Source organism: Candidatus Nomurabacteria bacterium, assembly GCA_016699365.1.
Classification (GTDB): domain Bacteria; phylum Patescibacteriota; class Minisyncoccia; order Phycocordibacterales; family UBA9973; genus CAZLWF01.
Map to the genome: position 1 here is coordinate 284,863 of CP064973.1, position 228,928 is coordinate 513,790.

Annotated in this window: 242 protein-coding genes, 16 tRNA genes, 1 rRNA gene and 2 other RNA genes (1 of these 261 cut by a window edge); 170 read left to right on the forward strand and 91 right to left on the reverse strand. The window is 37.2% G+C overall.

The window, feature by feature from the left end; translation table 11 throughout:
* Window positions 1–652 precede the first annotated feature (652 nt).
* The 7 genes from IPJ63_01650 to IPJ63_01680 all read left to right on the forward strand — a co-directional run bounded on the left by IPJ63_01650 (window position 653) and on the right by IPJ63_01680 (window position 3,183).
* A complete protein-coding gene (locus tag IPJ63_01650; protein ID QQR76944.1) occupies window positions 653–1,051 on the forward strand; it encodes a hypothetical protein in 399 nt (132 codons plus the stop codon).
* 22 nt (window positions 1,052–1,073) lie between these two features.
* Entirely contained in the window at window positions 1,074–1,235 is a 162-nt protein-coding gene (locus IPJ63_01655; GenBank protein ID QQR76945.1) for a hypothetical protein, read from the forward strand.
* A 235-nt stretch (window positions 1,236–1,470) separates the two neighbouring features.
* Complete coding sequence (locus IPJ63_01660; GenBank protein QQR76946.1) at window positions 1,471–1,710, forward strand: hypothetical protein; 240 nt, start codon at window positions 1,471–1,473, stop codon at window positions 1,708–1,710.
* A 102-nt stretch (window positions 1,711–1,812) separates the two neighbouring features.
* Window positions 1,813–2,145 carry a hypothetical protein gene (locus IPJ63_01665; GenBank protein ID QQR76947.1) on the forward strand — a complete coding sequence of 111 codons (333 nt, stop codon included), beginning with the start codon at window positions 1,813–1,815 and terminating at the stop codon, window positions 2,143–2,145.
* 56 nt (window positions 2,146–2,201) lie between these two features.
* Window positions 2,202–2,363, forward strand: coding sequence for a hypothetical protein (locus tag IPJ63_01670; protein ID QQR76948.1), 162 nt, complete (start codon window positions 2,202–2,204; stop codon window positions 2,361–2,363).
* A 286-nt stretch (window positions 2,364–2,649) separates the two neighbouring features.
* The gene (locus IPJ63_01675) at window positions 2,650–2,805 is read left to right on the forward strand and encodes a hypothetical protein (protein QQR76949.1); all 156 of its coding nucleotides are present in this window, start codon (window positions 2,650–2,652) and stop codon (window positions 2,803–2,805) included.
* Between the two features lie 3 nt (window positions 2,806–2,808).
* Window positions 2,809–3,183: a hypothetical protein gene (locus IPJ63_01680; protein ID QQR76950.1), complete on the forward strand. Its 375-nt coding sequence runs from the start codon at window positions 2,809–2,811 to the stop codon at window positions 3,181–3,183.
* 451 nt (window positions 3,184–3,634) lie between these two features.
* On the opposite strand, the gene rny is transcribed toward IPJ63_01680, so the two are convergent.
* Window positions 3,635–5,161: a ribonuclease Y gene (gene rny / locus IPJ63_01685; GenBank protein QQR76951.1), complete on the reverse strand. Its 1,527-nt coding sequence runs from the start codon at window positions 5,159–5,161 to the stop codon at window positions 3,635–3,637.
* A gap of 271 nt (window positions 5,162–5,432) precedes the next feature.
* The gene (gene clpP, locus IPJ63_01690; GenBank protein QQR76952.1) at window positions 5,433–6,017 is read right to left on the reverse strand and encodes an ATP-dependent Clp endopeptidase proteolytic subunit ClpP; all 585 of its coding nucleotides are present in this window, start codon (window positions 6,015–6,017) and stop codon (window positions 5,433–5,435) included.
* Window positions 6,018–6,287: 270 nt separating this feature from the next.
* Here clpP and IPJ63_01695 point away from each other — a divergent pair, with 270 nt between their 5' ends.
* Window positions 6,288–6,881 (forward strand): hypothetical protein, encoded by a 594-nt coding sequence (locus IPJ63_01695; GenBank protein ID QQR76953.1) that lies wholly within the window; start codon window positions 6,288–6,290, stop codon window positions 6,879–6,881.
* Window positions 6,882–7,133: 252 nt separating this feature from the next.
* On the opposite strand, the gene IPJ63_01700 is transcribed toward IPJ63_01695, so the two are convergent.
* The 5 genes from IPJ63_01700 to IPJ63_01720 form a co-directional block, all read right to left on the reverse strand.
* On the reverse strand, window positions 7,134–8,198 hold the full coding sequence (locus IPJ63_01700) for a hypothetical protein (protein ID QQR76954.1): 1,065 nt from the start codon (window positions 8,196–8,198) through the stop codon (window positions 7,134–7,136).
* 15 nt (window positions 8,199–8,213) lie between these two features.
* Entirely contained in the window at window positions 8,214–8,798 is a 585-nt protein-coding gene (locus IPJ63_01705; GenBank protein ID QQR76955.1) for an inorganic diphosphatase, read from the reverse strand.
* A 25-nt stretch (window positions 8,799–8,823) separates the two neighbouring features.
* A complete protein-coding gene (nusA, locus tag IPJ63_01710) occupies window positions 8,824–10,059 on the reverse strand; it encodes a transcription termination/antitermination protein NusA (protein QQR76956.1) in 1,236 nt (411 codons plus the stop codon).
* A 115-nt stretch (window positions 10,060–10,174) separates the two neighbouring features.
* Entirely contained in the window at window positions 10,175–10,588 is a 414-nt protein-coding gene (locus tag IPJ63_01715) for a hypothetical protein (GenBank protein ID QQR76957.1), read from the reverse strand.
* Window positions 10,589–10,783: 195 nt separating this feature from the next.
* A complete protein-coding gene (locus IPJ63_01720; GenBank protein ID QQR76958.1) occupies window positions 10,784–12,079 on the reverse strand; it encodes a T9SS type A sorting domain-containing protein in 1,296 nt (431 codons plus the stop codon).
* A gap of 143 nt (window positions 12,080–12,222) precedes the next feature.
* On the opposite strand from IPJ63_01720, the gene IPJ63_01725 reads away from it, so the two are divergent.
* From IPJ63_01725 to pgk, 10 genes are all read left to right on the forward strand, one after another.
* Window positions 12,223–12,531: a hypothetical protein gene (locus tag IPJ63_01725; protein ID QQR76959.1), complete on the forward strand. Its 309-nt coding sequence runs from the start codon at window positions 12,223–12,225 to the stop codon at window positions 12,529–12,531.
* Window positions 12,532–12,534: 3 nt separating this feature from the next.
* Window positions 12,535–14,373, forward strand: coding sequence for a hypothetical protein (locus IPJ63_01730; GenBank protein ID QQR76960.1), 1,839 nt, complete (start codon window positions 12,535–12,537; stop codon window positions 14,371–14,373).
* Window positions 14,374–14,436: 63 nt separating this feature from the next.
* Window positions 14,437–15,834, forward strand: a complete 1,398-nt coding sequence (locus IPJ63_01735; protein ID QQR76961.1) for a hypothetical protein — start codon at window positions 14,437–14,439, stop codon at window positions 15,832–15,834.
* 81 nt (window positions 15,835–15,915) lie between these two features.
* A complete protein-coding gene (locus IPJ63_01740) occupies window positions 15,916–17,673 on the forward strand; it encodes a type II/IV secretion system protein (GenBank protein QQR76962.1) in 1,758 nt (585 codons plus the stop codon).
* A gap of 12 nt (window positions 17,674–17,685) precedes the next feature.
* Window positions 17,686–18,903 (forward strand): type II secretion system F family protein, encoded by a 1,218-nt coding sequence (locus tag IPJ63_01745; GenBank protein ID QQR76963.1) that lies wholly within the window; start codon window positions 17,686–17,688, stop codon window positions 18,901–18,903.
* Between the two features lie 8 nt (window positions 18,904–18,911).
* Window positions 18,912–20,702, forward strand: a complete 1,791-nt coding sequence (locus IPJ63_01750) for a hypothetical protein (protein QQR76964.1) — start codon at window positions 18,912–18,914, stop codon at window positions 20,700–20,702.
* A 4-nt stretch (window positions 20,703–20,706) separates the two neighbouring features.
* Window positions 20,707–21,309 (forward strand): prepilin-type N-terminal cleavage/methylation domain-containing protein, encoded by a 603-nt coding sequence (locus IPJ63_01755; GenBank protein ID QQR76965.1) that lies wholly within the window; start codon window positions 20,707–20,709, stop codon window positions 21,307–21,309.
* Between the two features lie 2 nt (window positions 21,310–21,311).
* On the forward strand, window positions 21,312–22,790 hold the full coding sequence (locus tag IPJ63_01760; GenBank protein QQR76966.1) for a hypothetical protein: 1,479 nt from the start codon (window positions 21,312–21,314) through the stop codon (window positions 22,788–22,790).
* Between the two features lie 37 nt (window positions 22,791–22,827).
* Window positions 22,828–23,592, forward strand: coding sequence for a triose-phosphate isomerase (locus IPJ63_01765; GenBank protein QQR76967.1), 765 nt, complete (start codon window positions 22,828–22,830; stop codon window positions 23,590–23,592).
* 47 nt (window positions 23,593–23,639) lie between these two features.
* Window positions 23,640–24,749: a phosphoglycerate kinase gene (pgk, locus tag IPJ63_01770; GenBank protein QQR76968.1), complete on the forward strand. Its 1,110-nt coding sequence runs from the start codon at window positions 23,640–23,642 to the stop codon at window positions 24,747–24,749.
* Window positions 24,750–25,200: 451 nt separating this feature from the next.
* Here the strand turns inward: pgk and IPJ63_01775 are convergent, their stop codons facing one another.
* The gene (locus IPJ63_01775; protein ID QQR76969.1) at window positions 25,201–26,268 is read right to left on the reverse strand and encodes a M23 family metallopeptidase; all 1,068 of its coding nucleotides are present in this window, start codon (window positions 26,266–26,268) and stop codon (window positions 25,201–25,203) included.
* A 354-nt stretch (window positions 26,269–26,622) separates the two neighbouring features.
* Between IPJ63_01775 and IPJ63_01780 the strand changes: the two genes are divergently transcribed.
* The 16 genes from IPJ63_01780 to IPJ63_01855 all read left to right on the forward strand — a co-directional run bounded on the left by IPJ63_01780 (window position 26,623) and on the right by IPJ63_01855 (window position 49,629).
* The gene (locus IPJ63_01780) at window positions 26,623–28,437 is read left to right on the forward strand and encodes a hypothetical protein (protein ID QQR76970.1); all 1,815 of its coding nucleotides are present in this window, start codon (window positions 26,623–26,625) and stop codon (window positions 28,435–28,437) included.
* A gap of 27 nt (window positions 28,438–28,464) precedes the next feature.
* Entirely contained in the window at window positions 28,465–31,803 is a 3,339-nt protein-coding gene (locus tag IPJ63_01785; protein ID QQR76971.1) for a hypothetical protein, read from the forward strand.
* A gap of 21 nt (window positions 31,804–31,824) precedes the next feature.
* Window positions 31,825–32,130: a hypothetical protein gene (locus tag IPJ63_01790; GenBank protein QQR76972.1), complete on the forward strand. Its 306-nt coding sequence runs from the start codon at window positions 31,825–31,827 to the stop codon at window positions 32,128–32,130.
* Between the two features lie 475 nt (window positions 32,131–32,605).
* Window positions 32,606–34,522, forward strand: a complete 1,917-nt coding sequence (locus tag IPJ63_01795; protein QQR76973.1) for a UvrD-helicase domain-containing protein — start codon at window positions 32,606–32,608, stop codon at window positions 34,520–34,522.
* Window positions 34,523–34,525: 3 nt separating this feature from the next.
* Entirely contained in the window at window positions 34,526–35,338 is an 813-nt protein-coding gene (gene rsmA / locus IPJ63_01800) for a ribosomal RNA small subunit methyltransferase A (GenBank protein ID QQR76974.1), read from the forward strand.
* A gap of 37 nt (window positions 35,339–35,375) precedes the next feature.
* Window positions 35,376–36,290 (forward strand): hypothetical protein, encoded by a 915-nt coding sequence (locus tag IPJ63_01805; protein QQR76975.1) that lies wholly within the window; start codon window positions 35,376–35,378, stop codon window positions 36,288–36,290.
* A gap of 27 nt (window positions 36,291–36,317) precedes the next feature.
* Window positions 36,318–38,441 carry a hypothetical protein gene (locus IPJ63_01810; GenBank protein ID QQR76976.1) on the forward strand — a complete coding sequence of 708 codons (2,124 nt, stop codon included), beginning with the start codon at window positions 36,318–36,320 and terminating at the stop codon, window positions 38,439–38,441.
* Between the two features lie 174 nt (window positions 38,442–38,615).
* Entirely contained in the window at window positions 38,616–41,633 is a 3,018-nt protein-coding gene (locus tag IPJ63_01815; protein ID QQR76977.1) for a hypothetical protein, read from the forward strand.
* Between the two features lie 5 nt (window positions 41,634–41,638).
* A complete protein-coding gene (locus tag IPJ63_01820) occupies window positions 41,639–42,535 on the forward strand; it encodes a hypothetical protein (GenBank protein ID QQR76978.1) in 897 nt (298 codons plus the stop codon).
* Window positions 42,536–42,688: 153 nt separating this feature from the next.
* On the forward strand, window positions 42,689–43,093 hold the full coding sequence (locus IPJ63_01825) for a PrgI family protein (protein ID QQR76979.1): 405 nt from the start codon (window positions 42,689–42,691) through the stop codon (window positions 43,091–43,093).
* Between the two features lie 22 nt (window positions 43,094–43,115).
* The gene (locus IPJ63_01830) at window positions 43,116–43,760 is read left to right on the forward strand and encodes a hypothetical protein (protein ID QQR76980.1); all 645 of its coding nucleotides are present in this window, start codon (window positions 43,116–43,118) and stop codon (window positions 43,758–43,760) included.
* A gap of 2 nt (window positions 43,761–43,762) precedes the next feature.
* The gene (locus IPJ63_01835) at window positions 43,763–45,589 is read left to right on the forward strand and encodes a DUF87 domain-containing protein (GenBank protein QQR76981.1); all 1,827 of its coding nucleotides are present in this window, start codon (window positions 43,763–43,765) and stop codon (window positions 45,587–45,589) included.
* A 101-nt stretch (window positions 45,590–45,690) separates the two neighbouring features.
* A complete protein-coding gene (locus IPJ63_01840) occupies window positions 45,691–46,626 on the forward strand; it encodes a hypothetical protein (GenBank protein ID QQR76982.1) in 936 nt (311 codons plus the stop codon).
* Window positions 46,627–46,630: 4 nt separating this feature from the next.
* Window positions 46,631–47,992: a L,D-transpeptidase family protein gene (locus tag IPJ63_01845; protein QQR76983.1), complete on the forward strand. Its 1,362-nt coding sequence runs from the start codon at window positions 46,631–46,633 to the stop codon at window positions 47,990–47,992.
* 1 nt (window position 47,993) lies between these two features.
* On the forward strand, window positions 47,994–49,361 hold the full coding sequence (locus tag IPJ63_01850) for a hypothetical protein (protein ID QQR76984.1): 1,368 nt from the start codon (window positions 47,994–47,996) through the stop codon (window positions 49,359–49,361).
* A 73-nt stretch (window positions 49,362–49,434) separates the two neighbouring features.
* Window positions 49,435–49,629 (forward strand): hypothetical protein, encoded by a 195-nt coding sequence (locus IPJ63_01855; protein QQR76985.1) that lies wholly within the window; start codon window positions 49,435–49,437, stop codon window positions 49,627–49,629.
* A 113-nt stretch (window positions 49,630–49,742) separates the two neighbouring features.
* Here IPJ63_01855 and IPJ63_01860 read toward each other — a convergent pair whose 3' ends face one another.
* On the reverse strand, window positions 49,743–50,150 hold the full coding sequence (locus IPJ63_01860; protein ID QQR76986.1) for an HIT family protein: 408 nt from the start codon (window positions 50,148–50,150) through the stop codon (window positions 49,743–49,745).
* A 91-nt stretch (window positions 50,151–50,241) separates the two neighbouring features.
* On the opposite strand from IPJ63_01860, the gene IPJ63_01865 reads away from it, so the two are divergent.
* Both IPJ63_01865 and recJ read left to right on the forward strand, forming a co-directional pair.
* Entirely contained in the window at window positions 50,242–50,562 is a 321-nt protein-coding gene (locus IPJ63_01865; GenBank protein QQR76987.1) for a hypothetical protein, read from the forward strand.
* Window positions 50,487–51,797, forward strand: a complete 1,311-nt coding sequence (gene recJ / locus IPJ63_01870) for a single-stranded-DNA-specific exonuclease RecJ (protein ID QQR77015.1) — start codon at window positions 50,487–50,489, stop codon at window positions 51,795–51,797. The genes IPJ63_01865 and recJ overlap by 76 nt, the downstream gene beginning before the upstream one ends.
* Before the next feature lie 132 nt (window positions 51,798–51,929).
* On the opposite strand, the gene IPJ63_01875 is transcribed toward recJ, so the two are convergent.
* Together IPJ63_01875 and IPJ63_01880 are read right to left on the reverse strand one after the other, a co-directional pair.
* On the reverse strand, window positions 51,930–52,166 hold the full coding sequence (locus IPJ63_01875; protein ID QQR76988.1) for a hypothetical protein: 237 nt from the start codon (window positions 52,164–52,166) through the stop codon (window positions 51,930–51,932).
* Window positions 52,167–52,257: 91 nt separating this feature from the next.
* On the reverse strand, window positions 52,258–52,719 hold the full coding sequence (locus IPJ63_01880; protein QQR76989.1) for a hypothetical protein: 462 nt from the start codon (window positions 52,717–52,719) through the stop codon (window positions 52,258–52,260).
* Between the two features lie 161 nt (window positions 52,720–52,880).
* Between IPJ63_01880 and IPJ63_01885 the strand changes: the two genes are divergently transcribed.
* From IPJ63_01885 to IPJ63_01895, 3 genes are read left to right on the forward strand one after another with little or no spacing between them, the layout of a single operon-like run.
* Window positions 52,881–53,681, forward strand: a complete 801-nt coding sequence (locus IPJ63_01885; protein ID QQR76990.1) for a hypothetical protein — start codon at window positions 52,881–52,883, stop codon at window positions 53,679–53,681.
* Between the two features lie 12 nt (window positions 53,682–53,693).
* The gene (locus IPJ63_01890; protein ID QQR76991.1) at window positions 53,694–55,184 is read left to right on the forward strand and encodes a ComEC/Rec2 family competence protein; all 1,491 of its coding nucleotides are present in this window, start codon (window positions 53,694–53,696) and stop codon (window positions 55,182–55,184) included.
* A 23-nt stretch (window positions 55,185–55,207) separates the two neighbouring features.
* Window positions 55,208–56,311, forward strand: a complete 1,104-nt coding sequence (locus tag IPJ63_01895; GenBank protein ID QQR76992.1) for an alpha/beta hydrolase — start codon at window positions 55,208–55,210, stop codon at window positions 56,309–56,311.
* A gap of 39 nt (window positions 56,312–56,350) precedes the next feature.
* On the opposite strand, the gene IPJ63_01900 is transcribed toward IPJ63_01895, so the two are convergent.
* The gene (locus IPJ63_01900) at window positions 56,351–56,926 is read right to left on the reverse strand and encodes a superoxide dismutase (GenBank protein ID QQR76993.1); all 576 of its coding nucleotides are present in this window, start codon (window positions 56,924–56,926) and stop codon (window positions 56,351–56,353) included.
* 72 nt (window positions 56,927–56,998) lie between these two features.
* Here IPJ63_01900 and IPJ63_01905 point away from each other — a divergent pair, with 72 nt between their 5' ends.
* Window positions 56,999–57,859, forward strand: coding sequence for an MBL fold metallo-hydrolase (locus tag IPJ63_01905; GenBank protein QQR76994.1), 861 nt, complete (start codon window positions 56,999–57,001; stop codon window positions 57,857–57,859).
* 35 nt (window positions 57,860–57,894) lie between these two features.
* Here the strand turns inward: IPJ63_01905 and IPJ63_01910 are convergent, their stop codons facing one another.
* Window positions 57,895–58,131, reverse strand: a complete 237-nt coding sequence (locus tag IPJ63_01910; GenBank protein QQR76995.1) for a 50S ribosomal protein L28 — start codon at window positions 58,129–58,131, stop codon at window positions 57,895–57,897.
* A 52-nt stretch (window positions 58,132–58,183) separates the two neighbouring features.
* Here IPJ63_01910 and IPJ63_01915 point away from each other — a divergent pair, with 52 nt between their 5' ends.
* The 8 genes from IPJ63_01915 (at window position 58,184) to IPJ63_01950 (ending at window position 69,677) form a co-directional block, all read left to right on the forward strand.
* Window positions 58,184–58,801: a site-2 protease family protein gene (locus tag IPJ63_01915; GenBank protein ID QQR76996.1), complete on the forward strand. Its 618-nt coding sequence runs from the start codon at window positions 58,184–58,186 to the stop codon at window positions 58,799–58,801.
* A gap of 4 nt (window positions 58,802–58,805) precedes the next feature.
* Complete coding sequence (locus tag IPJ63_01920; GenBank protein QQR76997.1) at window positions 58,806–60,707, forward strand: carboxypeptidase regulatory-like domain-containing protein; 1,902 nt, start codon at window positions 58,806–58,808, stop codon at window positions 60,705–60,707.
* Between the two features lie 6 nt (window positions 60,708–60,713).
* On the forward strand, window positions 60,714–62,435 hold the full coding sequence (locus tag IPJ63_01925; protein ID QQR76998.1) for a tail fiber domain-containing protein: 1,722 nt from the start codon (window positions 60,714–60,716) through the stop codon (window positions 62,433–62,435).
* A 62-nt stretch (window positions 62,436–62,497) separates the two neighbouring features.
* On the forward strand, window positions 62,498–65,710 hold the full coding sequence (locus tag IPJ63_01930) for a tail fiber domain-containing protein (protein QQR76999.1): 3,213 nt from the start codon (window positions 62,498–62,500) through the stop codon (window positions 65,708–65,710).
* A gap of 110 nt (window positions 65,711–65,820) precedes the next feature.
* A complete protein-coding gene (gene rpsL / locus IPJ63_01935; GenBank protein QQR77000.1) occupies window positions 65,821–66,246 on the forward strand; it encodes a 30S ribosomal protein S12 in 426 nt (141 codons plus the stop codon).
* Window positions 66,247–66,251: 5 nt separating this feature from the next.
* On the forward strand, window positions 66,252–66,722 hold the full coding sequence (gene rpsG / locus IPJ63_01940) for a 30S ribosomal protein S7 (protein QQR77001.1): 471 nt from the start codon (window positions 66,252–66,254) through the stop codon (window positions 66,720–66,722).
* A gap of 151 nt (window positions 66,723–66,873) precedes the next feature.
* Window positions 66,874–69,024, forward strand: coding sequence for an elongation factor G (gene fusA, locus IPJ63_01945; GenBank protein ID QQR77002.1), 2,151 nt, complete (start codon window positions 66,874–66,876; stop codon window positions 69,022–69,024).
* A 98-nt stretch (window positions 69,025–69,122) separates the two neighbouring features.
* Window positions 69,123–69,677 carry a hypothetical protein gene (locus IPJ63_01950; GenBank protein QQR76254.1) on the forward strand — a complete coding sequence of 185 codons (555 nt, stop codon included), beginning with the start codon at window positions 69,123–69,125 and terminating at the stop codon, window positions 69,675–69,677.
* A 33-nt stretch (window positions 69,678–69,710) separates the two neighbouring features.
* On the opposite strand, the gene IPJ63_01955 is transcribed toward IPJ63_01950, so the two are convergent.
* Window positions 69,711–70,280, reverse strand: coding sequence for a DUF1543 domain-containing protein (locus IPJ63_01955; protein ID QQR76255.1), 570 nt, complete (start codon window positions 70,278–70,280; stop codon window positions 69,711–69,713).
* 89 nt (window positions 70,281–70,369) lie between these two features.
* On the opposite strand from IPJ63_01955, the gene IPJ63_01960 reads away from it, so the two are divergent.
* From IPJ63_01960 to map, 29 genes are all read left to right on the forward strand, one after another.
* The gene (locus tag IPJ63_01960; GenBank protein ID QQR76256.1) at window positions 70,370–70,807 is read left to right on the forward strand and encodes a hypothetical protein; all 438 of its coding nucleotides are present in this window, start codon (window positions 70,370–70,372) and stop codon (window positions 70,805–70,807) included.
* An 84-nt stretch (window positions 70,808–70,891) separates the two neighbouring features.
* Window positions 70,892–71,605, forward strand: coding sequence for an SDR family NAD(P)-dependent oxidoreductase (locus IPJ63_01965; GenBank protein ID QQR76257.1), 714 nt, complete (start codon window positions 70,892–70,894; stop codon window positions 71,603–71,605).
* A 169-nt stretch (window positions 71,606–71,774) separates the two neighbouring features.
* Window positions 71,775–72,971 carry an elongation factor Tu gene (gene tuf, locus IPJ63_01970; GenBank protein QQR76258.1) on the forward strand — a complete coding sequence of 399 codons (1,197 nt, stop codon included), beginning with the start codon at window positions 71,775–71,777 and terminating at the stop codon, window positions 72,969–72,971.
* Window positions 72,972–73,008: 37 nt separating this feature from the next.
* Window positions 73,009–73,374 carry a 30S ribosomal protein S10 gene (rpsJ, locus tag IPJ63_01975; protein QQR76259.1) on the forward strand — a complete coding sequence of 122 codons (366 nt, stop codon included), beginning with the start codon at window positions 73,009–73,011 and terminating at the stop codon, window positions 73,372–73,374.
* Between the two features lie 94 nt (window positions 73,375–73,468).
* Window positions 73,469–74,083 (forward strand): 50S ribosomal protein L3, encoded by a 615-nt coding sequence (gene rplC, locus IPJ63_01980; GenBank protein QQR76260.1) that lies wholly within the window; start codon window positions 73,469–73,471, stop codon window positions 74,081–74,083.
* A gap of 4 nt (window positions 74,084–74,087) precedes the next feature.
* On the forward strand, window positions 74,088–74,828 hold the full coding sequence (rplD, locus tag IPJ63_01985; protein ID QQR76261.1) for a 50S ribosomal protein L4: 741 nt from the start codon (window positions 74,088–74,090) through the stop codon (window positions 74,826–74,828).
* A gap of 4 nt (window positions 74,829–74,832) precedes the next feature.
* Entirely contained in the window at window positions 74,833–75,132 is a 300-nt protein-coding gene (locus tag IPJ63_01990) for a 50S ribosomal protein L23 (protein ID QQR76262.1), read from the forward strand.
* A 22-nt stretch (window positions 75,133–75,154) separates the two neighbouring features.
* Window positions 75,155–76,003, forward strand: coding sequence for a 50S ribosomal protein L2 (rplB, locus tag IPJ63_01995; GenBank protein ID QQR76263.1), 849 nt, complete (start codon window positions 75,155–75,157; stop codon window positions 76,001–76,003).
* Window positions 76,004–76,073: 70 nt separating this feature from the next.
* On the forward strand, window positions 76,074–76,391 hold the full coding sequence (locus tag IPJ63_02000) for a hypothetical protein (protein QQR76264.1): 318 nt from the start codon (window positions 76,074–76,076) through the stop codon (window positions 76,389–76,391).
* Window positions 76,392–76,659: 268 nt separating this feature from the next.
* Window positions 76,660–77,010, forward strand: coding sequence for a 30S ribosomal protein S19 (gene rpsS, locus IPJ63_02005; protein ID QQR76265.1), 351 nt, complete (start codon window positions 76,660–76,662; stop codon window positions 77,008–77,010).
* 2 nt (window positions 77,011–77,012) lie between these two features.
* Complete coding sequence (rplV, locus tag IPJ63_02010; GenBank protein QQR76266.1) at window positions 77,013–77,420, forward strand: 50S ribosomal protein L22; 408 nt, start codon at window positions 77,013–77,015, stop codon at window positions 77,418–77,420.
* A 20-nt stretch (window positions 77,421–77,440) separates the two neighbouring features.
* Window positions 77,441–78,106, forward strand: a complete 666-nt coding sequence (gene rpsC, locus IPJ63_02015; GenBank protein ID QQR76267.1) for a 30S ribosomal protein S3 — start codon at window positions 77,441–77,443, stop codon at window positions 78,104–78,106.
* A gap of 15 nt (window positions 78,107–78,121) precedes the next feature.
* The gene (gene rplP, locus IPJ63_02020; GenBank protein ID QQR76268.1) at window positions 78,122–78,544 is read left to right on the forward strand and encodes a 50S ribosomal protein L16; all 423 of its coding nucleotides are present in this window, start codon (window positions 78,122–78,124) and stop codon (window positions 78,542–78,544) included.
* 5 nt (window positions 78,545–78,549) lie between these two features.
* On the forward strand, window positions 78,550–78,732 hold the full coding sequence (locus IPJ63_02025) for a 50S ribosomal protein L29 (GenBank protein QQR76269.1): 183 nt from the start codon (window positions 78,550–78,552) through the stop codon (window positions 78,730–78,732).
* A gap of 4 nt (window positions 78,733–78,736) precedes the next feature.
* Entirely contained in the window at window positions 78,737–78,982 is a 246-nt protein-coding gene (rpsQ, locus tag IPJ63_02030) for a 30S ribosomal protein S17 (GenBank protein ID QQR76270.1), read from the forward strand.
* Between the two features lie 25 nt (window positions 78,983–79,007).
* Entirely contained in the window at window positions 79,008–79,379 is a 372-nt protein-coding gene (gene rplN, locus IPJ63_02035) for a 50S ribosomal protein L14 (GenBank protein ID QQR76271.1), read from the forward strand.
* 20 nt (window positions 79,380–79,399) lie between these two features.
* A complete protein-coding gene (gene rplX / locus IPJ63_02040) occupies window positions 79,400–79,654 on the forward strand; it encodes a 50S ribosomal protein L24 (protein ID QQR77016.1) in 255 nt (84 codons plus the stop codon).
* A 2-nt stretch (window positions 79,655–79,656) separates the two neighbouring features.
* Window positions 79,657–80,196 carry a 50S ribosomal protein L5 gene (gene rplE / locus IPJ63_02045; GenBank protein ID QQR76272.1) on the forward strand — a complete coding sequence of 180 codons (540 nt, stop codon included), beginning with the start codon at window positions 79,657–79,659 and terminating at the stop codon, window positions 80,194–80,196.
* 89 nt (window positions 80,197–80,285) lie between these two features.
* Window positions 80,286–81,305, forward strand: coding sequence for a hypothetical protein (locus IPJ63_02050; protein ID QQR76273.1), 1,020 nt, complete (start codon window positions 80,286–80,288; stop codon window positions 81,303–81,305).
* 2 nt (window positions 81,306–81,307) lie between these two features.
* A complete protein-coding gene (locus tag IPJ63_02055) occupies window positions 81,308–81,685 on the forward strand; it encodes a hypothetical protein (GenBank protein ID QQR76274.1) in 378 nt (125 codons plus the stop codon).
* Window positions 81,686–81,868: 183 nt separating this feature from the next.
* Entirely contained in the window at window positions 81,869–82,054 is a 186-nt protein-coding gene (locus tag IPJ63_02060) for a type Z 30S ribosomal protein S14 (protein ID QQR76275.1), read from the forward strand.
* A 25-nt stretch (window positions 82,055–82,079) separates the two neighbouring features.
* A complete protein-coding gene (gene rpsH, locus IPJ63_02065; GenBank protein ID QQR76276.1) occupies window positions 82,080–82,466 on the forward strand; it encodes a 30S ribosomal protein S8 in 387 nt (128 codons plus the stop codon).
* Window positions 82,467–82,479: 13 nt separating this feature from the next.
* On the forward strand, window positions 82,480–83,013 hold the full coding sequence (gene rplF, locus IPJ63_02070) for a 50S ribosomal protein L6 (protein ID QQR76277.1): 534 nt from the start codon (window positions 82,480–82,482) through the stop codon (window positions 83,011–83,013).
* Between the two features lie 5 nt (window positions 83,014–83,018).
* Entirely contained in the window at window positions 83,019–83,369 is a 351-nt protein-coding gene (locus IPJ63_02075) for a 50S ribosomal protein L18 (GenBank protein QQR76278.1), read from the forward strand.
* A 9-nt stretch (window positions 83,370–83,378) separates the two neighbouring features.
* A complete protein-coding gene (locus tag IPJ63_02080; GenBank protein ID QQR76279.1) occupies window positions 83,379–84,020 on the forward strand; it encodes a 30S ribosomal protein S5 in 642 nt (213 codons plus the stop codon).
* Window positions 84,021–84,031: 11 nt separating this feature from the next.
* Window positions 84,032–84,475, forward strand: a complete 444-nt coding sequence (locus IPJ63_02085; GenBank protein QQR76280.1) for an uL15 family ribosomal protein — start codon at window positions 84,032–84,034, stop codon at window positions 84,473–84,475.
* Window positions 84,476–84,480: 5 nt separating this feature from the next.
* Window positions 84,481–85,752, forward strand: coding sequence for a preprotein translocase subunit SecY (gene secY / locus IPJ63_02090; protein ID QQR76281.1), 1,272 nt, complete (start codon window positions 84,481–84,483; stop codon window positions 85,750–85,752).
* 96 nt (window positions 85,753–85,848) lie between these two features.
* Window positions 85,849–86,457, forward strand: a complete 609-nt coding sequence (locus IPJ63_02095; protein QQR76282.1) for a nucleoside monophosphate kinase — start codon at window positions 85,849–85,851, stop codon at window positions 86,455–86,457.
* Window positions 86,444–87,208, forward strand: a complete 765-nt coding sequence (gene map, locus IPJ63_02100; protein QQR76283.1) for a type I methionyl aminopeptidase — start codon at window positions 86,444–86,446, stop codon at window positions 87,206–87,208. Before IPJ63_02095 ends, map begins: the two co-directional genes overlap by 14 nt.
* A gap of 24 nt (window positions 87,209–87,232) precedes the next feature.
* Here map and IPJ63_02105 read toward each other — a convergent pair whose 3' ends face one another.
* Complete coding sequence (locus tag IPJ63_02105; protein QQR76284.1) at window positions 87,233–87,916, reverse strand: hypothetical protein; 684 nt, start codon at window positions 87,914–87,916, stop codon at window positions 87,233–87,235.
* Between the two features lie 45 nt (window positions 87,917–87,961).
* On the opposite strand from IPJ63_02105, the gene IPJ63_02110 reads away from it, so the two are divergent.
* The 5 genes from IPJ63_02110 (at window position 87,962) to IPJ63_02130 (ending at window position 93,996) form a co-directional block, all read left to right on the forward strand.
* Window positions 87,962–90,688, forward strand: a complete 2,727-nt coding sequence (locus IPJ63_02110) for a type IV secretion system DNA-binding domain-containing protein (GenBank protein ID QQR76285.1) — start codon at window positions 87,962–87,964, stop codon at window positions 90,686–90,688.
* A gap of 64 nt (window positions 90,689–90,752) precedes the next feature.
* On the forward strand, window positions 90,753–91,229 hold the full coding sequence (gene ndk, locus IPJ63_02115; protein QQR76286.1) for a nucleoside-diphosphate kinase: 477 nt from the start codon (window positions 90,753–90,755) through the stop codon (window positions 91,227–91,229).
* Window positions 91,230–91,549: 320 nt separating this feature from the next.
* Window positions 91,550–91,978: a hypothetical protein gene (locus IPJ63_02120; protein QQR76287.1), complete on the forward strand. Its 429-nt coding sequence runs from the start codon at window positions 91,550–91,552 to the stop codon at window positions 91,976–91,978.
* Window positions 91,979–91,986: 8 nt separating this feature from the next.
* A complete protein-coding gene (locus tag IPJ63_02125) occupies window positions 91,987–93,354 on the forward strand; it encodes an MBL fold metallo-hydrolase (protein ID QQR76288.1) in 1,368 nt (455 codons plus the stop codon).
* A gap of 9 nt (window positions 93,355–93,363) precedes the next feature.
* Entirely contained in the window at window positions 93,364–93,996 is a 633-nt protein-coding gene (locus IPJ63_02130) for a hypothetical protein (GenBank protein ID QQR76289.1), read from the forward strand.
* Window positions 93,997–94,032: 36 nt separating this feature from the next.
* Here IPJ63_02130 and rplT read toward each other — a convergent pair whose 3' ends face one another.
* From rplT to infC, 3 genes are read right to left on the reverse strand one after another with little or no spacing between them, the layout of a single operon-like run.
* A complete protein-coding gene (gene rplT / locus IPJ63_02135) occupies window positions 94,033–94,377 on the reverse strand; it encodes a 50S ribosomal protein L20 (protein QQR76290.1) in 345 nt (114 codons plus the stop codon).
* A 1-nt stretch (window position 94,378) separates the two neighbouring features.
* The gene (locus IPJ63_02140) at window positions 94,379–94,567 is read right to left on the reverse strand and encodes a 50S ribosomal protein L35 (GenBank protein ID QQR76291.1); all 189 of its coding nucleotides are present in this window, start codon (window positions 94,565–94,567) and stop codon (window positions 94,379–94,381) included.
* Between the two features lie 30 nt (window positions 94,568–94,597).
* Window positions 94,598–95,119 carry a translation initiation factor IF-3 gene (gene infC, locus IPJ63_02145; GenBank protein ID QQR76292.1) on the reverse strand — a complete coding sequence of 174 codons (522 nt, stop codon included), beginning with the start codon at window positions 95,117–95,119 and terminating at the stop codon, window positions 94,598–94,600.
* Between the two features lie 121 nt (window positions 95,120–95,240).
* Between infC and IPJ63_02150 the strand changes: the two genes are divergently transcribed.
* The gene (locus IPJ63_02150) at window positions 95,241–95,996 is read left to right on the forward strand and encodes a hypothetical protein (GenBank protein QQR76293.1); all 756 of its coding nucleotides are present in this window, start codon (window positions 95,241–95,243) and stop codon (window positions 95,994–95,996) included.
* Window positions 95,997–96,014: 18 nt separating this feature from the next.
* Here IPJ63_02150 and IPJ63_02155 read toward each other — a convergent pair whose 3' ends face one another.
* From IPJ63_02155 to smpB, 5 genes are all read right to left on the reverse strand, one after another.
* Window positions 96,015–97,136, reverse strand: coding sequence for an AAA family ATPase (locus IPJ63_02155; GenBank protein ID QQR76294.1), 1,122 nt, complete (start codon window positions 97,134–97,136; stop codon window positions 96,015–96,017).
* Window positions 97,137–97,225: 89 nt separating this feature from the next.
* Complete coding sequence (locus IPJ63_02160) at window positions 97,226–97,639, reverse strand: hypothetical protein (GenBank protein ID QQR76295.1); 414 nt, start codon at window positions 97,637–97,639, stop codon at window positions 97,226–97,228.
* An 83-nt stretch (window positions 97,640–97,722) separates the two neighbouring features.
* The gene (locus tag IPJ63_02165; protein QQR76296.1) at window positions 97,723–97,896 is read right to left on the reverse strand and encodes a hypothetical protein; all 174 of its coding nucleotides are present in this window, start codon (window positions 97,894–97,896) and stop codon (window positions 97,723–97,725) included.
* A 232-nt stretch (window positions 97,897–98,128) separates the two neighbouring features.
* Window positions 98,129–98,515: a transfer-messenger RNA gene (gene ssrA, locus IPJ63_02170) on the reverse strand.
* 4 nt (window positions 98,516–98,519) lie between these two features.
* Window positions 98,520–98,963, reverse strand: a complete 444-nt coding sequence (smpB, locus tag IPJ63_02175; protein ID QQR76297.1) for an SsrA-binding protein SmpB — start codon at window positions 98,961–98,963, stop codon at window positions 98,520–98,522.
* A 359-nt stretch (window positions 98,964–99,322) separates the two neighbouring features.
* Here smpB and ftsH point away from each other — a divergent pair, with 359 nt between their 5' ends.
* Window positions 99,323–101,134, forward strand: a complete 1,812-nt coding sequence (gene ftsH / locus IPJ63_02180) for an ATP-dependent zinc metalloprotease FtsH (protein ID QQR77017.1) — start codon at window positions 99,323–99,325, stop codon at window positions 101,132–101,134.
* Between the two features lie 30 nt (window positions 101,135–101,164).
* On the opposite strand, the gene IPJ63_02185 is transcribed toward ftsH, so the two are convergent.
* Both IPJ63_02185 and IPJ63_02190 read right to left on the reverse strand, forming a co-directional pair.
* Window positions 101,165–101,635 (reverse strand): hypothetical protein, encoded by a 471-nt coding sequence (locus tag IPJ63_02185; protein QQR76298.1) that lies wholly within the window; start codon window positions 101,633–101,635, stop codon window positions 101,165–101,167.
* A gap of 189 nt (window positions 101,636–101,824) precedes the next feature.
* Window positions 101,825–101,898, reverse strand: a tRNA-Ile gene (locus IPJ63_02190).
* Between the two features lie 109 nt (window positions 101,899–102,007).
* Here IPJ63_02190 and IPJ63_02195 point away from each other — a divergent pair.
* A complete protein-coding gene (locus IPJ63_02195; protein ID QQR76299.1) occupies window positions 102,008–102,817 on the forward strand; it encodes a hypothetical protein in 810 nt (269 codons plus the stop codon).
* Between the two features lie 35 nt (window positions 102,818–102,852).
* Here IPJ63_02195 and recG read toward each other — a convergent pair whose 3' ends face one another.
* From recG to IPJ63_02230, 7 genes are all read right to left on the reverse strand, one after another.
* Complete coding sequence (gene recG / locus IPJ63_02200) at window positions 102,853–105,033, reverse strand: ATP-dependent DNA helicase RecG (protein QQR76300.1); 2,181 nt, start codon at window positions 105,031–105,033, stop codon at window positions 102,853–102,855.
* 73 nt (window positions 105,034–105,106) lie between these two features.
* Window positions 105,107–105,571 carry a cupredoxin domain-containing protein gene (locus IPJ63_02205; GenBank protein ID QQR76301.1) on the reverse strand — a complete coding sequence of 155 codons (465 nt, stop codon included), beginning with the start codon at window positions 105,569–105,571 and terminating at the stop codon, window positions 105,107–105,109.
* 64 nt (window positions 105,572–105,635) lie between these two features.
* Window positions 105,636–106,007, reverse strand: a complete 372-nt coding sequence (locus IPJ63_02210) for a response regulator (GenBank protein QQR76302.1) — start codon at window positions 106,005–106,007, stop codon at window positions 105,636–105,638.
* Between the two features lie 24 nt (window positions 106,008–106,031).
* Entirely contained in the window at window positions 106,032–106,784 is a 753-nt protein-coding gene (locus tag IPJ63_02215) for a HAMP domain-containing histidine kinase (protein ID QQR76303.1), read from the reverse strand.
* A gap of 272 nt (window positions 106,785–107,056) precedes the next feature.
* A complete protein-coding gene (locus tag IPJ63_02220) occupies window positions 107,057–107,488 on the reverse strand; it encodes an ASCH domain-containing protein (GenBank protein QQR76304.1) in 432 nt (143 codons plus the stop codon).
* 38 nt (window positions 107,489–107,526) lie between these two features.
* Window positions 107,527–108,294, reverse strand: coding sequence for an alpha/beta hydrolase (locus IPJ63_02225; protein ID QQR76305.1), 768 nt, complete (start codon window positions 108,292–108,294; stop codon window positions 107,527–107,529).
* Window positions 108,291–108,503: a helix-turn-helix transcriptional regulator gene (locus IPJ63_02230; protein ID QQR76306.1), complete on the reverse strand. Its 213-nt coding sequence runs from the start codon at window positions 108,501–108,503 to the stop codon at window positions 108,291–108,293. Before IPJ63_02230 ends, IPJ63_02225 begins: the two co-directional genes overlap by 4 nt.
* Window positions 108,504–108,855: 352 nt before the next feature.
* Between IPJ63_02230 and IPJ63_02235 the strand changes: the two genes are divergently transcribed.
* Window positions 108,856–110,469 (forward strand): recombinase family protein, encoded by a 1,614-nt coding sequence (locus IPJ63_02235; protein ID QQR76307.1) that lies wholly within the window; start codon window positions 108,856–108,858, stop codon window positions 110,467–110,469.
* On the opposite strand, the gene IPJ63_02240 is transcribed toward IPJ63_02235, so the two are convergent.
* From IPJ63_02240 to IPJ63_02250, 3 genes are all read right to left on the reverse strand, one after another.
* Window positions 110,455–110,544, reverse strand: a tRNA-Ser gene (locus tag IPJ63_02240). The genes IPJ63_02235 and IPJ63_02240 overlap by 15 nt on opposite strands.
* Before the next feature lie 21 nt (window positions 110,545–110,565).
* Window positions 110,566–110,652, reverse strand: a tRNA-Ser gene (locus IPJ63_02245).
* Window positions 110,653–110,697: 45 nt separating this feature from the next.
* On the reverse strand, window positions 110,698–111,348 hold the full coding sequence (locus IPJ63_02250; protein QQR76308.1) for a ComF family protein: 651 nt from the start codon (window positions 111,346–111,348) through the stop codon (window positions 110,698–110,700).
* A 47-nt stretch (window positions 111,349–111,395) separates the two neighbouring features.
* On the opposite strand from IPJ63_02250, the gene pilM reads away from it, so the two are divergent.
* The 8 genes from pilM (at window position 111,396) to IPJ63_02290 (ending at window position 119,002) form a co-directional block, all read left to right on the forward strand.
* Window positions 111,396–112,541 (forward strand): type IV pilus assembly protein PilM, encoded by a 1,146-nt coding sequence (gene pilM, locus IPJ63_02255; GenBank protein QQR76309.1) that lies wholly within the window; start codon window positions 111,396–111,398, stop codon window positions 112,539–112,541.
* Between the two features lie 82 nt (window positions 112,542–112,623).
* Window positions 112,624–113,316, forward strand: a complete 693-nt coding sequence (locus tag IPJ63_02260) for a hypothetical protein (GenBank protein ID QQR76310.1) — start codon at window positions 112,624–112,626, stop codon at window positions 113,314–113,316.
* Window positions 113,317–113,320: 4 nt separating this feature from the next.
* Entirely contained in the window at window positions 113,321–113,902 is a 582-nt protein-coding gene (locus IPJ63_02265) for a hypothetical protein (GenBank protein ID QQR76311.1), read from the forward strand.
* Window positions 113,903–113,906: 4 nt separating this feature from the next.
* A complete protein-coding gene (locus tag IPJ63_02270; GenBank protein QQR76312.1) occupies window positions 113,907–114,527 on the forward strand; it encodes a hypothetical protein in 621 nt (206 codons plus the stop codon).
* Between the two features lie 20 nt (window positions 114,528–114,547).
* Entirely contained in the window at window positions 114,548–116,284 is a 1,737-nt protein-coding gene (locus tag IPJ63_02275) for a type II/IV secretion system protein (protein ID QQR76313.1), read from the forward strand.
* Between the two features lie 43 nt (window positions 116,285–116,327).
* The gene (locus IPJ63_02280; GenBank protein QQR76314.1) at window positions 116,328–116,729 is read left to right on the forward strand and encodes a response regulator; all 402 of its coding nucleotides are present in this window, start codon (window positions 116,328–116,330) and stop codon (window positions 116,727–116,729) included.
* Window positions 116,729–117,790, forward strand: a complete 1,062-nt coding sequence (locus tag IPJ63_02285) for a PilT/PilU family type 4a pilus ATPase (protein QQR77018.1) — start codon at window positions 116,729–116,731, stop codon at window positions 117,788–117,790. Before IPJ63_02280 ends, IPJ63_02285 begins: the two co-directional genes overlap by 1 nt.
* A 9-nt stretch (window positions 117,791–117,799) precedes the next feature.
* On the forward strand, window positions 117,800–119,002 hold the full coding sequence (locus IPJ63_02290; protein ID QQR76315.1) for a type II secretion system F family protein: 1,203 nt from the start codon (window positions 117,800–117,802) through the stop codon (window positions 119,000–119,002).
* A 40-nt stretch (window positions 119,003–119,042) separates the two neighbouring features.
* On the opposite strand, the gene IPJ63_02295 is transcribed toward IPJ63_02290, so the two are convergent.
* A complete protein-coding gene (locus tag IPJ63_02295) occupies window positions 119,043–121,985 on the reverse strand; it encodes a peptidoglycan DD-metalloendopeptidase family protein (protein QQR76316.1) in 2,943 nt (980 codons plus the stop codon).
* Window positions 121,986–122,197: 212 nt separating this feature from the next.
* Between IPJ63_02295 and IPJ63_02300 the strand changes: the two genes are divergently transcribed.
* The 8 genes from IPJ63_02300 to ligA all read left to right on the forward strand — a co-directional run bounded on the left by IPJ63_02300 (window position 122,198) and on the right by ligA (window position 128,735).
* Window positions 122,198–122,671 (forward strand): type II secretion system protein, encoded by a 474-nt coding sequence (locus IPJ63_02300; protein QQR76317.1) that lies wholly within the window; start codon window positions 122,198–122,200, stop codon window positions 122,669–122,671.
* Between the two features lie 140 nt (window positions 122,672–122,811).
* Entirely contained in the window at window positions 122,812–123,327 is a 516-nt protein-coding gene (locus tag IPJ63_02305) for a prepilin-type N-terminal cleavage/methylation domain-containing protein (protein ID QQR76318.1), read from the forward strand.
* 7 nt (window positions 123,328–123,334) lie between these two features.
* Window positions 123,335–124,141 carry a prepilin peptidase gene (locus tag IPJ63_02310; GenBank protein QQR76319.1) on the forward strand — a complete coding sequence of 269 codons (807 nt, stop codon included), beginning with the start codon at window positions 123,335–123,337 and terminating at the stop codon, window positions 124,139–124,141.
* Entirely contained in the window at window positions 124,142–124,789 is a 648-nt protein-coding gene (locus IPJ63_02315; GenBank protein QQR76320.1) for a type II secretion system protein, read from the forward strand.
* Between the two features lie 5 nt (window positions 124,790–124,794).
* Window positions 124,795–125,442, forward strand: a complete 648-nt coding sequence (locus IPJ63_02320) for a prepilin-type N-terminal cleavage/methylation domain-containing protein (GenBank protein ID QQR76321.1) — start codon at window positions 124,795–124,797, stop codon at window positions 125,440–125,442.
* A 5-nt stretch (window positions 125,443–125,447) separates the two neighbouring features.
* Window positions 125,448–126,044, forward strand: a complete 597-nt coding sequence (locus tag IPJ63_02325; GenBank protein ID QQR76322.1) for a prepilin-type N-terminal cleavage/methylation domain-containing protein — start codon at window positions 125,448–125,450, stop codon at window positions 126,042–126,044.
* Window positions 126,045–126,047: 3 nt separating this feature from the next.
* Complete coding sequence (locus IPJ63_02330; protein ID QQR76323.1) at window positions 126,048–126,644, forward strand: hypothetical protein; 597 nt, start codon at window positions 126,048–126,050, stop codon at window positions 126,642–126,644.
* A gap of 78 nt (window positions 126,645–126,722) precedes the next feature.
* A complete protein-coding gene (ligA, locus tag IPJ63_02335; GenBank protein ID QQR76324.1) occupies window positions 126,723–128,735 on the forward strand; it encodes an NAD-dependent DNA ligase LigA in 2,013 nt (670 codons plus the stop codon).
* 23 nt (window positions 128,736–128,758) lie between these two features.
* Here the strand turns inward: ligA and IPJ63_02340 are convergent, their stop codons facing one another.
* Window positions 128,759–129,013 (reverse strand): hypothetical protein, encoded by a 255-nt coding sequence (locus IPJ63_02340; protein ID QQR76325.1) that lies wholly within the window; start codon window positions 129,011–129,013, stop codon window positions 128,759–128,761.
* 128 nt (window positions 129,014–129,141) lie between these two features.
* Between IPJ63_02340 and gatC the strand changes: the two genes are divergently transcribed.
* From gatC to IPJ63_02355, 3 genes are read left to right on the forward strand one after another with little or no spacing between them, the layout of a single operon-like run.
* Window positions 129,142–129,420, forward strand: coding sequence for an Asp-tRNA(Asn)/Glu-tRNA(Gln) amidotransferase subunit GatC (gene gatC, locus IPJ63_02345; protein QQR76326.1), 279 nt, complete (start codon window positions 129,142–129,144; stop codon window positions 129,418–129,420).
* A 1-nt stretch (window position 129,421) separates the two neighbouring features.
* Window positions 129,422–130,855 carry an Asp-tRNA(Asn)/Glu-tRNA(Gln) amidotransferase subunit GatA gene (gatA, locus tag IPJ63_02350; GenBank protein QQR76327.1) on the forward strand — a complete coding sequence of 478 codons (1,434 nt, stop codon included), beginning with the start codon at window positions 129,422–129,424 and terminating at the stop codon, window positions 130,853–130,855.
* 4 nt (window positions 130,856–130,859) lie between these two features.
* Window positions 130,860–131,558: a hypothetical protein gene (locus IPJ63_02355; GenBank protein ID QQR76328.1), complete on the forward strand. Its 699-nt coding sequence runs from the start codon at window positions 130,860–130,862 to the stop codon at window positions 131,556–131,558.
* 34 nt (window positions 131,559–131,592) lie between these two features.
* Here IPJ63_02355 and IPJ63_02360 read toward each other — a convergent pair.
* The 3 genes from IPJ63_02360 to IPJ63_02370 form a co-directional block, all read right to left on the reverse strand.
* Window positions 131,593–131,666, reverse strand: a tRNA-Asp gene (locus IPJ63_02360).
* Between the two features lie 36 nt (window positions 131,667–131,702).
* A tRNA-Met gene (locus IPJ63_02365) sits at window positions 131,703–131,775 on the reverse strand.
* Window positions 131,776–131,801: 26 nt separating this feature from the next.
* A tRNA-Met gene (locus IPJ63_02370) sits at window positions 131,802–131,873 on the reverse strand.
* Window positions 131,874–131,991: 118 nt separating this feature from the next.
* On the opposite strand from IPJ63_02370, the gene IPJ63_02375 reads away from it, so the two are divergent.
* The 8 genes from IPJ63_02375 (at window position 131,992) to IPJ63_02410 (ending at window position 138,827) form a co-directional block, all read left to right on the forward strand.
* Window positions 131,992–132,948 carry a D-alanyl-D-alanine carboxypeptidase family protein gene (locus IPJ63_02375; protein QQR76329.1) on the forward strand — a complete coding sequence of 319 codons (957 nt, stop codon included), beginning with the start codon at window positions 131,992–131,994 and terminating at the stop codon, window positions 132,946–132,948.
* Window positions 132,949–133,002: 54 nt separating this feature from the next.
* Window positions 133,003–133,075, forward strand: a tRNA-Thr gene (locus IPJ63_02380).
* 58 nt (window positions 133,076–133,133) lie between these two features.
* Entirely contained in the window at window positions 133,134–133,724 is a 591-nt protein-coding gene (locus IPJ63_02385) for a hypothetical protein (GenBank protein QQR76330.1), read from the forward strand.
* A gap of 118 nt (window positions 133,725–133,842) precedes the next feature.
* Window positions 133,843–134,523 (forward strand): hypothetical protein, encoded by a 681-nt coding sequence (locus IPJ63_02390; protein QQR76331.1) that lies wholly within the window; start codon window positions 133,843–133,845, stop codon window positions 134,521–134,523.
* Window positions 134,524–134,541: 18 nt separating this feature from the next.
* The gene (locus IPJ63_02395) at window positions 134,542–135,420 is read left to right on the forward strand and encodes a PCRF domain-containing protein (GenBank protein QQR76332.1); all 879 of its coding nucleotides are present in this window, start codon (window positions 134,542–134,544) and stop codon (window positions 135,418–135,420) included.
* Between the two features lie 131 nt (window positions 135,421–135,551).
* Window positions 135,552–136,235, forward strand: a complete 684-nt coding sequence (ftsE, locus tag IPJ63_02400; protein QQR76333.1) for a cell division ATP-binding protein FtsE — start codon at window positions 135,552–135,554, stop codon at window positions 136,233–136,235.
* A 4-nt stretch (window positions 136,236–136,239) separates the two neighbouring features.
* The gene (locus tag IPJ63_02405) at window positions 136,240–137,163 is read left to right on the forward strand and encodes an ABC transporter permease (protein QQR76334.1); all 924 of its coding nucleotides are present in this window, start codon (window positions 136,240–136,242) and stop codon (window positions 137,161–137,163) included.
* An 11-nt stretch (window positions 137,164–137,174) separates the two neighbouring features.
* On the forward strand, window positions 137,175–138,827 hold the full coding sequence (locus IPJ63_02410) for a CTP synthase (GenBank protein ID QQR76335.1): 1,653 nt from the start codon (window positions 137,175–137,177) through the stop codon (window positions 138,825–138,827).
* A gap of 1 nt (window position 138,828) precedes the next feature.
* On the opposite strand, the gene IPJ63_02415 is transcribed toward IPJ63_02410, so the two are convergent.
* On the reverse strand, window positions 138,829–139,236 hold the full coding sequence (locus IPJ63_02415; protein ID QQR76336.1) for a transcriptional repressor: 408 nt from the start codon (window positions 139,234–139,236) through the stop codon (window positions 138,829–138,831).
* A 73-nt stretch (window positions 139,237–139,309) separates the two neighbouring features.
* On the opposite strand from IPJ63_02415, the gene IPJ63_02420 reads away from it, so the two are divergent.
* Entirely contained in the window at window positions 139,310–140,056 is a 747-nt protein-coding gene (locus IPJ63_02420) for a ZIP family metal transporter (protein QQR76337.1), read from the forward strand.
* A 38-nt stretch (window positions 140,057–140,094) separates the two neighbouring features.
* Window positions 140,095–141,261, forward strand: coding sequence for a YibE/F family protein (locus tag IPJ63_02425; protein ID QQR76338.1), 1,167 nt, complete (start codon window positions 140,095–140,097; stop codon window positions 141,259–141,261).
* On the opposite strand, the gene IPJ63_02430 is transcribed toward IPJ63_02425, so the two are convergent.
* From IPJ63_02430 to IPJ63_02460, 7 genes are all read right to left on the reverse strand, one after another.
* Entirely contained in the window at window positions 141,258–141,893 is a 636-nt protein-coding gene (locus IPJ63_02430) for an HAD family hydrolase (protein ID QQR76339.1), read from the reverse strand. The genes IPJ63_02425 and IPJ63_02430 overlap by 4 nt on opposite strands.
* 37 nt (window positions 141,894–141,930) lie before the next feature.
* Entirely contained in the window at window positions 141,931–142,695 is a 765-nt protein-coding gene (locus IPJ63_02435) for a hypothetical protein (protein ID QQR76340.1), read from the reverse strand.
* 229 nt (window positions 142,696–142,924) lie between these two features.
* A tRNA-Gln gene (locus IPJ63_02440) sits at window positions 142,925–142,995 on the reverse strand.
* A gap of 46 nt (window positions 142,996–143,041) precedes the next feature.
* Window positions 143,042–143,515: a nucleoside 2-deoxyribosyltransferase domain-containing protein gene (locus tag IPJ63_02445; protein QQR76341.1), complete on the reverse strand. Its 474-nt coding sequence runs from the start codon at window positions 143,513–143,515 to the stop codon at window positions 143,042–143,044.
* Between the two features lie 97 nt (window positions 143,516–143,612).
* A complete protein-coding gene (locus IPJ63_02450; protein QQR76342.1) occupies window positions 143,613–143,921 on the reverse strand; it encodes a hypothetical protein in 309 nt (102 codons plus the stop codon).
* Window positions 143,922–143,979: 58 nt separating this feature from the next.
* Window positions 143,980–144,561, reverse strand: coding sequence for a nicotinamide mononucleotide transporter (locus IPJ63_02455; protein QQR76343.1), 582 nt, complete (start codon window positions 144,559–144,561; stop codon window positions 143,980–143,982).
* Between the two features lie 91 nt (window positions 144,562–144,652).
* Window positions 144,653–145,774, reverse strand: coding sequence for a hypothetical protein (locus IPJ63_02460; protein ID QQR76344.1), 1,122 nt, complete (start codon window positions 145,772–145,774; stop codon window positions 144,653–144,655).
* Window positions 145,775–145,863: 89 nt separating this feature from the next.
* Between IPJ63_02460 and IPJ63_02465 the strand changes: the two genes are divergently transcribed.
* The gene (locus tag IPJ63_02465) at window positions 145,864–146,784 is read left to right on the forward strand and encodes a methyltransferase (GenBank protein QQR76345.1); all 921 of its coding nucleotides are present in this window, start codon (window positions 145,864–145,866) and stop codon (window positions 146,782–146,784) included.
* A gap of 29 nt (window positions 146,785–146,813) precedes the next feature.
* Here IPJ63_02465 and IPJ63_02470 read toward each other — a convergent pair whose 3' ends face one another.
* The 5 genes from IPJ63_02470 to secG all read right to left on the reverse strand — a co-directional run bounded on the left by IPJ63_02470 (window position 146,814) and on the right by secG (window position 152,753).
* The gene (locus IPJ63_02470) at window positions 146,814–147,554 is read right to left on the reverse strand and encodes an rRNA pseudouridine synthase (GenBank protein ID QQR76346.1); all 741 of its coding nucleotides are present in this window, start codon (window positions 147,552–147,554) and stop codon (window positions 146,814–146,816) included.
* Window positions 147,520–148,677 carry an MFS transporter gene (locus tag IPJ63_02475; GenBank protein QQR76347.1) on the reverse strand — a complete coding sequence of 386 codons (1,158 nt, stop codon included), beginning with the start codon at window positions 148,675–148,677 and terminating at the stop codon, window positions 147,520–147,522. Before IPJ63_02475 ends, IPJ63_02470 begins: the two co-directional genes overlap by 35 nt.
* Before the next feature lie 25 nt (window positions 148,678–148,702).
* Entirely contained in the window at window positions 148,703–150,685 is a 1,983-nt protein-coding gene (locus tag IPJ63_02480) for a ribonuclease J (GenBank protein QQR76348.1), read from the reverse strand.
* 9 nt (window positions 150,686–150,694) lie between these two features.
* A complete protein-coding gene (locus IPJ63_02485; GenBank protein QQR76349.1) occupies window positions 150,695–152,449 on the reverse strand; it encodes a hypothetical protein in 1,755 nt (584 codons plus the stop codon).
* Between the two features lie 73 nt (window positions 152,450–152,522).
* Window positions 152,523–152,753 (reverse strand): preprotein translocase subunit SecG, encoded by a 231-nt coding sequence (secG, locus tag IPJ63_02490; GenBank protein QQR77019.1) that lies wholly within the window; start codon window positions 152,751–152,753, stop codon window positions 152,523–152,525.
* A gap of 373 nt (window positions 152,754–153,126) precedes the next feature.
* Between secG and IPJ63_02495 the strand changes: the two genes are divergently transcribed.
* The 3 genes from IPJ63_02495 to IPJ63_02505 all read left to right on the forward strand — a co-directional run bounded on the left by IPJ63_02495 (window position 153,127) and on the right by IPJ63_02505 (window position 158,193).
* Window positions 153,127–154,677 (forward strand): 16S ribosomal RNA (locus IPJ63_02495).
* Window positions 154,678–154,987: 310 nt separating this feature from the next.
* Complete coding sequence (locus IPJ63_02500; protein ID QQR76350.1) at window positions 154,988–155,545, forward strand: hypothetical protein; 558 nt, start codon at window positions 154,988–154,990, stop codon at window positions 155,543–155,545.
* A 329-nt stretch (window positions 155,546–155,874) separates the two neighbouring features.
* Complete coding sequence (locus tag IPJ63_02505) at window positions 155,875–158,193, forward strand: ribonucleoside-triphosphate reductase (protein QQR76351.1); 2,319 nt, start codon at window positions 155,875–155,877, stop codon at window positions 158,191–158,193.
* A 41-nt stretch (window positions 158,194–158,234) separates the two neighbouring features.
* Here IPJ63_02505 and IPJ63_02510 read toward each other — a convergent pair whose 3' ends face one another.
* The 3 genes from IPJ63_02510 to IPJ63_02520 form a co-directional block, all read right to left on the reverse strand.
* Window positions 158,235–158,564, reverse strand: a complete 330-nt coding sequence (locus tag IPJ63_02510) for a hypothetical protein (protein ID QQR76352.1) — start codon at window positions 158,562–158,564, stop codon at window positions 158,235–158,237.
* 84 nt (window positions 158,565–158,648) lie between these two features.
* Window positions 158,649–159,068, reverse strand: coding sequence for a hypothetical protein (locus IPJ63_02515; protein QQR76353.1), 420 nt, complete (start codon window positions 159,066–159,068; stop codon window positions 158,649–158,651).
* 164 nt (window positions 159,069–159,232) lie between these two features.
* On the reverse strand, window positions 159,233–159,442 hold the full coding sequence (locus IPJ63_02520; GenBank protein ID QQR76354.1) for a hypothetical protein: 210 nt from the start codon (window positions 159,440–159,442) through the stop codon (window positions 159,233–159,235).
* A 353-nt stretch (window positions 159,443–159,795) separates the two neighbouring features.
* On the opposite strand from IPJ63_02520, the gene rnpB reads away from it, so the two are divergent.
* The 6 genes from rnpB to IPJ63_02550 all read left to right on the forward strand — a co-directional run bounded on the left by rnpB (window position 159,796) and on the right by IPJ63_02550 (window position 168,140).
* Window positions 159,796–160,130, forward strand: an RNA gene (gene rnpB, locus IPJ63_02525) — RNase P RNA component class A.
* 49 nt (window positions 160,131–160,179) lie between these two features.
* Window positions 160,180–161,553 carry an FAD-binding oxidoreductase gene (locus tag IPJ63_02530; GenBank protein QQR76355.1) on the forward strand — a complete coding sequence of 458 codons (1,374 nt, stop codon included), beginning with the start codon at window positions 160,180–160,182 and terminating at the stop codon, window positions 161,551–161,553.
* A gap of 789 nt (window positions 161,554–162,342) precedes the next feature.
* Entirely contained in the window at window positions 162,343–164,829 is a 2,487-nt protein-coding gene (gene secA, locus IPJ63_02535) for a preprotein translocase subunit SecA (GenBank protein ID QQR77020.1), read from the forward strand.
* 285 nt (window positions 164,830–165,114) lie between these two features.
* On the forward strand, window positions 165,115–165,726 hold the full coding sequence (locus IPJ63_02540; protein ID QQR76356.1) for a glucosaminidase domain-containing protein: 612 nt from the start codon (window positions 165,115–165,117) through the stop codon (window positions 165,724–165,726).
* 119 nt (window positions 165,727–165,845) lie between these two features.
* A complete protein-coding gene (locus tag IPJ63_02545) occupies window positions 165,846–166,919 on the forward strand; it encodes a hypothetical protein (GenBank protein QQR76357.1) in 1,074 nt (357 codons plus the stop codon).
* A 162-nt stretch (window positions 166,920–167,081) separates the two neighbouring features.
* Complete coding sequence (locus tag IPJ63_02550) at window positions 167,082–168,140, forward strand: hypothetical protein (protein QQR76358.1); 1,059 nt, start codon at window positions 167,082–167,084, stop codon at window positions 168,138–168,140.
* A gap of 453 nt (window positions 168,141–168,593) precedes the next feature.
* Here the strand turns inward: IPJ63_02550 and uppP are convergent, their stop codons facing one another.
* From uppP to IPJ63_02565, 3 genes are read right to left on the reverse strand one after another with little or no spacing between them, the layout of a single operon-like run.
* A complete protein-coding gene (gene uppP, locus IPJ63_02555) occupies window positions 168,594–169,358 on the reverse strand; it encodes an undecaprenyl-diphosphatase UppP (GenBank protein ID QQR76359.1) in 765 nt (254 codons plus the stop codon).
* Window positions 169,358–170,050: a 16S rRNA (uracil(1498)-N(3))-methyltransferase gene (locus IPJ63_02560; GenBank protein ID QQR76360.1), complete on the reverse strand. Its 693-nt coding sequence runs from the start codon at window positions 170,048–170,050 to the stop codon at window positions 169,358–169,360. The genes uppP and IPJ63_02560 overlap by 1 nt, the downstream gene beginning before the upstream one ends.
* 1 nt (window position 170,051) lies before the next feature.
* Complete coding sequence (locus tag IPJ63_02565) at window positions 170,052–170,582, reverse strand: hypothetical protein (GenBank protein QQR76361.1); 531 nt, start codon at window positions 170,580–170,582, stop codon at window positions 170,052–170,054.
* A gap of 212 nt (window positions 170,583–170,794) precedes the next feature.
* On the opposite strand from IPJ63_02565, the gene IPJ63_02570 reads away from it, so the two are divergent.
* Window positions 170,795–171,364: a hypothetical protein gene (locus tag IPJ63_02570; GenBank protein QQR76362.1), complete on the forward strand. Its 570-nt coding sequence runs from the start codon at window positions 170,795–170,797 to the stop codon at window positions 171,362–171,364.
* A gap of 98 nt (window positions 171,365–171,462) precedes the next feature.
* Here IPJ63_02570 and IPJ63_02575 read toward each other — a convergent pair whose 3' ends face one another.
* Entirely contained in the window at window positions 171,463–173,136 is a 1,674-nt protein-coding gene (locus tag IPJ63_02575; protein QQR76363.1) for an AAA family ATPase, read from the reverse strand.
* 113 nt (window positions 173,137–173,249) lie between these two features.
* Here IPJ63_02575 and IPJ63_02580 point away from each other — a divergent pair, with 113 nt between their 5' ends.
* From IPJ63_02580 to IPJ63_02605, 6 genes are all read left to right on the forward strand, one after another.
* A complete protein-coding gene (locus IPJ63_02580; GenBank protein QQR76364.1) occupies window positions 173,250–173,555 on the forward strand; it encodes a hypothetical protein in 306 nt (101 codons plus the stop codon).
* Between the two features lie 267 nt (window positions 173,556–173,822).
* Window positions 173,823–174,428, forward strand: a complete 606-nt coding sequence (locus IPJ63_02585; protein ID QQR76365.1) for a hypothetical protein — start codon at window positions 173,823–173,825, stop codon at window positions 174,426–174,428.
* A gap of 3 nt (window positions 174,429–174,431) precedes the next feature.
* The gene (locus tag IPJ63_02590; GenBank protein QQR76366.1) at window positions 174,432–175,424 is read left to right on the forward strand and encodes a hypothetical protein; all 993 of its coding nucleotides are present in this window, start codon (window positions 174,432–174,434) and stop codon (window positions 175,422–175,424) included.
* Between the two features lie 39 nt (window positions 175,425–175,463).
* On the forward strand, window positions 175,464–177,311 hold the full coding sequence (locus IPJ63_02595) for an OmpA family protein (GenBank protein ID QQR76367.1): 1,848 nt from the start codon (window positions 175,464–175,466) through the stop codon (window positions 177,309–177,311).
* Window positions 177,312–177,384: 73 nt separating this feature from the next.
* Window positions 177,385–178,212: a hypothetical protein gene (locus tag IPJ63_02600; GenBank protein QQR76368.1), complete on the forward strand. Its 828-nt coding sequence runs from the start codon at window positions 177,385–177,387 to the stop codon at window positions 178,210–178,212.
* 16 nt (window positions 178,213–178,228) lie between these two features.
* Window positions 178,229–179,101, forward strand: coding sequence for an ATP-binding cassette domain-containing protein (locus tag IPJ63_02605; protein ID QQR76369.1), 873 nt, complete (start codon window positions 178,229–178,231; stop codon window positions 179,099–179,101).
* Between the two features lie 77 nt (window positions 179,102–179,178).
* Here IPJ63_02605 and IPJ63_02610 read toward each other — a convergent pair whose 3' ends face one another.
* Window positions 179,179–179,799 carry a hypothetical protein gene (locus IPJ63_02610; GenBank protein ID QQR76370.1) on the reverse strand — a complete coding sequence of 207 codons (621 nt, stop codon included), beginning with the start codon at window positions 179,797–179,799 and terminating at the stop codon, window positions 179,179–179,181.
* A 38-nt stretch (window positions 179,800–179,837) separates the two neighbouring features.
* Here IPJ63_02610 and IPJ63_02615 point away from each other — a divergent pair, with 38 nt between their 5' ends.
* The 4 genes from IPJ63_02615 to IPJ63_02630 all read left to right on the forward strand — a co-directional run bounded on the left by IPJ63_02615 (window position 179,838) and on the right by IPJ63_02630 (window position 182,817).
* On the forward strand, window positions 179,838–180,296 hold the full coding sequence (locus IPJ63_02615; GenBank protein ID QQR76371.1) for an SET domain-containing protein: 459 nt from the start codon (window positions 179,838–179,840) through the stop codon (window positions 180,294–180,296).
* Window positions 180,297–180,395: 99 nt separating this feature from the next.
* Window positions 180,396–180,950, forward strand: a complete 555-nt coding sequence (locus IPJ63_02620; GenBank protein QQR76372.1) for an adenine phosphoribosyltransferase — start codon at window positions 180,396–180,398, stop codon at window positions 180,948–180,950.
* 214 nt (window positions 180,951–181,164) lie between these two features.
* Window positions 181,165–182,397, forward strand: a complete 1,233-nt coding sequence (locus tag IPJ63_02625; GenBank protein QQR76373.1) for a DEAD/DEAH box helicase — start codon at window positions 181,165–181,167, stop codon at window positions 182,395–182,397.
* Between the two features lie 81 nt (window positions 182,398–182,478).
* The gene (locus IPJ63_02630; GenBank protein ID QQR76374.1) at window positions 182,479–182,817 is read left to right on the forward strand and encodes a hypothetical protein; all 339 of its coding nucleotides are present in this window, start codon (window positions 182,479–182,481) and stop codon (window positions 182,815–182,817) included.
* 34 nt (window positions 182,818–182,851) lie between these two features.
* Here IPJ63_02630 and IPJ63_02635 read toward each other — a convergent pair whose 3' ends face one another.
* Window positions 182,852–183,754: a histidine phosphatase family protein gene (locus tag IPJ63_02635; protein ID QQR76375.1), complete on the reverse strand. Its 903-nt coding sequence runs from the start codon at window positions 183,752–183,754 to the stop codon at window positions 182,852–182,854.
* 72 nt (window positions 183,755–183,826) lie between these two features.
* On the opposite strand from IPJ63_02635, the gene IPJ63_02640 reads away from it, so the two are divergent.
* A complete protein-coding gene (locus tag IPJ63_02640; GenBank protein QQR76376.1) occupies window positions 183,827–184,174 on the forward strand; it encodes a hypothetical protein in 348 nt (115 codons plus the stop codon).
* A 32-nt stretch (window positions 184,175–184,206) separates the two neighbouring features.
* Here the strand turns inward: IPJ63_02640 and IPJ63_02645 are convergent, their stop codons facing one another.
* Genes IPJ63_02645 through IPJ63_02655 form a run of 3 tightly spaced genes read right to left on the reverse strand, consistent with a single transcriptional unit; the run spans window position 184,207 to window position 185,066 of the window.
* The gene (locus IPJ63_02645) at window positions 184,207–184,419 is read right to left on the reverse strand and encodes a hypothetical protein (protein QQR76377.1); all 213 of its coding nucleotides are present in this window, start codon (window positions 184,417–184,419) and stop codon (window positions 184,207–184,209) included.
* Window positions 184,420–184,466: 47 nt separating this feature from the next.
* Window positions 184,467–184,829: a DoxX family protein gene (locus tag IPJ63_02650; GenBank protein QQR76378.1), complete on the reverse strand. Its 363-nt coding sequence runs from the start codon at window positions 184,827–184,829 to the stop codon at window positions 184,467–184,469.
* A gap of 21 nt (window positions 184,830–184,850) precedes the next feature.
* Window positions 184,851–185,066: a hypothetical protein gene (locus IPJ63_02655; protein ID QQR76379.1), complete on the reverse strand. Its 216-nt coding sequence runs from the start codon at window positions 185,064–185,066 to the stop codon at window positions 184,851–184,853.
* Window positions 185,067–185,119: 53 nt separating this feature from the next.
* Between IPJ63_02655 and IPJ63_02660 the strand changes: the two genes are divergently transcribed.
* Window positions 185,120–185,353, forward strand: a complete 234-nt coding sequence (locus tag IPJ63_02660) for a YdeI/OmpD-associated family protein (protein ID QQR76380.1) — start codon at window positions 185,120–185,122, stop codon at window positions 185,351–185,353.
* Between the two features lie 24 nt (window positions 185,354–185,377).
* Here the strand turns inward: IPJ63_02660 and pyk are convergent, their stop codons facing one another.
* The 4 genes from pyk to IPJ63_02680 all read right to left on the reverse strand — a co-directional run bounded on the left by pyk (window position 185,378) and on the right by IPJ63_02680 (window position 188,044).
* Window positions 185,378–186,781 (reverse strand): pyruvate kinase, encoded by a 1,404-nt coding sequence (gene pyk, locus IPJ63_02665; protein QQR76381.1) that lies wholly within the window; start codon window positions 186,779–186,781, stop codon window positions 185,378–185,380.
* 17 nt (window positions 186,782–186,798) lie between these two features.
* Window positions 186,799–187,221 (reverse strand): VOC family protein, encoded by a 423-nt coding sequence (locus IPJ63_02670; protein ID QQR76382.1) that lies wholly within the window; start codon window positions 187,219–187,221, stop codon window positions 186,799–186,801.
* A 221-nt stretch (window positions 187,222–187,442) separates the two neighbouring features.
* A tRNA-Asn gene (locus IPJ63_02675) sits at window positions 187,443–187,514 on the reverse strand.
* An 80-nt stretch (window positions 187,515–187,594) separates the two neighbouring features.
* The gene (locus tag IPJ63_02680) at window positions 187,595–188,044 is read right to left on the reverse strand and encodes a hypothetical protein (GenBank protein QQR76383.1); all 450 of its coding nucleotides are present in this window, start codon (window positions 188,042–188,044) and stop codon (window positions 187,595–187,597) included.
* A 113-nt stretch (window positions 188,045–188,157) separates the two neighbouring features.
* On the opposite strand from IPJ63_02680, the gene raiA reads away from it, so the two are divergent.
* A complete protein-coding gene (gene raiA, locus IPJ63_02685) occupies window positions 188,158–188,544 on the forward strand; it encodes a ribosome-associated translation inhibitor RaiA (GenBank protein QQR76384.1) in 387 nt (128 codons plus the stop codon).
* Window positions 188,545–188,572: 28 nt separating this feature from the next.
* On the opposite strand, the gene fmt is transcribed toward raiA, so the two are convergent.
* From fmt to lepB, 4 genes are read right to left on the reverse strand one after another with little or no spacing between them, the layout of a single operon-like run.
* Window positions 188,573–189,394, reverse strand: a complete 822-nt coding sequence (gene fmt, locus IPJ63_02690; protein QQR76385.1) for a methionyl-tRNA formyltransferase — start codon at window positions 189,392–189,394, stop codon at window positions 188,573–188,575.
* Window positions 189,387–189,926 carry a peptide deformylase gene (def, locus tag IPJ63_02695; GenBank protein ID QQR76386.1) on the reverse strand — a complete coding sequence of 180 codons (540 nt, stop codon included), beginning with the start codon at window positions 189,924–189,926 and terminating at the stop codon, window positions 189,387–189,389. Before def ends, fmt begins: the two co-directional genes overlap by 8 nt.
* 4 nt (window positions 189,927–189,930) lie before the next feature.
* Window positions 189,931–191,235: a histidine--tRNA ligase gene (locus tag IPJ63_02700; GenBank protein ID QQR76387.1), complete on the reverse strand. Its 1,305-nt coding sequence runs from the start codon at window positions 191,233–191,235 to the stop codon at window positions 189,931–189,933.
* Between the two features lie 5 nt (window positions 191,236–191,240).
* Window positions 191,241–191,840, reverse strand: a complete 600-nt coding sequence (gene lepB / locus IPJ63_02705) for a signal peptidase I (protein ID QQR76388.1) — start codon at window positions 191,838–191,840, stop codon at window positions 191,241–191,243.
* Between the two features lie 248 nt (window positions 191,841–192,088).
* Between lepB and IPJ63_02710 the strand changes: the two genes are divergently transcribed.
* A complete protein-coding gene (locus IPJ63_02710) occupies window positions 192,089–192,676 on the forward strand; it encodes an aminoacyl-tRNA hydrolase (GenBank protein QQR76389.1) in 588 nt (195 codons plus the stop codon).
* A gap of 12 nt (window positions 192,677–192,688) precedes the next feature.
* On the forward strand, window positions 192,689–193,426 hold the full coding sequence (gene rlmB, locus IPJ63_02715) for a 23S rRNA (guanosine(2251)-2'-O)-methyltransferase RlmB (GenBank protein ID QQR76390.1): 738 nt from the start codon (window positions 192,689–192,691) through the stop codon (window positions 193,424–193,426).
* 454 nt (window positions 193,427–193,880) lie between these two features.
* Here rlmB and IPJ63_02720 read toward each other — a convergent pair whose 3' ends face one another.
* The gene (locus IPJ63_02720) at window positions 193,881–194,981 is read right to left on the reverse strand and encodes a 30S ribosomal protein S1 (GenBank protein QQR76391.1); all 1,101 of its coding nucleotides are present in this window, start codon (window positions 194,979–194,981) and stop codon (window positions 193,881–193,883) included.
* Window positions 194,982–195,215: 234 nt separating this feature from the next.
* Between IPJ63_02720 and IPJ63_02725 the strand changes: the two genes are divergently transcribed.
* The 10 genes from IPJ63_02725 (at window position 195,216) to IPJ63_02770 (ending at window position 202,470) form a co-directional block, all read left to right on the forward strand.
* The gene (locus IPJ63_02725) at window positions 195,216–195,833 is read left to right on the forward strand and encodes an MBL fold metallo-hydrolase (protein ID QQR76392.1); all 618 of its coding nucleotides are present in this window, start codon (window positions 195,216–195,218) and stop codon (window positions 195,831–195,833) included.
* Between the two features lie 14 nt (window positions 195,834–195,847).
* Window positions 195,848–196,105, forward strand: a complete 258-nt coding sequence (locus IPJ63_02730) for a hypothetical protein (protein QQR76393.1) — start codon at window positions 195,848–195,850, stop codon at window positions 196,103–196,105.
* A gap of 20 nt (window positions 196,106–196,125) precedes the next feature.
* Window positions 196,126–198,591: a DNA gyrase subunit A gene (gene gyrA / locus IPJ63_02735; GenBank protein QQR76394.1), complete on the forward strand. Its 2,466-nt coding sequence runs from the start codon at window positions 196,126–196,128 to the stop codon at window positions 198,589–198,591.
* Between the two features lie 4 nt (window positions 198,592–198,595).
* On the forward strand, window positions 198,596–199,126 hold the full coding sequence (locus IPJ63_02740; protein QQR76395.1) for a class I SAM-dependent methyltransferase: 531 nt from the start codon (window positions 198,596–198,598) through the stop codon (window positions 199,124–199,126).
* Between the two features lie 69 nt (window positions 199,127–199,195).
* A complete protein-coding gene (locus IPJ63_02745; GenBank protein QQR76396.1) occupies window positions 199,196–200,494 on the forward strand; it encodes an extracellular solute-binding protein in 1,299 nt (432 codons plus the stop codon).
* Window positions 200,495–200,498: 4 nt separating this feature from the next.
* Complete coding sequence (locus IPJ63_02750) at window positions 200,499–200,900, forward strand: TrbC/VirB2 family protein (protein QQR76397.1); 402 nt, start codon at window positions 200,499–200,501, stop codon at window positions 200,898–200,900.
* 18 nt (window positions 200,901–200,918) lie between these two features.
* Window positions 200,919–201,392 (forward strand): hypothetical protein, encoded by a 474-nt coding sequence (locus IPJ63_02755; GenBank protein ID QQR76398.1) that lies wholly within the window; start codon window positions 200,919–200,921, stop codon window positions 201,390–201,392.
* Between the two features lie 19 nt (window positions 201,393–201,411).
* The gene (locus IPJ63_02760) at window positions 201,412–201,726 is read left to right on the forward strand and encodes a hypothetical protein (protein ID QQR76399.1); all 315 of its coding nucleotides are present in this window, start codon (window positions 201,412–201,414) and stop codon (window positions 201,724–201,726) included.
* 113 nt (window positions 201,727–201,839) lie between these two features.
* On the forward strand, window positions 201,840–202,142 hold the full coding sequence (locus tag IPJ63_02765; GenBank protein QQR76400.1) for a hypothetical protein: 303 nt from the start codon (window positions 201,840–201,842) through the stop codon (window positions 202,140–202,142).
* A gap of 10 nt (window positions 202,143–202,152) precedes the next feature.
* The gene (locus tag IPJ63_02770) at window positions 202,153–202,470 is read left to right on the forward strand and encodes a hypothetical protein (protein ID QQR76401.1); all 318 of its coding nucleotides are present in this window, start codon (window positions 202,153–202,155) and stop codon (window positions 202,468–202,470) included.
* Between the two features lie 67 nt (window positions 202,471–202,537).
* Here IPJ63_02770 and IPJ63_02775 read toward each other — a convergent pair whose 3' ends face one another.
* From IPJ63_02775 to IPJ63_02790, 4 genes are all read right to left on the reverse strand, one after another.
* Window positions 202,538–202,960: a hypothetical protein gene (locus IPJ63_02775; protein QQR76402.1), complete on the reverse strand. Its 423-nt coding sequence runs from the start codon at window positions 202,958–202,960 to the stop codon at window positions 202,538–202,540.
* A 229-nt stretch (window positions 202,961–203,189) separates the two neighbouring features.
* The gene (locus IPJ63_02780) at window positions 203,190–203,492 is read right to left on the reverse strand and encodes a hypothetical protein (GenBank protein ID QQR76403.1); all 303 of its coding nucleotides are present in this window, start codon (window positions 203,490–203,492) and stop codon (window positions 203,190–203,192) included.
* A complete protein-coding gene (locus IPJ63_02785) occupies window positions 203,489–204,247 on the reverse strand; it encodes a hypothetical protein (protein ID QQR76404.1) in 759 nt (252 codons plus the stop codon). The genes IPJ63_02780 and IPJ63_02785 overlap by 4 nt, the downstream gene beginning before the upstream one ends.
* A 92-nt stretch (window positions 204,248–204,339) precedes the next feature.
* The gene (locus IPJ63_02790; protein QQR76405.1) at window positions 204,340–204,723 is read right to left on the reverse strand and encodes a hypothetical protein; all 384 of its coding nucleotides are present in this window, start codon (window positions 204,721–204,723) and stop codon (window positions 204,340–204,342) included.
* 92 nt (window positions 204,724–204,815) lie between these two features.
* Here IPJ63_02790 and IPJ63_02795 point away from each other — a divergent pair, with 92 nt between their 5' ends.
* Entirely contained in the window at window positions 204,816–205,493 is a 678-nt protein-coding gene (locus IPJ63_02795) for a glycosyltransferase family 2 protein (protein ID QQR76406.1), read from the forward strand.
* Here IPJ63_02795 and IPJ63_02800 read toward each other — a convergent pair.
* From IPJ63_02800 to IPJ63_02815, 4 genes are all read right to left on the reverse strand, one after another.
* The gene (locus IPJ63_02800; protein QQR76407.1) at window positions 205,473–207,143 is read right to left on the reverse strand and encodes a hypothetical protein; all 1,671 of its coding nucleotides are present in this window, start codon (window positions 207,141–207,143) and stop codon (window positions 205,473–205,475) included. The genes IPJ63_02795 and IPJ63_02800 overlap by 21 nt on opposite strands.
* 5 nt (window positions 207,144–207,148) lie before the next feature.
* Window positions 207,149–207,229: transfer RNA gene (locus IPJ63_02805), tRNA-Leu, on the reverse strand.
* 158 nt (window positions 207,230–207,387) lie between these two features.
* Window positions 207,388–207,463, reverse strand: a tRNA-Lys gene (locus IPJ63_02810).
* 20 nt (window positions 207,464–207,483) lie between these two features.
* Window positions 207,484–207,565 (reverse strand) — tRNA-Leu (locus IPJ63_02815).
* Window positions 207,566–207,714: 149 nt separating this feature from the next.
* Here IPJ63_02815 and IPJ63_02820 point away from each other — a divergent pair.
* Window positions 207,715–207,786: transfer RNA gene (locus tag IPJ63_02820), tRNA-Cys, on the forward strand.
* 165 nt (window positions 207,787–207,951) lie between these two features.
* On the opposite strand, the gene IPJ63_02825 is transcribed toward IPJ63_02820, so the two are convergent.
* From IPJ63_02825 to IPJ63_02835, 3 genes are read right to left on the reverse strand one after another with little or no spacing between them, the layout of a single operon-like run.
* A complete protein-coding gene (locus IPJ63_02825) occupies window positions 207,952–208,278 on the reverse strand; it encodes a ribosome-binding factor A (GenBank protein QQR76408.1) in 327 nt (108 codons plus the stop codon).
* 1 nt (window position 208,279) lies between these two features.
* Window positions 208,280–209,788, reverse strand: coding sequence for a translation initiation factor IF-2 (infB, locus tag IPJ63_02830; protein ID QQR76409.1), 1,509 nt, complete (start codon window positions 209,786–209,788; stop codon window positions 208,280–208,282).
* Window positions 209,789–209,794: 6 nt separating this feature from the next.
* Entirely contained in the window at window positions 209,795–210,253 is a 459-nt protein-coding gene (locus tag IPJ63_02835) for a DUF4446 family protein (protein QQR76410.1), read from the reverse strand.
* A 64-nt stretch (window positions 210,254–210,317) separates the two neighbouring features.
* Here IPJ63_02835 and IPJ63_02840 point away from each other — a divergent pair, with 64 nt between their 5' ends.
* The 3 genes from IPJ63_02840 (at window position 210,318) to IPJ63_02850 (ending at window position 214,454) form a co-directional block, all read left to right on the forward strand.
* On the forward strand, window positions 210,318–211,514 hold the full coding sequence (locus IPJ63_02840; GenBank protein ID QQR76411.1) for a cysteine desulfurase: 1,197 nt from the start codon (window positions 210,318–210,320) through the stop codon (window positions 211,512–211,514).
* Between the two features lie 94 nt (window positions 211,515–211,608).
* On the forward strand, window positions 211,609–214,293 hold the full coding sequence (locus IPJ63_02845) for an AAA family ATPase (GenBank protein QQR76412.1): 2,685 nt from the start codon (window positions 211,609–211,611) through the stop codon (window positions 214,291–214,293).
* Between the two features lie 78 nt (window positions 214,294–214,371).
* A tRNA-Tyr gene (locus tag IPJ63_02850) sits at window positions 214,372–214,454 on the forward strand.
* Window positions 214,455–214,551: 97 nt separating this feature from the next.
* Here IPJ63_02850 and IPJ63_02855 read toward each other — a convergent pair.
* Entirely contained in the window at window positions 214,552–214,998 is a 447-nt protein-coding gene (locus tag IPJ63_02855) for a hypothetical protein (GenBank protein QQR76413.1), read from the reverse strand.
* Between the two features lie 111 nt (window positions 214,999–215,109).
* On the opposite strand from IPJ63_02855, the gene IPJ63_02860 reads away from it, so the two are divergent.
* From IPJ63_02860 to IPJ63_02870, 3 genes are all read left to right on the forward strand, one after another.
* Window positions 215,110–215,340 carry a hypothetical protein gene (locus IPJ63_02860; GenBank protein ID QQR76414.1) on the forward strand — a complete coding sequence of 77 codons (231 nt, stop codon included), beginning with the start codon at window positions 215,110–215,112 and terminating at the stop codon, window positions 215,338–215,340.
* Window positions 215,341–215,386: 46 nt separating this feature from the next.
* Window positions 215,387–215,542, forward strand: coding sequence for a 50S ribosomal protein L33 (rpmG, locus tag IPJ63_02865; protein ID QQR76415.1), 156 nt, complete (start codon window positions 215,387–215,389; stop codon window positions 215,540–215,542).
* An 81-nt stretch (window positions 215,543–215,623) separates the two neighbouring features.
* On the forward strand, window positions 215,624–216,976 hold the full coding sequence (locus IPJ63_02870; GenBank protein QQR76416.1) for an FAD-dependent oxidoreductase: 1,353 nt from the start codon (window positions 215,624–215,626) through the stop codon (window positions 216,974–216,976).
* Window positions 216,977–217,015: 39 nt separating this feature from the next.
* Here the strand turns inward: IPJ63_02870 and IPJ63_02875 are convergent.
* Both IPJ63_02875 and miaA read right to left on the reverse strand, forming a co-directional pair.
* Window positions 217,016–217,086: transfer RNA gene (locus tag IPJ63_02875), tRNA-Trp, on the reverse strand.
* A gap of 46 nt (window positions 217,087–217,132) precedes the next feature.
* Complete coding sequence (gene miaA, locus IPJ63_02880) at window positions 217,133–217,984, reverse strand: tRNA (adenosine(37)-N6)-dimethylallyltransferase MiaA (protein QQR76417.1); 852 nt, start codon at window positions 217,982–217,984, stop codon at window positions 217,133–217,135.
* Window positions 217,985–218,017: 33 nt separating this feature from the next.
* Between miaA and IPJ63_02885 the strand changes: the two genes are divergently transcribed.
* From IPJ63_02885 to IPJ63_02910, 6 genes are all read left to right on the forward strand, one after another.
* Window positions 218,018–219,001 (forward strand): hypothetical protein, encoded by a 984-nt coding sequence (locus tag IPJ63_02885; GenBank protein QQR76418.1) that lies wholly within the window; start codon window positions 218,018–218,020, stop codon window positions 218,999–219,001.
* 89 nt (window positions 219,002–219,090) lie between these two features.
* Window positions 219,091–219,447 carry a hypothetical protein gene (locus tag IPJ63_02890; GenBank protein ID QQR76419.1) on the forward strand — a complete coding sequence of 119 codons (357 nt, stop codon included), beginning with the start codon at window positions 219,091–219,093 and terminating at the stop codon, window positions 219,445–219,447.
* Between the two features lie 63 nt (window positions 219,448–219,510).
* Window positions 219,511–219,663 (forward strand): hypothetical protein, encoded by a 153-nt coding sequence (locus tag IPJ63_02895; protein QQR76420.1) that lies wholly within the window; start codon window positions 219,511–219,513, stop codon window positions 219,661–219,663.
* A 133-nt stretch (window positions 219,664–219,796) separates the two neighbouring features.
* Window positions 219,797–220,372 carry a hypothetical protein gene (locus tag IPJ63_02900; GenBank protein QQR76421.1) on the forward strand — a complete coding sequence of 192 codons (576 nt, stop codon included), beginning with the start codon at window positions 219,797–219,799 and terminating at the stop codon, window positions 220,370–220,372.
* Window positions 220,373–220,443: 71 nt separating this feature from the next.
* Window positions 220,444–220,529 (forward strand) — tRNA-Leu (locus IPJ63_02905).
* A 207-nt stretch (window positions 220,530–220,736) separates the two neighbouring features.
* Window positions 220,737–221,783, forward strand: coding sequence for a ParB/RepB/Spo0J family partition protein (locus IPJ63_02910; protein ID QQR76422.1), 1,047 nt, complete (start codon window positions 220,737–220,739; stop codon window positions 221,781–221,783).
* 58 nt (window positions 221,784–221,841) lie between these two features.
* Here the strand turns inward: IPJ63_02910 and IPJ63_02915 are convergent, their stop codons facing one another.
* A complete protein-coding gene (locus IPJ63_02915) occupies window positions 221,842–223,311 on the reverse strand; it encodes a bifunctional (p)ppGpp synthetase/guanosine-3',5'-bis(diphosphate) 3'-pyrophosphohydrolase (protein ID QQR76423.1) in 1,470 nt (489 codons plus the stop codon).
* Window positions 223,312–223,384: 73 nt separating this feature from the next.
* Between IPJ63_02915 and IPJ63_02920 the strand changes: the two genes are divergently transcribed.
* The 3 genes from IPJ63_02920 (at window position 223,385) to IPJ63_02930 (ending at window position 224,887) form a co-directional block, all read left to right on the forward strand.
* Complete coding sequence (locus IPJ63_02920) at window positions 223,385–223,993, forward strand: histidine phosphatase family protein (GenBank protein ID QQR76424.1); 609 nt, start codon at window positions 223,385–223,387, stop codon at window positions 223,991–223,993.
* Window positions 223,994–224,055: 62 nt separating this feature from the next.
* Complete coding sequence (locus tag IPJ63_02925; GenBank protein ID QQR76425.1) at window positions 224,056–224,469, forward strand: hypothetical protein; 414 nt, start codon at window positions 224,056–224,058, stop codon at window positions 224,467–224,469.
* A 76-nt stretch (window positions 224,470–224,545) separates the two neighbouring features.
* On the forward strand, window positions 224,546–224,887 hold the full coding sequence (locus tag IPJ63_02930; protein ID QQR76426.1) for a hypothetical protein: 342 nt from the start codon (window positions 224,546–224,548) through the stop codon (window positions 224,885–224,887).
* Between the two features lie 235 nt (window positions 224,888–225,122).
* Here the strand turns inward: IPJ63_02930 and topA are convergent, their stop codons facing one another.
* Together topA and dprA are read right to left on the reverse strand one after the other, a co-directional pair.
* The gene (topA, locus tag IPJ63_02935) at window positions 225,123–227,351 is read right to left on the reverse strand and encodes a type I DNA topoisomerase (GenBank protein ID QQR76427.1); all 2,229 of its coding nucleotides are present in this window, start codon (window positions 227,349–227,351) and stop codon (window positions 225,123–225,125) included.
* Between the two features lie 91 nt (window positions 227,352–227,442).
* Complete coding sequence (gene dprA / locus IPJ63_02940) at window positions 227,443–228,303, reverse strand: DNA-protecting protein DprA (protein ID QQR76428.1); 861 nt, start codon at window positions 228,301–228,303, stop codon at window positions 227,443–227,445.
* A gap of 50 nt (window positions 228,304–228,353) precedes the next feature.
* Between dprA and IPJ63_02945 the strand changes: the two genes are divergently transcribed.
* Window positions 228,354–228,665, forward strand: coding sequence for a hypothetical protein (locus IPJ63_02945; GenBank protein ID QQR76429.1), 312 nt, complete (start codon window positions 228,354–228,356; stop codon window positions 228,663–228,665).
* Window positions 228,666–228,718: 53 nt separating this feature from the next.
* Window positions 228,719–228,928 carry the beginning of a serine--tRNA ligase gene (gene serS, locus IPJ63_02950; GenBank protein ID QQR76430.1) on the forward strand. The gene runs 1,104 nt beyond the window's last position, so only the first 210 of its 1,314 coding nucleotides appear in the window; its start codon is at window positions 228,719–228,721; its stop codon lies off the right edge, out of view.

A 228,928-nucleotide genomic window follows, 5' to 3' on the forward strand; every position in this document is an offset into this window, starting at 1 on the left:
TTATCTAAAAGGCGCACCAGGCGGATCTGGTGGAACCACAAAAATGAGTAGGGCGAGTCTTCACAGATTTTCCTAGAGTCTACAAAAAACACTTCCGAGGTTCGTTGTCGAACAAAGAATGTTTTAAATCGGGTCCCGTGTATGGATTCTAGCCACACAGCTGTGTAGGAGTGATCGATGGCCTTAAAAAGCTGGAGATTGCGTACGGAATTCATACCTTGGTGTAGCTCTAAAGTTTTCGGAAAAGGGATTGCCAATGTGTCCGTGGCACCCTTTTCTCGAAGATAGATTAAGTTGATCTTTTTCAAAGCAAAAATATGGGTGACCTTACCCAACCTGTCAGAGACAGGCAAAGGCTATGCATCTTCACAATAAAGCTGGATTGATTCTGGCCTGAATCAATCACAACTTTAGCGTATCCAAGTTTTTCGGCAGCGGTACTCGTTTGCAGCTTGACTGCAAACGAGGATTCCCTCAAAAACTAAAGTGGAGGCTCGCAATCTCTACAGGAAAAACTTACAGTACCGGCGGGTACTGCAAAGTAATGAAGAATGGACGATCGCAATTGTCGGTCGTCCTTTTTATCCAGACTACAATTTCGATTGCGGTTTGGTAGAAAGTAAAAAGTTCTTTTCACTTACAAAATAAATAAATGAAATCCACAAAGAGTTACGTAAAAGAATTGGAAGATTTACTTGGACCAGTCGATGAAAAAATAACAAAGGAGGTAAATGACCACTTTGAAAAAATAGAACAACAATATAAATGGATGGAAGAAAATAATATTCCACAAGATTTGAGGAAGTATTATTTTGATCTTGAAGTTTTGAAGACACATGACTACAAGCCTGTAGCTGTAACTACAATGATGTGCGAAAACACTTTTGTTTTTGAAACAGAAGATGAAGCAATTAGAGCATTTGAACAATTTGAGAAACATCCAAGCGGTGAATATATATCAGGTTGGTGGTACAGCAGAGAATCTTTTGATAGCTCAATCAAAGAGTATGCAAAAGAGGTTGGCTATGATCCGAAAGTTATCTGGTTCTAAATCTAAAAAATTAAAAAAACTTATGGAAAACACATTGGACAAAATTGACCTTCAAAAAGAGGCTGACAAATTACTTTTGAAAAACGGTTTTCAAACAACCGGCGATAAAAAAAAGAGGATTTGCAAAGCACAAAGATTTTTTGAGAAACGTATTTTGATAACACCAATGGGGCATAAGAGATAAGTTGTACATGTCGGACGGGTAACCTGTATAACCCATCACCGTTCCACGAAGGGTATGGGGGCCGACATCCTGGGAAATGAGAAGTGGTCAAATGAACCGCTTCTCATCTTTATCAGACTCATGAGTTTGTTTCGTGGGTCTGTAGAGATATTGAAGTATAAACAGAGAGCATTGCGTAGGCACTGCAGTGCTCCGTGTTTGTTCTTTAAATAGTTTCACGAGTAAAAATCTATATATGGATATTCAGAAGTTAAACTCAGCTATCGGTAAAAAAGTATTTGTCGTATCGCTCCGTATGAGAGTAATGCGAGTGAGTGATTATGGAAAACTCGAAATGGTAAATGAACCAAACAATATTATTTTGGCTAAAATGCCGTTTGGAGACAGCATAATCCCATTTGATGAAATCTTAAAGGTCTATGATGATCAAGGTTATGTTGTTTACGACAATGAGCCTTCTAAAAAGAAGAAATAACCTGATACGAAGATATATTCCATACGTTTAGTCAGTTTCACAAGTAAAACGAAAAAAGACAAAAGAAACGTTACACAAAACTAAACTAAAAAACGTAAACGTATGGAAAGAGAAACTTTTACCGTAACCCTTTGGTTCAAGGAAACAAAGGACGGGAAACGGGAGCGACCTGTTTCACTTACTTATCATCTCGACGGCTTCTATAGCAAGAAGCAAACCAATCTACTCTATAAAATATATTCTGATGTTTATGGTCAGATAAGTATGAGTGGGTATGGATGGCTCGATGAAGCGGTAGTGTGTATATGGATTCTCCCTAAACAACCTTTTCTCCCTTCTACATTGCGCTACTGTGAAACAGTGAAGGCTTGGCTCGATTTTATTGAGTTTCAAGTTTCTGTAACAGTCAGCATATTGTATGAGAAGGAAAGTTAATTCAAAGAAGGGAGCAATCCCTTCTTTTTTCATTTAATTTTTTAAAACAAAAAATTATGAGCAAGAACAAGAAAAATATTCGTATTGTAATCAAGAAAGATTTAGCAAAAGACAATCGTGAGATGTCCAGAAATGTATTTGCTAATGTAAATGTAAAAGAGAAGTCATTCAAGGATAAGTCCAAATATACAAGAAAGGTAAAACATAAAGACACTTGACAAACACTAGCTACAATGTTATACTACTCCTAGCTCAATAAAAGAGCTTATATTGATCCGGCAGCCGTGTTGGCGTCCGCTAGCTTTCGCAAGAAAGCCCGTGGACTAGAACAACCGGCATAATTAGGTCAGGGCGATAATGATGAGAACGAATTCTTGATTCTAAACCATGTGGGGTTTGGAAAAGATATGAAGGGAAGCCCTAAAACAAATTGCGATGTGCCATGGCCTATCGCGCCCCCGAACTTTTTAAGTTTGGGGGTTTTTTTATGTTAAAATTCATAATATGACAAATCCAAAATACACACCCGAGGAATACAAAGAAATAGTCGAGAAGATAAAAAATGGTACTGCAACAGAGTCCGAGATAAAAGATATCGAGGAACTTGTTCGCAACGCAACAATCGAGATTAATAATATTTTAGAGGAAGACAAGAATTAATTTATGGACAAAGAACCAACACAAAATACAATAGAGAATACAGAATCAGTGGATATGGAACAGTTTGGTGAGAATATAAAAAATGCATCTCCAAGTACTCTTCTAAAAATAAAAGAGGTTATGAAACGCCCTGAAACATGGACTGGTATAGCGACCATGGTAATGGGAAGCATCGTAGGAGTACAGGTATTTGAACATAGTGAGGTGGTAAAAGAAAACTGGGATGATCTAGGGAAAAGCGCAGAAAGTTTTCGAGGCGTTTTAAATGCTTATAAGGTTTTTGCTTCTGGTGTGTTCACAATGGGAGTCCTAGTAACAATGCTTGGGATAAGTAAAGGTGGTGATATTGCAAAACAAAAAGCTAATTTAGAACAATAAAACCCGCAAGGGTTTTTGTTTTTTATAACCTATACCACGCACTCGGTAATCTAGAGTTTATTTACCGGAAAATTTTTCTCTTATCCACCACTTTTAAAAAGCACACATAAAATCCTGCTGGATTTTTGCTCAACTCGCGCCGGCCGCGCTCCGTCAGGCTTTTTAGAAAGTGTGGATTTATTTATATAGGAATTCAGAATCCTTGAGCCCAGGCTTTGCCCTTCAATTCCACGAGTATACGAACAAACGAGGACGAACGTTCCGTAAGGAAAAAGTATTCTGTTTGAGACAGCAGGCGAGTTAATACTTTTAGTGAGTCCGAGTTTTGTGAGTATTCGTGGGATTGAATGCAAAGAGGTTTTTGTGTTACTTTTTTGAAAAATTAACGATTAAAAAACAAAGAAAAATTCCGCAAAGCGGAATTTTTCTTTTGTTCAGTCTGATTTCAAACCTATCTCGCGTATTCGATAACTCTCGTTTCTCGAATCAAAGTCACCTTAATCTCACCTGGATATTTCAATTCAGATTCAATTTTCTTTGCGATATCACGAGCCATCTCCTTTGCTTCTACATCGCCAACTTTTTCTGGAGTTACGAATAGTCTGATTTCACGTCCAGCCTGCAATGCGTATGATTTCTCTACACCATCGAAGTTGTTTACAAGTGCTTCAAGTTCTGCAAGACGACGAAGGTAGTTTTCGACACTGTCGCGTCTAGCACCAGGACGTCCTCCAGATATATAGTCAGCTGTTTGTACTATCACAGCTTCAATAGTTTCGTGAGGTACATCATCATGGTGAGATTTCATCGCTGTAATTACGCGTGGGTCAGCGCCAAATTTTTGAAGTATTCGAATACCAATGTCTATGTGTGTACCTTGCACCTCATGATCAAGTGCTTTACCTATATCGTGAACAAGTGCACCTGCTTTTGCTATTTGTACATCAGCCCCAAGTTCCTCGGCAATCATACCTGCGATATGGGTCATCTCGATAGAGTGTTGGAGTACGTTTTGTCCATAACTTGTACGGAAATATAGACGTCCGATTATAGCTACTATACGAGGGTCGAAGTTGAATATTCCACATTCGTAAACTGCTTGCTCACCCTTTTCTTTGATAATTTTATTTATATCTTCTTTTGCTTTGTCTACCATCTCTTCGATCTTTGCTGGCTGGATACGTCCATCAAGAATCAGGTTTTCAAGTGCAAGGCGTGCTATCTGTCTACGTACTGGATCAAAGCTAGATATAACAATAGTTCCAGGTGTGTCGTCTACGATTAGCTCCACTCCTGCAGCGCGTTCAAACGCTCTGATGTTGCGCCCTTCTTTTCCTATAATTTTTCCTTTGATTTCGTCGTTTGGAATAGTTACGTTTGTTGCCATAAGCTCGGCTGCAGTCGAAGACGCAAGACGTTGGATAGATGTAGACAATATATCTTTGGCTCTAGAGTCTAACTTTTCTTGACCAGATTGTTCTAATTTTTGCATACGAACAAGAAGGTCTTCTTCGTAATCTTTCTCTATAGTGCTCATAAGCTCAACCTTAGCATCCTCTCGAGTTAGTTTTGACACACGTTCTAGTTCTTTGTGTTTTTCTTCTTCTAGTTCAACTGTCTTTTCTTTTATTTTTTTTATCTCTTCAACTTTTAGTTTTATATTTTCAACCTCTCTATCTATTTCAGTTTGGCGTGCATCTAGAAGCTCCTCTTTTTTGATTAGTCTTTTTTCGGTTTCTTTGAATTCTATTTCACGATTTTTCTCTTCTTTTTTAAGTTCTTCGTCACGCTCCTCGGCCTTTTTCTTGGCTTCGTCTGTTATTCTCTGTGCTTCCTCTTTTGCAGAGATCAGGATCTTTTTGATCTCAAGCTCCATTGAGCCCTTTTGTCCAAGGGCTATGATTAGTCGGAGATAATATCCGACGGCAACTCCCACGACTAGAGCTAGTCCTAGGAATGCTAATAAATGTAAATTCATGTAATCGTTGTCTACTTACGAGGGTATTTCGCTTTTTGAGTGATTTTTATTTGAATTTGAGTATTTTTTGGGTTCATTTTGTTTCGTTTCAGAGATTTTCCTTCAAAAAAGCGTTTAAAATCTAGTAAGTAAAAGTAATTGTTTATAAGTTCGATGCTTTTATATTAGCACACCTTTTTTGTTGTGTCATTGAATCTATTGACATGAAGACGAAATAGTTATTTTTATATACCAATACAAAACCCCTCGCAGTTGCGAGGGGTTTTGTATTTTATGCTTTTGCTTTTGTTATTACTTCATCTATAAGTCCGTATTTCTTGGCCTCATCAGAGGTCATAAAGTAATCTCGGTCTGCATCGGCTTCAACTTTAGCAAGTTTCTGACCAGTATGCTTTGACAGAAGTTCGTTCAACATTTTCTTCATACGTAATAGTTCACGAGTTCGGATCTCAACATCACTTGCTTGACCCTCAGCTCCACCGAGCACTTGGTGAATCATCATGCGAGAGTTTGGTAGAGCAAAGCGCTTGCCTTTTGCGCCACCTGCAAGCAAGACTGCCCCCATAGATGCCGCCATACCGACACATATAGTAGTAACATCAGGCTTTATGAACTGCATTGTGTCGTATATTGCCATACCTGCTGTAACAGAACCTCCTGGGGAGTTGATGTATAGCTGAATATCTTTCTTTGGATCTTCGTGTGCAAGGAAAATAAGCTGAGCAATAACAAGGTTTGCAGTATAGTCGTTCACCTCGTCGTTTAGGAATATAATACGCTCTTTTAAAAGACGAGAATATATGTCATATGCTCGTTCGCCAAATTGGGATTTTTCTAAGACTGTTGGGATTAACATATTGAGTAGGTGTCAGGTTATAGGTATTAGGAAATAGTAATAAATACACTGAAATTCCTATAAGACAAGGTCATTATAGCAGAAAACAGGGGTGTTCGGGAGGGCTTGACAAATGGGGTGTATGTGTGCTATACTACATGAGTAAAAGTTCTTAAACTAAACTAAAAAACCAAAGATATGAAGATAGCAATTATCACTTTTTCTTTCATTTTTTCAATTTTCTTTTTAACTTCTTGCGGCTATGATGGTCAAAAGACTAGAGCGGCCGATATGCAAAACCAGCCAGCAGGTGCTGATGCGGACAATGCTACATTTTCGGGAACCGCTAATGGTATAGCATTCGATGAGATGACTTTACCGTTCGTTTTGTGTGGAGGTTCTGAAACCAGTTATGCCCGTATGGCTGACAAACATGAAGCAACGAAGTATAACAACTTTGTAGACGCTTATGGTAGTCAGGTTTGGGTAAAGGTGCGAATCATCCATCCGATTTGGTGGAATGGTCGCGAGATTCGGTTTGAGATCGTTGACTACGGCCTTACAAAAAAAACCGAATCGGCCTGTGATTGCCAGGAAAAGGAAGAGGTAACTCCTCCTACTCCTCCGGTGATTAAAGAACCAACTCCGGTAAAAGAAAAACCGGCAGTAGTAAAAGAAGAGCCCACACCTGTGGTTAAAGAAATCAAAAAGGAGATTGCGGCCAAAGATCTCCAGCCTTGTTTTAAGGCTAAAGATTACGAAGTGATCACGATTATCAAAGAGAGAGGGAAAGTGGTTTCAGAAACCACAACTAATCTCGGAGATGTTGTGGATGCTGGTGGTCCATCTTTACCAGACAATGAGGTGGACGCCGGTGAAAATTAATTTGGTTAGAGCTTTTTGCCAGCTCGGCCCGCGAATTTATTTCGCGGGTTTTTTTATTGTCCACAACTTCTTTAATGTATTTGATAACTCAGAGTTTTGTTTCTAGAAAAATATTTTTCATCCTCACCCTTTAAAAGTAGTGGATAAAAGAAAGGTTTTCCAGAAACCAAACTTTACACAACCACGAACGTGATACAGGTTTTGTATAAAAGAAAAAATCCCCGGAGGGGGATTTTTTCTTTCGGATGGATTTTACTTCTGATTCTCAAAAAACACAAATACCTTTTCATTTCTAAGCACGTTGTCTACATACAATTCTGCTTGAAGTGGATCTGCGTCCGGGTAGTTCTCAAGAAGCTTTTTCATTTCTCTCTCCAGTTCTTCTTTATCAGCTTTTATGTTTTCAAGTTTTGCGATTTCACTTATTGATAGTTCTAGTATTGCTCTGCGTTCTGCATCTTTTCTCCATTCGTTCAACAAATCTTCGCGAGTCTTTTTTACATGAGCTAGATAGTCGTCTATTTTTAGACCCATGTTTGCTATGTCTATCTCCATGCGAGACATCATTTTTCGAAGTTCGGCTTGTATAAATACTTCAGGAACATCAATCTTTGCTTCGTCTATTATTCTCTCCATAACAGCAATGCGTTTTTTCTCATGAGCTTTGTTTGCTTTTTCAAGAGCCATATTCTCTTCGATTTTTGTGCGCAATTCTGCGACTGTTTTGAAATCTCCAAGTGAGGCAGCAAATTCATCATTTAGTTCTGGAAGATTTTTTTCATCGTTTAGCTCTTCGTGATTGTGGTCATGGTTTTCTTCTTCGCCCTCCTTCATATTTTCATGAAGTGCTTGATGAGCTTTCATTTTTCTGAGCTCTAGTATTGCGTTGTCTACCTCCTCTCCTGTTACGTCTACACTCTCGCTTTTTGACATCTCTTCTTTCGCAATTTTTTTATAGTCCGGGAGTGCTATTTCCGGCAGAACTGCAGTTTTAATTTTGAATTCTAGGGCGTTGCCACGAGCAAGCTTTGTGATTATTACCTCAGGGCGTCCGATTGCATCTATTTTGTTTTCTTCCAATATTTTTGGATACTCATCGCCAATAGCGCGTTCTGCCATTTCTTCTAGGATTGTCATATCAGAGATTTCTTTTCGGAAAGTTGCTTCCGGAACCTTGCCTTTTCGGAATCCTGGCATTTCAAAATCTTTTAACATTTCGTCCACAATGCCTTTTTCGTAACCTAACAACTTCTCTTCTGGAATTGTACCTTCTATTTCAACTTGGCTTTTTTCTAGCTTTGTAACTTTTATACTCATATTTTTATTTTTTAATTAGTCTAATTTTGGTGCGTAATCTTTTTCGTATCTATCTTGGCATTCTTTGATTATTTTTATTGCTTCATCTTTATCGAAGAATCCGAGGGGTTTGCATGTACCAGGCTTTTTTAGATGTTTATAGAATTCAAAATAATGCTCAACTTCCTTTTGCCAGTGTTCTCCAAGATCAGTATAAGACTTTATATGATCCATTCTTTTGTCGTCGGCAATTACTGTTATTATCTTGTCATCGCGTTCTCCTCCGTCTTCGAATTTCATTACTCCAATTACGCGTAACTCCGCTAGTGTTCCAGGTACAAGTGGTTCTGTAACATTTGCGATTACAAAATCGAGCAAGTCGTTGTCCTGATCCCATGTCTTAGGGATTAGTCCATAAGCTACTGGATATGCGAGTGATGAATAACCAACTCTATCGAGCTTCAATTGTCCGCTCTCAGTTATGAATTCATATTTGTTTATTGAATTTGCATTTATTTCTACAAGTCCATTTACAATACCTTTTCCTTCATCAGCAAACGAAGGAATAGTGTGCTGTAAATTATACATAAACTTTGATGGTGGTAGGTTTATATTTGCCATAGATTTATTTAGTTAAAATTTTAATTTAAGCTAACTCTTCTTTTTCTTGTGTGTCTTCGGAAACTGCAACCTCAGGAGTTTCTTTTGCTCCTAGATCTGTTAGAGATATGTATCCTTCATCGGTTTCGTCTTCTGAACTTCCTATAGTTTCACCTTTTACACCTTTTATATCAATTTTCCATCCAGTAAGTTTTGCTGCAAGACGAACATTTTGTCCACCCTTACCAATTGCAAGAGAAAGTTGATCATCGGCTACTTCTACAAGAGCCTTGTGTTCGTCTTCGTTTATTTCAATATCTAGAACTTTTGCAGGTGATAGTGAGTTTGATACAAGAGTATTTGCATCTTTTGACCAAGGTATAATATCGATTTTCTCACCATTTAGTTCATTCATGACAGTTGTTACACGAACACCGCGTTGTCCAACACATGAGCCAACTGGATCTACGTGGTCATCATTTGAAAATACTGCGATTTTTGAACGACTTCCTGCTTCACGAGCTATAGATTTTATTTCTACTATTCCGTTTGCTATTTCTGGAGCTTCTAGTTCAAATAGTTTTGACAAGAATTTTGGATGAGTGCGTGAAAGTTTTAGAGAAATTCCACGAGGAGATTCTTCTACCATATATAGATATGCTCTGATGCGCTCATTGCGACGATATTGCTCACCAGGAATTTGTTCTTCAAAAGGGAGTATTCCAGTTGCACGGTTGAAATCCACATATACGATTCCACGTTCTATCTTTTGAACGATTCCAGAAACGATATCGCCTTCTTTTGTGCCGTATTCATCCATGATTGAACTTCTTTCAGCTTCGCGAATACGTTGTATGATAACTTGTTTTGCAGTTTGAGCTGCGATACGTCCGAAATCATCTTTTGTTTCTAGAGGGAATATTATTTCTTCGTCGAGCTCTATGCCTTTCTTTATTTTTTGGGCATCTTCTAGGAAGATGTGGTGTTCTTCGTTATATCGAACTCTCTCATCTCCTTCTTCTATAACTTCCTCTTCTTCTGGAGTTTCTTCAGGTACGATACGGACAGTTGTTTCATCAACAACTTTTTTTACTTGGAAAAATTGAGTAGTTCCATCTTCTAAATCAAACTTTGAACGAATAATTTGCCCACGCTTTCCGTATTCTTTCTTGTAAGCAGCAGCGAGAGCTTGTTCTATAGCTTCGATTATTTTTTCTTTTGGGATTTTGCGCTCTTCTTCTAATTGTTCAAGAGCTGAACGTAATACTTTTAGATCTAACATATATTTTATTGTTATTTATCTATCTCTTGTGAGATAAAATTTTATTAAAAAAAGTCCGCTGACAGCGAACTTAATATCCAAATATTACCATAAAGCTCCGAATTGCGCAAATAGCCTATTCGTCATCTTTTTTAAATATTTTGAGTACATCTTTTGCAACTTCGTACATATCTTCGTACTTTGTGTCATCGAGTACAACTCCTATTACATCATCAGCTTTTTCTTTTGCATCCTCTTTTTGTTCTTCGGTCAGAAGAGGCTTGTCTTCTTCAAAAGAAGGGAATATTCCAGGCTGTTCTGTTTCAGTCTGCACTGTATCTGTTTCAGGTGTTGTTTGAGCCATACCTTTTGAAGATAGTGTCATAAAAACAATCGCCGGTATTATAACTTTGAGTGAATTTGCTAAGTTTGGAGGAAGGTCGCTAATACGATCTTTTATATTATGAATTCGTCTAAGTAAAGCCAAGCCCTCTTCTTTGGGGTTTAGTTTTTCTATCTTATTTAAATTTATTTGTGGTCCTTTTTCCATATATATTAAGATGCAAACACAACTTCTGCGTCAGCTATAATACGCTCACTTTCGCGAATAAAACGCGCGTATTCTTCGTCGGTTGTTTCTCCGAATATTATTTTTCTAGCTAGTTGTTCCAGTTCTTCGATAGACATATATATAGTATACACAGTGTTTTATTCAAAGCAAAACCCCCTATAAAAGGGGGTTGTTTTAAAATTTAACGAATCTTCCTTGGAAATGTTCAGATTTAACTGAATAAATTCCAGCAGGCAGATTTTCAATATTGATTATTATCTTTGAGTCGTTGACTAACTTGTTGTTAAAACTAACCAGTTGTCCATATGAGTTAAAAATGCTCACTTCATCAAATATATTTTCAATATTATCAATCTCTATAGTTACGATGTCCTTTGCTGGGTTAGGATAGATGTTTATGTTTTTTTCAATCTCAAATATTGAGATATTTGTAGTGTCTTCAGTAGTGTCTACTGGAGTTTCTACTTTATAAACAAACATCCAAGATCCAATAGCCGCATATAAGTCATCTCCTATAAAACCAATATCTTTACCTGCGCCAGTTCCGGCTATGCTTGTTCCGTCTACTGATTTCCATTCCAAAGTATTTGGATCGTAGGTTACGATAGGGTTTACTTCTACTCCGTTTACTTCATCTAAGTCTCCGTAAAAATAAACTAGACCATCATGGGATTTTATTCCCACAGGCTCTCCATTCATATTGCCTATGACGTTGAATACTACACCATCGGTTGATTCATAGAACTCTTTGTCTCCTCCGTCAAAATTCCAGAGGGCAATATATAGCTTATCTTCGGATCTCGCAATTGCGTATACTATGAAATTAGTCGGTAAATTTGTGCTTTCGGCACTCTCGCAGCCGCAAGATTCATCCCATATAAAGAGATTTTTGTAATCTTGCGGTAATGAAAAATATCCTATGTAATATTTACCTGCAAAATAAACCATGTCAGTAGGTGTTCCGTTTACTGAGAAACCCGGTAATGGTGATACGTTTTCACCATCGTACACAAATGCACCAGGATAAGGGCTTGTGAAATCACCTAAAACTACTAGATTTCCATCGCTTAGTGTATCTAATACTGTTACACCACCGTCGATATTTATCCCAGAACTTTCCCAAGGGTCATTTATGTTATCTTTTTTTGCGAGTTTCCACATCGGATCATCCGATACTCCACCTGCATAACTAATTCCATGAGAAACAGCGAAGTCTTTTATACCTCCGCTCTCATCTTCAGGGAATCCACTTTGAGGATTAATGAATTCATCGTTTTCCATTATTGCAAATTTTGCAAAAGGGAAACCAGCGCTTTCATTGAACGATCCTCCAATCATTATTTGTCCAGTAGATTCATTGGTCTCGATTACGTTTATGTAACCGGGAACATAATCAATCGGAGACAATGATTGAGCATTCGCAGTCAATAAACTGCTTAAAAATAAGGCTAAGATGTATAAATTCTTCATCTTTTTAGATATTTTTTTATTAAAAAACAATTATATAACACATTAGAGCAGAGATTATGTCAAATGTCCAGATAGTTATCCACATCGTAAACCTTTTTAAAATAAGCTCAAAATGTTGATTGTGGTATTATTATTTACATAATATGGATATTGAATCTACAATAAACCACCCTGTTTTAAGCCACAACAGAAACAAGCACATACTATATATATTACTTTCTGTAATTGTATTTTTATCTGTTATATATGTGGTTATGATAAAGCAGGATAGGATAGAGCCTTATTCTATAGATGCAAGATATATAGAGCTATCAAGATTGAAGAATACAGGTGATCCAATTTCAACTATTGAAGAGAGATATGAAGCGATATCAAAATCAGAAGAAAGTGGAACAGTCCAAATATCCACATTTGAAAAATTAAAAGCTATGGAAGCTTTGAATCAAAAATAAAATATGTTCAAAAAAGCAAAAAAACAAATCGCTTTAATTTTTACTCTAACCTTAATCGTTGTTTGTATTGGGAGTGTGACTAAGCCATACGAAGCTAGTGCTGGTGCAGGGCAAAATGTTTCTGGTTGGGCATGGGGAGAAGGTTTTGTTGACTGGTCAATATACGCAGGAGACCCAGATGAAGGAGGAGCAGGAGAGGATATTGGCTTAAAAGAAAATGTATATCTAAGAAATCTTACAAATATTTTTATAAAACAAGTTGTAGCTTTTTACGATAATGTTCCTGGTGTAGATGATGGAGATGACAAGGCTGGTGGTATGGGATGGCTGTCTTTTAACTGTAGTACTGCTCCATATGGTTGTGCTGTTGATTATGGTGTGAATATAGATATGACGACTGGTCTAATGACTGGCAATGCTTGGAGTGAAAACTACGGTTGGGTTAAATTTGATGCAGGTTGTCCAGCAGGTACAACAGGAGATTGTAGTGCAAAATTAAATCTAGCTACAAATGAATTAGTTGGTTTTGCAAAAGTTTTATCAGGAGATGATGTTGCAACTGATGGATTTGATGGATGGATTAGTTTGAATGATTCAAATGATCACAATTTTATTACAACTGGTGTAAACCCTTCACCGTTTGCTTATGGAGTTTCTTTTACACCAGGAACAGGTGTGTTGAGTGGGTATGCTTGGGGATCGGCTGTAACTGGTTGGGTTCAGTTTACAGACGTTCATGTGAATGCAGTTGTTGATACTGGTAGTTTGAAATTTGTACCAACTACAACTATCCCTGTTTCAATAACTGGTCTTCCGAATACAATTACTGTTCCGGCAGGGCCTATAGTTTTAAACTGGAATTCTCCTGATGGAACTGTGTACAACAATTGTATTCCTACATCTACACCAGCAAATCCTGCATGGAATAGTACAATCATAAATGCTACAGCTTCAAACTTACCACCTATGGCTCCAGCATTTGAATACAAAGAAGGCATATCTCTTGTTGCAGCCACTGGTGCAAATATTTTTTCAATACAATGTTTCCCTGCAGGAGGAGGAGCTCCAACAAGTGCTACTGCGATTGTAAATGTTGATGAGGACATGTTACCACCTCTAGATCTATATATAGCTGGAACTACAAATACTATTGGATCTGTGTTTAGTCCTTATGAAGTAGATCTTTCTTGGAAATCAGATAGTCCAAACTTTAACCCACTTATATCTTGCACTGGATCACAAACAGACGCGACTGGGGTTGTGATTGCTAGTTGGGATGCAGATGCTGAAGCTGTGCCTGTAGTTGCTGGTGCTTATTACACCGAATATGGAATGAATGTTCCAAATGATCCAACTTATTTCAAAATAACTTGTACTGCCACAAACGGAACGCTAGTAAGTTCTAATCTAGTGATTGTTAATAGAACAGAAGTAGGAGATCCGTCAGTTACTTTTACTGGAAGTTGTACTGAATCTGTGACCGGCCTTGATCCATATGTAAGCTGGAGTTCATCTGATTCAGTCTCTTGTGACGCTTTGTCTGGAGAAAATTTTGATACTGATGGAGATACTTCAGGATATGATTCTGTTGCAACTCTAGATCCATCCACATCTCCTTATGAATATGAAATAGAATGTGAAAATGATACAGGTTCTGATACAGAGATTGCTAATGTATGGTACTTGCCTCTAGGAGAAACCTGTACACCTACCGGATGCGATCCAGAACTAGACCCTACTTGTACTCCATGTGACCCAGCAGTAGACCCATGGTGCACAGCCGGATCGGGAGGAGTAAGGCCAGTGTTCAATGAGCAGAGACAAGAAGATATCAATCCATAAGAAATGTATTGTGATATGATATTAGATATAAAAAACTTTTATTATTAGTAGATTTAAATAAATATGAAAGAGAATTCTATAAAAAAAATAATAAGTACCTCAAAAATAATCCTATTAGGATTGTTTGTGGCAGTAGGTATGAACTACGCATTTGCTTTCGTTGGGCCTACAGCAACTGCTCCTGGTAGTAACATCGCTGCTCCAGTAAATGTTAGTACATATGATCAAGTTAAAGATGGCGGCTTGGCAGTAAATGCTTTTGTTGGTGGTGGAGACGGGTCAGAGAGTTCATTTTGGGGAGATTTAACAATAGGAGGAGTTCCAGGTGGAATCGTAGGACCTAAAGATTTATTTGTATATGGTGATATTGGGTTGGATAAATTCAGACAACTATACGAAGACAATCTTTTGAATATTTCGTATCCTGCTCCTGTTTGTACTGACACAGCTGGAAATATAGTTTTTTGTGCAGAAGCGGGAAGTGATTTCATTTTCTTGGCTGATGGATCAACAAATACATATTACCCAAATGATCTATATCCTGGAGTTACTGGTGTAACACTGTCTTGGAGTTCAAGTAGTTCTACTTGTACTGCTAGTGGCGTTCCTTTAGTGTGGAGTGGTGAGAAATCTGGTTCAGGTGTTCAAATAGTTAATTTTGCTACAAATGGTTTAAAGGTATTAAATCTAGAATGTGGGGGTGTGACTAGAAGTGTTTCAGTAAATGTTTCTGGTCCAGCAAGTGAGCATGGTACAAAAGTATTTACTTCAAATGGAACACTGTATGGCAATGAGATTCCTTATGGAGTTCCTGTAATGATAGAAGTTTGGGGTGGAGGTGGAGGCGGAGCTTTCACAGGAAATGGTGATGAAGTTGGAGGTGGAGGCGGAGCTGGAGGAAGCTACACAATGGCTATAATACCTTCAAATAACACAGCAAACGAATACGCAGTTACAATTGGAAATGGAGGATTGGGAGGTAAAACAGTTGTGGGCACAACAACTTATGATGGTGCTCCTGGAGGACAAAGTAGTGTTATCGGTGGTGGTGTAACAATAAAAGCTGCAGGAGGATACGGAGCGGAAAATGGATTGCATAGTAGTGCGTATCTAACAAACGCAGCAAGAGGAGTAAATTCAATATCTGGAACAGTAAATGGTAAAACAGTCTCAGGTTTCTCAATCTTGGGTGGTCAATCAGAACAATCTGAAGAATATGCTTGCATAAAGACAACTGGCGCAGATTTTGAGAAACAAGGTTTTGGTGGAAGAGGTGGTGATTCTCCACGAGGTGGTGCAGGAGGATTGCCAAAGATATTAGGAGCTTCTGCTAAGTCTGGTGATGTTCCTGGTGGAGGCGGAGGTGGAGGTACTTATGACCGAAGTCCTGATTGTGATGGAGGAGGATCTCCTTCTGCTGGTGCAGATGGTGCAAAAGGAATGGTTGTAGTAACTTGGTAAAAAATGAAAATAAAAAATCCCGCAGTCGCGGGATTTTTTTGTATAAGAATACAAATTATTTTGTTATAATAAAAACAATAAATGCAAATCAAAGAAGATCAATTAAAAAAGTTTATTATCGAGAGTGGTCTTGTTGCAAAGGCTGATATTGCTCTTGCTGATAAAACTGCAAAAGAAAAAGATCAATCGATTGGCGATGTTCTGGTTTCTTTTGGAAAAATAACTGACATTGATTTAAAACGTATGCAAGCGTATGTGCTTGGGATACCTTTTATATCACTTGCAACAGAAAAAATTGATTTTGAAACTCTATCTTTGATTCCTGAAACTATTGCTCGTAAACACAACATAATTGCTTATAAAAAAAGACCTCGTGAGCTTGAGGTGGCGATGCTTGATATAGATGATCTTCCAGTTATAGATTTTATAAAGAAAAAGGTTGAGCTTAAGATATCTCCTAGACTTACTGATTCTGATTCAATCAAGCACGCACTATCTCAATACAAAAAAAGTTTAAAGGCAGATTTCGACGACATAATAAAAAAAGAATCCTCATCTCTTAAGACTATCTCAGAAGATGGAGGAGAAGGTGCTTTGTCCGAAAAAGAACTAAAAGAGATGGCAGAAGACTTGCCTGTGGTAAAAATTGTAGACACTCTTATATCTCATGCAATATTGCAAAATACATCTGATATTCATATTGAACCAGAAGAGGAACAGCTCTTAGTTCGTTATAGAATAGACGGCATACTTCGTGATGCTATGGTCTTGCCGCGTGATGCATCAGCGGGCATAACTGCACGTATAAAAGTTTTAGCTAATTTAAAACTCGATGAGAAGAGGCTTCCTCAAGACGGTAGATTTAAAATAACAACAGAATCCGGAGACCGAGTATCTTTTCGTGTATCTACACTACCAACATACTATGGCGAGAAGACTGTTATCCGTATTTTGAAGGAGAATTCAAAAGGCTATACCCTAGAAGGTTTAGGATTTCATGGTGAAGGTCTTGAGAGAATTCATAATGGAATGAAACAAAAAACAGGAATGGTTCTAGCAACAGGACCTACTGGCTCAGGTAAGACTACAACACTTTATACAATGCTTGATATCTTAAATACTCCAGATGTGAATATATCTACAGTAGAAGATCCGATTGAATATCAAATGCAGAGAATAAACCAAACTCAAGTAAAATCTGAAATAGGTTTAACTTTTGCAAATGGATTGAGAACACTGCTTCGTCAAGATCCAGATATAATAATGGTTGGAGAGATACGCGACACCGAAACTGTTTCGCTTGCTATAAACGCAGCGCTGACAGGTCATTTGGTGCTTTCTACAATACACACGAACTCTGCTGCGGGAGCGATACCTCGTATGATCGACATGGGAGCTGAGCCATTTTTAATCGTGTCTACAGTTAAAACTATAATCGCACAAAGACTAGTGCGAAGACTCACAAGTGTAAAAGAAAAATATTTTTTAGAGAAAGAAGAAATATCTGCTCTTGCAAAAATAGTTGATCTAGACAGAATGATGGTTTTTCTTAAAGAAGAAGGTGCTGTTCCAAAGGACGCTAAATGGGAAACAATTCCTTTTTATAAAACTAAATCCTCTGAAGAATCTGAGAGTGGATATAGTGGAAGACTTGGAATACATGAGGTTATGGCAGTTACCCCTACAATCAAAGAACTTATATTAAAAGGTGCTTCAGAAGATGTAATAGAAGAACAGGCAAAAAAAGAAGGAATGATGACCATGATAGAAGATGGTCTATATATGGCGGTTCAAGGTTTAACTACCACAGAGGAAGTTTTGCGTGTGGTTTCAGAATAAAGATATTTCATAATGAAATATACATATAAAGTAAAAAATAAAGACGGAACAGAAAAAAAAGGAGAAATAGAAGCTCCGGATAAATTTAGTGCAGCAAAGTCTCTTCGTGTTGATGGTGCACAGCCTATATCTATATCTGAAGCCAAAGTTAAAAAGACAGGCATATCAGTCCCTTTTATCGATTCAATTTTTAATAAAATTAAACTCCATGAAAAGATAATTTTTACTAGAAATTTAAGTGGAATGTTATCTGCTGGTTTATCGTTGTATAGAGCATTGGTGGTTTTAGAAAAGCAGACAAAAAATGAAAAATTTAGATCGATACTCAATTCTCTTATAAAAGATATAGATAAAGGCGGTACTTTATCTGAAGGTATGTCTAAATATCCAAAAGTTTTTTCTACTTTATTTGTTTCTATGGTTAGAGCAGGAGAAGAATCTGGAAAAATGTCTGACTCTTTAAAAGAAATTGGATTAAATCTTCAAAAAACCTACGATTTAAATAAAAAAATTAAGGGTGCGATAATGTACCCATCTATAATAGTCGGAGCTATTTTTTTGATAGGTATTTTTATGATGATTTTTGTTGTACCAGTACTAACCTCTACATTCAAGGAGTTAAATATAGAATTACCTGCAAGTACAAAATTTATTATTTTTATAAGCGATTCATTATCAAAAAGTCCATTATTAACATTAGGTTTGGTTTTCTTACTTTTTATAGGACTATTTTTATTGTTTAAATCAAAATTTTTTAAAAAATATTTTGATTTAATAATATTTCACATCCCGGTTGTTGGAGAGATAGTAAAAGAAGTTAATTCTGCTCGTACAGCTAGAACACTTTCATCTCTACTCATTTCTGGGGTTGATATGACAAAAGGCCTTATTATTACAGGAGAGGTTTTACAAAATAAATTTTATAAAGATACAATGCAAAAGGCTGTAGTCGATATTCAAAAAGGTATTACACTATCATCTGTATTCAAAGAACGAGTAAATTTATATCCAATAATGGTTGGTGAAATGATCGAAGTTGGAGAGGAGACAGGTAAACTTTCTAATATGTTGGTAGATATAGCAGTTTTTTATGAATCTGAGGTAGACAATAAGACAAAAGATTTATCTACAATTATTGAACCCGTACTGATGATTTTAATAGGAGCTGCTGTAGGATTTTTTGCTATTTCGATGATATCACCAATGTATTCTTTGATGGATTCGATCTAATTATAATTATGAAAGATTTCAAAAATAAAGGTGTCACTTTAATTGAAACCCTAGTAGCAGTAGCTTTTATTGTAGTTTTTTCTGTTGCTATTTATAACGTATATTCAAAAATACTTGAAACTACAGCTACTTTATCGAATAGACAAATAGCGGCAGCCCTAGCAAATGAACAATGTGAAATAATAAGAAATATGCCTTATGAAAACATAGGGACTTTGGGCGGAATTCCATCAGGAACACTATTACAATCACAGACACTAACAAGGGATAATATAAATTTTGATGTTTTTATAACAATAAGAAATATTGATGATCCTTTTGATGGTACTTTAGGTGGTATACCAAATGATTTGTCCCCAGCAGACAATAAACTGGTCGCGATTGAGATTGCTTGTGATACTTGTAAAAATTTTATACCAGTAGAATATACAACACATATAGCACCAAAAAATTTAGAAACATCATCTACAAACGGTGCTTTGATAATACGAGTATATGATGCAGATGGTATTCCTGTGCCGGATGCTTTGATTGAAATTGACAATACCGAGCTATCACCAGAAATTCATATAGATGATGTTTCGGGTATAGATGGTACTTTGAATATAGTGGACGCACCTCCTTCTGTTGATTCTTATAAAATTAGGGTCTCAAAAGATGGGTACTCAAGTGAAGAGACCTATCCAATTGGAGATATAAATAATCCTAATCCTACCAAACCAAACCAAACTGTTATAGTTCAACAAATAACCCAAGTAAGTTTTTTTATAGACAAAGTTAGTACTATACAAGCGAATTCAATTTTTGAAGATTGTGATACTGCACAAAATATTGATTTTCAAATAAATGGTTCAAAGACAATAGGCACATTACCAGACGTGCTTAAATACGACGCATATTATACGACGAATTCTTCCGGTAATAAGACAATATCGAATCTAGAGTGGGATACTTATAATGTAAGCGTTACAGATAGTTCATATGATCTTATAGGTACTAACCCTTTACTGACACTGGGCTTAGTACCTGATTCCTCTCAAGATTTAGATTTGATTGTTGCTCCTAAAGATCCAGCCAGATTACTTGCTGTTATTAGAGATCAGTCCACAGGATTACCTTTGACTGATGTTTCTGTGCGTCTTGAGGGTCCTACAGGATATGATAATACTTTAATTACCGGTCGTGGATTCCTGACTCAGACAGATTGGTCTAATGGAGCAGGTCAAGACATGATAGGTTCATACTCACAATATGCAAATTCAGGTGGAAGGATAGAGACCAATTCAAATCCTGGTTCAATAGAAATTGAAGATGTTTTCGGATCATATATAGAAGGTGGGTGGTTAGAATCTTCTACTTTTGATACTAATAATCTTAGTAATTTTCACCAAATATTATGGAGTCCAAGTAGCCAGCCTATTCTCACCGGTGATGATAGTGTAAAATTTCAGGTTGCTTCAAATAATGACGGTTTAACTTGGAATTTTTCTGGTCCTGATGGTACAGGAAGCACATACTATACTCTTTCAGATACAAATATAAATTCTTCAATAAGCGGCAATAGATATTTTAGGTATAAGATATATTTAAGTACAGAAGATTCAGCTTATACTCCTAACGTTTCAGATATTTCATTTACTCTTACAACAGAATGCACGCCTCCAGGACAGGTTTCTTTTTCCGGTCTTGTTTATGGGGAATATACAATAACAGTTACTAAATCTGGATATCAAGACTATATTCAATCGGTTACTATTTCAGACGAGTGGCAAAAGGAAGAAATAGCAATTTCGCAATAAATATATGAATAAACAAAAAGGTTTTACTTTTATAGAAATTTTAGTAACAGTCGCTGTAGTGGGATTAATAATTTTAGTATCAAGCTCTTTGAATAAAGATGTAATTGTATTTAGTAGAATATTTCAATCTGGATTAAACGCGGCAGATGAAGCTAGAAAAATATTAAGACCAATGGCAAATGAGATTCGTTCCGCATCCCCGTCTTCTGCAGGTGCTTATCCTATAGAGAGCGCTACAGCGACATCTTTTATTTTTTTCTCAGATATAGACAGTGATGGAGACAAGGATCGTGTTAGATACTATTTATCAGGAACAACACTAAAAAAGGGTGTTATAAACCCATCAGGAAATCCTGCTGTTTATTCTTCTATGTCTGAAGTTAATACAGATATTGTCCATAATATACAGAATGGAGCTACTCCAATATTTTTGTATTATGATGCATATTATGACGGGACAACAAACCCTTTGCCAGATCCTGTTTCTATATCATCAATAAGATTGATTAAAATTAATTTTATAATTGATTCTGATTTGAATAAGTTACCATCTGCGACTACAATTAGTACACAAGTATCTTTTCGTAACCTAAAAGACAATTTATAAATATGAATAGAAAAGGTTTTATACTTTTAAATACAATTATTTTTTCATCAATTGCTATTACCATAGTATATGGATTTATTGGTTGGGCTGGGACAAGCCTTAAAGCAACCAGACATCTTATTGCTAGAGAACAGGCTTTTCAAATTGCAGAAGCAGGTATTGATTATTATAGATGGCATCTAGCACACTCACCTACAGACTATCAGGATGGTACTGGGGCAGAAGGACCTTATATACATGATTTCAAAGATAAAGACGGTAATGTAATAGGTCAATATACCCTAACAATAACCCCGCCCATAACAGGTTCTACTTTAATAAAGATTAAATCTACAGGTACTGTCGTATCAAATCCAGAAGTACACAGGACCATCATGTCTCATTTAGCAATACCTTCTCTTGCAAAATATGCTGTAGTCGCCAATGATGTTATGCGTTTTGGTGAAGGAACTGAAACTTTTGGCCCTATTCATGCAAATGGTGGGGTGCGTTTTGATGGTATTGCTCATAATATAGTTACCTCTGCTGTTTCTTCATATGATGATCCAGATCACGAAGATTCTGGTACAGAAAAATTAGAATTTGGAGTTCACACTCATGTAAAACCACCACCTGCTTCTGGGACATATACTAATTACGTTTCTGCTGAAACACCACCTAACACTGTAAATGAAAGAACTGATGTATTTATAGCAGGTAGGATATTTCCATATCCTACGGCAGATTTCGTGGGTATTACTGCGAATATTTCACAAATGAAAACAGATGCACAATCAGATGGTCACTATTATAATCCTTCTGGTTCGCTAGGATATCACTTGGTTTTAAAGACGAATGACACTTATGATTTATATAAAGTTACAAGTCTCACTGCTGTTCCGAATGGTTGTAAAAATAAATTAAATGAAGATGGTTGGGGGACCTGGAGTATAAAATCTTCAGGCGGACAGACATTGTTGGGGAATTATAATTTTCCTAATAATGGAATTATATTTTTAGATGACAATGTTTGGGTTGATGGGCAGATAAATACTGCTAGATTGACAATTGTTGCCGGTCATTTTCCAGACATAATTGCAAGTAGAAGGAGTATAACCATAAACAATGATTTAATTTATACAAACTATGATGGACAAGACGTTATTGGTTTAATAGCCCAGAAAAATATAAACGTTGGTCTTATGTCAGAAGATGATCTAAGGATAGATGCCGCTATCGTTGCACAAAATGGACGTGCAGGTAGGTATTATTATGGAAATGGAGGTTCTGCGGGTAATTGTGGTTCCACAGCAAGTCGAGATACCCTTACTTTGTTTGGTATGATAGCCACAAACCTTAGATACGGGTTTGCTTTTACAGACGGAACTGGATATGATTTACGCTATTTAAATTATGATGCAAATCTTCTATATGGTCCACCACCATCATTTCCACTTACTTCTGATAAATACTCAACTGTTTTCTGGGAAGAACAGAAATAAATTACATAAATAATTATATTTTGTTATAATATTAATCATGAAAACAAAGAAGATTATCGTTGCGAATTGGAAGATGAATCCGCTAAATACTAAAGACGCGATAAAACTTTTTTCCTCTATTAAATCTACATCTCAAAAAAGTAAAAAAACTTCCATAGTAGTGTGTAGTCCATCTATTTTTTTGCCGGTACTATCTAAATATTCAAGTATTAAATGTGCGCTAGGTGCTCAGAACATGCATTTTGAAACAAACGGTGCTTTTACAGGAGAAATTTCTGCAAAGATGTTGAAAGATTCTAAGGTTTCTTATGTTATTTTGGGTCATTCAGAGAGGCGAGCAATGGGTGAAGATGATATTTTTATAAATCAAAAGATAAAAATGGCTATCAAGTCTGGCATAACACCGATTTTGTGTGTAGGGGAAAAGGAGCGCACAGGAGATGCTTGGTATTTACATGCAGTTAAAACTCAAGTAGATGGATGTTTGGAAGGATTGAGGCCAAGTGATCTAGCAAAGATAGTCATAGCCTATGAACCCGTGTGGGCGATAGGCAAAGATTCTGTTCGAGTAGCAACTCCAAGTGAATGTGAAGAAATGGTCATATATATACGAAAAGTTTTATCTGATAAGTTCGGAGCAAAAAATGCTCAAACTCCTATGATTGTTTATGGAGGTTCTGTAGACAGTAAGGAAGCTCAGGATTTTATGATGAACGGTGGTATAGATGGATTCTTAGTTGGAAGAGCCAGTTTGAATCCAAAAGAATTTGAAAAAATAGTACAAATTGTAGATTTAATATAAATATTAAAACCCGCCAAATTTGGCGGGTTTTATGATACAATTTTTGTATGAAATCCATAAAAAGTCTTGGAAATATAAAAGGTAAGGCGGTTCTCGTGAGAGTCGATTTCAACGTTCCAATTGAAGGAGATAAAATAATAGACCCTACTAGAATACTAAAAGCTATACCAACAATTGAATATCTAAAGAAAAAAGGTGCTTTAGTAATACTGATTTCTCACTCTGATTTACAAAAAGACACTCAAACACTTTTACCTGTAGTAAAATTTTTAAATAAACATATAAAAGTGCGTTTTATAGAAGGCGCGATTCCTAAATCTATAGATATAAAAAATGGAGAGGTGGTTTTATTGGAAAACTTGCGTCGATTTAAAGGCGAAAAAGAAAACGATCCAAAGTTTGCAAAAAGCTTGGCTCTCTTGGGTAGTGTCTATGTAAACGAAGCCTTCCCTGTATCACATAGAGCCCATGCGTCTATTGTTGGTGTGCCGAGATATTTGCCATCATATGTTGGATTTCAATTTGAAAAAGAAATCAAGAATCTATCTCTCATCCTTAATAAACCCAAAAGACCATTTTTGTTTATATTGGGTGGAGCAAAATTTGAAACTAAAATGCCTCTTATAAAAAAGTTTCTAAAAGATGCTGATAGGGTAGTTGTAACAGGGGCGCTTATGAACAACTTTTTTAAAGAAGCTTCTTTTGAAGTCGGAAGATCTCTTGTAGAAAGCGGAGATTATGGAATTAAAAAAATAATAAATAACCCAAAACTTCTTTTACCTGTGGATGTAGTAGTTACTGGTCAAGATGGAGGAAGACTTACTAAAGGTATCGATGAGGTTGGCAAAAAAGACAAGATTGTGGATATAGGAGATAGGATAATAAAAGAATTTGAGATTTTAATAAATAAATCTAAATTTGTTTTATGGAATGGTCATACTGGGGAGTACGAAGCTGGCTTTGACCATGGAACCATAGCTTTGTTGAAAATATTGGCTAAATCAAAGGCAAAAACAATAATCGGCGGAGGAGATACTGTTGCTCTCGTTTCTAAAATGAAAATGGAGGATAAGTTTTCTTTTATTTCAACTGGTGGTGGAGCCACTTTAGAATATCTATCTAAAGGTACGTTGCCTGGAATTAAGGCTTTGAAATAAAGAAAAAATCCGCTTTGCGGATTTTTTAATTTGTTTTTTCTTATTACTTTTTTAAAAAAGTAATGCAAAAACTTCTTTGGGTATATTAAAAATCTAGCTCACTACACTCAGGCTCGTTAAAAATATTAACTCGTTTCACTCAAACAGAATATTTTTTACTTCGTAACACTCGCCTTCGTGTGTTCGTAGACAATTTTTAATATAAGCCAAAGCTAGGACCCAAAGGATTCTGAGTTCTTAAATAACCCAATCCACACTTTCTAAAAAGCCTTGCGCAGGCGGGTAGCCGAGCAGAGCAAAAATCCAGCAGGATTTTATGCGTGCTTTTTAAAAGTGATGGATAAAATAAAAGTTTTCTAGAAACTAAGTTATATAAAACCACGAATGTGATATGGGTTTTGTATAAAAGAAAAAATCCGCTTTGCGGATTTTTTCTTTTCAGAGTTTTTATTTAAAATGGATTTTTTGCTCCACGAATCTCGAAGTGCAAGTGTGGTCCTGTTGATCTTCCTGTGTTTCCGACAGCACCTATTACTTGTCCTTGGGTGACTGTTGCTCCCAAAGGAACAGACACTTTTGACATGTGTGCGTATAAAGTTTGAGTTCCGTTTGAGTGTTTTATAACCACATAACTTCCATATCCTCCACCCCATCCTCCTGATCTGGAAACAATAACTGTTCCACTTGCTGATGCATATATTGGAGTTCCAACCGGTGCTGCAATATCTATACCGTTAAATCCATGAAGTCCTTGGGATTTTCTTCCACCAGACAGTGGTCTGATGTAATAACCCTTCTGTTCAGGTGCACTCGTTCCCCAAGTTTTTTCTTTTTTACTACTAGAAGAAGATGTTTTGGTTGTTTTTGTTACTTTTGGTGCAGCTATTTCACCATCTGGTATAAGAAGTATTTCACCTGTTTTCAAAGATGCTGTTTCAATAATTCCATTAAATTGGGCTATTTCTTTTGCATCCGCATTGAAATTCTTTGCAATACTAGATATTGTCTCACCCTTTTTAACAACATGTCTAACTCCTGTTATTGGCAGTATTGTTAACATCTGGCCTTCCTTTAGGCTATCTCCTTTTTTTAGATCGTTTGCCCACATTATTGTATTGGCAGAAACCCCATACATTTCCGCGATTGCTCCTATAGAATCTCCAGACCTTACAACATACAGACTGATCTCGTCGCTTTCTGGGAAGTCATATTCTACAACGTCGGCTAGTGTTCCTAGTGGACCCACTTCAGATTTTAGAGCTCCGTCGCTTATAGTTACAGTTTTCTCTATTAGAACTTGGTTTGGGTCTGGGCTATGATATGCCATCAAAATAGGCATTGTCTGTGAATTTTGCTCTATATTACTTGTCTCCGCATGTACTTCTGTTGTAGAAGATAGGCCAAAAATCGATAAAATATTGGCCTCTGTCCTAAGCGGGAATATGACGAAGGCTCCTATTATAGATATAGAAAAACAAACTTCTTTGGTAGGAAGCTTATTATATAAGGCTATTTTCATCTGACCCCTTGAATTATAGGTGTTTTTCAGGTCAGAATCTTTTATTGTAGGTTTTATATGCTTTTTTATTTCCCTCCACTAGTCGCATGTAGGTGACCAAAAAGTAGTAACTACAAGCTTTTTTGACTGTTTTGGGGTTACGATCGTTCGGAAAGTCTATCAAAATATAGCTTTATGGGGATATCTGTATTAGGGATACTGCAAAATAAGGTATACTTATCTATATGAACCCTATATATTGAGGGTATCCGATACCGGCAGGCTAGTCAACGAACTATATCCACACCCTGTGGATTACCTGTGTGGCCAATAAATTTGACAAAATTTTAAAATTTAGTATAATTATATTACAATATGTCAGAACAACCCCCAAAGGTTTCAGATATTAACCCAAGCCAACTAATAGCTTATTTGGATGAGCAAATCCTGAAGGATGTGGCAAACCATCTTTTTATAAAAGCGAGACTAGAAAAGCCAGTAGCTGAATTTTCCAAGACCAAAGACCCTGAGTCTATAAGAAAGATACTCGTTATTTTAAGAGATTCTGGCAAAATAACCAAAGATGAAGCCTCTTTGGTAGCAGATTCTTTCAATGAATATATGAAAATTCATAACATAACAGGATCTATTGATATTTCTGTTTCTGCAGAAAAAATTAAAAATACAGACAATGAATCTAGTGTTGATTTAGATGCCACCGAAGTTTTTACTGTCGGTGTTTTTAGTGCAGATGAATTGATGCAAGAAATTGACAGTCAGATAGAAAAATTAAAAGTAGCAGATCGCAAGAAGATAAAAAAGATATTGGAGGCTTTTCAAGAAGGTGTTGTTAAGTCAGTAAAAAATGAGCTTTTGAAAAAAGTTAAATCAACTGATGAATCAACTGTAAACAAAATACTTTTGATTGTAGAAAAGTATCTTAAGACACATGATGTAGAAAAAAAAGAACAAGAAATTTCAGATCGTTCGGAAGTAAAAAACAAAAGACCAACAAAGGTGGTAAAAGATCTAAAAGATTTGGACCTCGATGCTATAGAATCAGAATCTCAGGACGGAATACAAACAGAAAGTGCAGAAGAGCTTAAGGTGTTAGGGCAATATAACACCCTAGTTGATCTTGGTTGGACAAAAAAACAAATCAAGAGTTTTTCTGAACAAAGAAGAGAAGAGATAGCTAAAAGAGGCGAGAAAAATCCCAACAGTCCTAAATTTAAAGAAATTGTTTCAAGTGATAAAAACTTAGGTTTAAATGCAGACGCTATTTTCGATAGACTCACAGCTATTCTTGAAAAGGGTAGTCCTTATAAAGATTCTGATGTAAAAGTTTTCAGAGGAGAAAAATTCTTAGATAAAGACTCTGGGATGATATTTGAGGTTGTAGATACAATCCGTACAGAAGAAGATCCAGAAGGATTGGATGATTCAGAAAAGTTTGCTTACTACGAAAATCATGATCAGGTTTTATTGGAAGGTCCATTTGATTATGAGACTGGTAAAAATATTACCAAAAAAATAAGCAACAGAGAATTTGCTGATTTAATTGCGAATGAATCTTTTGTTTCTACAACAGATAAAAATCCTGAAGTTACAGGAGGTTCAAACGAGGAAATTGATTCTCTGGAGGACGAAATAAATAGACTAGTGAAGCAACTCGATGGACTTAGGGCGCCAAAAACAAACAACGAGCGTTCTCTAAAAGAAGATTTACAAAAAGAAGTTTTTGAGAAAAGAAATAAACTAAAAGAGCTTGTGAGTTTAGAAAACAAAGATAGTATAATAGAAGGTAAAATAATGCGTTTTATAGAAAATGCAGGAATCCCATTTGAGTATGGAGATATTCTTTTACCTATAAATGGTGGAAATGAATTCATAATAAAACACCCATTTACTGAATTTGAAGGTCAGACACTATATACTTATACTTATTACAAAATAGCCAGATATAATATAAAAAATCCACCCAAAGATATTCCTAAAAATAAACTAGAAGATTTTCAGTATTCTGAACGCAAAGATTTTAAGTCTGAAGATATTACAAAATACAGGGTAACAAAAAGAGAATATCTTGGTATACTTTTGAAGACTGTAGAAATAGAGAAAAATAAGATACAAGAAAAAAGAAACTTATTGGAATTATTAAAAGAAGAGATTAAAAAAAGGGATTTGTAAAATAATTATTAATTTTATTTAAAATATATGAGCGAAAAAGACCCAGGATTTAACAAACTTACTAAACAAGAGCTCCAAGATAAGGCAGACGCTCTTGAGAAAGAAATAGAGAAAGGCTCAGCAAATCTGGGTTCTTTGGAAAGCAAGATACTTGAAGCTCTTCAAGAGGATAAGATTTCTAAAAAATCTTCTAGTAAAAAGTCTGATACAAAAAAGCATAATACTAAGCGCGGAGGAAATACTCCAAAGTCTGAAGAAAAAAATGATAAAATAGAAAATCCTACTCGAAAAGAAGCAAACGACTTTTTAGATAAAATAGTAGAAGGCACTCCTCTGTATTTTAATCAAACTAAAGAAACAAGAATTGTAGAAACTATCACAGAAAATAAATCAGGTGTAAAAACTTACAATCTAGATGATGGCTCTTCTCATACTGACAAAGCTTTGTTTTATGCTAGAACAGTTGGGAAAGTTGGTATAGGCAATCTTGAAACAGAAAAAAATAAGACAAATACAAAAAGTGAAATACTTGATATTGGAGGTGGTATAAAAATCACAGCAGGACAAGAGTATGCAGATAGTGACAGACCTTCCGTTAAGTATGAGATTGTTAAAGTAGAAAACGGAAAAGTTTTTTATAAAATGTCTGGTAGTAGAGCAGTTTCAAGTATGACCGAAGAAAAAACTCGTAAGTTTTTTGAATCTAATCCAAACATGAAACTAGTTGGTCAAACATGGGAAGTTTCTAAATCTAAAAAAGAAAAAGATCCAAAGCCCGATACACAAACCCAAGAAGCTCCTATTGGGGGTGTTTCTATGACAAAAGAGGGTGCAGATGCTCGTGTCGCTTCTCTTGCGATCGGAGATATATTGTACGGTGTTTCTGCAGATGAATACGCAGAAATTACAAATATTGAAACTAAGGGTAAGGGAAATAAAAAGAAAAAAATATATACACTTGAAAAACGTGCAAATGGGGAAGTGATGACATATTCTGCAGCTGAATTGGCTGAAAGATTTTTACTTGGTAAGGTTGCGATTGATTCTTCGAGTGAATATATCGGAAAAATTGAAAAACCAGAATATGATATTGGCGCTATTAAAAATGCAGTAAATGATTTGGATATAGGTGCTGTGGTAAAAGGAAAAGATAGTGGAGAAGAATACACACTTATCCGATTGATTACCGACAAAAATGGTAATAAGATTTTTGAATTTGAAAATAATAAAACTGGAGACAAAAGATCTGAGAGCGAGAGGGAGATGGTAAATTCACTTAAAAATGATGCATTTGAAATATTGTCTACAAGTGGAGTCCAAGAATTTAAAGAACAGAAACCAGAAGATGTTTTAGCAGAAGAACAGAATGAACCTGCTGAGGAAAATGCTAAAGAAACTAAAACAAAAGAACCAAAAATACAAAAAGAGGAAAAAGGAGTATCTCCTTCGGAGGATTTAACTACTGCAAGAGATGCTTATATGGCTAGTTACAGAGCTATGCTTGCTGAGCGACAGAGTGTAATGAAAGGAAAGAGAAATATATTTGGAAAAATATGGTCAAAAGTAGTGGGTGAAAAGATATCCAAAGAAGATCTTCCAGAAGACAATGCAAAATTAGTTGCATATGAACAAGCAAAGAAAGATTATGAAAATGCAAAAGTTGGATATGGAAATTATTTGTATGCAAAGAAGAAAGAGGATCTTGATAAAACTAAAATATCTAAAGAGAGCAAAGTAAAAGCTCTTGTTGACTATAAATCTGGAGAACTTTTCAAAAAACTCATATTAGATGAAGGAGATATTTTAGAGAAAGGAAAAATAGAGGCACTTCCAAAAAGAGAACAGGGGGTCTTATTAAAAGCTCTTCAGTGGTATGGAGAGGTTCAGCCTAGATACAAGCGTGTGGCACTATCAGTTCTAATAGGTACAGGTGTAGCAGCACTTTCTGCTGGAAGCTTAGCAGCTCTCGGTGGTGCGGCTATAGGAGTAGGTGCTCGTGTAGTGGGTGGAGCAATAGCAGGAGAAGCAGGCATAGGAATAAAGAGTCTCTTCTTTAGCCAGAAAAAAATTGATAAGGGATTTGAGAAAAGGAAAAAAACACTTGGACAAGGTTCTGGAGAGGGAGAATTTTCAGAGGAATGGTTGAAATCCCAAGAAGGTGTATTTGGTGCAGAATTGAAGAGGAAAAAGAAATTAGAAAAAGTAAATCGTTATATAAATGCAGGTATTAGACTGGGTTCAAGTGTTGGTGCAGGTCTTATGGCCGGACACTTTGCTGCTGAGAATGCAAATGAAGGCACAGGTCCAGTAATTGATCACACTCCACCACCAGAACCAGAGATTGAGACTATAAATCCTCTTGCAACTGTTCAGCCTGGAGATGGTGTTGAGCATGTATTTATTCGCCAAATTGAAGCTGATCCAGATCTTGCACGTTCTATGGGTTGGGATGGAAATTCTAGTCTACATACTTTTGCTCAAGGTGAAGCACATAGACTGGCTATAAATACAGGATACTTCAACAATGGAACAGAGCTTCGACTTGGATATGACACAATAGGCCACTCTTCTTATGTTATTACTGAAATGCCAGATGGTAGTTTTGGTGTTAGAGAATTTATAGATGGAAAACTAATTGAAACTCATAGTGCTGGATCTCCTTTTGAAGCTACTCCAGATGAAACAGAATATATTTATCATGGTTCAAGAAGCGGTGGAACATTGGATGCAGAACCAGATGTTTCTAGCTCTACAGATATCGGGCAAAATCAGATGGGTGGCACTACCGATATACTTGATAGTGTCGGACAAAACCAAATGGGCGCGTCGGCTGCAAATGGTATAGACAATACTGTTCTTACTAAAGGCAATCAAATAGATTTGGGTGCTAAGAGTGGGGCACAAATGGGCGAGGTGGAAACAGTAGATGCTTCTGCTCCAGAAACCCCTGCTGCTACAACTGATGCTTCTGTAGGAGTAAATACTCCAGAAGTTAGTGCAGACAGTCTTTCTTTGGAAGTTGATAAAAATACTACTGATTTTATAAATAAATACTTAGACAATAGTTCTGTAGAAGGTGTAAATACTAGAACATGGGAGATATGGCAAAGTTATCCTTCTGATTCAATATACGAGACGGATGAATTGGGTCGTATTACACATTCAATAAACTTTGATGGTAATTATGAAGATACTCCTGGTCATGTAGTAGAAACTGCTTCAAAAGCAGATACAAGAGCAATTAATAATATGCTTGATGATATCGAAAAACTTGCCAACAAATTCGGGATTCCTCCGACAACAGGTCAAACACTTCAATCTTACATAGAAACTTTGCAAAAAGCTGAGATACAAAATGCAAAATAATTATTATTTAAATTAAAAAATATGGATCAAAAATTACGTCAAACAATTATAAATGCATACAATCTCGGCTCTCTATCAGAAGATGAGCAAAATGATATTATCGAGCGAATAGGCTCACTAATATTTCAAGGAATACTAATGAGAGTCATGGAGGATATGCCAGAGACTCTTCAATCAGAATTTGAAGAGATGTTAGATAAAGACGCATCTCCTGAAATGATAATTGGCTTCTTGCGTGAAAATGTACGAGACTTTGAAAATATCGCAAAAGAAGAAGCTGAAAAATTTCAAAGAGAAAGTATGTCAGTGATGAGTCAGATAGGATAAAAATATTTTAAAAGAAAAAACCCGCCCTGCGGGTTTTTTCTTTGTTTGTTTCTTTTCGTTACTTTTTTGAAAAAGTAACACAAAAACTTCTTTGCATATGACCCTGTGTATATTCACAAGACTCGAACTCATTAAAAGTATTAACTCCCCCACGGCCGCGGGGTCAAACAGAATACTTTTTCCTAACGGAACATTCGTCCTCTTCTGTTCATATAAACACAGGGTCACAAGGCAAAGTTTGAATTCAAATACATCAGATGCCTGCCTTTTAAAAGACTAGCGAGCGTGGCGACACGAGCCTGCCTGTCGACAGACAGGCTCGAGGAATTTTCTAGCAAGAAAATATCCGTACTTTTAAAAGGCAGGCATGAAGAATAGTTTTCCAGAAGCTAAACTTTAAAAAACCAATTATAAAATTAAGGTTAAAAAAGTTTATATAAAAATTTATAGCTCGTATGTTATAGTCTATAGACTTATGAAACATCTTGATGGTCTAAATGAAGCGCAGTTAGAAGCAGTTATTGCAACTGAGGGCCCTTTGATGATTGTCGCTGGAGCTGGTGCAGGAAAAACTAAAACTATTACTCACAGAATACTGGAGTTAATACATAAAGGCATAGATCCAGATAAAATTTTAGCTATTACGTTTACAAATAAGGCCGCAAGTGAAATGCGTGAGAGAGTAATGCATGCAATTGGCGATATGAGACTATCGACCAAGCCTTTTATATCTACTTTTCATGCTCTAGGTGTCCATATTCTAAAAGAAAACGCACGGGAAGTTGGAATAACAAGACATTTTACAATACTCGATGAGTCTGATGCTGTTTCGATGATAAAAGAATCTATTCGTGAAGAAGGTTTAGATCCAAAAGAACACGAGCCGAGAAAATATAAATATGTAATCTCAAAAGAGAAGGGAGATTTTTTTACTCAAGAAGAATATGCGGCAAAGGTGGGGAGTGCGGCAGAGGAATTATATGCACGTATATGGGCTCGATATGAAATAAAGAAGAAAAAAGAAAATGCTTTGGATTTTGATGATCTTTTATTAAAAAGCGTTTTACTGCTTAAAAAGAATCCCGAGATAAAGAAATCTTATCAATCTAGATGGAAGTATGTTCATATAGATGAATATCAGGACACAAACCAAGTCCAATACGAACTTTCAAAACTTTTAGTCGGCGAAGAAAGACATATATGTGTCGTAGGGGATACAGATCAGAATATATATTCTTGGAGAGGGGCAAATCTAAAAAATATGCTTAGATTTGAAAAAGATTATCCAAATGCAAAAATAGTTTTTCTTGAGCAGAATTATCGTTCTACCAGTGTAATACTTGAGGCTGCAAATACTGTTATACAAAAAAATACTGTCCGCGTACCTAAGAATCTCTTTACCTTAAAAGAAGGTGGAGAAAAAATAACCCTAAAAGAATGTTTTGGTGAAATAGACGAAGCGCATTTTGTTGCTGAAACTGCCTCTTCCTATATACGTGACGGTGTAGAAGCTAGTGATATCGCTGTGCTCTATAGAGCAAATTTCCAGTCTCGTGTTATAGAAGAAGCTATGTTAGATATTGGTTTGCCTTACCAAGTTTTAGGTACAAAATTCTTTGATCGAAAAGAAATCAAAGACATGCTTTCTTACATCAGGGCTTCACTAAACAGAGATTCGCTTTCTGATATAAGACGCATAATAAATACACCTGTCCGTGGTATAGGTAAAACAACTATGTTGAAAGTTATGGCAGGTGATACAGAGAGTCTTCCTCCAGCTATGAAAGCAAAGATAAAAGTTTTTTATGAAAAGCTTGAGGCAATAAATAATTTTGCGCAGTTCAATGTGCCAAGTGAAATTATAAAATTTACTCTCTCAGAATCTGGCATAGAAGATGCTTATAAGGCTGGTACAGAAGAAGAGCAAGAAAGATTGGAAAATATAAAAGAACTTGTTACACTCGCAACTCGTTATGACTCGCTTGGTCCACAAGAAGGTTTGGACGCACTCCTCACAAGTGCAGCTCTTGCGAGTGACCAAGACACACTAGAAGGAGCTGGTGCTGGTGTAAAACTTATGACAGTTCATGCGGCAAAGGGACTTGAATTTAAAGTTGTATTTATTGTTGGACTCGAAGAAGGTCTTTTTCCTCATGAGCGTGCAGGTCAATATAAAAAGACTGAAGAAGCCGAAGAGGAGCGTAGACTTTTCTATGTCGCGATTACTCGCGCAAAAGAAAAGCTCTATCTAACTTACGCTACAACTCGTACAATATACGGTATGCGTCAAATAAACAGTCAGTCTAGTTTTATTTCTGATATACCTGCACATCTAATTAACTTCGAACAAGATGGCCAGAGCGGAATACTGAAAACTATTTTTCTTGATTAATATATGAAACACATTGCAAAAAAATCTTTAGGGCAAAATTTCTTGAACTCACCAGGGGCAATTTCTAAGATGGTAAGTGCTGCAGGTGCTAGAGAAAAAGATATTGTTTTGGAAATAGGTCCTGGTAAGGGAGTTTTAACTCGTGCTCTCTTGAATACAGCAGGCAAGGTTGTTGCTATTGAAAAAGATTATGAATTAGCCGCCTTCCTTCATGAGGAATTTAAAAAAGAGATAGATGAAGGCAGACTAGAAATCATAGAAGGTGATGCGCTAGATTTTGATCCGCAAAAAATGTCTTTTTATAAGAATTTTGAATATAAACTGATTGCCAATATTCCATATAATATAACTGGTGCAATTTTTGAAAAATTTTTGTCAGCAAAGTATCAACCATCTGTTTTAGTTCTACTTATTCAAGACGAGGTAGCAAAGAGAATAGTTGCTAAATCTAGTAAAGAAAGCATCTTGTCTATATCTATAAAAGCCTATGGAGATCCAGTTTATATACAGAAAGTTGTACGAGGCTCTTTTTTTCCGATTCCGGGAGTTGATTCAGCTATTTTGGCGGTAAATAATATTTCTCGTAATAATTTTGAAGATTTAGAGCATGAAACTGTATTTTTTAGTCTACTTAAAATAGGTTTTTCTCATAAAAGGAAGAAATTGGCAGGAAATCTAAGGGATTATTCAAAAGACATAGAGTGGAGAACTATCTTAAGCTCTATTGGGGTTGATTCAGAAATTAGAGCTGAAGATTTGGATTTAAAAGATTGGATTTTGCTCGGTAAAACTATTTTAGATATTAACAGGAGTTAGTCTACATATAATTTTCTAGAGTGTATAATGACTCCATATGAATACTCAGTTTTCTAAGTACCTGCCTAGCAAGAATTTTCAAAAAGCCATATTTGCTATTGTATTAGGAATTATAATTTTATTCCTAGTATCTAAAATTCCAAGTTTTATAAAAAAACAAGAACCAAAGAAAGAGCCTTTTGCTGTTCTTGAAGTAGGGGAACTTGTTGAACAAGATGCCGATGGTGATGGTCTAAAAGATTGGGAAGAGCCTATGTGGGGTATGGATCCTGAAAATCGTGATACAAATGGCGACGGTGTGAGTGATGGAGAAGAAGTTTCTAGAATAAAGGCTTCCTTGGGATCAGGAGGTTTGCAAGACACAGAAGATATTGATTTGACTCAAACAGAGACTTTTAGCCAGCAATTGTTCTCTCTAATATCAGCACTTCAAGAAAATGGCGAACTAACAGACCAATCTGAGGAGAGTATTATTGCAGAGATATCTGCCTTTATTCAAGACAGTCCTGAAGGAACTGTTTATTATATGAAAGATATAAAAACAGTATCTGATACTAGCGTGAATGCTGTTGCATATATAAAGGCAGTCGATAGTGCGTTTGCAAAATATCCAATAGAGCCTTTGGACTTTATTCTTTTTGATACCGTGGTAACTACACCCAATACAAAATCAGTCAATTCTGAATTGAAAGCAGTTTCAGATAAATATAAATCATTGGCTGACACGCTACTTGCTACTCCAGTTGTTGTTGGTGAAAGTGCTGTACACTTGGCCCTGTTAAATAGTATTGTTTCCGCAGCAGAAATGTTTGAAAATATTTCTAGATATGCAATAGATCCGATACCGGCACTTGCAAGTGCTTATCAGGCAGGTTCTATAGTAGATGCTATGCTCTCAAATCTAGAAACTTTGAACCAAGACATAATCGATGCAACTAGTACAAATAATTAGCCATAATGTTACAATTAAAATACTTTTATGTCTTCAAAATATAAATTTCTAAAACCTATTGCCAAAGTATCTTTTGCTTTTGTGCTTATTTTTACACTTACCACTAGTCAAGCTAGTGCTACTGGCCTACCTACTGTTGACCTGGCAAATTTACCAGTCAATATAGGTAGTGCGATAACCTCTTCTCAGACAGCTGTAACCACAATAAAAGAATTCAGTGAGGGTATGTTAGCCAAGATGTTGAAGAAGATCGGCTCTCAAGTAGCTCTAAATATGACCCAGCAGGTTATAAACTGGGGTTCTACAGGTTTCAAGGGCAATCCATTCTTCGTACGTGATCAACAGAGTTTCTATAAAAGTATTGCAGATGAACAAGTTGAAGCTTTTGTGAACGAAATAAGCGCAGATGAGACTGCTTTTCCATATTCTAGAAATATATCTATGAATTTGATCACCGATCAGGTTTTGGGTAACAGTGGTGATTTTAAAAGTAAATTGAATTTTTCTCTCGATGAAACCATAGGGCCTAATTGGGAAGATTTTACTGAAGATGATTTTAGTGTAGGAGGATGGGATGGTTGGATGGCATATACACAAAATGACGCAAACAATCCAGTAGGAGCATATTTGCGTTCAGCCGAAGAACTTGAAAACAGAGTAGATGCAGTAAAAAATACGACTCAGACAGAGCTTGCTCAAAGTGGGGGATTTTTGTCTATGAAAAAATGTGTTCAATACAAAGACGGAGTCGATGCATCAGGACTTGATCCGTTAGGAGAAGATATGGAAGAGTACCTGAGCAGTCTGTCTCTTTCTCTTGGAAGTGATATAGAGTTCAACGCAAGCGATGATTGTGCACGTTACGAAACAGTAACACCAGGTAAGCTTATTGCCGCACAATTACAACAGTCAGTAGAGGCACCTCTAACAAAAGCCATGAATGACTCCGCGACTGGTAATACAATCCTGGATTCAGTATCAAATCTTGCGGCTGGCCTTATAACACAAGGTATAACACAATTGATAGGAAACATAGACACTACAGATCCAGAAGACCCAACAGCTGGTGGACCAGGAAATAACTCAGAATTTCAATCTAGTGGAGATGTATTTGTGTGGAATACAGGCGATACTGTAGATTTGGAGGCTACTCCAATATATGTAGGAGGGGTACTTACGGGTGTGCCTAGTGAATTGTTGCAAACATCTATCGATGATACTCAAGCTGAACTTGACTTACTTATGTCTTCAAAAAATCTTATTAGAGATTTCCCTAAAAAAACAATGGAGCTTGATCAGTGTTTACCGGGTCCAGATTATAAATTCGCAAATCGAATGCGTGAACAATACCTATTGGAATCAAAGAAGGTTCAAAATAAATCAGATAACGATACTGAAAATGGAGATGAAGCCCAAGATCAAATAAAATGTTTCGATGGGTTCATATCTCAACTTATATCTGATATAAAAATTGCACTTATCTCAGGAACTCTACGTGACGGTCCAGCGTTAGGTCAATCTCAAATCGCAAGTTGTCCTGGAGGTAGGCCTTGGGAAGATGTAAATTTTCCATACAAGAATATTCCTTCTGCGCCAATTATATATGATCAAGTAAATAGAATTTCTGGATATAACGATGAAGCTGGAGCGCTTGATGCGAAGATTTCTTCTAAGATTAGAGCTTTGGCAATCCTGCAGGGCATAAAAGCAAATATTGTTACATATCCAAATACTGAGCTTCTAAATCCTCTAGATACTCAGTCTCCAGAAAACAAAGAACTAAAAGATAAGCTCGCTTCACAGTATGTTTCGATTGAATCTAAAATTGGACGCCCAGATACAATTGCCGATGCTCTCGTAGAATACGATACATATGTAGATGAAGATTATGACATATTTAATGCTGCAAATCCGAGTTCTTTATTATCTAAATGTCTTGCCGAAAGAACTGATTTCGCTAGTGCTCCGATGTACTCGGACGCTTGGCATACTATAGTAGATGATAATAGGCAAACTTTGTTCTGTGCTTGGGAAGATTCGTGGGGTAATTTTTATACACAGACCAGAGGTTACAATGATAATGATTTTGAATTTGAGTGTGATAGCTGGTATAGGGGAGGTATAGACGATTATAAGGGTGATGCATTCTAAAGTTTAAAAAAGAAAAATCTTCCAATAATATGGGGGATTTTTCTTTGGTAATTCACTTTTTTATTGTATTTACTATATATTTGCATGGTACAATATACGTACAATTCTATTGTGCAAAAAATATCAAAAAGAATGAAGAATATTTGCGCATCGACACTACTCTTTACTATAGTAATGAGCTCTTTTTCGTTTTTGTTTTTACCTAGAGTTGCTAAAGCAAATCTAAATGATAATTTCGAAGTTCCTACAATTGAAATTTCGTCAATTGGAGAGACCACAGCTACAATAAAATATACTCTAAAAGTCGGTGGTAACAATGGTAATATTGGACACGATATCTATAAAAACCAGAAGACAGTAGCAACACCTGGAGCAATCGCGGATGGAACTGAAGAGTTGGGTGACGCTAGTGATGGGGGAATTGAAGATAGAGTGGGAAATGTATTCGTTAAAGGTGCGGATGGAAACTCTAAATATGAAATAATTTCAGGTAATTCAAATGACAATACTGGACCTTTTACTGATCCGGAAAATGGTGGTGCACTCGGATCGTTTGATGAGCTTGAGTGTAACGGATATGGTTGCGGAGTTTATCTAGATATCGCAGCTATTACGGCTAGTAATTTTGATAGTTTAGACAATAAAGAGGCTCCTAGAATGAGTCAGGAAGAAGTTTTGGCGGGAACTGAAGCTTCTCTTAGAGCGGGACGTCTAATACCAGGAGAAACTTTTGATCCAGAAATTGGTTTTTCATTTGTTATTATTCCAGACGTTTTTAAATCTGAACAAACAGTTATTGTAACAATAACTGGTCTTACTGCTGATACACAATATTATGCATCTGGACGCTTGATGGAAGGAGGTGGAGGAGATGATTTGAGTGCATCAGATGATGATGAAGACAAGATAGTAGAGTTTAAGACTAAGCCTGTTGGTTCTGGTGAGGTGACTGGTGCCGCTGGTCAAACTACAGCATCAGCTACCGATGTGGGTGGTTCAGATAATGGTCCTGCTTGTTTCAAAATGGCCGCGGGTGTAGTGCCTTACTTGAGTATCCCTGGATGTTTTGCACAATTGCTCTACTATGTTTTCTACAAACCAACAGCATTTTTGGCTGGTCTTGCTGCAATGTTTTTGGATTGGTTTATGCATTTTTCTATACAGAGTGCTACCTATAGTGAATCTGAATTTATATCACAAGGCTGGTCACTTGTTCGTGATATATCAAACATAGTATTTATTTTTATACTTTTATATATAGCAATAGGAACTATACTCCGACTACCTTCTGTTGATGCGAAAAAGATGATTGGTACGCTTGTTGTAGTGGCGCTTTTGATAAATTTCAGTTTATTTTTTACAAAGATAGTGGTTGATGCTTCCAATATTTTAGCGAACCTAATGTATAGCACTATATCAGTCGGAGGTGGAACAGGTGTGGGAGATGAGAAGACAATATCTGGCGCTTTGGTAAGTCAATTCAACCCACAAACTATTTTCTCAAAAAGTGGAATAGATTCAGAAGGTGACATAGGTATGTATATCATTGTGACATTGATAGCTGTCGCTATGAACGTTCTTTTGATAATAATGTTCTTGAAGATAGGTATTTTATTTGTTGGTAGAGTCATATCTCTTATGGTTGCAATGATTTTCTCGCCACTCGCTTTTATATCCATGATAGTTCCGGGTATGAAGTCTTGGAAAAATGTTGGTTGGACCAATTGGTCTAGTGAGCTGATAAAAACGGCATTTCTTGCTCCAGTATTTCTATTCTTCTTGTACTTGATAGTTTTATTCTTAGATTTAAAAACTCTTGCTATATCTGACACAGCTTCTGCTGGAGCAAATCTTCTATACGTCCTGCTTCCGTTTGCGATTGTCTACACTTTACTCATGAAAGCACAGAAACTTGCTATAGATTTGTCTGGAGAGATTGGTCAGCAATCCATGGCTGTTATGAGTAAGGTGGGAGGTCTTGCTGTTGGAGCAGCTACAGGAGGAGCGGCTCTGGCGCTTCGTGGTACGGTTGGGGCCGCTGCCGCTCGTACTGCAGCAAACCCAGAGCTTCAAGCAGCCGCAGCTGCTGGAGACAAAGGGGCACAACGTAAACTTGCGCTTGCAAACTATGGTGCAGCAAGTAGTTTTGATTTCCGAAAGACAAAGGCTGGTACTGCGTTTGGTAAACAGACTGGATGGGATATGGACACAAAGGGTAGTGCTAAATTTGCACAAAATCTTGGAAACATGGTTGGTGGTGCAGGTAAATTTGATCTTTCTACAGAAGGTGGAGCTAAGTCTGCAAATGAACGCAAGACAAAAGAGAAGTCAGACAAGGTAGAGACATATCTACTCAAGGGTTATGAAGCTAGTCAGCAAGATAAAAAAGCAGGAGCTTGGAAAGCTGATCTTGAAAAAGCGCTTGAGCAAGAAAGAAAGAATAATCCAAATCTTGATGAGGTGCAGTTTAGAAAAGACTTTGAGAAGGGTAATACAACTACTACTTATGTGGATCCTACAACAGGTCAGACTGAAACAATTCGTGGTAGAGCAAAAGAAAAAACAGCAAAAGAAGTCAATTCTGAAAGATTACACGATCAAGCAAATGAAGTTGAATTTGGAAATGGCTATACAGAGAAAAGAAATGTTGCTAAAGAGCAGGCTACACAAGCTGGTCAAAGATTTGATGAAGCTAAATGGAGAAAGGATAACAATATTGAGACTAGATCTGATATGTCTAAATCTGAAAAACAATTTACTGTGGATACTCGCAAAAAAGCAGGAGAAGAATCAAAACCTATTAGTGGAAAAGAGAGACAGAAGGCAGAAGGTCAGATTACTAGAGCCGCATATGAGCTTAAGAAAATTGATCAGCACTTGCAAGATATTGCAGATACTTGGAATGCAGACCCTGCAAATGCAGGAAATCCAATTCAGGCAAAAGATGTTTCATTTGATCATGTTGAATTCGCTATGAATGAAGGTCAGTCAAGTCTATCTATATACGAAGCTCAATTGAAAAAAGCCGAAAAAGATGTTGCTGATGGAACAATTACAGCGCAGCAGTACGCTCAAGTTAAATCTCAGTATGATAAGACAAAAGGAGAAATTGCTTCTTATAAAACATTGTTTAATGACAAAGCTCAGCAGCAGAATGCTAAATCCGAGGCTGAAGAAAAATTATCTAGTTAAAAAATATGAAATTTACAGTTGAACAAATAAATAAAGCCTTTGACTCTATCCCAGTAGCTACACGCAAGGCTATGAGTGTTACACCTGTCGATAAAGTTATGCAAGAGTTGGCTGCAACTCACCAAGTTTCGCTTGATAAAATATCTCAAATTTCTGGTCAAATAACTTTCGTCTTGATTGGTCTTGAAAAAGCAGGGGATTTCTATGATTCAATTAAGTTTCAAACTGGTCTATCAGATGATATTTTGATAAAACTTGTAGATGAAATAAACAAAAAAATATTTGTTCCATTTAGACAAGCAATGATTGCATTCTCTTATGAACCAGAAGAAGAGGTAGTAGAAAGTGAACCCGAGGCACCAAGCAATCCTTCGATCAAGTTGAATTTTCCAGGAACTCCAAAAGCACAAGAGCAAAATGATAGAGCAATTCTTCGTAGTACCGATATAGAGATAGATGAAGATCCAGGAGAGCAGGTTAGAGAGGCTCTAGAAGATGTAAGCGCAAGAAGTCTAGACAGAGACAAGCTTTTAAGAACACTAGAGAATCCTCCTAAAAGTGAAGGTTTAATAAAAATTCCAGAGGTTGTAAGACCGGCTGTTTCAGAGATTGGTACAAGTTTTAATAGAGAGAGTATAAAAGTTCCGACGAATATTGTTCCACCGCCTGTAAATTTTTCAGATAAAGTGGATACAGTACCTCGCCAAGAGAATGATATATCTCCAATACAAAAACTTGCTCAATCAGCAGGAGTTATTGGCACTCCGGAGGTTTCTGGGACTGGTATTGTAGGTAGCAAACTACAAGCTACTTTTAAAATTCCAAAAGAAGTTAGTAATTACACAGTCCCAGCCATAGGAGAAAAGAAAATTCAGAGTGATCCGTACAGAGAGCCGGTTTAAAAAATTAGTAAAAATCCCCAAAGGGGATTTTTACTTTATAACCACATGCGTAGTATAGGTTGTGTATATAATAAAAAATCCCATTGATTGTGATGGCATAGTATCTCTCTGTATAGTATCTAAAATCTTATAGAATTCTGATATAATACATACATGCGATTTAGCGTCCCTCAATTTATTGATATCGAAGATAAAATATTTGGACCATTTACCTTCAAGCAGTTTGTGTATTTAGCTGGAGGTGCTGGTATTTGTTTCATTGTATACAAGTTGCTACCTTTTTTCTTTGCGGTTATATTTATAGTTCCAATAGCAGGTCTCGCACTGGCTTTGACTTTTTACAAAGTTAACAACAAGCCTTTTATTGCAATACTCGAGTCTTATATTAGATTTCTTATGCAGGGTAAGTTGTATATTTGGAAAAAAGATCCGAAGAAAAAAGAAATAAATAAGACAGAAGATGTACTTCCTGCTCCGATTGTTCCTAGATTATCAGAAAGTAGACTTAAGGATATATCCTGGAGTCTAGATGTTCTCGATGTAAACTCTAAAAAGTAAACTATTTGGTATACTAAACTCTATGGCAATCAACGCACGCTCAACACAATCATTCGTACCGATCAAAGAAGTTCGGGATGGCGTTGTTGTACTTAAAGATGGTGGTTTGCGTGCTGTGATTATGGCATCTTCTGTAAACCTATCGCTTAAGTCTAGTGATGAACAACAAGCTATAATTATGCAATTCCAAACCTTCTTGAATTCTTTGGAATTTTCGACTCAAATAATTGTTCAATCTAGGAGATTGGACATAAAACCATACTTACTTACACTTGAGAATCGAATGAAGGATCAAGTCGAACCCCTACTTAAAGTTCAAACAAAAGAGTATATAGAATTTATAAGATCATTTACAGAACAGGTGAACATAATGACAAAGAACTTTTTTATAGTAGTACCTTATTCTGCAGCTCCATTGTCAAAGCAGGGTAGTATAACAAAGGCATTTTCCGATCTTACTGGTGCTGGAGATAAAGTTAGTCAAAAAAATGACGCACTATCTTTATTTGAAGAAAAAAGAACCCAGTTAGAGCAGCGTGTTGCAGTTATTCAACAGGGTCTTAATCGTTGTGGTGTGCGTAGTACAAAACTTGGGACAGAAGAAGTGATAGAACTTTTTTATAAAGTATTTAATCCTGGTGAGACTGAACAAAATATAAAAATATAATTATGGGAATTTTAGATAAAATTTTAGGTAAATCAAGTAAAAAAGCAGACGAACACCAAGTTTTGCCTGTTTTACCAGAGGAAATATATCAAGCGGCAACTCTAGAACTTCAGGATGTTATCGCGCCATCAGCACTACAAGTTGAGCCAAAGGCTTTGCATTTGGGTGATAAAATAGCTCGTACTTTTTTTGTAATTTCTTATCCAAGATATCTTACTGATAACTGGTTTGCGCCAATCATCAACTTAGATAAAATATTTGATGTTTCTTTTTTCATACACCCTATTGATACAGCTACAATATTGCGTCAATTTCAGAAAAAAGTTGCTGAGGTGCAAAGTCAGATAAATATGAGAGAGAGCCGTGGTCTTGTTCGTGACCCAATACTTGATACTGCGTACCGCGACCTAGAAAGTTTGCGTGATAGTTTGCAACAAGCCCAAGAAAAGATGTTTGATGTTGGTTTGTATATAACAATGTATGCCGACAATGAAGATGAGCTTTTCAAGTTGGAAAATGAAATAAAGTCTATCTTAGATGCCAAGCTAGTGTATCTAAAGCCAGCACTGTTTCAGCAGGAAGAAGGATTTAAGAGTGTAATTCCAATAGGTACAGATCTTCTTGGTGTACACCAGAAGCTTAATTCTGAACCTCTTTCTAGTATTTTCCCATTCGTTTCTTTTGACCTTACTTCTGATAAGGGTATTTTATATGGCGTAAATCGACACAATTCAAGCTTGGTTATATTCGACCGTTTCTCACTTGAAAACTATAACTCTATTACTTTTGCAAAATCTGGTTCTGGTAAATCTTATGCCACAAAACTAGAGCTTATTCGTACTCTCATGTTCGACACAGAAGTGATTGTGATAGACCCAGAGCGTGAATATGAATACTTGGCTGAAGCGGTAGGTGGAAGATATTTCAATATTTCACTATCTAGTGATCACCACATCAATCCTTTTGATCTTCCTATACCTCGTGAAGATGAAACAGCTAGTGATGTGCTTCGCTCCAATACAATCAACTTGGTTGGGTTGTTTAGAATAATGCTCGGCGGCCTTACTCCAGAAGAAGATGCAATTATTGATCGTGCGATAACTGAGACATATGCTATCAAGGATATCACTGCAAATTCTGATTTCTCGAATATTGAACCACCGCTTTTGTCTGACTTTGAAATGGTTTTATCAGGAATGGAGAATACCGAATCCGTTGTTCAGAAGTTGCAAAAGTACACTCGCGGTAGTTGGGCAGGTTTCTTAAATCAGCCTTCAAACGTTGATATCAATAAAAAATTCGTAGTGTTTTCAGTGCGTGATATGGAAGACGAACTCAAGCCTGTTGCGATGTATATTGTTACTCACTACATTTGGAATGCAGTACGTAAAAATCTACGCAAAAGATTGCTTGTAGTGGACGAGGCATGGTGGATGATGAAAAGTGAAGACACAGCATCTTTCTTGTACTCAATTGCCAAGCGCGGAAGAAAATACTATCTAGGACTAATGACCATAACACAAGACGTGGGGGACTTCTTGAAAAGTCCGTACGGATTGCCGATCGTAACAAACTCTTCTATTCAATTGCTGTTGAAACAATCTCCTAGTTCTATAGATGTTCTTCAAAAGACTTTCAATTTAACAGATGAAGAAAAGTATCTTCTTTTAGAATCAGGAGTCGGAGAGGGAATATTTTTTGCTGGATTAAAGCATGTCGCCATAAAGATTATTGCTTCATATACTGAAGATCAGATCATAACATCTGATCCATCACAAGTATTGGCCATCCAGAAAGCTAAAAAGGATTTAGAAGAAGCGTCTAGTTAGTCCTTGTATACAGTAGATGCTTATTTTATAATAGTTTTAATGAATAAAAAGCGATATCGTCTACTTTACTCTATTTTTCAATCACAATTTTCTCTGTGATTATGTTCTCTGCACCTTTTAGCACAAGCGCACTTGTTGGCAGTGATGTTATTGCAGAAATTACTCCAGAAATACCTGGCCCAAATGAACAAGTTACAATCAGGCTTACTAGTTATGCTATAGATTTGAATAGTTCACTAATTACTTGGAAGATTGGTGGTAAAACAGTTTTATCAAAAAACGGAGCCGTTTCCTATACTTTAAGTTCTGGTGCTAGTGGTTCTAGAACTACAGTTGAGGCAACTATTGTTTTTAGAGGTTCAACTTTAGTAAAGACAATATTGATTGAGCCTTCAACAATAGATCTTATATGGGAAGCTGTAGATTCATATACACCTCCTTTTTATAAAGGTAAGGCACTACCTTCATCGGAAGCTGTTATAAAAATAGTAGGTATACCAGACATGAAATCTGGTGGAATAAAGCTTTCAAAAAATGACCTGACTTTCTCATGGGAGAGAAATTTTAGTGCGCTGCCAGTTTTTTCTGGATACGCAAAAGATTCTTTTATTTTTAAAACTAGTTATTTGAATACAACAGAAACAATATCTTTAAAAGCTAGCTCTATCAACGGTGGTCTTTCAGCTCAAAAAATCTCTACAATAAGAACCTCTTCACCTTTTATTGTTTTTTATGAGTACAGTCCTCTTGCTGGAGTAAATTATAAAAAAAATCTTGGTGAATATTTTTCTCTAACTAAAGATGAGGCTACTATTGTAGCGGAGCCTTATTTCTTTTCTCCGAAAGATGCACTATCTAATGATCTAGATTATGAGTGGAAAATCAATGGCACAAGGATTGCAAACCAGTATCCTAAAAATACTCTTGTAGTTAGGAAACCTGCTGGTGCTAGTGGTAATGCATTTATTGATCTTTCAATTGAAAGTAAACCTAGGCTTTTTCAATCAGCAGATAAAACTTTAAATATTAATCTATAAAACCATGATCATTTTTAAAAAATATAAGATTGCGCTAGCTGTTATTATTTTCTTGGGCCTGATCGTATCCAAGAGTGTTTATGCTGCTGTAGATGTTTTTGTTGATGATGGAGGAACAGATCTTAATCCAACATCTTTTTCTTTTGAGGGAGATGTTGTTGGAGCGGGGACCGGATTTTCTATGATCCCTGTATGGGGTGTTACAGCTACATCTTTAACAAATAGTGCCCCAGTAATTACACCGCTTGCGGACGGTTCATTTAGTGGTTCTATAACAGGCCTTACTCCAAATACAACTTACTACTATCAGTTTATAGATGCAGCTGACGGCACAATAAAGCTTACGATAGTAGATTCGTTTACTACTCCGCTTGTTTTTGCTGGTACGGATGGTGGTAAAGATGCCGTAGATTTGACCGGCTCTGGTTCAGGAACTTCAAATCCGAATTGTACAAATGGTGATGATTCATACTGTTTACTAGCTCCTATACCTGGTTTATCTGAAGTTAATCCGGCAAATACTGATCTTGGTGATTATCTGAATATAATTATAAAATTTGCGATTGGGTTTGCCGGTGCGCTTGCAGTTATCATGATGGTGCTTGGAGGTATTCAATATATGTCTACAGATGCGCTGTCTGGAAAGAGCGAGGGGAGAGAGCGTATTACTTATGCTCTGGGAGGATTATTGTTAGCTCTAGCTAGTTACTTAATACTAAATACAATAAATCCAAATTTGGTTAATTTACATCTTGGAATCCAGGGTACAAACATACAAGTTGTTGAATCGCCGGAAGATATATTTGCTTTACAGGTTCAGTCTTTTGAATCAACAGGGCAAAATACTTTGGGTAATAAGTATTTGATGTTTGGTAATTATGCTGCCCCTCTACCTAGTGCTGGAGTGTCCGATTTTGTAAATACATACTTGAAAAATGGATATTCTCTTTCAGAAATAAAAATAAATACATCTACTAAAAAAGCAGAATTTGTAGCAAAAAATGGAGGAGCAACGAAGAGCGTTATTATAGATATAAACATAGGAGCAAACGGTGCTTCTGAGGTGGGGATGGGTGTGAGTGGAGATTTAAAAACACCAAAAGGTATATGGACTATACCTGCAAATGGTAGGAAGATTTCTGAGAACCAGGATTCTGCTATTTTAAATGGAGCTGGTGTAAACATGGGCGCAGCTTTTGTGAATACAGGTGCTACTTTGCCTAGCGGCACAGATCGAGGTATTGGTTTTCATGGACAGGCTAACAATAATCTAGGAAATACAGCTGGATGTATAAAGATGCGAAATGACGACATCTTGATCCTTTATCCTTATATGGTTTCTGGTGTTAAAGTAAATATATTCTAGTATGAATAAAAAAAGATTAATCATAATAGTTTCATTTATTGTAATCATTTTGATTGTCTTTTTATCTATTTTTTTGAAAAATAAAAATACAAATCCTGAAACAAGTGGAGATGGTTTTAGTTTGTCAGACCTTTTTCCTTTCGGGTCTGTGACTGACAGAGGTGGTAGTTCGGACAATGATACAAACGACGATATTATTCCTGATGTTGTTACTGTGGATGAGAATGGGAATGTGATTATTCCACGCCTTAGACAGGTTTCTACTTTCCCTGTTTCTGGAGCAACTGTATTTAATACAAAAAGAACAAGAGTTGTTCCAATCCCTCCTCTACCAATCGAAGGTGACTCAGGAGGTGATCCTGTTGTTATAGCGCAGACTCCAACAGAAGAAATTGTAGTAGAAGATGCGACAGCTATCAGGTATATGGAACAATCAACTGCTCATATATATGAGACTTATACTGATACATTGACTGAAACAAGAATTTCAAATACAACCATACCTAGGATATATGATACCTATTGGAATTTAGACGGAGGGTCTGTAGTTTTTAGATATTTAGAAGATGGAACAAATAAGATACAAACATATCTTGCAACACTTTCTTCTCCGAGTGTTTTTGCGGAAGGGGGTAGTAGTCAAAATCCATCAGTTTTAAAAGATTTAAAGGGAAATTTTTTGGTGGAAGGAATTACAGATATATCGGTGTCACCAGACAAGACTAGGTTTTTTACTCTCGAGCCTGTTGTCGGGGGAGTTGTTGGTATAACAGAGGATTTTCTAGGTGGTAAAAAATCTCAAGTATTTGAATCATCTCTTTCTGAATGGTTGTCATTTTGGCCAAATGCGACAACTCTAACACTTACTACAAAACCTTCAGGCACACTTCCTGGGTACATGTATTCCGTAGATGTAAATAAAAAAAGTTTTGACAAAGTACTAGGAGGGATTGTTGGTTTAACTACAAAAATGAGCCCAGATGGTAAAAAAGTTTTATACAGCGCATCTGTTGCAAATGAGGTAAGACTTTATTCTTATGATTTAAATACAAAATCTACTACAGATCTGGGTATATCTACTCTTCCAGAGAAGTGTGTATGGTCAAAAGACAGCATAACTGTATATTGTGCTGTACCAGAAAGTTTCTTGTTGGGGGTATATCCTGATGTTTGGTATCAAGGACGTGTATCTTTTGAAGATACATTGTGGAGTATGAACCTCAGTACAAGTGTTTATTATGTATTAGTTGACCCTATAGAAACAATTAATATTCCTATTGATATGACAAACCTATTCTTGGACGGAAGTGAAAAATACATTTTTTTCACCAATAAAAAAGACGGGATTCTCTGGAGTTATAGCATATAAATCCATACAGCTATTGCAAATACTATAAATATGATGTATAGTATTTTCGAACTTCTTAAATTAAATATTAGCTATGGATAAAACAACTACAGACGGAGATGTGATTCTACACATTTTAAACGAAAAAGGTAAAGAGGGTTCCCTGACAATAGGAGACATAATATCCTTTTACAAAGATGACTCTAGAGTTTTAAACTCTCGCACTATTGCAGAAGAAATGCGAGATCTTGAAAAAGAGGGTTTTATAGAAAAAATTCTCGACAAGTGATGTGGTCGATAACCCAGAAAGGTCTGATGAAGATATCAGATATTCCTGAGCTATCCTCTTCCGGATCTCATACGAGTTAAAAAATATCCCCCGCATTTGCGGGGGATTTAATTTTATAAGACAGATTTTATTTTTTCTGCAGTTTCTTCAGCTTCACCTAGCATATAAGGCTTGCCTGGCCAATGCTTTAGTCCATCTCCTGCAAAACGGGGAATTATATGCATATGATAGTGCCATATAACTTGTCCGGCATCAGTGCCATTGTTTTGTCCTATATTTATACCTGTTGCGCCTATACTAAATTTTATAGCGTTGGCTATTTTCTTTGCTGTCGGCATCAATTTTTCAAGCAACTCATCGGGCATCTCATGTATATTTTCATGGTGCTCTTTTGGTATTAGGAGTGTGTGCCCAGGATTTATTGGATTAACATCCAAAAAAGCCAAACCGACTTCGTCCTCATAGACCTTGGTGCAAGGTATTTCTCCTTTTATGATTTTACAAAAAATACAACTTTCCATACAAAAATAATACCATAATAGGAATATTTTAGTTATAAGCTATTTTTTAGGAGACGGGATAATAAATACCTCTCGTGCTACAATCATTTCTATGCAATCGGGTGAATTACTAAAAAAACTATTAGAAAATAGAGGTGTAGACGAAGGTCAAATAGACTCTTTTTTGCTCCCAGACTACGAAAAGACTTTGCATGACCCTTTTTTATTCAAGGATATGGAGCGTGCGTGCGTGAGAATTTTTGAAGCTATAGATCAGAATCAAAAAATAGTTGTTTATGCAGATTATGATGCAGATGGAATTCCTGGGGCAGTTATATTCAATGATTTTTTCAAAAGATTGGGTATGAGAATTTTGATATATACATACCCGATCGTCACGATGAGGGTTATGGTTTACATAAAAGCGCAGTAGATGAATTTATAAAACAAGGTGTATCGCTCATAATTACTGTTGATTTGGGTATTACCGCAGTGGAAGAAGTAAGAGATGCTCTTATTGGAGGAGTTGATGTGATTATTACCGATCACCATTTACCACACGCAGGAGTTCCAAGGGCTTTTGCAATCATCAATCCTAAATACGATACAAATTATCCATTTGATGGACTTTGCGGAGCAGGAGTTGCTTTCAAGGTTGTGTGTGCGCTTATAAAAAAATATGGAGAATATTGGAATATAAAAGAAGGTTGGGAAAAGTGGACACTTGATATGGCAGGACTCGCCACCCTTTCTGATATGGTTCCATTGGTAGGTGAGAATAGAACCATTGCTTATTGGGGTCTTCATGTAATGCGTAAATCTCCTAGACCGGGGTTGGTGCATTTATTTAAAAAAGCGGGGATTAATATGCGCTATATCAATGAAGAAGATATAACTTTTTCACTTACTCCTAGACTAAATGCTGCTTCACGTATGGCATCTCCTAAAAGTGCTTTTATGATGCTCGCAGAAAAAGATATTTTAAAAGCGCAGGGTTTTGCAGAATATCTTACTGGCATAAATGACGAAAGAAAGACAATAGTTGCTAGCATAATGAAAGATGTTCACAAGAACTTAGAAAAAAGAGAACTTTGTGAAGTTATAGTTATCGGTAATCCGTCTTGGCGAGTCGGGGTGCTGGGTCTTGTTGCTTCAAAAATATGTGAGACTTATAAACGTCCTGCTTTTGTTTGGGGTAGAGAGGGTGGAAAAGAGGAGGATGATGCTCCTATAAAAGGGTCTTGTAGATCAGATGGAAGTGTAAATATTGTTGAGCTCATGCAACTAGAAAGTGAATCTTTTGCTAGTTTTGGAGGACATGAAATGGCGGGAGGATTTAGTGTAAAAAGTGAGCATATACATTTTTTAGAAGATAAATTAGCATCTAAATTTTCATCGATTAAAAGAGATGTAAAAATAGATGACATAGCATATGATCTCGAGCTTAGTATAAGTGATATAAACAAAGGTAACTACAAATCCATAGATAGCCTATCCCCATATGGCCTTGGCAATCCAAAACCCATCTTTTTATTTAAGAGTGTAAAGATAGAATCTATGAAGCAATTTGGTAAAGAAAAAAATCATCTAGAGATGATATTTTCAGGAGGTGGTAAAAAAGTTAAAGCCATATCTTTTTTGACTCACCGCATGAGTATGGAGTTTTAGGGGAAGGTTTAAATGTAGATTTGTACGCAACATTTGAGTTGTCTAGATTTGCAGGTAAAGAAGAGCTCCGCTTGAGAATAGTTGATATAAAATAAAAATCGCACATGTTTGTGCGATTTTTATTTTATATATCTATAGGTCTGAATCTACTCCCTCTACATCTACACTGTCTAAGTCTGTGCCTATAGAGTTAATTTCTGCTGACAATTCTGCATCTCCTGATACTTGCTCGTTTACATTAGTGTCTAGAGTCTCTACTTCGTAATTGAATTCTTTTCCTTTGTTTGTATTCATTACAAAATATATACCTACAAGTATCACTATTGCTACAAGAACCCAAATTATTGAATTTCCTTTTTGTGATTTCATATTTTTAAAATAGAAATGCACACAGATATTTTTTCGGTGTGCATTTTCTATAACTATTGTTAATTTTTAAACATTTCCAATAATAATTATATTAGAGAGCTGGTTCGTCTGCTGGAGCGTCTTCTGCTTCTCCCTTCTTGTTCTCAATAGCTTCTCTTAGTTCATCGCGTAGTTCTTTTACAGAATCTCTGTATTCCATCAACGCATCTTTTGCTTCTTTAGTTTGAGTGCGGATTTCAGCAGTTGGAGTTGCTACACCTCCTGCTATTGTTTCATCTATAAGAGTCTTTAGAGCCTCAACTTCTGCTTTTGCAGCATCTTGCTTTGCTATAACTGCATCATATGCATCTTCTGCTTTTGATGTGTCATAACCTTTTGCCTCTGCTTTTACCATAACTGCTTCAAATCTATCTAGGATGCCGTCCATTCGGACAACTAAACTATCTAGACGTCCCTTGAAAGATGTTAGTCCTTCAGGTTTTGCAGCTAGTGCACTAGAACTTGTAAATAATACTGCTAGAGCCAAAGCTCCGATTGCTAGTTTGTTTTTCATATGTTTTTTATGTTAGTTAAGATTAATGCTTTTAAACACAAGGTTTTTTAACCTTGTACACTATATATTACGAATGATTTCTCATTTTGTGACAAAGACCAGGGGTGTTTTTATACTATAAATCATAGCATAAATTTACCTTGTCAATTATAATGGTTCCTATGCAATACGGAATAGAGATATATACAGATGGGTCTTCTAGGGGTAATCCTGGTCCTGGGGGCTATGGTGCTATTTTGATCATAAAAACCGATGTGACTGATTCTTTAGATTGGAAAAAGCAGGTTAAAATAATCGAAATTGGGGGAAAGGATACTCATACTACAAACAACGCCATGGAGCTCACTGGTGCGCTGAAGGCTCTTGAGGAGATAAAAAATCGATCAATCAAAGGCAACATAGCTGTTCATACTGATTCCAGTTATTTACTTCAAGGTATTGAATCTTGGATATATGCGTGGGAGAAAAATGGATGGAAAACAAAAGAGGGAGCAGATGTAGCCAATCAGGAAATTTGGAAAAAATTATTGGCTATTACTTATAAAGCTAAACTGTCTCGTGAAAGAGAAATAGTTTGGCAAAAAGTAAAAGGCCATTCGGGTTTGGTTGCAAATGAGCGCGTAGATGAGATAGCTACAAAAAGTGCATTGGGGGAGCATGTGCTTCTTTTTACAGGAACCTTATTAGACTATGAAAATCTTTTTGGTTTTGATATGGATATTCATCCAACAGAATTAAAAACAGCTGACAAATTAAATCCAAAAATAAAAGACAAAAAATCTAAGTCTAAAAGTTCTAAACCAGCGTATTCTTATGTGAGTTTAGTGGACGGTAAAATACACAAAGATAAAACTTGGGACGAATGCAAAAAGAGGGTAACAGGTAAAAGTGGTGTTAAATATAAGAAGGTTTTTTCAAAATCTGAAGAAGATGAACTCATAGAGAAATTCAAAAGTATTTAGACTTTTTAGAATATGCCTGATAGATTATTTTATACAATTACATTGGGTTTTATTTTAGGTGTAGCTCTCGAATCTTTTTTATTTATACCAGCAGAAATACTGGTTGTTTTTATTTGTGTGGCTATACCGCTTTTATTCATATCTTTTTTTGTGGAGAGGTTTAGAGAAATTTTTCTTGTACTTTCCATACTACTTGTGTCTGTATTTTTTGGGATATTGAGATTTCAAATTTATGAGAACAATCATTTAAAAAAATTAGATTTGTTTTTGAATAAAAAAGTTGAGATCTTTGGTGTAATAGTAGATGAGCCAGACAGAAGAGAGAACAATCAAAAAATCCTAGTCCGGACAAGAGAAGTTGAAGGGCAGAGCATAGAATCAAATGTCCTTGCGACCACAGATCTATATCCAGTTTTTAAATATGGAGACATTGTGTCTGTACAAGGAGTAATATCCAAGCCTGCAAATTTCGCCACCGATCAAGGTAAAGTTTTTGACTATATATCTTATCTAGGAAAAGACAATATATTCTATTTGATGCAAAAAGTTCAAATAGAACTAGTGGATCACGATGCGCCTTATAAATTTCAAGAAATATTATTTGAATTTAAAAATAGAATTATTAAAAATATTGAAAGTGTAATACCTGCTCCTGAGAGTACTTTTATGTCTGGGATTACACTTGGTGCACGTTCTGGTTTGCCTAGTAATATTCGTGATGAATTTATAAAGACCGGAACAATACATATAGTTGCTTTGTCTGGGTATAACATATCAGTGGTTGCAAATGGTATTCAAAAGTTTTTTACTTTATTTTTATCTCGTTACGGCGCCTTGTCATTTGGTGGGTTGTCTATAGTTTTGTTTGTGCTAATGAGTGGCGCAAGTTCTACGGCCATTAGAGCGGGGATCATGGCTATTCTTGTAATAATGGCTCGTTTTAGTGGTAAGGAATACGATATAAATCGCGGACTAGTTTTAGCGGCAGTTTTGATGATTTTGGCGAATCCTAAAACTTTAATCTTTGATATATCTTTTCAACTATCTTTTTTGGCTACAATCGGAATTATATACATAACTCCCATAACTGAGATCTGGTTTTCTTTCATTAAAAAAAAGAGATTTGGTTGGCTCAGGGAAATAATTGCTTCAACAGTGGCTGCTCAGATTGCTACCTTGCCTTTTATTGTTTACACAATGGGTAATCTTTCTATTATTTCTTTACCAATCAATATACTTATTTTGCCTTTTATACCACTGGCAATGTATTTAGGTTTTTTAGTAGGAGTCCTAGGATTCATCGGGCAGTTCATGGCTTATCCTTTTGGCTTTTTAAGCACAGTGCTTCTAGATAAAATTCTTTCTGTTATTAGTTATGGTGCAAAGATACCCCTTTCTTCTGTGTATGTAAAAGAATTTTCTTTTTGGATTATATTTTTAATATATGGAGTCATATTTTATTTTGTTTATCGTTGGCACAGGAGTAGAAAAAGCATATTTTAGATTTTTATAATATACTTATACACATGGACAATATAAACCTAAACAACCAAGCACCTGAGGCCAGCAAGAAGTTGAAGCTTTCGGTTGCTGGTTTCATTTTTTTAATAATTATAGGAATGATTATTGCTGTTTTTGTGACAAATGTAAAAATTACAAGACAGATAGAAAATAAATTTAATAAATACAAAGGATCAGAACAGATGGTTGATTCAGTTGACCAAAAAACTGATTTACAAAATGGAAATATAGAAGGAATAGATAGTTCTCAAGATTCTGGTGATTCAAGTGGTTCTTCATCTGTTGCGGGCGCGCTCTCTTACAATGAGGATTATACTGTCACCACAAAATCAAATGTGGTCTATGGAAATGCTTCAGGGATGGATCTAAAGATCGACATCTACACTCCAAATGGCGCCTCTTCACCAACACCACTTGTTCTGTATATTCACGGAGGAGGATTTAAAGGTGGAAGTAAGAATGGCGTAGCTGATGATGCAGTTATGCTTGCCAAGCACGGCACAGCTGTCGTTGGTATCGACTACAGACTCTCCGGTACAGCAGTTTTTCCTGCGCCGCTTTACGATATAAAAGGTGTTGCCAGGTACATGAAAGCTCATGCAAACGAGTACAATATAGACCCTAACGCATTTTTTACACTCGGTGAGTCAGCAGGAGGGGTTCTAGCGTCTCTAATGGGTGTGACAGAAGGGAACACAAGCTTAGAGGGGGCAATCGGAGGTAATACTAGCTACAGCAGCAACATTGCGGGTGTAATCAATATTTCTGGAAGCTATATCGCATCTATTGTTGATACTATGTCAGGTGGAATCAAAAATTCTATTGGTAATGAAGTTGGATGTTCTCCTGTCCCAAGTACAACATGCGAAGATGAGTATAAAGCACTCTCTCCAGAGATGTATATAACTAGTGGTGACTCTCCGTTCCTTATCCTTCATGGTGACAAAGACAGAAGTGTTCCGACTATTCAGGCGACAACACTTGATCAAAAGCTCGCCGCAGTAGGTGTAGCTAGTGATGTTTATGTTGCAAGTGACCTAGCTCATGTCGGTGGACTACTCGCGCGGTATCTCGATGAGGTGATAAGTTTTATAAATACGAATAGTTAGTAAAATAAAAAGACCGCTCAGTTGAGCGGTCTTTTTATTTTACTTGTTGAAGTTTTCTTCGATCACTTTCCAGTTTAGGTTTTCAAAAAAGTCTGCAACATACTGCTTCTTTCCGCTTGGTTGATAGTCAGCAACGTATGAGTGTTCCCACATGTCTATAGCAAGAATCATTTCGCAACCATTGAGTTGTCCCAAGTGTTGCTCGTCTACCCATGAAGCGAGGAATTTATCTTCTTTCCTGTCATACCAAAGTACTGCCCATCCGATACCGCGGGTGAGAGCGAGTGCAGAAAATTCTTTTATAAATACTTCATATGATCCGAAAAGTTCTACGAGCCTTTTGCCGAGGTTGCTTTCAGGATCAAATGCAGCAGGTCCACCTTCGAGGGAAGCGAAATATACTTCGTGGTTTCGCATTCCGTTGTATTCGAAACTAAAACGACGGAAAAGTTCTCCTGCAATATACGCATCTGTCGTACTATCAATTTTCGACATTTTTTCAATGATTCCGTTCGCATTTTTTACATAGCCTTCGTAAAGTTTGATATGTTCTTCGATAGTTTTTGCACTGATTCCTTTAAGGGTGGGGATATTGAAAGTTTTTGGTGTAAACATGTATTTTAGGTTTATTGTTAATGTATATATTCTAACATATTTGTATTTATTGGTTTTGCTATAATCAAGACTGTGAAGAACAGAAAAATTATAACTATATTTGCATTTTTATTTTTGTTTTGCATAACTGTGTGGTCACAGTCTCAGGTAATTGAGGTTCCAAAAGACGGAGATCTTCTAAAGGTTTCATTTTTAGATGTTGGACAGGGGGATGCGATATACATAGAAGCTCCAAATGGTCGACAGATGATAATTGACGGTGGGCCGAGTCAATCTATCTTAAGATCTTTACCAGAAGTCATGTCTTTTGGAGATAAAACTATAGATGTAATTGTAATTACGAATCCGGACTTAGATCATTATAGTGGCTTTATTCCAGTTTTAGATAATTATAGTATTGGTGCAGTCTTGGAAGCTGGGACCAGCTCAGATACAAGCATGTACAAAGTTCTTCAGAATAAAATAAAGGCCGAGGATGTTCCGCATATAGTTGCTTTTAAAGGTCAACGTATTGTTTTGGATGAAAGTAAAAATATATATTTTGAAATTCTTTTTCCAGACAGAGATGTATCGGGGTGGTCTAGTAATGATGGTTCTCTAATTGGCAGATTGGTTTATGAAGATACGACTATTTTATTTATGGGAGATTCAACAAAATTGGCTGAGGGGATAGTTGTATCAGGAAGTGATATATCTGGTACTGATATCTTGAAAGTTGGTCATCATGGTTCTTCTACATCTACAGGCACCGCGCTACTAGAAGAGGCTCGTCCTAAGTTGGCTATTATTTCATCTGGATTGAACAATAGATATGGTCATCCAAAAAAAGATGTAACTGATAGACTTTCAAATTTTGGTATTCCTTATCTCGTTACCATGTATGAGGGTACAATAAATTGTGAAAGTGACGGGGTAGAGTTTGTTTGTGAATAAAAAATTCCCCTTATAAAGGGGAATTTTTTATTTGATTACACCAGCCTTTTTAGAGTAGCATATGCACCATTTTTGTTTATTGTGCGTAGGCCTCTTGTTGATATTGTTAGATTTAGAGTTTTACCAATCTCAGGTACATAAATACGCTTTTTTTGTAGGTTTACATATCGGCGAGTTTTGCCGGTAGGGGTAAAAATCGTCGCACGAGTGCGATTCGCGTATTTACCTGCTGTAATACTATTTCTTTTTGTTACTGCGCATTGTTTTGACATAAATATTCACTTAAGATATAAGCTTTTGCATGTTATCATATATAGTATTGGTATGCAAGAATTAGATGCAATTTTCTATATTTTGATTCTTTTAATGTCTGTCGTTATACACGAGGTGGCTCACGGTTTTGCTGCGGAAAAATTGGGCGACCCAACAGCTCGTATAGCAGGAAGATTAACATTGAATCCTATAAAACACCTAGACCCAATAGGTTCGGTTCTTATACCGTTACTTTTAGTTATATCAAATACAGGTTTTATATTTGGCTGGGCTAAGCCCGTTCCCTACAATCCAAATAACTTGAGGGATAAAAAATGGGGGACAGTTTTCGTGGCTTCTGCTGGAGTTTTAGCCAACTTAACCCTTGCTGTTATCTTTTCTGTTGTTATCAGGGTGCTTAGTATTTCTGGCATTTTTAGTAGTTCTTTTGTAGCAGTACTCGGTGCTGTAGTTTTGGTAAATTTAGTTTTGTTTATTTTTAATTTAATACCAATCCCACCTTTGGATGGTTCAAAAATATTATTTGCTCTTTTGCCTGCAAAATACAGAAACATTGAGATATTCATGGAAAGATACGCCCTTCCGATTTTGATTTTATTTATTGTATTTCTGTGGAAATATGTTTCACCTCTTTTATTGTGGTTATTTGCAACATTAACAGGATTTTAGATTCATGAAGAGAATTTTATTTTTATTTATAATATCAATATTTTTTCTAAATGTTTTTTCTGTGGTTGCTTCTGAGACTGAGGGTACTATTGATGTAGATAGTTATACTTCAAAAATATATACACACGGGGAATTGATTTATTGGCTTGTCCCTGGCAATGCTGGTGCAGAAGATGTTCTTATAACTGATACTACTGTTGTTGGAGATATTTGGGGTCCTAGTTTAGGGTGGATTCATTTGGATCCGAATTCTGGTGGCGTTTTAAATGACCCGGATGCAGATTCTTCTCGAGGCCAGCTTTCGGGATATGCGTGGGGAGAGGGTGCAGGGTGGATAAATTTTGGTCCGTTTTCAAATAGCTCCACACAAGAAGTCTATATAGATATGGATGGAGAGTTTGTTGGTTTTGCATGGAGTGAAAACTATGGCTGGATACAATTTGACTGTGGTGTTACAGGAGCTTGCGTAAAGACTGATTGGAGACCTAAAGATGCTAGAGATGGGGACACCACTGGGGGTGGTGGGGGCAATCCTCCAAGTTTATGTTCTGATGTAAATGCTACAAATTACGGTGGAAGTCTTCCTTGTACATATATAATTTCTATTTGTTCTGATGTTGCTGCAGCTAACTTCGGCGGCGCATCACCTTGTAATTATCCGCCTAGTGAATGTGTAGGGGTGGAATGTAATCCACCAGAAGAACAAGATGTGTGTGGAGATTTGTTTGCTACAAATTACGGCGGATCGTTACCTTGTAATTATTCACCTAGTGAATGTGTTGGCGCAGAATGTAATCCACCAGAAACTTGCACGGGTGATGATTGTGTTCCACCACCTCCACCACCTACCGATATAGACGTAGAAGATTGTGTTGGTATTGGTTGTGTTGCAGATGATGGTATCAATTTTATTGATGATCTGTCAGGAGGAGTAGAAGATTATATAAACAGTGCAGATGGAGGTCTAGCGACTAGAATTTTTACTGGTTTTGCTCTTACAACTAGTGCTGTTATATCGATTGCTTCGCTGTTGTTCATGAACCCACTCTCACTCTCTGAACTTGTTTTTATTCCTTTTAGATTGTGGTCGCTACTACTGGCAGCATTTGGATTATCAAAACGCCGTCCACCATGGGGAACTGTCTACGATTCTATAACCAAGCAACCTCTTGATCCGGCGTATGTTGTTTTGTATGACAAATATGGAAGTGAAGTATCAACATCTATAACTGATCTAGATGGACGTTTCGGCTTCTTGGTTCCAGGTGGAATATATAAAATAATCGCCAATAAAACTAACTATAAATTTCCTTCAGAAAAATTAGCTGGCCAGAAGAAAGATGAGCTCTATCAAGATTTGTATTTTGGCGAAGAATTAGAGGTTACAGAAAATTCTCCGATTACAAAAAATATTCCTATGGATCCAATAAACTTTGATTGGAATGAATTTGCAAAGAAACAACAAAAACTGATGAAGTTCTATTCAAGACGTGATGCTATTTTCAGACAAATATCTGACACTTTATTTGCGGCTGGATTCTTTATATCTTTTATTGCGTTTCTAGTATCTCCTGTTTTGTACAATATAATTATATTTAGTTTATATATATTACTGTTTATTCTTAGAGAGGTTGGATATAAAGCACATAAGTTGGGTGGAATTGTTGATAAGGCAACTGGTCTACCTCTGTCGTATGCAATATTGAGAGTTTATTCTGTGGCAAATAACCAGGAAATCACACACAAGGTTGCTGATGCGAGAGGTCACTACTATTGTCTAATTTCAAATGGAAATTATTATGTGACAATAGAAAAGAAAAACGAAGATTCTACTTATACAAAGGTTTTCGTATCACTTGCTTTTGAAGTTAAGGATGGTCACATAAAAGATGTATTCAGTGTATAAGATAAAATGTATAGATTTAAAATTTTTAAAAAAAATATACTACGCGAAAACCGACTTCTAGTCATCGCACTTCTTTTTCTATTCGTCTTCTCTATAACAATCAGAGCTTTTGCAACATATCCAGCAACTCCATTTGCTCCGTCTGATCAAGAAAACGATCCTTCTTGTTCTCCTGGTGATGCAAACTGTTATGTAACTCCTATGGCAATTGGGGAGACTGTGGGGACGGGGACACTCGGATCTGTTTTATTTCTTGGAACAGCAGGTATTTTAGCTGAAGACAATACGAATTTCTTTTGGGATGATACAAATAATAGACTTGGTCTCGGTACAGCATCACCAGATACAATTTTAGATATCACAGGTTCTGGTGGTGGAGCACTTTTTACTTTTAATACTGGTGGTACAAACAAGACTGCTCAAATAAACTTTGTTGATGCAAGTACGAGTAAGGCGGTTTTAGGATGGGATGGACCCAATGCTCGTTTTGAGCTTGATACGGATGAATCAATATATCTCGGGGATATGGCAACAGAAGATTATTATTTTTCTATTGAAAGAGGATCTTTTATGCTTACCGGTGGACAAACGAGTGTGTACAATTCAACTGGAGCTGACTTGGTTGTTAGTGGAGACAGTGACGGGGTTTCCGTTTCACCCGGTATAAATACTTTTGAGATGGCAATATATTCTAGTGCTGCAGGCATTATGCCTCTTTGGATAAATCTTGCTACGAGTCAGACTGCGAATGCTATCACTGTGACAGACAATGGAGGAAGTACTCTCACTGCGATTACTGCAGGCGGTCTTGTACAAGCAACTTCTGGCTCAACAACAACTCCTGGTTTTGGATTTGTGGGTGATACTGATAACGGTTTATACCGTGCTACTACAAATGAAATAGGCTTAGTCACAGCAAGCACTGAACGTTTACGCATCGATGCTGCTGGAGAAATAGGAATAGGAGATACAACACCAGACTACTTACTTGATGTTGAAAACACAGGAGTAGATACAAATATATTTGCTCTAACTGATTCGGATGGTGCCTGTTTACACAATCCAGAAGCGGGAACCGAAACGGTAACTTGTTCTTCTGATGAAAGATTGAAGGAGAATATAGTCAATGCTGATCCGCTGTTGCCTTACTTTAGAGAATTTAATATTCGTGAGTATGACGTGCGCGCTTCGGGAGATCATATGGTTGGAGTTGTTGCACAAGAAGTCCAAGAAATATATCCCGATTTAGTAAAAATGGGTGGCAATGGTTTTTATACTGTTGAAATACCGAGCACTTGGCAAGTGATCAAAGCTATACAGGAGCTTGATATATCTATTCAGAGTATCTCATCTCTTTCTCTTGAAAATGAAAGATCATTGGCAAGTATTATGATTGACTGGTTTTCCGATGCCGCAAACGGAATACAAACTTTTTTTGCTAGAGAAATACACACAAACGTATTATGTGTAGGAGAAGTGTGTGTCACTGAAGAAGAATTTTTAAATATTGTAAATAAAAATAATGAATCTGTTGGTAATGAAGTATCTTCTGATCAGAATATAAATAGTGAAGATATTCCTTCTGAAGAAGATTCGATTACTCCGCTAGAAGAAGTAGTTATACCAAACGAGGAACCTCCTGTAGAAAGTGAACCAACTATTGTTCCAGATGAAGAAACCACACCTGAAATTCCAGATCTTGAAGAAGAACCTCTAATATTGGAATAAGTATTGGTTTTAAACATATTCAAGAGATATAATCTATTTTTTGAGATATAATAGATTTGTAGATGTTTAAACAAAAGATTTTAGGAAAAATCAAAAAGTTCTACACTTTTTCAGTGCGCGAAAACCGACTTCTAGTCATCGCACTTCTTTTTCTATTCGTCTTCTCTATAACAATCAGAGCTTTTGCAACATATCCAGCAACTCCATTTGCTCCGTCTGATCAAGAAAACGATCCTTCTTGTTCTCCTGGTGATGCAAACTGTTATGTAACTCCTATGGCAATTGGGGAAGTTGTTGGTTCAGGTGACGACAATTCAGTGCTCTTTATTGATACCAATGGTGACCTTGCAGAAGATAGTACCAATTTTTATTTCGATGATTCCACAGATACTCTATATATAGACAATGTTACGCTGGCAAATAATTTAGAAATAACTACAACTTCAAGTTCTACTGTCGGTGTTTTAACAAAAGACGGAACACGTTTTTTGCATTCATATAAACCAGCTGGAACAAATGACAACTTGTTTTTGGGTAAAGGAGCAGGAAACTTTACACTCTCTGCAACATCAAACTTCAATGCCAATACTGGTATAGGAGAGAACTCACTCGCAACACTTTCTACTGGTTATTTCAACACTGCCTTGGGTACAGCTGCTCTTAGATATACAACTACCGGAAACAATAATACTGCTGTTGGGTTACAGGCAGGTAATCGTATTACTACAGGTACATATAACGTGGCTGTTGGGCGAGATGCTTTATACGGAGCAGGCTCACCTTCTAGTGCATCGGGCTCATACAACGTCGCTTTGGGTTATGCTCCTTTGTATTCTCTTTCAACAGGATCAAATAACGTAGCTGTTGGATATCAAGCAGGTTTGAATTCATCTTCTGCAGGGAACAATGTGTTTCTTGGATATGAAGCAGGTCACGACATTACAACAGAATCAGGAAATATTTTTATTGGATATCAAGCAGGAGCTGACGCAACTGGGTCTGATCAGTTATACATAGAAAACACCAACAGTGCATCACCGCTTATTTTTGGAGATTTTGCAAATGATTATGTAAATATAAATGGAAGACTTGGTGTTGGAACATCGCCATTGTTGAAATTGGACGTAGCAGGTTCGGGTAGATTTACAGGAGCAGCTACCTCTGTTTTAACAGGATCTATAGATGCTACTGCTTCTACTACTGTTACAGGTGTCGGTACTCTTTTCTCAACAGAGCTTGTAGTTGGGGATAGAATTACAGTTTCAGGAGAATCACGAACTGTTACAGCGATTGCTTCGGACACAAGCTTAACTGTTGACACTGCATTTACTGATACAGCAAACGATGCATCGCCCGACAAACTTGCAGCGATCTTTATTGCGCGCGGATCTGACAGTACTCTCACTATGGTCCAAAACAATTTTGGAAACATTGGAATAGGAACTAGTAGTCCAGATTTTGAAGTGGAAGTGGTTTCAGCTTCTCAGAACGTTGAAGTAGTTGCTTCTGGATACAATGGTAGAAAGCCAGTTTTTGCAGGACGAAGTGCAAATGGAACAGAAGCTGTGCCAACCGCAACAGTTGCGACAGATATACTTGCAGAATTTGCAGGTCAAGGGTATGGGGCGACAGGTTTTGCTCCTTCATCCACTGCATCTATTAGAGTTGTTGCAGAAGAAACTTTTGATGATGCAGGATATGGTTCACAACTTTTGTTTCGCACTACTCCAAACAACTCAACCACCCTTACTTCTCGTATGGTTATAACAGCAGATGGCAATGTGGGTATTGGGGACACGGGTCCGGATAACATTCTTGATATTGCGGCAGATGCTGCTGCTGGTATTGCAATTAGCGCATCGGGTGTTGATGTTGATCCTTATATAAAATTTGAGCTCGTAGACAATACACCATCTTTCACTATAGGCGTAGATGATTCTGATAGTGATAGTTTCAAGATATCTACTACAGCACTTGGGACAAGTGATAGATTTATTATTGATTCATCTGGAAACATAAATGTTGGAGGAGATGGGACACCAGGATCACTTTTCTCTGTTGGTTCAACTTCACAATTTCAAGTTGGTTCGTCTGGTTCGATCGATGCCGTTACAACAATCACAACATCGGGAGGAATAATCATTGGATCTTCTGGAACAGGTGCTCTTAGTGTTGGAACTACTTCTGGTGTTTACAGAACAACAAGTGCTGGTAGTAACGTTACGCCTCAAACAGTTTTTGATGTAGATAACTCAAACTCCACCGCTGGTTCTCAAGCATATATTTTTGATACAAATAGTGGGTTTGTTTTTACTGCCGCAAACGGTGCACGTCGTATTGCACGAGCAGCAATTGATATTACCAATCTTACAAATACCGCAGGTTCTGAAACAGGTGATTTAGCTTTTTCTACTAAACCATCAGGTGCTGCAATAACCGAACGCTTACGCATCGATGCATCAGGAGAAGTTGGTATTGGAGACACAACTCCAGACTATCTGCTTGATGTTGAGAATACCGGGGTTGATACAGATGTATTTGCTCTCACTGATTCTGATGGTGCTTGTTTGCACAATCCTGAAGCTGGATCTGAGACCGTAACTTGTTCTTCTGATGAAAGATTGAAGGAGAATATAGTTGACGCGAATAGTATCTTGCCTTACTTCATGGATTTTCGTATTAGAGAATACGATGTTTTGGCATCCGGTGATCATATGACTGGAGTTATTGCTCAGGAGGTAATGGAGGTTTACCCAGAACTTGTCAGAATGGGTGGCAATGGTTTTTATACTGTTGAAATACCGAGCACTTGGCAAGTAATAAAAGGTATTCAAGAGCTAAAGATATCAATTGATGATTTAGAATCTTTTGATTTAGAGAATGAAAATTCACTAGCACATAAGATTATTCTCTGGCTAAATGACACTACAAATGGAATCCAAAATATATTTGCAAAACGAGTGACTGTTGAAGAGCTCTGTGTTGAGGATGTTTGTATAACAAAAGATGATCTTTTGGATATTTTAGATGATAGTGGTTCGTATACTCCTGTTGTGAATGATGGTGGTAATACAGAAGAAACTCCTATAGATGATCCAATTATTGAAGAAGAACCAGTAGATTCAGAAGGAGATGGTGTAATTGAAGAGGAAAATACTCCAGAGGAGCCGCCAGTAGAAGAAGAAATTGTCTCAGATGAAAATACCGAAGAATTGGGTGGTGGTACTGAAGGGGATCCACAATCCGAAGAGGGTGCAGGTGGAGAAGTCATATAATTTGTATATTTATAGTAAATAAGTCTTTTGGCCCTTGCAAAAGGTCGAAGGGTATAGTAAAGTATCCGTACTAGCTTTTACGAGCTATTTAATTTTGAATCTAAACATAGATGCCAACAGTAAATCAACTTATAAGAAAAAATAGAAAGAAAATAGTCCGTAAGTCAAAAGCGGTCGCTTTGGCGCGTGGTTTTAATGCTATCGACAACAGACCTATATTTTACCCATCTCCTTTCAAGAGAGGTGTGTGTACAAAAGTTACAACAACTACTCCAAAAAAGCCTAACTCAGCGCTTCGAAAAATTGCTCGTGTTCGCCTTACAAACGGAATGGAAGTTACAGCTTATATCCCAGGAGAGGGACACAATATCCAAGAACACTCAGTAGTAGTACTAAGAGGAGGTCGCGTTAAGGACCTTATTGGGGTACGTTACCACATAGTGCGTGGTGTGCTTGATACACAAGGTGTTGAGAAGCGCCGTCAATCAAGATCATTATACGGAGCAAAGAAACCTAAGAAAGACGCTAAGAAATAAAATATATGCGAAGAAGACTAAAAAATAAAAAAATAGTAGAAGCAGACTTGGTTTACAACTCACCAAGACTAGCGAAATTTATAAACTACATCATGCTTGATGGTAAGAAGGAGACAGCTCGAGGTGTTGTTTATGGAGCTCTAGATATTATAAAAGAGAAGGCAGCTACAGAAACTCCATTAGAAGTTTTTGATGCAGCTATTCGTAACGCTGGTCCTACAACAGAAGTTCGTTCACGCCGTATTGGTGGAGCAAACTATCAAGTTCCTCGTGAAGTTCGTCCAGAACGAAGACAATCTCTTGCTTTCCGATGGATAAAGGAAGCTGCTCGTGGTAAAAAAGGTGTCCCTATGGCTGCCTCATTAGCTGATGAACTAATACTGGCTTCAAAGAATGAAGGTTCTGCTATCAAGAAACGTGATGATACTCACAAGATGGCTGAAGCAAACAAAGCGTTCGCTCACTTTGCTTGGTAAAAAAAATAACCCCGAAAGGGGTATTTTTTTACCACTAAAATTAGGTCTATTGGGTCTAGTAAAAATTTGCAAAAAATAACCTTGCGCTGTATAGTATGGGCATGACTTTGGAGGGTCTTTTTTTATTAACTCCACAAAACTATTAATATATATGGAACGAGATTACCCACTAGAAAAAGTTAGAAATTTTGGAATTATTGCACACATCGACGCTGGTAAAACAACTACCTCAGAGCGTGTTTTGTACTACACTGGTATGTCACACAAGATCGGTGAAGTTCACAACGGAGAAGCTACTACAGACTGGATGGAACAAGAAAAAGAACGCGGTATCACTATCACTTCTGCTGCTATTACATGTTTTTGGACACCAACATATGCTCCAAATGATAAAGCTAAAAAACACCGTTTCAATATTATCGATACACCAGGACACATCGACTTCACTGTTGAGGTTAAGCGTTCACTTCGCGTACTAGACGGAGCGGTTGTTGTTTTTGATGGAGTTGCTGGAGTAGAACCTCAATCTGAGACAAACTGGCGCTATGCTGACGAAGCTAAGGTTCCACGTATTTGTTTCGTTAACAAACTAGACAGAACAGGTGCTTCTTTTGAGCACTCATACAAAACTATTCTAGAACGTTTGAATAAAAATGCAGTTAGAATGCAAATTCCTATTGGTCTTGAAGATAAATTTGAAGGAATTGTAGATTTGCTTACTATGAAATCATTTCGTTCAGAAGGAGCGATGGGAGAAAAAATCATAGAAGGGGAAATACCTGCTGATATGATAGCTGACGCAGAAAAATATCGCGCAGAATTGATTGAAAAGATAGTTGAACAAGATGATGCTTTGATGACTGAATATCTTGATGGAAAGATTCCAGATCTAGAAACTCTAAAAAAGACACTTCGCAAGGCTGTTATTGCTAACAATATTTTCCCAGTTTTTGCTGGTTCAGCTCTAAAAAACAAAGGTGTGCAATTGGTTTTGGATGCAGTTATTGATTATCTACCAGCGCCAACTGATATTCCTCCAATCCCAGGTATAAATCCTGATACAGAAGAGGCAGATATTCGCCCAGCTTCTGATGAAGCTCCATTTTCTGCGCTTGCTTTCAAAGTTGCAACTGACCCATTCGTTGGGCAAATAATATTCTTCCGTGTTTACTCAGGTTCACTTGCTGCTGGAAGTTATATTTACAACCCTCGTACTAGAAACAAAGAGCGTATTGGACGCATACTTCGAATGCACGCAAACGAACGTGAAGAAGTGAAAAAGGTTTTTGCTGGAGAAATCGCAGCAGCTGTTGGTCTTAAAGATACAAAGACTTCAGACACTCTATGTGATGAAGAAAAACCAATCATGCTTGAGCGTATTATTTTCCCAGAACCTGTTATCTCTCTACGTATTGAGCCAAAAACAAAAGCTGACCAAGAAAAAATGGGTATGGCACTATCTCGACTTGCAGATGAAGACCCAACTTTCCGTGTATCTACAGATCAAGAAACAGGTGAGACTATAATTGCTGGAATGGGAGAGCTACACTTGGATATTATCGTTGATCGTATGAAGAGAGAGTTCTCAGTTGAAGCAAATGTTGGTAAGCCACAGGTTGCGTATCGTGAGACTATTACAGGTACTGCTGATGTAGAAGGAAAATACATCAAACAGTCTGGAGGACGCGGAAACTATGGTCACGTTCGAATCAAGGTTAAGCCTATGGACATGACTTTGTCTAAAGAAGATATTGCAGATCTACCAAAGAATACAAAACATGAAGATCACTTTGAGTTTATAAACAACATTAAAGGAGGTGTTATTCCACAAGAATATATTCCTGCTTGTGAAAAAGGATTCAGAGAAGGTCTTGATCGTGGAATTCTTGCAGGTTTCAAAATGGTAGATGTATCAGTAGACCTATATGACGGTTCTTACCACGAAGTTGACTCAAACGAAATGGCTTTCAAGATTGCAGCATCTATGGCAATCCAAGATGCAGCTCGTACAGCTAGACCGGTGATACTTGAGCCTATGATGAAAGTTGAAGTTGTAACTCCAGAAAAATTCATGGGAGATGTGACTGGTTCACTATCAGCAAAACGCGGACTCATCGAAGGTATGGAAGATAGGGGTATGAACAAAGCTGTTAAAGCTGTTGTACCACTATCTGAAATGTTCGGTTACATGACAAATTTGCGTTCTATGACTGAAGGTCGCGCAGGATTCACTATGGAATTCCTACGTTACGATATAGTCCCTCAAAACGTTGCAGATACTATTATTGCAGCAAGAAAATAAAAAATCTTAAAAACAAAAACCCTCGCATAATCGCGAGGGTTTTTGTTTGACATTTTTATATTTTTTGTTATAATACAAAAAAACAAAACCGAATATAAATGAAAAGTTTAATACAGATGATCCGCGAAAGACATATATTAAGAAAATTATGGCTTTGGTTACTTTTGTTTCTGAGACCTTTTATTATGGCCACTCTCATTACTTTTATATGGTATATATTTTTACCATATATTAAGCCGTACTATTTACTTACTGAGAATGATGAGATGATCGCTGCTCTCATAGGTATATTCGCCGGACTCTATGTCTTGCCGGTCGCGTTTATGCTAGACCGTGTAGGAAGTGAGTATGTGAAAATTATTGATGCCATAGACACTGACAATGAAGAGCAGTTTCGGAAATACTTTAGGACTAGTACAAATCCGATGACTCACGTCTTCATGTTTGTGATTTCTATGCACATCATGTATTTCTTTGCAGTCAGAAATTATTCTGAATATAGCGATGGAATACAAGTTATTGCGCACCTGTCTTTTGTAGTTGCATTTGTATGGCAAACTGCAAATATAATCGATCAACCCAAAAACGCTCCATGGCTTGTTGGGAAGATCAAGAAAGAGTGGCTCAAGCCACAAAAAAATCAGAAAAAATAAAAATTAAAACCCGTCCAAATGGACGGGTTTGTTTTATTTTATAAGCTTCATCGGAAGATATCCGGAGTTAATCCGAGTTTCCAAATTGGCTGCTTCAATTCTGCTGACTTTTTCCAGGGCGATTCGATATCCAGGGATTTCGATTTTTAAAACATCGTCGATATCAAATTTGTCATCTATGTGAGACCGTGCACCAGCGGGAGCTTTTTGTCCATTTTTATAAAATGGATGTTTCAAGGCCTCTACTTTTGCAACTTCTATAGATTCGGCCACGACCAATATTTTCTTGTGGTCTTCTTCAAATTCGTTTGGAGTATAGGCTCCAAAATTTATGAAGTATAAATTCTTTTTAGCTTTTATCTTTTCGCCATTTCTCAAAGGGAAGGCGATAACTTTATAGCCATCTATACACTTCACTTCTTTCCACACGTCTACATGTAGAGTATTTTTTTCTTCCGTTTGTGCCTCAGGCCAGAAAGCTATCATTTTTTCTTTTAGGTCTTCGAATTTATCTCCAACTCCAAAAAAGATATCATGTTGTTCAGTATTTCTACCTACTGGTTTGCAGCCAAGTAAAACCATAAAAAGCTTTTTCTTATCCATATTGTGAACTTTTTTGTATACATTAGTTTAAAATATCGCTCTTGTCAATATCTATTTTATATGGTATTTTAATTTTAAACAAATGTAATATGACCAGAAAAATAGAGGTATTTAAAAAACCTCCCAATTACCACAGATATAGCAAAGCAATTTCTACTGTGAATGCTTTGATAAGGCTTATAAAAGGCAAACAGCTGATGCTCGGCCGGGAGAATCTTAATAGATTGCAGTACTCTATCGATTTCATGAAGAGTTCAAATGCTTCAAGCAAGAAGAAAGAGGAGATTGCCACTAAAAGCATTACTGCGAGTCTTGATCGAAACGTTGAGTATCTCGGAGTTATTCAGATGTCGAACGTCCTCGATGAGGCTTTCAAAAAACGCGATAAAGAATTTGCGCTCAAGTTGATCCAGGACTTTATTGATTTTAAGAGGCCTGAGATTCACGAGGTAGATAAAGACAATTTACTTTATATTTTAAAAGAGATTAGAGACGACCTCGAAATGAACCAACGTTTGAATAAGTGACTTTTAAAACCCTAATTAAGGGTTTTTATTTTTTCATTTGATATTCGTCTTTAAAGATGTAAACTATTAAAAATGAACACAAATATGGAAAATAAAAAAGTATGTTTTATCACAGGTGCGACAGGGGAGATAGGTCAGTTTATAGTTGCCGAAGGAGTAAACAGAGGCTATAAGGTGGTTGCTTTTGGTAGAAATGAAGACAAGCTTCAAGCTCTCAAAAAAGAACATGGAGACAGTATTGATGTTATATCCCTAGATCTTGGTTCTAAAGCAAACATAGAAGAGGCTCTGAATACAATTTTTATTCGGATGCACGAAATAGATTGCGTTATCAACTCTACTGGTAAATTTGCCTGGGATTATAAGTATCCAGGTGAAACTGTAGATGAGCAGAGATTGAGTGCCATAGAAGACCTTGAAGAGCAGAACTACTTAGCACCGATGCGTTTTGTAGATGCTTTAAAAAAATGCTACCAAAGTCAAAATAAAGTTAAGATTTTGAATGTTTCATCTCATGCTGCATCTTTCCCGTTGAAAGATTTGATCATCTGGCCAGAATGGGGGTATGTGTTTTCAAAACGCTCTTTTTCAAAGGTAACTATCAGTAGAGGGTTGGATAAAGACGAGAAGTTTAAATACTTGCTTATTGAGCCCAAAATCATCGATACACCCAAAATGCGAGCCGATTTTAACGATACTTCCGAGACTAGAAGGCCTCAAATAAAGGTAGATTGGGATAAAGATGCCCAAAAACCTGAGAATCTGGCTTCTGAGATGTTTGACATGCTCGGAAATTAACAAAAAACCCTCCTAATTGGAGGGTTTTAGCTTGTAAAATTTGACAATATTTTCATATTTGCTAGTATATAGACAACGCAATTTTGCGCTGTTTTTATTTGAACAGTATTATTAATTTACATAATTTTACACATGAATAGCTCGTCTATTCCTCTGTGATCTCAAAAATATGGCAACAGAAGCATTCGATCGAAGTAAGCCTCACGTAAACGTGGGAACAATTGGTCACGTAGACCATGGAAAGACAACATTAACTGCGGCTATTCTGCATGTTCTTAACATGGCAGGAAACAAAGTTAAGATGAAAGATGTTAATGCGATTGACTCCGCACCTGAAGAAAAGGCTCGTGGTATCACTATTAACCTTTCACACAACGAGTATGAAACTCCTACTCGTCACTACGCACACATTGATGCTCCAGGTCACGCTGACTACATCAAAAACATGATTACTGGTGCAGCTCAGATGGACGGTGCAATCCTAGTGGTTGCAGCTACTGATGGAGCTATGCCACAAACTCGTGAACACGTTCTTCTTGCAAAACAAGTTGGTGTTCCAAAAATTATCGTTTTCCTAAACAAGTGCGACATGGTTGACGACAAAGATCTTATCGATCTAGTTGAAGAAGAAATCCGTGAAATCCTTACAAAACAAGGCTTTGATGGTGCAAACGCTCCTGTTATCCGTGGATCAGGTCTAAAAGCTCTTGAATCAACTTCAATGGAAGATGAATGGGCAAAGAAAGTTCTTGAACTTACAGAAGCTCTAGATACATACATTCCAGTACCAGAACGCGATACAGCTAAGCCTTTCCTTATGGCAGTTGAAGATATCTTCTCTATCGAAGGACGTGGAACTGTTGCTACAGGTAAAATCGAGCGTGGAATCGTAAAGGTTGGTGAAGAAATTGAAATCGTTGGTATCAGAGATACAGCTAAAACAACTGTTACTGGTATTGAAATGTTCAACAAGAACCTAAACGAAGGTCAAGCTGGAGACAACGCTGGTATCCTACTTCGCGGTACAAAGAAAGAAGATATTACTCGTGGACAAGTTCTAGCAAAGTCTGGATCTGTTACTCCTCATGATCAATTTGATTGTGAAGTTTATATCTTGAAAAAAGAAGAGGGAGGTCGTCACACACCATTTTTCAAAGGTTACAAACCACAATTCTATATCCGTACAACTGACGTTACTGGAGAGGTTACACTTCCAGAAGGAGTAGAAATGGTTATGCCTGGAGATACTATAACTTTCAAAGTTAAGCTTATTACTCCAGTTGCACTAGAAGAACAACAGCGTTTCGCTATCCGTGAAGGAGGTAAGACAGTTGGAGCTGGTGTTGTAACTAAAATTACTGCATAACAGAGAGATTATCGTGCGAAAGCACTAAAGTTCATTCATGACAACAAAAACAACAAAACCAAAAGCAACTCGCAAGAAGACAGTAAAGGATGATGCTAGTATTAAGCTTCGTATACGTGTACGTGCATACGAAAATAAAATTCTTGACGCTTCTGTCAAGCAAATTATAGACACAGCACTACGTTATGATGCTACAGTAGTAGGACCAATTCCACTTCCGACAGAAATCAAGAAATACACTGTCAATCGTGCTTCCTTTGTCTACAAAAATTCTCGTGAACAGTTTGAAATGCGTGTTCACAAGCGTGTTATCGATATTTTGAATCCAAATCAAAAGACGATAGAAGCTCTAACGAATTTAAGTCTTCCTTCTGGTGTTGATATTGATGTAAAGATGCTCTAATAGGCGCGCATAATAAATGGCGCAAAGTAAAGCAGGGTGGCTACTAAAAAAGTATCCTCACTGTTTTCTTTGCCTTATCACTTAAATTACTAATATGAAATTTATTCTCGGAACAAAACAACATATGGCAAACTACTTTACCGAAGATGGTAAGGTTGTTCCTGTGACTTTAGTTTCTACAGGTCCAATTGTTGTTACACAGGTTAAAGAAAAGGACAAAGATGGATACTCTGCTGTGCAGATTGGTTATGGTACTCAAAAGCCAGAACGTAAAACAAAGGCAGAAGTTGGACATACAAAAGATTTAGGATCTTTTAGATTCTTGCGTGAGTGGAGAATGGAAAATCCAACATTGAAACGTGGTGATACATTGAACTTGGATCAATTCGCTGTAGGCGACAATGTAAGTGTTAGTGGTATTACAAAAGGTAAAGGTTTTCAAGGTGTGGTTAAGCGCCATGGTTTCCATGGAGACAAGAGATCACACGGACGTAAGCACTCAGAACGTGCTCCAGGTTCTATTGGAGGAGGAGGACGTGCTGGAGGTCGCGTTATCAAAGGGATGCGCATGGCGGGAAGAATGGGAAGTGATTTTATCACTGTAGAGAATCTTACTGTTGTTGCTATTGATCCTGAAACAAATACTTTATTTATAAAAGGTGCCATACCTGGTCGTCGTGGTACGCTTGTTGAGGTAACTTCAAAATAATTTTATGGCTACAACAAACAAAACAAAAAAATCTACAAAGAAAGTTCCTGGAACAGCTCCTAAGGCTAAAGCCGTTTCTTTGGATGCAGTTGTGTATGACCAAAAAGGTGTTGCTGGAGAAACAATTAAGCTTCCAGAAAATGTTTTTGGCGTAAAGTGGAACGGTGACATGGTTCACCAGGTAGTTACAAGTATTCTCGGAAACAAGCGTGCTGGTACTGCTGATACAAAAGATCGCGGAGAAGTTCGTGGTGGAGGTATCAAACCTTGGAAACAAAAGGGAACAGGACGATCTCGTCACGGTTCAAGTCGTTCACCAATATGGGTTGGTGGAGGTACTACTCATGGTCCAATTTCAGAAAAGAACTACAAGAGAAAGATTAACAAGAAGATGAGAAACAAAGCTCTAGCTACTGTTCTTTCAGAAAAATGGAAGAGTGGTCAGGTATTGTTTGTATCTCCTTTAAAGATTGGTACTAAGACAAAAGAAGGTGCTTCTGTAATGAATGCTCTAAAATCTATTAGTGGTTTTGAAAAGATTGGAGTAAACGGAAGAAGAAATACTGCAATTCTGTTCCCAGAAGTTGATAGTGTTTCACTTAGACCTTTCGGTAACATACCTGCTGTTAGATTGGAATCTGTATTGGATATAAATCCAGCACAAGTTTTAAACTATAAATATCTTATTATCGTTGACCCAGAGACTTGTCTATCTGCACTTCTAAAACGCGTAACTTCAAAATAATTTTATGGCTACAACAAACAAAACAAAAAAAGGAAAAGAGGGTATCATAAAAAGACCTCGCATAAGTGAAAAGGCGGCATTTGTATCTACAAAAAATGTCTACACTTTCGATGTTTCTCCAGATGCAACAAAGCCTGAAATAATAAAAAATATTGTGGCTAAGTATAAAGTTACACCTGTGAAAGTAGGTATAGTTACAATTAGAAAAAATAAGATTACTGTACGAGGTAAACGCGGTACAACAAGTGGTGGAAAGAAAGCCTATGTTTATCTTAAAAAAGGCGATAGTATAGAATTAATATAAATAGGAAAATAGTATCACTAATATGAAATCATATAAACCAACAACTCCATCACGCAGACATATGACAACGATCCCGTATCGCGAGTTGCTTTCTGGTGCAAAAAAACCAGAGAAGTCTCTTGTGTATGGACGTAAGCGCTCTGTTGGACGTAACAACCAAGGACGTATCACAACTCGCCACAAAGGAGGAGGACACAAGCGCCTTTTCAGAGAAGTAGATTTTCTTTACAACAAGTTTGATATTCCAGCCAAGATCACTTCAATTGAATATGATCCAAACAGAACAGCTTTTATTGCTCTTGCTGTATATAAAGATGGAGAAAAGAGATATGTTATTGCTCCAAAAAGCATGAAAGTAGGAGATACTTTCGTTGTATCTGAGAGTGCTCCTCTAACTACTGGAAATAGATTACCTTTGAGAAAAATCCCTGTTGGTACTTTTGTATACAACATAGAACTTAAGCCAAAAGGTGGTGCTAAAATTTCTCGTGGTGCAGGTGTTTTCACTCAAGTGGTTGCAAACTCAGATGGCCAAACACACCTAAAGATGCCTTCAAGTGAAATTCGTAAAGTTTCAGAAGAATGTTTCGCTTGTATTGGAGAAGTTTCAAACGGTGAACATGCTCTAGAGTCTATAGGTAAAGCAGGACGTAGTCGCTGGAAGGGTATTCGCCCAACAGTTCGCGGATCTGTGATGAACCCAGTTGATCACCCATACGGAGGAGGAGAAGGACGCCAAGGACGCGGAACTCGCCGACCAAAGACTATGTGGGGTAAAGTTACAGGAGGACGAAAAACTCGTACACCTAAAAAATACTCAAACCACCTTATCGTATCTCGTCGCAAGACAGGAAAAAATAGAAAAGGTTAAAAGAAAAGCCTCGCACTTGCGAGGCTTTTCTTTTTTTCTTTTTGTGTTACTGTAAAACAAAACGAACACTATGAGAATAATAATTGTCCGCGTAGAATTGCCCGAAGCAAAATTTAATTATCTAAAGAATAAACTCATATCTTTAGGCCACTCTGTAGCCACTGTAGAGCTCAGGGAGGGTATGACCCATGAAGACTTGTCGAATGATTCAGTAATTATTTTTGCCAACGACCCTCTGGTTTTAATACCAAAGGAATGCAATGATTTTATTGGCTGGGCTGCAAAAAAAGATGTTTCTTTTGTATATCTAAATCAATCAAAGATTCCAAACCAGAGCCTCATTCCTAACTTAGGAGGTGACATACAGAATCTTCAAGTTTTTGCATAATTATATTTAAATCCCTCGATAAAGGGGGATTTTTTTGTGGGACATGTCTCTAAAATTGGTTTTTTTGAGCATGATCGCTGAATTTATGAATCTATAAAGAATCCTTATTTGACAATAAATGTGCTGTCTGCTAGTATAGTTTCGACGCTCGTAGAGAGCTATTTTAATTAGTAAATAGGCAAAAGGGACGAGGGAACGGGAATAAAGTACTTATTTTTTCTTGTAAAACTCAAATAATCCCTAATTCCTAATCACTTACCCCTAACACATGACACGATCACTTAAAAAAGGTCCATACGTTGACGAGAGACTCCTCAAAAAAATTGAGGGTAAAAATCCTATTGCTACAGGGGTTATTCGAACTTGGTCACGATCTTCTCAAATAAGTCCAGAAATGGTTGGTTTCAATTTTGGTGTACATAACGGTAAAAGTCACATAGAAGTGCTTGTTACAGAGGATATGGTGGGTCACAGATTAGGTGAATTTTCACCAACTCGTAAGTTTATTAGACATGGAGGTAAGATGCAAAAGGAACTTGAAGCAAAGCAGAAAGAGACAGAAATCGCTCAAGCTAAGGCTGCAAAGGCTACTTCAGATAGTAAGACAACTAAGAAATAATTATGAAGGCTTCAATTCCAAATTACAGACAGTCACCTAGAAAGGTTCGCTTAGTTGCGGATTTGATTAAGGGCAAGAAAGTAAAAGATGCTGAATTGGCTCTATCTTTTTTACCTAAGCGCGCAGCAACACCACTTTTGGTTTTGTTACGTTCAGCTGTTGCAAATGCAACTCAAAATTCTGGCATTAAAGTAGAGAATCTTGTAGTTTCAGATGTTAGAGTAGACAAAGGAGTAACCATGAAGCGTTTCATGCCTCGTGCACGTGGTTCTGCATCTCGTATAAACAAGAGATCAAGTCATGTATTGCTTGTTTTGTCTGAAAAGGTAGAGAAAGCAAAAGCAGTAAAGACAAAGACTTCAACAGCAAAGAAAGCAGCACCAAAGAAGGCTAAAAAAGTAACTGAATAATATTTTTTAAATAATAATTTATGTCAAAAATTGTCCACCCATATGCACATCGCCTAGTAATACTCAGAGATTGGAAATCTCGTTGGTTTGCTAGTGGTAAAAAATATGTAGATTTTCTACGTGTTGATGTTTTGATACGTGAATACCTAGAGAAGAGACTTCGTGGATCTTATGTTTCATCTATTGAGGTAGAAAGAAACCAAAAGGCTTTTCGTATAATAATACGCACATCAAGACCAGGTATGCTTATTGGTAGAAATGGAGAAGGATCAATCAAGCTAAAAGCAGACATAATCAAAGAAATAAACAAACTAGGCATAAAGCCATCTGAAGAGATAAAGATAGATATAGTTGAAGTTGCTCAACCAGAAGCAGATGCAGCTCTTGTGGCTTACATGATTGCTGAAGGTCTTGAAAAGAGACTTCCTTACAGACGTGTTTTGAAACAGACAGTTGAGAAAGTTATGTCAGTAAGAGGTGTTGAAGGAGCTCGTATTGTTGTAGGAGGAAGATTGGGAGGAGCAGAAATCGCAAGAAGTGAGGAAATAAAGCGTGGTTCAATACCACTACAAACTTTCCGAGCTGATATTGATTTCGCACGCGAAAAGGCACACCTACCTTACGGAGATGTTGGTATCAAAGTTTGGATTTATCGTGGACAAGTTTTTCAAAAAGATAAGAAATAATTTTAATTTAAATTTATGTTAGTCCCAAAGAAAGTAAAACATCGAAAATGGCAACGTGCACGTAAAGATATCTCAAAGCTCGGAAGTGATACGAGAGGTACTTCAGTGTCCTTCGGTTCTTATGGAATCAAGGCGACATCAAGTGCACGTGTTATGTCAAATCAAATCGAATCTGCTCGTAAGGCAATGACTCGTGCACTAGGTAAAACTGGTCGCGTTTGGATTCGAATATTCCCTGATCGTCCTGTAACAGCAAAACCACCAGAAGTGGGTATGGGAAAAGGAAAAGGAGATCTACAAGGATATTGCTTTGAAGTTAGACCAGGACGTGTTATTTTCGAAGTTGATGGTGTTGACGAGCGTATTGCTCGTGAGGCTCTACGAAAGGCTGGAACAAAGCTTCCTATGAAGACTAAGGTAGTAAGTCGCGAATTGTAAAATTTATGAAAAAGATGAAAGATATTAAAATAGAAGATATGGAAAAGGAACTAGCAGATGCTCGTGAAGCTCTTTCAAGTTTCAATTTCAATCTTTCTGGCGCAAAAACAAAGGATGTTCGCGCGGGTCGCAATACAAGAAGAAAAATCGCACGTATTTTAACAGAATTACGTCTACGAAAAGCATAAAACTATGAAAACAGAAGTTGTAAAAAAGAAGAAGGTTCTAAATGGTGTAGTTGTATCAAACAAGATGGACAAGACTGCGGTTGTTTCAGTTTCGAATTTCAATAAGCATCCTAAGTACCAAAAATATATTAAAGTTTCAAAAAAATACAAAGCACATGATGAAGACAATAGTGCTGTGGTCGGACAAAATGTAATGATTGAAGAATGTTCTCCTATTTCAAAGGACAAGCATTTTAAAATCATCAAATAATAATCTTAATTTTTAAAATAATTTTATGCTTCAAGATGGATCAGTTGTAAAAATAACAGACAATGCCGGAGGAAAGATCGGTAAAGTTTTCAAAGTACTCGGAGCTGCAAAAAAGAGATATGCTCGCATAGGGGATATTGTCATCATTTCAGTTAAGATCGCAGAACCTCGTAAGGCTGTAAAGAAAAAAGATGTCCACCAAGCTGTAGTAGTACGCACTACAAATGCTTTCCGCAGAAAGGATGGTTCATATATCAGATTTGATGATAACGCAGTTGTTATCCTTGAAAAAGGTAAGCTTGAGCCAAAAGCGGGACGCATATTTGGACCAATACCTCGTGAGTTGGCAGAAAAAGGTTACCAGAAAATAGTATCCCTTGCTCCAGAGGTTCTATAAAAAAAGTTTTAATAAACAAAATTATGAAAATCAAGAAAGGAGACAATGTAATAGTGCTAACAGGTAAGGATAAAGGCAAGAGTGGATCTGTCTTGAAGGCTATTCCTAGTGAAAATAAAGTTGTTATTGATGGAATAAATAAAAAAAAGAAGCATATTCGTAGCCGTGCAAGAGGTGCAAAAGGACAAGTAGTCGAAGTTTCTCTACCAATACACGCATCAAATGTTAAACTGAAGAGTGATGCAGCGGCAAAACCTAAAAAGACTAAGAAATAATTATGGAACCAATAAAGATAAAAGAAGAAAAAGCATATGAGATTATGAAAGCTAAGCGCGGTTATAAAAACCGTCTTGCCTCACCTCGTTTGTTGAAAGTCATAGTTGCATCTGGTACAGGTAGTGGAATCAAAAAGGATAAGAATCGCAATGAATTCATAATTGGCCGTCTTGCAAAGATCACAGGTCAAAAACCAGCAACAAAAAGTGCAAAGAAATCTATCGCTAGTTTTAAAGTTAGACAAGGAGATCCAGTTGGAGTTATGGTTACTCTACGCGGGGCTCGTATGTATGGATTCCTAGATAAACTGACAAACGTCGCTATCCCTCGTATGAAAGACTTCCGAGGTATTGAGACAAAGATCGTTGATTCTATAGGAAACTTAACTCTTCCAATCCGCGAACACACTATTTTCCCAGAAACAGGTGACGAAGAACTAAAAGATGTGTTTGGACTTGCTATTACAGTAGTAACAAGTGCAAAAACAAAAGAAGAAGCACTTGAATTCTTCACACTCCTAGGTTTTCCTTTCAAGAAATAAAAATATTTTATAAAACAAAATCCCCTGCATATGCAGGGGATTTTGTTTTATAAAGCAAACAAGATACAATGTTATTTATGAATACAAATATGGAAATCAATCCAACTGATACAAGTAAAAAAGAAGATATCACTCCTATAGAACTTCAGGCTCTTTTAGCTGAACAGTCAGCTGCTGAGCAAGCTGTAACTCAAAAAGAACAGGAGCTTATGATCGCAAAGCAGAAATTAGAAGATATAAACAGTCGCATTACAAAAAGCAGAGAAACTGTTGTTGAAAACAAGATTCCAGAAACCATAGAGGCGTATACACACACAGAGGTATCTCAAAATTTGGAAACTCCTATAGTAAGTCCTACTCAAGAATCTGAAAATACTCCGGTAGTTAAAAGTGAAAACATGTTTTCCGTAGGTGAAGAAAGATATGAAATGATTGCTTCTAAGATTTCTTCTGTAAAAGAAAATGTAAAATCTCGTGTTTCAGGTATGGGCAACAAATTAGGAAATTTCTTTAGAAAAATAAAAGACTTTGGTTACGAAATACCTAAAAATATTTCTGTGGCTATTTTATCTACTGACAAAATAATAGAGTCTGGTTTGAATATGGGCACAAAAGGTTTGGATGCTGGTATTGCGTTTGTTGATAAAATTTCTGATAAGGCTGCTAATGCTGTAGAGAATAGTGCAGTAGGGGTGAGTAACTGGATAAATGAAAAAGCGCAGGCAACAAAAAAATTCGCAGAGGAAAAAGCCGTACTAACCGCTTCTATCGTTGCTTACAAAGCAGAGCGTACCAAGGAAGGTCTCGCAAGGATTCAAGACAGTATATTTAACCAATTTAATAAACTTAATAACTTTATGACCGAGGCAGGCAATTTTGCTAGTGCGGAGGTTAGAAGAATAAAAATGAGACTAAAAGATGAAATTATAGCTTATAAAATGAGAGAGCTGGATAAAGAAATTGCGAGAGATGCTATGGTCGCAAATAATTTAGAAGATGCTAAGCAGGCTAGATTAAACGCAATAAAAGATAAGGCCAACAAACTCATTTCTCTAAGAGACGGTCTAAACAAGGTTGCAATAACAAATAATTCACAAGTAGCTATATAATTATGACTTTAGACGATTATATAAATGAAATAAAAAATTCTGATGTACTTCCACCAGAACAGAAAGCAAAGGCTGTTGCACTTCTAACATCTCGAGCTATTACTCCAGCGGTACTTGATGAGGTACAAGCTTTGATTGACAGTGAGTTGGACAAGTCTTTCTCTGAAGCTGGAATACAAGCTGATCTTAAAAATCCTGAAGTTGCAGAGATTATTGCTAAAGCTGATGCGGATATATCTTCCGTGGAACAAGACTTAGATAATAGTGTTAAATTTTTTGAAGAAGAAATGAACGCTCTTGAGGCGCAGGTGAAAGAAGTAGATGATGCTGTAACTCAAGGTAAAATTGAGGATTTGAAAAAAGATTTGGCTTCAGTATAAACTTAGTGAATCAAAGCCCTAGATAATAGGGTTTTGATTTGACATAAAAGCCCGATTTTGATAGTATAGGCGAAGCCAAATAGGTATCTGGCGAATCCGTGTTTCTCCTTTAGTTTGCTCGTTTTTGAGCTAATTTAAGAAAAGACACGAGATATTCCCAAATACTAAAAGGCTTTTATATATATGGCTAAAAAATCAACCGTTGCACGGTCAAAAAGAAAACCAAAATTTAGTACTCGAAAAGTAAATCGATGTTTTCGTTGTGGTCGCACACGTGGTTTCATGGGAGATTTCGGAGTTTGTCGTATTTGCTTTAGAGAATTAGCAAACGAAGGTAAGATTCCAGGTATCCGTAAATCTAGTTGGTAATCATAATTCAATAATAAAAATCACTATGGATCCAATCGCAGACATGTTAATAAAGCTAAAGAACGCTAACCGTGCAGAGCACGAAACTGTTAGTGTTCCTTTTTCACAGATAAAACTCGCTATTTTAGAGTGTTTGGTTGGTGAAGGGTACATAAAATCAGTTACAAAGAAGACTGAAAAAACTCACCCAACTCTTGAAGCTGAATTGGCTTATAGAGATGGATCTCCTCGTATAAGTGATGTTTCTAGAATTTCAAAGCCTTCTCGCAGAATGTACATGGGTGCAAAAGATATCAGACCTATCAAAAATGGCTTTGGACTTATTGTCCTATCAACTCCAAAGGGTATTATGTCTGGAACAAAAGCAAAGAAAGAACTGGTCGGTGGAGAGGTGCTATTTAAAATGTGGTAATAACAAAAGATTTATGTCACGCGTAGGAAAAAAACAACTTAAAATCGAATCTGGAGTAACAATTACTTACGTTGATGGTCTTTGTACTGTTACAGGTCCAAAGGGTACTATTACAAAAAACTTCCGAGATGATATTGAAATAAAAATCGAGGATGGATTGGTAACTTTCTCACCAAGAAAAGACACAGTGTTCAGTAGAGCTCTATGGGGAACATATGCTTCTCATGTTGAAAACATGATTAACGGTGTTACAAATATGTTCTCAAAGAAATTGATTCTTGAGGGAGTTGGATTCAAGTCAGAGGTTTCTGGTCAAAATCTAAACCTAGCATTAGGCTTCTCTCACCCTGTGGTTGTTCCAATCCCAGCAGGTCTTACAGTAACTGCTGAAAAGAACGTAATCACTGTTTCTGGAATAGACAAAGAACTTGTAGGACAATTTACAGCAAAAGTTCGTGCGATGAAAAAGCCTGAGCCTTATAAAGGTAAAGGATTCCGTTACGACACAGAGACTATTCGCCGAAAACAAGGTAAGAAATCTGCATAAAAAATATGAAAACAGTAAACAAAAAAACAGAAAAGAGAAACCGCATAAAACGAAAGATCAAGATCAAGATCAGTGGTACTTCAGAGCGTCCACGCTTGTCAGTTTTTCGCTCAAATAAGTTTATATACGCACAGCTTATTGATGACACAAAAGGCACAACTCTGGCTTCATATTCAGATGTAAAAATAGACAAAGGAACAAAAAATGAAAGAGCAATAAGTGTTGGAAAAGAAATTGCTAAGATTGCTATTGAGAAGGGAATAAAAACTGTTGTTTTTGATAGAAATGGATTTAAATATACTGGACGTGTAAAACTTCTTGCAGATAAAGCTCGAGAAGGAGGATTAATTTTTTAAACTAATTATATGGATACAGAAGAGAACAAAAACATAACACCTGAAGTTGTAGCAGCAGAACCTAAGAAGGAGGCTGTTGTTCCACAGAAGAGAGAAGGTGGATCTCGTGGAGCACCAAAAGGTCATGGAGGAAATCGCTCTGGAGGCAGAAGTGGAGGTTTTTCTAGACCAAAACCAGAATTTGACCAAAAGATTATTGATATCCGTCGCGTTACTCGTGTTGTAGCAGGAGGACGTCGCATGAGTTTCTCTGTAGCTATGGTTATAGGAGACAAGAAAGGTTCAGTAGGATTTGGAACAGGAAAGGCTACAGATACAGCGCTCGCTATATCTAAAGCACTAAAGAATGCTAGAAAGAACATGATAACAATCAAGACTACAAAAGGAATGTCTATTCCTCATGAAGTAGAAGCAAAATTCGCAAGTTCACGAATCAAAATATCTCCAAACAAGAGACACGGAATAGTTGCAGGTAGTACTGTTCGTGATATCGTAATACTAGCAGGATTGAAAAACATTACAGGAAAGATTCATTCAGGAAGTAAAAACAAATTGAATAACGCACAAGCTACTCTTAAGGCATTGTCACTTATAGCAACAAAGAAGCGAGTTGCTCCTGTAGAAGAAGTACAATCATACGTACAGCAATAATTTGAAATTTTATGCAAATACACAAACTAAAAAGAAATACTCCAAATAAAAAGAGCGCTCAAGTAGGACGTGGTGGTACTCGTGGAAAAACTTCTGGACGTGGAACAAAAGGACAGAAGTCACGCGCAGGTAACAAGAGACGCCCTCATATTCGAGATATCATAAAAAAGCTACCTAAACTTCGTGGTAGAGGTAAAAACAGTTTCGTTAGTTTTGAAATTAAACCAGCAGTTGTGAACCTATCTGCAATCGAATCTAATTTCAAAGCAGGGGATATTGTTACACCAACTATATTACTTGAAAAAAAGCTCGTAAAACGCATCCGTGGTATTACACCAAAAGTTAAACTATTAGGTACTGGTGAATTAACTAAGAAAATAATCTTCTCAAGAATACTAGTTTCAGAATCAGCAAAAGCTAAGATAGCTGCAACTGGAGGAGAAATACGCAAATAAAAATTATGACAAAGTTCTGGCAAAAAATACATAAAATATTTACTGATAAACAACTAAGAAAGCGAATATTGTTCACTGTGTTAATGCTGGCGGCTTTTAGAATTTTGGCTGCTATTCCAGTTCCGGGGATAGATACATCTCGACTAGCTTCTCTGCTCGCAAACAACCAATTCTTGGGAATAATAAATATATTTTCTGGAGGAGGACTATCAAACCTATCAATTATAATGTTGGGTGTAGGTCCATATATCACAGCTTCTATCATAATGCAGCTTCTTACTCTTATGATCCCTCGTTTGAAGGAGATGTATCAAGAAGAAGGTGAGATCGGAAGAAAGCGTTTTACTCAATACTCAAGACTTCTTACAGTCCCTCTAGCTGCTATTCAAGGTTTTAGTTTGCTTGTAATACTTGCAAGACAAGGAGTTTTGCCTGCACTAGGATTATTTGATCTTATAACTAGCATAGTAGTTATAATTGCTGGTTCTATGCTTTTGATGTGGATTGGTGAACTTATCACAGAATTCGGTATAGGTAACGGTGTCTCAGTTATAATTTTTGCAGGTATCGTAGCGACAGTTCCAACTCAAATGAGTCAAATCTTGTTCTCTTTTGATCCATCTCAGGTGCCATTTTATATACTCTTTATATTGGCTGGTATATTGATGATTATTGGAGTTATATATGTTACTGAGGCTGAAAGACCTATCCCTGTTACATATGCAAAACAATCAAGAGGTAACGCAACAACACAAGGAGCTTCTACATATATCCCACTGCGCGTTAACCAAGCTGGAGTTATTCCTATAATTTTCGCACTATCAATACTTCTATTTCCACAACTTATAGGTAACTACCTAGCAACTTCAACATCACTGTTTCTTTTGAAAGTTTCTGACTTCATGCTCTTGTTTGCTCAAGGAACACTTTGGTATGGAATTGCATACTTTGTATTGGTATTCTTGTTCACTTACTTCTACACTGCTGTTACTTTTGATCCGCACGCTATGGCTACAAACTTACAAAAAGGCGGTGCTTTTGTTCCAGGTATTAGACCAGGAACTGCAACAGAAGAATATGTAGGTAACATAGTTACTCGCATAACATTCCTAGGCGCTCTATTCTTGGGATTGGTAGCAGTATTTCCATTCATCATTCAGAAAGTTACAGGTATCACACAACTTGCTATCGGCGGAACAGCACTCTTGATCGTAGTTTCTGTAGTGCTTGATATAATCAAAAAAATCGACGCTCAGCTATCAATGCGAGAATACTAAAATATAAAGTAGCAAAAAACATACTGTCCAAAAATAATTCATAAATAAATTTATGAATTATTTTTCTAAAAGGACATTTTATGTTAGGATGCGAGTATGGAAAACAAACCTCAAACATTTATATTCTTTGGCAGATCTGGATCTGGCAAGGGAACACAAGCTAAATTACTCAAAGAACTTCTAGAAGGTAAAAACCGCAAGGTTATTTACCTTGAAACGGGTGAAAAGTTTAGAGACTTTATTCAGAAAGATAACTATACAGCTAATTTAACGAAGGGTGTTATGAAAGACGGAGGGCTACTGCCACCTTTTTTACCTGTATGGATTTGGGCAGATTCACTAATTGAGCAGTTTACTGGAGTAGAAGATTTGATACTAGACGGACTTGCTCGTAGAGCATCAGAGGCTCCGGTGCTTGATTCTGCAATTTCTTTTTACAAAAGAGAAAGACCTTATGTTGTATCTATAAATGTATCTAGGAATTGGTCAAAAGAACGCATGATGAGTCGAGGTAGGAGTGATGATACAGAAGAGTATATAGAGTCACGACTTGATTGGTATGATAGGGATGTGGTGCCTGCTATAGAGTATTTTAGAAATCACTCAGGTTATCATTTTATTGATGTGCACGGTGAGCAGTCTATTGAAAAAGTTCACGAAGAATTGATTAAAAAGATTTCAATTTTAAAAGGTGATAATAATTAAAACAAAAAAAGAAATAGAAATTTTGCGTGAGGGCGGGAAGATCTTGGGTAAGGTGTTGGATTCCGTGGTCAAAAAAGTAAAACCAGGAATCACTACAGACGAGTTAGATAGATATGCGTATGAATTGATAAAAAAGGCTGGTGGTAAGCCTGCTTTTTTAGACTACCAGCCTGATGGAGCTTCTTACCCATATCCAGCAACAATATGTATTTCAGTAAATGACGAAATAGTGCACGGTATTCCAAGTCCTAGAATTTTAAAAGAAGGCGATGTCGTTTCTCTTGATTTAGGACTTAATTACAAAGGTATGTTTACTGACCATGCTCGAACCGTGGGTGTGGGTAAAACAAATCTTAAATCTAGAAAATTACTTTCTGTCGCAGAAGAAGCATTGCATATAGGTATTGACCAGGCTCGTGCTGGAAATACTACAGGAGATATAGGGCATGCTATAGAAAGTTTTATAAAACCATATAAATATGGAATCGTAAGAGAGCTTGCAGGACACGGAGTAGGACGTGCAATTCACGAAGATCCTTATATACCTAACTTTGGTAAGGCAGGGCATGGAGAAAAGCTTGTGGCGGGTATGGTGATTGCGATAGAGCCTATGGTAAACGAAGGCACAGCTTCTGTTGTATTTGAAGATGATGGATATACTGTTTCTACAAAAGACGGTAAAAAGAGTGCCCATTTTGAGCATACGGTTCTTATAACCGATGGAGATCCAGAAGTTTTAACAGAAGTATAAAATACCCCGTGAATACGGGGTATTTTATACTAATTCTTCTTCAAATACTTCTTCAGGTTTCAATGTTTTATTTTTTAAATTTTCTTGTGCCTGTAAATTTGTATATTCGATATGAGTCTCCTTGTCTTTTTCGCTGACTTCTTGGTACCCATTTTCGATTTTACCGGATGATTCTTTAAAGAATTTTTTAGTTGCATCTACATTGTTCGGATGCATATATTCATATAAAAATTCCTCTGCCTCTTCTTTGTTTTTTATATCACTAGGTTCATATACCTTGTTGTATAATCTTTCATATCTTTTGATCTCACTTTTGTAATCCTCATATAATTTTGTAAAGTCTCGCAGGCTTTCTGCCGAAGAATCACGATATTTCATTGTAATTAGTATTAATGCTTCTAGAGCTTTCAGTCGATCCAGCATGTTTATTTGTGTCATGGAACTCATTTTTTCAAAATTAGCATCTTCTCTTAAGTCCAGACCATATTTACTGAACACTGATTTTTCAAAAGTATTCATTTTATTGAAATCTTCTTCTGACATACTCGCAATATTTACATGAGTCCCTCTTTGGTAATATTCAGGTTTTGGGTGAGTAATTTCTTCTGCCTTTTGCTGAGTTACACCTCCAGTGTTTGATATATCCCTCTCTCCTGGGTCCATATCCTCAAGTGGCTTGGCTTGATCAAAGTTATTCATTTTATCCATATGGCTACTATACCATCTATTTTTCATACTGTATAATAGAAAGTAATGGAACCCAATTTTTTCAAAGAATTACCCAAATTTCAATCTCCTGAAGAGGAGTTGAAATTTTTGCGAGAACACATAGCAAAAAGAGAGCAACAGTTAACTGAAGCAGGTTCTACTCCTGAGAAAAAAAATATAGCAGATGAGACCTTGCAGGCTTACAAGAATATTCCTCAAGAACAAGTTTTGTTGGAAAAAAATAAAGTCTCTGAAGCAGAAGCAGGACAATTTGTATTAAGACTAAAGCCAGAAGCCCACGATGCAAAGATGGAAGAGCTTTTGGGTGTTTTGATCTCTAGAGGCATAAAGGCTGCTATGGAGATGGCGTCTGGATTTAAGAATCCACATATAGATGATGACTTTCATAGATTCTTGGTTCAGTACTTAACTTCAACTCAAAACATTCCTGGATTAAAAGAAGGAACTCCGATGTTTAAGGGTCTTAACATGTCTCTTTTTGAAGTTACACTACCTCCTTCTGCGACAGGTAACGAAAAGAATTTCAAAGAACTTTTAGGTGCTATGGAGCAGTTTTATGCAGGTATGCAATCTGTTGCAGGGGATATGAGCAATAAAACAAAAGAATATTACACACTCGAAATTGCTCTATCTAGTTCAAGCAACGAAGTTGTTGTGTACGCTGCTGTTCCAAAAAACAAAGGTCAACTATTTGAAAAACAAGTTTTATCTTTTTATACAGACGCAAAAGTTCGAGAAGTTAGTGATGACTACAATATATTTTCTGTAGGAGGGGCTTCTTCTGGTGCGTACGCTAGTTTGTCTGAGAATCCAATTATGCCAATCAAGACTCACGATATGCTTGATCATGATCCTATGCAAGCAGTTTTGAATGTTTTTTCAAAGATGAAACGTGAAGGTGAAGGAGCAGCTATACAATTTACCATCATCCCAGCTGGGGATACTTTTATAAAACGATTCACAAGTATCTTAAAGGATGTAAAAGATGGCTTATCTATAAAAGAGGCCAATGAAAAATATAAAGTCGGTTCTGCTATCCTAAGTGCTTCAAAAAATCTATTATTTGGATCTGGAAAAGAAAAAGATAAAGACAAAAAAATTGATGATAATGCTGTAAATCATATAAGTGAAAAGATCAAAAGTTCCATTTTAGAAGTCGGCATACGGGTAATTGCTTCTGCAGAGACAAAAGAGAGAGCAGATGATATCTTGGTTGAGCTAGAAAGTGCGTTCAATCAATTTAATGATCCTGGAAGTAATAGATTTGCTTTCAATAAAATTTCAGACAAGAATTTACCAGGATTATTTCATGAGTATTCATATAGACTGATAAATGAATCCGAGAACCTTCCTCTAAATCTAAAAGAAATTTCAACAGTTTTTCATTTTCCAGTTGGAGTAGGTAATCCACAGCTCAAAGAAGCAAAAGCTGGTATTGCTCCAGCACCACTCGATATGTCTAGTGATGGAATATTGCTCGGTATAAATAAATACAGAGGTATGGAAACTCCTGTGCATATGAAGCGCGAAGATCGTATGCGTCACTTTTATGTTATTGGTCAGACCGGTACTGGTAAAACTGTGATTTTGAAGAATATGATTGCTCAGGATATTGCAAATGGTGATGGATGTTGTTTTATAGATCCACACGGCACCGATATTCAAGATATATTGTCATATGTTCCGCCAGAGAGAATCGATGATGTTATCTATTTTGATCCTGCTTATATTCCTCGACCAATGGCGCTAAACATGCTTGAATTTGATCCACGATACCCAGAGCAGAAGACTATGGTTATAGACACACTCATGATGATCTTCAACCAGCTCTTTTCAAAAGAATCTATGGGGCCGATGTTTGAGCAGTATTTTAAAAATGGTGCATATTTGGTTATGGATCATCCAGAGAGTGGCTCTACCTTGCTTGAAATCACCCGTGTTCTAGCAGATAAAGCTTTCCGAGATATGAAGCTACAACACTGTAAAAACCCTATTGTGAAGCAATTTTGGGCTTCTGCTGAAGCAACTACAGGTGATCAAGGTCTTTCAAACTTCGTACCCTACATCACTTCAAAATTTGATGTGTTTATCTCAAACGAGTTTACTCGTCCTGTTGTACTCCAAGAAACTTCTGCACTTAATTTTAGAGATATCATGGATAACAAGAAAATTCTTCTTGTGAATCTGTCCAAGGGAAGACTAGGGGAACTGAATGCAAACTTGATAGGTATGCTTATTGTTATGAAGTTTCAGATGGCAGCACTTTCACGCGTTGATTCTTATGGAAAGCAGATGTCAGATTTTTATTTATACATAGATGAATTCCAGAACGTAACAACTCCTGCAATAGCATCTATTCTATCTGAGGCTCGTAAATATAGACTGTCGCTCAACGTTGCTCACCAATATATTTCACAGCTTCCAGATGATATTAAAAATGCAGTTTTTGGTAACGTGGGTTCAATGGCAGTATTTCGCATAAGTCCAGAAGATGCTTCGTTCTTGGAACCAAAATTTACTCCAACATTTACTGCACAAGATATTTCAAGACTCGATAACTACAACGCATATATGAGTATGATTATAAATGGTGCACCGGCGTTGAAACCCTTCAATATAGAAACATTGGCGCCACGAAAAGGAAACGTAGAAATAGTAGAAAAATTGAAACAAATCTCATATCTAAAATACGGGCGTGATCGCGCAGAAGTAGAGGAAGAAGTTTTTGCAAAATTCAAGAAGTCTCAATAGAATCTTGCTTAAAGACCTACTCTCAGGTATTATGAGGGCACTTTAGTATTAATATAAAGAATATATGGCACGACCAAATGAAGAAAAGTCATTAATAATCATCAAACCAGATACACTTCAGCGAAATCTTGTGGGTGAAATAATAAGTCGCTTTGAAAGAAAGGGTTTGAAGATAATTGGTATGAAAATGATGACAGTAGAGGATGCTGTTTTAAAAGAACATTACGCACATATTGCAGATAAACCATTTTTCCCTGGTATTTTAAATTACATGAAAACATGTCCTGTTATAGTAATGGCGGTTTCAGGTATCAATGCTATATCAGCAATAAGACTAATAGTCGGCCCAACACGAGGATATGAAGCAGACGCTGGTAGCATAAGAGGAGATTTCTCTATGAGTGCTCAATCCAATCTGGTTCACGCATCTGATTCTTTGGAGGCTGGAGAAAATGAGATAAAAAGATTTTTTAAATCGGAAGAATTATTTTCTTATGGAAAAATTGATACAGATTTAATATATTCTGAACACAAAGATTAATTTTTTGACAAAAACCCATTAAGATGGGTTTTTGTTTTGTTTAAAAGTTGTAAAACAAATAAAAATGTTCGTCTAGATTGCGAGATTGAAAACACTAGTCTATAATATCCATAGGATTACTTACAAGTATTACCGAGAACATTTAAGTTTATGGGATTCTAATCTTTTGTAATGTTGGTGGAGCCGAAAGGTGACCGATACACTACATCGAGGAGGCCCACGTAGCATAAAATACGCTACGGTAAAACTCTGGGTAGTCCTAAAAAGTCTCTCTGCCGCGTGGCAGGGATTTTTTTATGGTTTTAAAGTATAATATATCCATGACAACCGCAAAGTATATCAAAATCAGACTTCTTGGGCTTATTTTGTTTATTTTATTTACCAATCTTTTGGCAATGAAGTTCTTTTGGTATTTGAGTATTTGGTGGTTTGATATGCCGATGCACTTTTTAGGCGGAGTATTTTTAGGATTTTTATATATTGGACTTGGTCATACTATAAAATCTAGCTTCTTTACTTTACCATCAGCTATCCTGTCTCGTTCTAGTGTAATTCGTTTCGTAATATTTGTTTTGTCGATTGGTTTTGCATGGGAAGTGTACGAATTTGGAGTCGCTCGTATAACATTTGGAGATTTAGGCACACCGCTCGATTCAATTAGTGATTTATTTTTTGATATAGCAGGAGGTTTGTTTGCTTACATTTTGGTTCTAAGAAATATATGGGCAAATAAAAATAATAATATATAATATACTAGATGGATAAAAAAGAAGCCGTTGTAACTTTTTGCTCTGGTGCAGGCACTGTGACTGGTGCTAATTTTCTTTTTGAAGCTAGTGGTCACAAAATACTAATTGATTGCGGTCTATTACAATCAACAAAACTTGCCGATGAAATAAACTGGCAGGATTTCTCTTATGACCCAAAACAAATTGATGCTTTGTTTATAACACATGCGCATATAGACCACATAGGTCGTATACCAAAATTATTCAAGGATGGATTCAGGGGTGTTATATATTCTACAAATGCTACCAAGGATTTAGCGCTACCTATGCTTTTAGACACAACTGTAATACTAGGTAGAGACATAGAACATAAATTGGATGAGATATACACAGCAGAATCGGTAGTTGAAATTATGAAGCTATGGAAAGGTGTAGACTATCATGAGAAAGTTAGCGAATTCTCAGAATTAGAGATTTTTTATAAAGACGCTGGTCATATACTTGGTTCTGGAATGCTTTATATAAAATATAACGGCAAGAATATAGTCTTTACTGGAGACTTGGGCAATTCTCCTTCGCCTATACTTTTAGATACTGAAAAAGTCGACGATGCCGATTATATGATAATGGAATCTGTCTATGGTGATAGAAATCATGAGTCTAGAGGAGAGCGCAAACAAAGACTGCAGGCTATAATTCAAGATAATTTTAAAAGAAATGGGACATTGATAATCCCAACCTTCTCTCTCGAGCGTTCACAAGAACTATTATTTGAAATAAATGATCTTGTTGAAAATGAGCGCATACCTAAGATGCCTATATTTTTTGATTCACCTCTAGCAATAAAACTAACAAAGGTTTATAGGAATTATGAAAAACTTCTAAACAAAGATGCTCTTGTCCATATAGACCATGGAGATGATATTTTTATGTTTAAGGGTTTACACACAACTCTAAAAACAGAAGAATCAAAGATGATATTAAATACACCAGACCCTAAGATAATTATTGCCGGAAGTGGTATGTCTAATGGGGGAAGGATTGTTCATCATGAAAAAAATTATCTTCCAGACGAAAACAATACACTGCTTTTGATAGGGTATCAGTCTTCAGGCACAATGGGGCGTGCAATAGAAGATGGTGCTGAAACTGTAAAGATATTTGGTGAAGATGTCCCAGTTAGGGCCCATATTGAAAAAATTAGTGGATATTCTGGACACAAAGATTCTGACAATCTAATAAATTTTGTATCGGACACACAAGAAAGGGTAAAGAAAGTTTATCTGGCGATGGGAGAACCAAAGTCTTCATTATTTTTAGCTCAAAAGTTACGTGATAATTTTGGTATAGACGCAGTTGTGCCAAAAGGAGGGGATGTTGTAACCCTCGCATGCTAATATATTTATATGGGTACTGAATATTTATGTTACAACGGTCCGATTGGGAATGGAGACAAACACAATCATTTAAAAGTAAAGCTCGGTGTATCCGGTGCAGCAGAAACTGGTCACTGTGGTGTTAATGCACTCGAAAAGGCGAAAGAACTTGGTAGGGAAATAGTCCGACAAGGTGGTATTCTCGTTACTGGTGCAACAACCGGATTTCCTCTTTGGAGTGCTATGGGTGCAAAAGAAGAAAAAGGAATGTCTATAGGCTTATCTCCTGCGACTAGTGAGCGAGAACATGTCGATACATACAGACTTCCTCTGGACTATATGGATTTGATTATATACACAGGATTTGGTTATCCAGGAAGAGATCTGCTATTTACTCGCACCTGTGATGCTGTGTTTATAGGTTGTGGACGTATAGGTACAATACATGAATTCACCATTGCTTTTGAAGACAACAAACCAATTGGAATACTAGAAGGTGAATGGGATACGGCTAAAGATATAAAAAAATTATTAGAAGACGGCCATAGACCAAATGCTAAAATCGTTTTTGATTCTGATCCAAAAGAGTTAGTAAAAAAAGTAATGAAGCTTGTTGAAGCAGACAAGGTTCAAGAGTTTAAATTAAAATCTGACTCTCTATAAAATAAAAAACTCCCCAAAGGTAGGGGAGTTTTTTATTTATGCTACTTGTTTGAATATCTTTTCAAAAGTTGCTGGATTTTCGATTGCGATTTGTGATAGAACTTTTCTATCCAATCCGATATTGTTCTTCTTTAGCTTGTCTATGAACTTGCTGTATGACATTCCTAGTTCGCGAGTTGCAGCATTTATGTCTACTTGCCAACTTGCTCTACGATCTGCCTTCTTGTCTTTTCTGTGTGCAAAAGCATGTGTTCCTGCGTGTGCAATAGCTTCTTTTGCTTGAGCTTCTTTAGTACTTCTTCCAAAACGATAACCTTTTGTTTTAGAAAGTACATTTTTGCGACGCTTGTTTTTTATGACTCCTCTTTTTACTCTTGACATATTACATATTTGGAAGCATCTGGCTTCTTATCTTATTTTTCATAATAAACTCTTTCATCTTTCGGCCTGCAAGTTGTTCTGTACGACTTTGTTTTGCATTGAAGTGGTTGAATCCTGGTTTTCTACCCAAGAGCTTTCCGCTTTTTGTCTTTTTCAAACGCTTTGCGTATGATTTGTTTGTTTTTATCATAGTCTTCTTAAATATTTTTGCTTGTAATAATTAAATGATTGCTTTTTTAGTATCACGTTCTAGTGTTACTGTTATACCCTTTGGACCTCGTTTGTATGATTCGCTGACTTTATAATCTTCGGTTATGAGATGTAGTACTCGGTCCAATCTTTCTCGCAAGAATGCATCAGCCATGAATTTTGCTCTACCAGCAAGGAATAATTCAACTTTTATGCGATGGCCTTCTTTTAACCAATTTGAAGCTTGTTTAGCTTTTAGTTCGAGATCATGCTCGCCTGTAGCTATTTTAACTTGTATTGATTTTGTTTCTGTAGGTTTCGCTCCTGCTTTTGCCTTCTTCTGTTTCTTGTTTTGTTCATACTGATACTTCCCGAAGTCCATTATCTTTGCAACTGGGGGATTGGCGTTTGGAGATATTTCAATCAAATCCATGCCTCGCTCTATTGCCATATCTAGGGCTTCTTTGAATGAAAGTACACCCAAATTGCCATTTTCACTATCTATGACTCTTAGTTCTTTAGCTCGTATTTGGTTGTTTATGCGTTCTCGCAAGCGTTCAGTATTGTTAAGAAATAGGTAATTTAGTTCGAATACCTTGGTCCATATAATAGCCTTTTATAAGGATAAAGTCAATAAACAGCTTGGCCTTTTGTTGTGCTAATCTATTTAATATATGGGGCCGATACTTTTCTATAAAAACCTAGGCGAAACACCTCTTGAGGCTATAGAGCGTTTTCGCCTTATAAACCCACTCTACAAGAATGTGCCTATGACATATGCTGGCAGATTGGACCCTGCGGCCACAGGTCTCTTAGTGCTCCTGGGGGGTGATTTATGCAAAGAAAAGGATCTGTACACTAGTCTGCCAAAGACATATGAAGTTTCGATGCTTTTTGGTTTCAATACTGATTCATACGATCTTTTGGGTATTCCTAATATTTCTAAAAATAGTAATAAAATATCAGAAGAAGATATAAAAAATGAATTGCAGAAAATTTTTACAAACACACCAATCACTTTGAATCAGAAATACCCGATATTCTCTTCTAAGACAATAAAAGGTAAGTCCCTTATATCACTTGCTAGAGCTGGTATTGAAATTACAAGACCAAGACACAAAGTTGAGTTATATAGCGGATATTTGAAGTCTATAAAGAAAGCATCTAGTATAGAGATAGAGAATAGAGTTTCAGAAATATGCGGTTTGGTAAAAGGAGATTTTAGACAAGAAGAAACACTAAGGTCTTGGAGAAATGTTTTAAAAAATTGGGGACATTTTACAATTGCTACATTTGAAATAAAAGTTGGTTCTGGTTTCTATGTCAGAACATTTGTAGATGATATTGGTAAAAAGTTAAAAACTGGAGCAGTTGTGTATTCGCTGAATCGAATAACAGTTGGGGATTATGAAATAGAAAATGCTCTCTAGAACCTAGAGAGCATTTGTTTAATTTTTGCGTGCCAAATTTGCATTTGAATATTCTTCTTCACCTGTAACTTCACGAATTACGTAAGGTTCAACGAACGACGGTATGATTATTTTCTGATTTTTTTCGGTCAGTTCGAGTTCCAGCAAAGAATCTTTTGGGAATCTTTTTAAACTCTGATCGAAGAAGTCGTGTTCCAAATACTGATCATCCCATATATAACAGGCTCTATCTTTTACGACTGGCCAGCATTTTGGATCTTGTCTTATAAGTAGAGTATTGTATTCGTTTTGCTCTAAAATCCTTTCTATTTCTTCTTTGGCGCTTTTACTATTCAAGATCGGTATCTTTATAGTGTTGTAAAAAGCAAAGAATCCACCTTGACCTTTTCTACGCACTCTTTCGCTTATGCCTCTCTCTGTTAGTAAATAGTGCTGTATGATGTTTACTTTTTGATAGTGGACAGGTATGTTAGACATTTTAAATTTTCTATCAATCAAAAATTTGCGTTCATCTTCGATTGGTACAGGTATTCCTAGAAAATTAAAAACTAACTTAACAACTTCGTTTACTTTTCCTTTGAAGGTTTTGTTTTTGTTGTTCACTATTCGTAAATGTGCGTGCCCGGTCCAAGACTCTTTAAGTCTTTTGTCTCGGTATCGAGCTTGTCTAGGTGTTTCATACCTCGCTTCGTTACTCAATGTACTGTAGAAATCTAAGGCACCATCTGCTGCGGTTACCATGTGTATCACTGCTTCGTATCGAGCATCTCGCAGTCCCACTACCGAATGTCCTTTTGATTGGATCATTTGTTCGTATGCTCTTTGTTCACGCCTGTTAACATAAGCCAATCCTTCGATTGCCCCACGGTCGTAGAGTATTACTACCTTTTCTGCACCTGTGTCTTTTGCGTATTGTTCGATCATGTCTTCATAATGCAACATGAAATCTAAAACATACTCTTGGAATTTTATACTTCCAGGTATGAGACGGGAGTTTATAAGGATCGTTGCTGTCTCATGAGCAATAAGCACCTTATACCCAAGACTTGTTAGTTTGCTGTGTAAGACTGAAAGCACAGTAGTCTTGCCTGAGCATGGGCCACCAGTTAGAGCGATTTTGTATATTCTTTGCTTTTTCATATTTAAATGTACTTTTATATACCCATTAAACGCGATTGTGCTCAGTAAGTCAAACCATAGTAAAAGGCGCATAATTTGTGCGCCTTTGTTTAGTTTATGCAAATATTTTGGATCAAGTCGGGTAAGATAATCGAGTTAACACTGGGCCCTTTTTTTTCCAGCAACGCATCCTTACTATAAGTTTTTCCGTGAGGGAATATATACACCAATCCTACTATTTTAGAATTTATTTTTATCGTCCCTCCTGGCATCTTGCTCCATACATCTTTATTGATATTGAAGCTAATGCAGCTTTCTGGATGTTTATCCATACTCCACTTGTTATTTTTTTTGTTGTATACACAAATGTTTTTCAGTAACACAAAAAGAAACTTCTCGCTTTGAGAGTAGTGTTCTATCTCTGCTCTGCAGTGTTTTCCGTGCCTATAGAACTCCACGTATCTATTGGCACCTTCAGTATTGAGTATGTGCGTAAGCTCTCTCCAATTATCAACAGTTTTCATATGTAACTTTTTTTACATTTAATCATAAAAAGAGCGGGGTGTCAAAGGAAAAATAAATAGCCGATAATATCGGCTATGAAAATTTATTTGAAAGATTTTGATCCAATTTTTACTGCCAAGTACGCAGCTCCAGAAGATGCTGTATTTTTCTTGAGCTTTGACCAGTCTATTTCCTCTGCGATATTTTTATTTTCACTTGAGGCTAACTTGAGCTCATTTATCAATACAAGCTTATTTATTGTTTCTTTGTCTAACATATACGTCGTTTTTTGTGAGTATAGGTGAAAAATTCAATGAGTGCAAGGATGGGGGGTTGGTCACAGATATTTTGCTCGCCGTCGCTTGCAAAATTCCGCGACCCAGGCTCACTTGTTTTTCTTGCTAGAAAAATATAATTGCGCCTTTCGCCTCCCCCACGTGAAGTGCGCAGGCACTTCACTCATTTTCACTGAAAAAATAAAAGCGCCTTTTGGGCGCTAATATTTTTACCAGTGGAAATGGGGGGAGTCGAACCCCCGTGCAAGGGAGGTTTCGTATGGAGTCTACGTGCATAGTTTGTTTTATTTGTTTAAAGCAAATATCTATAAAACCAACAAAATAATATTTACTCGATTCTCAATTGTTTCGAAAATTATCTGAGACGCGATATTTTTCTATCCCGATAGATGTTGCCTCGTGTATTTTATCGGAAGTCGAACACAGAGACACTCGCGAGCTTAAGCTCGAGCGAGAGCAAGATCAGCCATACCGAAGTATGGTGATGTTACCTTACCAAATGTTTTTGCATTTGAGTTTTGTGCGCTGTTTTACGAGCGTTTCGCACGAGCTCGGCACGCACCATACAAAACTAATCCTTTGTCGATGCCTTACATTCCCATTATTACTTTTTCAAAGTTCTACCTATTTCACGATCTATATCACGTTTCTTGATTGTCTCACGTTTATCAAATTTCTTCTTACCTCGTGCGACCGCAACAGAGACCTTTATCTTAGGGCCTTTATTATACAATGATATAGGTATTAGTGTCAAACCCTTAGTAGATTCGGTTTTTAATAGGGTTTCGATTTCTTTTTTGTTTAATAGTAGTCGTCGAGTTCGAAGCGAGTCGTAATCTTCTTTGGTGTTATTCGGCTGATAAGGGGATATGTTCATCCCTAGGACATAAGCTTCACCACCTCTTATTATTACACGCGCACCTTCAAGCGTTGCCTTGCCTGTTCGTATTGATTTGACCTCATTCCCAAAAAGCTCGATTCCTGCTTCTATTTTTTCCAGGAATTCGTAGTTGAAGTGAGCTTTTCGATTTTCAGTAAATGTAGGCATAGGCAGATTGTAGCACATTTATTTTCTGCATTTTTATAGCTCATTCATTCTCAAAGCTTTACTTTGAGAATGAATGAGCGAGGAAAGGGGATCGGGGAAAACTCTAGTTTTCTCCGTGGAGGAGAGCAGTGAAACGTTGAGAACCGAGAGGTTCTCAAAAAAAATTCTCTCGTTTAATATTGTATTTAATGATCTACAAAGATTATAGACGAGGGTAATTTTTTGGTGTATAGTGAAGTACGTTTAAATATATGAAATCACCAATAAAAAACTTAAAAAATCTTAATTCTAAAGGAAAAAAACCAGGTGGCGCACCTACGACTTTTGGTAGTCACATAATCACAGCTTTCTTGATATTTATGTTGATCTCAGCTCTGTATACTGTAATCACAGAAAATAAGAAAGAAGTCCAAGAAGTTACTTTGTCTGAGGTTGCTTCTCTAATTGAGACCAGTCAGGTGAAGAGTATTGAAGTTGAAGGGGATGTTTTAAATATCGAGCTCAATGACGGAACTCTCAAGAAATCTAAAAAAGAGATAGAATCTTCTCTATCTGAAACTTTAGCAAACTACGGTGTTGCTAGTGAGAAAATTTCTGCTACTCCAATCAATATAAAAAGTCAGACAGGATTTGGGTATTGGCTTATTACAATTCTTCCGATACTAATTCCGATTGCTTTTATAATCCTATTCTTCTGGTTTATGTCACGTCAGGTAAAAGGCGCGGGGATGCAAGCTTTTTCCTTCGGTCAATCAAAAGCAAAAATAACTGATCCAAATGATAAAAATAATCGTGTAACTTTCAAAGATGTTGCTGGTTCAAAAGAAGCAAAAGAAGAGTTGAAAGAAATAGTAGATTTTCTTCGTAATCCAAAAAAGTTTCTTGATATTGGTGCCCGTATTCCAAAGGGTGTTTTGCTTACAGGTGTACCAGGAACAGGAAAGACACTTCTTGCTCGTGCTGTTGCAGGAGAAGCTGGGGTTCCGTTTTTCCACCTATCAGGTTCAGAGTTTGTAGAGATGTTTGTTGGAGTTGGAGCTAGTCGTGTGCGTGATCTTTTTCAGCTAGCAAAACGCACAGCACCAGCGATTATATTTATAGATGAGATTGATGCAGTAGGACGAGTGCGTGGAACAGGTGTTGGTGGAGGTAACGACGAGCGCGAACAGACTCTAAACCAGATTCTAGTAGAGATGGACGGTTTCGAACCCAATGAAAAAGTTATTGTAATGGCTGCAACAAATCGCTCTGATGTACTGGATCCAGCGTTGCTTCGTCCAGGACGTTTTGATAGAAGAGTAGTCTTGGACTTACCAGATAGATCAGACCGAGAGGAGATTTTGGCTATTCATGCTATTAGAAAACCACTAGCAGAAGATGTGAACCTCAAGGTTATAGCAGAACGTACACCAGGATTTTCTGGTGCTGATCTATATTCTCTAATGAACGAAGGAGCAATACTTGCTGCACGTGAAGATCGCAAGAAAGTTGCTCAGTTTGATTTTATTCGTTCAATCGAAAAAGTTATGATGGGTCCTGAACGCAAGAGTCATTTGTTGTCTCCAATTGAGAAGAAAATTACTGCATATCACGAAGCCGGTCATGCGGTTGTGGCGAGTGTGCTTCCATATGCAGACCCAGTTCACAAAGTTTCTATAGTTGCTCGTGGACGTGCTGGAGGATATACACTGAAGCTTCCTCTAGAAGATCGCAAACTTCAATCACGCAAAGAATTTCTAGATGATATAGCTATGTCACTCGGTGGATACGTTGCGGAGGAAATGATTTTTGGTGATATTACGACTGGTCCTTCGAACGATCTTCAAGTTTCAAGTTCTCTTGCACGTGCGATGGTTACACGATGGGGGATGAGTGATCTTATTGGTCCAGTAGCGCTTGAAAGCGACGGTGGGCGCACAATGTTTGGTCGCGGCGTAGAAGACCGAGAATATTCTGAAACAATGTCTACGAAAATTGATGATGAAGTAAAACGCATAATGAATGAAGCTCTCGAGAAAGCTCGTAAAGTTTTGACTGAAAATCGTAAGTGCCTCGATGCTGTTGCAGACAAGTTGATTGAAGTAGAAACACTTGAGCAACCAGAGTATGAGGAGATAATTAAAGCTCACGGTATTAGTCCAAAAAAGAAATCTGAAGAAATAAAAGCATAATAAAATCCCCCGCAGACGTGGGGGATTTTATTATTGAGCTTTGGTTTGTCCGACTGATTGGAGTTCAGAGGATATTGTATCAAGTAGGTCGTGGTGGAAGTTCATGCATTCTTCTGCAAGTGTCATAAGGAGTTCATGATTCAGAGTTTCCGCTACACCTTTTACAAGCCCCCAGTGCACGAAAGCTGCTCCTTCAAAGAACCCTGACCACTCGAGTATTTCTGTTGGATTCTCCCACTCTCCGCCGATATAAAGTTCACGCATCTCTCGAAGCTTTGCACCGGTCTTTTCAAATTTTGCATTTACGATTTCAGATACACCAAGTTCGCCGGCAAGTTTTTTAAGCTCATCTGCATGAATACGATTTTTATCTAATATATCTGTTAGTTCGTTTTCTCCTAGAACAGGGGATAGGACAGATCGTCCTTTTTCTAGTGTCTCATCTCCAACCAATGCGAATGCCAATACCTCTCCCAATTTTTTAGCTGCGAATTCGTTCATATGTTTTATTGATTAAGTTATAAGGGTATTTTTATTTTAGCATACGAGTCTATTTGTCGTCACAGATATTTTACTCGCCGTCGCTCGTAAAATTCCGCGACCCCGGCTCGTGGTTTTGCGTGCTCGCAAAACATCACTGCGCCTTGGGCTAGTATCGAAAATAGGAAGCAGTTCCTATTTTCTATCTAGTCCACCCTCTTGGATTCGAACCAAGGACCCCAGAGGTATAAGCTCTGTGCTCTAACCAACTGAGCTAAGGGTGGATATATTTGGCTAGACTTTGATATTAGCTTATTTAGAGATTTTTTTCAAAGTTTTTGGTGTACTTGCCAACCTAGACAAATGAGTGTAGAGTGATAAAAAAATCGCACAATGAAAAGCGTTAAAAAAAGATTCAATGATCTTGCTAGTAGAAATCTAGACAAGGTACAGGCATATCATAAATATACACAAGACGACCAGAGAACCTGGAAGTTGTTGTGGGACAATCAGACCAGACAACTGGAACATATTGCTCACAAAGCCTTCTTTAAAGGTTTAAAAAAACTTGGGATTACAGGAGAAAAGATTCCTGTATTTTCAGAAATTAATCGTCGACTCGAGAAACTCACAGGATGGAGAATATATGTCTGTGATGGAACTCTTGATGATGATATTTTGTACTACGGGCTCATGAACAAGATGTTCCCGGTGACGAACTTTTTTCGTCTATTGAAGGATTGGCAGTATACTCCTGCCCCCGACATGTTTCATGAGATATTCGGGCATTTGCCGATGCTTACTTTAAAAAAGTATGGCGAATGTATTCAGATGTTTGGAATAGTGGCGAAAAGATATAATTTCTCACCAGAAGTTATGAAAATCCTCCCACCAGCATTTTGGTTTTTAGTGGAGTTCATACTTGTTCGTGGTCATGGGGATCGTCGTATTGCTGGCCCAGGAATACTTTCGTCTGTAGGAGAAACTTTATATGCAGCCGCAAGCTCAAAGCCGACAATTCACTCTTGTGGAGATAGTCCCGAGGCGATGAAGAATTTTATTCGTCAGGCAATGTATACGAAGTATGATATTACTAAGCTTCAAATTGAATATTTTCAAGTAGAAAGTTTTGACTTGTACTATGAGATGATTATGAAGTATCTGCCTAAGGTTGTTGCCGAAGAATTGAAAATCGCAGCTTAAATAAAAAAATCCCCCAATTTTGGGGGATTTATTTTTTACTCAAAATGCATATCGTTGTATCTTTCGCGTATAGCTTCGACGAGTATAGGGTAGTCGCCAAGCGCGCAATCTTTCTCTATAAGCGTGCGGGCTTCATTGCGCGCAGCTTCTACCATCTTTATATTGCGTATTGCTTCCATACCAAGATCAGTTATACCCCATTGTTTTCCTCCTCCGAGTTCTCCAGCTCCGCGAAGTGCCAAGTCTAATTCTGCTAGCTCAAAACCACTTTTTGCTGACACAAGTGCCTTCAATCTGTCTGCGGTTTTTTGTGATTTTGCATCAGCAAATAAGTAGCAATATGCTTGATGATTTGATCTGATTACACGTCCACGCAACTGGTGAAGTTGTGCTAGTCCGAAACGTTCCGCGCCTTCTATTACGATTATGGTTGCGTTTGGTACGTTTACTCCGACTTCGACAACTGATGTCGCACAGAGAATATTGATTTCATGATTATAGAAAGATTCCATCACTTCTTCTTTTTTCTGTTTGGTCATTTTAGAATGCAGTACTCCAATTTCGTATTCTGGAAAGACTTCTTTTTTCAATCTTTTGGCTTCTTCTGTAACAGACTTTGCTATGATAGCCATTTCTTTTTCTGGGTCGGGCTCGTTGATACGTGGACAGATTATGTATACCTGTCTACCGTTTTTTAATTCTTCACGAATTTTTTCATATGAACCTTCTCTTTTGTTTGAAGGAATTATTTCAGTATGAATTGGTTTTCTGCCAAGCGGCATTTGATCAAGTACAGTTAGGTCTAAGTCTCCATATATTGTTAGGGCCAGTGTGCGCGGGATAGGCGTTGCAGTCATAGAGAGTAGGTGAGGGGCGATTACTTTACCATTCGACTCTTTGTGAGCAAGCTTACTTCTCTGTATTGTTCCAAATCTATGCTGCTCATCGATTATAACTAGAGCTAAATGTTTAAATTTTACAGATTTTTGAATTAGTGCATGTGTTCCTATAAGTATTGGGATTTCTCCATTTTCTACCCATTTCAAAAGTTGTGTTCGAGATATATTTGTCCAGTTGCCAACATTGGAGGCTACTTTGGATGGGAATTTCCTACAGCCACTTCCTGTGATCAGTCCTATGTTTATTCCAGTGTGTTCAAAAAAAGAAATAAAGTTTTCAAAAAGTTGTGTAGCAAGTATTTCAGTCGGAGCCATATATGCGACTTGTAGTGATCCAAAAGTTTGTTTTGCGGGACGATTTGTAATGATGCCGTATGCGGCACTTGCTGCTACTGCGGTTTTACCACTTCCAACATCACCCTCGAGCAGTCTAGACATGGGGTGTGTTTTTACTAAATCAGCTCGGATTCCTTCAATTGCATTTTTTTGCCCATCTGTAATTGGGAATGGGAATCTGTCTGTGAATTCTTTTAGGTCTTCTTTTTCAATTTTTATTTCGTATGAATATGAGCTCTTGAATATATGGCGTTCCTGTTGCTTCTTCAGTTGAATCAAGAAAACTTCTTCAAATGCAAAACGCTTACGCGCTGCTTCTGCGTCATTTTCATTGCGAGGTGTGTGAATCCAAATCAGTGCTGTTCCGAGTTTTGGTAAGTTGTATTTTTTTAATATATATTCTGGTATTGGGTCTGTAATAGAATTTTGGATTCCCGATTTAAATATTCTATCTATTGCGTGATATATAAACTTTGAAGTAACACCTCGGCTCTCTGGATATATAGGATATCGGATACCTGAGTTTTCTACTCCTTCTTTTACAAAAAGGGTATCGTGGATATCAATTGGTAGAGTAGGTGTTTTTTCAATTTCAGGATTGGTTATAGATAAGCCATTTTTGGTTTGGCTTATTTTACCTGTCACTTTTACACTATCACCAACTGTAAACATCTTCGCGAGATATGCCTGATTGAACCAGACTATGCTGATTGTTCCTGTCTGGTCCTCGACAGTTGCTTCGCCCATTGGGACTTTTGTGCGAAAAGATTTCTTTGTTTTTGCGCGCGTGATTGTGCCGTGAATAGTCGCGATTTCTCCTGGGTTTAAATCACGAATAAAGTGCAGTTCTGATATATCACTATAACGAGTGGGGAAGTGATATAAGAGGTCATGTATGGTGTTTATACCAAGGCGCAAGAGCGCCTTCTCTTCTGTTGTTTGTATCTTGAAATGTTTTTTTAGTGGGTCAGAGGTTTGCATCTAAGCATTGTAACTTTTTAAGGGAATAATAAAAAATCCCTCTCATTTATAGAAAGGGATTCTTAAATTTATTTTATTTATCTCCCAAGACTACAACTGTTCCGCGCATACTAGGATTTGAGTGATTGTGGTATTCATAGGTCCCACTCTCAGTGAATGTAAAAGAGTATGATTCTCCATTTTGGTAGTTTCTCCCTGCGTCAAAGTCTGAGAACTCTGTGTGCTGTGGGTGTGGATTTGATGCGACCCACATATTGAGAGAGGAGTCATTTGAGAATCTTACTGTATCTCCCATTTCTATATTTATTATATTTGGACTAAAACCAGAAGAAGTATACATTACTAAAATTTCTTCTCTTTGAGATTCTTTTGTTTCAGAAACTTTTTCGGTGTCTATATTTGGATTCTCTGTTTTTTCGACTAAAATTTCTTGTTCAGTTTCTAGTTGTGTTTCAGTATTTTTTTCTTCTCCGAATATAATAAACCCTCCGATTGCTATAAGTGCGATAAGTCCCAATATTGCTGATGTTTTACTCATTTGTTTTTTAGTTAATTTTATTAAATATAAATCAGACATTATAAAAACAGGCCTGAGCCTGTTTTTATAATCCTAATATAGATTTTATTTTATCAGACAATTCGTCTAGCGTGAAGTTTGATTTGATCATGAAATCTGTTGCACCAAGTTCACGAGCACGTGCTATGTCTTTGTCTTCTGATAGATTTGAGAAAACTATTACAGGTGTTTTTGCGAGAGCAGCATTTGAGCGTATTTTTTCTAGAACTGTGAATCCGTCCATAGTAGGAAGTACTAAGTCTAGGAGTACAAAATCAGGATTTTCACTATCTGCAATCTTCACTGCATCTTCACCTGTTGAGGCAGTAAGTACTTGAAATCCATCTTTTGATAATTTTCCTGCTGCAAGTCCTTGTAGGAATGAATCGTCTTCAATTATAAGAATTTTCTTTGGCATATAATGTATTGTACTCGTGACACCTTATCTGTGCAAGGGTAGTGAAAATGTAAAAGTAGTGCCTTCACTTTCGGTAGATTTGAAGTTTATTTTACCACCATGTTTTTCTATTATGTGCTTAGTTGTATATAAACCCAATCCTGATCCAATAGAGTCTTTGGCTTTGGCATTTGTAGCTCTATAAAATTTACCAAATATTTGTTCTTGCTCACTTACAGGTATTCCTATGCCAGTGTCTTTTACTGAAATTTCCACTTCGTTTTCATTTGCATGAATAGATATGAGCACCTTGTCTCCTGTATTGCTGTATTTAATTGCATTTTCGATTAGATTTTGAATAACAACTCTAACCTTTTCTTTGTCGCAAGTTATCTGTTTGATTGGATTTTCTGGTTTTAAGAAAATTGTCTCAATACCTTTTTTGAAAGCTTCACTAGAGAAGTCAAAAAGAGTTTCATCTATTAGTTTGACCATATCCACTTCTTCAAAATTGTAAGTCAGAGATGTTGTGTCTGCATGATTGAGTGAAAGCATTTCGTTTACAAGCGATAACATGCGTTCGTTTGAATCACTTGCACGTTTCATAAAATCTGTTTGCTCAGGAGTTAGTTCGCCAAAATCTTTGTCTAGAAACATGCGGAGTATCCACTTCACAGCGGAAAGGGTAGTTCGGAGCTGGTGCGCAGATATAGAAATCCAATTACTTTTTAGTGCATTTTGTTGCTTGAGTTCTTCGTTCTCTTTTTTAAGTTGTTCAATTTCTTCTGTTTCAGTCATGAGAGCATTATACCTTGCGAGGGTATGTAGTACAAAATTTGCGGTGTTTGTTGGACAAAGTTCGAAACTATTTCGAGCAAAATCCAAACGATTAAAACTAATATAATGGACTCGGCAGGGCGAAACAATTTGTCTGGGGGAATGGATTCGCCCTGCCTCGGCTGATTTCCCGCCCGCAGGAGGGGTCTGGGGAGGAATGCGGGCGGGTTTCGGACTGGGGGTTTTCAGAAATTTCGCCATCGGATTTCGTACCAATAAAGTTGGCACACCGCCTATGTTTTTATTCTATCAATATTTTCTACCGATAGCCAAGCCGACATCATTCCAAATCCTGCCTTGTTAATTTCAAACGGCTCAATTTCTTTCGGATTTTTCAAAAATATCAAAAGACAATAATTTTTATTTTTGAATAACTCAAAAAATTCCTTAATTTTATCTTTTTCGATTCCGTCATCATTTCCGTATTCATCTAAAATCTGACTAACTTTTTCGGGTGTTAAATCGGAAAAGGAAACCACTTTTTCTACTTCGGTCTTGATTGAAACAGGTTCACCAGAATCTTTGAAATAAACAGTATCGCCTTTTCCGATTTTTCCCCAAGGAGAGTGTTTTGATTTATACCACCGAGATTCAATTTTCTTTTGTCCCGAAAGAATTTTTTGAGTTAATCCCCATGATTTTTTCATTATTGCCACATGGTCCATATTTATTTTTTCTTTAGTTCATAATACTTGCTAATTTTCTAATAACCTTTTGTTTTCAGCCAATCAATAATTATGTTAGAAAATTTTTCTGGATTAAACAAACACCAATCATGATTACCGTCTACGAATTTTAATTCAGAATTTTCTATATTCCGATGAAAATTTTCTGCAAGATTTTTAGGAAATATTTCATCTTGTTCGCCCCACAAAATTAAGGTTTTTGCACTAACATTATGGAAATCAGGGAAGTCGGTCAATAAAAACTTTTTTACCACACTTATCGTAAATTTCCGTTCAGAAAATCTTTTGGAAACATTTTCAAAAAAGTCTCTAACAATTAGCAAAAAAGTCCCAAGATTTCTATATTTGAAAATGTCGCGGATTGTTTTTTCAATAAAATAAATATACAAAAACTTAAATTTTGAAATATTTTGTGAAAGTCCGACAGAATCAGTCAGAACCATTAACTGAATATTTTTATTGCTCGCTGATAACTGTAGAGCTACAACACCACCGAAAGAATGGCCAACAATTGCAATTTTCCCAAAGTTAAGGAAAGTTATAAATTTTTTCAAAATTTTGGAATAATCTGAAATATTGCTTGAGCATGTGGATTTTCCAAAACAAGGTAAGTCGGGAGCAATAACTAAATATTCTTTTGACAAAAAATCCAAAACTTTTTTATAAGTTAAGGCATTTACTCCACCACCATGCAAAAACAAAATCGCATTTCCCGAACCAACTTGAAAATATCTCAATTTATCATGCCCGTCTTCAAAATATTTTTCCGTATATTGCATGGTCATTTCATTAGATCATCAATTGAAACGCCCAACCCTTTGGCGATTTTTGCCATAGTTTCAATTGTCGGATTCGGTGTTGCGCCAGATTCAACTTTGATAATCACATTATAAGCAATATCAGCCAACTTCGAGAGTTTATCCTGCGAAATACCGAGTTTCTCTCTGTATTTTTTTATATTTTTTGCAATTGTTGGTAATTCTTTTGACTTCATAGTATAATTATACTAGTATAGATAGTGAGATAAGTTTTACTATTATAACTTTACCAAATAAAATGAATTTAATCAAACAAAATTTTTGGCGGTGCATTTCGCAAAGCGAAATACGAAATCCGATGGCGAAATTTCTGAAAATCCCCAGTCCGAAACCCGCCCGCATTCCTCCCCAGACCCCTCCTGCGGGCGGGAAATCAGCCGAGGCAGGGCGAATCCATTCCCCCAGACAAATTGTTTCGCCCTGCCGAGTCCATTATATTAGTTTTAATCGTTTGGATTTTGCTCGAAATAGTTTCGAACTTTGTCCAACAAACACCGCCAAAATTGAAAATCGGAATCGGAAGCCGAAATGGGGTCGGCACGAAGTGCCGACACAAATGTATTCCCCCCAAAAAATCCTGAATCTGAAAGGGTTCGCCACGCTCCGCGTGGCTCCTCGTTTGCCAATACAATTATGAATAATCAAACCAAAAAGTTTTTCATTTATACTCGCAAGTCTACGGACGACAAAGACAGACAAGTCCGCAGTATTTCTGACCAATTAGCGGAATTGAAAAGTTTAGCGTTGAAAGAACAAATTGATGTTGTTGATGTCTTTGTCGAAAAGCAGACCGCCAAAATACCAGGTCGCCCTGTGTTTAATGAAATGTTGGAAAGAATGGAAAAGGGTGAAGCGACTGGTATTTTGGCGTGGCATCCCGATAGACTTGCGAGAAACTCGGTAGACGGAGGAAAAATCATCTACCTCGTTGATACTGGAATAATTAGTGAAATGAAATTTCCAACTTTTTGGTTTGATCCGACACCGCAAGGCAAATTCATGCTTTCAATCGCTTTTTCGCAATCCAAGTATTATGTAGATAATTTGTCGGAAAATATAAAGCGAGGTCATCGCAACAAAGTGAAAGACGGAATATGGCCTCAAATGGCTCCGCTTGGATATGTGAACAAAAATAGAAAAATTATTCCCGATGAGAATATCGCACCTTTAATCAAGAAAACATTTGAGGCATATTCGTCTGGGTCTTTCACTTTGCGCCAACTCCGCGATAAGTTTAACGAACTTGGATTGAAGCGAAAAAGCGGAAAGGAACTTGCGGTGTCGAATTATCAAAAACTTTTGAAAAATCCAATTTACACAGGACTAATGTTGTATAACGGCGAGATACACGAAGGTAAACACGAACCGATTATCACAAAGAAACTTTTTGATTCCGTTCAGGAAGTGATGATGAGAAAAAGCAAACCTCATTCCAAAGGACTAAAACCATTTTTGTACAGAGGATTTTTCCGTTGCGGAGAATGTGGCTGTTTCATTACCACTGAAACACAGAAAGGTTATAACTATTTGCGATGTACGAAACGGAAAAATCCTTGCTCACAAAAATATACCCGTGAGGAAATCATCACTTCCGAAATTCAAAAGGAAATCAAAAAAGTTTCTTTGCCAGACGATTGGGCTAAATGGATGTTAGCGGAAAATGAAAAAGACAAATTGGTGGAAGCCCAATCGTCTACGCTTTTTGCCGACAAAACAAAAGCCGATATTTCTCTTTTGGATTCCAAAATTGAGAAGCTGATGAACGCTTACTTAGAGAACGCTTTATCACTTGAGGAATATCGAGAAATGAAAAACAAGCTAGTGAACGAAAAACAGCTTCTCAAAGAGAAATTATCGGCTTTTGAGCAAAAAGCGAATAATCGGTTCGAACTTACCGAAAAGTTTTTGAAATACAATATGGAATTGGCAAACGAGGGAATAAATGAAGAGAAACTTCATTTATTCAAAAAAGTCGGTTCGAACTTTATTATTGAAGCTCGAACCGTACTTTTTGAGCCACGCGGAGCGTGGCGAACCCTTTCAGATTCAGGATTTTTTGGGGGGAATACATTTGTGTCGGCACTTCGTGCCGACCCCATTTCGGCTTCCGATTCCGATTTTCAATTTTGGCGGAGGATGTGAGATTCGAACTCACGGAGCTGTTTAAGGCTCGGCAGTTTAGTAAACTGCTGGTTTCAACCACTCACCCAATCCTCCATATTTCAAATACAGAAACAGCGGAGACGGTGAGATTCGAACTCACGGGGGTTTTTACACCCCGCCTCCTTAGCAAGGAGGTACCTTAAACCACTCAGACACGTCTCCATATCGAGATGAGAATACCACAACACGGCCATTTTTTCTAGTTTTTTAGTGCGCCACCACTAGTGCGATTATGTTTCTCGCACCAGCTTCGCGTAAGACTCGGCGAGCTTCTTTTAGAGTTGCACCAGTTGTATATACATCGTCGATCAAGATTATATTTTTTCCTCTCATATCTACTCCAGACTTTATTTTGTATGCACCTTGTAGATTTCTCAATCTTTCCAATCGGTTCCTGACTTTTGCTTGAGCTTTTGTGTCGCGGATTTTTTCTAATATATCTCCACCATATAGAAACTCTTTATCCGTGAGATTTTCTATAAAAGCTCTCGCCAGGAGTGCTGATTGATTATATCCACGTATGCGTTTTCGGTTTCTTGTGATTGGTATCGGTATAATCAGAGTTTCTTTGTTTGCATTGAAAATATTCTTTTCACTCAATATGTCTATGTTGTGTTCATACAAAGATTGGCCTAATATTTTTGCAATAGGGAATCTGCCATGGTATTTGAGTAGCCACAATGCATGCTTTACCGTACTGTCTTTATATGAAAAGCATGCATGCACAAAAGAATCTGGGATTTGGTTCGGTTCGGGGATTTTTCCTAGACATTTATCACATAGTACACTCCCTGTATTTTTGCACTTTATACACTTGGTTGGGAAAATGTACTCGAGTATTGATGAGATTATATTCATAAATAAAATATGTATATATGATATAATACAATTACTGAATTTTATATATGGCAAACACATTTTCAAAAATACTAAACGACGGATTGGCGATTTTTAAGAAGACTTCCAATGAGAGTGTTGTTGGAATAGATATTGGATCTTCAGCCATAAAGGTTGTTCAATTAAAGAAGAAGGGCGCAAAAGCAGTACTAGAGACTTACGGTGCTCTTTCACTTGGCCCGTATTTGGAGGGAGGGGTTGTTGGTCAGACTACAAATCTACCTATAGAAAAAATTGCCCAAGGATTAACTGATGTTATGCGCGAAGCTGGTATTACAACAAAACAAGGTGCGGTATCCATACCTGCATCTGCCAGTTTAGTTTTTCTAATTGAATTACCTGCAGTTATAGATGAGAGTCAGTTAGCATCGATTATTCCGACTGAGGCTAGAAAATATATTCCAGTTCCAATATCCGAAGTATCACTTGATTGGTGGCCTATTCCTAAAAAAGATTCTGCTTTAGATGGTGCTGTTGGTCCAGACGGTAAACCTCTAAAAGAAGCAGCGAAGACTGAAGTTTTAGTTGCTGCAATTCACAATGACACTATACAAAAATACAGAGACATAATCGCAAAGACAAGTCTGTCAGTAGATTTTTTTGAAATAGAACTTTTTTCAAGCATACGAAGTAGTTTTGGTAGGGAGCTTTCTACTGTTTTAATAATCGATATGGGTGCTCTTAAAACTAAGTTATCTATTATAGAGTACGGTATCGTCAGAAAGTTCCATAGTATTGATCGAGGCTCTCAGGATATAACCAACGCACTGTCAAAATCTTTAGGTGTAACTTTTTTGCAAGCAGAGCAGATGAAGAGAGATTTTGGAATGCTTGGTAATCAAAAAGATCCAAGTATGCCAGAAATTATTTCATTGTCTGTAGACTATATATTGAGTGAGACAAACAGTGCAATTCTAAATTACGAAAGACAGTACGGAAAAACTATTAGTAAAGTTATTTTGACAGGTGGGGGAGTTCTATTGAAAGGTTTTAAAGAAAGAGCAACAGAACAGTTGAGATCAGAAGTTGTGATGGCTAGACCATTCGACAAAGTAGAGGCACCTGCTTTCTTGGACAATGTTCTTGAAACCGCTGGTCCGGAGTTTGCTGTCGCAGCAGGACTTGCTTTGCGACGATTGCAGGAATCTTCATAGTTTTACACATTATTTTCTATACATAGTAGCTAGTTCGTATTACAATATAACAATGTTAGAAGCTTGTGCTTCGTTTATGTAAATGGATAAAGACTTTCAAACATCTTTTATACCTAAAAAATCTCTTGCAGAAGAGCGTGTTACTACGCGTCGACCTGCAAGCCTACTTGTGTTTTTTGCAACATTAGTTTTCTTTGCATCTTTAGCTTCTGCAGCAGGCGTGTATTTTTATAGAGCGTCATTGGTAAAACAAGTAGAAGCTATGTCTAGTCAGCTTGATAAAGCTAGAGCACGTTTTGAACCATCGCTTATCACTGATCTTGAAGACTTAGATCGTAGACTATCTGCATCAGAGAGTGTCATATCAAATCATACAGTTATAAGTCCTATATTTGAGACACTTGAAACTTTGACTCTAAAAACAATTCGCTATACAAGCATGGATTATGAGATTGATAAAGAAAATGGAGGAGCTGTAAATATAAAACTCCGAGGCCAGTCTTCAAGTGGCTATACTCCTATAGCGTTACAGTCTGATATGTTCTTGCAAAACAAATACATAATAGATCCAATATTTTCAAATCTTTTAGTTGATGCAAGCGGAAAGGTGAACTTTGATTTAGAGTTTACAGTCGATCCTACATATTTGTCATACACAGAATTTGTAAATAGATCTGCAGTTTCAGACACTTCAGATATAGTTCCGGTTAGCACACAGACAACAGATACATCTGCAACAGAAGACACTACCAATAGTACCCAACTAAACCCATAAATTTATGATGAGATTTATTTTTCCAATTATTTTGTTTGTAGCCTCAATAGGATTGTTTTTGGGTGTAACAAATCCTATCTATAAAGCCACAAAAGAACTCAAAGCAGAAACAGCAACCTATGCTGAAGCTTTGGCTAATTCAAAACAATTGGAAGAGAGACGTGATGAGCTTGTGGCTAAATACAATGAATTTGCTCCAAGTGATGTTGAGAGATTGCGAAAGCTCTTGCCAGACAACGTAGACAATATACGTTTGATTTTAGAGATTGATTATATAGCTTCTAGATATGGTATGTCAGTTACAAACGTAGCTTTTGACGTAGACAACAAAGAAGCTTCAGATACAGAAAATTCAATAGCTGAAGGGGGAAGTAGTTTGAGTATGACAAATCGAGATATTGGAACATTTGATTTGAGTTTTTCTACACAAGCTTCTTATGATAATTTTCAAAAGTTTTTGATTGATTTGGAAAATAGTTTGCGTATTGTAGATATACAGGAAATTACTTTCGATTCAACAGCTTCAGAAGGCAGAGATTTTTATAAGTACAACATTAAGATTAAAACATATTGGTTAAAGAATTAGATTTATGAGCAAGATTATTAAACGTCTAATAACAGTAGCAGTATTGGTTGCCTTAATTGCAATCGGGTATTCTTTGGTTTCGAACAAGAAGCAAGACAGTCAGTCTCTATCAACTGTAGGAGCTTCTGCAGACAGTACAAATGAAACCGGAGATGAATTCTTGGCGACTCTTCTGAATCTTCAAGTATTAAAACTAGATGGTGATATCTTCAATGCAAATACATTTACAGGTTTACAAGATTTCTCAATAACTCTTGTTCAGCTTGGTAACCAGGGTCGTCCAAATCCTTTTGCTCCTATAGGATCAGACCTTTCTCCTACGAGTGTAATATCAAGTCCTAGTGTCATAACAAATACGCCTACTTCTATAACAACTACAAGCTCAGTACTTCAGGGTGCTTTGCTAGCTGGAACAGTCGCAACTGAAAGATGGTTTGAGTGGGGTCTCACAGAATCTCTGGGTGCAAGTACAACAAAATTACTAGGCAGTACTAGTCCTTATACTGCTACGGTTTCTGGTCTAACAGCAAACACAACTTACTTCTATAAGGCTGCAGCTAAAATAAACGGACAGACTGTTTACGGATCGGTTGTATCTTGGAAAACGCTCAGCACAAGTAATTAGTTGTTTGTTCAAATTTTTATATGACTTTTTTAGAACATCTTGCTGGTCAAGGTATTATTACAGACAATCAAATAAGTGAAGTAATCAGACTCGCCGAAGAGAAACATGGCGGGAATATTGACGATATGCTCGTAGAGCTTGGTTTAGATGATAAAAAACTTTTGGAACTTAAAGGTAGTTTTTTCAATGTTCCAACAAAAGATGTTGATCTAAGACAAATAACTTCTGACACATTGAAATATATTCCTGAAGATTCAGCGAAGCATTATATGTTTGTTCCTCTAGGTATAAAAGATGGAGTGCTCGAGGTTGGTATAGTGAACCCTGACAATATAGGAGCAATAGATGCTATACAATTTATAACTTCAAAGATGAATATTCCTTATAAGATATTTTTGATATCAAGTAAGGCATTTGAAGGTATTTTAAAAAATTATGAGGGCCTAACAGGAGAAGTTGATCAAGCAATATCTGAAATTGATAAAGAAATAGAGTCTGTAAATACTAGCGATATTGTAATAGAAGATAGAAATATCCAGGCTAAATTAAAACCAGGCGAAGAAGAGCGTATTGTTGAAGACGCGCCTATAATCAAAGTTGTTGCAGTTATATTGCGTCACGCAACAGAAGGAAACGCTTCTGATATTCACATAGAAAACACAGGTGACAAAGTAAAGGTACGTTTTCGTGTGGACGGAGTCTTGCATACTAGTCTTGTACTACCTTTAAATGTTTACGCAGGAATAGTTGCTCGTATAAAGATAATGGCAAAACTACGATTGGATGAAAAACGTAAACCTCAAGACGGAAGTTTTGCTACAAAGATAGCTGGTAGAAAAGTAGAGTTTCGTGTGTCTACATTCCCAGCCTATTATGGTGAAAAAGTTGTGATGAGAATTCTCGATTCTTCACGTGGAGTGAAGAAGCTTTCAGAATTGGGCCTATCTGAACATAACTACAAACTTATAAAAGAAGCATTGGCAAAGCCATACGGTCTTATACTGATGACAGGTCCAACTGGTTCCGGTAAATCTACTACTGTGTATTCGATGTTGAATGAGCTCGACAAAGAAAAGTCCAATGTCGTGTCTCTAGAAGATCCGGTTGAATATCAAATCCCAGACGTAAACCAGTCTCAGGTTATGCCAGAGATAGGGTACTCTTTTGCTTCAGGTCTTCGTTCAATATTGCGTCAAGATCCGAACATAATAATGGTGGGAGAAATACGCGACAAAGAAACAGCTCAGCTTGCAATTCAGGCGGCTCTAACAGGTCACTTGGTATTGTCTACTTTACACACGAACTCTGCTGTTGGTGTAGTTCCGCGTTTGGTGGACATGGGAGTTGATCCTTATCTAATTGCGCCAACACTTATACTCTCTATAGCTCAACGTCTTGCTCGTGTTGTGTGCGAGGATTCACGCAAAGAAGTTCCTATGGATGAAACCATGAAAGAGCTTTTGGACAATCAATTTAAAGATTTACCAGAGAAATACAGAGGTCAGTTGCCTGCACGGGACAAAATGTATGAAGTTGTGCCTTCAGCTGAATGTCCAAATGGAACTCGCGGACGTATGGCAGTATTTGAAATGTTCGCCGTTAGTAAAGAGATGCAACATGTTATTTTAACTAGTCCGGTAGAGGCGGAAATATATAAAGTGGCTAGAGCAGACGGTATGCTTACCATGAAAGAGGATGCGATTATTAAAAGTCTAAAAGGGGAGTTGCCGTTTCAAGAAATCTACAATGATTTGTAAATTGGTAAAAAACGGAGTGTTTATAGTATAATTAGAAGCAATTATGGAAGAATCCAAAAAATACAAAATATTAATTATTGACGACGACAATTTTTTGCTAGACATGTACGCTATGAAATTTTCTCAGGAGCCAAAATTTTCTGTAGATACAGCTCTCGGTTCTACTTTGGCTTATGAGAAATTAAAAGCAGGGGCTTCTCCAGATGTTATGTTGATGGACATTGTTATGCCGGGAATGGATGGATTTGAACTTCTCGAAAAGTTGCGCGATGAAAAAATAGCAGAAGGTACTATGAAAATTATACTTTCAAACCGTGGTCAACAATCTGACATAGAACGTGGTGCGACTCTAGGAGTGGCTGGTTATATCGTAAAAGCTTCTAGTACACCAGGCGAGGTTATTACTAAAGTAACTGAAATTGTTACCAAACAATTACCAAGATAATTATGGATTACGCAAAAGAACTAGAAGATTTATTGGTTACTCTTATTCGTGAAGGCGGATCAGATCTTCATATTGCTGGAATGCGCTATCCTGCAATCCGCGTTTCAGGACAATTAAACTTTTTAGTTAAGCATAATATTTATACAAAAGAAGATTCTTTGGGAATACTTCGAGAACTGTTGGACGATGTTAAATATAAAAAGTTTTTAGAAGACCAAGAGATTGATTTTTCATACGATTTTAAAGGTGAGGCTAGGCTTCGTGGTAACGCCTTCTTTACAAAAGGTATAGCGGGTATTGCTCTCCGACTTATACCACAAGTTAAGACTCTAGCTGAGCTCAGACTTCCTCCAATTATTGAAACTTTTTGTAGAAAAAAACAAGGATTTTTTCTTGTCGTAGGACCAGTTGGTCAAGGTAAGTCCACAACTCTTGCCTCTATGATAAGTCTTATAAACAACGAACGTGCAGAACACATAGTAACTATCGAAGACCCAATAGAATACATGTATACACCGAAGCACTCTATTATAGATCAGCGTGAAGTTGGTATAGATACAAAAGATTTCAATTCAGCCCTGAAGTCTGTGTTTCGTGAAGATGTAAACGTAATACTGATTGGTGAGATGCGCAATGCTGAGACTATTTCTACTGCTGTTACAGCTGCTGAAACAGGTCACTTGGTTTTCTCTACTCTTCATACAAACAACGCTTCTCAGACTATTGACCGTATCATCGATGCGTTTCCACCTGGCCAACAAGATCAGATTCGTATACAACTTGCTTCAAGTTTGATCGGAATATTTTCTCAGCGTCTTATACCTTGTATAACTGGGGGACTTGTTCCAGCATATGAGCTTCTCGTAAACAACAACGCTGTACAAAACCTTATCCGAGAAAAACGTACACACGAGATAGATGTAGTAATAGAAACTGGATATGAGCACGGTATGATAGATATGAACCGCTCCCTTGTAGAACTTGTACGTGCAGGACAAATTACAATGGACAATGCTTACTTATATTCACTTAACCCAAAAGCTCTAGAGCGATTGCTATAATTTTAAAATATGACCTTCAAATATAAAGTTGTTTCAAATACAGGTGAACAAAAAGAGGGCTCAATCGATGCTCAAACAAAAGATTTGGCGATCGCCGCACTTCAGCGTCGTGGTTTTATAGTTGTTTCTATAAAAGGGGAAGAGGACAAAAACCTACTTCAAATGTCAGTCTTTGAACATGTGCCAGCAAAAGACATAGTCATACTTTCTCGTCAGATAGCAACACTTTTCGAAGCACAAGTTTCTGCACTAAAAGCATTTTCACTTCTTGCTTCAAACGTAGAGAACCCGCTACTTTCTAGAAATTTGAATCAAGTAGTAGATGACTTGCAGGCCGGATATTCTATTTCAGGAGCATTGGCAAAACATCCAGATGTGTTTTCAGCTTTTTATGTAAACATGGTAAAAGCTGGAGAAGAGTCTGGAAAATTGAACGACACTTTCAATTTCCTAGCAGACTATCTAGACCGAAACTATGCTCTCACATCGAAAACTCGCAACGCACTCATATATCCAGCGTTCGTTATTTTTACTTTCTTTGTGGTAATGGGGTTGATGTTTACAATAGTTATACCTAAACTCTCTTCTATTATCACAGAAAGTGGTCAGGATATACCTCTGTATACAAAGGTGGTAATCGGTGCGAGTGACTTCTTTGTAAATTATGGATTTTTCATACTAATATTCTTTGTTATTGCTGGAGTATATATCTGGTATCTTTCACGAACTAACTCTGGTAAACAATATCTCGATGGTTTGAAGATATCTTTTCCTGTTATAGGCAAGCTCTTCAAGAAACTTTATCTTGCACGTATTGCTGACAACTTGGATACGATGCTTTCTTCTGGTATATCAATCGTGCGTTCTATAGAAATCACAGGAGACGTTGTTGGAAACCGTGTCTATTCTGAGATTTTAAAAAAAGCTGAAGAAGATGTAAAAGGTGGTTCATCTCTCTCTGATGCATTTGCAAAACACGAACCTATTCCACCGATTTTGGTGCAGATGGTAAAAGTGGGTGAGGAGACTGGGTCTCTAGGAAGTATCTTGAAAACTTTGGCTAAGTTCTACAAACGTGAAGTGGACGATGCAGTTGATACGCTCGTATCACTTATCGAGCCTATTATGATCGTCGCACTTGGTTTGGGTGTTGGTGTGCTCCTAGCATCAGTTCTCGTCCCGATCTACAACATCGCAGGAGGGATATCGTAGAATAAATATAATTAAAACCCCGCATATTGCGGGGTTTTTTTTATTGAATTATGAATTTTTCTGAATGAATAATATGCCCGTTTTGTATGATTTCTGCTTCATATAATCCTGACGGGAATAATGAAATGTTTAACTCGACAATATTATTTTCATCTGTATTCATATTAGACACAGGCTGACCTAAATTATTTACAATAACAATATTAGTATTTGTATTTTTGAAAACACTTAAGTCAATATATATTTTATTGCTAGATGGATTGGGGTAGAGGATGGTATTTTCTACATCAATACCTTCTTTGCATACAATGGATACAGCAATACTGTTTGAATTTTTAAAACAACCAGTTGCTGTTTTTATTACTCTGCATTTGTAGTTTCCGGCTGATGTTGCTGTGTAATTTATATTAGTAGCACCAGTTATTGCTGTGGCACCTTTGTACCACTGGTAGCTTAAGCCCACTCCTTCATTTGCTGTAAGAGTAACACTCTCTCCGGCACAGAAACTTGTCGGTCCTCCTGCTGATATACTTGCTGGCGGATTTTTATTTACTGTTACTATTATTGCGTTTGAAGCTGTGCCTGAGCACTCGTTGGAGCTTATGCAGGTATAAGATCCTGTAGTTGATACGGTTAAAAATTCATTTGTTTCTCCTGATATTGCAACACCATTTTTATACCACTGTACAGCTGTACCTGTATGAGTTGTTGTTAATACAATACTATTGCCTTGGCAAAAAGTGGTAGAACCTAGAGCATTTATAGACACAGAAGGTCCGGTGTCTTCATCGGTGAGTCCATCGCAGTCATCATCTATAGTATTGCAGATTTCGGGGGATGGAATACATTCGCCAAATAATTTTATAACCCAGTAGTCGAAATTACCTATAGAATTTTCAGTTTTATCACCTGAAATATTTGATTGAGACATACCACCTAGTATGTATCCTTTATCAGAAGTTTGTTGTAATGAGAAAAAATAATCATCTCCGCTTCCTCCTATAGTATTTTGCCATTCGATTACACCAGACTCATTAATTTTGACTACCCAGTAATCACTTGATAGAGACGCCTCATTTTTATCCCCGTATATACCAGAGGCTGAAGTTCCTCCAAGAATATAGCCCCCATCTAGTATATTTTTTACAGACAATAAATCATCCGTAGAATTACCTCCTATTGTGTTTTCCCATTCAATAAATCCTTCGGCGCTTAATTTAATAACCCAATAATCAGAGCCTCCAAAATTTATTTCAGTCTTATCGCCTGAGATGCTTGAAAGAGAAATTCCTCCCAGTATATATCCTCCGTCAGGGGTTTGTTGCACAGAATACATTATATCGCTCATGTTTCCTCCTATGGTATTCTGCCATTCAATATTTCCATCATTATTTAATTTAACAACCCAATAGTCGTACATTGAAGATACTTCAGTTTTATCACCAGATATACCAGAGGATGAATTTCCACCTAAAATATATCCTCCATCCACTGTTTGTTGAACTGATTGAAGATTATCATCTCCGCTTCCTCCTATAGTATTTTGCCATTCGATTACACCTGAGCTGTCTAATTTAATAACCCAGTAATCTAAGAATCCAATTAATACTTCAGTTTTATCACCAGATATACCAGAGGATGAATTTCCACCTAAAATATATCCTCCATCCACTGTTTGTTGAACTGATTGAAGATTATCATCTCCGCTTCCTCCTATAGTATTTTGCCATTCGATTACACCTGAGCTGTCTAATTTAATAACCCAGTAATCAGATAAGCCTAAGGATAATTCAGTCTTATCTCCTGAAATACCTGAATAAGAAGATCCACCTAAAATATATCCTCCATCAGAGGTTTGTTTAATAGAGTAAAAAAAGTCTTGACTACTTCCTCCTATGGTATTCTGCCATTCAATATTTCCATCATTCCCCAATTTAATAATCCAATAGTCATCAGATAAAGATATTTCCGTTTTGTCACCCGATATACCAGAGGATGAATTACCTCCTAAAATATACCCACCGTCATATGTCTGTTCTATTGAGTAAAGGCCATCATAGTTTGATCCTCCTATGGTATTCTGCCATTCGATTTCTGGTGCAGTTTCGATATAAGTACTTGGTCTATTTGCATCGATGAAGTCTGTTCCATCAATAATTCCATCACGTTGCATATTAGCAAAAGCAATAGTTGTTTGTTCAGCTGTCATTGTTCCTGCGAAATGAATTCCGCTATTTGCACAAGGTTCAATACAGTCAACTAGTCCTCCGTAACCACCTCTACCGTTATCTCTTGGGTAAAGGATATTTCCATTTCCTGAATAACTGTACAAAGAGTTTCGTATACTAAAATGAAGATGGGGAGACATAGGGGTGCCTCCTCCGGGTGCAGTATAACCTGATCCAATTCTAGCAATTGGCTGACCTCTTGTTACCCATTCACCAATAGATACAGTAAAATCATCAATACTATTACAAATACTTCCATCGGTATTGTTTAGAGTAGTGACGTGATTGTATTCACTTGTATTTATACTGTCGCCTTCATAATAATGCTCTACAACAATAACCCATCCGGAATACGCTGCAACACCTAATCCGCTTGAAATTTTTATATCAACAATAATTCCATTAGCAGAAACAAATATTGTGTCTCCGTTGTCTCCTCCTTCTCGGTTTAAGTCACATCCTGGGTGATCACCTTTACTTGTATTACCAAAGTCACCCTCGTCTCCTGCGCTGAATATTCCAGTACATCCAGTCAAACACTCTCTTTGAGGATTTGCAATTGGATTGTTGGGGTAGAGTGTATTTTGTTCCGGACTAAGATTTTCACTTATCTCGTACTCATTACCTTCGGCTGTGTAACCCCTATCATCAACAGGGTAGTCCCAGCCGTCTACATAAAGAGTGTCCGGTGTTTGCGAAAAGATTGCGGATGCAATTATTAGCATCAACGCAATTAGAAGAATAAACTTTTTCATATTTTATTTTTTTTTTGTTAAAGAAAATTTATTAAATTTTATCTCCAAATTTATATTTTGTCATTTAGAAGTAGTCATTTTTTGTGGATATTTATCCACAACTAGGGGATTTACATAGTAAAAACCCTTTTATGCTATACTTTAGGTATTATAAATAGGTCGCGTCGCAATCGATTAATGAAAGCGGCAAATTTTAAAAAGTTTTATTTTATATGTCACAAAAAAACAAAGGTTTCACACTTATAGAACTCTTGGTTGTTATCGCAATCATCGGTATTCTAGCTTCAGTAGTTTTGGCTTCACTTAACACAGCACGTACAAAAGGTGCAGATGCTGCAGTAAAAGCTAACTTGTCCAATGCTCGTGCACAAGCAGAACTTTTCTATGATGCAAATAGCAATAGTTATGATTCAGTTTGTACAACTGACCTTGCTACTGTAAAAGGTATTGGAGATTCTGTATTAGCAGCTGCTAAAGCTCATACAGGGGCTACAGCTTCTATAGGGGTAGATACAACTGTGTTTAATTACACATCTCAAATCGTTGCTTGTCATGATGACGCAACAGGATGGGCTGCAATTGTAAGTTTGAAAAACCCAACAACTGCAAGTAGTGGATTCTGTGTTGACTCAACTGGTGCTGCTAAAGAAGCGACAACTCTAGCTTCAACTATTGTAACTTGTTAAGTTGAGTCTATTGAAGTTTTAAAAAACACTCCACAATGGAGTGTTTTTTTGTGAAAGATACTCACAGTGCATAGGTGATTCCTGCTATTATATAAGATTGCTTATGATACAATTAATATATTGTTAATAATTTTTTTACCATGAAAAAAGACAAATACACAAAAGGTTTTACACTCTTGGAATTACTTATTGTGATTGTAATTATCGGCCTACTTTCTGCCATAATTATGGGTGCCTTGAATAGTGCTAGAGCAAATAGTCGTGATTCTAAAGATATCACCGAACTTAAATCAGTAGTAAATGCACTAAATCTATATTTTAGTACAAACGGATATTATCCTGCTGTAGCAACATCTCTAGTTCCAACATATATTCCAGTTATGCCTTCAAATATATACTACACCGGCTTGAGTGGTTCAGCTGGACAGTGCGCCTCTTATCATGTAGGTGTTTCTTTGGAAAAAAACAATGTAGTCCTTAATACAGACCGAGATCTACTTTCTACGACTGCAGGTCTTGTGGGGACAGGCTATACAAACCTTTGTGGTAATACAAATGGATTGAACGCTAGCTCTATCAGAGGTGATGATGCGCAGTCTTGTAAAGGTACAGTAGTAGAGCCTGCTGGTGGAAAATGTTTTGATCTTGTACCGTAAAAAATAAATGTATACCTTCTTACCAATATTTATAATATTTATTTTAGGACTCTTTATCGGGAGCTTTCTTAATGTTGTTATATACAGATATCAGACCGGCTGGGGACTTGGCGGCAGATCTATGTGTTTGTCATGCGGCAAGACACTTCATTGGTATGAGCTTTTTCCAATTTTCAGTTATATATTTTTGCGTGGTAAGTGTTCAGTTTGTAAATCAAAAATTTCTATTCAGTATCCACTTGTTGAAATATCAACAGCTTTTATCTTTGTCTTTTTAGCCAATAAATTTCTATCTTCTGAAGTGGTATCTTTTGTAACTGTCGCTCCGCTCATATACTCTATGTTTATGGCATCGCTTCTTATAGTGATAGCTGTGTACGATATTCGACACAAGATTATTCCCAACGCACTTGTATATACTTTTATCCTATTTGCTTTTCTAGGAATGTTTACAAATGTATATGGGATTGTTGCTCCAGCTCCGATAGATGCATTTGCTGGAATACTCTTACCTTTACCTTTTTATCTACTTTGGCTTTTGTCAAAAGGTAGACTCATGGGGTTTGGTGACCTGAAGCTTATGATGGGAATGGGATTCTTTTTAGGTTTATCAAATGGAGTAGCGGCACTCATGATATCTTTTTGGGTTGGTGCAGTTGTATCAATACTCCTTCTTCTAGCAAAACACTCTCGATATACTATGAAGAGTGAAGTTCCTTTTGGTCCGTTTTTAGTATTCGGTACATTGTTTGTTTATGTTTTTGAAACATCTTTCCAAACGCTTTCTATTTTTTTGAGTAATTTATTTTTCTAAATGAAGGTAAATAAAAACAATTATAAATACACAAGAGGGATGACATTCATAGAGCTTATAGTGGTTTTGTCTATAGTCGGGATTATATCTAGTGTCACACTCTTGAATTTCTCTGATTTCTCTACCAGGGCATCACTCCAAAATCTTTCTCAAGATATTGCTCTTCATATTAAAAAAGCTCAGACCAATGCAATATCTGGAAGATTGACTGGAGGTTTAGATACAGGCCAGCCGCCTGCTTATGGAATTTATTTCAACATGGATACGCCAGAGTCTTTTATTTACTTTAGAGATTTGGGTTCTCCTAGAAATTTCTTGTTTGATGGTAACTGTGATAATCCTGGTGAGCTCGGGGTTGAGTGTTTATCTACAACAACAATCCAGTCAAATGACGCAATATCTGATATTTGTACACACGATGGGTCTTGTGGTTACGAGGATTTATCAGTTACATACGTTAGACCTTTTCCAGAGCCAAAAATTTATGGAACAAAATTTGATACTTTATACGAATTACCATCAGGTGCAAAAATAGAAATAATTTCTCCAAAAGGAATAAATATGAATATTTCTATATGGCCAACAGGGCAGATCAGTGTTTCTGACGGTGCTGTTGATGCATGTGGTGGAGGAGGAGTAGCTTGTTAATTTATATGAAATACAAAAATCATAAAAATAAAAATTCTGGATTTACGATTATTGAGATTGTTATAGCAGTAGGTCTTTTTACTGTTGTGATGATTATTGGTATTGGAGCAGTTTTAAAAGTAAATCAAATTCATAAAAAAACAACTGATACTAGACAGGCAATAGACAGCATGCACTTTGTTCTAGAAGATATGTCTAGAAATATTAGACTAGGAAGTTTTTATAATTGTAGAGCATCTATCGGAGGTTTAGGGGAAACAGAAGATTGTCCGTTTGAGGAAGGTATAACCCCATACCAATCTATGGCTTTTGAGAGAGTAAATGGCAACCCTGCTGATGATGGTGACCAGGTTGTGTATAGAATTGTAGAGGTATCTGGTACTGGAATATATAAGCTGGTAAAGGGCACTGGTATTGCTTGTGCTACTTCTCCTACAGGTAGTGGATGTCTTGATTTGACCCCGTATTCTGTACACATAGATCCAAACAAATCCGGTTTCAATATTGAAAACGCAGAAAATCCAAACCCATTGCTCGGTGATGGAACACAACCAAGAGTTATTATCCGATTAGCTGGAGATATAGTTTATCAAGATATAGTGACTCCTTTTTCAGTCCAGACAACTATATCTCAAAGACAAATTGATTTCTAAAATATATGCATAAAATTTTTTCAAAAATAAACAAAGAAAAAAATAGCAACCAAGGTTTTACTATTGTAGAGACTCTTGTAGCTTTGGCTATATTTTCTTCATCAATTGTTTTTTTGATAGTTGTTTCAAGTGGTGGTGTATCAAATACCACACTAGCGAAGTCTAGGCTTACAGCCTCATACTTGGCCCAAGAGGGAGTAGAGATTGTTCGCAATCTCAGAGATACTTCAGTTATAGCTGATCCTTCAGGTGAGGGATGGTCTACTTTCATATCAAGTACTAGTTCTTGTACAGGAACTCAAGGTTGTAATATAGATCCATCAAGTCTAGATATTTGTGCATGTACTGGCTCCACTTGTAATATTCCATACTCAGAAGCTTCAGGATATTTCGGATATGACCAGAGTCATGCTTGCGACCTGCCTAGTGGTTCAATTGCTTCGCCTTTTACTAGAACAATATTTATTTTGCAAATTCCAGAAACTACAGCAAACGATGTTTTGGTTACTAGTAAAGTTACTTGGTATCAAGGTGTTTCAGAACAGACAATTACTTATCAAAATATATTGATGGATTGGCAGCCTCATATAAGTGCAATATAAAATATGAAAATATTTATTAAACAAATAAAAAAAGCAGACAAAAATCAGGGTGGTTTCGTCGTACTTTTTACAGTTTTGATATCAGTGATTGTTTTAGTTTTAGCAACTGGAATATTTAATATAGCTTTAAAAGAAACTGAACTTACCATATCTGCAAAAGAATCTAACTTAGCATTTTATGCAGCAGACGCTGGTAGTGAGTGTGCACTTTACTATGACCTTAAAGAAAACGCTTTCAATCCAATTTCTCCAATAACACCAGAGTGTAGAGACGGCGTCGTGTCTAATTTTGAGACTATCTCTCCAACATTATTTACATTTGAATTCGACCTATCTCCTCGTAGCTGTGCGACAATTGAAGTCAATAAAAATTTTGACATAGATGGTGCTAGTTTCACACGTATAATATCTCAAGGGTATAACATAGATTGCGCACAATTGGATTCATTTGATACAAATCGTATAGTCGAGAGACTCTTGGAAGTAAAATATCCAAATCCAGTAGCTGCGGTTCCAGACGGTGGTTTTGTCGAAGCCGGCGAAGCACCAGCCCCAGAGGGCGGAGTAGTTGATGATGGGGCGGGCGCAGGGGTACTCTAGATTCGAATATTTTTTGGATAATACATATATCACGAGGTATACTCATAAGTACAGGACACGCTCCTGTACTTTTCCATTATGGATAAAAATGAAGCTGAAAAAAGAATAAAAGCCCTCAGGAGAGAGATTGTTGATTTGCGTCATAAATATCATGTACTAAATGATCCGACAGTTACCGATGATATATATGATTCGCTGACCAAAGAGCTCAGGAGCCTGGAATCAAAATTTCCAGATTTTAAACTTGATATTGAAAATGATCCTCTAAGTAGAGTTGCTGGCGAGCCACTAGATAAATTTGAAAAAGTTACTCACAAGAAGCGCATGCTCTCACTGCAGGATGTTTTTTCAGTTTCAGAACTTGAAGATTGGGAAGAGCGTGCAAAGAAAATAATAAAAGATGAGAATCCGACTTACTTTGCTGAATTGAAATTCGACGGTTTGGCAGTGTCTTTGTTTTATGAAAACGGAAAACTTGTATATGGTGCAACCCGCGGTGACGGATATATAGGAGAGAATATAACAAACAATATAAAGATGATTTCTGATATACCTCTTGATCTAGGTAAAAATACACCAAAAGTTATAGAGGTGCGAGGGGAGATAGTTATGTCGAAAAAGACTCTAATAAGACTGAACAAAGAAAATGAATCTTTGGGTAAGCAAAAATTTGCAAACACTAGAAATGCAGCTGCTGGAAGTATGCGCCAGCTTGACCCAAAAATTGCAAAAGAGCGCAATTTGAATTTTTTTGCATATGATATTGCACAGCTTAGTGAAGATTATGCTAAAAAAATAAAACTTCACTCCGATGAACACAGGTTGCTAGTAGCACTCGGATTTCCAGTTAGTGAGTACGAACGTAAATGTAAAAATATAAAAGAATTAGAAAATTTTATTGATGAAATATCAAAAGTTAGAGATAGTTTGCCTTTTGGTACGGACGGGGTAGTTGTATCTATAAACGAATCCAGCCTCCAAGACAGACTTGGTGTTGTGGGTAAGGCCCCTCGTTATATGTGTGCCTTCAAATATCCAGCTGAAAAAGCTACAACCAAAGTTCTTGATATTACGGTACAAGTTGGTCGTACTGGAGTACTTACTCCGCTTGCTCATTTTGAACCTACTCTCGTTTCAGGTTCTACTGTTTCGAAAGCAACATTGCACAATATGGATCAGATAGAGCGCTTGGGTCTAAAAGTTGGCGATACAGTTGTTATACAAAAAGCGGGTGATGTGATACCAGAGGTTGTAGAAGTGTTGGTCAATCTGCGCGATGGAAAAGAAAAATCTTTTAAGATGCCTCTAAAGTGTCCTGTGTGCGGAGGTGGTATCGATAAAAAAGAAGGTCAAGGTGGTAAGTCAGTAGCGTATTATTGTGCAAACAAAAGATGTCCTGCAAAAGAAACACGTGGTCTTGTGCATTTCGTGAGTGCTTTCGATATTTATACTATTGGTCCGAAAATCATTGAACGCTTGCAAGACGAAGGTCTTATCACTGATGCAGCAGATTTGTTTGCTCTTACAGAAGCAGACCTGTCTGGTCTTGAGCGCTTTGGAGAAAAGTCTGCAGCAAATATCATAGGAAATATATCTGAGAAGAAGAATCCTCCACTTGATCGCTTCATCATGTCGCTTGGAATTATACATGTGGGCGAAGAAACTGCTCGGGATCTTGCAGGACACTTTGTAAATTTGAAGAAATTTTTAAATGCAAAAGAGTCTGATCTGGATCATATAGAAAACATTGGTCCAGCTGTTACCGAGAGTATACTTTCATATCTATCTGATTCATACCACCAGAAATTTATTCAAAAACTTTTAGATAATGGAGTAAAACCAAAAGAATACAAAAAGGCGATAGGAAAATTCTCCGGGCTTATTTTTGTTCTAACAGGGACACTCCCGACACTTTCTCGTGAAGAGGCAAAGAAAATGATTATCGACAATGGTGGTAAAGTGGCAAGTTCTGTTTCAAAAGCAACAAATTTTGTTCTGGCAGGGGAGAGTGCGGGGTCAAAGCTTGCGGGAGCACAAAAACTTGGAGTTAAAATTATAGAGGAAGATGAATTTCTAAAAATGGCAAAATAAAATCGCCATTTACGGCGATTGGTTTAAGTCCGAGTTTTAAGCAGGAAATCAAGCAAGACCCATACTTTGCTGAATTCTTGTCTACGTAATTCAGTAAGTTCTTCACTCATTAAAACTGCTTTTAAAAATATATCGTGCGTGAATACGTTGAGCTCCGTTGCAAGTCGACTAATAAAAGTCATTTGTATGCCACATGGATCATCTATTGGTGTTTCATCAATTTCATTTATAACTGATATATCGATCGCAGTTCTTTGCGCTAACTGCTCGATGGTCATATTTCGCACGGAGCAGTAATGTTCAATTGCTTTCTTTAAGTTTTTCATTCTAGTATTTTTTCTTTAATCTATCATAAAAGATTGATTTGTCAAATGAAATAATAATCAAAATAAGCTATAATTTGGGGATGCAAAAGGCAGATATAGACAAATTGGCCACACTGGCGCGCCTCGACATGAGTGATTCCGAGAAGGAAAGCTTACTTGGGGACTTTGGTGCAATACTTGAATACATAGACCAGATCAGCTCTGTAAATGTTTCTAGTACTTCTGATATCCAAAATAATACTTTAAACGTGGTACGTGAAGATGTGGCTATTCGTGCTGATGAAAATACTCTTGGATTGATTTCTGAGAATTTACCTGAAAGCACAGATGGATTCCTAAAAGTAAAACAGATTTTGTAATATGAAAATTGATTTAAATTCTCTAACAATACAAATTGCGCATGATGCAATAAAAGCGGGCGAGTATTCTGCTCGAGATTTGGCAAATGCGTATTTGGAACAAATTGAAAATAAAAACAAAGATCTCAATATATACATTGAAGTTTTTTCTGATGTATTAGAACAAGCTGATAGGGCAGATGAAATGTTCAGGTCAGGTTCCGCAACTCTACTTACAGGTATTCCGATTGCTCTAAAAGACAATATGCTCATTAGTGGAAAATCTGCAACCTGTGGATCACAAATACTAAGTGGGTATGTTGCAAGTTACGATTCTACTGTTGCAAAAACTCTAAAAGAAAATGGCGCTGTAATACTTGGGCGTACAAATATGGATGAATTTGCTATGGGAAGTTCTTCAGAGACTTCTTTTTATGGTGTTCCAAAAAATCCATATGATACTTCTCGTGTACCAGGAGGATCTTCTGGTGGGTCGTCTGCAGCTGTAGCGGCAAACATGGCACTGGCAACTCTCGGTTCAGACACAGGAGGTTCTATTCGACAACCCGCAGCATTTTGCGGAGTAGTAGGTCTCAAGCCTACATACAGCACAATCTCCCGCTATGGAATAATCGCGCTTGCAAGTTCGCTTGATCAGGTTGGTCCATTTACACGAAATGTAGATGATACGAAAATACTTTTTGATACTCTAAGTGTACCAGACAAATCAGAGGCTACTTCTATTAGCGCAGAAAATCGTAAAGTTAATTTTGCAAATACAAAAAAAATTGGTATTCCGAGAGACTTTTTGACTGGATTGAATCCTGAGGTAGAAAGAAATTTCAATGAATCAATTGAGCATTTAAAATCTCTTGGTTATGAAATTGTTGACGTATCACTACCTCTTATAAAGTATTCACTTGCTGTGTATTATATTATTCAGCCAGCTGAAGCGTCTTCTAATCTGGCGCGTTTTGATGGAGTACGCTACGGACTTCGTAGTGAAGGAAAAAATCTTGAAGAAGTTTATTCAAAGACTCGCGGAACTGGATTCGGCAAGGAGACGCGTCGTCGCATCCTGCTTGGAACATATGTACTTTCACATGGATATTATGATGCGTATTACAACAAAGCCCTACTGCTTCAAAAAGAAATCACAAATGAATTAAAAAATATTTTTAAAAGCGTGGATTTTATCTTTACACCCACAACAGCAACAGGTGCATTCAAAATAGGAGAGAAGTCCGACCCTGTTTCTATGTATCTGTCTGATATTTTTACAGTGCCAGCAAACATCGCAGGTACTCCAGCTATATCAGTACCTTCAGGATTTACATCCGAAGGATTACCAATTGGTATGCAATTCATGGGAGCGCATTTTAGTGAACAAGAACTTTTTGAAGTCGCGAAAAAGTTTGAAGATAAAACTGGCTTTAACAGACCTGTGTTAGAATAGTTTTATGGCAGCAGCTCCAAAACCAAAACCAAAAGCCGGAGGAGGAAGTGGAATAGGACCAATACCTTGGGTTATTATCTCTGTGTTAGGAATATTGGCTGTAATAGTATTTTTGGGCCAAGGTGTGAGAGTAAGTGGTGGCTCTGCTTTTCCAACATATTTAAATGTTGAGTATCTTTTCTACAGGATTGTTAAATTACTTGAAATTCTCTGGGATGCTATTGTAAATGGAGGAATATTCAATTTCTTTTCTATTGTATTAGGAATCATAGGTGTACTGATGGCTGTTTTGATTGCGTATACATACTTGCGTATAAAAGAAATTGAAGATGCAAAGCATCATGAGCTTGAAAAAGAGGGTGTAGAGCCAGAACCTGTTGTACAAAAACAAAATGAACGTTGGGAGTCTATAGAGCGACATATGGATACTGAGAGTGAGGCAGAATGGCGCCAAGCAATACTTGAGGCAGATATAATACTCGATGACATGGTTGCACGTATGGGTTATAAAGGCGAGAATCTTGGTGAGAGATTGAAAAATGTAGAGCCTAGTGATTTCAAAACTTTGCAAAACGCATGGGAAGCTCACAAAGTTCGCAACCGTATTGCACACGATGGATCAGAATATGTACTTTCACGTCACGAAGCAAAAAGAGTAATCGAACTGTACAAATCTGTTTTCCAAGAGTTTGAATATATATAAAATAAAAAGCACCTTAAAGGTGCTTTTTATTTTGCGCGACCGACCGGACTTGAACCGGCAACCTCCCGCGTGACAGGCGGGTGCTCTAACCAGTTGAGCTACGATCGCATTTTTATTTTCCGAACACAAATATAAATGTCCGTGTGTCGGAGGTGGGGATCGAACCCACGACCCCAGGCTTATGAGTCCTGTGCTCTACCGACTGAGCTACCCCGACATTTTCCAGTTTCAAAGCCTGGATTGTTGCGGGGGGACGATTCGAACGTCCGTCTTCAGGTTATGAGCCTGATGAGATAACCACTTCTCTACCCCGCTATATAAAAAATTGCCTTTTCTAAGACAAAGGTATTGTACCTAAATAGGGTATTTTTGCAACCCGCAAGGTGTTTTTAACCTTTATAAACATTATTTTTCTCTGCTATACTAAAATTACATGAAGCATATAGGACTTATAGCTATAGGGGGTTTTGCTGGACTACTCATAGTTTCTGCTTTTCCAAATATTTTTCCTAATAATTTTGACAATAGATCACTTACTGGTTTTTCTGCGGGTGCATTGAATTCTTGGCGAGCACAAGGCGGATTCAAGACTGATTATAATATTGGTTCAAAAAGTACAGACATAAGTTATATTCAAAGTTATTTACAAGGATTATATCCTGATATTGTTGTTAAATCGGATGGGGTTTTGGGTAAGATTACCTCATCTACTTTAATCAGATTTCAAGAAGATGAAGAAATTCCTCTCACAGGAGTTGTCGATAGCAAGACACGTGAAGCTTTCAATGAGGTTCTCTTGTCTGAGTTATGCCCAAAAGTTTCTGGCGAAGATGTAGATTTACTTTTTGCCATAAACAAGAAAAATAAAGTTAGTTCTGAATTTATTCCTAGCAACTTAGTTGTTTTACCAGATTACACTAATCCAAATGGAATTATCTGTTTGAAAGATATTGCAAGTGAGGCTTATATAAAAATGTTTGATGATGCAAAAAAAGAAAACATAACACTTGGTATTACTTCAGGTTTTAGAAAATATGAAATCCAAGATTATCTTTTCAATCTTTATACAGAAACTATGGGTCTTGCAGAGGCGTCGCGAGTGAGTGCTCTGCCAGGGCACTCTGAGCATCAGCTTGGTACTACTATGGACTTAACTGGATCATCGATCGGTTTTGCATCCACAAGCAAGCTAATGTCTAGTAATATAGAAGGTAATTGGTTAGAGCAAAACGCGTACAAATATGGTTTTGTAATGTCTTATCCAGAAGACAAGGAAAGTATTACGGGTTATTCATATGAACCATGGCACTACAGATATGTTGGCGTAGAAGTTGCCGAAGCAGTGAAAGATTCAGGATTAACTTTAGGTGAATATTTACAAATAATTTAATATTCTAATTGTAAAACGCTTTTATTTTGCTATACTTTTTGCGTTTATACAAAAGCCCACGTAGCTCAGTTGGTAGAGCACGTTCATGGTAAGAACGAGGTCATCGGTTCAATCCCGGTCGTGGGCTCAAAAGTCAGTATTTACACTAAACATGTAGTGTGGTAGAGTTTAGAAAATTTACAAATGTGAACGAAGAAAGAAAGTCTACAATTGAGGATCAGATTCTCAATAAATTGTTCACTATAGGAGGGATTATAAAAAACGGAGATTTGCCTGATCGGGAAAAAGAGAAGATCTTGCATATTTTAGAGCAAGTTACGAAAGGCAATTTTGACCTTGTGTTAAAAGATTCTGCAGACAGGAGAGAGACTATTGTCGAAGGGGTTGCAAAACTTCTAGTAGATGAGCCTCATGCTTGTATTGCAGTAATCGGTACAGGGAAAAACAAGCTCCATGTTTTGAAGGCTATAGCAAAATCTTATGGATTGAGTGATAGAAATATTGAAATCGTAAACGGTTTCGAACATTCACATAACATTCCTGTTGATGAGCTAAGAGGGCACAAATGGAAAGGTGTTCTACTTGGTCCAGTTCCGCATTCTATTCATGGCGTGGGTGGCCACACAAGTCTTTTTGATTTTGTAAAAGATAGTGTGGGCAAACCAGTCGTTCTAATGAAGACGAATTCGGACAGTGGCGAGGTCAAGGTCACAAAATCCTCTTTTAAGGTTGGTCTCGAAGATTTGCTTTACAAGATAATCACTTCTACAGTGTAAAAACCCCGAATTTCGGGGTTTTAATTTTGCCTATTAAAGCATTTGAACTGTATATGAAATATTTCGAGTTCAATTCTCGGAGGTGGCTCAAAAGGGTTAATCAAGGTATAATATTTTTATGAAATTTGATCGAAAAATAGTGTCTTTTGAAGAAAAAAAGGATTATCCTGACGATAAAGAGAGAATGGTTTCCGGTATTGTTTTAGAGGCAGATAAACAAGAGCAAATGATGCAATTTTTAGAAACTTACGACGGGAGAACTGTCAGTCAATTTGTATATTTTGTTGAGGCAATGTCACATGTTGGAGAGTTCCAAATCGACAATAAAAAAATGGTTATGGCAAAAACGTTTGATGGAAATACAGTTAGTTACTTGGACCCCACACAGGCTGTATTGTGCGGAGAGGCTACTGATCAGGCTAGTTATGAGTACATGTATGATAAATTCTGGAATTTGAAAATGGTTAATTCATTCGGCTCTATAAAAAGAGAAGCTACATCCAGAAAAGATGAGATTCGTCGGATATGGTCATTGTGGGATCCGAAATTTAAAGAACTTGAAAATGAAGTATCCGAGGAAAAAATTAAGCTACAGGATGAAATGGAAGGAAATGCAAGACGAGAGGGAGTATTGAAGCTTCAAGAATATAAAAAGAGAACCAACGAAGTACTCGAAAAAGAACGAAAAGACAGGATTGCAGACATATATAAAAAAGCACATGAACAGATAATTCAATATACCAATGATCTTCTTTTAGATCTCAAAAACATACCAGAAAATCTTCCATGGGAGGATTAATATTCTGTATTTTCTCTTGTGGACAAAGAACAAATCAAAAACCGCATAATAGAAATTGAAATCGCCATGGCAGGGGTGGATTTTTGGTCTGACAAAAACAAAGCTCAGGCAATGATCCGAGAAATTGGAGACTTAAAAAACAAACTTGAAGGTGTGGGAGAATTTGACCGAGGGGATTGTATTATGACAATTTTTTCTGGCGCTGGCGGAGACGATTCCGAAGATTTTACTAGAATGCTTTTTAATATGTATTTAAAATTATTTGCGCGCAAGAATTTTAAATATTCACTACTTTCTCAAAACGAAAATGATCATGGTGGATTTAGAAATATATCTATCGAAGTGATGGGAAAAAACACCTATGGAACTTTGAAGAACGAATCCGGTGTTCATAGACTTGTTAGACTCTCACCATTTAATGCAAAGAAATTACGCCAGACATCTTTTTCACTCGTGGAAGTGATTCCAAAAATTCCTGAAGGTGCTTTACCTGAAATAAGGCCTGACGATATAAAAGTAGAAATGTCCAAGTCCGGTGGTCCTGGGGGACAGAATGTAAACAAACGCGAAACTGCAGTACGTGCCACCCATATACCAACTGGCATCAATGTATACGTAACTACTGAAAGATCTCAAGAACAGAATAGAGCTCGTGCAATGGAGATGCTTGCTGGAAAATTATATAAACGCGCAGAAGAGGATAAGAAAACTCTTGCGGAAAGTCTCCAGATATCGAAGACTACAGATATAGAGTGGGGGAATCAAATCAGGTCATATGTACTCCATCCCTACAAAATGGTCAAAGATCATCGAACAGATATAGAAACAAGCGATGTGGACGGAGTGCTTTTAGAAGGCCAGTTGGACGATTTTCTAGAAGCAGAGAAAGGTATATAGATGTTTTAAATATGGTCTAAAAACTGGAATTTTGAAACAAAAAAATATGCTATAATACATTACGTCCAATCTTGTAATTATTTTCATTTTTTTGTTGTAAAACAAAAATCTTCCAATTAAAACTTTTTATTATGATAAATTTTAATAACGTTACTAAAATATACCCAGGCGCAGACGAACCATCTCTTGAGGGTATAGACATAGCCATCACCCAAGGTGAATTCGTGTCTATTGTGGGCCATTCTGGTGCTGGAAAAACTACTTTAACCAAACTTATATTAGCCGAAGAGCATCCGAGTACAGGTACGGTTTTCTTTGAATCTTCAAATATTCATGCACTTAGACCTAGTGATGTAACAAAATTGCGTCGCAAGATAGGTGTTGTCTTCCAAGATTTTAGACTACTTCCAAATAAAACTGCATACGAGAATATAGCTTTTGCTATGGAAGCAGCAGGCAAGACAGACGAGGAAATCCAAGCAGACGTCCCACACGTACTAGAACTTGTAGATTTGTCTAGTAAGATTTTTCATTTTCCATCTCAGATGTCTGGAGGAGAAAAGCAGAGACTAGCTATAGCAAGAGCAATCATAAACCAGCCAGACGTGATTATTGCTGATGAGCCAACAGGGAACCTTGATCCTATAAATACATACGAAGTTGTGCAGATCCTAAAGAAGATAAATGATCTTGGTACTACTGTTCTACTTACTACACATAACCGTGGTGTGATAGAATCAATTGGGCGAAGAGTTATAACTTTAGAAAAAGGTCGTATCGTGCGAGATGATAAAGAAGGTAAATACGTAATATAAAAATATGTCTTGGATAGATTCAAAAAGAATTATTAGATCAGGTTTCTTGAACTTTTGGCGCAACGGGATTGTTTCTGTAGCTTCTTTACTTGTTGCTACTATTACTTTGTCTGTTATAACTTCTCTGATACTCCTTCAGGCAGTTTTACATTTTTCTCTTGAGCAGATACAGAACAAGGTAGATGTAACTATATACATGACGAATAATGCTCCAGAAGATCAAATTCTAGATCTAAAGGCATCTCTAGAAAAACTCCCAGAAGTTACTGCTGTTACTTATACTTCAAGCGAGCAGGCTTTAGAGAATTTTAAAAATCTACATCAAGATGATTTCCTAACACTTCAGGCTTTAAATGAACTAGATGAAAACCCTCTAGGTGCGTCTTTGAATGTAAAAGCAGAAGATACTTCTCAATATGAAAGCATAACCAACTTTCTCGAAACTGGACCGGTTTTATCAAACGAGGGGACTTCTATCATAGATAAGGTAAACTATCATCAAAATAAATTAGTCATAGACAGATTAACTTCCATAATAAATGGCGCTCAAAAACTTGGCTTCATAGTAACTTTGATTTTAGTTCTAATCTCAATCGTTATAACTTTCAATACTATTAGACTAACCATATACTTTGCTCGAGAAGAAATTGGAGTAATGCGACTTGTGGGTGCAGAAAATAAATACATCAGAGGTCCTTTTATGGTTGAAGGAATACTCTATGGATCGATTGCTTCAGTACTGACACTTATACTTTATATACCTATAACTTTCTGGTTAGGTAGAAATATGACAGGATTTTTCGGCATGAATTTGTTTACATATTATTTGAATAATATCTTTCAGGTTTTTATTATAATTCTGTTTTCTGGTGTGATACTTGGAGCAGTGTCGAGCTTCCTAGCAGTTCGTAAGTATTTAACAAAGTAAGAATATTTTATATGAGGAAAAACACAAAATACATTTTTGTGGTGGGCGGTGTTATATCAGGAGTTGGAAAAGGTATCACCACATCATCAATTGGCAAGATTCTCCAGGATCGAGGATTAGAAGTCACTGCAATAAAGATTGACCCGTACGTAAATGTCGATGCGGGTACTATGAACCCCACCGAACATGGTGAGGTTTTTGTATTACACGATGGAGATGAGACAGATCAGGATATGGGTAACTATGAGCGCTTCTTGGATATTAAGCTCGGTAGAGTCAATTATATGACCACAGGGCGTGTATACAAGAGTGTTATAGACCGTGAGCGCAATCTTGGCTATGGTGGAAAATGTGTGCAAGTTGTGCCTCATATACCGCTTGAGATAATTGATCGTATTCACAAGGCTAGAGATGAGGCAGGTGCTGATGTTGTAGTCATAGAAGTAGGCGGAACTGTAGGTGAATACGAAAATATATTGTTTCTAGAAGCTGCTCGTATGATGAAGATAAAGAATCCGAAAGATGTATTTTTTGTGATGGTTTCATATCTGCCTGTGCCAAGTAAGGTTGGGGAAATGAAAACCAAGCCTACTCAACATGCAGCACGTTTGCTAAACGCTTCTGGTATTCAGCCGGATATAATCATTGCACGTTCTGATAAAAAACTTGATGAAAAACGAAAAGAAAAATTATCTTTCTTTTGCAATATCCCAGAAGATAGAGTTATATCAGCACCAGACGTAGAAAGTATTTACGATGTTCCTCTAAATTTTGAACGCGAAGGCTTAGGTGACACACTCTGTGACATTATGTCTTTGTCTTGCAGCAAGCCTAACAAAGGTCATTCGAAGGATTGGAATAAATTTGTTGGGAATGTACGCAATTCAAAAGACGAGGTCCGTATTGCTATCGTTGGAAAATATTTTGATACGGGAGACTTTACTTTATCTGACTCCTATCTGTCTGTTATTGAAGCTTTAAAATATTCTGCTTATGCTTTAAAAAAGAAACCTGTTCTAACATGGCTAAATGCATTTGATTTTGAGAAAAATCCTAAAAAAGTTTCTGAGCTAAAAAAATATGATGGAGTGCTGGTTCCGGGAGGGTTTGGTGCGCGTGGTATCCCAGGGAAACTCATGGTTATAAAATATGCGCGCGAGCACAAGATCCCATACTTCGGACTATGTTATGGTATGCAACTTCTAACTATTGAGTACGCTAGAAATATTCTAGGATTGAAAGATGCCACATCTCGCGAGATTGACCCTAAGTCAAAAAATCTAGTCATAGATCTTATCCCAGAACAAATAGAAAAGCTTTCCAAGATGCAATATGGTAACACTATGCGACTTGGAGATTATGTAGCTAAACTAAAGCGGGGGACTTTAGCTTTTGGTGCATACAAATCAGATTCTATAACAGAGCGCCATAGACATAGATATGAAGTAAACCCAGAATATGTAAAAAGATTGGAAGACAAGGGATTGGTTTTTTCTGGTAAATCTCCAGATGGTTCACTTTGTGAAATTGCAGAGTTGCCAAAAAATGTACATCCATTTTTCTTGGGCGTACAATTTCATCCAGAATTTTTAGCACACCCACTACACCCGCACCCACTATTTACAGCTTTTATAAAAGCTTCAATAGAAAACAAGAAAAAGTAAGCTATTTCTTAGCGCACTTATTACATGTCCCAAAAAATTCTAAAGAGTGAGAATGTATTTTTGCAAACTTACTAACCTTGTTTAGTAACTTGGACTCGTCTATCATTTTGCAATTATCTATATCTTCTATATCTCCACAGGAGTTGCATATTATATGGTGATGATGCGAGTGAATGTATTCAAAATACATTTTATCTTTTCGCATTTCAATTTTGGATATAATATTGTATTTCTTGAATTGTTCGAGAGTTCTGTAGATTGTGGTCAGGTTAATTGAGGGGATTTTAAGGTTTATCTCTTCCGCAGAAACAGGTCTTTTTATTTTGTATAAGAAATCAAACACCTCCATCCTTGCAGGTGTTATTTTTAGATTCAAGTCTTTTAGTATTTTTGCGTAATCTAATGACATAATCCAACTGTACCAAAAAGATATCTAAATGCAAATGACTTGCATTTAGATATCTTCAATATATAATAATTGTATGTTAATAATTATTGCTTTACTCATTGCCGCTGCTATTTTCTTAGGTGGCTTGTTTGCTTTAAAATTTAAAGATAAGTCACACTTGATTGTAGGTTTTAGTGCTGGAACAGTAGTCGGTGTTGCTTTCTTTGATCTTTTGCCTGAGGCTATTGAAATTGGTAATGCTCAGAATATAGACTACATAGCTACTATAGTTGCTGTCGGTTTTGTCATATATCTTTTAGTTGATAGGTTTTTTCATACACATTCTCATGGTGATATAGGCGGAGAGTGTCACGTTCATGAACATAAAAACGAGGATTCAAATAGAGGGGTAGTTAGGGCTTCTAGTATATCTATACATAGTTTGCTCGATGGTGTAGGTATTGGACTTGCATTTCAAGTTTCTAGTACATTGGGAGTGGTAGTTACCTTGGCTGTGCTTGCTCACGGATTCTCTGATGGTATAAATACCGTATCTTCTATTATAAAAGATGGTGGAAGTAAGAATAAGGCATTCAGATGGCTTATTGCAGATTCTGTTGCTCCAGCTGTAGGTATACTTTCTACATTATTTTTTAGTGTTACAGATAAAGCCTTGGCCATAGTCCTCGCTTTGTTTACAGGATTCTTCATCTATCTAGGTGCGAGCGATCTTGTTCCAGAGAGCTATCATTCGCATCCTACAAAATGGACTACAATACTGACACTTGCTGGTATGGGATTGATATATATTGTAATTAAAATAGCGCATTCAGCACATTAAAAAACGGGTTTTAAACCTGTTTTTGTTATAATATTTCTATGTTTAAATTTTTTAAGATCAGTCTTGTTTTAATATGTTTTATATTACCTGGATTTTCTAATGCAAATACAGAAGACTCTCTCATCGAAGATACTGTAACCAGCTCTAAAGCTAAGGTTATCCAAGTAGTAAATAAAGAAGTGGATCTTGAGGATGGTGTTTTTGTAAACCCAGTTCATCAAGAAATTACAGCTCTTATAATAAGTGGGGAAGAAAAGGGGAAAGAAGTTTCTTTTATAAATGATTATATAGAGCTGAAAGAAGGCGAAATTTTTTACTTAAAACATGTAACAAACGAATATTTCAAAACAGATCATTATAGTGTTGAGGATCCATACAGAATACCAATTCTATATATTTTAATTGGACTTTTTATAATATCAGTTCTAGTTTTCGGTGGTATACAAGGATTGCGTGGATTGGTGAGTCTTTTTGGAAGTCTTTTCCTCATACTATATGTATTGATGCCTGCTATTTTGAATGGATATTCTCCAATAATGGTTTCCATAGGAGTTTCTTCTCTTATTATTATTATCGGTTCATATGTTACTCACGGTTTCAACAAGACCACTACATCTGCTGTGATTGGTATGATTGTGACTGTTTTAATTACTGGAGTTTTGGCATATTTATCTGTACATCTAACGAGTCTAACTGGTTTTTCTGATGAAGAATCTATTTATCTAAACTTCAATACGGGAGGGTCTATAGACTTTATAGGATTATTGTTTGGAGGAATTATGATTGGTTTGCTTGGAGTTCTTTATGATGTCGCGATTGGGCAAGCAATTTCAGTAGAAGAACTTCACAGGATAGGTCCGCATGTTTCCCGGGTAAATATATATAAACGTGCTATTCGTATGGGGCGTGAACATATCGGTGCATTAGTAAACACGCTTGCAATTGCATATGTGGGTGCGTCACTGCCACTGTTACTACTTTTTTACTCTGTTAGTGGATTAGGCTCTCATGCACCGATTATAAACCAAGAAATATTTGCAGTAGAAATAGTACGTACAATGATAGGGTCTATAGGTCTTGTTTTGGCTGTACCAATAACCACATTGTTATCAGTTTTTATTTTAATGAAAAAACAAAAAGAGGGTAATTCAGAAATTGAAGAAAAGGAGATGGAAGAAATAAAAAACCACAAACATCATCATTAGTTTTTAAATTCATTTATTTTCTCGAACAGTTCTTCTACTGTGTCTACAACAGCGAGTAATTTTTCGTATTTTTCTCTCATAAAATATTCCCTGTCATGTGATCCCCAGGTCACAGCAATTGTTGGTATATTCAAAACCGAAGCTTCACGTATATCTCCAACAGTATCTGTTATAAAAATAGTTTCACCTGCAGTTGTGTTGTATCTTTCCAATATTATTTTAAATTTTTCTACTTTACTCCTCCCAACCTCACTTGTTGCCATGAAGCTAAAACAGGGAAGTATTCCGGCGCGTTCTAGTAGTGGATTGCAGTTTCGCTCTCCAGCAGAAGTGTTGATTGCAAGTATGAGCCCTGAATCTTTTAGAGAGTGTATGAGTTCTGGCATGCCACTAAAAACCGGTAGTTTATTTTTACCTTCCGTATATGCATACTGTCGAGCCTTTTTCTCCTCAGGAGTTTCCTGTTTTCTTAGGTGTGCTATTTTTGCGGTTTCTTCAAAATAGTTTCCACACATTATTTCCTTTTGCATTTCGGGAGTTATTCCAGGATAAATGTTTTGTAGATTTTTTGCAGCATATCCAACACTGTCTACTATTACACCGTCTAGATCGAAGATGATTAGTTTTTTCATATTATATTTTTCATTGTGAATTTTAAGATATTTAATTTTAGTTAGAAGAATATTTTTTTATAAAAAACTTTCCCTTTTCTGTTAATTCAATTTTATCTTTTGTTTTATCAATTTTTATTAATTCATTGGTATGAGAATAGACTAAAATATCTTTCGGTATCATAAATGTAGTCATATTGTTATAGCTGTCAAATTCTTTTATGTTTCCACTATGCAGATAAATTGAATCTATAATTGATTCGAACTTTGAAAAATATGTTGAGTTAAAAAACTTTGCATACTCTTTTTCCCAAAGCATTTCAGGTGCTTCAGACGCAATTTTTTTCTCTTCTTTAATTTTCTGTAACTCCTGTTTAATTACTTCGGTCTCGTCTTTTATAAGTTCTGTCTTTTCTTTAGCTTCCTTTCTTGTTTCTTGAATCTCGATTACTTTTAAAGCGATTTGGTTTTTTATACTTTTTCTGTAAAAGATTCTTGTAATTTTTGGAGAAACCCAAAAGAAAAAGAACGTCAAAAGTATTGGTAGTATTAAAAAATTAAACCAATGATCCCAACTATATATAGAAGGAAAAATTGTTGATAAATATTCATTTCTTAGTACGTTATATTTATTATATATTTCTTCCTGATTTATAAAGAAAGCGATATATATTATTTTCCAGTTAACCATCAGCCATGAAACTATGAAGTATCCATAAAAAGGTGAGGTAATACGTTCTTTTATCGCCAAATCAAATGAAGCAACGAATTCATTGTTATCTCCAAAAAAGTCTTTTATTGTTTGAGTAAATTTAGAAATCATAATTACATAACTTGTCGAGGCCTTCAAAGGTGGTATACATGGATTCGGTCACGAGTTACTAAGTCTGCTCGTATGAGTACACACTGCGCGGACTAAGTACTCTCGACCCCGACTCGGCGACAAGCATTCTTCGCTTCACTCAGAATCTTGTATACCGCCTGCGTCTTTCGAATACATGTACCCTCATAGCTGATTTTTTAATATTAAAAAATATTCAAAAATCACCTTGCTGGGGTACATGGATTCGAACCACGATTAAAGGCTTCAAAGGCCTCTGTCCTACCATTAGACGATACCCCAATATAATACGTTACGAACTCTACAATAGTACAAAAAAGCACTTTTTTCAAGCTTTTTTGTAGTTTCGTATTAGGGGTATCAGATATTCAACAAGTTTTTCTAGATTTTCAAATTGTGGAATGTTGTATTTTTCGGAGACTATATCTACATTACCTTTTCTCCAAAATCCCGACGGACATACGATTAGAAGTTTTCCGTCATGGGCAAACAGGCCTGTCTCGAGTAGTGAGATAGGGGACTTTGTTTTAGGGTCAAAATACATGATTATGTAATCGGATACTGTAAGAGAATTGAGCTCCCATTCTACCTGTTCTTTGAAGTCAGGGTTTTCTTTTGTTTGTTCCCAAGTAGAATTCCACGCATCTCGGCGAGGGTTTAAAAGTATTACATCTTCATCCTCAAGCATTTCAGAAACTTTTGTCTGCCAGTCTTCTGCGACACCCATTTCGATACTTCCAGCTAGAAATATTTTCGGTTTAGAATTTTCCGGTATTTTATGAGGCGCTTTTATCACTTCCATATATCTGTATTATATACCTTCATATATTGTGTTGCAAGTACACTAACAAAATGGCAAATTTAAAACCCCTCCGTTTATAGGGTAGGGGTTTGTATTTTTATTGCATAACCTTGTAGCGCTGGTTAAACTGCGCTAATTTATTTTGCAGTACTTCAGGTGGAACTTTACCACCATACTGCTCTTTTAAAATAGCAACTTCCTCTTGCCATATATAGGCTTGAGTACGGAGCTCTTCTTTAGCTCTCTTCTTTAGCTCTGCAGTTTCGGGGTCGTCCTCCTTGGACTTCAAAGCTTCTGAAAAGCTTTTGATTCCAATAAAGATTACTCCAATCGCCAATATGACGATTACAATTGTTGATACCATCTCTCCAGTTCCGCTGGAGGCATACGCTATTATTTTTTCCATATAGTGCTATTTTTTAAAATCATAGCACATATAGAATATTTGTCAAATTAAAATCCCCTCAGCTAGTAGGGGATTTTTTGTACTTGAAATATGCTATGAGGCATATTATTGCCGACAGTGCTTGGTATGTTGAGAATATCGGATAGTAAACTTCTGTTTCTTCTACAAGACTATCTGTAATCTTTTCATACATCCACATACTTACAGCAACGTGAGCTACTGTGTAGAATATCCATCCCAGAGCCTTTTTTCGGGCAATCATAGGGCCACCTACAACAAATCCAGCGATCACTATAAGCTGGTAATGCATGTATTCTACTTTGTGTATGAACTCTAGTGTAATAACCGTAAGTCCAGCAACAATAGCAAAAGCGGTAAAGATTCTATCGAACCATGTCTTCTGTACTACACCAGGGAACTTGTGCCATTTTATGAATCCGTATAAATAAAACAGGGTAGTACCAGCTTCTAATATTGCTAGTCCTGTATCTGGGTTTGGTATATATAGATAGAAGAATACAGACAATAGTGCTGCCACGCCTCCAACCACCCAGCCTGCTATATTTTTCCTAAGCAAGAATAGCTTGCTAGTTAAATACATAAGCAATAAACATATCTGAAAAAACAAGAACTTATCCATGTAATGAATTTGTTTATAACTATACGTACTTTTCAGGAATAATCAATCTATTGGAAAATTTAAACCCCTGCATAGTGCAGGGGTTTTTGTTTTATATGTTTGCGAACCTTTTTTCGTGCATATATTTACACATGTATTCAGCGGTTTCTTTTGTGCCGAGTGTTTCGTATCTTCCATCTAAAAGGACATTTTCCACAGCGGATTCGATTAGGTCTGCGAACCACTGTTCTCCAATGTATTCAAGCATCATTTTTGCCGAAAGAATCAAGGCAATTGGTGAGGCAATATTTTTTCCTGCAGCAGTTGGCCATGTGCCATGAGTTGCTTCAAATATTGCGCATTTGTCACCGATATTTGCACCAGGAAGAAGTCCGATACCGTTTTCACCTCCAACGATACCACCGCATAAATCTGAGAGTATGTCTCCATAGAGATTAAGGGTGACAATCATATCAAACTTATTAGGAATCGATACAAGCTTCTGTGTAGTGTTATCTATAAGCCACACGCTCTCAAGTGTTATTCCCGGATACTCAGACTTCTTTTCTTCAAAAAGTTGCTCACAAGTTTGAGCGAAAAGTAAATCAGTTGCCTTCATGATGTTGCGTTTTGTAACAACAGCAATTTTTTTACGGCCGTGCTCTTTTGCATACTCAAGTGCAGAATTCATAATTCTTCTCGTACCTTCGACCGAAGTAAACTTAATGCTCAATCCGGAATCCATAGGAATTTGATTATTTGGACGTAAAGTGTTTATTGTGTTTATTAAGTCCACAGTTTCCCGGTCGAATACTTTAAATTCTACTCCACTGTATAAATCTTCCACATTCTCACGAAAGATTACAATATCAGTACCCTGATAATTTTTTACCGCAGCATTCATGCCTTGATAGTATTTTATCGGACGCACACAAGCGTGCAGATTCAGTGCTTTACGCAACATCACATTTGGTGATGTGTCGGAATCATCTGTTGGTGTATTCATTGGCGCTTTTATTGCGACAGGATTTTTACGGATCACATCAAGTACCTCCTTGGGAAGTCGGGCTCCTGTTGCTTCCAATGCCTTGTCGCCTGTTACAAGGGGAATCCAACGTATGTTTTTACCGTCGAGGGCAAGTGCATATTCAACAACTTTTTGCATAGCTGGAACGATATCAACAGCTGTGCCGTCTCCGAGGAGAATTGGGAAATGTCCAATTATTGTATTCATAAATAACGTTTATTTTTTTATATTTTAGCATAAATAACTCTACTTGTCAAAATAAGGTTTTTTTGTTAAGCTCTGCTAAAATTAAGCACATGAAATTACATTTTGATAAAGATTTAAAGAAACTTACACTTTCTGCTTTTGGTAATGAGTTAGCTCAAATTATGGGGCACGATACTGATGAGAATGGTAATCGAGTATATATGAGAGATGAGCAAGAGGAGATAGAAGTAGTAACTATAGATAGTCCAGTCTTGGTAACAGATAACTACAAGATTGCGCAATTGGATCCAATAAAGCGAGATACAGTCTTTGCTCTATATAGCGCACCTACCAAGATTACAGATTACGATGGGACAGTGATTCGATTTGAACAGAAGCGTTTTCCGGGAGTATGGGGTCCGTCTATAGATACGCTATTATTTTGTCGTGCGCTTTCAAAAGTCGATTTATCTGGAGTAAAAAAAGTTTTAGAGATTGGTCCAGGTTCAGGATTTATTTCAAAATATATTTTGGATCATGTACCTGGAGTAGAGAAGCTTTATGCAATTGATTTAAATGAAAAGGCTGCGGAGTGTACTCGAGAGAATATTCCAGATTCGCGTGTGGAGTCCGCTGTAGGAGATGCGCTTGAGTTTATCAAAGACAATACCTTCGACTTAATAGTCTGCAATCCACCATATATTCCACGTCCGAAAAGTATCGACGATAATCCATATGAAGGTGTTAGTTTACTCGCGTATTTATTAGAAAGAGGGAAGGAACATTTGAATCCAGATGGAGTTATTGTGACAAATATTTCTAGTCTTTCTGATTGTGTGATTGATCCATTGTTGCAAGAAAAAAATATTTCTGTGTCCGAGATTGATTCGATGATTGTTCCGCTGAAAGTCTACAATGTTCTGAATAATACTACTTGGATGGAATATCTTTTAGAAAACAAAGGATTGATTCAGGATTCACATGATGGATATGACTTCTGGCACAAATTGAAAATAGTCTTGCTCAAATAAAATAAAACCTCGCATTATGCGAGGTTTTTTTATTTTAATCCTAATTGTTTTAAAAAAGTTTCGAGCTCTGCTCCCATTATAGATCTATGTTGACCTGGCTTTAGATTGCCCAATTCTATATTCATTATTCGGAAGCGCACAAGTTCACTTACGTCGAATCCATAGGCCATTGCCATACGTCTGATCTGGCGGTTTTTCCCTTCAGTTAGCACTATTTCAAGTGTTGTAGGGTCTACCTTTCGAACTAGAGCTCTTCGGGTATTTACTCCTGCGCCGATACGAATACCTTCCTTCATTCCACGCAGAAGATTATTTGTTACAGGCTTGCTTACAGTTATGCGGTATTCTTTGTCATGATTTTTCTTTGGATCAAGTAATGCTCCAGTTACACGTCCATCGTTTGTAATTATGATTAGTCCGTGTGAGTCTTTGTCGAGTCTTCCAATAGGGAACATTCCTTCTCCAAAATCTTTGACTGGTATTGCTCTTTCGCCTGGGTTTGGTCCTACGGTTACAATTCCAACTGGCTTATGATATGCGATGTATTTGTAATCGCTAGTAGTGTCTTTTAAAACTTTTACATCATCTTGATCAGTAACTTTCATTCCTATAGTAGCGACTTTTCCATTCACCAAAATAACACCACTTTCGATTAGCTTGTCTGCTCCACGACGAGTTGCAATATTTTTTATTGCAAGATAATGATTTAGTCTGATTGGATCACTGGTTTTATTTTTAACTTGTTTTTTTGTCTTTGAGTTTATGGGCATAAAAAATTCCTGACAATACAAATACTCCGAGTACTATGTAAAGTGTTTTAAATGGTAATGTTCCTATAATAAGTGTTCCAAATATTGGTGCAACCACGAAAGCTAGTGGTGACATATCTCTGAAGATGCTTATGAAGTTGCTTTCCTTATCTGTAACTTTTTTGAAAAAATGAACCTCTATCATAACTTCTGTTATAGCTGCTCCAACTCTAGTTAGGAAAAGGAAGAATGCCCATAGAATTATATTTTTAGGTAGAGTAGGTAGAAACAGAGTTGCTACTCCCATAATAATCAATCCCAAAATTAGAAATGTTTTTTCACCATGTCTATCGGACCGTCTTCCAAGTGGTAACTCTAAGAGTATGAACGGTAGAAGCATTATGGTAAATATGATTCCTATGTTTTCCCAGGAAAACCCTATGTGTTCATGTAGATATATCGGCGTATATATAATCATCCATGCATAAAAGAACTGTAGGACAAAGTTTAGCACAGTAATCGATCTGAGCTCATGCTGGCTCCACAGTAGATTCAATGTTTTTACAAACGGGGCTCGAACATATGGTGCGTCATGATAGTTTTTTATTTGAGTCAAAACAGTATAAAAAACTATAAATATAAACATCATTGATACTCCATAAAGCAGAGGGTATCCGCCGTTACTCATAAGTATCCCAGCAATTACAGGGGATATTACCCAAGCTGTGTTAATAACAGTTAGATAAAATCCTCTCATCTTGCCGATTTTTTTACTATCGGAGAAATGCTGAACAAATATATCAAATGAAAATACTATTACGTTGTTTGTTACTAGATAAAATATGAACCCTATAAGTTGCAGCGTTGGTCTTCCGAAAGATGTTAAAGCTACTAAAGATAAAAAACTAATCACAAGCAATCCAAGTAAGGTAAATTTATTCCCAAATTTACTAATTACTTTTGGTATCAGAGAAAGTGCTAGTAGTGTAACTATTGCACTAGCAGTGAAGATTATACCCACGATTGATTCCTGAGTTATTTCACTTACAAATGTCGAGTTTATGTATGAAGCTATTGCGATCTGAAGCGCAAAGAAAAAACTTGCTATATAAACTGTTTTAATTATCTTTATAGGCGCGCTCATTTATAAGCTAGTATAGCACGACTGCTTACATACTTAAGAGGACAGGTATTACAAGAGGACGTTTAGCTGTTTTTTGGAACAAGAATTTTGATACTTCATCAGTTACAGCTCCTTTTATGTAATCAAAGTTTATAGGATTTGCTCCGTTCGTTGTTTCTTCGATTGTTTTCTTGATTATTATACGAGCTTGTCTTAGTAGTTCTTGGTTTTCTTTTAGATATACGAATCCACGAGAGATTAAGTCTGGAGATTTTTTTAGTTTACCTGTCTTGCCATCAACTATTACCATAACTATAAACATTCCGTCTTCTGCGAGCATTCGGCGATCACGTATGACCACTTCCTGTTCATCTCCTACAGAGAAACCGTCCACCATCATGTTTCCTGAAGGCGCTTTCTCTTTTCGTAGAACCATTTTTTCTCCATTTTCATTTATCTCTATAATTGATCCATTGTCTGGAACAATAACATTACTCTCTGGCATACCAAGAGACATAGCTAATTCTTTGTGGAGCTTTAGCATGTAGTGATTTCCATGTATTGGGATAAAGAATTTTGGGTGAGTCTTTCTGTGCAACCATTTTATTTCAGGGACGTTCCCATGCCCTGTAGAGTGGATCGATACTTCACTTGTTCTGTAGTGGATTATTCTAACTCCTTGGCGAGCAAGATTGTCTTTTAGTTTTTGAACAGCGAGCTCATTTCCAGGAACAATCGATGCAGATAGGACAATAGTATCTCCTTTTCCGAGTCTAAAGTTTTTGTGAGTTTTATTTGATGCGCGCATCAATGCTGAAAATTCTTCTCCTTGTCCTCCAGTAGAAAGAATAATAATACGATCTGGTGGGTAATTTTCAACTTCTTCAATAGATATGATAGTGCCTTTCTTTGGATTTAGTAGACCTGCTTGGATTGAAACCTCCATGTTTGTTTTCATACTTCGCCCTTCAAGTACTATATGTTTGTTTAAGCTTTCGGCTATCTCTACAACTTTTATCAATCGTTCAATATGAGATGCAAAAGCTGCGATAATAAGTCTTCCTTTTACACTTTTTATAATACTTTCGAGTCCTTTGTGCACTTCAGTTTCAGGAATTGCCCAATCTGGGTTCTCTATATTTGTAGAGTCAGTCATAAGAAGCAGTACTTTAGCTTCATCAAAAATACTATATTCTTTTTCTTCTCTATCAGAAGGTATTCCGTTTTGGTGTTCTAGTTTGTAGTCTCCAGGGGTTACTATCCATCCGTAAGGTGTCTCTACTATTATTCCCATTGAATCTGGAACAGTATGAGTCACTCCAAAAAATCGCACTTTTATATTTCCAAGTGTTATGACACTTTCATTTTCAACTATGTGTGCGTCTAGAGGTTTTAGGTGAGGGAATTCAGATTGACGCTTCTTCATTAGAAGTACAGACAGATTTCGTGAATAGATTGGTGGGTTACCAATACGATCCATTACTATAGGCACACCTCCAATGTGGTCTAAGTGTCCATGTGTAATAATCATCGCGCGGATTTTGTCTTTGCGTTCTTCTAAATAAGTTGTGTTCGGGATGATGTAATCGATACCTGGAGTATCATCAGTTTTAAATTGCATACCTGCGTCGATGACAATTATATCGTTTCCGATTTCAATCGCAGTCATGTTCTTTCCGATTTCTTCAACTCCACCTAGAGGTATGATACGTACTACTCCTGGTCCAACTGGTGGTATGTGATTTGTTTGTTTAGGTTTGTTTGTTGGTAGGTGAGTAGTTACACTTTGGATTCCGTTTTTACGGGATCCATGTTTTTGGTATCTATAACCACCACTTCTTTTTGGTGCACCTTTAGTAAAAGGTTTTTTAGCATCTTTGCTTGTTGTATTTGTATGTGTCGCATGTGTATGTGGTGTATGTGATCCACCATGTGCTTGTATGTGTGCTGGGTGTCGAGCAGGAGCTTTTAAATCTCTGCTACTGTGCGGAGCATCTTTTTTTTGTATTGGTTTTTGTATTTTTTGCATATTTAATATCTATTCATTCGAACGGGCAAATATTTTCCATACTGCATCGCTCTCTATATACCACTTGTAAACAGTGGCAAGCCGATCATGAGGTTCGACAATATGATCGACAGTTAATCCTTTTAATTTTTTTGGTAATACATAAATAAAGTCAGGGGAGTATATAAACACAGCAGCATTATCATCTTTTATAACTTGTTCAAATTTTACATAATTGGTAAGTCTATCTTCACTAGAGAGTAACCCTTGGGCTTTTTCTAAGTAAGTATCAGCTTTAGTGTTTGTGTACAGTGCTATGTTTAGTCCAGGATCATTTCTCTGGGATGAATGCCAAAAAGCAAATAGGTCATTTTCAGTACTTATTATTTGACCGAAAAGTAATACATCATATTTTCTAGGACGTATAACATTTTGATTTAATACGCCAATTTCAAATATTTTTAATTCTACATCTGCTCCTATTGCTTCTAAATTCTCTTTTATAATTTCTCCAGATCTTTTCAATTCTGGTGCATCACCGGTGGAGATAGAGAATTCTAATCTTGTATTTCCAGATTTACCTTTTTTTATCATTATCCCGTCTTCTCCTCTAGACCATCCATTCTTCTCTAATATGCTTACAGCTTCATCTATCGATGCCATTTTTGTTTCTTCAGTATTAAATGATGTTCCATCTAGAAGTGTTTTTGGAATAGGGCTATCAATTGTTTGACCGTAATTGTATAGAACCTCGTTTATTATTCTATCTTTGTCGATAGCTGTATTGAATGCACTGATTACTGATTTATCTAAAAATACAGGAGATTGATTTTGATTAAAGAATAAGCCGAATATTCTAGGTAGGGTAGTGGTTTCAATTCTCGCTCCGCTCTCTTCTAATTCTCGGGCTTTCTCTGGAGTTATAGCACTCATACTTTCTATGGATCTGTTTTTATAAGCACGAATCATATCATCTTCGTTTACATAGAAGTTAAATGTGATGCGATTTACAAAAGGTTTTCCAAGAGTAAATTTACTGAATGATTTTAAAGTATATGAACTAGGTGCTCCAGAACTTTTTTTATCTATATCTTTTACTAGATAAGGACCAGAACCAATTGCTTTTGAATTATACTCACTAAAATTCCATTCCTCGATAGGTATGTCTTTCCATATATGATATGGAAGTATTCCTATTGTTGCGTTGTCCAAGAAAGATGCGAAACGCTGTCTAAGTGTAAATGATATTGTGAGATCGTCTATTTTTTCGACTTCAACACCTTCCCATTCAACTCTCCTAGGGCTTTTCAATAGAGGATCTTGAATTTTCTCTATTGTGAAGATTACATCATCGGCTGTTAGAGGTTCTCCGTCATGAAAAGTTAGCTTTTCATGAAGTTTGAAGGTGTAAGTTAATCCATCGCTTGATATCTCGTAGCTTTCAGCTAAATCAGGAACTATAGATCCATCTGGCATCTTTCTTACAAGTCCAGAAAAAACCACGCTTACCAAATCATCGTCGGTGTCGGAAAGTGCTAGTACTGGGTTAACGAATCTCGGAGTACCCACTATTCCTTCTGTTATTGATCCACCACTAGCTGGAACTTCAATAATAAAATTAGAATTTATTTTACCTAATATGATAAAAGTCGTAATTACGAGAGCGGTCAAAATAGTAACAAAAACAACCCATTCTTTTCTTGTTAAATAGTGTGGGATTGCCGCCAACTCTTGTTTCTTTGGAAAACGAAGTCCACGAGCTTTTCTAAATAAGTTTTGGAACATAAATTATTTGGAGTTTGTTTTAATGTGAAATTGTTTTCACATTTTTAGTTTTAAGATACAGTTTTAAACTATACTAGACTAGAACAGCAGCAAGACTTGCCAATGTCAATAATACAGCTGTGATAATTGCTGTATAAAAGAGTACTTTCTCAAACCCGCGTCGTGTGTGGAATGTGGATAGGCTGTCTGAGCCACCAAAAGTGCCACCCAAGCCTGCGCTTGATTGCTGGAGAAGTATTGATATGACTAGAATAATAGATAGAAAAATCTGTATGTAAGGCAATGCCTCAGTGATCGTACTCATAGATATGAGCATAGCAGATTGACGTATTTTTGGCAAACTATAACTGTGTTTATAGTGTTTTATTTTGTCCTAAAAACTGCTAAATAATTATATTTAACATAGGTTTAATAGGGGATTTTTATCAATTTGCCCTATGGGGTTGACATTGCTTTGCACCTCGTCTATACTATCCTTACTCTACATATAAGTAGGGTAACTAACAGACATATGAAAAACTAACTTTTTTAATCTAAACAAGTAAAGTTTGATTGCGCCTGTTGGACGCTTTTTTCTTTGAAAATTCAAGAAGCTAAGTAATGTAATAATCTGAGTCTAAAAATAGTTTATGTTTTCTTTTGTTTCGTTCTATTTCAAAAAGACAGAGCAATCTGTTTTTAATTAGAGTTTGATCCTAGCTCAGGATGAACGCTGGCGGCGTGGATAAGGCATGCAAGTCGAACGAACTAGTCCCTGGAAGTATTTGAGTGAGTAGCAATACAAACAATTATATGGAAAGGGTTCACTAGTTAGTGGCGAACGAGGTAGTAACACGTGGGTACGTCCCCCAAAGTCGTGAACAACACACCGAAAGGTGTGCTAATACACGATGGTCCCTCCGGGGTAAAGTTTTAACGCTTTGGGAACGGCCTGCGGGATATCAGCTAGTTGGTAGTGTAATGGACTACCAAGGCTATGACGTCTAGGGGAGCTGAGAGGCTGACCCCCACCGATGGGACTGAGACACGGCCCATACTCCTACGGGAGGCTGCAGTCGAGAATCTTCCACAATGGACGAAAGTCTGATGGAGCGACGCCGCGTGATTGATGAAGTCCCTCTGGGACGTAAAGATCTTTTATGAGGGAAAAAGTTTATTGATTGTACCTCATGAATAAGGGGCTCCTAATCTCGTGCCAGCAGGAGCGGTAATACAGAGAGCCCCAAGCGTTATCCGGAATTATTGGGCGTAAAGGGTGTGTAGGTGGTTGTATTAGTCTTTCGTTAAAACTCCCGGCTTAACTGGGAATCTGCGAAGGAAACGGTACGACTAGAGAATACGAGGGGTGCATGGAACTCAAGGTGTAGGGGTGAAATCCGTTGATATCTTGGGGAACACCAAAAGCGAAGGCAATGCACTGGCGTACTTCTGACACTCAAGCACGAAAGCGTGGGTAGCGAATGGGATTAGATACCCCAGTAGTCCACGCCCTAAACGATCTTTTCTCGCTATTCGGAGTATCGACCCTCTGAGTGGCTAAGCTAACGCGTTAAGAAAAGCGCCTGGGAAGTACGGCCGCAAGGCTAAAACTCAAAGGAATAGACGGGGACTCGCACAAGCAGTGGATTATGTGGTTTAATTCGATGGTAAACGAAGAACCTCACCAGGGTTTGACACCTACGTGAAAGCTCTAAGAAACTAGAGCCCTCGCAAGACTAGTAGGCAGGTGTTGCATGGCCGTCGTCAGTTCGTGGTTTGAATTGTTCCCTTAAGTGGGGTAACGAACGCAACCCTCGTCGTGTGTTATATTTGTCACACGAGACCGCCCAGAACTTTGTTCATGAAAATATTTCGTGCATAAAGTTCTGGGAGGAAGGAGAGGATGACGCCAGGTCAGCATGACCCTTTGATATCCTGGGCTACACACATAATACAATGACGGCTACAACGCGTCGCGACGGGGTAACCCTGAGCCAATCGTTATAAAAGCCGCCTCAGTTCGGATAGAGGTCTGCAACTCGACCTCTTGAAGTTGGAATTGCTAGTAATCGCAGGTCAGACATACTGCGGTGAATACGTTCTCGAGTCTTGTACTCACCGCCCGTCAAGTCAAGGGAGCTGGTGGTACCCGAAATCTCTCCATTGGAGGGCCTAAGGTAAAATCAGTGACAGGGACTAAGTCGTAACAAGGCACGGCTAGCGGAAGCTGGTCGTGGAATAATTCAATTTGAAACCCCTTCATATTTATATGAAGTTAAGGTGTCGGTATTGTATGCCTCAATTGAGCATACAATGGTCAGTTAAGCGCGGACCTAAAAGCAGCTTTGACAGGAGGGAAAGCCACCCCAATAGAACGAAACAAAAGAGTATAGAAACTATTAGATTTTACATATAAAAACGCCCACATCGGGTTGTTTTTTGTTTTTAGAAAGAAGCTTAAACGGATTGACTTTTTGTATATTTGTGATATTATAAGGAAAACGTACCAAAATGGAAAAAAACTTATATTTATTTGCTTTTACTGCATTTATTGCCTTTATGGTTTCGTGTGATAAATACGAGATTCCGGAGCCAATTGAGTCGATTCCTTACCAGGGAGAGACAGGTGATACTGTCGATATTCCGGGTGGAGAGGATACTATTCCACCAACTGGAGAAGAAGACATTTTAGCTCCGTTTAAGGCGGACGCAGATGTATTTTTTGTGGATTTCCAAATGGCATTCATTGCCGATCCAACTGCTGATTCGCTTTTACGAATCCCGATGCTGGATTCGATATATGATCGTTGGGCAATCTACAATGCAGGATTTATTGACGGATATTTTGCTTCGATTGTTGGAGCAGAGGTCCCAGCTGACTCACTAATCCCGACATTCTTGCCGGATGAAGTGTGGGATACGTTGGTTACAATTTACCCAGCTTTGTTTAGTGGATTTTTGTCAGACATCCAGATTGATTTACTCGATCCGGGTGAGGCCGAGGAAATCTTTAATGAAAGGTGCAACGTAATCATCGATATCGTCATGAATAGACGATGTGATGAGTGGGTTGATAAATACTTTGGCCGTTATGCCAATCCTCGTAAAATCCATTGATAAATAAGGCCAAAAAAGTTTTTTAAAGCCCCGCACCCGCGGGGCTTTTACTATTTTTTAGGTATAAAATTTTAATATCAACCAACACTATACACTTGGTCATGGTACGGCCAAACAAAACAAGAGTGATTATTTTTATCTTTGAAAAAATATTTTTACGACACTAAATAAGTCTTTGTTATAAGGCTCGTGCGACACACATCTTTACAAGAAAATTTTTTTGTTTTACGGATATAAAAAGTGAGTTATCCACTACGACAAGAAAAAAAAATTTAGGTACAATGAATACCACAAGTTAGAACTTTTTATTAATTTATTTTTTATTGCGCATGACAAAAAAAATCACCCTCAGTAAACAAGATCTTGCAAAGATCAAAGAAATTCGTAACCGCGAATTTAACATAATAGCTTTTGATCTAAGTAAGATTATTGAAGCTATCAATAAAGCTTTTGCTTCAACTGGCGAGGGAGAACATGCCGATGCTGAATATGTTGGCAAGAAGGTTTTCAAAGAACTATTGGCTATCAAAACAGAAGCTAAAGACAAAAACTTTACTCCTACAGTAGAGCTTATACAGGATTTGGTAGAAACTGAGCTTATTCGTGAGAAATATGTGCATACAGCAAAGGCTTATATTCTATATAGAAACAAGCGCGCAGAACTTCGTCGTGAGGTTGGTCCAGTTCCAGAGAAGGTTAAAAAGATGGCCGAAGAGAGTAAGAAGTATTTCAGAAATCCTCTTGCTGAGCTCGTGTACTACAGAACATACGCACGTTGGATAGATGCAGAAGGTCGTCGTGAGACTTGGATTGAGACTATCGATCGTTATATGGATTTCATGCGTGAAAACATAGGCAACAAGCTAAAAGAATCAGAGTATGCTGAAGTTCGTGAGGCAATTCTAAAACAAGAAGCGATGCCTTCAATGCGCCTTATTCAATTCGCAGGCGCTCCAGCTCGCAAGACAAACGTTTGTGCATACAACTGTTCATTTATCGCACCATCTACATTTCAAGATTTCGGAGAGATTGTATATATATCAATGTGTGGAACTGGAGTAGGTTACACAGTTGAATCAAAAAATATTCAAGCACTTCCACAGATTAAACTTCAAGATGGGAAAAAACTTCCTACTTTTATAGTACCTGACTCAAAAGAAGGTTGGGCTGATGCTCTCGTGCATGGTATGAAGACTTGGTTCGGTGGAAATGATGTTGAATTTGATTTTTCACTTCTTAGACCAGCCGGTGCTCGTCTAAAAACTATGGGTGGAAAATCTTCAGGTCCACAACCTCTAGTTGAGCTTCTCCAGTTTACTCGTGAGCGTATCTTGCGCCGACAAGGAAGACATCTACGAAACATCGATGCGCACGATATTATCTGTAAAATAGGTGAGTGTGTTGTTGCTGGAGGAGTACGTAGAAGTGCTTTGATATCACTTTCAGATTTGGATGATGAAGAAATACGCGATTCAAAGAAAGGTCAGTTCTATCTCACAGAAGGTCAGAGATCACTAGCAAACAACTCAGCTGTATATGAAAACAAGCCTTCAGCTATAGAGTTTATGGATGAATGGGTAGCTTTGATGAAATCAGGATCTGGAGAGAGAGGAATCTTCAATCGTGGATCACTTCATGCAACTCTACCAGAACGTCGTATAAAACTTTGGCAGAAAGAGTACAAGGGTTACTTCTCACCAGATGGACGCGTAGTCGGACCGATCGGAACAAATCCTTGTGGAGAGATTATTCTCCAATCAAAACAGTTCTGTAACTTATCAGAAGTAGTAGCGCGCGCAGATGATACAGAAGAAACTCTAATGAGAAAAGTGCGTATAGCTGCAATACTTGGAACATACCAATCAACACTTACAAAATTTGGATACCTCTCAAAAGAGTGGCAAGATAATTGTAGAAAAGAATGCTTGCTTGGAGTTTCTATAACAGGTCAATGGGATTGCGGGCTTGCTCGAGATGGCAAGATGCTTGAAAAACTCAAGAAAGAATCTATTCGCATTAACAAGATCTTTGCAAAGCGTTTTGGAGTAAATGAATCTACATGTATTACTTGTGTTAAACCTTCTGGAACCGTTTCTCAGACTGTAGACTGTTCAAGTGGTATGCATCCTCGTCATGCTCCATACTACATCCGACGTGTACGTATATCTGCAACAGATGCACTTTTCAAAATGTTGAAAGACCAAGGCGTACCTTACTTCCCAGAAGTTGGTCAGTCAGTTGATACTGCTACTACATATGTACTTGAATTTCCAGTTGCAGCACCAAAAGGTGCGATATGTAAAGACGATGTGTCTGCACTTGCTCAGCTAGAACACTGGAAAGTTGTAAAAGTTAACTACACAGAACACAATCCATCAGTAACAGTTTCTGTGGGAGACGATGAATGGATTGAAGTGGCTCATTGGTTGTATCAGAACTGGGATATCGTAGGAGGTCTTTCATTCCTTCCTCGATCAAATCACGTGTACCAACTTGCTCCATATGAAGAGATTACAAAAGAGCAATATGAAAAACTAAAGCCAACAGTTGCAAATATTGATTTCTCAAAGATTGTTACTTATGAAATCCAAGACGAAACTGAAGTTAAAAAAGAACTCGCATGTGTGTCTGGAGTCTGTGAAATCTAGTTTTAAATAAAAAGAAAAACCGCTCAGTTGAGCGGTTTTTTTTATAAAATCCAGATATATTCTCCTATGTTTTTTGATTCTGCAATTTCAAGAACCTTTTTATGATAATCATGTTCTTTATACCTTTCCTTGATGAAATCATATATTTTTTTCCACGCCTTACGGTTACCAATCGCAACATCTTTCATAAGTTGTTTTGTTTCCCATCTCCAGTTTTCTTGATCAGATTCCTTTTCTCCAACCCAGTAATTTTCTAGGGCTTTATGAAGGCGTTCCCTGTTTTCTTCATTGGTATCTTTTAGATAGGCGATCCACGCATCTGCGAATTCTTTCCATTCAGTAGTAAGACCCTTATTCTTTTTAGTTGCCATATTGAATTTTTCCTCACTCTACTCTCCGAGAGCCTAGTTGTCAAACCAAACAAAAATCCGCCAAAAAAGCGGATACGTATTTTACTACTCGGAATCATAATCATAATGGAAACTTATTTCGTTATTAAGCGACCTATTCCGCTTCCTTTGTGCTAGGCGAGAGAAAAAGCCTGGAATCATGGAAGTTACTCTTTTTCTAAGGATTTGGGTCTCTCCCTTAGTCTTATTTTCCAAGGTGGTTGTTGGAACAACATTTTTCTGTACGGATCCTTTTAGTACAAGCACATACACATATGCGCGTTGTTGTGTAGATGTAAAAGGATAAGGTGGTCTCCATATATCTTGAAGCACTTTCCTTTCAATGTTATGGTTCGGAAAAAGTTTCTGTACTGTATCATCGGCCAATTTTTCACTTTCTATTGCTTCTGTCTGATCATTAGGCAGAACGTGTCCGATATAGACGGCCAATCCAAATCTTATTTTACCATCAGTTCTTTGTGGCAAGACCGTAGGATATCGTAAGGTACCTGTATTTGATAACCTCCTGATATTTTTTTGTTCCATAAAGTTCAGTTTTCTTTACCTTATCAATCTTACGGATTTTGTCAAACTCTACTTGACGGGAGGGAGAAACAAAATAAAAACCGCTCAGTTGAGTGGTTTTTTAGTTATGTTGCTCCACCTACTCTGTATACCTTGTATCGGGTAGGTAATCTGTCGCCAGATGTATTTTGATCGTTTTCAATTGCAACCATAAGCTCTTGGGTCTTCTGGTTGTCTTTGAATATTTCATAGCACTCGTCGCTATAAATCTGAAATGACGTATCAAAAAACTTTACGAACTTTTTGAGTAAATTATTTATTATTTTTTTTCCCATAATTATTATATTTTTTAAGTAGGTAAATAACATCTATCGTATTACATGAGTAAAAGTAATCCAATAAATATTCCCATTAAAAGAAAAAATATTCCGAGAATTGCCCTTGATATATCGTTGCTTCTTTGGATATCTTTTATTTGTTGCCTCATTGCATGATTATCAGTTCGATAATATAGTCGTAATTTTTCAAAGGCTTTGGAGACTTTCTTGTCTGCAAAATAATACCCAAAGATACATCCAATTAAGGAAATAGAAAGTACTATATAAATATCCTTCATATGTATATGTTTTTCCTTAATATATCATAAAATATCGCCTTGTCAAATATAATATGATGTTATATACTACCTTTGTTGTACTGGATGATCGCGCTTGTCGAAAGGCAGGTGAGGAAAGTCCGAACACAGGCTTATGAAAATAAGCAGCAGGGTAGTGGGTAATTCCCATCCATAGCAATATGCGAGGTGCGAGCAGTGACGTCTAATCCGAAAGGAGAGGAATTCCCTTGGGAATAATCCAATGGAGACATTGGGGTGAAACGGCTAAATCCTTACTTCTGTGCAAGACCGTGTCCTAGCTTGCTAGGGAGAGTCGCTTGAGGGTATTGGCAACAATACTCCTAGATAAATGATTGTCGTCTATCGCAAGATAGATACAGAATTCGGCTTATAGGTACAACAAAAAATATGAAAAAACTCTGCGAAAGCAGAGTTTTTTCTGTTATAATTTTTTATATGTCAAAAAACAATTCACCATGGATTCATCAACTTGCTCGAACGAGACCTATTTCAAAAGGTAAGATACCTGAAAAGACCGATGTTGTTATTGTTGGTGGGGGAATAGCGGGTATTTCGACTGCGTATGAAATATTGAAAAATACAGATCTGAAAGTTGTTTTACTAGAAGCTACAAAAGTGGCTCACGGAGCGACTGGTCACAATGCTGGTCAGATTACAAGTTATTTTGAAAATCCATTTCAAGATTTTGTAAATAAATTTGGATTGGAGCAGTCAGCCGATGCAGTAAGAGCTATCGAATATGATGCACGCATGATTCTAAATGAGATCATGCGCGACGCAAATATAAAAACCCCTCTATCAGAATTTGAAGGATATGATGGACTGAAAGATAAAGACTCTGTTTTGTTGTATTTAGAAGATCTCAAACTAAAATCCGAAGCAGGTTTGTCTATTCGTAAAATGTATATATCCGAAGAATGGAGTCATAGTATGCATTTGCCTTCTGAATACAAATCTTTTTATACAAAAATAGGGCACAGTGATGTAATGTCTTTGCTCGAAACTATTGATAGTGATTATATAGCGGCTTTGCCATTTTTATCAGGTTGTATGAATAGCGCTCTTTTTACAGAAGAGTTGGCGGTTTTTATACTAAATAACTTCAAAGATCGTTTTGTCTTGGTTGAAGAATCTCCTGTTTCAGTTTGTGAACTTCATAAAGATTTTGTTTCTCTAAAATCAAAGGATATTTCTATTCTTACAGATCGAGTCGTATTGTGTACAAATGGATTTGAAAATATAAAAATAGACAATAAAAATGGTGTAGATATAGATACTAAATTTCACCATAAAGTATCAGGTCTTATTGGTTATATGGCTGGCTTTACCGAAAATCCAGACAAGAAGCCTTCTGCTAGTATTTACACAAAATCTATAGGTATGAATGGGGGAGAGTATTTTTATGCGACTCGTAGACCATATGAATTGAGAGATAACAAAGTAAATCTAATATCAATCGGTGGGCCTGAGGAGGTGATAGAAGATACAAGTAAATACGATAGAAATATGCGTATCCCTTCTTCTGCTATTGGTTCTATATTTAGTTTTATTGAAAAAACTTATAATACAAAAAGTAAAAATGATATTTTTGAATTTATTTGGCACGGGCTGATGGGGTATACACCAAATGGAGTTCGATTGATTGGTATAGAACCTTGCAATCCATTGCTTTTATACAACTTAGGTTGCAATGGAGTTGGAATATTACCTTCAATATATGGAGCCAAGAGAATTTCAAAAATATTAAATAATGAAGTATTGAAACCTTCGATATTTGATCCCAAAGATCAAACTTGTCCCATAGAATAAGCTTACTAATATTTATAGTATAAGTATTTTGTATTAGGGGGTTGACTTTTTAAATCGAATCTGCTATACTCTTTTTGTGAGTGAATAACTTCGTCTCGTTATTAATGAGACACAAGTGCCTCGCAAATCCCGGCTTCGGCCGGGATTTTGCGTTTTTAGGCTACTAAATAAAGGCTTTTATATATGAATCCCTTTGTGTCTATTGCTATTATTTTGTTATCCGCATATAATTTCTATTGCAGATCGCTTGTCTGTGTTTATAGCGAGCGTCTGCACTCACATAGGCATTTGTGTTGGAGTTAGCACACGCTCGCTTTAAACGCAGATAAAATAAAAATCTCCCCACAAGCACGGGGAGATTTTTATTTTTAATTATTTTTAAAATAATTTTTATTTTATTATTTATTTTTTTATAAAAAATATTTTATTTATAATTTTTTTTATAAAAAACTTTTTTGAGTTATCCACATATTTTTTGTAAATAATATTGTTATTAGTTTTTTTCTGTAAGATAATATATACAGTGATGCATTGATTGAAATCACAAAATATTTTTTTATAAATTTATTTTGTGTGGTCGGATCATTGCAGAAAACGTTAATAGCTTAACCCACTAAAATATATGGCAGCAAAGAAAAAGAAAAAGGCAGCTCCTAAGAAAAAGGCAGCTAAAAAGAAGAAGAAATAGTTTCTACTTCTCAAAAACAAAATCCTCCCTATCAGAGGATTTTGTTTTTTTATATCTCGATAAAATTTGCCTTTTATGCTATACTCTGTTTTTATATAGAAATTATGGCCTTAATTAGCAATATATTTGGGAACGCAGATTCCCGTTTTATAAAATCAGTAAAACCACTTATAGAGAAGATAAACTCTCTAGAAGAAGGCCTTTTGTCCTTACCTGATGAAGCTTTTCCTGAAAAGACTCGGGCTCTCAAGGAGCGTCTCGCAAAAGGGGAAACTCTAGATAATATTTTACCGGAAGCTTTTGCGCTTGTTCGTGAAGCTTCACGAAGAACTCTTGGGCAACGCCACTATGATGTGCAATTGATTGGAGGTATTGTTTTACACAAAAATAAAATAGCCGAGATGCGCACAGGAGAAGGTAAGACCCTCGTTGCTACCTTACCTGTTTATTTGAATGCATTAAAAGGAGATGGTGTGCATGTTGTTACTGTAAATGATTATCTAGCGAGTCGTGACGGAGAATGGATGGGACAGATATATGATTTTCTTGGTCTTAGTGTGGGGGTTATAAACTCACAACAAATTTCATATTTGTATTCAAAGAAAGAAGGTGACTTGGACAAAGAACACGACGAGACAGGATCTTTCAAGGTGATGTATGAGTTCCTTAAAACTTGCACCAGAAGAGAGGCTTATGCAGCTGATATTACATATGGAACAAACAATGAATTTGGGTTTGATTATTTGAGAGACAATCTAGTGGTAAATTCTTCCCAGATGGTTCAAAGAGGTCACCCTTTTGCTGTTGTTGACGAGATAGACTCTATACTTATAGACGAAGCTAGAACTCCTCTTATAATATCTGCTCCGACATCTGATTCCGAGAAACTTTATCAGACATTTGCTAGTATTGCTCGCAATTTAAAGATAGAAGAGGATTATACAGTTGAAGAGAAGCATAAATCTATATCCCTAACAGACGCTGGTATAACTAGCGCTGAAAAATCTTTAGGAATTGAAAATATATATTCAGAAAAAGGCATAAAGTATGTTCATCATCTAGAAACTGCTGTACGTGCCGAGGCCTTATACAAGAAAGACAAGGATTATGTAGTAAAAGATAATGAGATTATTATTGTTGATCCTTTTACTGGGCGTATGCAACCAGGACGTCGTTGGAGTGAGGGTCTGCATCAGGCGATTGAAGCCAAGGAAGGTGTTATGGTCCAAAAAGAGTCTAGAGCCGCAGCTTCTATCACTTACCAGAATTATTTTAGACTATATAAGAAGCTTGGCGGTATGACTGGTACTGCGAAGACTTCAGAAGAAGAATTTTTTAAAGTTTACGGACTTGAGGTTATTACTATACCTACACATAGGGATATAAAGAGAATCGACAATTCAGACCTAATTTACCAAAGCGAAATTGGTAAATGGAAAGCTATCGCAAAGAAAGTAAAAGATCTTCACAAAAAAGGTCAGCCGGTACTTATCGGTACAATTTCAATCGAGAGAAACGAACTTCTGTCTGAATTTCTAAAAGCAGAGGGTGTTCCACACACACTTTTGAATGCAAAGAATCATGAGCGCGAAGGTGAGCTAGTATCAGAAGCAGGAAAACGTGGCGCTGTTACTGTTGCAACAAACATGGCAGGTCGTGGAGTTGATATAAAACTTGGAGGCGCATTGGCCACAGAAGAGGAGAGACAAGAAATACGCGATCTTGGTGGTTTGTTTGTTTTGGGTACAGAGCGCCACGAGGCTAGACGCATAGACAACCAGTTACGAGGAAGATCTGGTCGTCAGGGAGATCCAGGCGAAACTCAATTTTATGTATCACTAGAAGATGATCTTATGCGCGTGTTCGGTGCTGAGAGTATAAAACGTATGATGGGTACATTTGGTATTCCCGAAGATGAACCTATTACAAATCGTTTGATTAGTCGCGCTCTAGAGAGTGCTCAAGCAAAAATCGAAGGTTTCCATTTCGATGCTCGAAAGAACACTCTTGAATATGACGATGTATTGAATCATCAGAGAAAAAGTATATACAACAGACGCAAGACCCTAATAGTTGGTACTTTTGATGAAATAAAGAAATATATAGATGAATATGTGTCTTCTGATACAGAACTTTCTAATCTAACTGATGAAAAAAAGACTCTAACTACTGAAGAGAGTTTCTACGAAACACTTCGTAGGATAATTCTACATGTTACTGATACGCTCTGGGCTGAGCACTTGGAGACTATGGATTATTTGAGGTCTTCTGTTAACTTGCGTGCGTATGGTCAAAGAGAACCTTTGGTTGAATATAAAAAAGAAGGCTTGATTTACTTCAAGAATATGGAACAGGCAGTTTTACGGGAAGTGTGTGAAATTCTAAAAACTGTAGAAATAAAGACCCCCGCTAGTGTTAAAGAGGAAGAAGTGAAGCAGGATTTTGTTATCACAAGTGCTGGGTCGCTTGATTCTGATACTATGAGCCATAAATCTGAGGCTGAAAAGAGCGGTATTCCGAAAGTTGGGCGAAATGATACATGTCCATGTGGTAGTGGAAAGAAGTACAAAAAGTGTCACGGAGCCTAAAAGTCACTAAAAAGCCAAAAAGGCTATCCACAGCCTAAAATAACACCACACTTTAACTATACTTGTCAAGTTAGAACATCAAAAATACCCTTATAAATAAGGGTATTTTTGATTTGACACTCCTAAAAATAGTGGTATAACTATTGACTTTATCTTCACAATATGCTACTATATGCTTGTCTCCAAAAACGTTATGTTTATGGAGTTTTTCTTTTAAAGCCGAGGTTTTATTACTTACCGGCAAAAAAATCAGTTACGTAGTTTGGCGGAGCAGAACCGCTAGTTATGAATAAAGACAGCATTTTACGCTCTCTACAGTCATTTGTCGTACTTCCTATTTTGGCGACAAACATGTTAGTACTCCCAGCGGGTACAATCATGCTTCCAACTGCTAGAGTATCAATGACAGAACAAAATGGGCCCCTTATCGAGACGATCACTGATAACCAACAGAAGACTCGAATCGATACGGCTAAAAATATAGATACATACTTTGCTAATCACGACATGCCACTCGAAGGAACTGGTATGAAAATGGTTATCGAAGCAGAGAAAAATAATATTGACCCCTACTTGATCGCAGCTATTGCAGTTCGCGAATCTACTGGTGGAAAACACCAATGTAAGAGTCAGGCTTCCCTAGGTAAGGTTAATCCTTTCGGATGGGGAGGTTGTAAGCTCGGTTTTGAATCCTATGATGCTGCAATTGAAACAGTTGCTCGTAACCTAGGAGGTAACAACCCGAAGACTGCTCATCACTATGGTGATAAGTCTACGATTGAAAAACTAGAAGCTTATAATCCTCGTACTGTGGTGGCTCGCTACCCAGAACAAGTTATGGATATTATGAATGATATGGCCTCTCTCGAGTTCACATCAGCAGAAAAGTCCGCTTAACAGCTGGGCTTTTTTGTTTGAGGTGTATTTAAATTTTTAGTATACAATTTGACGTTTAACTGTTTTTGTTATATAAATTAGTATCTAAATGAGTTCTTTTCACTAAAAAAATAAATTATATGAAGTTAGCTTTTAAGATCATTTTATTGATGATTGTTTTTACTCCGTTTACATCTAGCGCCCAGAGGTGTGTTATAGACATGGATAATTTACTTGCTCATATGGCGCAAGTAAAATTTAATAAAATTGGTAGTATTACTTACGCAGAAATACTCGTCAATGAAATTGACGCAAATGGTGATAGAGGCAAGCCGACACTGGTTTACATTGATGCAAGTTACTTAGACTTGATAAAAATTTTACCTACACCAGTTTATGTAAATACTGTAGTAGTTAAATACAAAAAAGGTAGATTTGTACAGGCTGCTGCAAATGATAATAATTCTGCTAGGTTAGTATGTGGCTTTGGTGAAGAATTGGTATTCCCAGTATTTAATGAACTTTCTACTGAAAAAGGTAGAAGTATTGGTTATTTTGATTTACAGTACAACATCTTCTACGAAGTACCTTTCAAGCGCCCCGGCAAGGATACAGTTATATGGCAGGGCGCCATGACGCTGATTGATACAAGTGATCGCACAGCTAAGGTTACCAGGAAAATGAAGCTCATAACCCTTAAAAGCAAAGAGGATAGGGAGTTGTTCGATACACTTCTGTATTCTGCTAGGGTTGAAGCACTGGCTTCAGTCTGGAGTAATGAAAAAAATAAGTTTGTTATTCCCGATGAGACTCCATATATAGATGATAAAAATATCCATAGACCGGAGATTTTTGGATTATCCAAGACTGATCGTATGACAAATCTTGTTGTGTGGAATGCGGATATTTATACTACACCTACCGTAAGTACTCAGCCAGATTCAGATTCTATTGAGTTTACGGTTGATGCTACAGTAGCTTCAATACAAGTTGAAGCTGTATTGCTTGGTGATAACGTAGTTTTACTAAAGTGGGATAGTGTTGGTACGGACTGGAGTTTGTACACCATCACTCTGATTTATCCTAGTGGTAATACCAGGAAGTTTCCTGCAAGTGATGCAAGTATAAAATTGAAAAACCTACCCAAAGGTGGAACTTTCAAAGTTTTTGTTGAAGGTCCCAATGGTACAGGGGAAACAACGTTCGAAAATTGATTTCTAAACCCGCGCATTTTGCGCGGGTTTTATTTATTTAGGCTTGTAAAATAAGGGTTTTTTCAGTCTCTAAAGCATTGACATTTTATATAAAATCTGATATAATACTCAGGTAACGCACAAAGCGTAAATGTTCATTGTTAAACTCAAAAAAAAGAAGATATGAAGAAATTATTAGTTTTAATTTTATTTATCGGTTCTGTGTCCATGGTCCATGCGCAAGGTGCGCGTGCAATCATGGACTTTAACACCACCTTCAGCTATGGAGCTGAGGTGAAGATGGATGTGATAGGAGACCTCGATCTTAGTGAGGTGTCTGTTGGTGAGATCACTACTTCCGGTTCAGATGGTGCTATATCATCTGTGTTGGCGTATGTCGACCCAGCGCATCTGGCAAACTTGAAAAGCTTGCCGAAGCCTATTTTTATTGATTACGTTCTCGTGAAATTCGAGAACGGTCGCTTTGCTCCGGCAACAGCCGAAGATAAAAATGCGGTTAGGTTAATTTTTAAGTACGGCAAGAGTTTGCCGAAGCCCAGTTATACACCAGCTATTGTGAACTATGATGACCGCACTATTGGTTATCTGGATTTACAATATACAATTTTTTATCCCATGACCTTTGAAAAAAAAGGCAAGGATATCGCTGTGTGGCAGACTGCTGAGACGCTTGTTGACACCTCAAACGGGTCAATCTCTATGAAGTTAGTAAACTTCATAAATGAAAGTGACTTTAGTAAGTTGAAAGCGTTGAGTGTAGAATCAAGGCTCGAAAGTGTAAGTAGTGTTTGGAGTAACGAAAAAAATAAGTTTGTTACTCCTTCTGAAAGTCCATGGAAATGGGCAAGTAGGAATGAAAAAAACACACTTGAAGTTGTGTGGAATGCGGATATTTATACCGTGGCCGCACAAGCTCCGACGACTGGAGCAACTTCAGGTTCTACAAACATGGGGCAGTCGGGTAACAACACTCCACAGTTCAGTATCTCCGCTACAAAAGGTAGTGGAAATATTACCACTGTAAAGTGGACTGAGACTGCTGGGGCAACAGGTTACAAACTGAGCCTGACGTATCCTAATGGAGGTTTGAAAGATTTCAATTCGAGCAAAGGCTCGATTGATCTCAAGAACCTTCCTCCTGGGGTTTATAAAGCCATCGTCACAGCCACTTCGGCTAGCGGTGCGACTCTGTCTACCGGGAGTGGTCAGATCACTAATTAATTTTTTTCATTTTGTAAACCCGCCAATCCGGCGGGTTTTTTTTATTTTGATTTATTCAAAAGCCCGCTTTGCGGGCTAAGTCTTTTTCTTATCGTTACTTTTTCAAAAAAGTAACGCAAAAACCTCTTTGCATTTCTACCCACAAATATTCACAAGACTCGGACTCACTAAAAGCATTAACTCGCCCCACAGACTCAAAGCGGGGCTCAAACAGAATACTTTTTCCTAACGGAACATTCGTCCTCATCTGTTCATATACTTGTGGGTAGAAAGGGCAAAGCCTGGGTTCAAGAATTTAAAACATCCAAATCCTCACTATTAAAAAGACTAGCGAGTGTGACGACACGAGCTCGAGGAATTTTCTAGCAAGAAAATATCCGTGCTTTTTAATAGTGAGGATAAAAAATAGTTTTCCAGAAACCAAACAATAATTAACACAGAAGGTGATAGGAGTTATAAAACAAAAAACAAAAATACGAGTGCTAGGAGTATGCGATATATTCCAAATCCAATAAAATTATGCTTCTCTATAAAACGGATAAATATTTTTACAGCAAACAGCGCTGATACAAATGCACTTACAAAACCAATTCCGAGCAACGTCCATTCGCTTGAAGAAAAAGTAAAACCAGTTTTGATTAGGTCGAGACCTGATGCTGCGATAAGTGTAGGTATGCCTAGTAGGAAAGAGAACTCAACAACATTTTTCCTTGTGATTCCCATCGAGAGTCCGCCTATAATCATCGCTCCTGAACGCGATACTCCAGGGATAAAAGCTAGGGTTTGAAACACTCCGAGCAATATTGCGTTTTTAGTTGTGATTTCTTTTGGTTCAGATTGAGCTCTTCTTTTGAACCAGATCTCAAAAAGTATTATGAGTATCCCACCAAACAGTAGTGAATATATGACTACGTAAGTGTTAGAGAGCAAGAATTCTTTTATAAATGGGTATAGTACTATTCCGATTATTGCAGTAGGGATAAATGCTAGGGCGATGTTCTTCATCAAGTCCCAGTTTTGGATTAACCTTTTTGTAAATAAAAAAAGGATAGCTATTAGTGCTCCGACTTGGATTGTAATTGTGAAGCTTTCTACAAAAGGCGTTGACTCTATTCCTAGTGTGCGAGTGGCAAGTATCAAGTGCCCAGTAGAGGATACTGGTAGGAACTCTGTGACACCTTCTATTATTCCTAAGACGATTGATTGGAGTATTGTCATTATTTTTTATTTACAAACAAGAAGCTAGATATTATCGCAGCTGTTTCAGCTCGGAGAGTTGAGTTTCCAATACTAACAATCTGTACACCTGTGTCTTTTGCGGTTTGTATTTCATTCTCAGCCCACCCACCTTCTGGTCCTACAAATATTGAAACTTCCTCTGGTATTTCTTCTAGGTCATCAAAAGGAATTCCAGTCATATCAAGCAAATACTTCTCTCCGGGAGAATTTTTTAGAGCTTCTATTAAATTGGTCTTTTCTTCTAGTGTGGGTAAATATGATCCGCCAGATTGTTCGAGTGCCTCCTTGATAATAGTTTTCAGACGCTCTTCTTTGAGGCCAGTTTTAACGGTCCTGTCAGATTCTATTGGATTTATACTTGCTACTCCAACCTCAGTTACTTTTTGGGCTACAAGTTCAAAGTTTTCTTTTTTTAATATCGATAGATATAAATGCACTTTGTGTGAAGGTTTTTCTGAAATTACTCTCTCTACAACACTGCCCACAATAGAATCTTTTGATATTTCAGTTAGGGTGATGTGTATATTTTTACCCACCCCGTCAGTTAGAATTATTTTTTCTCCCATGCGGAGCTTTAGTACATTTTTGATTTGATGAATTAGGTCTGTATTTTCTATAAATACATTGTTTCCGATTTCTTTGTATTCAGTTAAAAAACGGTGAACCTTCATATTACACTCCGACAAATATAGTGTAAAAGAATTTTACAACTGGATCTACATCAGGTCCATATACGAGTGCTCCGCCTAAAGATCCTGCGACTGTTATAAAAAACAGTCCTACGATTGCAAGCAAGATTAAAATTCTTTTTTTCCAAAATATAGCCTTGATTTTTAGTAGTAAATTCCAGATGCTTTGACCTACACCACTACTTGTGTATTTTATGAAAGATTGAGTTTTTTCGATCAGCCAGATTAGATACACTATCGCAAGTGCTCCAAATATATAACTTGCTCCAACTGCAAAAAATGCATGAGTCTCTAAAAGTTTTCCCTGAGGTCCGCTCTCCATCGCCTCACCGACAAGTGCACCTGTTTGTACAGCAAGAATAGAAGATAGAGATCCGAGGATTAAAAATGCGGATTTGATATAAGTGATTGTGTCAGTAGCCTCAAATCTTTTGATACGGATAATCTCAAAAAGTGCATAAATAGTAAAAAGCGCAATAGGGAAGTGAACAAAAATTGGGTGTATATTTATCATATATTTAAGTATAACATGACTCAATATACGTTGTCACAAAAGTATATTTGGTTCGTCATAAAGTATAGACGCTAAGTCAAATAATCCTTTCGACAGGGGAATTATTATCACAAAACCGCCCTAATATCCTTGGGCGGTTTTGTATTGACTTTTAAAGCATTTTATGCTATTATTAGGGTTCACAAATAGTTCATCTCAAAATTTAAGATAGCATGAAAAAATATTTAACCTTACTTGTTTCATTTATTTTCGGCCTGACAGCTTGTCAGAAAGACCCGATGCCGGGGGACCTTTTCAATAAAATTGACGGCACCTGGTTCGGGTACAAAGTGTACTTCGGCCAGGCTCCGGTGCTCGATGTGAGCGACCAGGGACTTGCCGATTTATTTATCACCTTTGATCTTGACGGCATCGTTACGATGCAGTTCATGTCATACGGTGGCACCGACCCGAATTCGGGTGGTGAAGCTTACTGGTCTGATCAAACCTTTACTGGAGATTACTGGCGCAATGAAGATGGTAGCTGGCATGTGCAGTTCAGCAATTATGATACCTTGCATGTCACAACCAACCGCAAATTTGCGTTGGACTGGACCAATGGTGACTACAGCTACACTGCTGGTGGTGCACCAAGTGATGAGACTCGCGAGAGTTTCACACTGACTTCGCTCAATGGTGAAAATCACGGTTCAAGCTGGACGTTGATTTGGTACTCCAAAATAGGATGGCTTAAAGCCCGTACTGTCGAGGATGCTGCACCAACCGATACATATTATCGGTAAAGGTAAAAAAATATTTTCACAAACCCGCTCAATCTCGAGCGGGTTTTATTGTTTTTAAATTATAAAATTAAATCCCCCATATATATGGGGGATTTTTATTATTTATGACGTGAAAAAGTTATCAATCTTTTTCCTGAGTCTTCTATTATCTCAGCAATCTCATCATTGTGGTTTAAATCGAGATTTTGCTTGTAGAGATTTTCCACTGCTTCTTCAACATCACTTGCTTGAATACCTGTCTTTGTGTTGTTGGCTAAGTCTCTTTTCATTGCATTCGATATGGACATATCAACAGCAGAGACAATCATTGCTCCATTGCATATATGATGAAGAAAAAGATGACCCTCTGATTCTGTGTATTTTATGTCACACAACTTTAAGTCTTCACTAAAGAATTTTTCTACAAAAACTTTCGACAAATCATCTTCTGCTGAATTTGATTTTGGAATCTTTTTGATATTCTTTAGGAAAATCTCGCCTGCACTTTTCTGATCAGGTCTAGTGATTTTGACTTTACGATCTATTCTACCGTCTCTTACAATAGCAGGATCAAGCATGTCAGGTCTATTGGTAGCTAATATTATAAAAGCTCCAGAATCTTCAAGCCCATCCATTTCTGTCAGAAACATTGGTACTATTGTTTTTTCAACATCAGAACTTACACCGGAGCCTCTTTTTGAAAGTATTGCTTCAGCTTCATCTATGAAAAGGGTGGCAGGATAGTTATATTGTGCATTGTGCTTACGGGCTCTATCGAAGATTTCTCGAATAGTTTCTTCAGCATTGCCAACATATTTATTTAATATCTCTGGGCCTTTTATATATATGAAACCACTTTTAAATCCTTTTTTATCGTAATTTTTTGCCAGAGAAGTAGCAACTGCTTTTCCAAGCATTGTCTTGCCACATCCTGGAGGTCCATATAACAGAACACCCTTTGGCATTTTACGATTGTAGAATTTAAACAAATCAGGATTTTTGAATGGAAGTTCTACGAGCTCTATCATAAGCTCCTTGGCTTTATGTAGTCCTCCGATTTCATCCCAAGATACATTCAATTCTTCGTTCAGTGAAAAATCTTCCTCACTCTTTCCTAAATTCTTGAGAATTATAGAAGAGGAGGGATCAAGTACGATGTGATCTCCTGATTCTGCGTCTTTGTTTATTTTCCCTGAAAAGACGACTTTCTTGGTTCCGGATATTTCCACTTCACAATGGTTTTCATCCATTAACTTTCGGAAGACGCATACAGGTCCAAGTGTTACTGTGGCTGATCTGTTTACAATTTGTTTTGTTTTAGAAGACAAGGTACAGACATCACCGGGTTCCACATCAATTAAAGGCTTGTTTATTTCAAGAAATTGCCCATTGATTACAATAGTGATTGTTTCCTTTTCTTCTTTTACTTCCTCAGTCAATTCTAATTCGAAAGATTTGTTTATTCCTCCGATGTCGAAATTGTTTTTGTAACCATTTTCAAATTCAGCTTGTACGCATCCATTTAAATCAATTTCTTTGGTTACTTTTCCTTTTGTGTTTAAGTTTTTTAAGTAATCAGGATGAGAGATAGATAATCTAACTTCTTTTCCTAATGAAAAGTCTGATGGTCTGGGAAGTCTCTCAACAAGAGTTTTATTTCCTGTTTTTACAACAACACAGTACTCAAGAGGGGAGCTAGAGATCGTGTCTATCAAATCGGCTTGAACTGCAATTTTCTTGCGAGCATTTTGTAATGCTTCGCGTAAAATTTCTATCACTTGTTTAGAATCCATATTCTTGTTTTTAATGTTTATTAAATTATATTATAGATTTACAAAATGTCAATGGTTTATTTTCATTACTTGACTTTATGTATGATTAGTGTTATTTTTTCAAAAAAAGTGAAATGAAAAAAATCTTGATTAACCTTCCTGCAATTGCATTGATTATTCTTGCAGTTGTCTTTTCTGCTGTAATCATCGCAGTATTAAATGATTCAAAATTTCTGATGATTTTGATCGATGTTTGTTTTGGTGTTTTGTTGTTCTTTTTCTTGAGTGGTAAAGAGAAAATTTTTAAGAAAAAAACCTTTTCACTCCTCCTGCTTTTTGCTGTTTTGATGATCCTAAACACCATAGCCGCAATCTGGAATCCTTTTTTTGCTATTGGTATATTTTTGATGGCTAAAAGCCTTAAAGAAAACATAAAATAAAGTCTAAAAACCCCTTCAAATGTAGGGGTTTTTACTATTGACAAAACTAGTCTAATATGCTAGTATGCGCGCATAGGTGTAAAAACCAATTGTTCATTCAAAAATCAACAAACATTAAAGAATGAATAAACAGAAAAACTATTTCATCACAAAAAAACTTAAAAGACATGGGATTTAAAGATTTTATGAAAAACGCCATTTACAAAGGGGGAGAGGATGAAGATCCTTACTCTGATGTGAATATGAAAAAATGTTCCTGAGAGCAAGATGGTTGTACCGCTTGTTCAAAATGTAAACCAGGCAGGTGACAGTGTGTCCCTGGACCCGGAGTACATCGAACACTTCACAGAATTTCTCGAATCTGTTGACCTTCCTGGTCCGGATTACTTCGAGTTTGCGCAAGTTGTGCGAGCTATGGAAAGTGAGAACTCTGGGATGTCAAAAGAGCAAATTTACCGCATGGCCTACATTGGGTTCAAAGCCCAAGGTCATCCTGCAAAGATGTTTATAGATACTGCTATGCAGTACCTGTCGTACTTTGAAGAACATAAGGGTAAATTTGAACAGTATTTGTCCAGCGAGACCGATACTGCTATTGGCACAAAGAGATCTGAGAATATCGCTCTCACAAAAAAGAACGGAGAAAATCTGCAGAAAATTGCTGATCTGAAAGCTCAGATTAAGGCGATCGAAACAGAGAATTCTCAAAATTCTCAAAAGATTAAAATCAATGAAGAGGCCATAAGTAATGAGGAAGAACGTATACGTAAAAAACGTACTCGTTTTGAAACTACATACGAATGGTTCAAAGAGTTGATCAATACCGACATTGCAAACATGAACAATTTTCTATCACAAAACCAAAAACCATAAAAAGTGGAAAAACCAAACAGTATTCTTAATTCCAAGGAAAAAGTTGTCGGTCTTATAACTGGCCTGATGATTTTAGCCGGTATTGGTGTGGGGCTGTATTACATCCTCCCGCCTTTATTATTGATTATCACAAACCTGTTGAGGCTCGGCCTCCTGGTAGGTGGTACATTACTGGTTACGGTGGCTTTATTTAAAGCTCGTAAATTAATCCGTGCCTCGTATGAAGTCTTTATTCAAAAGCTTTGGCGAGCTCTTGCCAACAACGATCCTATTGCGTTGATGAAAATCAAAGTAAAGGATTGGTGGGAATCACTTGAAGTTGTAAACAAGCGAATACAAACTCTGCGCGGGTCAGAAGCGCTGCTTGAAGCAGCTTGCAATGACAACGCTGACGACGCTGAACAATTTATGCAACTTGCTAAAAAAGCTGCATCGGGTGATAAGGGCAAACAATCTCCTCAGGCCATATTGAAAACAAGACAGGCGCTTCGTAGGCTACAAGCCAACAATCAGTTAGTACCGCGATTACAAGCCGTAAAACAGGCGATCGCGTTACTTGAAAAACTGTACGAGCGTTGGGAGCTTGATATCAAGGATCTTGAGGATGAGATTGAAGTGCGGAGTATCAGCTTAAAAGCTGTTCGTGACGTATCATCAGCTCTTGAAGCTGCTGAAAGTATTATGAACGGAACACCTGATCAGCGTGCAATGGAAGAACTTGCCAATCAAGCATATGCCGAATTGGTAAGCCAACATGTTGGGAAGGTGAAAAGATTCCTCTCGAAATCCAAGGGTTGGATTGAGGAGTCAGACTTAAAAGAAGCAGTGCTTACTGATGAGGGATTAAAACTCCTTGATTACGACGAGAAATCTTTTAAGCAACTGGTAGATTTCAAGCAACAGCTTGAAAATGATCCAGTACTGTCTCAGAAAGTAGTGCTCCCAATATCGAAAAACGCCGACGCGGTGATCGAGTCATTTAGTAAATTGAAGTAATTTTCCTTTTCATTTTTTAAACAAAAAACAAATAAGCAAATGAGTATCATTAGCACTTGGAAACGCTTAGGATGGTTGACACAGTTCATCATCCTCGCAGCAATTTTCACTTACCCTACAATTTTGGGTTTCAATTACCTGAACAGCAAGGGAATCATAGGTGGAAAAAACAAAGAAACTGTGCAGCTTGAAAAAGCTACGCAGGAACAGAACATAATCTTAACTTCAGCACCATCGAACTACAAAACAGTTGGTTTGACAATGATGCCCTTGCCTTCTTCAACAGTCGTACGCGACGCAACACGCGTTAGTATCGAATACTGGGGAATGGCATGGCAGTCACAGGCCGGGTTTGCTCTTGCAAACGGAGGACCGCTTACCACTGAAGGTAGTATGTACGACAAGGCGAAAATAAATTTTAATTTTATTCGTCAAGATATGTATGACAAAATGTCGGAAAAAATGCTAGATATCGCAAAGCAATTTGAAGATGATCCGGAAGGAACACCAATCTATTTACTCGGAATTATGGGTGATGGAATGGTTACCTTTGGGGCACCGCTTATGGCTCGATTGCAGGAAATCAATCCCGACTTTCGTCCTGTGGGTATATTTACCCCAGGATTCTCAGACGGAGAAGATAAATTTATCGGACCATACGAATGGAGAATTGATCCTCAAAAAGCTCGTGGTGGAATCTGCGTTGTATATTTAAAGGATGGTGATCATAACCTTGCGCTCAAATGGGCTGCAGACAATGGAGTACCAGTGAATCCGGATCCAACAACATGGAGTGCGAATGCACTTAATTTCGTATCTGCCGAGGATTTCCTCGATGCAGCACGAAAATATAATGCACGCAAATCCAACAAGGTGGAATTAACAGAGGTTATAACTGATGAAAATGGAAAAGTCATTAAACGTGGCGACAAAGTTTTCAAAGAAATTAATTGTGTTTCTACTTGGTTGCCGGGAGACGAAAAAGTTTTCAGCGGTTCACCGAATGATGACATTATAAATTTGATGTCCACTCGAGAAAATCGTATGCAGATGCCTTGTTTGGTTATTGGATTAAACAAACAACTTGAGATGCATCGAGGAGATGTTGAAAAATTCATTTGGGCAAGCTTACAAGCATCAGACCAGATAAAGACCTATGACGGAGCACTTCGTTTTGCCTGCAAGGCGCAAGCAGAAATTTATAAAGAAGGAGCTGAAGAGAATGGTAAATTCTGGTACGACTATTATCGGGGAAAAACAATTACAACTTCGTTTGGTCGCCAAGTAACATTGGGTGGATCACGAGCTGCAAATTTAGCCGACAATGCTGAACTGTTTGGGCTCTCTGGTGGAGTTAATCGTTACGAAGCTGTATTCAATTACTTCGGTAATTATATGGCTAGATTATATCCTGAAGACGTTCCGACAGTTCCTGATATTAACGAAATGCTTGATTTGTCATATTTGCAGAATGTATATAGTAAATACAAAGGCAATATGACTACAGCAGATGAACCTCAAATGACTCCTGGTGGAATTGTCGACAAGGTTTCTGAAAGAAACTATAAAGTCGAATTTGCCAGTGGTTCAGCACAGCTAACAGCGGAAGGCATTAAAACTCTCAATGAGATGTATCAATCACTCGCTGTTTCTGATCTCAAAATTCAGGTTTATGGTCACACCGACAGTGATGGTGATGATGGTCCCAATATGGAGCTGTCACAAAAGCGAGCCGATGCGGTCAAATATTTCCTGATTAAAAAGGGGATTAACCCAAAAAGGTTTACTGATGTGATGGGCTACGGAGAATCAAATCCTATTGCGGAAAACACATCTGCAAACGGGAAGCAAAAAAACCGTCGCGTGGAGATTGAGACCGGTATGTAATGTTTGTTGATTAATTTGTGATTAAAAGCAGGTCTTTAAGACCTGCTTTTTTATTTGACAAATTGTTAAATCTATGTTAGATTTAAGGCAAATTTCACCAAAACTAAATAAAGAAATGAAAGAATTAAAGCGTTTTTTCGAACCTAATGCAAAGATTTCAAGGAGGTCAATGGCACTGATGACTTTTTTTCAGGTAGCCGTACTTCTTACATTGTGGCAATTCTTTGCCGCAGAAATTATCCCTAAACCCACTGATATTTTTAAATCACTGGGTTGGCTTATATCCGACCGAAACATGCTCGGTGAACTGGGTAGTACAACAATACTTACATTGAAAGCAATGTTTTTTGCGACATCAATCGGTATGGTCTTGTCTTTCCTTGCACCTGTAGCATTTTTCAAGCCCACAGTCGGACTTGTGGCAAACTTGAGATTCCTAACACTTGTTGGTTTTTCAGTTCTTATTCGTTTATACACATCGACCGGTGAAGAGTATAAAGTTGTACTTTTGATATTTGGTATGTTGCCGTATATCGTGACCGCAATGTCTGTAGAGGTAATAAGAATAAAAAAAGAAAAATACAATTATGCACGGACTCTTGGCTATGGTCCGTGGCAATCTTTATGGAACGTAGGCGTGAGAGGGCTTATGCCGAAAGTTCTTGAGGTGGTTCGGCAAAACTTCGCTATTGCTTGGATGATGATAACGATGGTTGAAAGTGCTAATCGTGAAAATGGTGGCATAGGTGCATTACTCTATGATCAAAATAGGTTTGCACATAACTTTGATCCTGTGTTCGCTATTCAACTAGCCATCTTTATTGTTGGTATGTCAGTTCATGTTTTGTTGAACTACGTGAATACCAAGACTTTTAAATGGGCTTATATTTCTAAATCTTAAAAAACAAGCATAAGCAATGGAAGAATATAAAATTACCGATGAGACCCTTCTGCAAATTGAGGGGATAAACAAATCTTTTACGGATTCATCTAACGGTCAGGTTAATACCGTATTGAAAGGTGTTGATCAGAAAATTTTCGATATTGTTCGTCCCGGTGTTTCTCAGGGGCAGGTTGTGAGTATTCTCGGTCCGTCAGGGATTGGGAAGACAACTCTGTTTGAAATTATTGCCGGTATAGAAAAACCTGATTCAGGTCAGGTCATGGTTCGCAACCCACTTCGCATGGCGAGTGCTGATGATAAAGTACCCCTATTAGTTCCTGTAAATCCAGGAATGGTTGGGGTTGTGTATCAAAGTTATCCCACATTCGAATATCTAAAAGTGCATGAAAATCTTATGCGGGGAGCGAAGCTTGGTGGAATTCGTGGCAAAGAAGCCATTGAGAAAGTGAAGTACTATCTTGAACACCTTGGTCTTCTTGAGTCTCGTAATAAATTTCCTGCTCAACTCTCTGGCGGACAACGTCAAAGGCTTGCAATTGGCCAGCAGTTATTGTGTTCATCAGTTATTTTATTGATGGATGAACCATTCAGTGGTCTTGACCCAAATGCCAAGAATGATGTCATGAGGCTCATTGTCGATTTATCGAAAACAAATGAGCTTATCACGTTTATTGTGGTGACACACGATATTCAATCTGCTGTTGCGATCTCCGATACTGTCTGGATTATGGGTAAAAACCCTAACGATGTAGGTGCAAGTATTATCGAGTCATACAACCTGATTGAAATGGGTCTTGCTTGGCATCCCGAAATTAAAAAGATGCCCGAATATCATAAATTTATCGGAGAGATTGAGGAAAACTTTCCAAGATATGCCGGTAAATAATTCGTTCTTTGTTTAATGTTTTTTTATCCACGTTGAATGTGGACATGTAGACCCGAGGTTAAACACCTCGGGTTTTTTTATTTCTTCTTTTTGGGTTTAGCCCATTCCGTCATCTCACTTGAACGTCTTTCAATTTCACTTAACTTACGAAGTTTTTGGATTTGTTTTTTTGAAAGTATTTTTATATGTGGACTCTCATCGAGCGCGATTGCTAGATCCCAGAGTTCTTCTTCGTCGGTTACCCAAGCAGGATCAACTTTTGATAAATCAAAGGGTTTGGAATAATCTCGCAGGGTCTTTACTCCATTTTTTGATATTGCATATTCGTGGAAATACGACATCACGAGTTCACGTACGGATTTGTAGACTGGTTCACGAAAACGTAGAACTGGGTAGTTTGTCTTGCTGATTGCACCCCAGAATCCATCTATTTTATATAAAGCAACAACATGGTCGAAATCTTTGCTTGAAGCACGTAGGTCTAATATAAGAGGTTTTTCCCCATGATAGGCGAGTGCGAGCGCAGCGAAGATTGCGCCTTCTATACAATGGGCTTTTTTGTATTTCATAACTCTACGTGGCGAGAGGAGGGTTTCATCGAAGTTTTGTGGAATTGAATTTAACCAATCCTGAATTTTGTAAGGATTGCTCAATTTCTTTAGCAGTTTTACTTCATTTTTTGTCAGATCTTTAAACATAGATTAAATTATAGCAATTTTTATGTTATTATTTCACAATGCAAAAAACAAAGGAAAAAAACAAAGACAGGAAACATGTTGTGCCTCGTACAAAAGTCGGACGCTCAAAACATAGTGGTTTTGGAATATTTGCAGTGGACCCTATAAAGAAAGGTCAGTTCATAATCGAATATGTCGGAAAGATTTGTACAAACAAAGAGGTTGAAGACAATGTGGGTATGTATCTTTTTGAATTGAATAACAAATTTACAATCGATGGTACTACTCGTAAAAATAAAGCTCGATATGTGAATCACTCATGTCGTCCCAATGCAGAAAGTGATGTGAAAGGTTTGCGTGTTTTTATATCTGCAATAAAAGATATTGCTCCAGGTGAAGAGGTGACATATGATTATGGAAAAGAATTTTTTGATGAATTTATAAAACCAAAGGGTTGTCAGTGTGGGTTCTGTGACGGGAAAGGAAAGAAAATACCACTAAATAAAAAGAAAAAATAACATAAAAATACCCCGCGCCTGCGGGGTATTTTTTTAGTTTGACTTTTATGTATTTTTGGGGCATCATGGGGTGTTCTTTTAAAAAACAGAACTAAATATATGCAAAGAGCTCTCATTGAAAGATTAAAAAGAGAGATCAGGACTGTTCCTGATTTTCCAAAACCAGGTATTGCATTTAAAGACATTTGCAGTATCCTAGAGAACCCAATTTTGATGCAAGACGTGTGCCAAGGTCTATATCATGACCTTGTCCCACTTAAGGGTAAGGTTACGCATGTCGTATCACTCGAATCCAGAGGTTTTATCTTTGGTACAGTGATGGCGCTGTATTTGAAAGTTCCGATGATTATCGTAAGGAAGCCAGGAAAACTTCCCGGTGAATTAGTCTCGGTTGATTATAAAAAGGAGTATGGCGTAGATACGCTTACTGTTGAGTCGGATTCATTTGGGAAAGGTGACCAGGTTTTGATCCACGATGACTTGCTTGCTACTGGAGGTAGTGCTGTCGCCGCTGCAAAACTTGTACACAAATGTGGAGCCGAAGTGTGCGGTTTTAGCTTCATTATGGAGCTCAATGAGCTTGAAGGTCGCAAGAAATTGCAATTGTTTTCTGACCATATAAATTCTGTTGTTAATTTTGAGAAAGGGGAATAATCTCCCTTTCTGACCTTATAAAACCACCTATTTGGGTGGTTTTCTTATATTTAGGCAAAACCCTTGCAAAATATAGAAAAATGTGTTATTCTAAAAGGGTCAAATATTTGTTCTATAGATTCCGATTTATTACTTACTTCGATGTTCTATACAGCAATTTTGAAGTAATTAATATAACTGATTCTGTTAAATCAGGATCTAAAAAAGAATTTATATGGAACACTCCAAAAATCGGCGTTATGCGCCAAAGCGGTCTTTTAGTAGTTCTCGTCCGAGCGGTTCACGTTCTCGCGCTCCACAAGGTGGTGGTCGCAGAGGTGGTGGTCGCGGACGCGGTCCTGCTATAGACATAGTAGGCTTTATAAGAAAGTCTACAGAAACTAAACATACAGAGAAAAAAATCGCTCCGGTCACGAGTACTTTTTCAGATTTCGCAATTAGTGAAAATCTAAAAGTAAACTTAGCAAAGCGTGGTTTTACTACACCTACTCCAATCCAAGACCAGGCAATCCCTGCGTTACTTGATGGTAGAGATGTTGTTGGACTTGCTTCTACAGGAACAGGGAAGACTGGTGCATTCTTGCTTCCTCTTATTACAAAAATCGAGAAAGATAAGTCACAGAAAGTTTTGATTATGGCTCCAACTCGTGAACTTGCCTTACAAATAGAACAAGAGTTCAGATTGTTTAGTACAGGTATGAAAATCTACTCAGCTTTTTGTGTAGGTGGTATGCCTATATCTCGTCAGATAGAAAACTTGCGTTATCGTCCACACGTTGTGATCGGCACACCAGGTAGACTTAAAGACTTGGCTGATCGCGGATGTATTCGTTACAACGAATATCAAAACGTGGTTCTAGACGAGGTTGATCATATGTTAGACATGGGATTTATAGAACCTATCACAAAGATCATGAACTCTCTTCCAAAAGAACGTCAAACACTTTTCTTCTCAGCTACTATGCCTACCCGTATCCGAGCTCTAACAAGTCAGTTTTTAAAAGATCCTGTATTGATTGAGATATCTAGTGGCTCTACAGCAAGTAACGTAACTCAAGATGTTATTCGTGTAGACGGTGATAGATCAAAGAAATTTGATATCTTGCATGATATGCTTTCAACTCCTGAACTTACAAAAGTTTTGATTTTCAGTGAGACAAAGCGTGATGTTGAAAAACTTACTATAGACTTGCGGAATCGCGGTCACAAGGCTGTTTCTATACACGGAGACAAGCGTCAGCGTGAGCGTGCTCGAGCACTTACAGATTTCAAGACAAATATAGCTACAATCCTAGTTGCAACTGATGTTGCTGCTCGTGGTATAGATATCAAAGAAGTTTCTCATGTTATAAATTTCACAATTCCTCAGACATTTGATGATTACGTACACCGAATTGGTCGTACAGGTCGCGGAAGTCACAAGGGAACTGCACTGACATTTATTTAAACAAACAAAAAACTGCGTTACGCAGTTTTTTGTTTGTTTAAATTAGCTGTTTTGATAGAATTGAATTAAACACATTTCAATATGAATATTCAAATATGCTGTATCAGATGGGATGGGTATCCTATTACAAGAAGTATAAGAGAGGTGTTGTATAGCATTTCTCAGGATCTGTATAAACTTAAAATTCCTTACATTGAATTTGATCTAGGTTGGTGTAAGGGAGAAGTTTTTACTGAATGGCAAATTTTAGAAATCGAAAAGACGGTCGGCTGCGTATTTTATTCTACGATATATGTGGGCAACAAGAAGACCATAATAGAATATTTGGCAGAAGAGTATTTTGAGGAAAAATATGAAATAGAATTTCTCATTAATCAAGCAATTGTTGGAACAGAGTTTGGATATATATGTAGAAATTAGAAATTTTAAAAGCCACATGATTGTGGCTTTTTGTTTATGTTCCTCGATTGAACTCCGCTTCTTCCAGGAGCTCTTTGTTTGTGAACTTTTTTCTTTCTATTCTTGTCCACGCATCTTCTGTTTCACCTCCTCCTGCCGGACGAATCATTCTTACAAAAGCAAAACTGTTTGCTAGGATAGGTTTTTCTTCGAAGGGTATTTCTCGTGTGTAGTGTACTATAGAGCAGTTCGGTACACGACCCCAGCTTTCGGTGTTCATCAGATATTCGTTCGCTTTTTTCAAAGACATTCGTTCCAGTATGATTCGGAAAGCTCGCATCACGTGTCCATGACATACAATAATTACATTTTTCCCATCACATTCTCTTGCGAGTGTATCCAGGATAAGTTTTATTCTATCGCATAAATCTGCAACACTTTCACCTTGGAGTGGGCGATACAGAAATGGCTGAGTGTCATAAAATTTTTGCTCATTTTTGTAGAACTCATCTCTTTCAGATGGTGTGATACTGTTGAATACACCTCCGTCACGTTCGCGTAATTTTGCGTCTTGCATCCAGAGAGCATTCGGTAGATTAAGATGTGCAGCGGTCTGCATGGCTCGCACATTGTTTGAAACAAGCATCCTGTCGAATGCGTAGAGTTTATTTTTCTTGAACCATTCACCAGCAAGTTTTGCTTGTTCTATTCCGAGTTCAGTGAGTTGATATTGAGACTCATGCAGCTCCAAGAATTCTTCGCTGAAAAAAGACTCGTCACCTGTTTCTTCGAACTTTTTGCGTGCGAGGTTTCCCTCAGATTGTCCGTGTCGGACAAGAAATAAATTTTTTGGCATTCCCATATTTTCTAGATTAGTTATTTTTGTTGCCAATAACTTCGCGACAAAAACAACTAATCTAAAATAGGAAATAGTAAAAAGATCCTTATTTATCAACATAATAACGGATTTTTTGTGTTTTGTCAAACTTTGGTTTTTTGCCAGAAATGCTAGTATTAGAAAAAATTAAATATGGAAAATTTTGCGCAAGAGCTTTATGATATTAGCTTAAAATATCAGAACAGTCCTAAAATTAAAAAGATTCGCAAGGCTACATCCGAGATACAAGCAAAATCTTTTTTAAAAGAAATTAAAGTTCGGCTTATGCATGCTGCTGAACAGGGTAAGTTTGAACTTCCTATTTTACAGGTGGAATATTCTAAACAATCTGTGGAGCAGTTGAATAAATATGAGACACTGATCTTCGAAGGTTGTAAAGCTATGGGATTAAAGACTGAAGTAAGAGAGCTTTATGAAACTGAAATGGGGAACAGAGAATCGATCGGTTTTCATATATATGTTCATTGGAGAAAAGAATAAAAAACAAAAACCGCCAAACTTGGCGGTTTTAATTATTGGTTATTTTTCTGCCATCTTGGAGCAAAACGTACTAGCCAGGTATAAAATCGGGCTTTTAGTTTTGGTACACCAACCCCGAGCATTCCTTTGTAGACAAATTCTTTAAATCCTTTTAGGTCTCCTTCGTAAGTAAATTTTCCGTTTTTGAAACAGTAGCTACAATACTTGTCACTTTCCCGAACTCCAGGATCTTTCGAAAATGGCATTAGGCAACTTTCGCACGCATCTTTACAGTTTTTTGTCATAAATTATTTTATCCGTTTAGTTTGTGATAAGAGTTATATGAAAGTGCGAGGATGATGAATGCTACTACTGGCAATGCAAGACCTGCGTTGAACCCAGCGACAACCCATAGACTGACAAACGCACAGATGAAATCGATACCAAATCCAGCATATGCCCACTCTTTAACACGAGCAGGGAACTTGGGCACGATAAGGACTATAGATCCGAGGACTTTGAATACTGTAAGTAGTGTGACGAAATAGAGTGGATATCCGAGACCTACAATGCCTTGGATAGACATTTCGCTTTGTGAAGTGAGGGCGGGCATGACTCCTTCGAATATAAAAATAAGACTAGTGGTGACCCAGAAGATAATTTTGTGTTTTTTCATGAATTTATTGTTTATATAATACTAATTTGTAGGTGATCCGTTTTTTAAATATTTACCTGCAATACTGAGTGCAAAAGAGGGCAGTATTATAAATACCGTTACTTGTAAAAGTCTTGCCAATACCTCGCTTAGGACTGTTTGCTCTCCGTCCAGACCTCCTGTCACGGCCATAATAATACCGATAATCCCAAAGGCGATTGACGCTCCGATAAATATTTTTGTTGCTATTTTTTGCATTGGTTTATTATAACAGTAAAAATATTACCACCAAATTTGATAGAATATATTGTATGAAAAACATGCCACATAAAATGCCTCCGGATTTCAAAAAAGCAATATCTTCTTCAAGGAAGGCGAGAGAGGTGTGGGAAGTTGTAACACTGCTTGCACGGAACGAATGGATTTGTTGGGTGACATCGGGTAAAAAAGAAGAGACGAGAGGTATTCGCATCGAGAAAGCTATTTCAAAACTTGAAGGCGGAATGCGCCGACCATGTTGCTGGGCAGGGTGTCCACATAGATAAAAATTGATTAATTACTATTGGATACTAAATATTTTCTATAAGCATCAAATTTGTAGAACCAGATTTTCCTTGTTTTAGACCAGCAGCAATAACATATTTTTCACCCTTTTTTAGATTGCATTTTTCTTTTGCAATTTCTATTGCTATTTTTCTAGCTTCATCAAAAGTTTTTGCACCAGTGTGATATATCGGCAGTACCCCAAAAGAAATCATGAGGGATCGTAAGGTTTTTTGTGAAGAAGATATTGCATAGATAGGGAGACTAGATTTATATCTAGAAAGCATTCTAGCAGTAAATCCAGATTCGGTAAGAGCGATGATCGCACTTGCGCCTACTTGATTTGCATTATGAACAACAGAAGAAGATACAGAATCAGCGATATTATCTTTCATAACTTCAATCTTTTTGTAATTAGGTAGATTTTCTTCTACAACACAAGCTACTCTCTGCATAAGAGAGACAACTTTTTTAGGATATTTACCAATTGCTGTTTCTTCGGATAGCATGATTGCATCTGCACCGTCATATATTGCGTTTGCTATATCAGAGATTTCAGCTCTAGTTGGTGTCTCATTTTCAACCATAGACAAAAGCATTTGTGTTGCAACAATAACAGGCACTCCTGCGGTGTTACACTTTTCTATAATCATCTTTTGGATTGTAGGAATCTTTTCTATTCCAACCTCGATGGCTAGGTCTCCGCGGGCAACCATGATTGCATCTGTTTCTTTTATTATTTCATCTATACAGGAAACTGCTTCAGGGGTTTCTATTTTTGCTACGATTTTAGCACTGCTTTTGTTTTTTTGTAGAAGTCTTTTTAGATCTTGTATATCTTTTACAGATCTAACAAAAGAAAGCGCAACAAAATCAACATCTTGTTTTATACCAAACAAAAGATCCTTTTTATCTTTTTCTGTAATTGCAGAAATTTTTAGATTTGCACCTGGTATATTTACACCGCGTCTACCGCGTATCATCCCACCCATTTCTACTTTTGTATTCACATAGTCCTCGCCTATAGAAGTAACACACAGAGATCTTTTTCCATCATCTAGTAGTATGATTGCTCCCGGTTTCAATTCTTTTCTGAGGCCTGAATAATTTATATAGAGATTGTTTTCATCTCCAATAATTGGTTTGAAAACAATTTTTACAGAATCTCCCTTTTTCAATGTTATTTGACCGTTTTTTACTTCTCCTGTTCTAATCTTTGGACCAGATAGGTCTAGAAGTGTAGCAATTAGAGACTTAGATATTTTCTCTGCCTCTCTAATAGCGGTAATCCTTTTTGCGTGTTCTTCATGGTTTCCGTGACTCATGTTTAGCCTGGCAACAGAAAGCCCATTTTTCATAAGGTCTGCCAGTATTTTTGGGTCTTCAGTTGAAGGGCCTAGAGTTGCAACAATTTTTGTTTTGTTTTTCATAATAAAAATTTTCAGACTTATGCAGTAAATTCAATTAACCACTCAATACCGTATTTATCTCGAAACATTCCAGCATATGACCCCCAAGGGCTGTCTCCCATAGGCCCTTCGATTTCTCCTCCGATAGATAAGCTATTGAACAATTTCTCAGCCTCTTCTTTACTTTCTGTATTTATTAAAATTTTACTTCTATTTTCATGTTCATTTACAGGTCCCATAAACCCTGGAACATCGTTTGCTATCAATACGCTGCCATTACCGATAGGTAGGGAGATATACATAATTTTTTCTGTCTCATTTTCTGGGACAGGGAATTCAGCACTTGCCAGATCTTTGAAACGAACGATTTTTTTAAACTCACCACCAAATACCGATTTGTAAAAGGTTAAAGCTTCGAAAGCGTTCCCGTTGAAATTTATCCAAGGATTTATTGTTGTCATATGGCAATCATACCAGATATGACAACCAAGACAAAAATGCTTTTTTATGTTGCTCGGGAGGTAGAGTGATCTCGACTACTGTCGCGGGTAACTTTCCGAAACTCTCAGAATATATTCTTCGTGTTTCAGGAAAGTTCTTTCGATCCCTACACGGAAAGTTTCCCAAACTTTCCTCTCCCGAGCAATATAAAAAACGCCAACAAGTGGCGCTTTTTATATTGCTCGGGAGGTAGGGATCGAACCTACGACCAATCGCTTAACAGGCGACCGCTCTACCGCTGAGCTACTCCCGAATATTCATATAGAACAGACAAAATATACCAAAAATACAGAAAAAAGCAAAAGGCGCTCCAGATTGGCGCCTTTGTGTTATTTATTGGCTGGGGTAATAGTAGCTTATCCAGCTATTACCATTCCACCATGTGTAACCTATAACTACTTGCCCGTAGACCCATTCAGTGCCGTTCCAGGTGTATTTCCAGCCCAAAAGGGGTGTGGTAGTAGTCTCGTAAGTCATATTGTTTTTTTGCCAGACAACCTTTTGTTCCAAAATATTGTCATATATAGCATAACTAATCAGGCTTACAACAGTTTGCCCCAGCAGTGTTCCTAGGCTTGGGTAGTAATAATTGTAATTTTGATTTTCGTATCTGTAATTTCTGTGATAGTAGTATCGATAACCTCTGTAGTATCCATAAGTTGTTCCGTATCCATTGTTGAATATATAGTAACTTGTGTTTATGGACGTTGGAGGTATAGATACCTGTCCTTTTGTGATATTAGACAATAAGCATAAAATCAATATGTAAATGAACTTTTTCATATTTACCCGTTTTATTAATTAAACCACTGTTTAATATCTTAAACAATAGCGCTTGGTAGTTCGTTGGCGTGATATAATACATATGTGAGATTATTAGTTTAACCAATAAAAAAATGCTCAACATAAATATAAAAACAACAAATATGGAGCTTACTTCTGCAATCCGTGAGTATACAGAAAAGAAAATTGAAACCTTAGAGAAAGTTATGAAATCTTCACCTGAGGTGATAAATATTGAAATTGGTAAAACCACAAATCATCACAAACAGGGCGATGTTTATAAAGCAGAATTGAATATGGCTATTGGTGGATATAAATTTCATACTGAAAGCGAAGAAGAAGATTTATATGCTGCAATAGATGCAGTTCGTGAAGATATGTTCCGTCAGCTTACTGAGAACAAAGATAGAAATGAAACACTTTTCCGACGCGGTGCTCGTAGTGTAAAGAAAATGCTCAAAGGTCTATCAGACAGAAATCCGTTTACATCAAAATATTAAAATATAAAACTCCCCAGGTAGGGGAGTTTTATATTTTATAATCAGTTTCTTTTTTACCTTCAGGTATTACTCGTTCGATTATGAATTCTCCATTTTCGAATCTCGCTTTTGTGATCTTGATGCGTCTATTATTCTCATCAAAGAAATAAATTCCTGGCCAAGTGAAATACGCTTTGTATTTTGCGTATTTTATTTTCGGTTCATCAGAGAGTTTTATTTCACCGTCATCTTTGGATATTTTTTTACAGTATGTAGCATTTTCGTGATTTTGTTCGATTGGGATTATTTTTCCATCGAGCCATTCTGGGATGGTGTCAGCAAGTAGTTCTGCTCCGATATGTGTGAGTCGCTCTCGCAGATGTGGTGTAGTCTCATCAGAGTCAATTTCAGCACGAGACATAGCAAGTATCGGGCCAGTGTCCATTTTTCGCGCCATTTTTTGTATGGTGACACCAGTCTCAGTGTCTTGGTTTAATATTGCGGATTCAACAGGTGAGGCACCTCTATATTTTGGAAGTAATGAATAGTGAATATTTAAGGCTCCCAGAGGAAATAAATTGATCAACTCTTCTGAAAAAATCTTTCCATAAGCGACAACAATTCCTAGATCTAATTCATGAGATTTTATTTCAGACATAAATTTCTCGTCAATTTTCTCTGGAGTTAATAATGGAATATTATTTTTCTCTGCCCAAACTTTTACAGGAGTAGGAGTGATTTCAAAATGTCTTCCAATTGGCTTGTCTGGAGAAGTTACTACAAGAGCAGGTAAAAATCCACGGCTTTTCAATATCTCAAGCGTCACGCTCGCAAGTTCTGGTGTTCCAAAGAATACAAATTTTTTATCCATTGGTTTTTTCAGGAATTATTTCTTCTATATCTGTTGCATGGTCTATGAACAATATTCCATCTAAATGATCGATTTCATGTTGGAATATTTGCGCTAGTAGACCACCACCTCCTCGAGTGAATTTCTCGCCATTTTCGTCATAGGCTTCTACAGTGGCGTTTTTGTAACGTTTTGTTTTTCCATACAACCATCGGACTGAGAGGCATCCTTCTGGAACTTTCTTTTTTTCTTTGGAGCTTTTTATTATTTTTGGATTTATAAAGACAAGGTCTTTTGGCCAACCACCCGCTGGTTCTTCAGGGTTTTCACTTTTTGCAAAATCTGGATGGAATATTTTTCCTGAAATAATAAATATGCGCAACGGAATTCCAATTTGTGGACAAGCTAAAGCCACACCATCACTTTCTCTATGAAGTGCAGTTTGCATGTCTTTGATAATCTTTTTTATTTTAGGAGTTTTAATCTCTTTCTGCTCGACTTCTAGTGCGGTATCGCGTAGTACAGGATCATCTTTTTGCACAATTTTTACCATAGATTTATTTTAGTTCTTTTATGTATTCGAGAAGGTTTTTTATTTTGACTGTTTCTTGAGATCTAGTAGCCATATCGCGTACGAGTACTGCGTCCTCTAGAGCTTCTTTTTGTCCAAATAGTATTGCGTAGGGGATTGCAAGTTTTTCAGCGATAGCAAGTTGTTGAGAGAGGGTGTCTTTTGATAGAGATTGAGCGATAGGGATATGTGCTTTGCGTAAAATTTCAATTACATTTAAACTTTTTAGTTTTGCATCAGCTCCGAGTTGAATGAAATATATTTTAGGTTTCTTCATGATACGAGGAGTAAGCTTTTTGTACCAAGGTGCGACGATTATTCGATCTACTCCGATTGATATTCCTACAGCAGGGACGTCTTTCTTGCCACCTAGGTGCTTTGCTAGATAGTCATATCTTCCTCCTCCTGCGATCGTTAGTCCACTTCCATCTTCTGATATACCTGTATCTATTATCTCAAATACAGTGCGTGTGTAATATGAAAGCCCGCGAACAAGACATTTGTTTATGTTATATGGGATTCCCATTTCTTCTAGATACTCCAAGACTTCTTTGAAGTGTTTTTTACAGTCATGACATAGATATGCGATAGAGTCTGGAGCTCCTTCATTGAGTTCTTTTGTCTTTGGATCTTTTGAATCAAGTATTCGAAGAGGGTTGGTCTTTAGTCGTTCGCGGTCTATAGCAGGCAAGACATTGATATGCTTTTTGTAGTAGTTTGTAAGCTCTCGAATATATGCACCTCGGCATTCTTTGTCGCCAATTGAGTTTATATCTACAGACAAGTTACTAGCTCCTGCTTCTTCGAGGATTGTTATACCTGTTCGGATAGCGAGTGCGTCCATTATACTTTTTTCACTTCCTAGTATGTCTGCATCAAATTGCCAGAATTGTCGGTAACGTCCTTTTTGAGGATTGTCATGACGAAATACTGGTCCATACTGATAATGCATAACCGGCTGGGGCATATTTTGCATTCCATGTTCTATATATGCACGCATAAGAGAAGCTGTGTGTTCTGGGCGCATAGCAAGCTTGTCACCGCCTTTAGTTTTAAGAGTGTACATTTCTTTGTCTACAATATCTGTACCTTCTCCAATTGAAGATGTGAATACTTCTTCTTGTTCTAATATTGGTGTTTCAATTGGTTTGAAACCATAGTACATAGAAACTTCTTGAGCTTTTTCGAAGAATCCTTGGAATAAATAGTATTCATCTCCAGCAATATCACGCATACCTTTTGGGCTTGCGAGAGGTTCTTTCTTCACTTTTTTTGTTTGTTCTTTTGACATAGGCATTAGTTTACTTGTTCATAATTATGATAAATTCCTGGTGTTACTGAAATTGTAGAAAAAGGGAATAGACGTAAAAATGTCTTTCCTACGATATGATCTTCGGGCAATGTTCCCCAAGTTCGTGAGTCAGAACTAGCTGGACGATTGTCTCCCATAACAAAGTATTCTCCTGCTTCCAATGTGTAACTAAGTTCTACTTGTTTTGGAACATTTCCTTTTATATAAGGTTCATTTAGATTGAATCCTTCTGGGTTGGATTCATTTGTTATAGTAACTTTTCCATTTTCAGCTACATGAACACTCTCACCCGGTAAACCTATAATTCTTTTTATAAAATATTTTGTTTCATCTTTTGGATATTTAAACACAATCACATCACCGCGCTTTGGTTCACTGACTCGATATGATATCTCATCTACTATCAAATATTCTCCATCTTGGAATGTTGGTACCATAGAACTTCCAGAAACTATAAAAGGCTGTGCAACAAATGTGCGCACAGGTATTACTATAAGTAGAGCAATTATTGCAAAGCGTACTACATCCCAAATACTCTCTTTTTTATTTGGTGTAGCGACTTCTGTAGATTGGTTTTCTTCCATAAAGTGTGCTCATTGTACTATGGATTTGAGCTTGACACAAATGCTCACTTTGTTGTGTTTTGAAAGGCACGGATATTTTCTTGCTAGAAAATTCCTCGAGCTCGCGCCGCCGCGCTCACTAGTCCTTTCAAAACACAACAGGCGCTCGCTGAGAAAAAACAAAAATATGCACAAGGTATTTAATTAGGTAATTTCCAATCACTTCTATATAAATTCGGATTCTATATGTTTTTTGTTATACTCCATACATGAAAATTATTGTAGGACTAGGGAATCCTGGGGTGGAATACGAAGGCAGTAGACACAATACTGGCCGGTCTATTTTGATGGTACTCGCAAAGAAGTGGGAATTTTCGCCATGGAAGACTGATGTGAAATTGAAAGCTCTGACTTCAATAGGTTCGATTGAAAAGAAAAAAGTTATGTTTGTGTTGCCGGAGACTTTCATGAATCTTTCAGGTAAAAGCGTTGCTCCACTTATTGGATCGAAGAAAGCTCTCGATGACTTACTTGTCATATATGATGATTTGGATTTACCTCTTGGACGTATCAAACTTTCACACAACCGTAGCGCTGGTGGGCATAACGGAGTCGCTTCAATTATTAAGTCTGTAAAATCAGAAGCTTTCACACGTATACGTGTCGGAGTGTCACCAGAAACTCCAGGAGGTAAGCTGAAGAAGCCTACGGGTGAAAGTGTAGTGGTAGATTTCCTGATGAAGAAATTCCGCGAACCAGAAATGGTAGAGTTCAAAAAGATTATTAAAAAAAGTGGAGAAGCTATTGAGACTTTTGTGACGGAAGGTCGTGAAATGGCTATGACCAAACATAACTAAAGAATAAATAATATGGAAGACAAAGAATATATTTTCGGGAAGCATCCAGTAGAAGAATTTCTCGCACGCACACCAAAGCGTATACAAAAGATTTTTATGAAAGAGGGAATCGAACCAAGGTTCGGGTCTTCAATCAAAGCTTTAGCAAAGAAATATAAAATATCAGTCGTTGAAGTTGATTTAAAGAAGCTTGCGTTATTGTCCGAAGGTGAACAGCATCAGGGTGTGGTTGCTCTAGTTTCTCCGACACCAATGTTTGATCTAAAAGAATGGATCGCAAAAATAAAGATTGAAAACAATCCATGTGTGGTTTTGATGGATGAGTTGGAAGACCCGCACAATGTCGGAGCGATAATTCGTTCTGCTGCAGGTTTTGGCGCGAGTGCTATTTTATTAGCAAAGCATCGTCAAAGTCCGATTACTGGTGTAGTAACAAAAGCTAGTGCTGGTACCATAGATAGAGTTCCATTGGTGCGTATTGGAAATATAAATGACGCAATTGTTAAATTAAAGGAAAAAGGCTTTTGGATTTTAGGACTTGATGGAGATGGGGATCAATCGCTTTTTGAGATAGATATGAAAATGCCGGTTTGTATAGTTGTAGGAGGAGAAGGAAAGGGAATCAGAGAGAAAACTTTGGACAATTGCGATATAAAAGTTCGTATTCCGATGGAGAATAAAGTTGAATCTTTCAATGCATCAGTTTCTGCAGCGCTTGTGTTGTATGAATGGAGGAAGCAAAACAAATAGAAATCTTAGAAAAAATCCCCTCTGGGGATTTTTTCTTTATTTATTTAATCACTACTTTTTTGAAAAAGTAGTGCAAAAACTTCTTTGCATTCAGTACCAAGAATACTCACTAAATTCAAGTTCACTAAAAGTATTAACTCGCTTTGCTCAAACAGAATACTTTTTCCTTACGGAACGTTCACTTTCATTTGTTCGTATAATCTTGGTACTGAAAGGCAAAGCCTAGACTCAGGAATTCAGAATTCCCGTATAACTAAATCCATACTTTCTAAAAAGCCTTGCGCAGCCGGGTAGGCGAGCAGAGCAATTCGCTAGCAAGCGAATATGTGTGCTTTTTAAAAGTATCGATAAAAAAAGGGTTTTCCAGAAACCAAGCTCTGATTAACCGCAAACTGAATTGAAGTTATAAAAAGAAAAAACCCGCAGGGTGGGTTTTTTCTTTTGAAATGTTTTTTTATTTCTTTTCTTCTAGGAAAGCTAGAGTCATTCTTTGCTCCTTTGGTTCAAAGAGTGTGATTTGGAAATTGTAAGTTTTTCCAAGTTCCAAAACTTCACGAAGTTTTGCTTCTGAGCCAAATAGGGAATTGTGGACTAGTCCAGCTACACCCTCTTTGATTGAAACAAGAGCTCCATGACGGTTGTACTTGATTACAACTCCTTTTATGATATCTCCTTTTTTAAGTGATCCATCAAATTCGTTCCATGGATTTTCTTTCAATGCTTTTATAGATAGAGAAATTTTTCCGTCTTTGATTTCAATTATCTTTGCTTTGATTTTGTCTCCAACTTTGAACATACTGCGCAAGTCTTCAACTAGACCCCAATCAACTTCAGATATATGAACCAATCCTTCTAGTCCCTCTTCTATTTTCAAGAATACTCCGAAGTCTACGATACCAGCTACTGTTGCCTCTAGTTCATCACCAACTGTGTATTTACCAACGATTTCTTTGCGTTCTTCTGGGTTGTTGTCTTTTTCAGAGAAAATAAGTTTACCTTCTTTTGGTAGGGCAGAAATTATGATTACTGAAAGTTTCTTTCCAACAAGTTTCTTCAATTCTTTTAGAATCTTATCTTTATCAGAATCTTCTACACGAGGGTAGTGTTCAGGCTTTAGTTGAGATGCTGGTAGGAAACCTGCAATACCTTGCCACTCCATTATAAGACCTCCCTTGTTTGCTTCTTTTACCAAGATGTCCATAATTGTTTTTTCCTTGATTGCAACATCTGCTTCACCCCAAAGTAGAGCTTGTTTAGCTTCTTTTAGAGAAAGTTCTGTATAACCATCTTCGTTTTCTACTTCAACTATTTTTGCCTTGATAACATCTCCGATATTTATCTTTTTGATTATATCTCGAGCGTTATTGTATTCGCGTCCGTAAATAACTCCAGTTCCAAATGGTTCTAGTGCTACATAAACAGCACTTTTTTCAATTGCAATAACTGGTCCCTCAACAAGAGATTCAACTTCTGGTCTTGGTTGTGCTGTATCTAGGATAGCGTCAGTTCCTGTAAGAACTATAGCTTCTACTTTTTGTTCTGTTTTTTTCTTCATATAAAATAAAAAATCCGCCGCAGCGGAAAATCCTTTTTGAATATGGGTATTTTGGGTTTTTTCTCCCAAAAGGGTTATTCCATATTTCACGCCCTGCTCTACTAAACGTAGATTAACAAAGCGACTGCTAATACGGACAATAATACCAGAAATAATACTAAATGCAAGGCAATTTGGTTATTTTGTTGATATAAAAAACTAGTCACACATCCTACTTTCTGGTATACTTCCTGCATGATTATTACATATTACGGAAAGCAGTTTTTCAAAATCACTCAAGGTGATCTTGTAATTGCCTATAATCCAATCTCCAAATCTTCAAATTTTTCTCCATCTCGCTTTGGTTCAGATATTGCAATTTCTTCAGTTTCAATGGGAGATTATTCTGGTATTGAAACTGTAACTTATTCTGGTAAAGAGCCTTTTGCTATTAGAGGTGCTGGAGATTATGAGGTAAAAGGTGTTTCTATAAAGGGAGTAGGAAGTGAAGTTTTGATTGATAATAAAAAATACATCAACACTGCCTATACTGTTACTCTTGAAGGTATTAAACTTGCTTTCATAGGTGCGCTAACAGAACTAAATGATGCAACTCGAGAATTGGTCTTGAGTGCTGATATACTTTTTGTCCCTGTTTCAGATAAATTTTTACCTCCAGCAAAAGCTTATAAGGCCGCTCTATCACTTGAGCCACTTATAATTATTCCAATGGAAGATGCTAGCGGTGCGCCACTAAAACAATTCTTAAAAGAGGGTGGGCAAGAAGACGCAGAAATAGTTGATAAGCTTACTATAAAGAAAAAAGATTTTGACGGAAAAGAAGCTGAGATAATAGTATTGAAGGAAGCTTAATAAAAAATTAGATGATGTCCCAAATAGAAAAACTAAGACAGAAGTCAGAAAGCACACGCAAGCAGATTGCGTTACTGAGCACTTTTGTTATTACAGGTATTATAGTTATGTTCTGGGTTTATACCTTAGGAGAGCGTTTTAGTAATAGCTCAAGTAGTATAACCAAGGAAGCTTCATCTGATAAGCCCCTAAATATTCTGATTGGTTCTGTGGGAAATCTTTCTTCTGATATTAGAGCCAATGTAAGTGATGCACTGAATAATACAAATTAGATTTAATTTTTTAGATATACATGCCAAAACCAAAAGCAAAAGAAAATACTGCACCAATCGGAGAGCCTAGACAAAACGTAGTGCCGATAAATATCACAACTGAGATGAAAGATTCGTATATTAGTTATGCGATGAGTGTTATAACTGCGCGTGCATTGCCTGATATTCGTGATGGACTAAAACCTGTGCATCGTAGAATTTTGTATTCAATGTATGAAAACGGTCATACATCAAGCGCAAAAACAGTTAAATCTGCGCGTATTGTTGGAGACGTGCTAGGTAAATACCATCCGCATGGTGACTCTTCAGTTTATGACGCAATGGTGCAAATGGCTCAAGAATTCTCTACTAGATATCCATTGGTTATCGGTCAAGGTAACTTCGGTACTATAGATGGAGATGGTGCAGCGGCAATGCGTTATACAGAGGCAAAGATGTCAAAGGTTGCTAGTGAGCTTTTGCGTGATCTAGACAAAGAGACTGTAGACTGGAGCCCAAACTATGACAACACTCGTAAAGAACCTAAGGTTTTACCTACTGCAGTACCGAACCTTCTTTTAAATGGAACTCTTGGTATCGCTGTTGGTATGGCAACAAATATACCTCCACACAATTTGGGAGAGGTTATAGATGCAACACTACACTTGATAGACAATCCTGATGCAACAACTGACGACCTACTTGGTTTTATACAAGGTCCAGATTTTCCTACAGGAGGAATTGCTTTTGGTGCAAAAGACATGCTTCATGCATATGCGACAGGACGTGGTGGAGTGGTGTGTCGAGGAGAAGCTGAAATTGCTGAACAAAAGTCAGGTCTTGCTCAAATCATAATTACTTCAATACCTTATCGTGTAAACAAACAGGATTTGGTAGTTGCTATTGCAAATCTTGTTCAAGAAAAAAAACTTGAAGGTATAAAAGGCCTAAGAGATGAATCTACAAAAGATATACGAGTTGTTATAGATTTGAAAAATGGAGTTCATCCACAAAAAGTTTTGAATTATCTCTACAAACACACTCAACTTGAAAATACATTTCACTTCAACTTAGTCGCTCTAGTCGATGGTATTCCTCAGACTTTGGCGCTAAAAACATTTTTATCTGAATTCGTATCTCATCGAAACGAAGTAGTTCGTCGTAGAACTATATACGATCTACGCAAGGCCGAGGAAAGAGAGCATATACTTCTAGGTTTGAAGAAGGCGCTTGATCATATTGATAAAGTTATCTCTGTTATCCGTGCATCAAAAGATACTGCTGTTGCAAAGGCTAATTTGATGAAAGAATTTAAGTTTACTGAAATCCAAGCAACTGCAATTTTGGAAATGAAACTCCAGAAACTTGCTGGTCTTGAACGTAAAAATGTTGAACTTGAGTTAAAAGAGAAGCAAGAATTGATTGCCTTCTTGAAGGATTTGCTAGCTCATCCAAAGAAAATTCTCAAAGTTATTTCTGACGAGTTAGTAGAAATAAAATCAAAATATAACGACGATCGTCGTACAAAGATTGTCAAAGGTGGAGTAAAAATGATAAATGACGAGGATCTTATTCCTGAAAAAGAGTCTGTTCTTGTCTACACGGCTGGTGGTTATGTAAAACGTACAGATCCAATTGAATACCGAGCACAGAAACGTGGCGGTGTTGGTGTTGTAGATCTAGAAACAAAAGAAGAGGATTTTATAACTCAGCTTCTAAATGCAAACACACATAGTGACCTGCTATTCTTTACTAATCTAGGTAAGGCTTATCAGATAAAGATGTACGACATACCAGAAGGTAAGCGTGCTACAAAAGGAAAATCTATAATGAACTTCCTCGCACTAGGAACAGATGAACAAGTTATGTCTATTTTGCCTGTTTCAAAAGAAAAGAAAGCAAAAGAACAATACCTGATGCTTGTAACTGAAAATGGTACTGCAAAGAAGATGGCATATTCTCACTTCAAAGACGTTCGCAGAAGTGGCTTGATTGCTATAAAGCTCGATAAAGATGATTCTCTAAAGTCTGCAAAGTTGGTAGAAAAAGGTGACGATATGATGCTTGTTACAGCCGACGGTCAGTCTATTCGATTCAAAGAAAGTGATATTCGTGAAATGGGGCGCACAGCAGGTGGTGTACGTGCAATGAAAGTTGATAAAGGCGATTCAATAATCGGCGTAGATGTAGTATCAAAAGATTCTAGTACTTCTGTATTGCTTACAATGAGTTCAAATGGTCTTGGTAAATGTACTAAACTAACAGAATATAAAGTTCAGAAACGTGGAGGTTCAGGTATAAAGACTGCAAAAGTTACAACCAAAACAGGAAAGCTAATCGTAGCAAAAGTTGTTACTGACGAAGAAGAGCTAATCTCTATGTCTAAAAAAGGTCAAGTTATAAGAGTTGAATTGAAATCAGTTCCAAGACTCGGTCGCGACACCCAAGGAGTTACTATTATGAAACTTAGAGCGGGGGACGGCATAGCATCTCTCACATGTTTTTAAAATTATGGATATAGACTTTGGAGTTCCAGCAAGCAATTTAAAACAATTTGGTTTAGGGAGCACTCTACATGTTGCTGATTTAGGTGCAGGTTCTGGGCATTACACAAGAGCTTTGTCTGGCATGCTTAGTGAAGGTAAAGTTTATGCTATAGAAGTTCAAAAAGAGATACTAGAGCGTTTAAAGAATGATCTCTCTCGTGAAGGTAAAACAAACGTAGAATATATCTGGGCAAATATAGAAAAAATGGGTGGTACAAAATTGGCTGACAATTCTCTTGATGCAGTTGTAATTTCTAATGTATTTTTTCAAATTGAAGATAAAGTAACTTTCATAAAAGAAGTTAAAAGAATTCTTAAGCCAAAAGGTAGAATACTTTTGATAGATTGGTCAGGCTCGTTTGGTGGCATGGGTCCAACAAGTGAATCTGTTGTTACAGAAGATAGTGCGCGAAGCTTGTTTGAAAACAATGGTTTTGTTTTTGAAAAAAATATAAACGCTGGAGCAAATCACTGGGGGATGGTTTTGGTGAAATAGTCGCTTCGTTAGAAAAAACCACAAGATTTCTTTGCACAAAAAACCTTAAAGGGTATAATTAAACTACTAATGTCGAATTTTCAAATTGCGCTTTCAGTAATATTTGGTTTTGCTTTTTTGCTAGCCGTAGCAATATTTTCTGGTTTCATAAAAATTCCAGATAGAAATGCTGGTGGAATTGAAGGTGCGACTGGTCAGGTTGTAATGTGGGGAACTATTGATGATGGGGCTTTTAGAGATACGATAGAAGATTTCAATAGAAACAAAGATTACTCACTGCGCTATATAGAAAAGAAGTCTTCAACTTTCGATGCAGAGCTAATAGAAGCATTGGCTAGCGGTAAAGGCCCAGATCTTGTGCTTGTTTCGCAAGATATGTTATGGAAATATAAAAACAAAGCTTACGTAATACCTTATGAAGGGTATAGTGAGCGTGTCTTTTTAGATACTTTTATTCCCGAGTCTGAAATATATTTGGTAAAAGAGGGAATACTCGCTCTACCTTTTACTGTTGATCCACTGGTCCTCTATTACAATAAAAATACTTTTACATCTACTGGGATAGTCTCCTATCCAAAGACTTGGACTGAACTTGTAAATATTGTTCCGCTTCTTGTTGAGAAAGATGCTAGTGGAAATATAATTCGTGGAGCTATAGGTATGGGATCTTTTACAAATGTTACTCATGCAAAAGAAATACTCGCTACACTTTTTTTACAATCAGGTGTTGATATTACATCATACGACCGTACTACTGGGGAACTAGACGCAGCTATAAAATCTACATCAAATAATTCATCAGTTGCAGAACAAGTAACAGAATTTTTCACAAATTTCACAGATCCAGTATTGTCTACTTACACATGGAATACTGCTCTCCCAGAATCTCGTGATGCATTTATAGCGGGCGACCTGGCTATGTATATAGGATATGCTAGTGAGGTGGAAAGTATCAGGGCAAAAAATCCAAATCTAGATTTTGATGTTGCTCCGATTCCGCAATTGGACAATACAAAGACTAAGGTCACTTTTGGTGATATGAAGGGAATTATGATAATGAATGCTTCTAAAAACCGAAACACAGCATATGTTGTCTCAGCATTGCTGTCAGGCAATGAATTCCTGTCTTCTTTTACCCCAAACCTAAATCTTCCGCCGGTTCGCAGAGACTTGCTTGCTAGTAGACCAACAGACCCAATACTTTCCATATTCTATACAGAGGCTCTTATATCTCGTGGTTGGATTGATCCATCTAGTATAAAGACAACAGACATACTTAGTCGTCTAACTTCTGGAATCTACGAACCATACCAAGCAGTTTCTCTTGCTAACGAAGAATTATCTTTATTTATAAATAGCGGAATATAATTTTATGAAAAAAATACCTTCTATATTTTCTGGTTTACTAATATTTTCATTTATATTTATATTTAGTTCTGTGCTTTCTCCTGATTTTGCATCAGCCGAATCTTTGATTCCATGTGACGGTGGTCCTACAAATGGATGTGACTTCAACGATCTTATGGCTTTGGTAAACAATGTGATCAACTTTTTGATATTTGACCTCGCACTACCTATTGCGGCTGTGGTTATAGCTTATGCTGGTTTCTTATTTCTCACTAGTGGAGATGAGCCAGGCAAGCGCACAAAGGCAAAGAACATGCTTGTGAATATAGTTATAGGTTTGGTACTTGCACTTGCGAGTTGGCTTATAGTGCAAACAATACTTTTATCACTCGGCTATGATGGACCACTCTTTCTTAGTAACGATTAGTAATATATAATTTTAAATATGAAAAAGAAGATTTTTGTTTCTATAATTTCTCTGAGTTTCTTGTTTGCTTTCTTTCCAAGTATCAATGTTTACGCTGCGTGTCCGCCAAATTGTGATACAGGCGATATAACTGCAGGGGGAGATGGGGATATAACTGCTGGTGGTGACGGTACTGGTACAGCTGGAGGTGATACTGGATCTGGAGATTTTAGCTTAGATGTTACAATCGACAATCCTCTCGCAACTGACATAGATACTCTACCAGAATTCGTGGAAGAGGTTTTGCGAATAGTTTTGAAAGTTGGGATTCCAATAGTTACATTATTTATAATCTACGCTGGCTTACTATTTGTTATGGCAGCTGGTAATCCTGAAAAGCTCAAAAAGGCAAAGGAAACACTTCTGTGGACACTTGTGGGAGCTGCGGTACTGCTCGGAGCGTGGGTTATAGCAGAGGCGATACAGGGCACACTTGTACAACTAGGAGCTTAATATTTAATCAATAAATTTTATGGGAGGAACAGCAACAACATCATCATTTTGTCCGGTCACTATCAACACAATTGCAGATTTTTTGAATTTTTTTACATGTCTTATAAGTAAGTCTGTAATACCACTACTCATTGCTCTTGCTGTGATTGTGTTTATATGGGGAGTGCTCAAGTTTATTATGAATGCTGATGATAGTACAAAGCGTGAAGAGGGAAGGAATTTCATAATCTGGGGTCTTGTAGGACTTTTCGTAATGGTCTCTATTTGGGGTATTGTAAATATACTAAACAATACATTTGGAGTAAGTAATGTTATTCCACAGTTGCCTATGTAGTGTGTGTTGTTTTTGCTCCTAGCTACTGTATAATTTACGTATAGCAAATTTGCACTTGTTCCACGGTCTGGGATAGGGCAATATTATAAATTAGTAATTTTTAGAATCATTTTATGGATATTACAGATGTTTTAGCTAAAATAGGTGACATATTAAATGTTATCATCCCACTTCTTATAACTCTTGGAGTTATATACTTTATTTGGGGTGTTATCAAATACGTTACAGCAAAAGATGAAGATGCGCAGAAAGAAGGTCGCAATACTATCATCTCTGGAATCATTGGCTTGTTCGTTATCGTAGCTGTATGGGGTCTTGTAGGAATCCTACAGAACACATTTGAAACAGGAGACAATACTATCTCAAACGATGATATTCCTTGTATCCCTGGTGTTGGAACAAACGGAGATTGTTAATCTATAATACATGCCGGCACTTTTTCACAAAGCTTTGGCATCGACTACAGATTGTACATCTAGTATCGATGGGCTCCTTGCAAAGATAAATCAATATTTGATAAATCCTCTTATTGTGTTTATGTTTGCGGTAGCACTAGCATACTTTATGTTTGGTGTAGTACAGTTTCTAACTCATCAAGAGAGTTCAGACGAACGCGCAAAAGGTCAGCAGCACATGCTATACGGAGTGATTGGAATGTTTATAATGATCGCCGTGTTTACAATCATGAGAATACTTGCAAACACTCTCGGTGGAGATACAACTTGTCTGCCTACTACAGTCTAGTTTAAAAAAGCATAGAAAAAAACTGCTTCACAATTGTGAAGCAGTTTTGCTTTGTGCTTAAAATCTTTTACCATGGATTCCATGTGATGGCCAGCACGAGACCATCTTCATCTACTTGGCATTTGCCGGTAAACGTATACGTGTAGTTGATCCAATCGGCATCATACAGGGCATCAAGCTTAGCGTTGATGTTATCGCGGGTGGCTCTTCCTGCTTCCTGCCAGAACTTCATCTCGGCGGTATTTGCATATCCGCCTGTGAAAAGGTCAAGCATGTCCACTCCTACGCCTTCCTGCAGGCGATTGTCTTCTTTCGAAGCTGAAATCGTCCTGGTAAAGGTATAAGTGAAAACTGTTCCTTCAGTTACGTATTGGTTTCCCACTACTACTGTATTTTCCGGAGTTGGAGGAACGGTTGGCATCATGCCGCAGCTGGTCATACCCATAACTGCAGATAGAATAATCGTTGAAATCATCATATTTTTTTTCATTTTGTTGAGTTTTTAATTTAAATTGTTCCTTTATGGTCTCGCAAGGGGAGGCACTAAAGGAACAATTCAAACCAAAACTCTAAAGATCTCATTTGTCTAAAGTATAGCATATACTGACCCAAATGTCAAGCTCTAAGGTATTTGATATATATGACTTAAAGCCTACAAAAACCTTGTAAAATAAGGCAAAAGAAAAAGGCGGGAATTTTCCCGCCTTTGTTTATTGGTATTATTTAGTGAATTGTTTAATTATCTTGCCAATATCGATACCAGCGATATTGAAGAATTTTTCCCCAGTCCTCTGCTTCAGGATTCGCTGGGTTTGTTCTTCAGCATCTTTTTCAGAGAGCCCTTTCCCAATAACCTTTCCATTTTCATCTCTACCGCTCATTAGCATGGCTTTGATTTTTAGGAAGGTTTGGGCTTCATAGGCCTGGGCATTTCGCTCACGCTCCTCAACCGGGCTTTGATTCAGTGCCTCCAACAGTTTTGTATCTGTTGGTAATATTTCCTGAATTACAGCAAGTTTCACTTTGAATCCAAATTTCGGGAACAATACTGTTCTTGTGTAACTGGGTCTGGATCGTCTTCAGTATCGGCTTCAATTCGCATGCGCTGCAAGATTTCATTTTCGAGATCAAGTTTAACGCCTGCCTTTTGCTCCATTGCTGATTCTTTCCAGTTTTTTAGAATCAGGACATCTCGGGTTGCACTGTCTGCAAAAGCGGTAATGATTTTCTTCTTTCCGTCAGGATTTTCCTTTTCAAAACGTAGCGCTGTGAAAGGATCGTACTCTGTAGCAAGAAAACCAATTTCGGTTGCCATCTTTGCCCCGTCTTTTGAAAGCATGCCAGACATTTTTATGTCTATTGGTTTTGGTGCAATCGAACGTATCTCATATTCGAGTATGTTTTTAACTGTAAAGTGTCTTCCGCTTGATGCCAGGAACCGATTTTTTTCGTTTCCAAAAAATTTAGGGACACCTACAGACCCCGGGGGGATCACAATGAATCGATCTTTCCCAAAAAGGGCCTTTGCTGCACTAATTGCGACCAGCATGCATATCATGAAGCATAGTACCCAGATTATGAATCCACTACCTAAGATAGCAGACATAATAATACCGAGAACGGCTCCGATTATAATTACACCAATTAAGAGTGTTACTACAATCCCTCCACCAAAGAGGATGTATCCTCTTTCTGGGGATAATAGTGTGCCTGGTCCGAATAAACCATTATCACTCGGATAGTGCGGGTTTACGAAATTATTAGTTTTATTTGCCATATTTAGAACTTTTTTGTTTGATATTATTGTATCACAAAAATAAGAAAAAGTCAAGCATTTGCTTGACTTTTGTAAGGTTTTTTAGAGGCTGTTTAAGCCTTCTTTTTGCCGATTCTGATCGGCACTTTCATTTTTTTTATGGATGGATCTTTCCATTTGAATCGCATCTCGCGATTGGCAGTCCATCCGCCATAATTTCCCTGGTAATCTACTCCTTCGCCTATAGAGTTTTTAACCTCTATCAATCCTGCCATTCCGGGCACCACGATTGTGTCGGCATTGCTGGTCATAGTGACTTGAGGATTCTTTGGGTATTCATTCGAAACCCAAATGTAATCTTCGGTCCACTCAACCGAGTTCCCGGCAAATGAATTTCTGTTACCACTGCCTTTGCTGTAGTGCGAAACTACAAGAGCAATAGCGATGAAGATAGTTAAATAAGTTAATACTTTGAAGATATTTAATTTCTTGAACATGGTTTTACGTTTGCTAGTATTGTATCACAAAAATATATAAAAGTCAAGCTGAAATACTCGATAAAATAAGGGGATTTTGCTATGATTCTAGTATGTTAATCTCGATAGTTATACCCGTATACAACGAAAAAAATACAATTTTAAACTTACTACAAAGGGTTAAAAACTCGGAGATTGGTAATTTTTCCAAAGAGATAATTGTTGTCGATGATTGCTCCAATGATGGAACTCGTGAGATTCTAAAGACTCTAAATGATCCTCATATCAAAGTCTTTTATCATGCTGTAAACATAGGCAAAGGGAGCGCTCTTCGAACTGGTTTTAGTAAAGTAAACGGAGAAATTATAATAGTACAAGATGCAGATTTGGAATATGACCCTAGTGAATACATGAAATTACTTTCGCCCATAGAACATGGAGCTTCAAGTGTTGTTTATGGTTCACGTTATATTTCCAGTGAGACTCGCAAGAAGATTCCTTTTGGAACTTGGTTTGTTACGAAGATAACAAATATTTTATACAGTAGCTCACTCACAGATGAGCCAACTTGTTACAAGGTTTTTCGTAAAAGCATATTGGAAGATTTGGATTTACAATGTGAGAGATTTGAATTTTGCCCAGAATTTACGGCCAAAGTTCTGAAGAAGGGAGTCAAGATTTTTGAAGTACCTATAAGCTATAAACGCAGAACAAAGAGCGAAGGCAAGAAACTAAAATGGTTTCGTGATGGCTGTGAGGCTGTGTGGACTCTAATCCGCTATAGGTTCTAGTTTATATAATTTTATATTTGAAAACTTCGGGTCAGTGAAAACGAGCTTGAATCTGGAATCTTTTTCGATTAAGGCTTTGAAATTTTCTGAACCAGAATCTTTGTTAAAGTATTTTGTATTTAGAACTATGTATTCTGAACCCAGTTCACTGAGTATGAACTCGAAAACATCTATTTCATTTTCAGTACATATTTTTTTATCACATATATTTTCTCCTTGACTGGTGTGATACATTTTCCAAAATATTTCAGGAGAATGGGCGTAAGTAAAAGCAGGATCCATGCCACTTGTGAATCTATAATCTGATGCGTAAAAATAAAGCTCAGGAAACATTCCAAAACGCGGAATAAAAATAGTGCTTCCAGAAGGTGTGAGTCTGCGAATTTCTTCTGTTACCGATTGGTATGTTTTATAATTTGGGCTTTTTTGAAATGTATTTTTTAAGTTTGATATTCGCGAGTAGAAGAGTAGTGATATAAATATTAAAAATACTGCACCTACTGTTTTTTTATTGAGTCTTATTTTTTTTGCTATCGTAGAAAATACTTCTCGCGCAAGAGTGTTTTGTTTTAGGTTTCTAAGTGACTCTCTCAGAGAGTGACTGATCGTACCTAGTCCTACAAAGAAGGCGATTATAAAAAAGGGTAGCGTGTACTCTACAGTTCTCTGTACCACTAGAAATCCAAATGTGAAGATCACAGACAAGGCAAATAAAAACCAAGATACGAGGCTAAGTTTGTGTATACTTCTCTTTTTTACAATATAAAAGGCCAAGGATACAAAATAAAATAGGAACAATATGAGCCACACCTCTCTAGAAAGGTTATCCAGAGGGGTGCTCAGTTCAGCTGGAGTATTTGTCGTGCTACCAAAGATGGTTTCCTTGAGTGAGTTTATGTGTACTATATATCCATTTGCCAAGTAGTTCACCGTATCTGGTCGCAGTATTATGCCCACAACAAGTCCTACTATACTTGAAACCAATATTTTAAATGAATTTAAAATATCCTCTCCGTATACAATACTTGCAAATACATATACGATAGGCAAAATCAAAATAAAAAAAGATACAGAATAAAAGAAAGGGAATAGAGCTGAGAGTAAAAGTATAAAAAATTTATTTTTATCTATGCAGGCATACAAAGCTAGTATCATAAACAGAATTGATAGTACATGAGGTCTCTCCATGAATATTCTAAAAGCAAAAATATGAGAAGATGTAAAAAGTAAGATTGTTCCGAGTAATGCGTAAGCTTGAGGTCTGGAACTTTTTTCTTTTTTCAGAATAGATTTTAAGACAATAAAAAACACACTAAAAAGTAGTGCGAGTATAATCGAGTGATATATTTTTGAGCCCTTTATTAGTACTTCAAAGTTACTTCCATTGAAGTCAGATATAAAAGGCATCATGCCTCTGTGGTAGGCAATATATAAGTCTGTGGGCTTGTCAGATTGAAGCGAGAAGGCAGGTGGGTATGATGGGGTGCTTGAAGTTAGATTGAAAGATTTTTTTACGTGATAGTACGGATCGTTTCCAGAAGAAAAAGAATCTGTTGAAAGTCTAAGTAGGAGTGAAAGAGAAAAAACTAATATAAAAATAAATATTGGTATTGCCCAGACGAAATAGTTTTTTGAGAGAGAATTCTTCACTTTTGTGCCCGAGGTGGGGGTCGAACCCACATCCCTTACGAGACACGATTTTAAGTCGTGCGTGTATACCATTCCACCACTCGGGCATTGAACTTGTAGTTCTACTGCTCATTGAAATAGATCGCCGATTACATCGGCAGGTACTTTTCCATTTGCTTTGCAAATAAGGAAAAGTCTTTCGATCCCCTCACGCGAGCAAAGCAGTTTGCTCGCTACAAGGCAAATAGAAAAGCAAGCTTTTCTATGGTGCCTCGTGAGGGGATCGAACCCCCGACCGTCTCCTTAAGAGGGAGCTGCTCTACCAGCTGAGCTAACGAGGCAGGTATATTTATGAACACAGTGCTGGAGAGGAGACTTGAACTCCTAACCCTTGCGGGACTAGTTCCTAAGACTAGCGCGTATACCAATTCCGCCACTCCAGCACTCTATTCACAAACGTTTTAAATGCACCAATGCATTGTAGGATAAAAATTGATTTTGGTCCAGCTTTTATCTGCTTTTTTGTTATTGAAGCAAACCCATTTTTCTGTTATAGTGTTACCTGCTTATCGTAATAACGATTTGCTTATATGGCCTGGTGGCGAAGTGGTAACGCTGGAGTCTGCAAAACTCCCATGCGCGGGTTCAATTCCCGCCCAGGCCTCAAGAGAACGAGCAAATGATTTTGCTCGTGCCCGGGGATTGAAAGCCGGAGCACGACGGTGCGAGGTGGGGTCGCGAAATTTTTCAGCAGAAAAATATTTGTGACCAATTCCCGCCCAGGCCTCAAGAGAACGAGCAAATGATTTTGCTCGTGGGGAATTGGTTTTTAATTTTCTAAAAGAAGTTCGTCAATTTTTTGACGATTTTTCTCACCTCTATCTATAAGCACATCTAGATAGGGAATATGGCGCACTCTTATGTTTTTCATTAGATAAGCACGAATATCTCCAAGGTTTCTTTTTACAAACCATAGTGACGCATCTTCTTTGTCTTCAGGTAGAACACTTATGTGTAAAGTAGCATTTGCTTCATCGTCTGATAGATCTATTCCTGTGACTGATATTAGAGCATCACGATTACTCTCTCTTTCCAAAAAGAGAGCGCTAAATTTTTTTATTTCATCAGATAGTCTGCTGTGGTGGTTTGTATTCATTTTATTTATATGTGATTACAAAAGATTCTAGAATATCTCCTGCGGCGATTTCACTCTTTGATTCTACTAAAATTCCACACTCTGTATCAGCTTCCACTTCTTTGGATTTCATTTTTCCTTGTTCTAGTCCAACAATCTTACCTCGTCCTATTTCGAAATCTCTACGCAATATGCGTACTGTTCCGTCGACTGTTATTCTGCCTTCCAATACCTTTCCTCCAACAACTTGCTTCTCTTTTGTGGCACTGAAGCATTTTAATATCTTTACTCTTCCTGTTGCTTCCTCGACATTTTTTCTAGGCTTCCTTTCCTCTATGAGTTCTTTTACATAGTCACTCATCTTGTATATGATATCGAATATTTGAATGTTTACACCTGCTCGTTCATTTGCATCGCGAGCTCGTGTGTCTAGCTTTGTATTGAATCCCAATATGACAGCCTCTTTATCTCCCTGTGCTAGTTTTATGTCATTTTCATTTATGAGACCCACGTCGTTTGCTAATATTTTGAATTTCACACAATCGTTTTCAATTTTTTTGATTTCTTTTAACACAGCTTCTCCAACTCCCGCAACATCTGCTTTTATAATTATAGGAATAACTTTTAGATCTTCTGTTGAGCACAGGGCTTCTTGTGAGTTGTTTTGTCTTCCACCGTTTATTTTATTGTTTTCAATAGCTTCTTCAGCTTCTTTCTTTGATTTGAATGACACAAAAGTCTGTCCAGAATTTGGTAGTTTTGTAAAACCAGTTATTCTAACAGGGGATGATATAGGGGCTTCTTTTATAGATTTGCCACGGAAGTCTTCAAATATTCTAACGGGAGCCATAGAGTCGTCTATTACTACTGTTTCTCCCATTTTCAATGTTCCGTTTTTTATTATCAAAGTCGCTGAAATACCTCTTTTTTGATCTAGGTTTGATTCAATCACGACTCCGCTAGCAGGTAGGCTAGAGTCTCCAGTTAGTTCTCTCATCTCTGCAACAAGTAATATTGTATCTAGAAGTTCATTTATACCCGCACCAGTTTTTGAAGATACAAGTACGAATGGAACATCTCCACCATATCCTTCTAGGTAAATACCTTTTTCAGCTAAATCCAGTTTTACTTTCTCTGGATTTGCATTTGGTTTGTCTATTTTATTTATAGCAACAACATAAGGCACTCCGCTTTCATTTATAGTATTCCATGCTTCTACGGTCTGAGCTTTTACACTATCTTCTGCAGATACTACAAGTATTGCTATATCAGCAGCCACCGCACCGCGCTCTCTCATATGTGAAAAAGCCTCATGACCTGGTGTGTCTAGAAATGTAATTGTCTTTTCGATACCTTGTTCATCTTTGTGGTTTACTACATACGCAGAAATATGCTGAGTGATACCACCCGCTTCAGTATCCACGATGTTGGTCTTTCGAATATAGTCTAGTAGTGTAGACTTTCCGTGGTCGATATGTCCCATCACGACTACAACAGGTGGCCGTGAGATTATGTTTACTTTTTCTTTCATATGTATTTAACGAATTTTTTTACGCGCATTGTCTAGTGCAGATTTTTCCTCTAGGGTTATATCTTGCCCGACTATACCGCTCTTTACTTCTTTTGCAAAAACACTCATGCGATCTCTTGCGTATAAACTAGAAAATACAATTCCGTCACTCTCTTCGTTCATAAATGCAACTGCAAAACTTTGATTACTACCTGCGTCTTTGAATGGGTTGAATCGGATCAGGTCTGTTCCTCGGATTGACTGTTTTATTTTATCTTCTAATATAACAATACGTTCCTTTAATTCAGTTTCCTTGTCCTCTAGAGCTTCTATGTTTTTTATTAATGAAGTCATTGAGTTCTCAAGACTTGCACCGCTTTTGCCTCTCCAGAAAGTTTTCAGTCTCTTTTCAGTCTGAATATTCCAAACAAATAGTATAATTACAAAAAACGATAATATAATTATTAGAATAGTGTTTATATCCATAGAGAACAAGATTATACACTAAAATACCATGTTTAGCAAAGATTTTTTTAATTTTTTAAATTTAATGAAAAGACCAAAAAGTCGAGTTTATCTCGACCATGCTTCGCGTACTCCGATTGATAGAGATGTTTTAAAAATACTCAATCAAGCCTATGTTGATTTTCCGGGTAACCCGGGTGCATTGTATAAAGAAGCATTGGAATCTGCAGAGCAGATTGGTAAAGCTCGAGCAAAAATATCTAAAGTTATAGAGTCTAGGTCAGATGAGATTGTTTTTACAAGTGGTGGGACTGAAAGTGATAACTTGGCTATATTGGGAGTCTTAGAAAAAATAAAAGATTCTGGGTTGGATTATCGGCCACATATATTGATTAGTTCTATTGAGCATAGTGCTGTTTTTAATTTTGAGAACAAAAAAATTGACGTAGATATAGAGGTGATACCAGTAACCTCAGATGGAATTTTGGATTTAGAAATTTTCTCTAAACTTCTTCGCAAGGAGACAGTATTGGTTTCTGTGATGTATGCAAATAACGAGATAGGTACTATTCAGCCAATCAAAGAAATTGCTAAGATTATTCGTAAATTTAAAAAAGATTTGAGTAGAGACAGCGAAAGCTCATATCCTTTGTTGCATACAGATGCAGTGCAGGCATTAAACTATTGTGATTTGAATGTACAGAAAATGGGAGTAGATATAATGTCTATTTCGGGAGGTAAAATATATGGCCCTTATGGAATCGGAGCTTTATATATAAAATCTGGAACACCGATAAAAAATATTTTTGAAGGCGGGTCACAAGAATTTGGTTTAAGACCAGGTACTCCCAATACTCCAAATATAGTTGCTTTTGCTTATGCGGTAGAAAAAGCTCATATTGTTCGTGAAAAAGAACTACAAAGACTTTCGGTTTTGCAAAAATACCTAATTCAATCTATTAGTAATATTTGGCCGGAGGTGGTTATAAATGGTTCTCTTGAAAAAAGATTAGTAAACAATATACATTTTAGTGTTTCAGATTTCTCTAGTGAGTTGCTGGTTATCGAGCTTGATAGAGAAGGTATAGCAGTTTCTTCAAAAAGTGCTTGCAAAACCGATGAGGAAGAAGTTTCTCATGTTATGAAGGCACTAGGAAATCGTAAAAATAAAACAGGTGATATAAGAGTTACGCTAGGTAGGAGTACGACAAAAAGAGAATTGCAAAAATTGATTAAAGCTTTGCGAAAAATTAGAATTAAATACAAATTAGATAAAAAATAAACCGTTTTTCAAAACTTGACGTTCGTGCTATAATGCACAAATAAGCGAATTATTATTTATATTTCTTTATTCCTAATTAATATTACCTAATACTATGCCTCCATTTGGAAATTTTACAACTAAAGCAAAGGAAGCATTGAAGCGAGCCCACGAGCTCGCTATTGAACGTGGACAGAATCATGTAAATACACTTCATTTGCTTACTGCTCTCGTTTTACAAGAAGAATCAATGGTCATATCTATTTTGGACCGTCTTGAAGTGGATACTATTTTGCTTACTGATTCGTTACTTGAAGCAATTGAAGCACCTGAATCAAAGGGTACAGTTTCTCCTTCATATCAGATATATCTAACACCTGACCTTGCTCAGGCGATAGAGAGCTCTAGTAAAGTCGCTCAGTATCTCAAGGATGATTTTATTTCAACAGAGCATCTACTAGTTTCAATACTTGAAACTCCTAGTGAAGCTCGTGAATTGCTTTCTAAGTTCAAAATCAACAAAGAACAGATATTAAAAGTTCTTGAAGAATTCCGAACAAACAATATAAAAGACGCTGAGATGCCGAAAAAGTTTCGTGTGCTTACAAAATATACTCGAAATCTTACAAAACTTGCTCGTGAAGACAAGCTCGATCCGGTTATAGGTCGTGACACAGAAATTATGCGCATCATGCAGATACTATCTCGTCGCACAAAAAACAATCCTATCCTTATAGGAGAGCCTGGTACAGGTAAAACTGCTGTGGTTGAAGGATTGGCTACGCGTATTGCAAAGGGTGATGTGACTGAGTCTCTTAAAGATAAAGAGCTTGTATTGCTCGACTTGGGATCTCTAGTTGCCGGTACAAAATACAGGGGTGAATTTGAAGAAAGATTGAAAGCTATAATGAAGGATATAGAAAAGGCTGATGGTAAGATAATTCTTTTCATAGATGAAATTCATACTATTGTCGGAGCTGGAGCAAGTGAAGGTGCGATGGATGCTGCAAACTTACTGAAGCCAGCACTGGCTCGTGGAGAATTGCGTGCGATAGGAGCTACAACCCTAAAGGAATATCAAAAACATATTGAAAAAGATCCAGCACTTGCTAGACGTTTTCAGCCTGTGTATGTCGATGAACCAAACGGAGAAGATGCGATTGCAATACTTCGTGGATTGAAAGAAAAATATGAAGTTTATCATGGTGTGCGTATTACAGACGATGCGATTATTGCAGCGGTAAATCTTTCTACTCGTTATATTACAAATCGATTTCTTCCCGACAAAGCTATAGACCTAATAGATGAAGCTTCTTCGGCTCTCCGTATTGCACTTGAGAACAAGCCTAGTGTTCTAGAAGATGCTCATAGAAAGATAATGCGTTTTGAAATAGAGAAGGAAGCTTTGAGAAAAGAGGTAAGTGTCCATGCAAGCAAGGATACTCGAGCACGTATAAAAGTGATTGAGAAAGAGATAGCAAACCTAAAAGAAAAAACTCATGAACTAGAACTAAAGTGGCAAAATGAAAAAGAAACTGTAACTGAAATCCGTTCAATTAAAAAAGAATTGGAAGCACTTCGTGTTGAAGCAGATGGAGCAGAACAAAGAGCGGACTTGGGTAGGGCTGCAGAGATTCGATATGGAAAGATTCCAGACCTAAACAAAGATCTTGAAACTAAACTTACTCGATTAAAGAAACTTCAAAAATCTCGCAGAATTCTAAAAGAAGAAATAACAGCAGAAGATATAGCTGAGGTTGTAGCACGCTGGACCGGAATTCCTCTTGCAAAGATGCTAGAAGAAGAACGCGCAAAACTTGCTCGTATGGAAAGCGAACTCTCAAAGAGGGTAGTTGGTCAAGAAGAAGCAATAAAGAAGATTGCCGATGTTGTGCGCAGATCTAGAGCCGGTATTTCTGATCCAAATAGACCAATCGGATCATTTATATTCTTGGGTCCAACTGGTGTTGGTAAAACTGAACTTACAAAAGCTCTCGCACAGTTCTTGTTCAATGATGACAAAGCTCTAATACGAGTGGATATGAGTGAATATATGGAGCGTCATAGTGTTTCAAAGTTACTAGGTTCTCCTCCAGGTTATGTTGGATATGATGAATCAGGTCAACTCACAGAAGCAGTCCGTCATAGACCATACTCCGTGATACTTTTTGATGAAATAGAAAAAGCTCATCCAGAAGTTTTCAATATACTTCTGCAAGTTTTAGATGAAGGTCGTTTGACTGATGCAAAGGGTAGAGTAATCAATTTTAAAAATGCGGTTATTATACTTACTTCAAACATAGGATCAAGCTTTATCGACAAGATGGAGTCAATGGGCTTTTCGATGAAAGACAAAGAGGGAGAGTATGCTATGATCAAGGAAAAGGTTTTAGAGGCAATGAAAGATTATTTCCGACCAGAATTTCTAAATAGACTTGATGAAATAATAGTCTTTGATGTACTTACTCCGAAAGTCATACGTGATATCGTAGAGATACGTGTTGAATTGGTAAAAGACAGATTGAAAGAAAAAGAAATCAATCTAGAACTCACTGACGAAGCGCTTTCATTGCTTGCAAAAGTAGGTTACGACCCACACTTTGGTGCTAGACCACTGAATCGTCTTATACAGACAAAGATTCTAAATCCTATAGCAATGCATCTAATACAAAATTCTGTAGGCAAGGGTGACACTGTAAATGTGACAGTTCTAAACAACGAGCTAGTAATTGAAACAAAGAAAGTAAAAGGTAAGGTAAAGAGTAATATAAAAACTAGAGCTACAAGATCGGTGAAATAACAAAAACCCCTGAGGGGTTTTTGTTTTGTATCGACAAAATATATTTTTTGAGTATAATAGCTTTATTCGAAATAATATGCGTCGGTGGTAGAGTGGTCAATTACAACAGACTGTAAATCTGTCGCCTTCGGGCTACGCAGGTTCAAATCCTGCCCGACGCACAATGGAAAAATCTCAAACTTTTTGTTTTGAGATTTTTTTGTATAAAAAATAATCCCCCGCGAAAATTGCGGGGGATATGAGTTTGAGCTTACCAGATTACCATCTTCCAGTATGCCCTTTTTGGGACTTTGCCATGTAGTCACCGACACGTGCCCTGTGCTCGGCGTTGTCCACTAGCTTCATAGCATTTTCATTTTCGTTTAGTGCCTCCTTTGCATTCCATACTTCTTTGAGGGTCATATGGAGGAAAGGGTTTTCTTCGAGTGCTGCAACGATCACTTTTGCTTTAGCTTCTTCCTCAGAAGTTAAAAATGATTCCTTGTCGGCCCCGATCACTTCATTTTTTAAGCGACCGTACTCATTTGTTGGTGGCAGGACACCCTTTTTGAATGTTTTTTTCCAGATGGTATCGTGGGTGTATTCAAACACCTCGTTTACGAAGAAACAAAAATTGTGATAATTAACCATAAAACCTTTATCGGTTTTAAGTTTTTTACCGGGATTTTTGAATGTCTGTTCAGATATTCTTTTGTTATTTTCCATGTTCTACTTTTGCGTGTATTATAGCATATACAATAGAAAAAGTCAAATAGTATCTATTAAGCTATTATTGATATAATTAACCTATAAATTATTATTTAACTCAATAAACATATGGCTTTTGATGGTGAATTTAAAATACGAGATGGTTCAAATTATGAACGTGCTCTAAAAGAGCTCCAGGAGGGGAATAGTGTTTTGGATTATAAAGAGAAAGATGGTCGCTATTTTGCCTACGGCCGAGAATTGACCAAGGAAGAATACGATAGGTTTTTAGAGAAGGTAAATATAGCTTTAGATATCAAGCTGGAATCTAAAAGACAGGATCTTGAGCAGGCTGCTTAAATCTGACTTGCTCAATTAACACTCTTGTGCTAAAGTAGTTTTACTTATGGCACAAGATAAACTGATTAAAATTGCACACAAACCTACTGGGGAGGTGTATTGGACTCGCAAAAACAAGAAATTGGTAACTCGTAAAATCGAGCTCAAAAAATATAGTGCGAAACTTCGAAAACAAGTAGTCTTCAAAGAAGTAAAGAAATAAGAAAAAACCCGCCTAGATGCGGGTTTTTTCTTTGACATATTATGAATTTTGTGCTAAAATTTGTTTAGACAAAATTTAAAAATGAGAAGAATAAACATAGGTATTCAGTACGACGTAATTATCGTTGGTGCTGGAGTAGGCGGTGCATCACTTGCATACGTACTTTCAAACTTTACGAGCGTAAAGCATATTCTGGTCTTGGAAAAAGGTCATGAAATTGGTGGAGGGAATTCTCACTATAGTCAGAATTCTCAAACTCTCCACGAAGGAGATATTGAGACGAATTATAGTTTGGATAAATCTACAGAAGTGGCATTTGCTACGAACATTACAAAAACTTACTTGGGTAAATTTTCTCCAGAAGCATATCGGCTGGATCAGAAGATGGTCATTGGAGTAGGAGAAAAAGAAGTATTGGAGTTAGAGAATCGTTTTGCTACGATAAAACATCTTTATCCTAAACTAAAGAAGATTGGTAGAGGGGAAATCAAAAAGTTGGAGCCAAATGTTGTAGAAGGTAGAGACGGAAGAGTTCCATTGTCTGCGCTATATACCGAAGGGTATACAGTAGACTTCAAAAAGCTCGCCAAATCTTTTCTGAAACAGTCTATTGCGTCTGGAAAAGACGTAACAGTTAAGCTCACTACTGAGGTACAGAAAATAAACAAGATAAAAGGCGGGTATAGATTGCTCACAAATTTTGGAAGTTTCACTACTAGGACGGTTGTGTTTATGGCCGGAGGGTATAGTTTAAAATTCGCTAAAGAATTGGGCTATGCTAAACACTGGGCTATCTTGCCTGTAGCAGGAAACTTTTATTTTTCCAATGAGCTTTATTTGCTCAAAGGAAAAGTGTATACAGTTCAAAAACCAAAGTTACCATTTGCTGCAGTGCATGGTGATGTTGAGATAAATGACTCATCGCTTGTGAGGTTTGGCCCTACTGCGAAAGTATTGCCTCTGCTTGAACGACGAAAGGGAATAGAGAGTTTATATCCTTTTCTGAAAACTTCGGTCTGGACTATGAAGGGTATGATTAGTTTATTTAAAATAATTTCAGACAAGACTTTGTTCTTGTATATTTTGAAAAACTTTTTATACGACATGCCTTTGATTGGTAAATACTTTTTTTTACAACAGGCAAGAAAGGTTGTGCCGAAGCTTCAATACAAAGACCTGTATTTTTCTAAAAAAGCCGGTGGAATTCGCCACCAAATATTGAACACAGAGATCGGTGAGCTCGAGATGGGTGAAGCCGAGATATTTGGTGAAGATATAATATTCAACATTGCGCCATCGCCTGGTGCTAGTGTTTGCCTGAAAAATTCATATGACTATGCAAAAAAGGTCGTTGAATTTTTCGAGGGAGAATTTATCTTCGATGAAGAAGCCTGGGACGAGATTTATTCTAAAAAAGAAGAACTCGTTTCATAAATTTAAAAAGCAGGAAACCCCTGCTTTTTCTTTTTTTTGCGGGCCCAAGAGGATTCGAACCTCTGTCGTCGGTTTTGGAGACCGAAATTCTACCACTGAACTATAGGCCCTGATGCAAGAGAGTATACATTAAATACTTTGCGTTTAAAAGTCTTTTTATTTTTTCTTAAACCAAGTTCTTTGTCTCTTTACATACTGCCAAGTTGATTTTTCTAGCTCTATAATCATTTCATTTTTCGATATTTTTCCTTGTAGATGAAGCGCGACGTATCTGCACTCGAGACCTAGTTCGTCCATACGCTTCCAAGATATTCCAGAGTCATGGAGTTTTTTTGCTTCGCGAATCATGCCGGCTTTTAGTCTTTCAAGCAGGCGAGTGCGTATATTAGCTTTTAGGATTTCATCGGGTAAATCTATATATACATCAAATACTTCGTATTTTGCTTTAGTTTCTAGCTTGGGGACTTTACCAAGAGCGGTTGCAATCTCGATTGCTCTTATTAGTCTTACTCGGTTTTTAGTGTCGATTTTTTCGTATCTTTTTTTATCAAGTTTCTTGAGTGTTTCGCAAAGTTTCAGAGTTGAATATTTTTCAAGTTTTTTTCTTAGAGTATTGTTTGGTGGCACTTCTGGTAGTACTACTCCTTTTGTAATCGCATCAACATAAAATCCTGTACCTCCTACAAGTACCGGCAAGTTACCGCGTGCATGTATAGCATTGATCGCTTGCTCTGCATCTTTTTTGAAATCTGAAACTGAATATACTTTTTTAGGATTTACCACACTCAACATATGGTGGGGGATTTTACCCATTTCTTTTTTTGTAACTTTACCCGAGAGTAAGTCTAGTCCTCGGTATACTTGCCTAGAGTCAGCAGACACAATCTCACACACAACACCTTTTTTGTTTAGATATTTAGCTAGCACAATACTAGCTCCAGTTTTTCCTGAAGATGTAGGGCCAGTTATAGAGATTATGGGTAGTTTTTTTACTTGCTTTTTTAGCATATATGTGGTATAATACTCGCAAATCTTTTAAGTATGAAAAAGAAAAAAATAATATCTTTAGGAATCATTTTTGCGATTATCATTATCTTTATGATAATAGGCTCTCGCAAGAGCAAGGGTGAAAATGAAAATGTAAAACCAGAAGTGGACAGAATTACTGTTCATTACAAGGATTACATTAACATGAAACCTACGCTTTCGTACAGTAACGTGTACGACGAACCAGAGTTCGATAATCTAAAAATGATCGGCTCTGTGGGAAAATATGGCGTGTACGGAGACCTGGGAAAAGCTCTTCGCACATGGCGCTTTGAGAATATCACGAGCGCAGTTGAAGATAGATACAATCTTCCTTGTCACCTTATTTTGGCCATGATTATGGAAGAGACCAATGGTGTTGATCTGCTACCAAATGGAAGCGGAGATGGTGGATATGGACTCTGTCACATGCAACCACCGGTGGCCAGTCAGTTTGGTCTAAGTGTATACAAGGACTGCAAAGGTATGGTTTGCAACGGAAAAGATAAAAGAAGTTGTAAGTCTAGAGATGGGCAATCTCTAAATCATGCCGCTGAATTGAAAAATATTCTCGTGCAAAACAATTATGACCGTAAAAAAGTCATAAAGTACGACGACAGGCTGCATCCAATCCTAAACATCGACGCAGTTGGTCGTATGATTGCAAGTTATATGGATGGTCCACGAATAGAAGGATGTGGTCCACTCAGAACTGCAATCTGTAGATATGCTGGTAGATATAACTACGCTTCGTATTGGAAGGATGTACGTAGAAATATGAAGCTACTAAGTGACCCTGTTTTTATGAAAAAAGTTGAGGATGCTTTCAATAAAGCCAATCCAAACTTAATAGTAAATGGGGAAGAAGGCGACTTTGATATGTACATAGATATATCACAGAACCAGGCATACAACTACGGCCTGGAGGAATATATAAACCTTCCGAAGTTCTTGCCCAAGAATTCAGAGATTGTACTCGCTACAATAGACGATTTCTAAAAAATAAGAAAAACGCTCCAAATAGGAGCGTTTTATTTTTGTGTTGACTATGTAGATATAAAGGTGTAGTTTGTTAAAAAACGAATGTTATGTACGGAAAATTAAAAAATGATTTTTTTGAAAAGAGAACTCTCACGGATCTTCTAAATGAACTAATGAGTCACGCTAGATCAATTGATCACAAGAGACAGATAGTCTCATACATAGAAGAGAATTATTTTAGTCCTAATAAAAACTTGATTGAATCAAAAAGGAGATTGGAGGAGCAAGATTTACCAGAGGTTATGAAAAAGAATATTTTATCTGCTCAAAAAACAGCCGTCAGCATGGCGGCCTCACTTATGCAACTTGATTCTATAAATGGTATAGCAGATATTGATAAGATTTTTAATCAAATGAGGGAAGTTCATGGCCAAGAAGCTCCTTCTCAGGATTATGAGGTCTAAAGTTTCTGGCTATTGACAAAAAAATCGCCATATGCTATACTGCCCAAGTACTAAATACAGCGAATGAACCCATACTACGTAGGAGCCTTCAGGTTCTACGAGGTGGTAATCCAGCTGTTGTTCTTTTTTAAAGGATCAATGCGATGCACTTATTGCTACGCAAAAGATCCTGTTGCGCGAATCTTGAAATCAATGCAACAAACAACATCTGGTTAGACTGCCTGTTTAACCTGAAGAATTTAGATGCACATCCCCACACCGCCCTCTGTAAAAAGAGACATAGTGTGGGGATTTTTTATTGACAAAAAATACAATCAAGATATATTTAGATTAAACAAATTGTATCTTTATGAGGAGAAATATACTGCCGGCAGAATTCTTCCAATCGAGGAGTTTTGAAGACTTACTTCTTATCTTAATTAGATCTACTTATACAGACGAAGAAAGACGGCAAATAATTGATTATATTCTCGAAAATTATTCAGAGAAAAAAATGATATCCGCTCTTGGTATTATGCCGACTCCTCTGGAACACATGCGCACACACCGTCTTCCAGAACGTTACAAGAAGGGTGTTAAGCTTGTTGATTTAATACAGGATTTGGTCTCGGGTAATATCAGTCAGTCCGAAAATGTAGATATATATAATTTTTTTCTTTATAATTTCAAAACCCCGTCTGAAGTTTTAGAAGATGCTTATAGTAAAGTCGATGCAGATTTTAAAATTTCAAGAGAAGACGAAGAGATGAAGAAGTTTGCGATTCTCATAGCAATGTCAGTCATCCAGGAACTTGGTAATGCAGTTCAGAGCAATACAATGAATTCTGATACAAATATCAGATTTATTGTGAACAAGAATTTGGAGAAGTTTGAGGATTTGAAAAAGAGAAAAGAAAGAAGAGTTTCTGTAAGAAGAAAGACATAATAAAACCTCCCAGAAATAGGGAGGTTTAGATTTTATATATTTGAATATTGTGCTAATATATTTTTGAAATTGCCCGGGTGGCGGAATGGTAGACGCAAGGGACTCAAAATCCCTCGATGGCAACATCGTGAGAGTTCAAGTCTCTCCCCGGGCACCAAATAGAAAATAATCCGAAAGGGTTATTTTTTATTTGGTCAAGAGACTTGAAAACCGGAGTGCGACGGCACGAGGTGGGGTCGCGGGATTTTTCAGCAGAAAAATACCCGTGACCAAGTCTCTCCCCGGGCACCAAATAGAAAATAATCCGAAAGGGTTATTTTTTATTTTTTGCCGAAGTATATGTTTTTCTGTTACAATACTCATCATGCAAGGACGTTATGAAAATTCTATATTTTTTATTGATGTAGACAAGATTGAACCAAATCCGTATCAGCCAAGACGTGACTTCGAAGAAGGTCCACTACAGGACCTGGCTTCCTCTATACGTCAGTATGGTGTGCTACAGCCCCTAGTTGTATCACGTGTTGAAGATATTACCGATGATGGTGGTATGGTCACAAGGTACGAGCTTATAGCCGGAGAGAGACGTCTCAGAGCTTCCAAGATTGCAGGGTTGATCCAGGTGCCTGCGATTATTAGAGTAGGTGATGACTCGATGGCAAAACTAGAGCTCGCTATCATAGAAAACCTGCAGCGCGAAGATTTGAATGCAGTAGATCGAGCTAGAGCTTTTCTTAAACTTCAAGATGAATTCAAATTTACTCATGCTCAGATTGGGGCAAAGATGGGTAAGAGTCGTGAGTATGTTTCAAATACAATGCGCTTACTTGCGCTTCCTCAAGAAATATTAGATGCATTGTCTGGTGGAAAAATTACAGAAGGTCACACAAGAGCACTCCTGATGCTTTCTGATAGAGCAGAAGAGCAGGCTGTGTTGTTCAAGGAGATTATTTATAAAAAAATAAACGTTCGTGATGCAGAAAAATATGCACGCAAGATTGCTGTTGAGCGAATTAGAAACAAAGAATATATTCCTGATCCAGAGATTGTTGAGATGGAATCAAAACTACAAGAAGCCTTGGGTACTCGAGTCCATATAGAGAAAAAGGAAAATGGGGGATCTATAACAATAGACTTCTTCACAAACGATGACCTACAATCTATTTTGGCAATGATAAAAGAGACAGAGAACAGGCCTACATTGTCCATGCTTGATAATTTTATAGCAAAGACAGATAGTACAATTGACGAGAATCTGAATAATGGAGTAGAACTCTCTCCTGTTATGGTAGAAAAAATAGACTCAATACCAGATGACTTGCCTGTAGAAGAAATCGTTTTGGAAGAGAAAGTAGAGGAGGTGTCTGAAGATGATTCAGATTTGTATAATATAAAAAGTTTTTCAATATAAGAAAAATCCCCTCTGGGGATTTTTTATATTGTATTTATAATACAGAAATTATGATGTCTTATTTCCCCCCAAAAGATAGGAATTTTGAAAGCAGACTATTTTCGCGTAAATATTTTTGGATTCTGTGGCGAGCAAGTGTAGTCTTTGCATAATCAAGCCACTTGCTTGAAGGATTTACATCTTTTTTTGTAGTCACTTCTACTATGTCTCCACTTTTCAATTTTGTGGATATAGAAACGAATTTATTGTTTACTTTTGCTCCAGCTATATGATCACCAATATCACTATGTATTGCATATGCAAAGTCCACAGCACAAGATTCTTCTGGAAGATCTATAATGTCACCTTTTGGTGTAAATACGAAAACCCGATCTTTGAAGAAATCACTTTTTAAGGATTCTAGGAAATTCTCGGAACCGTTTATATTCATCTCAGCATTGCGTAGTTCTTCTACCCAAGGATATTGAAGTGCAATTTTATTTTTCTTTGTTTTGTTTAGATTTTCTTTGTAGGCAAAGTGTGCGGCAATACCGTACTCTGCTTGCTCGTGCATATCTTTGGTGCGGATTTGTATTTCCACTACTCCACCTGTACCTGTAAAAATAGTAGTGTGTATACTTTTGTACCCGTTTGGTTTTGGAGTTGCAACATAGTCTTTTATTCTGCCGGGTAGGGGTTTCCATAATCCGTGTATTATGCCCAAGACCTGGTAACATTGTTCTATGTTTTCTACAATAACTCGCACGGCGATAATATCGTAGACTTTGTCGATATCCATCTCATATTTCTGCATTTTTTTATAAAGTGAATACAAATGCTTCACTCTTTGGTCGACAGAAACATAATTTAAACCCTGCATTTTGAAATTCTTTTTCAAAGCACGTTCTACTTCTGTAAGATATTTTGCATTTACTTCCTTTTTTTCTTTTAGAAGTTCAACAACCAACGCATGCTCTTTTGGGTATGCATAGGGGAATGCTGCGTCTTCAAGTTCACCCTTGAGCTTACCCATACCGAGTCGGTTTGCTAGTGGTGCATATATTTCAAGAGTCTCAAGTGCAATGCGCTTTTGTTTATCAGGGCGTAGATGTGAAAGGGTTTGAATATTGTGTAAACGATCGGCAAGCTTTATAACAATTACGCGCAAATCTTCAGCCATTGATACAAAGAATTTTCGCATGTTTTCTACGTTACGTTCTACTCCGCGGTATTTTAATTTTCCTAGCTTTGTAATTCCGTGAACAAGAAATTGTATTTCCTTACCAAAAATTTTCTCCAAGTCTTCTTCGGTTACTTCGGTATCTTCGACAGTATCGTGAAGTAAGCCTGAGGCTATAACAGTACTACTCATACCCAAATCTGCCAGAGTAATAGCTGTAGAATATACGTGATTGAAATAGGGTTCTCCACTAGCCCTCTTTTGAGGTAGATGGGCTTTTTCTGCGTATTCATATGCACGAGTAATAAGCTCAATATCTTTTTCGTTTGGGCTATTTGTGTGCTTTAGTAGCTCCTTTAAGCTTGGCATATATAAACTATATCCTATAAATATTTTTTTGACAAAAAAGATTTATAGTGTTAGATTTTTTAAAATTGTTTTTATGAATATATACATAGCCAGGCATGGCGAAAATGAAGATAATGCAAAAGGTATTCTAAATGGGCATCGTGACCTACCTCTTACAGATAAGGGATATGAACAGGCAAGGATTCTTGCAGGTAAAATAAAAGAAACCCAGATTAATTTCGACGTGGTCTACTCATCTCCACTTGAGCGAGCGTATGAAACAGGGAGAGTCATAACAAGAGTATTGCGTTTGATGAATCCAGTAGTCCATCCTCTATTGATCGAAAGAGACTTTGGTGTTATGACTGGACTCAAGGCCAGTCAAATCGAAGAAGTATGTGGAAGCCGTATTATTAAAGGGGAACACATCACATATTTCCTTGATCCACCAGAAGCTGAAACATTTCCTGACCTGATGGTTCGAGCAAGAGAATTCTTGGATTTTTTGCAAGAAGTTCATAGCGAGAATGAGAATATCTTGCTTACTTGTCATGGAGATATTGGCAAAATGATTTACGCAGAATTTTACGGTCTTGATTGGGAGGATGTTCTTGTAAATTTCCATTTTGGAAATTGCGACTTACTTTTGCTATCTAAAGATTCTCCAAAAGAAGATGTTCACGTGTTTGAATTCAAGCATTAAAGCAAAATCCCGCATGACTTGCGGGATTTTTATTTGTGTGGTATGGTTGGAAAAAATAATATATGGAAAAATTTGTTATTTCCCATGAGAACGTCATGGAAGTGTCTAAATTAGTAAACAAGGCACTTGGTAGAGGTTTTGACATCAGTGGTATTTGGGGACACTCACTTTTGAGTGGTGAGTATGTTGGGATGACTCACAATATCCCAAAGCTTGATACAAGTAATGTGAACGACGGGAAGCATTATGCATACAACGGCGTCCAGATGAAGTTTCAAAAGGCAAGAGTTGAAAATGCCGATGCTAAATCACTTGCAGAGATTGCTAAGTACATTTCACAGGGAAGCTCCGAAAGTATCCATTCCGTATTTGAAGGAGATGTTGTGATAATAAACAGGGAAAAAGTTTATTTTATTTCCCCTGGCGGGCCGAAGAAAAAAATCGCAGCTCTCGTCCCTTCTGTTGGGCTAAAATAAAATATACTTTACCTAGCAAAATCCCGCATGACTTGCGGGATTTTTATTTGTGTGGTATGGTTGGAAAAAATTAATAATGGAACAAGCGTTTACGGACTTCAATTTCTTCATTAAGATGGTGGTTATTTTATTTTGGTATTCAGCTCAGCTCTTCATAACTTTTCATTTTTTGAAAAAAATGAAAGAAGAGGCTGGAACAAGTGCGGAAAAATATTTTAGTAGCCCGCAATTCCTCCGGTCCAAGAAATTGAAATTCATTGTGACCATAATTGCTCTTTTTGTTCTTATAATTATTTTCCTTTTGGAAATTTATTTTGACCTAGAAAGAATGATTGTTTTGCAGCTGGTGTTTATATTATTTGCATACTTGGATCATAGGTCATGGAAAGACCTTCAGGAAAGATATAAAAAAATATAAATAAAAAAAATCCTTTGTTTGATCAAAGGATTTTTCTTTTGGCTTATTTATTGAGTTTGTGAGGATTGTGATTTGGGCAAGATTTATTACTACAACGTTCCGGTATCGTTTTAGGTCACAAGTCAATAATTCTTCGTCAAGAATTATTGCTCGCGACCCCGACTCGCGGTTTCTGTTGCTACAGAAACATCGCTCCGTCCGACGAAGACGATTATAAATGCAAATAAATTTGCATTTATTTAACTGGCTTATTTAGTTTATCTGGGCGGTGGTTAGGACACTTATTGTTACTGCAACGTTCAGGTATCGTCTTCGTCCCTTCCATCATAAGGCTTCCGCACATATCACAGATACGGCCTGTCGGTTTTGCTTTGATTGCGTTTTTACAATCTGGATAGTTTGAGCAAGAATAAAATATTCCAAATCTTCCTTTGCGCTCCATCATCTCACCTTTTTTACAAACCGGACATTCTACGCCAGTCATCTTTTTCTTGCGCTCTTCTTCGTCTTCTTTTATAAATTTACATTTTGGATAACGTGAGCAAGATATAAACATTCCAAAACGCCCTTCGCGTATTACTAGTTTTCCACCGCCAGATTTTGTAAGTTCCTTTTGTTTACCATCTTTATCTGTTCCGCAGAGTGGGCAAGGTTCTCCAATTTCTTTTGGCCCTTCCATGATTTTACCTTCAATAGTTCTTCCACCCATACAGTTTGGAAAATCTGCACAAGAAAGAAATTTTCCGTTCTTTCCTAGCTTTATGTACATTTCTTTGCCGCACACTGGGCAAGGGAATTCTTTTGGTCCAGCTCCTAGGTTTGTAATCTTATCTATTTTGTCTTTTGCTTTTACATCTTTTGTAAATGGCCCATAGAAATCTTTTAGAGTTTTTACATATTCTTTTTTACCTTCGGCAATATCGTCGAGATTGTCTTCCATATCTGCAGTAAATGTATCTGATATGTAGTCCATAAAGTTTGCTTCAAGAAAACTTGAAACTACATCACCTGTATCAGTAGGGAAAAGTGTACGGCCTTCTTTTGTTACATATCCGCGCTCTTCGATTGTGCGCATGATTGATGCATATGTAGACGGGCGTCCTATACCGCGAGATTCAAGTTCTTTGACTAGTCCAGCTTCAGTGTATCGAGATGGAGGTTGTGTTTCTTTTTCTGTACTACGTAAGTCCACAAGTGTTATGGTCTCTCCAATAGAAACTTTTGGTAGCTCTACATCTTCTCCTCGAGCGTCTGTATCTACAGTGAGCCATCCTGGGAAAATAACTCGTGATCCATTTGCAGTGAAGTCTGGAATATCACTATCGATATTTGCTGTAATTTTTGTACGCAACACTTTTGCATCTACCATTTGTGAAGAAACAGCTCTTTCCCAGATTAGGCGGTATAGTTTTTGCTGTTCTTCGGTGGAGCCTTCGCGAAGATTTTCAACATGAGTCGGGCGGATCGCTTCGTGAGCCTCTTGAGCGTTTTTGGATTTTGTTTTATAAGTATGAGCTTCGGCATATTCTTTTCCATATTTTTTTGCGATAAGAGCAAGTATCTGATCTTGTGCTTGTTTACTAAGATTTGTCGAATCTGTACGCATGTACGATATGTGTCCAGCTTCATAAAGTTTCTGTGCGACTTGCATAGTGCGGGATGGAGAAAATCCAAGACGAGTTGAAGCAACTTGCTGAAGTGTTGAGGTAGTAAAAGGTGCACGTGCTGATCTTTTTTGTTCGGTTTCTTTTACGTCTGTTACTTTCCAAGTTCCTTTTTTACCTTCTGCAAGAATTTTGTTTACTATTTTCTCATCACGAGGTTCTTCTACACACGAAAGGGTTAGAGCTTCTTTTTTTGAAGTTTTAAAATCTCCATCAATAACCCAGAATTTTTCAGGAATAAAAGCACGAATCTCACGTTCGCGTTCCATTATGATACGAAGTGCAGGGGATTGCACTCGTCCAGCTGAAAGTCCATAACGAACCTTTTTCCAGATAAGTCCTGACAGATCGTAGCCGACAAGTCTATCCAATACTCTACGAGCTTCTTGGGCTTTTACAAGTTTTTCATCTATATCACGAGGGTGCTTGAGAGCTTCCTCGATTGCTTCTTTTGTGATTTCATTGAAAGCTACGCGCTTGATATCACTCTTCACTTTCTTATCTGCATCTAGAATTTGTTTTATATGCCAAGAAATAGCCTCTCCTTCACGGTCCGGGTCAGTTGCAAGTATTATAGAATCAGCTTTGTGTGCAAGGGTCTTTAGTTCACTTATGACTTTTTCTTTACCAACAGAATTTTCATAGTGTGGTACAAACCCAGCTTCTATATCAATAGCTTTTTTATTTGATTTTGGAAGGTCTCGAATATGTCCAACAGACGCGCGAACAGTGTACTTGCCGTCCAAGTACTTTTCTATAGTCTTTGCTTTTGATGGTGATTCGACGATTAAGAGTTTCATATATTTATTACTTATTTATATAAACACAATAAGTATGTTGCTAAATTAGTACCACGCTTCAATTTTTTTAGCAAATTTGATAATTTTAATTTTAAATTCTTATGATCTCTCCGAACTCTTCTTTTATAAGACCTTTTATCTCCAATACTGATAATATGGAGTTTATTTCTGTAACGGATTTATCTATGGTGCGCAGAACTTCGTCACGTGCTTTTGGTTCACTTAAAAATTCTAAAATTATCTTTTCGTCCTGAGAGCAATCTTCCAATTCACGGTTTATATCCTCTTTTTTCTCAACAGAAAAACCTAAGGCTTCTAATAGTTCGTTGGAATTTGTTATAGGTGTTGCACCAAGTCTAATCAACGAATTTGTTCCTTTTGATACAGGAGAGAATATAGAGCCCGGGACCACTAAAACATCTCTATTGTATTCAGTAGCAAGACGCGCGGTTATGCGAGTTCCTGATTTTTCTTCAGCTTCTATTATTAGCACAGCTTTTGATATTCCGGCCATTAGACGATTGCGTCTTGGGAAGGTCCATATAGCCGCAGATTGTTCTGGCTCAAATTCAGAAACAAGACATCCTCCTTGTGTAATTATGCTATCCGCAAGACCTCTATTTGAATACGGATAAAGATTTTTATTTGAAAGCCCTGATCCAGGGAAGGCTACTGTCTTTAATCCAGCTCTCATGGCGGCTTTATGTGCGATAGTGTCTATACCAAGAGCAAGTCCTGAAACTATAACAATAGGGTATCCACGGAGTCCTTCTATTAGCATTTCACAAGCATCGCGTCCATAGCTTGTGTATTTTCTAGAGCCGACAATTGTTAGATATATAGAACCAATAGGTGGTAACTTGCCTTTGATGTAAATTTTTTTAGGTGGCTCTGGTATTTCATTCAGGCCGAAAGGGAAGTCTTCTTTTTTTAGTTCTTCTATATTTTCCATATGTTTACTTGCTTTGAATATTTTTATACAATTATAAAAAATTATAGCAGATGGTAAAGAGAATAGATGTTACCCCTTTTCCAAAGAAGAAACTTGAGAGGTTAAATGGAACTAATAATATTGATTTTGTTGAAAATGATGGATGGGTTGGGTTCTTGATTCAAATAGAATTTGAAGATGGAAGAATTTTAGAAGAAAGAACTTCTGCTCCGCTCAATTCTGAAACAGAACTTACACCAGCTTATTATTTTACAGTTGGAGTACAGATGCTTGCTTCTATTATTGGCGCTGAATACAGCTTCGTTCATCACAAGAAAGATTTTACAAAATTAGGAAACCTACAAGAGGACTATGAGAATTAAAGCTCTAAAGACTAGAGCTTTTTTATTTTGGAATATTTTGTTATAGTTTTAAAATGCTAGACATAAAATTCATCCGTGAAAATCAAGATATTGTAAAACAGGCTATTTTAAAGAAAAGGGCATCTGTCGATATAGACGAGCTTCTTTCTTTGGATGACAGAAGGCTTGAGTTATCTAAAGTGTGCGAAGGTCTACGTGCAGAGCAAAATCTTGCTTCAAAACAAATCGCTGTAGAACGTGATGAAAATAAACGTGCTCAGATG

What these genes read in the sequence shown, in the direction of transcription:
- IPJ63_02510 (QQR76352.1), bottom strand. Translation starts at nt 158,564, where the DNA reads ATGGCAACTAAAAAGAATAAGGGTCTTACTACTGAATGGAAAGAATTC.
- dprA (QQR76428.1), bottom strand. Translation starts at nt 228,303, where the DNA reads ATGGAAAATATAGAAGAACTAAAAAAAGAAGACTTCCCTTTCGGCCTG.
- IPJ63_02745 (QQR76396.1), top strand. Translation starts at nt 199,196, where the DNA reads ATGTCGAATTTTCAAATTGCGCTTTCAGTAATATTTGGTTTTGCTTTT.
- IPJ63_02610 (QQR76370.1), bottom strand. Translation starts at nt 179,799, where the DNA reads ATGTTTAAAGATCTGACAAAAAATGAAGTAAAACTGCTAAAGAAATTG.
- IPJ63_02095 (QQR76282.1), top strand. Translation starts at nt 85,849, where the DNA reads ATGGAAAACAAACCTCAAACATTTATATTCTTTGGCAGATCTGGATCT.
- IPJ63_01875 (QQR76988.1), bottom strand. Translation starts at nt 52,166, where the DNA reads ATGAAATCACAAAAAGGAAATTCAATAATTTGGGTTCTTGTAGCAATA.
- fmt (QQR76385.1), bottom strand. Translation starts at nt 189,394, where the DNA reads ATGGATAAAAAATTTGTATTCTTTGGAACACCAGAACTTGCGAGCGTG.
- IPJ63_02420 (QQR76337.1), top strand. Translation starts at nt 139,310, where the DNA reads ATGTTAATAATTATTGCTTTACTCATTGCCGCTGCTATTTTCTTAGGT.
- recG (QQR76300.1), bottom strand. Translation starts at nt 105,033, where the DNA reads ATGCAAACCTCTGACCCACTAAAAAAACATTTCAAGATACAAACAACA.
- IPJ63_02075 (QQR76278.1), top strand. Translation starts at nt 83,019, where the DNA reads ATGAAAACAGTAAACAAAAAAACAGAAAAGAGAAACCGCATAAAACGA.
- secY (QQR76281.1), top strand. Translation starts at nt 84,481, where the DNA reads ATGACAAAGTTCTGGCAAAAAATACATAAAATATTTACTGATAAACAA.
- IPJ63_02320 (QQR76321.1), top strand. Translation starts at nt 124,795, where the DNA reads ATGAAATACAAAAATCATAAAAATAAAAATTCTGGATTTACGATTATT.
- IPJ63_01780 (QQR76970.1), top strand. Translation starts at nt 26,623, where the DNA reads ATGTCAGAACAACCCCCAAAGGTTTCAGATATTAACCCAAGCCAACTA.
- IPJ63_01655 (QQR76945.1), top strand. Translation starts at nt 1,074, where the DNA reads ATGGAAAACACATTGGACAAAATTGACCTTCAAAAAGAGGCTGACAAA.
- infB (QQR76409.1), bottom strand. Translation starts at nt 209,788, where the DNA reads ATGAAAGAAAAAGTAAACATAATCTCACGGCCACCTGTTGTAGTCGTG.
- IPJ63_02740 (QQR76395.1), top strand. Translation starts at nt 198,596, where the DNA reads ATGGATATAGACTTTGGAGTTCCAGCAAGCAATTTAAAACAATTTGGT.
- IPJ63_02885 (QQR76418.1), top strand. Translation starts at nt 218,018, where the DNA reads ATGAAAAAGAAAAAAATAATATCTTTAGGAATCATTTTTGCGATTATC.
- IPJ63_02120 (QQR76287.1), top strand. Translation starts at nt 91,550, where the DNA reads ATGACAACCGCAAAGTATATCAAAATCAGACTTCTTGGGCTTATTTTG.
- IPJ63_02130 (QQR76289.1), top strand. Translation starts at nt 93,364, where the DNA reads ATGGGTACTGAATATTTATGTTACAACGGTCCGATTGGGAATGGAGAC.
- IPJ63_01820 (QQR76978.1), top strand. Translation starts at nt 41,639, where the DNA reads ATGAAATTTACAGTTGAACAAATAAATAAAGCCTTTGACTCTATCCCA.
- IPJ63_02565 (QQR76361.1), bottom strand. Translation starts at nt 170,582, where the DNA reads ATGATAAATATACACCCAATTTTTGTTCACTTCCCTATTGCGCTTTTT.
- rpsH (QQR76276.1), top strand. Translation starts at nt 82,080, where the DNA reads ATGGATCCAATCGCAGACATGTTAATAAAGCTAAAGAACGCTAACCGT.
- IPJ63_02085 (QQR76280.1), top strand. Translation starts at nt 84,032, where the DNA reads ATGCAAATACACAAACTAAAAAGAAATACTCCAAATAAAAAGAGCGCT.
- IPJ63_02660 (QQR76380.1), top strand. Translation starts at nt 185,120, where the DNA reads ATGAAAAACATGCCACATAAAATGCCTCCGGATTTCAAAAAAGCAATA.
- uppP (QQR76359.1), bottom strand. Translation starts at nt 169,358, where the DNA reads ATGACAATACTCCAATCAATCGTCTTAGGAATAATAGAAGGTGTCACA.
- IPJ63_02155 (QQR76294.1), bottom strand. Translation starts at nt 97,136, where the DNA reads ATGAAAAAGCAAAGAATATACAAAATCGCTCTAACTGGTGGCCCATGC.
- IPJ63_02605 (QQR76369.1), top strand. Translation starts at nt 178,229, where the DNA reads ATGGAAGAATATAAAATTACCGATGAGACCCTTCTGCAAATTGAGGGG.
- IPJ63_01785 (QQR76971.1), top strand. Translation starts at nt 28,465, where the DNA reads ATGAGCGAAAAAGACCCAGGATTTAACAAACTTACTAAACAAGAGCTC.
- IPJ63_02505 (QQR76351.1), top strand. Translation starts at nt 155,875, where the DNA reads ATGACAAAAAAAATCACCCTCAGTAAACAAGATCTTGCAAAGATCAAA.
- IPJ63_01810 (QQR76976.1), top strand. Translation starts at nt 36,318, where the DNA reads ATGTCTTCAAAATATAAATTTCTAAAACCTATTGCCAAAGTATCTTTT.
- IPJ63_02060 (QQR76275.1), top strand. Translation starts at nt 81,869, where the DNA reads ATGGCTAAAAAATCAACCGTTGCACGGTCAAAAAGAAAACCAAAATTT.
- IPJ63_02340 (QQR76325.1), bottom strand. Translation starts at nt 129,013, where the DNA reads ATGACCATCGAGCAGTTAGCGCAAAGAACTGCGATCGATATATCAGTT.
- ftsH (QQR77017.1), top strand. Translation starts at nt 99,323, where the DNA reads ATGTTGATCTCAGCTCTGTATACTGTAATCACAGAAAATAAGAAAGAA.
- IPJ63_02630 (QQR76374.1), top strand. Translation starts at nt 182,479, where the DNA reads ATGAATATTCAAATATGCTGTATCAGATGGGATGGGTATCCTATTACA.
- IPJ63_02230 (QQR76306.1), bottom strand. Translation starts at nt 108,503, where the DNA reads ATGAAGTCAAAAGAATTACCAACAATTGCAAAAAATATAAAAAAATAC.
- IPJ63_01750 (QQR76964.1), top strand. Translation starts at nt 18,912, where the DNA reads ATGAAAGATTTCAAAAATAAAGGTGTCACTTTAATTGAAACCCTAGTA.
- rplF (QQR76277.1), top strand. Translation starts at nt 82,480, where the DNA reads ATGTCACGCGTAGGAAAAAAACAACTTAAAATCGAATCTGGAGTAACA.
- IPJ63_02870 (QQR76416.1), top strand. Translation starts at nt 215,624, where the DNA reads ATGAGAAGAATAAACATAGGTATTCAGTACGACGTAATTATCGTTGGT.
- IPJ63_02580 (QQR76364.1), top strand. Translation starts at nt 173,250, where the DNA reads ATGAAAAAAATCTTGATTAACCTTCCTGCAATTGCATTGATTATTCTT.
- IPJ63_02855 (QQR76413.1), bottom strand. Translation starts at nt 214,998, where the DNA reads ATGGAAAATAACAAAAGAATATCTGAACAGACATTCAAAAATCCCGGT.
- IPJ63_02455 (QQR76343.1), bottom strand. Translation starts at nt 144,561, where the DNA reads ATGGATAAGTTCTTGTTTTTTCAGATATGTTTATTGCTTATGTATTTA.
- IPJ63_01745 (QQR76963.1), top strand. Translation starts at nt 17,686, where the DNA reads ATGAAATATACATATAAAGTAAAAAATAAAGACGGAACAGAAAAAAAA.
- IPJ63_02910 (QQR76422.1), top strand. Translation starts at nt 220,737, where the DNA reads ATGCAAGGACGTTATGAAAATTCTATATTTTTTATTGATGTAGACAAG.
- IPJ63_01660 (QQR76946.1), top strand. Translation starts at nt 1,471, where the DNA reads ATGGATATTCAGAAGTTAAACTCAGCTATCGGTAAAAAAGTATTTGTC.
- IPJ63_02945 (QQR76429.1), top strand. Translation starts at nt 228,354, where the DNA reads ATGGTAAAGAGAATAGATGTTACCCCTTTTCCAAAGAAGAAACTTGAG.
- IPJ63_02470 (QQR76346.1), bottom strand. Translation starts at nt 147,554, where the DNA reads ATGCCCATAAACTCAAAGACAAAAAAACAAGTTAAAAATAAAACCAGT.
- IPJ63_01805 (QQR76975.1), top strand. Translation starts at nt 35,376, where the DNA reads ATGAATACTCAGTTTTCTAAGTACCTGCCTAGCAAGAATTTTCAAAAA.
- IPJ63_02250 (QQR76308.1), bottom strand. Translation starts at nt 111,348, where the DNA reads ATGAATATAATCTCATCAATACTCGAGTACATTTTCCCAACCAAGTGT.
- IPJ63_02725 (QQR76392.1), top strand. Translation starts at nt 195,216, where the DNA reads ATGATTATTACATATTACGGAAAGCAGTTTTTCAAAATCACTCAAGGT.
- IPJ63_02615 (QQR76371.1), top strand. Translation starts at nt 179,838, where the DNA reads ATGCAAAAAACAAAGGAAAAAAACAAAGACAGGAAACATGTTGTGCCT.
- IPJ63_01955 (QQR76255.1), bottom strand. Translation starts at nt 70,280, where the DNA reads ATGGATAAGAAAAAGCTTTTTATGGTTTTACTTGGCTGCAAACCAGTA.
- IPJ63_02895 (QQR76420.1), top strand. Translation starts at nt 219,511, where the DNA reads ATGAACCCATACTACGTAGGAGCCTTCAGGTTCTACGAGGTGGTAATC.
- IPJ63_02840 (QQR76411.1), top strand. Translation starts at nt 210,318, where the DNA reads ATGAAAAGACCAAAAAGTCGAGTTTATCTCGACCATGCTTCGCGTACT.
- rplE (QQR76272.1), top strand. Translation starts at nt 79,657, where the DNA reads ATGGAACCAATAAAGATAAAAGAAGAAAAAGCATATGAGATTATGAAA.
- IPJ63_02625 (QQR76373.1), top strand. Translation starts at nt 181,165, where the DNA reads ATGGAACACTCCAAAAATCGGCGTTATGCGCCAAAGCGGTCTTTTAGT.
- IPJ63_02410 (QQR76335.1), top strand. Translation starts at nt 137,175, where the DNA reads ATGAGGAAAAACACAAAATACATTTTTGTGGTGGGCGGTGTTATATCA.
- IPJ63_02500 (QQR76350.1), top strand. Translation starts at nt 154,988, where the DNA reads ATGGTTTCGTGTGATAAATACGAGATTCCGGAGCCAATTGAGTCGATT.
- IPJ63_01860 (QQR76986.1), bottom strand. Translation starts at nt 50,150, where the DNA reads ATGGAAAGTTGTATTTTTTGTAAAATCATAAAAGGAGAAATACCTTGC.
- IPJ63_02260 (QQR76310.1), top strand. Translation starts at nt 112,624, where the DNA reads ATGGATAAAGACTTTCAAACATCTTTTATACCTAAAAAATCTCTTGCA.
- smpB (QQR76297.1), bottom strand. Translation starts at nt 98,963, where the DNA reads ATGCCTACATTTACTGAAAATCGAAAAGCTCACTTCAACTACGAATTC.
- IPJ63_02165 (QQR76296.1), bottom strand. Translation starts at nt 97,896, where the DNA reads ATGTTAGACAAAGAAACAATAAATAAGCTTGTATTGATAAATGAGCTC.
- fusA (QQR77002.1), top strand. Translation starts at nt 66,874, where the DNA reads ATGGAACGAGATTACCCACTAGAAAAAGTTAGAAATTTTGGAATTATT.
- IPJ63_02275 (QQR76313.1), top strand. Translation starts at nt 114,548, where the DNA reads ATGACTTTTTTAGAACATCTTGCTGGTCAAGGTATTATTACAGACAAT.
- IPJ63_01840 (QQR76982.1), top strand. Translation starts at nt 45,691, where the DNA reads ATGTTCTCTGCACCTTTTAGCACAAGCGCACTTGTTGGCAGTGATGTT.
- IPJ63_02765 (QQR76400.1), top strand. Translation starts at nt 201,840, where the DNA reads ATGGATATTACAGATGTTTTAGCTAAAATAGGTGACATATTAAATGTT.
- IPJ63_01665 (QQR76947.1), top strand. Translation starts at nt 1,813, where the DNA reads ATGGAAAGAGAAACTTTTACCGTAACCCTTTGGTTCAAGGAAACAAAG.
- pgk (QQR76968.1), top strand. Translation starts at nt 23,640, where the DNA reads ATGAAATCCATAAAAAGTCTTGGAAATATAAAAGGTAAGGCGGTTCTC.
- IPJ63_01880 (QQR76989.1), bottom strand. Translation starts at nt 52,719, where the DNA reads ATGAAAAACAAACTAGCAATCGGAGCTTTGGCTCTAGCAGTATTATTT.
- IPJ63_02540 (QQR76356.1), top strand. Translation starts at nt 165,115, where the DNA reads ATGAATAAAGACAGCATTTTACGCTCTCTACAGTCATTTGTCGTACTT.
- IPJ63_02160 (QQR76295.1), bottom strand. Translation starts at nt 97,639, where the DNA reads ATGAAAACTGTTGATAATTGGAGAGAGCTTACGCACATACTCAATACT.
- IPJ63_02080 (QQR76279.1), top strand. Translation starts at nt 83,379, where the DNA reads ATGGATACAGAAGAGAACAAAAACATAACACCTGAAGTTGTAGCAGCA.
- IPJ63_02425 (QQR76338.1), top strand. Translation starts at nt 140,095, where the DNA reads ATGTTTAAATTTTTTAAGATCAGTCTTGTTTTAATATGTTTTATATTA.
- IPJ63_02205 (QQR76301.1), bottom strand. Translation starts at nt 105,571, where the DNA reads ATGAGTAAAACATCAGCAATATTGGGACTTATCGCACTTATAGCAATC.
- ftsE (QQR76333.1), top strand. Translation starts at nt 135,552, where the DNA reads ATGATAAATTTTAATAACGTTACTAAAATATACCCAGGCGCAGACGAA.
- rny (QQR76951.1), bottom strand. Translation starts at nt 5,161, where the DNA reads ATGAATTTACATTTATTAGCATTCCTAGGACTAGCTCTAGTCGTGGGA.
- IPJ63_02055 (QQR76274.1), top strand. Translation starts at nt 81,308, where the DNA reads ATGACTTTAGACGATTATATAAATGAAATAAAAAATTCTGATGTACTT.
- IPJ63_02215 (QQR76303.1), bottom strand. Translation starts at nt 106,784, where the DNA reads ATGACTGAAACAGAAGAAATTGAACAACTTAAAAAAGAGAACGAAGAA.
- IPJ63_02790 (QQR76405.1), bottom strand. Translation starts at nt 204,723, where the DNA reads ATGTTCAAGAAATTAAATATCTTCAAAGTATTAACTTATTTAACTATC.
- gatC (QQR76326.1), top strand. Translation starts at nt 129,142, where the DNA reads ATGCAAAAGGCAGATATAGACAAATTGGCCACACTGGCGCGCCTCGAC.
- IPJ63_01900 (QQR76993.1), bottom strand. Translation starts at nt 56,926, where the DNA reads ATGTTTACACCAAAAACTTTCAATATCCCCACCCTTAAAGGAATCAGT.
- IPJ63_01755 (QQR76965.1), top strand. Translation starts at nt 20,707, where the DNA reads ATGAATAAACAAAAAGGTTTTACTTTTATAGAAATTTTAGTAACAGTC.
- IPJ63_02915 (QQR76423.1), bottom strand. Translation starts at nt 223,311, where the DNA reads ATGCCAAGCTTAAAGGAGCTACTAAAGCACACAAATAGCCCAAACGAA.
- IPJ63_02890 (QQR76419.1), top strand. Translation starts at nt 219,091, where the DNA reads ATGTACGGAAAATTAAAAAATGATTTTTTTGAAAAGAGAACTCTCACG.
- ndk (QQR76286.1), top strand. Translation starts at nt 90,753, where the DNA reads ATGGCACGACCAAATGAAGAAAAGTCATTAATAATCATCAAACCAGAT.
- IPJ63_02305 (QQR76318.1), top strand. Translation starts at nt 122,812, where the DNA reads ATGAAAAAAGACAAATACACAAAAGGTTTTACACTCTTGGAATTACTT.
- clpP (QQR76952.1), bottom strand. Translation starts at nt 6,017, where the DNA reads ATGTTAATCCCAACAGTCTTAGAAAAATCCCAATTTGGCGAACGAGCA.
- IPJ63_02465 (QQR76345.1), top strand. Translation starts at nt 145,864, where the DNA reads ATGAAATTACATTTTGATAAAGATTTAAAGAAACTTACACTTTCTGCT.
- IPJ63_01675 (QQR76949.1), top strand. Translation starts at nt 2,650, where the DNA reads ATGACAAATCCAAAATACACACCCGAGGAATACAAAGAAATAGTCGAG.
- IPJ63_01695 (QQR76953.1), top strand. Translation starts at nt 6,288, where the DNA reads ATGCAAAACCAGCCAGCAGGTGCTGATGCGGACAATGCTACATTTTCG.
- rpsJ (QQR76259.1), top strand. Translation starts at nt 73,009, where the DNA reads ATGACAACAAAAACAACAAAACCAAAAGCAACTCGCAAGAAGACAGTA.
- IPJ63_02390 (QQR76331.1), top strand. Translation starts at nt 133,843, where the DNA reads ATGAAATTTGATCGAAAAATAGTGTCTTTTGAAGAAAAAAAGGATTAT.
- IPJ63_02640 (QQR76376.1), top strand. Translation starts at nt 183,827, where the DNA reads ATGGAAAATTTTGCGCAAGAGCTTTATGATATTAGCTTAAAATATCAG.
- IPJ63_02595 (QQR76367.1), top strand. Translation starts at nt 175,464, where the DNA reads ATGAGTATCATTAGCACTTGGAAACGCTTAGGATGGTTGACACAGTTC.
- IPJ63_01815 (QQR76977.1), top strand. Translation starts at nt 38,616, where the DNA reads ATGAGCTCTTTTTCGTTTTTGTTTTTACCTAGAGTTGCTAAAGCAAAT.
- IPJ63_02560 (QQR76360.1), bottom strand. Translation starts at nt 170,050, where the DNA reads ATGAAGGTTCACCGTTTTTTAACTGAATACAAAGAAATCGGAAACAAT.
- IPJ63_02925 (QQR76425.1), top strand. Translation starts at nt 224,056, where the DNA reads ATGGAAAAATTTGTTATTTCCCATGAGAACGTCATGGAAGTGTCTAAA.
- IPJ63_02050 (QQR76273.1), top strand. Translation starts at nt 80,286, where the DNA reads ATGGAAATCAATCCAACTGATACAAGTAAAAAAGAAGATATCACTCCT.
- IPJ63_02900 (QQR76421.1), top strand. Translation starts at nt 219,797, where the DNA reads ATGAGGAGAAATATACTGCCGGCAGAATTCTTCCAATCGAGGAGTTTT.
- IPJ63_01910 (QQR76995.1), bottom strand. Translation starts at nt 58,131, where the DNA reads ATGTCAAAACAATGCGCAGTAACAAAAAGAAATAGTATTACAGCAGGT.
- IPJ63_02270 (QQR76312.1), top strand. Translation starts at nt 113,907, where the DNA reads ATGAGCAAGATTATTAAACGTCTAATAACAGTAGCAGTATTGGTTGCC.
- IPJ63_02645 (QQR76377.1), bottom strand. Translation starts at nt 184,419, where the DNA reads ATGCCATTTTCGAAAGATCCTGGAGTTCGGGAAAGTGACAAGTATTGT.
- pilM (QQR76309.1), top strand. Translation starts at nt 111,396, where the DNA reads ATGGCAAACACATTTTCAAAAATACTAAACGACGGATTGGCGATTTTT.
- topA (QQR76427.1), bottom strand. Translation starts at nt 227,351, where the DNA reads ATGAAACTCTTAATCGTCGAATCACCATCAAAAGCAAAGACTATAGAA.
- IPJ63_02755 (QQR76398.1), top strand. Translation starts at nt 200,919, where the DNA reads ATGAAAAAGAAGATTTTTGTTTCTATAATTTCTCTGAGTTTCTTGTTT.
- IPJ63_02480 (QQR76348.1), bottom strand. Translation starts at nt 150,685, where the DNA reads ATGCAAAAAATACAAAAACCAATACAAAAAAAAGATGCTCCGCACAGT.
- IPJ63_02220 (QQR76304.1), bottom strand. Translation starts at nt 107,488, where the DNA reads ATGGACCATGTGGCAATAATGAAAAAATCATGGGGATTAACTCAAAAA.
- IPJ63_02280 (QQR76314.1), top strand. Translation starts at nt 116,328, where the DNA reads ATGGAAGAATCCAAAAAATACAAAATATTAATTATTGACGACGACAAT.
- IPJ63_02330 (QQR76323.1), top strand. Translation starts at nt 126,048, where the DNA reads ATGAAAATATTTATTAAACAAATAAAAAAAGCAGACAAAAATCAGGGT.
- rpsC (QQR76267.1), top strand. Translation starts at nt 77,441, where the DNA reads ATGTCAAAAATTGTCCACCCATATGCACATCGCCTAGTAATACTCAGA.
- IPJ63_02430 (QQR76339.1), bottom strand. Translation starts at nt 141,893, where the DNA reads ATGAAAAAACTAATCATCTTCGATCTAGACGGTGTAATAGTAGACAGT.
- IPJ63_02375 (QQR76329.1), top strand. Translation starts at nt 131,992, where the DNA reads ATGAAGCATATAGGACTTATAGCTATAGGGGGTTTTGCTGGACTACTC.
- IPJ63_01650 (QQR76944.1), top strand. Translation starts at nt 653, where the DNA reads ATGAAATCCACAAAGAGTTACGTAAAAGAATTGGAAGATTTACTTGGA.
- IPJ63_02775 (QQR76402.1), bottom strand. Translation starts at nt 202,960, where the DNA reads ATGAAAAAAAATATGATGATTTCAACGATTATTCTATCTGCAGTTATG.
- IPJ63_01730 (QQR76960.1), top strand. Translation starts at nt 12,535, where the DNA reads ATGTTCAAAAAAGCAAAAAAACAAATCGCTTTAATTTTTACTCTAACC.
- def (QQR76386.1), bottom strand. Translation starts at nt 189,926, where the DNA reads ATGGTAAAAATTGTGCAAAAAGATGATCCTGTACTACGCGATACCGCA.
- IPJ63_02860 (QQR76414.1), top strand. Translation starts at nt 215,110, where the DNA reads ATGGCTTTTGATGGTGAATTTAAAATACGAGATGGTTCAAATTATGAA.
- IPJ63_02310 (QQR76319.1), top strand. Translation starts at nt 123,335, where the DNA reads ATGTATACCTTCTTACCAATATTTATAATATTTATTTTAGGACTCTTT.
- IPJ63_02785 (QQR76404.1), bottom strand. Translation starts at nt 204,247, where the DNA reads ATGGCAAATAAAACTAATAATTTCGTAAACCCGCACTATCCGAGTGAT.
- IPJ63_01885 (QQR76990.1), top strand. Translation starts at nt 52,881, where the DNA reads ATGCAATACGGAATAGAGATATATACAGATGGGTCTTCTAGGGGTAAT.
- IPJ63_02110 (QQR76285.1), top strand. Translation starts at nt 87,962, where the DNA reads ATGGAACCCAATTTTTTCAAAGAATTACCCAAATTTCAATCTCCTGAA.
- IPJ63_02265 (QQR76311.1), top strand. Translation starts at nt 113,321, where the DNA reads ATGATGAGATTTATTTTTCCAATTATTTTGTTTGTAGCCTCAATAGGA.
- IPJ63_01845 (QQR76983.1), top strand. Translation starts at nt 46,631, where the DNA reads ATGATCATTTTTAAAAAATATAAGATTGCGCTAGCTGTTATTATTTTC.
- IPJ63_02700 (QQR76387.1), bottom strand. Translation starts at nt 191,235, where the DNA reads ATGTCAAAAGAACAAACAAAAAAAGTGAAGAAAGAACCTCTCGCAAGC.
- IPJ63_01735 (QQR76961.1), top strand. Translation starts at nt 14,437, where the DNA reads ATGAAAGAGAATTCTATAAAAAAAATAATAAGTACCTCAAAAATAATC.
- IPJ63_02545 (QQR76357.1), top strand. Translation starts at nt 165,846, where the DNA reads ATGAAGTTAGCTTTTAAGATCATTTTATTGATGATTGTTTTTACTCCG.
- IPJ63_01855 (QQR76985.1), top strand. Translation starts at nt 49,435, where the DNA reads ATGGATAAAACAACTACAGACGGAGATGTGATTCTACACATTTTAAAC.
- IPJ63_02530 (QQR76355.1), top strand. Translation starts at nt 160,180, where the DNA reads ATGTCAAAAAACAATTCACCATGGATTCATCAACTTGCTCGAACGAGA.
- IPJ63_01990 (QQR76262.1), top strand. Translation starts at nt 74,833, where the DNA reads ATGGCTACAACAAACAAAACAAAAAAAGGAAAAGAGGGTATCATAAAA.
- rplD (QQR76261.1), top strand. Translation starts at nt 74,088, where the DNA reads ATGGCTACAACAAACAAAACAAAAAAATCTACAAAGAAAGTTCCTGGA.
- secG (QQR77019.1), bottom strand. Translation starts at nt 152,753, where the DNA reads ATGAGTACGATCACTGAGGCATTGCCTTACATACAGATTTTTCTATCT.
- IPJ63_01925 (QQR76998.1), top strand. Translation starts at nt 60,714, where the DNA reads ATGTATAGATTTAAAATTTTTAAAAAAAATATACTACGCGAAAACCGA.
- IPJ63_02930 (QQR76426.1), top strand. Translation starts at nt 224,546, where the DNA reads ATGGAACAAGCGTTTACGGACTTCAATTTCTTCATTAAGATGGTGGTT.
- IPJ63_02750 (QQR76397.1), top strand. Translation starts at nt 200,499, where the DNA reads ATGAAAAAAATACCTTCTATATTTTCTGGTTTACTAATATTTTCATTT.
- IPJ63_02125 (QQR76288.1), top strand. Translation starts at nt 91,987, where the DNA reads ATGGATAAAAAAGAAGCCGTTGTAACTTTTTGCTCTGGTGCAGGCACT.
- IPJ63_02415 (QQR76336.1), bottom strand. Translation starts at nt 139,236, where the DNA reads ATGTCATTAGATTACGCAAAAATACTAAAAGACTTGAATCTAAAAATA.
- IPJ63_02720 (QQR76391.1), bottom strand. Translation starts at nt 194,981, where the DNA reads ATGAAGAAAAAAACAGAACAAAAAGTAGAAGCTATAGTTCTTACAGGA.
- IPJ63_01775 (QQR76969.1), bottom strand. Translation starts at nt 26,268, where the DNA reads ATGAAAATAGCCTTATATAATAAGCTTCCTACCAAAGAAGTTTGTTTT.
- IPJ63_01965 (QQR76257.1), top strand. Translation starts at nt 70,892, where the DNA reads ATGGAAAATAAAAAAGTATGTTTTATCACAGGTGCGACAGGGGAGATA.
- IPJ63_01915 (QQR76996.1), top strand. Translation starts at nt 58,184, where the DNA reads ATGCAAGAATTAGATGCAATTTTCTATATTTTGATTCTTTTAATGTCT.
- IPJ63_02105 (QQR76284.1), bottom strand. Translation starts at nt 87,916, where the DNA reads ATGGATAAAATGAATAACTTTGATCAAGCCAAGCCACTTGAGGATATG.
- rpsL (QQR77000.1), top strand. Translation starts at nt 65,821, where the DNA reads ATGCCAACAGTAAATCAACTTATAAGAAAAAATAGAAAGAAAATAGTC.
- IPJ63_02670 (QQR76382.1), bottom strand. Translation starts at nt 187,221, where the DNA reads ATGACAACAATAAATCCTTGGATAAATTTCAACGGGAACGCTTTCGAA.
- tuf (QQR76258.1), top strand. Translation starts at nt 71,775, where the DNA reads ATGGCAACAGAAGCATTCGATCGAAGTAAGCCTCACGTAAACGTGGGA.
- IPJ63_01850 (QQR76984.1), top strand. Translation starts at nt 47,994, where the DNA reads ATGAATAAAAAAAGATTAATCATAATAGTTTCATTTATTGTAATCATT.
- IPJ63_01670 (QQR76948.1), top strand. Translation starts at nt 2,202, where the DNA reads ATGAGCAAGAACAAGAAAAATATTCGTATTGTAATCAAGAAAGATTTA.
- IPJ63_01725 (QQR76959.1), top strand. Translation starts at nt 12,223, where the DNA reads ATGGATATTGAATCTACAATAAACCACCCTGTTTTAAGCCACAACAGA.
- IPJ63_01705 (QQR76955.1), bottom strand. Translation starts at nt 8,798, where the DNA reads ATGGCAAATATAAACCTACCACCATCAAAGTTTATGTATAATTTACAG.
- rplN (QQR76271.1), top strand. Translation starts at nt 79,008, where the DNA reads ATGCTTCAAGATGGATCAGTTGTAAAAATAACAGACAATGCCGGAGGA.
- IPJ63_02575 (QQR76363.1), bottom strand. Translation starts at nt 173,136, where the DNA reads ATGGATTCTAAACAAGTGATAGAAATTTTACGCGAAGCATTACAAAAT.
- lepB (QQR76388.1), bottom strand. Translation starts at nt 191,840, where the DNA reads ATGGAAGAAAACCAATCTACAGAAGTCGCTACACCAAATAAAAAAGAG.
- IPJ63_02485 (QQR76349.1), bottom strand. Translation starts at nt 152,449, where the DNA reads ATGTTCCAAAACTTATTTAGAAAAGCTCGTGGACTTCGTTTTCCAAAG.
- IPJ63_01740 (QQR76962.1), top strand. Translation starts at nt 15,916, where the DNA reads ATGCAAATCAAAGAAGATCAATTAAAAAAGTTTATTATCGAGAGTGGT.
- IPJ63_02795 (QQR76406.1), top strand. Translation starts at nt 204,816, where the DNA reads ATGTTAATCTCGATAGTTATACCCGTATACAACGAAAAAAATACAATT.
- IPJ63_02650 (QQR76378.1), bottom strand. Translation starts at nt 184,829, where the DNA reads ATGAAAAAACACAAAATTATCTTCTGGGTCACCACTAGTCTTATTTTT.
- IPJ63_02445 (QQR76341.1), bottom strand. Translation starts at nt 143,515, where the DNA reads ATGGAAGTGATAAAAGCGCCTCATAAAATACCGGAAAATTCTAAACCG.
- IPJ63_02710 (QQR76389.1), top strand. Translation starts at nt 192,089, where the DNA reads ATGAAAATTATTGTAGGACTAGGGAATCCTGGGGTGGAATACGAAGGC.
- rplB (QQR76263.1), top strand. Translation starts at nt 75,155, where the DNA reads ATGAAATCATATAAACCAACAACTCCATCACGCAGACATATGACAACG.
- rplT (QQR76290.1), bottom strand. Translation starts at nt 94,377, where the DNA reads ATGTCAAGAGTAAAAAGAGGAGTCATAAAAAACAAGCGTCGCAAAAAT.
- rlmB (QQR76390.1), top strand. Translation starts at nt 192,689, where the DNA reads ATGGAAGACAAAGAATATATTTTCGGGAAGCATCCAGTAGAAGAATTT.
- rsmA (QQR76974.1), top strand. Translation starts at nt 34,526, where the DNA reads ATGAAACACATTGCAAAAAAATCTTTAGGGCAAAATTTCTTGAACTCA.
- IPJ63_02570 (QQR76362.1), top strand. Translation starts at nt 170,795, where the DNA reads ATGAAAAAATATTTAACCTTACTTGTTTCATTTATTTTCGGCCTGACA.
- IPJ63_02835 (QQR76410.1), bottom strand. Translation starts at nt 210,253, where the DNA reads ATGGATATAAACACTATTCTAATAATTATATTATCGTTTTTTGTAATT.
- IPJ63_01825 (QQR76979.1), top strand. Translation starts at nt 42,689, where the DNA reads ATGCGATTTAGCGTCCCTCAATTTATTGATATCGAAGATAAAATATTT.
- IPJ63_02845 (QQR76412.1), top strand. Translation starts at nt 211,609, where the DNA reads ATGCCTCCATTTGGAAATTTTACAACTAAAGCAAAGGAAGCATTGAAG.
- IPJ63_02355 (QQR76328.1), top strand. Translation starts at nt 130,860, where the DNA reads ATGGCAGCAGCTCCAAAACCAAAACCAAAAGCCGGAGGAGGAAGTGGA.
- IPJ63_02920 (QQR76424.1), top strand. Translation starts at nt 223,385, where the DNA reads ATGAATATATACATAGCCAGGCATGGCGAAAATGAAGATAATGCAAAA.
- IPJ63_02450 (QQR76342.1), bottom strand. Translation starts at nt 143,921, where the DNA reads ATGGAAAAAATAATAGCGTATGCCTCCAGCGGAACTGGAGAGATGGTA.
- IPJ63_01790 (QQR76972.1), top strand. Translation starts at nt 31,825, where the DNA reads ATGGATCAAAAATTACGTCAAACAATTATAAATGCATACAATCTCGGC.
- rpsG (QQR77001.1), top strand. Translation starts at nt 66,252, where the DNA reads ATGCGAAGAAGACTAAAAAATAAAAAAATAGTAGAAGCAGACTTGGTT.
- IPJ63_01890 (QQR76991.1), top strand. Translation starts at nt 53,694, where the DNA reads ATGCCTGATAGATTATTTTATACAATTACATTGGGTTTTATTTTAGGT.
- IPJ63_01865 (QQR76987.1), top strand. Translation starts at nt 50,242, where the DNA reads ATGCAATCGGGTGAATTACTAAAAAAACTATTAGAAAATAGAGGTGTA.
- nusA (QQR76956.1), bottom strand. Translation starts at nt 10,059, where the DNA reads ATGTTAGATCTAAAAGTATTACGTTCAGCTCTTGAACAATTAGAAGAA.
- gatA (QQR76327.1), top strand. Translation starts at nt 129,422, where the DNA reads ATGAAAATTGATTTAAATTCTCTAACAATACAAATTGCGCATGATGCA.
- IPJ63_01795 (QQR76973.1), top strand. Translation starts at nt 32,606, where the DNA reads ATGAAACATCTTGATGGTCTAAATGAAGCGCAGTTAGAAGCAGTTATT.
- IPJ63_02825 (QQR76408.1), bottom strand. Translation starts at nt 208,278, where the DNA reads ATGAATACAAACCACCACAGCAGACTATCTGATGAAATAAAAAAATTT.
- ligA (QQR76324.1), top strand. Translation starts at nt 126,723, where the DNA reads ATGGATAAAAATGAAGCTGAAAAAAGAATAAAAGCCCTCAGGAGAGAG.
- IPJ63_02730 (QQR76393.1), top strand. Translation starts at nt 195,848, where the DNA reads ATGTCCCAAATAGAAAAACTAAGACAGAAGTCAGAAAGCACACGCAAG.
- miaA (QQR76417.1), bottom strand. Translation starts at nt 217,984, where the DNA reads ATGCTAAAAAAGCAAGTAAAAAAACTACCCATAATCTCTATAACTGGC.
- IPJ63_02325 (QQR76322.1), top strand. Translation starts at nt 125,448, where the DNA reads ATGCATAAAATTTTTTCAAAAATAAACAAAGAAAAAAATAGCAACCAA.
- rpsQ (QQR76270.1), top strand. Translation starts at nt 78,737, where the DNA reads ATGAAAACAGAAGTTGTAAAAAAGAAGAAGGTTCTAAATGGTGTAGTT.
- IPJ63_01830 (QQR76980.1), top strand. Translation starts at nt 43,116, where the DNA reads ATGGCAATCAACGCACGCTCAACACAATCATTCGTACCGATCAAAGAA.
- IPJ63_01765 (QQR76967.1), top strand. Translation starts at nt 22,828, where the DNA reads ATGAAAACAAAGAAGATTATCGTTGCGAATTGGAAGATGAATCCGCTA.
- IPJ63_02435 (QQR76340.1), bottom strand. Translation starts at nt 142,695, where the DNA reads ATGATTTCTAAATTTACTCAAACAATAAAAGACTTTTTTGGAGATAAC.
- IPJ63_02025 (QQR76269.1), top strand. Translation starts at nt 78,550, where the DNA reads ATGAAAAAGATGAAAGATATTAAAATAGAAGATATGGAAAAGGAACTA.
- IPJ63_02290 (QQR76315.1), top strand. Translation starts at nt 117,800, where the DNA reads ATGACCTTCAAATATAAAGTTGTTTCAAATACAGGTGAACAAAAAGAG.
- IPJ63_02315 (QQR76320.1), top strand. Translation starts at nt 124,142, where the DNA reads ATGAAGGTAAATAAAAACAATTATAAATACACAAGAGGGATGACATTC.
- pyk (QQR76381.1), bottom strand. Translation starts at nt 186,781, where the DNA reads ATGAAAAACAAAACAAAAATTGTTGCAACTCTAGGCCCTTCAACTGAA.
- rplV (QQR76266.1), top strand. Translation starts at nt 77,013, where the DNA reads ATGAAGGCTTCAATTCCAAATTACAGACAGTCACCTAGAAAGGTTCGC.
- IPJ63_02635 (QQR76375.1), bottom strand. Translation starts at nt 183,754, where the DNA reads ATGTTGATAAATAAGGATCTTTTTACTATTTCCTATTTTAGATTAGTT.
- rplP (QQR76268.1), top strand. Translation starts at nt 78,122, where the DNA reads ATGTTAGTCCCAAAGAAAGTAAAACATCGAAAATGGCAACGTGCACGT.
- IPJ63_01760 (QQR76966.1), top strand. Translation starts at nt 21,312, where the DNA reads ATGAATAGAAAAGGTTTTATACTTTTAAATACAATTATTTTTTCATCA.
- IPJ63_02195 (QQR76299.1), top strand. Translation starts at nt 102,008, where the DNA reads ATGAAAAGCGTTAAAAAAAGATTCAATGATCTTGCTAGTAGAAATCTA.
- IPJ63_02000 (QQR76264.1), top strand. Translation starts at nt 76,074, where the DNA reads ATGAGAATAATAATTGTCCGCGTAGAATTGCCCGAAGCAAAATTTAAT.
- IPJ63_02210 (QQR76302.1), bottom strand. Translation starts at nt 106,007, where the DNA reads ATGCCAAAGAAAATTCTTATAATTGAAGACGATTCATTCCTACAAGGA.
- IPJ63_02225 (QQR76305.1), bottom strand. Translation starts at nt 108,294, where the DNA reads ATGACCATGCAATATACGGAAAAATATTTTGAAGACGGGCATGATAAA.
- IPJ63_02620 (QQR76372.1), top strand. Translation starts at nt 180,396, where the DNA reads ATGCAAAGAGCTCTCATTGAAAGATTAAAAAGAGAGATCAGGACTGTT.
- IPJ63_01895 (QQR76992.1), top strand. Translation starts at nt 55,208, where the DNA reads ATGGACAATATAAACCTAAACAACCAAGCACCTGAGGCCAGCAAGAAG.
- rpmG (QQR76415.1), top strand. Translation starts at nt 215,387, where the DNA reads ATGGCACAAGATAAACTGATTAAAATTGCACACAAACCTACTGGGGAG.
- IPJ63_01960 (QQR76256.1), top strand. Translation starts at nt 70,370, where the DNA reads ATGACCAGAAAAATAGAGGTATTTAAAAAACCTCCCAATTACCACAGA.
- IPJ63_01715 (QQR76957.1), bottom strand. Translation starts at nt 10,588, where the DNA reads ATGGAAAAAGGACCACAAATAAATTTAAATAAGATAGAAAAACTAAAC.
- IPJ63_02475 (QQR76347.1), bottom strand. Translation starts at nt 148,677, where the DNA reads ATGAGCGCGCCTATAAAGATAATTAAAACAGTTTATATAGCAAGTTTT.
- IPJ63_01930 (QQR76999.1), top strand. Translation starts at nt 62,498, where the DNA reads ATGTTTAAACAAAAGATTTTAGGAAAAATCAAAAAGTTCTACACTTTT.
- IPJ63_01680 (QQR76950.1), top strand. Translation starts at nt 2,809, where the DNA reads ATGGACAAAGAACCAACACAAAATACAATAGAGAATACAGAATCAGTG.
- IPJ63_02770 (QQR76401.1), top strand. Translation starts at nt 202,153, where the DNA reads ATGCCGGCACTTTTTCACAAAGCTTTGGCATCGACTACAGATTGTACA.
- IPJ63_02760 (QQR76399.1), top strand. Translation starts at nt 201,412, where the DNA reads ATGGGAGGAACAGCAACAACATCATCATTTTGTCCGGTCACTATCAAC.
- IPJ63_02655 (QQR76379.1), bottom strand. Translation starts at nt 185,066, where the DNA reads ATGCAAAAAATAGCAACAAAAATATTTATCGGAGCGTCAATCGCCTTT.
- IPJ63_01835 (QQR76981.1), top strand. Translation starts at nt 43,763, where the DNA reads ATGGGAATTTTAGATAAAATTTTAGGTAAATCAAGTAAAAAAGCAGAC.
- raiA (QQR76384.1), top strand. Translation starts at nt 188,158, where the DNA reads ATGCTCAACATAAATATAAAAACAACAAATATGGAGCTTACTTCTGCA.
- IPJ63_02150 (QQR76293.1), top strand. Translation starts at nt 95,241, where the DNA reads ATGGGGCCGATACTTTTCTATAAAAACCTAGGCGAAACACCTCTTGAG.
- IPJ63_02550 (QQR76358.1), top strand. Translation starts at nt 167,082, where the DNA reads ATGAAGAAATTATTAGTTTTAATTTTATTTATCGGTTCTGTGTCCATG.
- IPJ63_02140 (QQR76291.1), bottom strand. Translation starts at nt 94,567, where the DNA reads ATGATAAAAACAAACAAATCATACGCAAAGCGTTTGAAAAAGACAAAA.
- gyrA (QQR76394.1), top strand. Translation starts at nt 196,126, where the DNA reads ATGCCAAAACCAAAAGCAAAAGAAAATACTGCACCAATCGGAGAGCCT.
- IPJ63_02185 (QQR76298.1), bottom strand. Translation starts at nt 101,635, where the DNA reads ATGAACGAATTCGCAGCTAAAAAATTGGGAGAGGTATTGGCATTCGCA.
- rplC (QQR76260.1), top strand. Translation starts at nt 73,469, where the DNA reads ATGAAATTTATTCTCGGAACAAAACAACATATGGCAAACTACTTTACC.
- IPJ63_02460 (QQR76344.1), bottom strand. Translation starts at nt 145,774, where the DNA reads ATGAATACAATAATTGGACATTTCCCAATTCTCCTCGGAGACGGCACA.
- IPJ63_01700 (QQR76954.1), bottom strand. Translation starts at nt 8,198, where the DNA reads ATGAGTATAAAAGTTACAAAGCTAGAAAAAAGCCAAGTTGAAATAGAA.
- IPJ63_01920 (QQR76997.1), top strand. Translation starts at nt 58,806, where the DNA reads ATGAAGAGAATTTTATTTTTATTTATAATATCAATATTTTTTCTAAAT.
- IPJ63_01950 (QQR76254.1), top strand. Translation starts at nt 69,123, where the DNA reads ATGAAAAGTTTAATACAGATGATCCGCGAAAGACATATATTAAGAAAA.
- IPJ63_02405 (QQR76334.1), top strand. Translation starts at nt 136,240, where the DNA reads ATGTCTTGGATAGATTCAAAAAGAATTATTAGATCAGGTTTCTTGAAC.
- IPJ63_01720 (QQR76958.1), bottom strand. Translation starts at nt 12,079, where the DNA reads ATGAAGAATTTATACATCTTAGCCTTATTTTTAAGCAGTTTATTGACT.
- IPJ63_02680 (QQR76383.1), bottom strand. Translation starts at nt 188,044, where the DNA reads ATGAAAAAGTTCATTTACATATTGATTTTATGCTTATTGTCTAATATC.
- rpsS (QQR76265.1), top strand. Translation starts at nt 76,660, where the DNA reads ATGACACGATCACTTAAAAAAGGTCCATACGTTGACGAGAGACTCCTC.
- IPJ63_02295 (QQR76316.1), bottom strand. Translation starts at nt 121,985, where the DNA reads ATGAAAAAGTTTATTCTTCTAATTGCGTTGATGCTAATAATTGCATCC.
- IPJ63_02300 (QQR76317.1), top strand. Translation starts at nt 122,198, where the DNA reads ATGTCACAAAAAAACAAAGGTTTCACACTTATAGAACTCTTGGTTGTT.
- IPJ63_02520 (QQR76354.1), bottom strand. Translation starts at nt 159,442, where the DNA reads ATGGGAAAAAAAATAATAAATAATTTACTCAAAAAGTTCGTAAAGTTT.
- IPJ63_02585 (QQR76365.1), top strand. Translation starts at nt 173,823, where the DNA reads ATGGTTGTACCGCTTGTTCAAAATGTAAACCAGGCAGGTGACAGTGTG.
- IPJ63_02235 (QQR76307.1), top strand. Translation starts at nt 108,856, where the DNA reads ATGGGGTCGGCACGAAGTGCCGACACAAATGTATTCCCCCCAAAAAAT.
- IPJ63_02600 (QQR76368.1), top strand. Translation starts at nt 177,385, where the DNA reads ATGTTAGATTTAAGGCAAATTTCACCAAAACTAAATAAAGAAATGAAA.